Source organism: Pseudoalteromonas shioyasakiensis, from assembly GCF_024518675.1.
Lineage (GTDB): Bacteria > Pseudomonadota > Gammaproteobacteria > Enterobacterales > Alteromonadaceae > Pseudoalteromonas > Pseudoalteromonas shioyasakiensis_B.
In genome coordinates this window covers 115,343-280,422 of sequence record NZ_JANIGL010000004.1, presented here as the reverse complement: position 1 = coordinate 280,422, position 165,080 = coordinate 115,343, and the positions used below count along the sequence as shown (strand labels likewise).

At 40.9% G+C, this 165,080-nt stretch carries 138 protein-coding genes, 1 tRNA gene and 1 pseudogene (1 of these 140 cut by a window edge); 57 read left to right on the top strand and 83 right to left on the bottom strand.

Features of this window, described 5'->3' with window-relative positions:
• Positions 1–507 precede the first annotated feature (507 nt).
• On the bottom strand, positions 508–1,365 hold the full coding sequence (locus NQT69_RS14010; RefSeq protein ID WP_256828310.1) for a tetratricopeptide repeat protein: 858 nt from the start codon (positions 1,363–1,365) through the stop codon (positions 508–510).
• Positions 1,366–1,450: 85 nt separating this feature from the next.
• Here NQT69_RS14010 and NQT69_RS14005 point away from each other — a divergent pair, with 85 nt between their 5' ends.
• Positions 1,451–2,761: a M20 metallopeptidase family protein gene (locus NQT69_RS14005; protein ID WP_256828309.1), complete on the top strand. Its 1,311-nt coding sequence runs from the start codon at positions 1,451–1,453 to the stop codon at positions 2,759–2,761.
• On the opposite strand, the gene NQT69_RS14000 is transcribed toward NQT69_RS14005, so the two are convergent.
• From NQT69_RS14000 to pomA, 4 genes are all read right to left on the bottom strand, one after another.
• On the bottom strand, positions 2,758–4,668 hold the full coding sequence (locus NQT69_RS14000) for a DNA topoisomerase III (protein WP_256828308.1): 1,911 nt from the start codon (positions 4,666–4,668) through the stop codon (positions 2,758–2,760). The genes NQT69_RS14005 and NQT69_RS14000 overlap by 4 nt on opposite strands.
• A gap of 51 nt (positions 4,669–4,719) precedes the next feature.
• The gene (locus NQT69_RS13995; RefSeq protein WP_256828307.1) at positions 4,720–5,205 is read right to left on the bottom strand and encodes a hypothetical protein; all 486 of its coding nucleotides are present in this window, start codon (positions 5,203–5,205) and stop codon (positions 4,720–4,722) included.
• Positions 5,206–5,357: 152 nt separating this feature from the next.
• Positions 5,358–6,278: a flagellar motor protein MotB gene (locus NQT69_RS13990; protein ID WP_256828306.1), complete on the bottom strand. Its 921-nt coding sequence runs from the start codon at positions 6,276–6,278 to the stop codon at positions 5,358–5,360.
• A 2-nt stretch (positions 6,279–6,280) separates the two neighbouring features.
• Positions 6,281–7,048, bottom strand: coding sequence for a flagellar motor protein PomA (gene pomA, locus NQT69_RS13985; protein WP_256828305.1), 768 nt, complete (start codon positions 7,046–7,048; stop codon positions 6,281–6,283).
• Between the two features lie 298 nt (positions 7,049–7,346).
• On the opposite strand from pomA, the gene NQT69_RS13980 reads away from it, so the two are divergent.
• From NQT69_RS13980 to NQT69_RS13965, 4 genes are all read left to right on the top strand, one after another.
• On the top strand, positions 7,347–7,589 hold the full coding sequence (locus tag NQT69_RS13980; RefSeq protein WP_256828304.1) for an exodeoxyribonuclease VII small subunit: 243 nt from the start codon (positions 7,347–7,349) through the stop codon (positions 7,587–7,589).
• Between the two features lie 3 nt (positions 7,590–7,592).
• Complete coding sequence (ispA, locus tag NQT69_RS13975; RefSeq protein ID WP_256828303.1) at positions 7,593–8,480, top strand: (2E,6E)-farnesyl diphosphate synthase; 888 nt, start codon at positions 7,593–7,595, stop codon at positions 8,478–8,480.
• A gap of 104 nt (positions 8,481–8,584) precedes the next feature.
• A complete protein-coding gene (gene dxs / locus NQT69_RS13970) occupies positions 8,585–10,450 on the top strand; it encodes a 1-deoxy-D-xylulose-5-phosphate synthase (RefSeq protein ID WP_256828302.1) in 1,866 nt (621 codons plus the stop codon).
• 226 nt (positions 10,451–10,676) lie between these two features.
• Positions 10,677–12,803: a hypothetical protein gene (locus tag NQT69_RS13965; protein ID WP_372823256.1), complete on the top strand. Its 2,127-nt coding sequence runs from the start codon at positions 10,677–10,679 to the stop codon at positions 12,801–12,803.
• Positions 12,804–12,898: 95 nt separating this feature from the next.
• Here NQT69_RS13965 and NQT69_RS13960 read toward each other — a convergent pair whose 3' ends face one another.
• From NQT69_RS13960 to NQT69_RS13895, 14 genes are all read right to left on the bottom strand, one after another.
• Positions 12,899–15,982: a ligand-binding sensor domain-containing diguanylate cyclase gene (locus NQT69_RS13960; protein ID WP_256828301.1), complete on the bottom strand. Its 3,084-nt coding sequence runs from the start codon at positions 15,980–15,982 to the stop codon at positions 12,899–12,901.
• A gap of 30 nt (positions 15,983–16,012) precedes the next feature.
• Positions 16,013–16,498 carry a phosphatidylglycerophosphatase A family protein gene (locus tag NQT69_RS13955; RefSeq protein ID WP_256828298.1) on the bottom strand — a complete coding sequence of 162 codons (486 nt, stop codon included), beginning with the start codon at positions 16,496–16,498 and terminating at the stop codon, positions 16,013–16,015.
• A complete protein-coding gene (thiL, locus tag NQT69_RS13950) occupies positions 16,495–17,469 on the bottom strand; it encodes a thiamine-phosphate kinase (protein ID WP_256828297.1) in 975 nt (324 codons plus the stop codon). Before thiL ends, NQT69_RS13955 begins: the two co-directional genes overlap by 4 nt.
• A gap of 45 nt (positions 17,470–17,514) precedes the next feature.
• Complete coding sequence (gene nusB / locus NQT69_RS13945) at positions 17,515–17,925, bottom strand: transcription antitermination factor NusB (RefSeq protein ID WP_087530958.1); 411 nt, start codon at positions 17,923–17,925, stop codon at positions 17,515–17,517.
• A gap of 15 nt (positions 17,926–17,940) precedes the next feature.
• Entirely contained in the window at positions 17,941–18,405 is a 465-nt protein-coding gene (gene ribH / locus NQT69_RS13940) for a 6,7-dimethyl-8-ribityllumazine synthase (RefSeq protein WP_087530959.1), read from the bottom strand.
• Between the two features lie 81 nt (positions 18,406–18,486).
• Positions 18,487–19,599: a bifunctional 3,4-dihydroxy-2-butanone-4-phosphate synthase/GTP cyclohydrolase II gene (gene ribBA, locus NQT69_RS13935; protein WP_256828295.1), complete on the bottom strand. Its 1,113-nt coding sequence runs from the start codon at positions 19,597–19,599 to the stop codon at positions 18,487–18,489.
• Positions 19,600–19,668: 69 nt separating this feature from the next.
• Entirely contained in the window at positions 19,669–20,322 is a 654-nt protein-coding gene (locus tag NQT69_RS13930) for a riboflavin synthase (protein ID WP_256828294.1), read from the bottom strand.
• A gap of 22 nt (positions 20,323–20,344) precedes the next feature.
• Complete coding sequence (gene ribD, locus NQT69_RS13925; RefSeq protein WP_256828293.1) at positions 20,345–21,469, bottom strand: bifunctional diaminohydroxyphosphoribosylaminopyrimidine deaminase/5-amino-6-(5-phosphoribosylamino)uracil reductase RibD; 1,125 nt, start codon at positions 21,467–21,469, stop codon at positions 20,345–20,347.
• 1 nt (position 21,470) lies between these two features.
• The gene (gene nrdR / locus NQT69_RS13920; RefSeq protein ID WP_054552576.1) at positions 21,471–21,920 is read right to left on the bottom strand and encodes a transcriptional regulator NrdR; all 450 of its coding nucleotides are present in this window, start codon (positions 21,918–21,920) and stop codon (positions 21,471–21,473) included.
• Positions 21,921–22,013: 93 nt separating this feature from the next.
• Positions 22,014–23,270 (bottom strand): serine hydroxymethyltransferase, encoded by a 1,257-nt coding sequence (gene glyA / locus NQT69_RS13915; protein WP_256828292.1) that lies wholly within the window; start codon positions 23,268–23,270, stop codon positions 22,014–22,016.
• A gap of 503 nt (positions 23,271–23,773) precedes the next feature.
• On the bottom strand, positions 23,774–25,057 hold the full coding sequence (gene thrC / locus NQT69_RS13910) for a threonine synthase (RefSeq protein ID WP_256828291.1): 1,284 nt from the start codon (positions 25,055–25,057) through the stop codon (positions 23,774–23,776).
• 18 nt (positions 25,058–25,075) lie between these two features.
• The gene (gene thrB, locus NQT69_RS13905) at positions 25,076–26,002 is read right to left on the bottom strand and encodes a homoserine kinase (RefSeq protein WP_256828287.1); all 927 of its coding nucleotides are present in this window, start codon (positions 26,000–26,002) and stop codon (positions 25,076–25,078) included.
• A 9-nt stretch (positions 26,003–26,011) separates the two neighbouring features.
• A complete protein-coding gene (gene thrA / locus NQT69_RS13900) occupies positions 26,012–28,429 on the bottom strand; it encodes a bifunctional aspartate kinase/homoserine dehydrogenase I (RefSeq protein WP_256828286.1) in 2,418 nt (805 codons plus the stop codon).
• 230 nt (positions 28,430–28,659) lie between these two features.
• Complete coding sequence (locus NQT69_RS13895) at positions 28,660–29,025, bottom strand: response regulator (RefSeq protein WP_256828284.1); 366 nt, start codon at positions 29,023–29,025, stop codon at positions 28,660–28,662.
• A gap of 251 nt (positions 29,026–29,276) precedes the next feature.
• Here NQT69_RS13895 and NQT69_RS13890 point away from each other — a divergent pair, with 251 nt between their 5' ends.
• Entirely contained in the window at positions 29,277–31,040 is a 1,764-nt protein-coding gene (locus tag NQT69_RS13890; RefSeq protein WP_256828283.1) for a sensor histidine kinase, read from the top strand.
• Between the two features lie 121 nt (positions 31,041–31,161).
• A complete protein-coding gene (rdgC, locus tag NQT69_RS13885) occupies positions 31,162–32,073 on the top strand; it encodes a recombination-associated protein RdgC (RefSeq protein WP_087532393.1) in 912 nt (303 codons plus the stop codon).
• Positions 32,074–32,133: 60 nt separating this feature from the next.
• On the opposite strand, the gene NQT69_RS13880 is transcribed toward rdgC, so the two are convergent.
• Complete coding sequence (locus tag NQT69_RS13880; protein ID WP_256828282.1) at positions 32,134–32,973, bottom strand: HDOD domain-containing protein; 840 nt, start codon at positions 32,971–32,973, stop codon at positions 32,134–32,136.
• A gap of 277 nt (positions 32,974–33,250) precedes the next feature.
• Here NQT69_RS13880 and NQT69_RS13875 point away from each other — a divergent pair, with 277 nt between their 5' ends.
• Positions 33,251–34,954, top strand: a complete 1,704-nt coding sequence (locus NQT69_RS13875) for a dipeptidyl-peptidase 3 family protein (RefSeq protein ID WP_256828281.1) — start codon at positions 33,251–33,253, stop codon at positions 34,952–34,954.
• Positions 34,955–35,075: 121 nt separating this feature from the next.
• On the opposite strand, the gene NQT69_RS13870 is transcribed toward NQT69_RS13875, so the two are convergent.
• Both NQT69_RS13870 and NQT69_RS13865 read right to left on the bottom strand, forming a co-directional pair.
• Positions 35,076–35,822, bottom strand: coding sequence for a substrate-binding periplasmic protein (locus NQT69_RS13870; protein ID WP_256828280.1), 747 nt, complete (start codon positions 35,820–35,822; stop codon positions 35,076–35,078).
• Positions 35,823–35,889: 67 nt separating this feature from the next.
• Entirely contained in the window at positions 35,890–36,288 is a 399-nt protein-coding gene (locus NQT69_RS13865; RefSeq protein WP_256828279.1) for an HIT domain-containing protein, read from the bottom strand.
• A 112-nt stretch (positions 36,289–36,400) separates the two neighbouring features.
• On the opposite strand from NQT69_RS13865, the gene NQT69_RS13860 reads away from it, so the two are divergent.
• Positions 36,401–38,626: a S9 family peptidase gene (locus tag NQT69_RS13860; protein ID WP_256828278.1), complete on the top strand. Its 2,226-nt coding sequence runs from the start codon at positions 36,401–36,403 to the stop codon at positions 38,624–38,626.
• A gap of 175 nt (positions 38,627–38,801) precedes the next feature.
• Positions 38,802–40,439 (top strand): methyl-accepting chemotaxis protein, encoded by a 1,638-nt coding sequence (locus NQT69_RS13855; protein ID WP_256828277.1) that lies wholly within the window; start codon positions 38,802–38,804, stop codon positions 40,437–40,439.
• 92 nt (positions 40,440–40,531) lie between these two features.
• Here NQT69_RS13855 and NQT69_RS13850 read toward each other — a convergent pair whose 3' ends face one another.
• The 4 genes from NQT69_RS13850 to NQT69_RS13835 form a co-directional block, all read right to left on the bottom strand.
• Complete coding sequence (locus NQT69_RS13850) at positions 40,532–42,055, bottom strand: M17 family metallopeptidase (protein ID WP_256828276.1); 1,524 nt, start codon at positions 42,053–42,055, stop codon at positions 40,532–40,534.
• A 127-nt stretch (positions 42,056–42,182) separates the two neighbouring features.
• The gene (locus NQT69_RS13845) at positions 42,183–43,862 is read right to left on the bottom strand and encodes a carbon starvation CstA family protein (RefSeq protein WP_256828275.1); all 1,680 of its coding nucleotides are present in this window, start codon (positions 43,860–43,862) and stop codon (positions 42,183–42,185) included.
• 78 nt (positions 43,863–43,940) lie between these two features.
• Positions 43,941–44,993 (bottom strand): DNA polymerase IV, encoded by a 1,053-nt coding sequence (gene dinB, locus NQT69_RS13840; RefSeq protein WP_256828274.1) that lies wholly within the window; start codon positions 44,991–44,993, stop codon positions 43,941–43,943.
• A gap of 63 nt (positions 44,994–45,056) precedes the next feature.
• Positions 45,057–45,263, bottom strand: coding sequence for a hypothetical protein (locus tag NQT69_RS13835; RefSeq protein WP_256828273.1), 207 nt, complete (start codon positions 45,261–45,263; stop codon positions 45,057–45,059).
• Positions 45,264–45,422: 159 nt separating this feature from the next.
• Between NQT69_RS13835 and NQT69_RS13830 the strand changes: the two genes are divergently transcribed.
• The 3 genes from NQT69_RS13830 to NQT69_RS13820 all read left to right on the top strand — a co-directional run bounded on the left by NQT69_RS13830 (position 45,423) and on the right by NQT69_RS13820 (position 47,968).
• Positions 45,423–45,851 (top strand): acyl-CoA thioesterase, encoded by a 429-nt coding sequence (locus NQT69_RS13830; RefSeq protein ID WP_256828272.1) that lies wholly within the window; start codon positions 45,423–45,425, stop codon positions 45,849–45,851.
• Positions 45,852–45,862: 11 nt separating this feature from the next.
• On the top strand, positions 45,863–46,915 hold the full coding sequence (locus NQT69_RS13825; RefSeq protein WP_256828271.1) for an aldo/keto reductase: 1,053 nt from the start codon (positions 45,863–45,865) through the stop codon (positions 46,913–46,915).
• Between the two features lie 153 nt (positions 46,916–47,068).
• A complete protein-coding gene (locus NQT69_RS13820) occupies positions 47,069–47,968 on the top strand; it encodes an ABC transporter substrate-binding protein (RefSeq protein WP_256828270.1) in 900 nt (299 codons plus the stop codon).
• Here the strand turns inward: NQT69_RS13820 and NQT69_RS13815 are convergent.
• Complete coding sequence (locus tag NQT69_RS13815) at positions 47,907–48,521, bottom strand: fumarylacetoacetate hydrolase family protein (RefSeq protein WP_256828269.1); 615 nt, start codon at positions 48,519–48,521, stop codon at positions 47,907–47,909. The genes NQT69_RS13820 and NQT69_RS13815 overlap by 62 nt on opposite strands.
• Positions 48,522–48,942: 421 nt before the next feature.
• On the opposite strand from NQT69_RS13815, the gene NQT69_RS13810 reads away from it, so the two are divergent.
• The 4 genes from NQT69_RS13810 to NQT69_RS13795 all read left to right on the top strand — a co-directional run bounded on the left by NQT69_RS13810 (position 48,943) and on the right by NQT69_RS13795 (position 55,287).
• Entirely contained in the window at positions 48,943–51,891 is a 2,949-nt protein-coding gene (locus NQT69_RS13810) for a TonB-dependent receptor (protein WP_256828268.1), read from the top strand.
• A gap of 76 nt (positions 51,892–51,967) precedes the next feature.
• Entirely contained in the window at positions 51,968–53,521 is a 1,554-nt protein-coding gene (locus NQT69_RS13805) for a tryptophan halogenase family protein (protein WP_256828267.1), read from the top strand.
• A gap of 15 nt (positions 53,522–53,536) precedes the next feature.
• Positions 53,537–54,262, top strand: coding sequence for a SapC family protein (locus NQT69_RS13800; protein WP_256828266.1), 726 nt, complete (start codon positions 53,537–53,539; stop codon positions 54,260–54,262).
• Positions 54,262–55,287: a cupin-like domain-containing protein gene (locus tag NQT69_RS13795; protein WP_256828265.1), complete on the top strand. Its 1,026-nt coding sequence runs from the start codon at positions 54,262–54,264 to the stop codon at positions 55,285–55,287. Before NQT69_RS13800 ends, NQT69_RS13795 begins: the two co-directional genes overlap by 1 nt.
• Positions 55,288–55,376: 89 nt before the next feature.
• Here NQT69_RS13795 and NQT69_RS13790 read toward each other — a convergent pair whose 3' ends face one another.
• The 3 genes from NQT69_RS13790 to NQT69_RS13780 are packed head-to-tail and all read right to left on the bottom strand — an operon-like array spanning position 55,377 to position 60,191.
• Positions 55,377–56,408, bottom strand: a complete 1,032-nt coding sequence (locus NQT69_RS13790; protein WP_256828264.1) for a glycoside hydrolase family 16 protein — start codon at positions 56,406–56,408, stop codon at positions 55,377–55,379.
• The gene (locus NQT69_RS13785) at positions 56,399–58,918 is read right to left on the bottom strand and encodes a glycoside hydrolase family 3 protein (protein ID WP_256828263.1); all 2,520 of its coding nucleotides are present in this window, start codon (positions 58,916–58,918) and stop codon (positions 56,399–56,401) included. The genes NQT69_RS13790 and NQT69_RS13785 overlap by 10 nt, the downstream gene beginning before the upstream one ends.
• 13 nt (positions 58,919–58,931) lie before the next feature.
• Positions 58,932–60,191 (bottom strand): sugar MFS transporter, encoded by a 1,260-nt coding sequence (locus NQT69_RS13780; protein ID WP_256828262.1) that lies wholly within the window; start codon positions 60,189–60,191, stop codon positions 58,932–58,934.
• Positions 60,192–60,463: 272 nt separating this feature from the next.
• On the opposite strand from NQT69_RS13780, the gene NQT69_RS13775 reads away from it, so the two are divergent.
• The 3 genes from NQT69_RS13775 to NQT69_RS13765 are packed head-to-tail and all read left to right on the top strand — an operon-like array spanning position 60,464 to position 64,127.
• Entirely contained in the window at positions 60,464–61,756 is a 1,293-nt protein-coding gene (locus NQT69_RS13775; RefSeq protein WP_256828317.1) for a GH1 family beta-glucosidase, read from the top strand.
• Positions 61,757–61,771: 15 nt separating this feature from the next.
• Positions 61,772–63,115 carry a glycoside-pentoside-hexuronide (GPH):cation symporter gene (locus NQT69_RS13770; RefSeq protein WP_256828261.1) on the top strand — a complete coding sequence of 448 codons (1,344 nt, stop codon included), beginning with the start codon at positions 61,772–61,774 and terminating at the stop codon, positions 63,113–63,115.
• A gap of 10 nt (positions 63,116–63,125) precedes the next feature.
• Positions 63,126–64,127: a LacI family DNA-binding transcriptional regulator gene (locus NQT69_RS13765; RefSeq protein ID WP_256828260.1), complete on the top strand. Its 1,002-nt coding sequence runs from the start codon at positions 63,126–63,128 to the stop codon at positions 64,125–64,127.
• Here the strand turns inward: NQT69_RS13765 and NQT69_RS13760 are convergent.
• From NQT69_RS13760 to NQT69_RS13740, 5 genes are read right to left on the bottom strand one after another with little or no spacing between them, the layout of a single operon-like run.
• Complete coding sequence (locus NQT69_RS13760; protein ID WP_256828259.1) at positions 64,114–66,087, bottom strand: response regulator; 1,974 nt, start codon at positions 66,085–66,087, stop codon at positions 64,114–64,116. The genes NQT69_RS13765 and NQT69_RS13760 overlap by 14 nt on opposite strands.
• A gap of 12 nt (positions 66,088–66,099) precedes the next feature.
• Positions 66,100–66,561, bottom strand: coding sequence for a response regulator (locus tag NQT69_RS13755; protein WP_256828257.1), 462 nt, complete (start codon positions 66,559–66,561; stop codon positions 66,100–66,102).
• An 11-nt stretch (positions 66,562–66,572) separates the two neighbouring features.
• Positions 66,573–68,045 carry a sensor histidine kinase gene (locus tag NQT69_RS13750; RefSeq protein ID WP_256828255.1) on the bottom strand — a complete coding sequence of 491 codons (1,473 nt, stop codon included), beginning with the start codon at positions 68,043–68,045 and terminating at the stop codon, positions 66,573–66,575.
• A 22-nt stretch (positions 68,046–68,067) separates the two neighbouring features.
• Positions 68,068–68,277 (bottom strand): histidine kinase dimerization/phospho-acceptor domain-containing protein, encoded by a 210-nt coding sequence (locus tag NQT69_RS13745; protein WP_256828254.1) that lies wholly within the window; start codon positions 68,275–68,277, stop codon positions 68,068–68,070.
• A 16-nt stretch (positions 68,278–68,293) separates the two neighbouring features.
• Positions 68,294–69,634: a sigma-54-dependent transcriptional regulator gene (locus tag NQT69_RS13740; RefSeq protein WP_256828253.1), complete on the bottom strand. Its 1,341-nt coding sequence runs from the start codon at positions 69,632–69,634 to the stop codon at positions 68,294–68,296.
• 153 nt (positions 69,635–69,787) lie between these two features.
• Between NQT69_RS13740 and NQT69_RS13735 the strand changes: the two genes are divergently transcribed.
• Both NQT69_RS13735 and NQT69_RS13730 read left to right on the top strand, forming a co-directional pair.
• Positions 69,788–70,300, top strand: a complete 513-nt coding sequence (locus NQT69_RS13735; RefSeq protein WP_256828252.1) for an NUDIX hydrolase — start codon at positions 69,788–69,790, stop codon at positions 70,298–70,300.
• 247 nt (positions 70,301–70,547) lie between these two features.
• Positions 70,548–71,924, top strand: a complete 1,377-nt coding sequence (locus NQT69_RS13730) for an NAD-dependent succinate-semialdehyde dehydrogenase (protein WP_256828251.1) — start codon at positions 70,548–70,550, stop codon at positions 71,922–71,924.
• A gap of 24 nt (positions 71,925–71,948) precedes the next feature.
• On the opposite strand, the gene NQT69_RS13725 is transcribed toward NQT69_RS13730, so the two are convergent.
• On the bottom strand, positions 71,949–73,040 hold the full coding sequence (locus NQT69_RS13725) for an endonuclease/exonuclease/phosphatase family protein (RefSeq protein ID WP_256828250.1): 1,092 nt from the start codon (positions 73,038–73,040) through the stop codon (positions 71,949–71,951).
• Between the two features lie 103 nt (positions 73,041–73,143).
• Complete coding sequence (locus tag NQT69_RS13720) at positions 73,144–73,545, bottom strand: hypothetical protein (protein ID WP_256828249.1); 402 nt, start codon at positions 73,543–73,545, stop codon at positions 73,144–73,146.
• 169 nt (positions 73,546–73,714) lie between these two features.
• Between NQT69_RS13720 and NQT69_RS13715 the strand changes: the two genes are divergently transcribed.
• The 5 genes from NQT69_RS13715 (at position 73,715) to NQT69_RS13695 (ending at position 79,754) form a co-directional block, all read left to right on the top strand.
• Positions 73,715–74,365 carry a hypothetical protein gene (locus tag NQT69_RS13715; protein WP_256828248.1) on the top strand — a complete coding sequence of 217 codons (651 nt, stop codon included), beginning with the start codon at positions 73,715–73,717 and terminating at the stop codon, positions 74,363–74,365.
• 205 nt (positions 74,366–74,570) lie between these two features.
• The gene (locus tag NQT69_RS13710; RefSeq protein WP_256828247.1) at positions 74,571–75,476 is read left to right on the top strand and encodes an ATP-binding cassette domain-containing protein; all 906 of its coding nucleotides are present in this window, start codon (positions 74,571–74,573) and stop codon (positions 75,474–75,476) included.
• A 161-nt stretch (positions 75,477–75,637) separates the two neighbouring features.
• Positions 75,638–76,153: an ATP-binding cassette domain-containing protein gene (locus NQT69_RS13705; protein WP_256828246.1), complete on the top strand. Its 516-nt coding sequence runs from the start codon at positions 75,638–75,640 to the stop codon at positions 76,151–76,153.
• Between the two features lie 58 nt (positions 76,154–76,211).
• A complete protein-coding gene (locus tag NQT69_RS13700) occupies positions 76,212–78,263 on the top strand; it encodes a TonB-dependent receptor (RefSeq protein WP_256828245.1) in 2,052 nt (683 codons plus the stop codon).
• A gap of 294 nt (positions 78,264–78,557) precedes the next feature.
• Positions 78,558–79,754, top strand: coding sequence for an MFS transporter (locus tag NQT69_RS13695; RefSeq protein WP_256828244.1), 1,197 nt, complete (start codon positions 78,558–78,560; stop codon positions 79,752–79,754).
• Here NQT69_RS13695 and NQT69_RS13690 read toward each other — a convergent pair.
• From NQT69_RS13690 to NQT69_RS13670, 5 genes are all read right to left on the bottom strand, one after another.
• Entirely contained in the window at positions 79,732–79,959 is a 228-nt protein-coding gene (locus NQT69_RS13690; protein WP_256828243.1) for a hypothetical protein, read from the bottom strand. The two genes, NQT69_RS13695 and NQT69_RS13690, sit on opposite strands and share 23 nt — an antisense overlap.
• A 62-nt stretch (positions 79,960–80,021) precedes the next feature.
• Positions 80,022–80,438: a GFA family protein gene (locus tag NQT69_RS13685; RefSeq protein WP_256828242.1), complete on the bottom strand. Its 417-nt coding sequence runs from the start codon at positions 80,436–80,438 to the stop codon at positions 80,022–80,024.
• A gap of 104 nt (positions 80,439–80,542) precedes the next feature.
• Positions 80,543–80,794: a TIGR03643 family protein gene (locus NQT69_RS13680; protein WP_256828241.1), complete on the bottom strand. Its 252-nt coding sequence runs from the start codon at positions 80,792–80,794 to the stop codon at positions 80,543–80,545.
• A gap of 44 nt (positions 80,795–80,838) precedes the next feature.
• On the bottom strand, positions 80,839–81,225 hold the full coding sequence (locus NQT69_RS13675) for a VOC family protein (RefSeq protein WP_256828240.1): 387 nt from the start codon (positions 81,223–81,225) through the stop codon (positions 80,839–80,841).
• An 83-nt stretch (positions 81,226–81,308) separates the two neighbouring features.
• Positions 81,309–82,304 (bottom strand): fatty acid desaturase, encoded by a 996-nt coding sequence (locus NQT69_RS13670; RefSeq protein ID WP_256828239.1) that lies wholly within the window; start codon positions 82,302–82,304, stop codon positions 81,309–81,311.
• A 177-nt stretch (positions 82,305–82,481) separates the two neighbouring features.
• On the opposite strand from NQT69_RS13670, the gene NQT69_RS13665 reads away from it, so the two are divergent.
• Together NQT69_RS13665 and NQT69_RS13660 are read left to right on the top strand one after the other, a co-directional pair.
• On the top strand, positions 82,482–82,655 hold the full coding sequence (locus tag NQT69_RS13665; RefSeq protein WP_256828237.1) for a hypothetical protein: 174 nt from the start codon (positions 82,482–82,484) through the stop codon (positions 82,653–82,655).
• Positions 82,656–82,930: 275 nt separating this feature from the next.
• Positions 82,931–85,603 (top strand): hybrid sensor histidine kinase/response regulator, encoded by a 2,673-nt coding sequence (locus NQT69_RS13660; RefSeq protein WP_256828236.1) that lies wholly within the window; start codon positions 82,931–82,933, stop codon positions 85,601–85,603.
• Here NQT69_RS13660 and rimI read toward each other — a convergent pair.
• The 5 genes from rimI to guaB form a co-directional block, all read right to left on the bottom strand.
• A complete protein-coding gene (rimI, locus tag NQT69_RS13655) occupies positions 85,600–86,061 on the bottom strand; it encodes a ribosomal protein S18-alanine N-acetyltransferase (protein ID WP_256828234.1) in 462 nt (153 codons plus the stop codon). The genes NQT69_RS13660 and rimI overlap by 4 nt on opposite strands.
• Positions 86,048–86,386 (bottom strand): hypothetical protein, encoded by a 339-nt coding sequence (locus NQT69_RS13650; RefSeq protein WP_256828233.1) that lies wholly within the window; start codon positions 86,384–86,386, stop codon positions 86,048–86,050. Before NQT69_RS13650 ends, rimI begins: the two co-directional genes overlap by 14 nt.
• Positions 86,387–86,451: 65 nt before the next feature.
• Positions 86,452–86,528, bottom strand: a tRNA-Trp gene (locus NQT69_RS13645).
• A 146-nt stretch (positions 86,529–86,674) separates the two neighbouring features.
• Complete coding sequence (gene guaA, locus NQT69_RS13640) at positions 86,675–88,252, bottom strand: glutamine-hydrolyzing GMP synthase (RefSeq protein WP_256828232.1); 1,578 nt, start codon at positions 88,250–88,252, stop codon at positions 86,675–86,677.
• A gap of 100 nt (positions 88,253–88,352) precedes the next feature.
• The gene (gene guaB / locus NQT69_RS13635; protein WP_256828231.1) at positions 88,353–89,822 is read right to left on the bottom strand and encodes an IMP dehydrogenase; all 1,470 of its coding nucleotides are present in this window, start codon (positions 89,820–89,822) and stop codon (positions 88,353–88,355) included.
• A 135-nt stretch (positions 89,823–89,957) separates the two neighbouring features.
• On the opposite strand from guaB, the gene xseA reads away from it, so the two are divergent.
• Positions 89,958–91,292, top strand: a complete 1,335-nt coding sequence (gene xseA, locus NQT69_RS13630) for an exodeoxyribonuclease VII large subunit (RefSeq protein ID WP_256828230.1) — start codon at positions 89,958–89,960, stop codon at positions 91,290–91,292.
• Here xseA and NQT69_RS13625 read toward each other — a convergent pair whose 3' ends face one another.
• The 3 genes from NQT69_RS13625 to NQT69_RS13615 all read right to left on the bottom strand — a co-directional run bounded on the left by NQT69_RS13625 (position 91,293) and on the right by NQT69_RS13615 (position 95,887).
• Positions 91,293–91,955 (bottom strand): hypothetical protein, encoded by a 663-nt coding sequence (locus NQT69_RS13625; protein WP_256828229.1) that lies wholly within the window; start codon positions 91,953–91,955, stop codon positions 91,293–91,295. It abuts the gene before it with no gap.
• A gap of 55 nt (positions 91,956–92,010) precedes the next feature.
• Entirely contained in the window at positions 92,011–92,826 is an 816-nt protein-coding gene (gene cysE / locus NQT69_RS13620; RefSeq protein ID WP_256828228.1) for a serine O-acetyltransferase, read from the bottom strand.
• A gap of 175 nt (positions 92,827–93,001) precedes the next feature.
• Positions 93,002–95,887 (bottom strand): M16 family metallopeptidase, encoded by a 2,886-nt coding sequence (locus NQT69_RS13615; protein ID WP_256828227.1) that lies wholly within the window; start codon positions 95,885–95,887, stop codon positions 93,002–93,004.
• A gap of 248 nt (positions 95,888–96,135) precedes the next feature.
• Here NQT69_RS13615 and NQT69_RS13610 point away from each other — a divergent pair, with 248 nt between their 5' ends.
• Entirely contained in the window at positions 96,136–97,092 is a 957-nt protein-coding gene (locus tag NQT69_RS13610; RefSeq protein ID WP_256828226.1) for a methylenetetrahydrofolate reductase, read from the top strand.
• Positions 97,093–97,256: 164 nt separating this feature from the next.
• On the opposite strand, the gene NQT69_RS13605 is transcribed toward NQT69_RS13610, so the two are convergent.
• From NQT69_RS13605 to NQT69_RS13590, 4 genes are all read right to left on the bottom strand, one after another.
• On the bottom strand, positions 97,257–98,033 hold the full coding sequence (locus NQT69_RS13605; protein ID WP_256828225.1) for a hypothetical protein: 777 nt from the start codon (positions 98,031–98,033) through the stop codon (positions 97,257–97,259).
• A gap of 125 nt (positions 98,034–98,158) precedes the next feature.
• On the bottom strand, positions 98,159–98,491 hold the full coding sequence (locus NQT69_RS13600; protein ID WP_256828224.1) for a hypothetical protein: 333 nt from the start codon (positions 98,489–98,491) through the stop codon (positions 98,159–98,161).
• A 268-nt stretch (positions 98,492–98,759) separates the two neighbouring features.
• Positions 98,760–100,007 carry a DEAD/DEAH box helicase gene (locus NQT69_RS13595; protein ID WP_256828223.1) on the bottom strand — a complete coding sequence of 416 codons (1,248 nt, stop codon included), beginning with the start codon at positions 100,005–100,007 and terminating at the stop codon, positions 98,760–98,762.
• A gap of 101 nt (positions 100,008–100,108) precedes the next feature.
• Positions 100,109–100,813: a DUF3581 domain-containing protein gene (locus NQT69_RS13590; RefSeq protein WP_256828222.1), complete on the bottom strand. Its 705-nt coding sequence runs from the start codon at positions 100,811–100,813 to the stop codon at positions 100,109–100,111.
• 406 nt (positions 100,814–101,219) lie between these two features.
• Here NQT69_RS13590 and NQT69_RS13585 point away from each other — a divergent pair, with 406 nt between their 5' ends.
• The 3 genes from NQT69_RS13585 to NQT69_RS13575 are packed head-to-tail and all read left to right on the top strand — an operon-like array spanning position 101,220 to position 103,524.
• On the top strand, positions 101,220–101,660 hold the full coding sequence (locus tag NQT69_RS13585) for a DUF3019 domain-containing protein (protein WP_256828221.1): 441 nt from the start codon (positions 101,220–101,222) through the stop codon (positions 101,658–101,660).
• Positions 101,660–102,337 (top strand): response regulator transcription factor, encoded by a 678-nt coding sequence (locus NQT69_RS13580; protein ID WP_256828220.1) that lies wholly within the window; start codon positions 101,660–101,662, stop codon positions 102,335–102,337. The genes NQT69_RS13585 and NQT69_RS13580 overlap by 1 nt, the downstream gene beginning before the upstream one ends.
• On the top strand, positions 102,334–103,524 hold the full coding sequence (locus tag NQT69_RS13575; protein WP_256828219.1) for an ATP-binding protein: 1,191 nt from the start codon (positions 102,334–102,336) through the stop codon (positions 103,522–103,524). Before NQT69_RS13580 ends, NQT69_RS13575 begins: the two co-directional genes overlap by 4 nt.
• On the opposite strand, the gene NQT69_RS13570 is transcribed toward NQT69_RS13575, so the two are convergent.
• The 3 genes from NQT69_RS13570 to NQT69_RS13550 form a co-directional block, all read right to left on the bottom strand.
• The gene (locus NQT69_RS13570) at positions 103,508–104,347 is read right to left on the bottom strand and encodes a MipA/OmpV family protein (protein WP_256828218.1); all 840 of its coding nucleotides are present in this window, start codon (positions 104,345–104,347) and stop codon (positions 103,508–103,510) included. The two genes, NQT69_RS13575 and NQT69_RS13570, sit on opposite strands and share 17 nt — an antisense overlap.
• A gap of 153 nt (positions 104,348–104,500) precedes the next feature.
• Positions 104,501–110,113: a S8 family serine peptidase gene (locus NQT69_RS19530; RefSeq protein WP_306174053.1), complete on the bottom strand. Its 5,613-nt coding sequence runs from the start codon at positions 110,111–110,113 to the stop codon at positions 104,501–104,503.
• A gap of 290 nt (positions 110,114–110,403) precedes the next feature.
• Positions 110,404–116,019: a S8 family serine peptidase gene (locus NQT69_RS13550; RefSeq protein ID WP_256828216.1), complete on the bottom strand. Its 5,616-nt coding sequence runs from the start codon at positions 116,017–116,019 to the stop codon at positions 110,404–110,406.
• 336 nt (positions 116,020–116,355) lie between these two features.
• Between NQT69_RS13550 and NQT69_RS13545 the strand changes: the two genes are divergently transcribed.
• The gene (locus NQT69_RS13545; RefSeq protein WP_256828213.1) at positions 116,356–116,748 is read left to right on the top strand and encodes a hypothetical protein; all 393 of its coding nucleotides are present in this window, start codon (positions 116,356–116,358) and stop codon (positions 116,746–116,748) included.
• An 8-nt stretch (positions 116,749–116,756) separates the two neighbouring features.
• Here the strand turns inward: NQT69_RS13545 and NQT69_RS13540 are convergent, their stop codons facing one another.
• From NQT69_RS13540 to proB, 5 genes are all read right to left on the bottom strand, one after another.
• Complete coding sequence (locus NQT69_RS13540; RefSeq protein ID WP_256828212.1) at positions 116,757–117,056, bottom strand: 2OG-Fe(II) oxygenase; 300 nt, start codon at positions 117,054–117,056, stop codon at positions 116,757–116,759.
• A gap of 157 nt (positions 117,057–117,213) precedes the next feature.
• A complete protein-coding gene (gltX, locus tag NQT69_RS13535; RefSeq protein WP_256828210.1) occupies positions 117,214–118,698 on the bottom strand; it encodes a glutamate--tRNA ligase in 1,485 nt (494 codons plus the stop codon).
• Between the two features lie 82 nt (positions 118,699–118,780).
• Positions 118,781–119,140, bottom strand: coding sequence for a glutathione S-transferase N-terminal domain-containing protein (locus NQT69_RS13530; protein WP_256828209.1), 360 nt, complete (start codon positions 119,138–119,140; stop codon positions 118,781–118,783).
• Between the two features lie 66 nt (positions 119,141–119,206).
• On the bottom strand, positions 119,207–120,181 hold the full coding sequence (locus tag NQT69_RS13525) for a GGDEF domain-containing protein (RefSeq protein ID WP_256828208.1): 975 nt from the start codon (positions 120,179–120,181) through the stop codon (positions 119,207–119,209).
• Between the two features lie 78 nt (positions 120,182–120,259).
• Positions 120,260–121,363 (bottom strand): glutamate 5-kinase, encoded by a 1,104-nt coding sequence (proB, locus tag NQT69_RS13520; protein ID WP_256828207.1) that lies wholly within the window; start codon positions 121,361–121,363, stop codon positions 120,260–120,262.
• 126 nt (positions 121,364–121,489) lie between these two features.
• On the opposite strand from proB, the gene NQT69_RS13515 reads away from it, so the two are divergent.
• A complete protein-coding gene (locus NQT69_RS13515; protein WP_256828206.1) occupies positions 121,490–122,437 on the top strand; it encodes a DMT family transporter in 948 nt (315 codons plus the stop codon).
• Here the strand turns inward: NQT69_RS13515 and NQT69_RS13510 are convergent.
• Genes NQT69_RS13510 through pdsO form a run of 3 tightly spaced genes read right to left on the bottom strand, consistent with a single transcriptional unit; the run spans position 122,344 to position 125,689 of the window.
• A complete protein-coding gene (locus NQT69_RS13510) occupies positions 122,344–122,922 on the bottom strand; it encodes a class GN sortase (protein ID WP_256828205.1) in 579 nt (192 codons plus the stop codon). The genes NQT69_RS13515 and NQT69_RS13510 overlap by 94 nt on opposite strands.
• The gene (locus tag NQT69_RS13505) at positions 122,919–124,907 is read right to left on the bottom strand and encodes a marine proteobacterial sortase target protein (protein ID WP_256828204.1); all 1,989 of its coding nucleotides are present in this window, start codon (positions 124,905–124,907) and stop codon (positions 122,919–122,921) included. The genes NQT69_RS13510 and NQT69_RS13505 overlap by 4 nt, the downstream gene beginning before the upstream one ends.
• Positions 124,908–124,963: 56 nt before the next feature.
• A complete protein-coding gene (gene pdsO, locus NQT69_RS13500) occupies positions 124,964–125,689 on the bottom strand; it encodes a sortase-associated OmpA-like protein PdsO (RefSeq protein WP_256828203.1) in 726 nt (241 codons plus the stop codon).
• Between the two features lie 228 nt (positions 125,690–125,917).
• On the opposite strand from pdsO, the gene pdsR reads away from it, so the two are divergent.
• From pdsR to NQT69_RS13480, 4 genes are all read left to right on the top strand, one after another.
• Positions 125,918–126,607: a proteobacterial dedicated sortase system response regulator gene (gene pdsR, locus NQT69_RS13495; RefSeq protein WP_256828202.1), complete on the top strand. Its 690-nt coding sequence runs from the start codon at positions 125,918–125,920 to the stop codon at positions 126,605–126,607.
• Positions 126,607–128,742, top strand: coding sequence for a proteobacterial dedicated sortase system histidine kinase (pdsS, locus tag NQT69_RS13490; RefSeq protein ID WP_256828201.1), 2,136 nt, complete (start codon positions 126,607–126,609; stop codon positions 128,740–128,742). The genes pdsR and pdsS overlap by 1 nt, the downstream gene beginning before the upstream one ends.
• A gap of 166 nt (positions 128,743–128,908) precedes the next feature.
• On the top strand, positions 128,909–129,067 hold the full coding sequence (locus tag NQT69_RS13485) for a hypothetical protein (RefSeq protein ID WP_256828200.1): 159 nt from the start codon (positions 128,909–128,911) through the stop codon (positions 129,065–129,067).
• A 50-nt stretch (positions 129,068–129,117) separates the two neighbouring features.
• A complete protein-coding gene (locus NQT69_RS13480; RefSeq protein ID WP_256828199.1) occupies positions 129,118–129,330 on the top strand; it encodes a hypothetical protein in 213 nt (70 codons plus the stop codon).
• 8 nt (positions 129,331–129,338) lie between these two features.
• Here the strand turns inward: NQT69_RS13480 and NQT69_RS13475 are convergent, their stop codons facing one another.
• From NQT69_RS13475 to NQT69_RS13455, 5 genes are read right to left on the bottom strand one after another with little or no spacing between them, the layout of a single operon-like run.
• Positions 129,339–130,502, bottom strand: coding sequence for a murein transglycosylase domain-containing protein (locus NQT69_RS13475; RefSeq protein WP_256828198.1), 1,164 nt, complete (start codon positions 130,500–130,502; stop codon positions 129,339–129,341).
• A gap of 32 nt (positions 130,503–130,534) precedes the next feature.
• A complete protein-coding gene (locus NQT69_RS13470; protein ID WP_256828197.1) occupies positions 130,535–131,035 on the bottom strand; it encodes a DUF1543 domain-containing protein in 501 nt (166 codons plus the stop codon).
• Positions 131,036–131,044: 9 nt separating this feature from the next.
• The gene (locus NQT69_RS13465) at positions 131,045–132,394 is read right to left on the bottom strand and encodes a sigma 54-interacting transcriptional regulator (RefSeq protein WP_256828196.1); all 1,350 of its coding nucleotides are present in this window, start codon (positions 132,392–132,394) and stop codon (positions 131,045–131,047) included.
• A gap of 4 nt (positions 132,395–132,398) precedes the next feature.
• Positions 132,399–132,935 carry a hypothetical protein gene (locus NQT69_RS13460; RefSeq protein ID WP_256828195.1) on the bottom strand — a complete coding sequence of 179 codons (537 nt, stop codon included), beginning with the start codon at positions 132,933–132,935 and terminating at the stop codon, positions 132,399–132,401.
• A 1-nt stretch (position 132,936) separates the two neighbouring features.
• Positions 132,937–134,394: a sensor histidine kinase gene (locus NQT69_RS13455; protein ID WP_256828194.1), complete on the bottom strand. Its 1,458-nt coding sequence runs from the start codon at positions 134,392–134,394 to the stop codon at positions 132,937–132,939.
• A gap of 337 nt (positions 134,395–134,731) precedes the next feature.
• Between NQT69_RS13455 and NQT69_RS13450 the strand changes: the two genes are divergently transcribed.
• The 4 genes from NQT69_RS13450 to NQT69_RS13435 all read left to right on the top strand — a co-directional run bounded on the left by NQT69_RS13450 (position 134,732) and on the right by NQT69_RS13435 (position 135,782).
• Entirely contained in the window at positions 134,732–134,935 is a 204-nt protein-coding gene (locus NQT69_RS13450) for an EF-hand domain-containing protein (protein ID WP_372823261.1), read from the top strand.
• A 10-nt stretch (positions 134,936–134,945) separates the two neighbouring features.
• Positions 134,946–135,173 carry a hypothetical protein gene (locus NQT69_RS13445; RefSeq protein ID WP_256828192.1) on the top strand — a complete coding sequence of 76 codons (228 nt, stop codon included), beginning with the start codon at positions 134,946–134,948 and terminating at the stop codon, positions 135,171–135,173.
• 123 nt (positions 135,174–135,296) lie between these two features.
• Positions 135,297–135,533: an EF-hand domain-containing protein gene (locus NQT69_RS13440; RefSeq protein WP_256828191.1), complete on the top strand. Its 237-nt coding sequence runs from the start codon at positions 135,297–135,299 to the stop codon at positions 135,531–135,533.
• A gap of 12 nt (positions 135,534–135,545) precedes the next feature.
• A complete protein-coding gene (locus NQT69_RS13435; protein WP_256828190.1) occupies positions 135,546–135,782 on the top strand; it encodes an EF-hand domain-containing protein in 237 nt (78 codons plus the stop codon).
• Positions 135,783–135,835: 53 nt separating this feature from the next.
• Here the strand turns inward: NQT69_RS13435 and NQT69_RS13430 are convergent, their stop codons facing one another.
• Entirely contained in the window at positions 135,836–137,467 is a 1,632-nt protein-coding gene (locus NQT69_RS13430) for a methyl-accepting chemotaxis protein (RefSeq protein WP_256828189.1), read from the bottom strand.
• A 149-nt stretch (positions 137,468–137,616) separates the two neighbouring features.
• On the opposite strand from NQT69_RS13430, the gene NQT69_RS13425 reads away from it, so the two are divergent.
• A complete protein-coding gene (locus NQT69_RS13425; RefSeq protein WP_256828188.1) occupies positions 137,617–139,254 on the top strand; it encodes an amidohydrolase in 1,638 nt (545 codons plus the stop codon).
• A 29-nt stretch (positions 139,255–139,283) separates the two neighbouring features.
• On the opposite strand, the pseudogene NQT69_RS13420 reads toward NQT69_RS13425, so the two are convergent.
• Positions 139,284–139,517 (bottom strand): annotated as a pseudogene (locus tag NQT69_RS13420) (YgjV family protein); the annotation flags it as partial.
• A gap of 276 nt (positions 139,518–139,793) precedes the next feature.
• On the opposite strand from NQT69_RS13420, the gene NQT69_RS13415 reads away from it, so the two are divergent.
• Positions 139,794–140,450 carry a Crp/Fnr family transcriptional regulator gene (locus NQT69_RS13415; protein WP_256828186.1) on the top strand — a complete coding sequence of 219 codons (657 nt, stop codon included), beginning with the start codon at positions 139,794–139,796 and terminating at the stop codon, positions 140,448–140,450.
• Positions 140,451–140,483: 33 nt separating this feature from the next.
• Here NQT69_RS13415 and NQT69_RS13410 read toward each other — a convergent pair whose 3' ends face one another.
• Positions 140,484–141,050: a phosphoribosyltransferase gene (locus NQT69_RS13410; RefSeq protein ID WP_256828185.1), complete on the bottom strand. Its 567-nt coding sequence runs from the start codon at positions 141,048–141,050 to the stop codon at positions 140,484–140,486.
• Positions 141,051–141,302: 252 nt separating this feature from the next.
• Entirely contained in the window at positions 141,303–142,598 is a 1,296-nt protein-coding gene (gene pepB / locus NQT69_RS13405; RefSeq protein ID WP_256828184.1) for an aminopeptidase PepB, read from the bottom strand.
• 80 nt (positions 142,599–142,678) lie between these two features.
• On the opposite strand from pepB, the gene sfsA reads away from it, so the two are divergent.
• Positions 142,679–143,398 (top strand): DNA/RNA nuclease SfsA, encoded by a 720-nt coding sequence (gene sfsA / locus NQT69_RS13400; protein ID WP_256828183.1) that lies wholly within the window; start codon positions 142,679–142,681, stop codon positions 143,396–143,398.
• Here sfsA and NQT69_RS13395 read toward each other — a convergent pair.
• Entirely contained in the window at positions 143,388–145,934 is a 2,547-nt protein-coding gene (locus NQT69_RS13395) for a penicillin acylase family protein (protein ID WP_256828182.1), read from the bottom strand. The two genes, sfsA and NQT69_RS13395, sit on opposite strands and share 11 nt — an antisense overlap.
• Positions 145,935–146,131: 197 nt before the next feature.
• On the opposite strand from NQT69_RS13395, the gene NQT69_RS13390 reads away from it, so the two are divergent.
• From NQT69_RS13390 to mdoH, 10 genes are all read left to right on the top strand, one after another.
• Positions 146,132–147,121 (top strand): AraC family transcriptional regulator, encoded by a 990-nt coding sequence (locus tag NQT69_RS13390; protein WP_256828181.1) that lies wholly within the window; start codon positions 146,132–146,134, stop codon positions 147,119–147,121.
• 217 nt (positions 147,122–147,338) lie between these two features.
• The gene (gene dksA, locus NQT69_RS13385) at positions 147,339–147,782 is read left to right on the top strand and encodes an RNA polymerase-binding protein DksA (RefSeq protein ID WP_256828180.1); all 444 of its coding nucleotides are present in this window, start codon (positions 147,339–147,341) and stop codon (positions 147,780–147,782) included.
• A gap of 17 nt (positions 147,783–147,799) precedes the next feature.
• Complete coding sequence (gene gluQRS / locus NQT69_RS13380) at positions 147,800–148,747, top strand: tRNA glutamyl-Q(34) synthetase GluQRS (RefSeq protein WP_256828179.1); 948 nt, start codon at positions 147,800–147,802, stop codon at positions 148,745–148,747.
• A 246-nt stretch (positions 148,748–148,993) separates the two neighbouring features.
• Positions 148,994–150,349: a polynucleotide adenylyltransferase PcnB gene (gene pcnB, locus NQT69_RS13375; RefSeq protein WP_256828178.1), complete on the top strand. Its 1,356-nt coding sequence runs from the start codon at positions 148,994–148,996 to the stop codon at positions 150,347–150,349.
• 4 nt (positions 150,350–150,353) lie between these two features.
• Entirely contained in the window at positions 150,354–150,839 is a 486-nt protein-coding gene (gene folK / locus NQT69_RS13370; RefSeq protein WP_256828177.1) for a 2-amino-4-hydroxy-6-hydroxymethyldihydropteridine diphosphokinase, read from the top strand.
• Between the two features lie 31 nt (positions 150,840–150,870).
• Entirely contained in the window at positions 150,871–151,665 is a 795-nt protein-coding gene (panB, locus tag NQT69_RS13365) for a 3-methyl-2-oxobutanoate hydroxymethyltransferase (RefSeq protein WP_256828176.1), read from the top strand.
• Complete coding sequence (gene panC, locus NQT69_RS13360; RefSeq protein WP_256828175.1) at positions 151,665–152,537, top strand: pantoate--beta-alanine ligase; 873 nt, start codon at positions 151,665–151,667, stop codon at positions 152,535–152,537. The genes panB and panC overlap by 1 nt, the downstream gene beginning before the upstream one ends.
• Positions 152,534–152,773: a hypothetical protein gene (locus NQT69_RS13355; RefSeq protein WP_256828174.1), complete on the top strand. Its 240-nt coding sequence runs from the start codon at positions 152,534–152,536 to the stop codon at positions 152,771–152,773. The genes panC and NQT69_RS13355 overlap by 4 nt, the downstream gene beginning before the upstream one ends.
• Before the next feature lie 294 nt (positions 152,774–153,067).
• Positions 153,068–154,786 carry a glucan biosynthesis protein gene (locus NQT69_RS13350; protein ID WP_256828173.1) on the top strand — a complete coding sequence of 573 codons (1,719 nt, stop codon included), beginning with the start codon at positions 153,068–153,070 and terminating at the stop codon, positions 154,784–154,786.
• Positions 154,758–156,734, top strand: coding sequence for a glucans biosynthesis glucosyltransferase MdoH (gene mdoH / locus NQT69_RS13345; RefSeq protein ID WP_256828172.1), 1,977 nt, complete (start codon positions 154,758–154,760; stop codon positions 156,732–156,734). The genes NQT69_RS13350 and mdoH overlap by 29 nt, the downstream gene beginning before the upstream one ends.
• A 58-nt stretch (positions 156,735–156,792) precedes the next feature.
• Here the strand turns inward: mdoH and NQT69_RS13340 are convergent, their stop codons facing one another.
• The 8 genes from NQT69_RS13340 to NQT69_RS13305 all read right to left on the bottom strand — a co-directional run.
• Positions 156,793–157,761, bottom strand: a complete 969-nt coding sequence (locus tag NQT69_RS13340; protein WP_256828171.1) for a PstS family phosphate ABC transporter substrate-binding protein — start codon at positions 157,759–157,761, stop codon at positions 156,793–156,795.
• 72 nt (positions 157,762–157,833) lie between these two features.
• Positions 157,834–159,180, bottom strand: a complete 1,347-nt coding sequence (gene phoR / locus NQT69_RS13335) for a phosphate regulon sensor histidine kinase PhoR (protein WP_256828170.1) — start codon at positions 159,178–159,180, stop codon at positions 157,834–157,836.
• Between the two features lie 65 nt (positions 159,181–159,245).
• On the bottom strand, positions 159,246–159,935 hold the full coding sequence (gene phoB, locus NQT69_RS13330) for a phosphate regulon transcriptional regulator PhoB (RefSeq protein ID WP_087532839.1): 690 nt from the start codon (positions 159,933–159,935) through the stop codon (positions 159,246–159,248).
• A 559-nt stretch (positions 159,936–160,494) separates the two neighbouring features.
• Positions 160,495–161,559 carry a class II fructose-bisphosphate aldolase gene (fba, locus tag NQT69_RS13325; RefSeq protein ID WP_256828169.1) on the bottom strand — a complete coding sequence of 355 codons (1,065 nt, stop codon included), beginning with the start codon at positions 161,557–161,559 and terminating at the stop codon, positions 160,495–160,497.
• A gap of 217 nt (positions 161,560–161,776) precedes the next feature.
• Positions 161,777–162,952 carry a phosphoglycerate kinase gene (locus NQT69_RS13320; RefSeq protein ID WP_256828168.1) on the bottom strand — a complete coding sequence of 392 codons (1,176 nt, stop codon included), beginning with the start codon at positions 162,950–162,952 and terminating at the stop codon, positions 161,777–161,779.
• Positions 162,953–163,006: 54 nt separating this feature from the next.
• Positions 163,007–164,023, bottom strand: a complete 1,017-nt coding sequence (gene epd / locus NQT69_RS13315; protein WP_256828167.1) for an erythrose-4-phosphate dehydrogenase — start codon at positions 164,021–164,023, stop codon at positions 163,007–163,009.
• 413 nt (positions 164,024–164,436) lie between these two features.
• Positions 164,437–164,697 carry a hypothetical protein gene (locus tag NQT69_RS13310; RefSeq protein ID WP_256828166.1) on the bottom strand — a complete coding sequence of 87 codons (261 nt, stop codon included), beginning with the start codon at positions 164,695–164,697 and terminating at the stop codon, positions 164,437–164,439.
• Between the two features lie 200 nt (positions 164,698–164,897).
• A protein-coding gene (locus NQT69_RS13305; protein WP_256828165.1) for a 3'-5' exonuclease crosses the window boundary here: on the bottom strand, positions 164,898–165,080 show its 3' end. It continues 441 nt past the right edge of the window; the window shows 183 of its 624 coding nt (coding positions 442–624); the start codon falls outside the window, past its right edge; the stop codon is at positions 164,898–164,900.

Here is a 165,080-nt window from a genome sequence, read left to right as displayed (position 1 = left end):
ACTCTAAATTTTTTGCCTCGTTACTTGCTCAATAAAGAACGAAGTAGCTTGGCTGTTAGAACTCAATCTGTACGAGTGCCCACACAGATGATTGCTTTATATTGTTAAAGAACGTTGCGATTAAAGCGCATTGCTTTATCTCGCTAGGGCTGCGCATTTTACGCTTTCCTATTTTTTTGTCAACACTTAATTTTAAGAAGTTTTAATATTAAGTTTTACTCGACTCTCTCACCCTTTGTTCAGCGCTTTTCATTGCTGCCTGCTGGGTCAGTGGATGCGCATTATAGGGAGATACGCTTTTTACGCAAGCGTTTTTAATCAGAAACTTTAAAAAAGAGTCCACCCGCTTAAAAAACAAACTAAAACATCTAAAAGAGGCTATTTACTGATTGAATTATCATCAGTATTTCTCGAGAGGAATTTAAATAGTGTCTAATTTATGTATTTATCAAGTTTTAGATATAAAAAAGCGCTGTAAATTAACAGCGCTCGAATCTATAAAATTAATTAATACAGGATGCTGTAGAGCTTTCTTCTATATTTAGCAGCTAAACTATCTCCATCCGGTAAAGATGCAATAACTTCAAGAAACGTCGGCTTTACATCAGCAAAATTTAAATCTTTCTTTAAAATACTAAACAAAGTTTCTAGCGCATCTTCTTTACGACCTGCGCTATTGAGTGCAGTCGCTAATTCCACTTTAATATCTAAATCATTAGGATGTTGCTCAGCTTTTAACTGCAGTGCTTTTATTTCTGGTGAATCTGTGGCTTCTAAAGCTTGCTCGCACTTAGCTCGAATATTAGTGTAATAAGCATCTCGCTCACTTTCTTCTACGGTATCTAACAAAGCTTGCGCATCATCTAGTTTATGTATTTGAATGCATATGTCCGCCAAAACTAACTTAATACGGGAATTGCTTGTATCAAGTTCGTAGGCTTGCTTTGCGTAATTAAATGCACTATTTAAATCTTGTGCAACAAGGGCTTGTTTGGCTTGCTCTAATAGTAGTTCATGCTGTGCAGGTAAATGCTTAGCTAATATATCACGTATTTGCTGCTCAGTTTGTGCTCCGGGCAACATATCTACAGGGGCTGAGTCTTTTAAAAACACAAGTGTTGGTAGTGTTTGCAAACCAATTTGCTGTGCCAATTGAGCAGCTAGTTGCTGCTCTACATCACAATCAAGAGTTGCAACAAGTAAGTGTTCACCATATTCGCTGGCAATTTTCTCTAAAATAGCGGCTTGTGATTGACACTCAGGGCTTTGTGCCGAATAGAAGCTAAGTAGGACAAGTTTTTGCTGTGAAGTTTCACCTAATACTTGCTGAAGATTTTGTGGGTTAACATTTACCATATTATTCATTACGATTGATTGCCATATCAGACTATTTAGGGTTTTATATGGTGTCGATAACAATAATTACAAGCCACCAGCCAAAAGGTCTTTTATGAAATTTCACAAAATATATGCAGCCTTGCTTTTTATTAGTCCAATAGCCTGTGCTAAAACGTTAGATCTCAACCTTGATAAAACCATGCCTGCTATCGAAAAGTTTTATTTAGATTTGCATCAATCTCCGGAACTTTCATACCACGAGCAACAAACAGGTCAAAAAATTGCGCGGCAATTAAAGCAAATTGGATTTGATGTTACTTCTAATATTGGTGGGTTTGGCGTCGTAGGTATTTATGAAAATGGGGATGGCCCCACAGTGATGATCCGCACTGACACTGATGGTTTGCCAATAATTGAGCAAACAGGAAAATCCTATGCATCTAACGTCACGATTACCAATGATGAAGGGGCAACAGTTGGTGTTATGCATGGCTGCGGCCATGATATTCATATGAGCTCGTTTATTGGCACGGCACAACAGCTCGTTCAGCATAAAGATTCCTGGCAGGGAACATTAATGATGGTCGCGCAACCAGCTGAAGAAGTCGGTGGTGGTGCAAAAGCGATGCTAAAAGAAGGCTTATTCTCTAAGTTCCCTACACCTGATCACGTGATTGCCTTACATGTAAGCGCTAGTGTTCCGGCTGGTAAAGTAAGTATGAAAAACGAATACACTATGGCCAGTGTTGACTCTGTTGATATAACAGTAAAAGGGAAAGGCGGTCACGGCGCTTACCCACACACCACTATTGATCCTGTCGTTATAGCATCACGTATTGTATTAGCACTACAAACTGTTACTAGCCGCGAACTTTCTCCGCTAGAACCTTCTGTTATAACCGTTGGCTCTATTCATGGGGGTTCTAAGCACAATGTGATCTCTGACGAAGTAAAACTACAACTCACATTACGCAGCTATAACCCAGAAGTGCGTTTACAACAAATTGCCGCTATTAAACGAATCTCACAAGGTATTGCGCTAAGCGCTGGACTAGATAAGTCGCTCATGCCTGAAGTATATGTACATGAAGATGAGTCAATTCCATCAACTTATAATAACCCTGAACAAACAAATATTGTACGTAATGCGATTAGCTCAGCTATTGGCAAAGATAATGTGCTAGAAACGCAAGCAGTTATGGCTGGCGAGGACTTTGGTTTATATGGCCGAACCGAACAAAATATTCCTATCACGTTATTTTGGCTCGGTGGCGTAGAAAAATCTCAATATATTGCAGCACAAAAATCAGGGCAAACTCTACCATCATTGCATTCAAGCAAATTTGCACCCGATTATAAGGTCGCTCTTCCTACTGGTATTAAAGCCATGAGTAATGCAGCCGTTGCGCTGTTTAATAACTAGCTCGATTTTGCTTTTGGTTTAGCCTTTCTTTTAAAACGTCGCTTTTGCCGCGTTTTTGGTAACTGGGCAAATACTTGACTATTGCACTGACCAGCTTGTGTTATAAATTGTGCTAAGTCACTTAGCAATGGGGTAAGAAATTGCTGATAACTCATGCGTTGCTCTGCGATGTCGCCTAATGAAGCTTCCCACTTCGCTGTTAAATCAGGACTCGCTAAGCCTTCGGGTAATACACCTATGAGTGCTTTTCCTGTCTCTGTAGCTAAAATGCTTTTACCTTGACGTTGTAAAAAGCGACGCTTGAATAATAGTTCTAAAATACCTGCACGGGTTGCTTCAGTCCCTAAGCCATCAGTGTCTTTTAGAATCTTTTTAATATCTGGGTTTTTCACATAACGACTTATTCCCGTCATGGCACTTAACAAGGTTGCATCCGTAAAGTGAGCTGGCGGGGTCGTCATTTTATCAACCACTTCGCCATGACTACAGTCAAGCATTTGCCCTTTAACTAACGGCGGTAAAGTTTGCTCATCTTTTAGCTCTGATTTACCCATGAGTACTTTAAAACCTAAGCTGACCTCTTGTTTTGCATTCGCTTTAAATAAACCTCCACCAATAGTTACCTCAACCTTTGTTTCATTAAATATATAGTCAGGGTAGAACTGAATGAGGTAATGCCGACAAACTAAGCTATAAACCTTTGCTTCGTCTGAGTTCAACCTTGCCGACGTTAATTGTTTAGCGGTCGGGATAATGGCGTGGTGTGCAGCTACCTTTGCATCATTAAAACATTTACTACGCTTACCCGTATCAGCCTGATTACAATGCGCTTCACTTTGTCCGCCATTGCTGGCAATCGCTTTTATAATGCTCGCAGCTTCCCGGTGGTGATCTTTTGGCAGATAACGGTTATCTGAACGAGGATAAGTAATGAGCTTGTGGCGTTCATATAAAATTTGGCAAATATCTAATACTTTTTGTGCTGGCATTGTAAACGCTTTTGCCGCATCTATTTGTAGCGCCGATAAATTATACGGTAAAGCGGCTTGTTGTTTTTTCTGCTTTTGCTCAAGTGCCGTCACCTCCCCCTCTTGCCCAGAGATTCTTGATACCACATTTTCAGCAAGGCCGCGGTGTAGTACTCGCCCTTCTTCATCTTGATAAGGTTCACACGCTTTACTTGGTTGCCATTTAGCTGTAAACGAGTGTTGCTCTGATGTTGTTAAGTGAGCCAACACTTCATAAAATGGTTTTGCTACAAAGTTAGCAATCTCATTATCTCGATTTACCACTAAGCCAAGGATTGGAGTTTGCACTCGCCCCACTGAAAGTACATTTCCAAACCCTGCTTTTTGTCCCGCCAACGTATAGGCCCGAGTTAAATTCATGCCAAATAGCCAGTCGGCACGAGAACGTGCTAATGCCGAGACACTTAATGGAATAAAGTCACGGTTAGTGCGCAGATTATTTAACGCCTTTTTTACCGCGCTTGTATTTAAATCACTAATGAGTAAACGTTGAGTTTGCTGCTTTTTTGATTGAGATAGTTTGACTTGGTCGATGACCTCATCAACCAACAGCTGTCCTTCCCTATCTGGATCGCCTGCGTGAACCAATTGATCAGCTTGTTTGATTAGCTTTTTTAACACGGTGAGTTGCTTACGAGTTTTTGTTTTAGCTTTTAATTGCCATTGCTCAGGGATGATGGGTAAATCATCAAAGCGCCACTTTTTATATTGCTCGTTATAGTCATCAGGTTCAGCTTGTTCTAACAAATGGCCAATGCACCAAGAAACACAATCACCATTAGCAACTTCAATATATCCATCATGCTTTTTATGTGGCTTGGGTAAAGCGTCGGCAATAGCACGACCAAGGGAAGGTTTTTCAGCAATGTATAATTTCACACTTGCACCATAACAACTGTTTATTTAAACAGTATTTTAGCACAGGAAAATTTACTGGGAAATATTAACCTGAGGTTTACGCTGTAATAGGTAGATTAGGGGTAAATAGCACACGACCACTGTAGTAATATTGATAACGGGTAGGAGTGTTTTATACATCATGGTGCTATAGGATAAATCCCAAAGGTGACGATCAACTAAACGAAATAACTGTAAGATAGGTGCTCCCAAAACGACAAGTTGACCCAATACAGATTGCCATAGGTAAACTTTATCTTTTATGCCTAAATAAGCAATTAAAGCCATCCACGCTAAATCATTAAATGCCCAGACAACATAGCGCCAAATGTATGGTTCATCCAACTCTCTAAGCGTTGAATATATGAATGTGCCATACAAAAAGAAGGCGGCAGTAATCAGCGCAAAACGAAATGCAGGCCAATCTTTACGAAAGTAAAAAATGAGGATACCTGGGCTAAGAATAAAAACCCAGCTGTTACTTAAAAAAATTCGAATTTCAACAAACCAATCAGGCAAAATCAAATTACCTTAATCTGTTTTATCGTCATCACCACCATCACCATTACCCGGCATATAGCTATATTTATCAATCTTTTTCATAAGTCACTCCATTACACTTGTTAAGGAGTGTTTACTTTATGCTAAAATAGGTACTTTGCCAAGCATCATTACCTAACCTCGATTGGATCGGACTCTTTCGCTTTACCTTGCATAATCGAAATTTCAACGCGACGGTTACGCCGCCTATCAGCATCGGAGTCATTGGGTACCAATGGCCGAGTTTCGGCATGGCCAACAACAACCATCCTACTTTTATCAAAACCTTGGGCTTTTTGCATTTCTGTTGCAACTGCCACAGCACGTTTCGATGATAAGTCCCAATTATTGCTATATAACTCGTTAGATACTTGAAAATCATCAGTATGTCCTGACACTGTAATTTCACCGGGTACATCTTTTAATAAAGTCGCAATATCTTGAATGATAGGCTTAAAACGCGGCTGTAAAAAAGCACTCCCAGATGGAAATGAGCCGTTTTCACGGATACGAATAATGATTTGCTGGCCTAATGATTCAAGTTCAATCGCGCCATCCAAGATTTGCTGCTCTAACTGCTGAGCTATTTTTTTCACCAGTTCATTGACTTGCTCTTGATCAGCAGAAGCTGTGGCTTGCTCTAATGCTTGCTGTTGCGCAGTACTTTGAGATTCACCACCACGCTTATTGCCTCGCTGCTCTTGACGGCCTCCTGCGGAACTTTCATCTCCAGCTTGAAATTCAAGCATTTGCTGTGTCATTTCAACTGTTTGCTGCTGTATCGTCTCAATAGGGGTAGGCTCAGGTTTACCGGGAGTGAACTCCATAGCGATCACTGAGGTTCCTTTTGGAATGTCTTTAACTTCTATTTTATTCTGCACACCAAAAGCAAATTTCATTGAGCCTGCAATTTGTTTGAACTTAAGCACATCCATTTCTGAAAATGCGAGTAAGAGCACAAAGAAGCACATTAATAGCGACATTAAATCTGCAAAGGTTCCCATCCATGCTGGTAAACCTGGAGGCGGGCATTTGCACTCTTGCTCAGACATGCTTACTCCTCGGTATCCACATTGCGCTTAGACTCAGCGAGGTAGTTTTTCAAAATTCCCTCAATTACTTTTGGGTTTTGACCATCTTGAATACCTAATACAGCATCTAATATTAAACGCTGGTTCATTGCTTCTTCTTCTTTACGAAGCTCTAACTTTACTTGGATAGGAATAGCAATAACATTTGCTAAAAAGGCACCATATAGGGTTGTTAATAACGCAACCGCCATTGCAGGACCAATCGCTTTAGGATCATCCATATTCGATAACATAGCAACCAAACCGATTAGTGTACCTATCATGCCCATAGCGGGGGCGATGTCGGCCAACGCTTTAAATAAGCCGGCACCGGATTCATGGCGGATGGTTGTAAGCGAAATATCCTTTTGCAATGTTGCACGTACTACATCAGCATCATGCCCATCGACTAACATATCAACCCCTTTACGCATAAATGCATTGGGAATTTCAGCTTCTTCAAGAGCCAAAAACCCCCCTTTTCGAGCTGAATCCGCAAGCTCTACCGCTTTTTCAATTAACTCTTCCGGGGATTCTATTTTAAACATGAACGCTTTAGCGCACACTTTACCAATACCGAGAAATTGCCCCATAGTGTAGTTTGATAACACAATAAAAATAGAGCCACCAAATACAATGACCACCGACGGTGTGTTGTAGAACATGGACACTTCACCATTACTACTTTGCACCATCGACATCACGATTAAGCCAATTGCTCCGAGAATTCCTATAATGGTTGCTAAATCCACTTACCCCTCCAGAGGAATTATTATTTTGCTACTGCAGTAATATACTCTTCTTATTAACTGCTTATCGGCAATACATTGAATTACTTAAATCATTTCATCAAAAAAATGATGGAACGGTAATATTGCCATAACCTCATTTTAATCAAACATGCCTATCCCGCAAGCATTAAGCTGTGATTCAGCTAATTAAAGAACACTTAAGTCATAAAAACATAAAAAAAATGCATCAGTCTTTGACCTAGTTTAGCATTCCCCCTAAAATTGGCCTCACATTTGTTTCATCTAAGTTGAATCCACTATGGCGACCAAAAAACCAGAGAACCTGAGCTTCGAGCAAGCACTTGAAGAATTATCCGTAATCGTCACAGATATGGAGCAAGGTGATTTATCGCTTGAACAGTCATTAAAGCAATTTGAACGCGGTATTGCGTTGGCAAATGCATCATCAAATAAGCTACAACAGGCAGAACAAAAAGTGGCTATCTTAATGGGCAATGATCCTCAATCTACATTAAGTAACTTTAATAATGATGTGGAATAAGCAGTGCTAATAAAACAACAAATTCAATCGGCTCAACATGATGTTGAAGCGACTTTAAATTCTTACTTTGCGCAGCCCTTAGATACTGAACAAAGCATCAAAGAAGCAACTCACTACAGTGTGCTCAATGGTGGAAAACGTATTCGGCCTTTTCTGGTTTATGCAACTGGGCAAATGTTGGGGGCCAACAAAAAAGACTTAGATATTCTTGCTGCAGCCATTGAATGTGTTCATAGCTATTCATTAGTACATGATGACTTACCTGCAATGGATGATGATGACTTACGTCGGGGCAGACCCACTTGTCATATTGTCTATGGTGAAGCACAAGCAATATTAGCCGGGGATGCACTGCAAACGTTAGCATTTGATTTAATTGCAAACCATCGTTTTCAAGTAACTGCCTCGCAACAGCTAAAAATGATTGCAGCATTAAGTAAGGCTTCAGGCATTGAAGGTATGGTGGGTGGACAAGCACTGGATATAGCAGCAACTGATCAGCTGATCAACTTAGCTCAACTTGAACGTATTCATCAATTAAAAACCGGTGCATTACTAAATTGCGCAATAACCCTAGGTGCACTGTGCGCGCCAAACCCAAACGAAAATACATTAGCTCAGTTAAAAGCGTTTGGCGATGCAATTGGCTTGGCTTTTCAGGTACAAGACGATATTCTTGACGTAGAAGGTGACACTATAACCTTAGGGAAGCCGCAAGGTTCTGATGTTGCGGCAAATAAAGCAACTTACCCTGCATTGCTTGGCCTTGACGGTGCAAAACAAAAAGCACACCAATTATTAGATAATGCACTTTATGCCTTATCAAAAATTGACGCTGATACTAAACAACTTGAAAGTTTAGCCAAGTACATAGTGGAACGTGACTATTAAAAACAGCTCAATACCCAACAACTGACGACACACAAAATAACTAAAAAATCAGAGTTATAATACGCTATAATAACCTCTGGTTTGCGAAGGATGTATTAAATATCATGACACTTGATAGTAGCAAGTATCCATTATTAGGTTTGGTTGACGAGCCAGCCCAACTGCGTGATTTAGCGCAACATAAACTACCTGTACTTAGCGACGAATTGCGTAATTATTTACTTAATTCAGTGTCGCAAAGTAGTGGACATTTAGCCTCAGGCTTAGGCACAGTTGAGCTTACTGTTGCTCTGCATTATGTATATAACACACCTGAAGATCGCATTGTATGGGATGTGGGTCACCAAGCATACCCGCACAAAATACTGACCGGTCGTCGTGACCAAATGCATACTATTCGCCAAAAAGATGGCTTACATCCTTTTCCTTATCGCGATGAAAGTGCATACGATACCTTTAGCGTTGGCCATTCAAGTACATCTATTTCCGCAGCGCTTGGCATGTCAATTGCGGCGCAAAAAGAAGGCAAAGGTCGTAAAACAGTTGCTGTAATTGGTGATGGTGCGATTACTGCGGGTATGGCTTTTGAAGCGATGAATCACCTCGGTGATGTAAAGTCTGACATGCTGATTATTTTAAACGACAATGAAATGTCTATTTCTGAAAATGTCGGTGCCTTAACGAATCACTTTGCGCGCATTTTATCTGGCTCCTTTTACACAAATATCCGTGAAGGCAGTAAAAAACTACTCTCTGGTGTCCCACCGGTAAAAGAGTTAGCGAGCCGAATGGAAGAGCATCTAAAAGGCATGGTGATCCCCGGTACTTTCTTTGAAGAGCTAGGCCTAAATTACATAGGGCCAATTGACGGTCATGATGTCAACATGCTGGTTGATACATTACGTAATATGCGTAATTTAAAAGGGCCACAGTTACTGCATATAAAAACCCAAAAAGGCAAAGGATATAAACCTGCTGAAGCCGATCCGATTGGCTATCACGGTGTACCAAAGTTTGATCCTGCGATTTCAAGCTTACCAAAATCGAAGCCAGGGGCTGCAACCTTCTCAAAAGTGTTTGGTGATTGGCTATGCGATATGGCAAGCCAAGATAGCAAGCTAATGGCAATTACTCCAGCAATGCGTGAAGGCTCTGGTATGGTACGCTTTTCTAAAGAGTATCCTGAGCAATATTTTGATGTCGCTATTGCCGAACAACATGCTGTTACACTTGCTGCAGGTTTTGCATGTGAAGGCTTAAAGCCCGTTGTCGCAATTTATTCTAGTTTCTTACAACGCGCATATGATCAACTTATTCATGATGTTGCATTGCAAAATTTACCGGTGTTGTTCGCAATAGACCGTGCAGGCATAGTAGGTGCTGATGGCGAAACTCATCAAGGAGCCTATGATTTAAGCTTTATGCGTTGTATTCCAAATATGATCATCATGGCGCCAAGCGATACTAATGAATGCCGACAAATGCTTTATACCGGCTATCAATGCAATCAGCCAGTAGCAGTGCGCTATCCTCGAGGTAGTGCCGGTAATAGCGAAGTCAACGAGCAAATGACCGCAATTGAAATCGGTAAAGGCCGAGTTGTTAAACAAGGCCGTAATATTGCTATTTTATCTTTTGGCACCTTACTAGAAAACGCTGATATGGCTTGCGATAAATTAGGCGCTAGCTTAGTTGATATGCGCTTTGTAAAACCATTAGACACTAGCTTAATTGATGCCCTACTTGCTGATCACGACACGATTGTTACACTTGAAGACAATGCTATTGTTGGTGGTGCAGGTTCTGCGGTTAATGAGTATTTAGCTGCAGTGAAAGCAAAGGTAAGCATTTTAAATCTAGGTATTCCAGATGAATTCATCAAGCATGGTACGCAAGAGCAAATGCATGATGAAATGGGTTTAGGTGCTCAGGGTATCCTCGACAGCATACAAAAATTTGTTACTGACTAGGGTCTGTTTACCTTTCAAGGTTAAATAAAAAAGGAGCAAATGCTCCTTTTTTTTATTTAAAATCATAACACTAAAAATAAAATCCGATTATTTTCTTTTATTTGCATCCAATTATATTCCTTAAACGTTTACTCACTGAGGTTAACTCGTGAGCAAAGTTTAAGCTGTTTTAAGTAAAACTCTTTGTATGTTCACATTTGATGGAATATTTAAGAAGGTACAAACTATGAAAACGTTCAACTCAGGCAAAATTTCTCAATCTATTCAGTCTCGTTCAATGACAAGCAAAATGTGCTTATCTGCGCTTAGTCTAGCAATTTTAATAGGTTTAACTGGTTGTGATGGCGATGATGGCAATGCCGGTCCTGCTGGCATGCAGGGTGAAATGGGCGCCCCAGGTGATAATGGTACAGATGGTGCTGATGGCACACCTGGCTTTAATGCCGCAACATTTATTTTAGCGAATAACGGCACTGACAATGCGGGTACCATAGATCTAATTGATCAAAATGCAGCAAAGTTAAAAACATTCAACAGTGGTGCAAATGAAGGTGTTACTGTTGATAAATTAGGCAATTTAATTCAAGCAAGTGACTCAGGCAATGGGGCTATCAGTACTATTTGCCAAGTGCTAAGCCGTACTGACGGTGGCATGTTTAATACTGATCGTGACCGTACAATTACTGGCACTAATACCACCTTGGTAAATCCTAAAGGTATTCATGTATCAAATAAACGCGGGCTTATATTTGCAGCAGACTTTAATGCAATGCAGATCACTGTTTTTGGTGCAGCTGCGGCAGGTGATGCAGCCCCTTTGGCAAGCACAGTAACCGATGCAAAGCCATGGGATGTGACATATGACGATAACAACGACCGCTTATATGTAGCACTAACAAATGGTGATGTGGCTGTATATGACAGTTATGTAGATGGCGGTTTTATGGCAATGCCAACCCGTACAATTACACCAAGTAATGATGCGGGTGAAAAGATCTCAGTCAATATTCATGGTATCGCGTATGATGCCAAAACCAATAAATTAGTACTTTCAGATGTAGGTAGTGCCAGTGATGCAACTGATGGTGCCTTATTTGTGATCAATAATGCATCACTTGCAGATGGTAATACCAGCGTTGCCCGCAGTATCTCAGGCCCAGCAAGTATGCTCGGTAACCCCGTTGATATTAGCTTAACTGGCACTGATTTACGCGTTGCTGAAAAATCAAACGATGCGGTACTGGTCTTTAGTAATATCTTTTCAGGTGCCAGCGGTGATATAAGTCCCAACAGTGTGACTGCGACTATTAAACCAGAATCTATAACCGAAACTGTAATGCATAGTAATATGGCAGATGTATCAGACAGCTATATGTCAAATATGCCACTGATGGGTGTTGCCGTCAGTAGCAACCCGAGTACTACAGGGCCTACGACAGGACAAATTTCTCGCCTAAATGCACCACTTACAAGTGAACATGGCAATTATAACGCTAGCCAAACTATTGAAAGTGTGACCTTTGATAAAGCAGGTAATAGCTATACGACATTTGATAACAGCACCACTTCTACTGGTGGGATAGTGATATCTAATAAAGTTGCTATGCATCGTGATGGTGAGGTTTTTTCACTAAGCCAAGATTCGATCATCAGTGGAAGTAACACTGGCCTTATCTCGCCTAAAGGCTTGGATGTAGCATCAGACAGCGGCTTAGTTTTTGTTGCCGAAAATAATGCAACAACGCCAGGAGTTTTGGTGTTTTCAAGCTGTACAACTGGGGACTCTTCACCACTAATTACGCTTACACCAAGTAATAGTGCTCGCCCTTGGGATGTTGATTACGATGTTGCGACTGATAGAGCATTTGTTGCATTAACCAATGGTACAATTGCCGTTTTTGATGAAGTAAAAAGTAAATTGATGGCTGGTATGAGTACAATTACAGGTGAAGACCGCCTTATCACCCCAGCAACTGGCGGCGCTGCATTTCCTGCACCAAGCAACATCCATGGTATCGATTATGACTCACTTAGTGATTCGCTAATCGTCTCAGATGTGGGCAGTGCGGCAGACGCAACTGATGGTAAATTGTACGTGCTAAGTAATGCAGGAATGAGCTCTGGCTTGAATAATGTCAGTGTCAATATTGCAGGCCCTTTGAGTATGCTTGGTAACCCTGTCGATATAATGTATACAGGTAATCACCTCTATGTCGCCGAGAAGTCAAATGGATTAGTAATGCGTTTTGACAATATATTAAATAGCCCAAGCGGTGATATTGCGCCAAGCTTAAGCTATTCATTTACTGCGCCAGAATCAGTCTCTATTTTACCAACATGGCTTAACCATTAACCATCGACGTCAGTTTCCTGTCGTTAGTTGGCCTCCCAATGCCTTAACGTTATACGTTAGGGCATTTTCTAATTACTGGCCATAACAGCAAAAAATTAACGCATCCACACTTTTATATCAGCTAAGCCATTAGCCTGTAATACACTAAGTTGCTGTTCAACATTATTGGTTTGCTCAAATTCAAACGCATCTAATTGCTCATCAAAGGTAATATTGGCAACGCCATCACCGCCACGCTTTTTAACCTGATGCAAAGCCATATCCGCTAAATTAACAGATGTTTCCCAGCCAATGACTTGTCCACCTAACAAAGGCAGTGGGTAGAATGAAAAGCCAATTGAGGCTGTTAAGTTAATGCTTTCGCCATTTGGTAGCTTAAATGCATGTTCAGCAATGCCCTTGCAAAGCTCTGAAACATACTTATCTATCGCACTGCGTTTAAAGTCACGTAGTAGCAATAAAAATTCATCACCACTCCAACGTGCCACATAGTCAGACCCTTGCGTACGTGAATTTAATAATGCCGCCATTTGCTGCAAGCAACTATCACCACCTATTGGTCCGTAGGCATCATTAATTCGGCTAAAGTTATCAAAATTAATAATAACTAACACCAGTGATTTACCTTGGGCCTGCAGAGACTGAGAGTTACGTTGGAAGTGTTCAATATCTTTTGGTAATTGATCAAACAAAAAACGACGGCTTCTAAGCCCTGTCAGTTCATCAGAATGACTCACTAACTTAAGCTGTGAGTTAACCTGATTTAACTTATCATTGGCTTGGCGCAGCTCACCGGTACGCTCAGTGACTAAGCTTTCAAGCACGGCTTGTTTGCGTCGCTCTTGTTTTCTGAAAACCCAAAACACTAAATACAATAGCAATACAAAGCTACTGGTGATCAATAATCGAAAATAAATGGTTTCATCAAACCGTCTTGGTACAACAAACGAATACTCCGTACGTTGTGCTTTTTGCCAACCTTCCCCTTGACGTTTAGCTTCAAGTTGAAATAAAAAGGCGCCGGGTGGTAAGTTGGTATAAATAGCCTCCCGCCGCGTGTTGGCATAACGCCAATCGCTATCTAAACCACTTAGGCGATAGCGGAACTCAATACTTGTTGGCGCATAATAATCAATCGCAGTGTATTTAAGCGTTACATCACGCTCATCAGTATCAAGCATAGGATTTCGCCCCAACGCCGCAGTTGCCAATTTGCGTTGGTTAGTGGTCATACTTTCCACTTTAGGTTGCAGCGCTTTAATACCAAATAGCTCAATATCTTTGGGGATTTCAACCACCCCTTGCAAACTTGGGTACCACATGGAGTTACCTTGTTCGGCAACTGCATCATGGCCAAGTCCAGTACAGCACTGGCTTGCCTTACCATCTAATTGACGATCAAACGAAGAAATCACTTGCTCTACTTTTAAGCTTTCAATATCAGCACTGAACTGCTCAACAGGCATTCGGTAAACGCCTTTCATTGTGCTTACCCAGATTCGTTTTAATTTTTCATCATAACGTAAACTAAAAATAGAGCCGTAAGGTAAACCATCAGTCGCATCAAGTTGACGCCATTGGCCTGTGGTACTGCGATAAAATAAACCATCGTTTAATGAGCCAATTAAAATTCCCACGCCATCAATATGCAAAATACTGGTTACATAAGCACTTTCTAATGAGGTTTGGTCGCCTATTTTTTCAATACCACGATCGGTAAAATAATAAGCGCCTTTACTGGTACCAATTAAACCAAAATTAGCTTTATCAACAACATAAGTAATAAACTTACTGCCTAAAAAAGCATTATAGGCAAAAGGAGTGATGCCACCATAACTAAGGCGATACATGCCGCGCCCTGTTCCGACCCACAATCCCCCTTTACTTGAGTCGCTAATAGCAAAGACCGGATTATCCCTTAATGAACGACCTGGGACAGAGAATAAACTATTGTTTTCATAGAAAAACAGTCCTCGCCCTGTGGCTATATAAAGTCGTCCACCATCAAAATGTAGATCATGTACGGCGGCTCTACCGTATTGATTACTCGGAATTTGATTTATAAAGTTTTTATCTAAATCGAAATAACCCACACCACTTCGATTAGCGACCCAAAGTCGTCCGTCTGGTGCTTGCGTGATAGCCATAACCGCTTCGGTCATTTGCGATATAGCAGAATGACGCTCTATTCGGCCTTCATGAGCAAGCCACAAGCCTTCGCTAAAACTGGCCAGCCAAATATTATTGTCATTATCACGGTATAAATCTGCAAACCAAATACTTTGATCTAACTGACTAGGCTCCACCCATTGCCACTCACCTGAGTTATCTCGAAACAATAAGCGGCCATAAGTTGAAATCCACAAAGCCCCATCAGAGTCACTCATAAACTTGTAAACAGCGGAGCTATTAGCATTTGGTAAAGGAAAAGGTCTTAGTTCATCATCCAAATCAAGAAAATAAGCACCGAGCTCGGAAGCTAAATAGAGGTTACCTTCAAGCCAAGCTAAATCATGGATAATGGTTTGCGCCACACGTTCGGGTAATGAGACTTTCGCGGTAAGCTCCAAACGTAGTTTGGCAAAATCAGATGAGGAATTTGTTAAACGCAGTAACTGTCGCTCATTAACCAACCAAATGCCTTCAGGAGAAAGTGCTAACTGGCTTACCGATCCTGCAATTTGATTGACGGCAATCGCATTAACACTTGCTACAGCTAGGTTGTTACTAGTTAAATTAATTTGGTTGCGCGGTACAAAATACAAACCATTGGCAGCAATCCAAATACCGCCACGGGAGTCTTCTAGTACATCACGAACAGGCCCTTTAACAACAAACTCTTGCGCAGCCATTGTTTCAGGGTCTAGAACAACAACACCACTTTTAGTTCCTACCCATAAATTACCATCACTATCAATCAGTAGCTTATTGATACCATTACTCGGTAAAAACGGGCTATTTACGGTATTGTAGTTAGTGAATGTATTACCATCAAAACGGCTTAAGCCAAACTGCGTTCCCAACCACATGTAGCCTTGCTCATCTTGTACAACACTTTTGAGAGACTGCGAAGGTAAACCATTTTGAATATTCCATTGCTTTACAACATAATCAGTAATTGACGCACTACTTGGTAGACTGCATAGCAGTAAAACTACAACCAAAAAATATCGCATCATAACGTCAATACCCCGCTGCAAAAACTAAGGTTAAAAGGGTAAGTAACCCACTTTAAAAAGAGCCTGAACACAAATTAATGAAAAAATACCCGCTAAAATATCATCAGCCATAATACCTACGCCGCCATGCATTTTTTTATCTAGAATGCGAATTGGCCCAGGTTTAGCAATATCAAAAAAGCGGAACAATAAAAAGCCCACCAGTAAAGACTGCCAGCTAAGCGCTGCCCCTACCATAGTAATATAAAAACCGGCGACTTCATCCCAAACAATAGCGGGATGATCATGAACGCCTAAATCGTCAGCCGTTTTGCCACAAGCCCAAATACCGAACACACTGATCACTATAGCAAAAACCACCTGTAACCAAAGTGGATAGTGCATGGTCATAAAAATAAACGGCAGGGCTGCAAAAGTACCAAAGGTTCCAGGTGCTTTAGGAGCCAAGCCTAAACCAAAGCCCAAACCAAAAAATTGATGTGGGCGCTTTAAATTAAATTTTGCTGGGTTACTCAAACCGGCTCCTTGGAGAAGTGTTCAAAGCCTGTTTCTTGATATTCAAGCTTTTCACCATCAAGCATCAGCTCGATGTGCCCTTCACCACTTTTAATTTGGCCAATACAGCTTGCTTCAACTCCATATTGGCGCAGTTTTAATTCCAACATACTTTTATTATCATCAGGAACGGTGAACAAGAGTTCATAGTCGTCACCATAATTTAAAATAAAAGGCAGTTGCTGTGTTTTATTTAGCGTATCACGCATTGCATCTGAGGTTGGCACTTTATCAACGTTGATCTGCGCACTCACCTGCGACATTGCTAAAATATGCCCTAAATCAGCCATGAGGCCATCTGAAATATCAATTGCGGCAGAAGCGGCACCTCTTAGCACTTGACCGGCAGCAACACGTGGAGTTGGGTAGTCAAATCGTTGGTTAATATAGCGAAGGTGTTCAGGTGCGACTGTTATACCTTGCTTACGCGCTTCAATGGCAAGCCCTGCATCACCTAATGGCCCCGTCACGTATATCCAATCACCCACTTTTGCACCACTGCGTCTTAATGCAGTTCCATGCGGTATTGTGCCTTTAGCGCAAATAGTAATTGATAATGGACCTTGCGTTGTATCACCACCGATTATTTGCACATTAAAATACTCGGCAATCTCATGCATGCCTTCAGTGAATTCTTCAAGCCATTCAACATCAATAGTAGGGAGCGTTAAAGCCACTGACACCCAAGTGGGCTCTGCCCCCATGGCCGCCAAGTCACTTAAATTAACCGCAAGCACACGATGACCTAAAGCACGAGGAGAAATATCAGCAAAAAAGTGTACGCCAGCCACTAAAGTATCTGTCGTGACCGCCAACTGGCAGTTTTCTGGTACGGTTACTAAAGCACAATCATCGCCAATTCCAAGGTTCACATCACGACGAGTAATACCACGGCCTTTAAAATAGCGATTTATTAATTCAAATTCCTTCATACACAAAAAAGCCGGCCTATGCCGGCTCTCCTTCTTGCAGTTAAATCACTTACGTAATTGTTTAACTGCTTTATCTAATACACCATTGACAAATTTATGGCTGTCTTCTGCGCCAAAAATTTTAGCAAGCTCAATACCTTCATTGATGGCTACTTTGTATGGTACATCTTCGCGGAATTTTAGCTCATAAGCGCTTAGACGTAAGATCGCCTTTTCAACCATATCTAACTCATCAAATGGACGAGTAAGATGTGGAGAAACAGCTTCGTCAAGTTGCGTTTTATTTACAGCAACGCCACGAGCGAGGTCTTTAAAATATTCAACGTCGATTTTAGTCACGTCGTTTTCGATCAACATTTGTTGTTCGATATCGGCAATTGCATTGCCACTTAGTTGCCAAGAATAAACGGCTTGAAGTGCTAAGATACGTGCTTTACGTCTTGCTGCTGGTTTCACAAAAATTCCTTAAACTTAAATTTTATCTAACACATTAACCATTTCAAGCGCACCTAAAGCAGCTTCGCCACCTTTGTTGCCCATCTTGGTGCCAGCGCGTTCAATCGCTTGCTCAATGCTTTCTGTGGTTAATACGCCAAATGCAACCGGGATATCATACTCAAGCGACACTTGCGCTAAGCCTTTGTTTGATTCGCCAGCAACGAGGTCAAAGTGTGGTGTACCACCTCTGATCACAACGCCTAAAGCGATGATTGCATCATACTCTTTTTTTGCTGCAACGCGTTTCGCTGCTAAAGGTAACTCAACCGCACCCGGTACATAAACTACAGTGATATCATCTTCAGATACACCACCAGTACGCTTTAATTCATCAACAGCGCCTGCTAATAGGCTGCTACCAATAAAGTCATTGAAGCGTGAAATGACAATGGCAAATTTCTTGCCCGGTGCGTATTTATTACCTTCGATAATTTTCATTCGATAACCCTAAAAATAAGTTCAAGCGATTGCGCAAAAATTGCAGCGCATCATAGCATAAAAATAAAAAAATAGCCTAGCTTATTGCGGCTCTACATAGTCAACAACTTCAAGATGGAAACCAGAAAGCGCATGGTACTTTTTCGGTCTGCTCATTAAACGCATTTGTTTAATACCCAAGTCAGCCAATATTTGTGATCCCACGCCAACAGTCCGCGATGTACCTTGGAATTTACGATGGCTAACACTCTCGCCCACATCTTCTGCGGCAAATGCTTTTACTGTCGCTTCTAATTCTTCTGTGCACTCTTGTTTACCAAGAATTACCAATGCACCTTGGTGCTTTGCAATATAAGCCATGGCTTCTGATAAACCCCAGCTTCGGTCGGCACTGCGATCTGATAACAAAATATCATTAAAGGTACTTTGTAAGTGAACACGTACTAGCGTTGGCTCATCAGCTTTAATTTCACCATTTAATAAAGCGTAATGGAGTTGACCATCAATGGTGTCTTTATACGTTACTAGATCAAACTCACCATGTTGAGTCGGTAGCTTACATTTAGCAACTTGCTCAATTGTGGTTTCGTTGATGTTACGGTATTCAATTAAATCAGCGATAGTACCAATTTTAATGTTATGTTCTTTCGCGAATATCTCTAAATCTGGACGACGCGCCATAGTGCCATCTGCATTGAGTATTTCAACGATTACCGACGACGGTTCAAGGCCCGCTAGGCGCGCTAAATCACAACCTGCTTCTGTATGACCTGCACGCGTTAGTACACCACCTGGTTGAGCCATAATAGGGAAAATATGCCCAGGTTGTACAATATCTGTTGGTACTGCGCCTTTTGCAATGGCAGCTTGTACTGTACGCGCCCGATCAGCGGCAGAGATACCTGTCGTCACGCCTTTAGATGCTTCAATCGACATAGTGAAATTAGTAGAAAATGCAGCACCATTATTTTTAACCATTAATGGTAAATCAAGCTGCTCACAGCGCTCTTGTGTCATCGTTAGACAGATAAGGCCGCGGCCATGGGTCGCCATAAAGTTAATGGCTTCAGCACTAATATACTCAGCAGCAATAATTAAATCGCCTTCATTTTCTCTGTCTTCGTCATCCATTAAAATAACCATTTTACCGGCTTTAATGTCATCAATAATTTCTTGTGCGCTGTGTAAATTCATAATCTACTCATAATTAAGTTGTGGAGTCTATTTAGCCAAACCAATTCGTATCTTGAGTTGGTTTGGTTATTACTTCATAAAACCGGCTTGAGCTAATAAGCTCATTGAAATATCTGAACCTGCAGGCTGTTCTGCACCTTTGATCAAACGCTCTAAATAACGGGCTATTTGATCAACTTCTAAGTTTACTTGTGTGCCTACTTTAAAATCAGCAATCGTTGTTTGTTCTGCTGTATGGGGAACGATAGTAAGCTTAAATTTATTCCCCTCAACAGCGTTAACCGTTAAGCTAATACCGTCAACACACACCGAGCCCTTATAAGGTATATACTTCATTAGCTCAGCATCTGTTGTAAGCCAATACTCTGTTGCACGTGCATTCGCTGTGATGCCGGTAATTGTAGCAATACCGTCAACATGCCCTGAAACTAAATGGCCGCCTAAGCGAGATACAGGCTGCATGGCTTTTTCAAGGTTTACTTTTTGTCCCTGTTGATAATGCGCAAATCCCGTTAGGCTGATTGTTTCATTAGATAAATCAGCACAAAAGCCATCCTGATGTTTTTCAACTACGGTTAAACACACGCCATTGGTGGCAATGCTATCGCCGAGTTTAACATCCGACATATCTAAGTCATTGCTTTGAATTCGAATAGCTAAATCGCCTTGGGTTTTTCGCAAATTGCTAATGACCCCAGTTGCTTCAATAATACCAGTAAACATAATGGTTACTCTCAATAATAAGTTAAGACGATTTCGTTGTCGCAATGTCGGCGATAATACGGATATCTTCGCCCACACATGCACATTCTTTGATAGCGAGGTTAACAGTATCTTGCATACTAGTCAGAGTTGCAAAATTTAGTAAACTTTTCGCGTCATTTCCTAGCAATTTAGGCGCAAGATAGATTACAAACTCATCAATTAAATTTTGTTCAGTCATGGCACCGGCAAGGGTTGCACCTGCTTCTAACCAAATAGAGTTTATTTGTTGTTGTGCTAATAGTTTTAGTGCTGCTAATAAATCTACTTTTTGTTCTTTTTCAGGCACTACAATGTGCTTAACGTAATGCGGCCATTGTTTAGATTTATCAAGCTTTGTGGTAAGGATTATTATTTCACCTTCAATGCTAAAAAGCGCTAAGTCAGGGGTTAACCTGTTTTGTGAATCAACAATAACGCGAATAGGTTGACGCAGTGGAAGCGTTGTTGGTAGTTTTTGCGGTAATTCATTTTGACGTACGTTTAATTTTGCATCATCAACTAGTACGGTGTCAGCGCCAGTTAAAATTGCGCAACTTTGTGCACGGAATAACTGCACATCTTGGCGCGCTTTAGTAGAGGTTATCCATTTACTTTGGCCATTTTGCAATGCTGTTTTACCATCAAGGCTCGCCGCCATTTTGCACGTTACAAATGGCAGTTCCCGCTCCATACGCTTTAGAAAGCCACGATTTAATAACCGGGCTTGTGGTTCAAGTAAACCCGATGCGACCTCAATGCCTGCATCAGCTAAAATGGCTAATCCCTTCCCTGCTACTTGCGGATTAGGATCGACCATTGCGGCGATCACTTTACGCACTCCAGCGTTTTTTAAACCTTCGGCACACGGCGGCGTTCGACCAAAATGGCTACATGGTTCAAGCGTAACGTAGGCGATAGCCCCTTTTGCCTGCTCCCCTGCCATTGCTAAAGCATTGACTTCAGCATGGCCTTGCCCTGCTAATTGATGAAAACCTTCACCAACAATCTCGCCATCTTTAACTAATACACAGCCAACGTTAGGATTGGGGGTTGTCGTAAAACGGCCACGCTTTGCCAGTTCAATAGCACGGCTCATATAAAAGTGGTCTTGCTCTGTGAATTGCATACTAATCGCCTAAACGCGCTATTTCTTCACCAAACTCGCGAATATCTTCGAACGAGCGATATACTGAAGCAAAACGGACATAAGCAACTTTATCGAGTTTTTTTAATGACTCCATAATGCATTCACCAATTAAGTGACTCGAAATTTCACGCTCTCCGGTTGCACGCAATTGAGATTTAATAATATTAACAACCTCATCTACTTGCTCAGTACTAACAGGGCGCTTTTCTAGCGCGCGATGTAAACCGTTAAGCAGCTTGTCTTCGTTAAATGGTTCGCGGCTGCCATCTTGCTTTATTACTCTTGGCATCACCAATTCAGCCCCCTCAAAAGTGGTAAAGCGCTCATGGCATTCGTTGCATTCACGGCGACGGCGAACTTGGTGACCACCGCCAACTAAACGTGAATCTATCACTTTGGTATCTTTTGCGGTGCAAAATGGACAATGCATAGGTGTCTGTTTCCGAATCAAAAACTAAAAAGGCCGCGTTAGGGCGGCCTTTATAATAGCAAAAAACATCGCTATTGTGATCTAAATTACCAATTAAGCGTAAACTGGTAACTTTTTACAGATTGCTTTAACTTGCTCTTTAACTTGTGCTTGTACAGACTCATCATTAATGTTGTCTAGTACATCACAAATCCAACCTGCAAGCTCTTTTGATTCAGCTTCTTTAAAACCACGACGAGTGATTGCAGGTGAACCAATACGAAGACCTGATGTAACAAACGGTGAACGAGGGTCGTTTGGTACCGAGTTCTTGTTTACAGTGATGTTAGCATTACCAAGGGCTGCGTCTGCATCTTTACCTGTGATGTCTTTGTCGATTAAATCAAGTAAGAACAAGTGGTTTTCAGTTTTGTCTGAAACGATTTTGTAGCCACGTTCTTGCATTACTGCAACCATTGCTTGAGCATTTTTAACAACTTGGGTTTGGTATTCTTTAAATTCAGGTTGAAGTGCTTCTTTAAATGCCACTGCTTTTGCTGCAATGATGTGACATAAAGGACCACCTTGTCCACCTGGGAATACTGCACTGTTAAGCTTTTTATAGATAGCTTCATCGCCACATGCAGAAATGATCAAACCACCACGTGGGCCTGCTAACGTTTTATGCGTCGTTGTAGTGACAACGTGGGCATGAGGAACTGGGCTTGGGTAAACACCCGCCGCAATTAAACCTGCAACGTGAGCCATATCTACAAATAAATATGCACCGACTTTATCCGCGATCTCACGGAATTTAGCCCAATCAACAATACCTGAATATGCAGAGAAACCACCGATGATCATTTTTGGTTTATGCTCAAGCGCTAGCGCTTCAACTTGTGCATAATCAATTTCACCCGTCGCTTCATCAAGACCGTATTGGATGGCATTGTAAAGTTTACCTGAGAAGCTTACATGTGAACCATGTGTTAAGTGACCGCCATGCGCTAAGCTCATGCCTAGTACTGTATCACCTGCTTCTAAAAGCGCTAAAAACACAGCTGCGTTTGCTTGCGAACCAGCATGAGGCTGTACGTTTGCGTAATCAGAACCAAACAATTCATTTGCACGGTCAATAGCTAGTTGCTCAACCACATCAACATGTTCACAACCACCGTAGTAACGCTTGCCCGGGTAGCCTTCTGCATATTTATTTGTAAGCTGTGAACCCTGCGCTTCTAATACGCGTGGGCTACAATAGTTTTCAGATGCAATTAACTCAATGTGCTCTTCTTGACGTGCAGTTTCTTTATTGATTGCTGCAAATAACTCTGGATCAAAATCCGAAATATTCATGCTACGTTCTAACATGGGGGCTCCTAGGGCAACGTGTATGGTATTTTTTTGAAGGCTGAATTATACGCTGAAAACGTCAATTTGCCTATGCTCTTATGTTGAACATATTTAAACAGGGATTGAAATTAATTCACAGTGTTTTTGTAATGATATTTTTTTATAGAAACATAAAAATTACTAATAAACAAAACTAGCAGACATTTATAATTTAAATGTGTTAATTAATTGCCTTAGAACCTTTCTGGTGCAAACAAAAATGCAGTTAAAGTCAGAGTAATAGTAAAATTATTATGCGCGCTAAACCTATATAAGATTCCACCCTCTATTTAAACTTTTTATTTGGATTGCAATACTTATTGTTACCCCTATTGGCAGTTTTTATGTTTGTTATAGTGCGAATATCTGACGATTTTACTACCGTGTGTATCAACAGATGTCCCAACTCTATTCTACAAATAAACAAAAACGGCATCACTTTGCAGTCGATGCCGCTTTCTCTTTAGCTTAAAAAAGCTTAATTAACCCAGCTTTGCTAAGATGATCTCTCTAAGTGCGTCATAGTCGTTATCAATATCTTGTGCTAAACAAGGCTTTGCAAGTGCGTCTGCAAGCGGTTTTGGCATATCAAGTTCAATAGCTAAAATCTCTTCAACACTTTCTTTAAATTTAGCTGGGTGTGCAGTTGCTAAGAATATACCTGCGCTGCCTGGGGCTAAATCAGCTTTTAGGCCTTGGTAGGCAATAGCCGTGTGTGGTTCAGCAACGTACCCTGTTTGTTGGATTTTTTTCATAACAGCTTGGGTGTCGTTTTCATCCACACTGGTTGAGTAAAAATTATCATAACTAAACCAGTTATTATCTAGCATGGTTTGCACGCGAGGCCAATTATTAGGCTTACTCACATCCATTGCGTTTGACAGTGACTCGATTGTAGCATTAGGAGCCCAGTTTTTATCGGCAATAAAACGCGGTACAGTATCATTTTGATTGGTTGTGGCACTGAGCTTAGCAACTGGCAAGCCAATTACGGCACCGATCATCGCGGCGCACACATTACCAAAATTACCACTTGGTACAGAAACATGTGCAGTAGCACGTTTTTCTTTTGGTAGCTGTGCGATGGCTTCAAAGTAATAACATACTTGTGCAACTAAACGGCTAATATTGATTGAGTTAGCTGAGTTCAAGCCTAGGCGGGTTTTTACTTCATCATCTAAAAAGGCATTTTTTACCATGCTTTGGCAATCATCAAAGCTGCCCTCTACTGCATAGCAATGAATGTTATTGCCAAGGGTAGTGAATAGCTTTTGTTGAGCCAGTGATATTTTGCCTTTAGGGTATAAAATGACTACGTCGATATTTGGCTTATTATAGAAAGCATGTGCCACAGCAGCACCAGTATCACCTGATGTTGCCGTTAAAATAGTGGTTTTTTCACCTTGGCTGAACTGCGCTAAACACTCCGCCATAAAACGCCCACCAAAGTCTTTAAACGCAAGGGTTGGCCCATGAAACAGCTCTAGACAATATACATTTTCTTCTACTTGGACTAATTTAACCGGGAAGTTAAATGCATTTTGTACCATTTGCGCAACGGTATCTGCTGGGAGTTCATCGCCAATCAGGTGCGATAAAATCGCCGAACTACGGCTAACAAAATCCATATCAAGCAAGGCATCAATATCTGCCATTGGTGCTAGTGATTCAGGAAAAAACACCCCTTGATTACGGCCAAGGCCTGTTTTAACCGCTTCAACAAATGATACTTTTTGAGAATCATCTTTTAAATTATGTAATTGCATTCTTAGTTCCTTAAATTCTTATAACTGACGCGTGCCGGCATTATCCAACTTACAGATATGGCAAAAGCCTTGTTCGTTTATATAATTGCTTTGTAGCCATTGCTCGCACTGCTTTGCCGCTTCAAGCGTTTTACACACAGTAAATAACGTAGGTCCTGCTCCTGAAATACTCACAATTTCAGCGCCTAGTTCAGGTAGCGCTGCTTTCGCTTCGCTAAACCCAGAGATGAGCGGTGCACGGTGTGGCTCTGCTATTTCATCACTCATAATTGATAAAGCATCATCAAAACGGTTCGTGAGCAGTAGCGTGCTAAACGCCGATAAGCGCTGGGCAAACTCTACACTCGCATGCATGCTTAACTGCGTAGGTAACACCGAACGTGCCTTGGCTGTATTGAGTGAAAAACCCGGAAAAGCCGCCACGTAATACCAGCTCTCATCCACTGGTAACGCCAGTGATTTGTCTGGGATTAAATCGCCCGTTAGCTGCAAGCCACCTAAGTAGCATGGGGTAATGTTGTCATAGTGACGGCCCCCACTGACAATGGCCTCAAAATCAGCCATTAATTCTATAAGCTGAACTTGACTAAGCTTTGTATCGGCAAACTTATCAAGCGCTGCAAATGTGGCAACCACTGAGCAAGCACTTGATCCTAGCCCTGAGCCTATTGGTAAGTTCTTTTTAAGTTCAAGCTTAACCGTCGGCATATTGGGTGCTACATGTTCACGAAAATGCACCAAACATTGATATGCTAAATTTTCACTGGCGTCACTGGGGAGCTTATGGGCATAGTCACCAGAGCAGATAAACTCATCAACCGGTGCTGAGCTAACAGCGACAACATCACCTAATAAAGTGCCATCAATCGGCGCAAGCGCTGCACCTAAGGCATCGAACCCTACCGCAAAGTTACCTATAGAAGCTGGCGCGTATACTTCAATCATAGCCCTCTCCTAACGAGACAATGTTTTTAAGATATCTGCGAATACACCGGCGGCTGTTACAGCAGAGCCCGCCCCATATCCACGAATAACAAATGGACGTGGCTGGTAGTACTCACTCAAAATTGCTAATGCATTTTCACCATCACGAATAACACTCAGTGCATGGCTAGAATCAACAGCTTCAATACCTACTTTACAGTGACCTTGTTTGATAGTACCAACATAACGTAGCACTTTGCCTTCACTCGCTGCACTTTGAATACGGTCGTTAAAAGCGGCATCTAAACTAGGCAGTTTTGCCATAAAGTCATCAACACTGTCACCTTGCGCAAATCCTTCAGGTAGTACTGACTCAACTTCAATGTCGCTGAGCTCTAATTTTAATCCTGCTTCGCGGGCGATAATTAATAGCTTACGGGCAACATCAGTGCCTGATAAGTCATCACGAGGGTCTGGCTCAGTAAATCCATTTTCTTTTGCTTTAACTGTTGCTGCTGATAGTGATAAACCATCTTCTAACGCACCAAACATGTACGACAGTGAACCTGATAAAATACCGCTAAACTCAAGTAGTTCATCACCAGCGCCAAATAGCGACTGTAGGTTATCTATAACCGGAAGGCCCGCACCTACGTTTGTTTCATATAAAAATTTGCGGTTATTTTTTTGCGTCGCGCGAATCAGATCTTGGTAATACGTATACGAGCTGGTTGTGGCTTTTTTATTGGCTGCCACGACATGGAAACCGGCATTTAAAAAGTCGACATACTGCGCAGCTAAAGCATCTGACGATGTACAGTCTACCAACACTGGGTTGATTAAATGATTTTGCTTTACAAATTGCTCAACCAGTTTTAAGTCAAACGCTTGCTCTGATGCTGCGAGCTTTTGCTGCCAATCAGCAAATTGCACCCCTTCACTATCAAGGTGTAGCTGACGAGAATTAGCTACGCCATACAAATTAAGTTTAATATTACGTTTTTCAAGCCATGCTTGTTGGCGCTCAAGCTGCTGAATTAGCTCTTGGCCGACTAAGCCACAACCCAGTAAGAAAACATCAATTGATGGAATATGAGTAAAGAAGTTTTCATGGCACACTTTTACAGCATCGTTACACAATTCACCATCGATAACCGCTGAGATAGCACTTTCTGTCGAGTCTTGTGCAATCGCCACAATGTTTACCTGTGCTTGTGCTAAAGAGGCAAAAAACTTAGCCGCTAAGCCTTTATGGGCGCGCATATTGTCACCAACGAGTGTGACAATCGCTAAATTACGCTGCACTTGTACTGGCTCAATTAAGCCCGCTTGCGACTCTAGTTCAAAGGCTGTTTGTAAGGCTTCAAGTGCAAGGGCTAAATCTGATTCATGAACACAGAAGCTAATACTAAATTCACACGAGGATTGCGTGATGAGCACAATAGACACGTTATCATGAGCAAGGGCATTAAATACCTTTGATGCCATACCTACTTTACCTTTCATGCCTGGGCCCGAAACCGTTAACATGGCAAGTTCTTGTAAGCTAGACAGCGCTTTTACAGGTTCATCTGACGAATAATCATTACCAATCAATGAGCCTTGTGCATCTGGGTTGTGCGTATTTTTAATTTCACATGGCACGCCCGCTTTAGCGCACGGTAAAATTGTTTTCGGGTGAAGCACTTTAGCACCAAAGTAAGATAGCTCCATCGCTTCTTTATAAGATAAGAAATCGACCTTAGTCGCCTTTTTAATATAGCGAGGATCGGCATTATATACGCCATCTACATCAGTCCAGATTTGGCACACATCGGCTTCTAAACACGCTGCAGCAATCGCTGCTGAATAATCAGAGCCATTACGGCCAAGCGTTGTTAGCTCACCTTGTTCATTACTTGCGGTAAAACCAGGCATGATGTAAATACTTGCAGGGCTTTCTTTTAATGCAGCTTGAAAACGAACCTTACTTGCAGCTAAATCAGCTTCAGCATCAATATGACCACCTGTAGAAGCGATGCAAGCTGTGGCTTCTAAATAACGTGCATTGTGTGAACTTAGCAAACACTGCATTAATGACACGCTAACACGCTCACCAAAACTAATAACATACGCACGTACTTCATCAGGGCAACACTTAATAAGTTTAACGCCTGCAAGCTTATTACTTAATTCATTAAGGTCAGGCCAGTTTCCTACCAGACCGGCCTCGGCTTCTACCGCACTTTTTAAGCTTTCACAACGTTGTGTTAAAGCTTGCCATTGGTCGCTGTAATCAAGTCCTTGTTCTGCGCTGCTCGCCAGCGCAACAAGAGAGTCAGTCATACCACCTGGCGCTGACAATACCAATAACATTTCATCTTTTAGTTGCGCTTTAACTAACTGAGCTACCTGTTGTAAACACGCAAAGTCGGCAAGTGATGACCCACCAAATTTTAATACTCGCATTTTTTATGTTTCCTCATCCCATAAAACGAAAAAAGGCCTGTGTTCTTAGTGAACACAGGCCTTTAAATTTGTTGCACCGACCTATGCCACTATCCAGTAAGAATGGTGGTTGTAATAATAATGGTCAGTACTTGATTATTTGTTTTCATAGCCTTAAGACTGCCTGAAAGGTGGCTATTATGTCAACCCTAAATTAAAAGATAAATTATGCTGTTTGGTTATATAGCAATCTAATGGATGCCAAATTTATGCAGTATTTCGTTTAACTTTGACTTATCTATTGGCTTATTAATAAAGTCTATTGCCCCTAACTTTGCCACACGCTGTTTCATCTGTGCCTGAATATCAGCAGAAATAACTAACACAAAACATTCTATTTTTTGCATTTTGATTGCTTCTAGCACTTGCACACCATCGACTTCAGGCATCGTTAAATCAAGACAAACCAAGTCAAAACAATGTTCTTGTAGCAGCATTAAAGCTTCTTTGCCGTTCTTTGCTTGCATAATATCTGCTTCAATACATTCATTTAAACAGCGAACAACTTGCTTACGTGCTACAGTTGAGTCATCACATACTAATATTGAAAAATTCATACCATTAACAACTTGATTAAGAATAAAAAAGTTAATGAGCGAGTTTTCTACTCATTTTTATTTACTAAAGGACTGTGATTTTATAACACAAATAATCAAGCTAGATAAGCTTAAGTTTTTGCTAAAAAAGAATATTTGCTATATTTGTTAACGAAAAAATGATTCTTTTATTTATTTTTAGACGTTTATTAGCTAACTTTAGTAGCAAGCATAACTTAATGTAATTGCCACCAAGGAGCTATGGACAATCCATGCTACAAAAAAGCCTCTCTAAAAAGCTATTGACCAGCGTATTATCAGTCTACTTTTTACTTACATTTGTAGTCACTTGCGGCCAAGTTATTGCAGAATACGTGAACACGAAAGATTACATTCGTGACGAGCTTACAACACTACAAAAAACCTTTAGCCGTAGTTTGACCCGTGCTATATGGGAACTTAACACCAAGCAAACAATCACTACAGCTGAAGGCCTACTCGCAATCCCAATGATTGAAGGCATCATAGTACGTGATGATAGCGGCGAGATTATCTCCCAATTGGGTCGTTCGCTTGATATTCGCGAGTTATACAGCCAGCAACTTGTACAAGAAGAAGCAATAATAGAAGACACACCATCAGGTTTATTTGGTTATACCTTTCCACTTATTTTTGAATTTTCAGGACGCGCAACCCAAGTCGGTGACGTGACTCTTTTTTCCAGCCGAGAAGTGGTATTTAGCCGCATAATGATCTCAATTTACTTTTTAATTGGTAATGCGATGATCAAAACCACGTTTTTAATAATTTTGTTTTTAATGGCGTTTAGAAAATTATTAACTGAGCCACTTGACCAATTAACAGAGCAAATTGAAGATCTAGAGCTTAACGATCTAGAAGGCCAACATATAAATATAGAAACGACTGAACATAACGAATTAAAAGTAATGGAGCAGTCTTTTAACAAGCTTATTGATAAAGTTGTGCAATACCGTAAAGAGCTCGAACACACTCAAAAAGAACTATTGATTAGTAACGAAAAACTCGATCAGCACAACCTGCAATTAGAACAAGAAGTCGCACGTAAAACCTCCAATCTTAGCCAAGCTATGATGGACTTACAACAGCAGAAATATGAGCTTGAAAAACAAAAGCTAACGCTCACTGAAGAAGTTGATTTACGCCGTCATACCGAGCAAGAGCTGTTGACCAAACAAAAAGAAATGCAACGTTACGTAGATGAATTAAATATAGCGCAAGAGCGCTTGGTCGGCTCTGAGAAAATGGCCGCTTTAGGCGGGTTAGTGGCAGGTATTACCCATGATATTAACACCCCCGTTGGTATTGGGGTTACCGCAACGTCATTTTTACAAGAGCGCTTAATGCAAATAGAAGCGGCCTATAAAGATAAAACGTTGTCGCCTAAGGCGCTGGAAGAGTTTATCAATGATGCAAAACAAAGCACCAGCTTACTGACAAGCAATTTAGATAGAGCGTCAGAGCTGGTTGCTAGCTTTAAACAAATTGCGGTGGACCAAGCCAGTGAAGCAGTAAGAACCATTAACTTTAAAGAGTACCTTGGAGAAGTTATTCGGTCGTTGCATCCAAAAATTAAAAATACCAGCCATCATATTAATTTAGACTGCCCTGAAGATCTTACATTAAACCTACCCGCTGGTGCGATCAGTCAAATATTTACTAATTTGATTATGAACTCACTCATTCACGGCTTTGACGGTGTCAGTAATGGCGTGATTGATATTCTGATTAAAGATGATGACAACCATGTCATTATCGACTTTAAAGATAATGGCAATGGCGTGAGCGAGCAACAGCTCGAAAAATTATTTGACCCATTTTTTACCACTAAACGCGATCAAGGTGGCAGTGGTTTAGGCACTCATATTACCTTTAACTTAGTAAAACAAACCTTAAGCGGCGAGATTGAAGTTTCGAGCTCGCCTGGTAACGGCTTGCACTACCATATTAGTTTCCCTAAAGACATGCCAAAGCCACTTTCCATCTTCAATAATTAACCGCATTTTAAGTTTAGGTTAATGCTTAGCTTAATTGCTGAGCATTAACCAAATCAGCCATTTCAGCATGCGGTTTTTATTGCTATGATTGAGCAAATTTACCAAATGGATCAATTCCCCTATGTGGTTTAGTAACCTGATTTGTTACCGCTTTAAACAAGATGTTTCATATACCCAAGAAGACTTCGATAACGCGCTAGAACAAGATGTATTTCGCCCTTGTGGTAGCCAAGATTTAAGCACCTTTGGCTGGACCAAAGCCTTTGGTAAACATGGCGAGTCATTGTCTCATTTTTCACAAAAAAGCATTTTAGTGTGCGCAAAGCGCGAAGAAAAAGTGCTGCCAGCAGCTGTTGTAAACGAAATGGTTGCAGAGAAAATAGAGCAGATAGAAGCTGAAGAAAACCGCCCTGTTAAGAAAAAAGAAAAAGACGAGCTTAAAGAAAATATTCTTCACACCTTGTTACCGCAAGCCTTTAAAAAATCGAGCTTACAATTTGCATTTATCGACCAAGAAAACGGTTGGGTAGTTGTAAACAGTGGTAGCTTCAATAAAGCTGAAGAGTTATTAGCGCTATTACGTAAATCACTGGGCACTTTGCCGGTTGTTCCTGCGTTTGCCAATTATGATTTAGACGTGTTTTTAACTGATTGGCTCACTAACTTTAGCACCCCAGAAGGATTTGCAATTGGCTCAGATGCAGAACTTGAAGAAGCTGATGACAGCGGCGCTCAAGTTAAGCTTAAAGGCCATGATTTAGCATGTGATGAGGTGAAATCTCACCTTGAAAGCGGAAAGCGTGTTACCAAGCTTGCCCTTGACTGGCAAGAGCGTCTTAAGTTTATGCTACAAAATGACGGTTCAATTAAACGTCTAAGCTATTCAGATACACTTAAAGAAGAAAATGCAGATATTCCAAAAGAAGACATGATAATAAAGCTCGACGCTGACTTTATACTTGCTTCAGAAGAAATTAAGCAAATGCTTGAAGAGCTAACATCAGGCTTAGGTGATGCTGACGATTTAGCTTAACCGTTAAAAAGCAAAAAAGCGCCATGTTTTGGCGCTTTTTACTCAACCTGCGATCAGGCTTTAACTAAAAACCGATTTCACATCATCTAGCATGTCATTGTATTCATCGGTTGCAAATATCTCTAATGATGGGATCACACCTTTATCGATATACATCTGTAATGCCGCAGATTTATCAGACACTTGTAAAATCCCCTCCATAATTGCACCAATACGAATGAAATCAACATAGCAAATATGCTCAGGGCGATAGTTAGGATTAGCCCAGCTTTCAGCCACTTCGACAAACTCGTCAGTGAAATCCCATGCACGCATAATCGCCCCACCCACTTTACCACTGAGCTTTTGAATCGCATGCGCTAAAAAGCTAGGGTTAGCAAATACTTCTGGGTGGCGCTCAGCCTCCGTTAAAATAGGTAACACACCAATGTTATATACTAAAGATGCCAGCGTGATGGTATCGCGATTCAATGAAGTTTGTTTATTGTCTTTTAAAAAGAACTCCATTAATGAAATAGAATGACACGCCACTTTAAGAGTTTTTTGCCATGCTTTATCCATATAGCCTTTAATTAGCTCATTGTTAGAAACAAACAGCTGCTCCATCGCCATCGCTGTGGCAATGTTTTTTATTTGCCTGAGCCCAATTCGCGTCACCGCTTGATTTAAATTAGTTACCTTGATTGAGCGCCCCATAAACGCACTATTGGCAACCTTTATCATGCGTGCAGCTAATGCAGGGTCATGAGAAATCACATCTGCCATTTGCGTTAAGTTGACATCTGGATCGTCCGCGGCTTGACGAACACGTACTGCAACTTCCGGCAGCGTTGGTAACACTAAAGTGTCGTTATTTATACGGTCAACCAAAATGGTTAATAGCGCGTTTTCTGTTGACATAGATGTGCCATCCTTTTATCTTACTTTACTTATAATGCAAAGCTATGGAATGTATTTTTATAGCTACAGTATTGTCTAACTTACCGCTAAAGTTAAGAAAATTACACAAATTATCTGTGTTTTATTTTTTCACCACACAACACTGCCCACCTTTATTGGTTAAAACGCAGCAAACTTGCTATTTACGGGTAAGGTTTGCTTTAATGCATAGCACAAGCGAGCAAGCAGCCAACTTATTCAGCTGCTGATTATTACTTCACTTTTAACAGGCAACAAAATGACTCTTAACAAAATTAGCCAAGCACTGGTTTTTTGCGGTGCAGCTTTTCTTAGTGCATGTTCAGAACACGCCGTTACACCTAAAACAGACGCGCCAGTTGCAGAAAAAACAACACCTGCAGCTACGGCCACATCACCACAGCTAATCAATGCCGATACTGATCGCTTAGCAATTTATACTGACTTTAGTTTAACAACTGATCTTTCTCATCTAAGTGAGAATCAAAAAGCCATGATAGCCAAACTGATTGATGCCTCAAAAATTATGGATGAGCTATTTTGGCGTCAAGCCTTTGGTGAAGATAAAGCCAGCTTTTTAGCACAAATAAATGATCCGCAAGTACGAAAGTTTGCCGACATAAACTACGGACCTTGGGATCGCTTAAATGGCGACCAACCTTTTTTATCTGGTTATGATGAAAAAACCCCAGGCGCCCAATTCTACCCTGCGGATATCACAAAAGAAGAGCTGAACAACGCTGATGTTGAAGATAAAAACGGCCTTTATTCTGTTGTTAAACGAGATGAAAACGGCAAACTTTATACCGTTTCGTATTCTGTAGAATACGCGCAAGCACTAGAAAAAGCAGCGGTCTTACTGCGCGAAGCAAGTAAGCTTGCCGATGATAAAGAATTTGCTAATTACTTAAATTTACGTGCTGATGCACTGTTAAACGATGAATACCAAACGTCGGATTTTGCATGGATGGACATGAAAAATAACCCTATTGATGTGGTTATTGGTCCGATTGAAACATACGAAGATCAACTATTTGGTTCTCGCGCCGCATTTGAATCCTATGTACTAGTAAAAGACTTAGCTTGGAGCGAGCGCTTAGCCAAATTTGCAGCCTTTTTACCTGAATTACAAAAAGGCCTACCGGTAGATGATAAATATAAACAAGAAGTACCAGGCTCTGATGCTGACTTAAACGCTTACGACGTTGTTTATTATGCCGGTCACTCAAATGCGGGTAGTAAAACAATTGCGATTAATCTACCAAATGATGAGCAAGTACAGCTTGAAAAAGGCACTCGCCGCTTGCAACTAAAAAATGCTATGCGCGCTAAATTTGATAAAATTTTAGTGCCTATTGCTGAGCAGTTAATTGTGCCAGAACAACGTAAGCACATTACCTTTGATGCGTTTTTTGCTAATACTATGTTCCACGAAGTGGCTCACGGTTTAGGTATCAAAAACACCATCACTGACAAAGGCACTGTGCGCCAATCATTACAAGAGCATGCCAGCGCTCTTGAAGAAGGCAAAGCAGACATTCTTGGTTTATACATGGTTGAGCAATTACTTAAGAAAGGCGAAATCACACAAGGCACTCTTGAAGATTACTACACCACGTTTATGGCGGGTATTTTCCGTTCGGTGCGCTTTGGTGCATCAAGTGCTCATGGTAAAGCAAACATGATCCGCTTTAACTTTTTTGCCCAAGAAGGCGCATTCTCTAAAAATGAGCAAGGTCTATACCGTGTAAACATGGAAAAAATGGGACAAGCAATGGCTAAGCTATCTAACCTTATTTTGACCTTGCAAGGGGATGGTGATTACCAAAAAGTGGATCAACTAATTGCCACTCATGGTGATATCAAAGAAGAATTGGCTAAAGACTTAGAAAAACTAAGCCAAGCAAATATCCCTGTTGATGTAACCTTCAAACAAGGTAAAACAGTACTAGGGCTGAACTAATTTAGTTTATTAATTACAATTGACTACCCCCTAATCAGATGACTAAAGTGCTGCCATTGTTGCAGCACTTTTTATATCAAATTAGTACAGACGTATTATTTGCTATTTAGATAAAATTAAATCAGTTACTAAATTGTATATCAGGGTACTTTTGCACAAGTTTTGTCAACTCACCACTTTTAGCCATCGCTGTTAACTGGCTATCAAATTGTGCGATAAACTTTTTATTTACCAATTTTTTCGAAAAAGCAAAATAACCTTTATTTAATGCTATAGCGGGTTGCAGCGCTTTAATTTCATTTTGTATACCTTGCTGCTCTAATAACCAATTAACAGCCCTTGGGTGAGCAATCATTAAGTCCACTCGGTTTGCCATCAATAATTTAAAGCTTGCATCAAGGTTTGTTACTTCTGATAAATATAAAGAATCACGATGACTTTCAAATTCAGCACCGTAAAACCAACCCAATACAATCGCAATAATTTTATTTTTAAATAAACTATAATCACCATGCCATTCAATTTGGCTAGCGACTTTACTATAAAAGTAAACGGGATCTTCATATATATGCTGCTGGGTATACTGCATATATTGCTCGCGTTCTTGCGATTTATAAGGGCCAATTAAACCGTCCGCAGTGCCGTCTTTTACCATTTGCAACGCACGCTTGAAAGGCACCACTAAAATTTCGATGTCATGCCCTAAACGTTGCTCCATTAGGTAAACAATGTCAGCCCCTATACCTACAATTTCTCCTGATTTGCTTGTTTCAAGTATCGAGTGAAACTCTGTTCCAACAAACAATAATGGCTTTGCATAACAGCTCATACTCAAAACGAGTAACAAAAAACCCATTACGACTTTCATTGTCGTCTTTCTCTAATGTTAAATAATGAATATATAGCCTAGCGTAAAAGCTAAATAAATAAAGGTGTTAGCTAAAAACTGCTTTTAATTTAAGTATTTGTTCATCGGAATATGGCTTAGCAGGATATTTACCCCACACTGGTGCTGGCCACGCAGCATCCGTTTTATAGCGGGCAATGTGATGAATATGCAGCTGTGGCACCATATTACCCAGCGCTGCAACATTGAGCTTATCAGGGGAGAAAATATCTTGCAGTAATCGACTTAACTTAGCCGACTCTTGCATTAAAACAATTTGCTCTGCTTCACTCAAATCAATACTTTCTTTTAAACCCGCTTGGCGTGGCACTAAAATAAACCAAGGGTATTGACTGTCGTTCATTAAGAGCACTTTGCAAAGCGGCCAATCTGTGATCTCAATACAATCTCGTGTCAGCTCTGGGGCTAATTCAAATTTAGCTGTCATGTTAACTCCTGTGTTATCCATCTTACTTTAAGCTACTTTAAAGCATTTAGTTGCAGTTGCCCACGCTTGGCTTTACCATCATGACAGTTTTTATTCGAGCGAAGGTAAATACGTGTTAAAAAAAATCAAACACCTCTCATGGGCCCTACCCTTAGTAGCTACAGCTATTACTGTGCAAGCAAAGCCACTCACATTAGAACGGATATTTGACGATCCAAGCTTAGCGGGTAAGGCACCTGTACAGCTTAAGTTCTCTCCTGATGGTAGCCGCGTTACTTACTTGCAAGGTAAAACTGACGACTATAACCGTTATGATCTTTGGGAATACAATTTAAAAGACAATAAAAACCGCCTATTAGTGGACTCCGCGCAGTTATTTTCTGGTCCTGAAAACTTATCAGATGAAGAAAAAGCACGTCGAGAGCGCCAACGTATTTTTGGTAAAGGAATTTTAGAGTACAAGTGGTCAAAAGACGGTAAAGCTCTACTTTTCCCACTCAACGGCGATCTCTATTACTATGACTTAGCTACAGCTAAAAGTCGCAAGCTAACCAATACTGAAGCCTTTGAAACCGATGCCCGTTTTTCTCCTAAAGGTAACTATGTATCGTTTATTCGTGAACAAAACTTATATGCGCTTAACCTTAAATCAGGTAAAGAAGTTCAACTTAGCAAAGATGGTGGCGGCGTAATAAAAAACGGCATGGCTGAATTTGTGGCGCAAGAAGAAATGGGCCGTATGACTGGTTACTGGTGGTCAGGTGATGAATCTAAAATTGCCTTCACTCGTATTGACGAAAGCCCAGTCAAAGAAGCTATTCGAAACGAAATTTACGCCGATGAAGTGAAACTCTTCAATCAACGTTACCCGTTTACCGGCACTAATAATGTAAAAATTCAACTCGGCGTGGTAAAAATCAACAACCAACAAACTGATTGGGTTGATTTAGGCAAAGATGAAGATATTTACATCGCCCGCGCTAAATGGTTAGAAGATGATAAGACCTTATCTTATCAGTGGCAAAATCGTTCACAACATAAACTAGAGCTGCGCTTTTATAACAGCCAAAGTAAGCAGCAAAAAGTCGCGCTAACTGAAACGAGCGAGACATGGCTAAACCTACACTTTGATTTGCAATTTTTAAAAGACAAAAAACATTTTGTCTGGGCTTCGGAGCGTGATGGCTTTAAACACCTTTACTTATACCGTACAAACGGCAAGCTTATTCGCCAAATTACCAGTGGCGATTGGGTTGTTGATAGCTTAAAAGGCATTGATGAGAAAAAAGGCATTGTGTACTTTGCTGGCCGTAAAGATACACCACTTGAAAGCCACTTATACAGCACGCCATTATTCAAAAAAGGCGATATCAAACGTATAACTGAGCAAGGTGCTTATCACAAAGTCGTCATGGCAAAAGACAGCAAAACCTTTATTGATAATAGCTCATCAGTCAATAAACCAAACTCTGCCGCATTACGTAAAGTAAATGGTGAATTTATTACATGGCTTGAGCAAAATAAGCTTGATAACAACCACCCTCTAACACCTTACTTAAATGATTTAGCTGAACCTGAATACGGCACATTGACCGCAGAAGACGGTCAAATCATGCATTATCGTTTGTTTAAACCAGCTACAGTAAATAATGGTCAAAAGCACCCTGTACTGGTCAATGTATATGGCGGCCCACACGCTCAACGTGTTACTAACAGCTGGCGCAGTAAAAATTTATATTTCCAATATATGGCGCAACAAGGCTATGTAGTATTTCAGCTCGATAACCGAGGTTCGTACAACCGAGGTAAAAAGTTTGAAGATGCCATTTACAAAAATCTTGGTGTGGTAGAAGTTGCTGACCAAATAAAAGGCGTCGAATTCCTTCGTACGCTTGATTATGTTGATCCACAGCGGATTGGTATTTATGGTCATAGTTACGGTGGCTACATGGCACTAATGACCATGTTTAAAGCCGGCGATTACTTTCAAGCGGGTGTATCGGGTGCGCCAGTGACTGATTGGGCGTTATACGATACTCACTACACTGAGCGTTATTTATCACACCCAGATACTAACGCTAAAGGTTATACCGACAGTGCTGTATTCCCTTATGCCGACGGCTTAAAAGGTCCACTCATGATTTATCATGGTATGGCTGATGACAACGTATTATTTACTCATGCCACTAAGTTATTTAAACAACTGCAAGACAATGAAAAACAGTTTGAGATGATGACTTACCCAGGCTCTAAGCACAGCTTACGTGGTAAACAAGTACAGACTCATTTACATCAAACCATAACTAACTTCTTTAACCGTCATTTTGATGTTAAATAAGTTACTGAATTAAAATAATTTTTAGACTAAAGGCTGATTGCAAAATCAGCCTTTTTTTTGGACTAGTTAAAATAGCTTAGTGTGTTATTAATTTTCGTTATTTATGTTAGCAAGTTCCTAGATTTATTGTCTTTTTTTACTACGCTTAATAGATAACACACATAGAGGATTCACCATGGCGTACCTTCGTCGTTTTACCATCTTTCAGCGCTTAGCGCTTTTGGTTTGTGTTGTTGTGATCGGCTTACTCTTTTTAAGCATCACTTCACTCACTCAGCAATATAGTTCACTAAAAGATGAGCAACACACAAAAACAAAAAACCTTGTTGAGTCAGCTCATAGTATTGTTACCCACTTTTACGAGCAGCAACAAAATGGCAATTTGACTGAGCAGCAAGCTAAGCAGCAGGCGCTAAGTACAATTGGCGCACTGCGTTATGACAACAATAACTATTTTTGGATCAACGATTTTCAACCGGCGATGGTGATGCACCCTTTTAAGCCTGAACTCAATGGTAAATCGCTAAGTAATAATAAAGATCCCGACGGCACCTTACTGTTTGTCGATATGGTTAACATTGTCAAAAAGCAAGGTGAAGGCATGATCCCTTATAAGTGGCCAAAGCCAGGTAAAGACGAGCCCGTAGATAAAATAGCCTATGTTAAAGGCTTTAGCCAATGGCAATGGATTATAGGTTCAGGTGTTTACATAGACACCATAGATGAAGCTTTTGCTCACCTTCGTAATTTAGTTATTCTCAACGCGGCAATTATCATTGCGGTATTAATTGGCCTAAGTTATTTAATTGCTCGCAGCATTTTACTACCAACTCAACTTGCTGCCGACATGATGAAAGACATATCACAAGGTGAAGGTGACTTAACCCAAACCTTAGATGAAGATGGCAACGATGAGGTCTCTCGGCTGTCTCATTATTTTAATTTATATACTCAAAAAATGCGTGAGTCACTTAAACATGTTGCGCAAAACGCCCATGATGTAAACCAATATGCTCATAATGTTGATGACGCCAGCAAAACCAATCATTCATTTATTGAGCTACAAAACGATAGTTCAACTCAAGTTGCCGCAGCCATGGAGCAAATGACTCATCAAATACATGACGTCAGCCGTAATGCTGAGGCCGCTGAGCATGCAGCCGTTGAAGCCGCGAGTAATGCATCAGAGGGTAAAAATGTTGTTGCACAAACCATTACAGCCATTGAAACCCTGTCTCATAACATTGAAACCGTAAGCCAGGTCACTGCCGATTTAGCCCAAGAAAGTAACAATATAGGCTCAGTACTTGACGTGATCAGAGGCATTGCCGAGCAAACCAACTTACTTGCTTTGAATGCTGCAATTGAAGCTGCCCGTGCTGGCGAGCAAGGCCGTGGTTTTGCTGTTGTAGCTGATGAAGTACGCACCCTTGCAAGTCGTACCGGTAAAAGCACAGATGAAATTCAAACCATGATCGCTAAATTACAAAAAGGGGCGCAGGCAGCAGTTGATGCCGTCACAGCAAGCCAGCAGCTTTCAAGTAGCACAGTAGAGCAAGCAGGTGCGGCCAATGTATCTCTGAGCGAAATTGAGCGACTGGTAACGGTTATAACGGATATGAATGGCCAGATTGCCCGTGCCACAGAGCAGCAGTCTAGTGCAGCTGATGAGGTAAATTTACGCATAAACGAATTATCACAATCCACTGAGCAATCACTGTCAAACACGGCACAGTTATCGGATGCTAGTGATAATTTAAAACAAAGTAGCCAAGAATTAACTGAGGTAGTTAATCGCTTCAAATTAGACTAATAGCATCTGCTCACCAGCTACTAAACAGCGATAATAAACAACAAAAAGCCCCGCTACTGAAGTTAGCGGGGCTTTTTATATAACACGTTTAGTTATAAACAGTAGCGGGCAAATAAACTACTTAAACCCGCCGCTGTTGGTTTACCGTGTTGCCAGTCACCACCTTCAACACCGCTGCCGGCAATATCCATATGCACATAAGGTAATGGTTGCTTTGAATCAAGGCCGTGCTTATCTAAGCCAGCAACAATTGCTAAGAAAGCCATTGGGAATTGATGGCCACGAGCCGTTACAGCAGATGCCGCATTATTACTTGAAAGCACGTCATCAGCCAATGTACGAGGCTTAACAAAAGCATAGTCTTCACGACGACTACGTGATACTTCTGCACAATCAGCCCAAACATCACCTATATCCGCTAATTTACGTGATACATTTGCCGCACGTGCCGGGCCATTTTCAACATAAGCACTGTATGGACCCATAGCTCTGGCTGCGTGACCGGTTAAAGTTGCCACAGTGAAAAGCTCAGGATTCACCTCGTTTTTAGCAAGGTCTTTCATCTCACTGAGTAAATCACCCATCGCAAGGCGGCCTTCAGCGTCAGTATTACCGATGCGTACACGCACGCCTTCACGGCTAGTGATTATTTCATCAGGAACAAAACAATCAGAGCCAATTGAATTGCGAACCACAGCTAAATAAGCAATAACTTTGACGCCTTTCGGCTGAAAGTCTGCAACCGATTTCATAAACCCAGCAACCGATGCTGCGCCGCCTTTATCACGGCTCATGCCTGCCATAAAGCCACCAACTTTTAAATCAGCGCCCCCAGTATCATATACCAGACCTTTACCTACAAACATTAAAGTACGCTTTACTTCACCCTCAGGAACATATTCTAATTTAACAACGCGAGGATGATGACGCTCAACGGCATACGAAGCACGGGCAACAGTACTCATCATTGGGTAGTCTTTATCAATGGTAGCAATATCCGAAATCACTTCAACATTAACGCTAGAGTCTTTAAATAAGTCAACGCAGTAATCTGCAAAGCGTGGTGGCGCCATGCGCTCAGGTTCAGTACCACACAGGTCTCGCGCAGCGTATTGCCCTGCAGCAATAGCATTCACTGCTTTTATTGTTTGTTCATTCGCGCCAAATAAGGCAATTTGTGTAATAGGCTCAATACTTTCGCCATGGAATTCTCGTGCTTCAAGTGGTTGCCATAGCGCTTGGCACGCGCCTAAATAAGCCACTTCTAATGCGTATTGATAACGACTATCTTGGCTGGCTTGCGGCAAAAACATTGCTGGTTTTTTACTTCCCGATGCTTTAGCTTCATTAATTGCTAATTTGGCGGCATCAAAATAACGGCGAACGTCATCATAATCACGATTTAAAGGACCAGTAGGTGCTAAAATTACGCGTTTTGAGTCGACTACAAGTAATGTCACTTGCTTACCGATACGCGCATCAACAGCCATTTGAGCTTTAATCGCCTTACTCAAATTAGGATCATCTAACTCTGAAAAGTCATCAGCAATAATAATAAGCGCATCATGTTTTGCGTTATCTAGTTGCGGGGCCGCAACGGCTTGTGGATATGCCATAAAAAAAGGTCCTGTTGTCAAAAAGCTCAGGACCTTATTATCATTTATTTGACTACCTATTGCCAGCTCAGTGAGATGAGCTAAAACCTCGCTGGCAACTTGGCATTACAGTTTTAATTGCGCACTATTATGTCTCTGTCGTGTTATTTTCGCGTTTATGCTTAGCAATTACTGACCAAGCTTCAAGCATCACTAAGACACTAATAACGAGTACCACAACATCTAAAATGACAAGTAACCAATTCCCTTGTTGGTAATATTCACCTAACTTAATCACGCCAGCAAAAAATGCCATAACCAATACAAAGCTCATAGGGATCAAAGTGTACTTAGCGGGGCGATTAGCTTTTATCAGCATCACTGAGATAACAAGTAAGGTTAAACTAGCAAGAATCTGATTCGTTGAGCCAAACAACGGCCAAATAATCATGCCACCACTACCACTTGCTCCGCCCGCACCAAAGGCTAACAATAAGCAACTTAGCACTGCAATTAGGGTGGCAATAATGCCATTTTTGATGACCTTAATGTTATAAATATCACCCCATTCTTGGATGATATAGCGCTGCAAGCGCACACCTGAATCCATAGTTGTGCCAGCAAATAACACCACCATCACAGCAAGCAAGGTTGAAGCAATTTCATTCGAAATGCCCCAACCACTTTCTATTAAGTTAGCACCACCATTTACAAATGCCCCAACACTACCAGCTCCCAAATGACTGTATATTTCGTGCCATTCCTCTGGAGACATCGCCAGTGCAACGCCACTAACGGCAACTAAAGTGATAAGCGCAAGCATGCCTTCACCTACAGCACCTAAATAACCGACAAAACGACCATCGGTTTCTTTGTTAAGTTGTTTAGAACTAGTACCTGATGACACAATACCATGAAACCCAGACACCGCTCCGCAGGCAATGGTCACAAATAATAATGGGATAATGCTGGGGGTATCTATGGCAGTTTGGGTATTAAATGCTGGTGCAGTAATATCAGGCATAGAGACAAAAACAGCACCATATAACAACACTAGTCCCACCAGCAATTGCATGCCGTTAATAAAATCACGAGGCTGTAGTAGCATCCAAACAGGCAACAACGACGCTATCGCCGCATAAACAAATAAAATAATGATCCAATTGGCATTCGCACTTAAACCAAATAACTCATCGGGTAAGCTAATTGGCATACTGCTCCCCAAATAAATGGTGTAGTATAAAATCCCAACGCCAATGAAACACAGTGGAATTAGCGACACTTTTTTACGTAGTAGCTGACCAATAACCAAGGCGACAACTATCGCTGCCCACGCAGGAAAAACCGCATTCGGGCTATTAATAAACGACTTAGCGATTACCACCCCAAATACCGCGTTTACCATAAGCAGTACCAAAAACACGACAATCATAAATAACGCACGAGTACGCTTGCCTATTACAGTTTCAGACAATGCTCCCATAGACTTACCTTTGTTACGCGCGCTGGCCCATAAGGCCCCCATATCATGCACACCGGCAAAGAAAATAGTGCCAAATACAACCCATAACACTGCGGGGACCCAACCCCAATAAACAGCGATTGCAGGGCCTACGATGGGGGCTGCTCCCGCGACAGAGGTGAAGTGGTGCCCCCAAAGCACCACTTTATTGGTGGGAACAAAGTCTACACCATCTTCAAGTTCATGAGCTGGGGTGACAAAGCTGTCATCCATTTTGAAAATCTTTTCAGTGATAAATTTAGAATAAACAAACCAGCCAAAAAGCATTCCCACCATACCCAGCAGTACAATTACAACTGATTGCATAGTATTCTCTCTTATAGTTAATTGTGTGTGGTTTAATTTCTACACTAGCAAGATTTGTTTAAATATTACTCTAAACCTTTAGTCTAATATACTTAACTGAAGATGCTGTTGTGGCTCATTTTTTACGCCAATTCCTATACCTAAAAGCCTGACGGGTTGTTGGTTGCCACGCTGATAAGCTTTGCTCAACAGTTCGGTAAAAATTGCTGTGTCAATTTGATGATAGGACTGATCAGCAGATGTCACCACAAAATTAGCGAATTTAACTTTCACACTGAGCTTATTAATACGATGCTCTAACTGTTGTTTTTGTAATCGGCGGGTTAACTCTTCGAGTAATAAAGGTAGTTGCTCTAAGCATGCTTGTAAGCTGGTTTTATTGTATTCGTAGGTGTGTTCAACACTGAGTGACTTGCGTACTCGCTCAGTGGATACTTGGCCAATGTGCAACCCTGCACACTTTTGATAAAGTGAGACCCCGAAATTACCTACATGTTGCTGCATCCAATTCACGCCTTTACCGCACACATCAACCCCAGTGTATAAGCCTTTCAAATTAAGCTTTTCGAGGGTGACTTTGCCAACACCAGGAATTTTTCCTAAAGGCAGTTGCGCTAAAAAATCATCAACTTGCTCAGGTAGCACCACACATTGGCCATTCGGTTTATTTTCGTCACTGGCAATTTTCGCGATAAACTTAATCGGTGCAACGCCTGCAGAGGCTGTAAGCCCAGTAGCCGAATAAATATCAGCTCGAATGTGCTCAGCCATCAAAGTAGCACTGCCTTTACAGGCGGTACTATCGGTTACATCTAGATAGGCTTCATCTAAAGAAAGGGGTTCAATCAAGTCGGTGTAGCGTTTAAAAATAGCACGGATTTGCTGGGATATCTCTTTATAGACCTGCATCCGCCCAGGGACAATGACTAAATCTGGGCACAGTTGTTTAGCGTGGTAATTAGACATGGCAGAGCGCACACCATATTGCCTAGCAATATAATTAGCAGTTGATAGCACCCCTCTACGGCTATTGCCACCAATTGCGAGCGGCACACTCGCAAGCGCGGGGTTATCACGCATCTCTACTGCCGCATAAAAGCAATCCATGTCGATATGAATAAACTTTTTCATTCCCAAACCAAACAACTGTATATATGAACAGCTATTATTAATTATGTTTGAGTGATTAGCAAGCTAGGATGTTTGTGATTGTGAGCGCTCTGATTTTTTACGGCTAACTAATTTGTGACCAAATAGCCAAAATGCCCCTTCAAAGACAAAGCCAAGAATAACTAACGCTATTGCTCCCGAGGCATTTCCCATTGCGTAGCAAGTAATCGCTAAGCATATCAGTGCGAGTAGGGCTAACCATTTGGTGATTTTTGCTGCAACCGGATTCATAATTCGCTCCTTTAAATCATTAAAATACCAAACCAAAGCTATCATTTACGTAAACTGGAACCTAAAAATATAGCATGATTTTGTGATTATTCTAATTTTCTTGAGCTCATAGCGGCATATTGCTAACCTGAGTACTCTTTATATTAACCGAGCTTTATTATGCAATCGTTTATAGAACAACATCCTATTCACACAAAAATAAACGTCGCTTGGGGTGAAATGGACGCCCTTCAACACGTCAATAACGTGGTGTACTTTCGTTACTTTGAAACGGCTCGAATTGACTTTTTTAATCAAATAAATTTACTCGAAGATTTACAAACAACAGGGATTGGCCCGGTGATCAGTGAAAACAACGCACGTTATAAGCGACCTGTTACCTTTCCTGATACAGTGTTAGTGGGTGTCACCATTAGTGATATTCAAGCTGACCGCTTTATGATGCACTACAATGTTTTTAGTCAGCAACAAAATGCATTAACAACAGTAGGTTCATCACAAGTAGTGATGTTTAATTTCAAAACAGGTAAAAAAGCGAATTTAAGCGAACCGCTTTTAGCTGCTCTCAAAACCTATGCAAAAGATTAAAAGGAATAACCATGTTATATAGCCCGTTAGGCAAAAGTGGTGTCGAGGTTTCTCGCATCTGTTTAGGAAGTATGACTTGGGGCTTGCAAAATACGCAAGCTGATGCCGACGAACAAATTGCCTATGCCTTAGCAAACGGTGTTAATTTTATTGATACTGCTGAGATGTATGCTGTGCCGCCGACCGCTGATACCTACGGTAAAACAGAAGCGATCATCGGTAACTGGTTATCACGTAATAAGCACAAACGTGATGACATCGTTCTTGCCACTAAAATTGCAGGCAACGGCCTTCCTTGGGTAAGAAACGGTGAAGATATAACTCGCCAAGCAGTCATTGATGCAGTCGAGAGCTCATTACAACGCTTACAAACTGATGTGATCGATTTATACCAATTACATTGGCCCAATCGCACAACACCGCATTTTGGTAAGCATTTCCCCGGAACTGTGCGTTTTAGTGACGCAGATACAGAGCAACACACCGCCAGCATGCTCGATATTCTTGAGGGTTTAAACGATTGTGTTAAAGCCGGAAAAATCAAACATTGTGGCTTATCTGACGATACACCTTGGGGCATTAGCCAATTTTTACGATTAAGTGAAGAGCATAATTTACCGCGCATGGCCTCGATTCAAAATGAATTTAGCCTGATTCACGGTAAAGACTGGCCATACCTTATAGAGCAATGCATTCACGAAGACGTCGCTTATCTACCTTGGTCTCCATTAGCAGGTGGAATGTTAAGTGGTAAATACCAAAATGGCGCACGTCCTGAAGGTAGCCGCTGGACTTTAACTCAGCGTAATGGCTTGTTTCGTAATACGCCCGCATCGATGCAAGCGATTAACCACTATATAAAGATAGCCTCAGGTTTAGGGATCACGCCTGCCCAGCTAGCCCTCGCATGGTGCAACCAAGTAGATGGTGTTACTTCGACAATTATTGGCGCAACCAATATGGCACAATTAAAAGAAAACATAGACGCATTTAATATTCAATTAAGCGAGCAAGCACAGAATGATATCGCTCAGGTGTATCAACAGTTCCCAGTGCCTTTTTAAACCTAACTGAATAAATGCCCATGAAAAAGGGCATTATTTTTTACAAAAAAATACATTAAAGTCCATTATACTTTAACCGTGTTTTCTCAGGGAGATTTTGATAGCCGTATGACTAAGTTTCCAAATATTATTAAAATAATGCCCTGCACTTTTATGCTTATAATTTCTTTTTCAAGCTCATCGCAGAATATTGAAGAGATCACCTGGTTATACAGTGACACGGCTCCTTTTCACTTAGCTAAGAGCGAGCAATCTCCAGATGGAGGGTTATGCGATTATTTAACCGAGCAATTAATAAAAGAATTACCACAGATTAAGCACACTCGCTTGCAAATACCCAACCAACGTATCACAAAGTATTTAACCGAGGGTCACAAAGCATGCCACCCTTGTATGATCCATAGAAAGAACAGTACACCCAGAGCCAAGTATTCAATTCCAACAACTGTCTATCCACCCTTTAGTATTATCACTACAACAGCAAACGCAAAAAAAATTAGTCAACTCCATGGTCCAACTGTAAGATTAATTAGCTTACTTACTGATAGTAGCTTTATTTTTGGAAAATCAGCTGCACGTAAATTTACCAATGAGATAAATACCGTTGCACAAAATACAGGTATAAATAGTAAAGCTTCGTTAAGTTGGAGTAGTGAAAACGAAAGTCGCGCTGTTATTTCAAGGTTAAACCATGGTTATATCGACTATTCAATTGATTACCCTTTTGTAGCTGATTACTACAACCGTAATACAAAGCTGAATAATGTTGTAACTTTATCTATCGACAGCCCTAGAGAAAAGTTTGTACTTGGTGCTGTTGGTTGCTCAGCAACAGCACCTAATGATTTTGCTAAAAAGGCCCTAAAGATTATTAATGATAGACTGGAACAAAACATTCTACCCTCAGAAAAATACCAAGAGAGTCAACGCAAATGGCTTAAAAACACATTTACAGACTTTGATCAGTATTACCAGCAGCAAATATTACAACCTATTGCGCAACCCAGCTCTGTTCAACAAGAAGCTGATCAGCCAAGTGGAGCTGGGCGTTAAACGTATCCCCTGCATGTATTTGGCCAACCCCTGCGGGTGTACCTGTCATGATAATATCGCCATCATTCAGGGTCATAAATTCACTTATCTGCGCTAAAATCACATCAGGTTTATACAGCATTAAATCAACATTACCGTGCTGTTGTAACTTATTATTTAGTTGCAAAGAAACCTGTAGTTTTGCGATATCAGTTTGCTTTATAACAACAAATTCACTAAATAATGCTGCGCCATCAAATGCTTTTGCACGCTCCCAAGGGAGGCCGCTGTTTTTCAGCTGCGCTTGTAAATCACGTTTTGTTAAATCTAAACCAACAGCAACTTCAGCTAGTTGCCCCCCTTGCACTTTAAAACATATTTCAGTCTCAAAATGCAGGCTTTCTGCGCAGTGCTGGCTTAAAAGCACCTCACTCATAGCGCTACTGGGCTTTAAAAACACCACCATTTGCTGCGCAACTTGGTTACCTAACTCTTCAATATGTGCAACATAATTACGCCCAACACAAACAATTTTTGAAGGAGGTATATTTGCTTTAGTTTGCTCACTTGGCATTATCCATTACCCTATAAAAAATATGGCTAAATTGAAGCTCCAGCATAACAAATGTGTTTAAGTCTCTGCTAGATTTTATATTCTGTTTTAGGATTTTACTGCTCAAAGCACTGCTGTTGTTAACTTTACGCAAGGAGAAGTTAACAACATGACTCTGCCTTTTAATCGATTTTTGCCACATATTTACCACAATACGAGGTATTTAATTAAATTAAGCAGATAAATAACTCTTATAAATACAGATAGATAACCTTTAATACCTAATTTAAAAACTGATTTTAATTGACGTGAGTTTTACTTTCTACTAACTTATTGTAAGCGCTTACATTAACAAAAGTCGGGTTCGGCGATTTTTTTTAACATCCATGTAAGCGCTTACAAGACAACAATCATAAAAGATAAAACAAATCTGGAGATTTGCATGAACCACACATTTTTTAAGAAAAATCAGCTTGCCGTTAGCCTATCAATGGCTATGGGTTTAAGTGCATTGGCATCTCATAACGCTGTCGCCGAAGAAGAGCCCGCAACTGCAAATGATATGGAAGTTATTCAAGTTTCAGGCATTCGCGGTAGTCTAGTTAAGTCTATGGACATAAAACGCCAATCGGCAGGTGTTGTTGACGCAATTACATCTGAAGACATTGGTAAATTCCCTGATACTAACCTTGCTGAGTCGCTGCAACGGATCACAGGTGTATCAATCGACCGTAGTAACGGTGAAGGGAGTAAAATTACTGTACGCGGCTTTGGCCCTGAGTTTAACTTAGTCACACTCAATGATCGTCAAATGCCTACAACTGGCGGGCGTTCGTTTGATTTTGGTGATATCGCTACAGAAAGTGTAAGCGGTGTCGAAGTTTATAAAACGGCTCGCGCAGATGCATCTAGTGGCGGTATTGGCGCAACAGTTAACATCACAACAGCTAAGCCTCTTTCAAATCCGGGCATGCACGCATCAATCGGTGCTAAAGCCGTAATGGATACTTCAAACGAAACCGGCAGTGACGTAACGCCTGAGCTTTCAGGTATTTATAGCAATACATTTAATGATGACAAATTTGGAATCTTGATTTCAGGCTCTGTACAAGAGCGCGACAATCGTGAGCAATCAATGGCGGTTGATAACTGGATCCCTGATGTCGATTTATCTACTTCTCCAAACCTTGCCCTAACTGATAATAATCAACGTGCTGATGGTTCAACTTGGTATCCGCAAAACGCAGGGTATGCATTTTCAGACAATAGCCGTAAACGTACAAACGGCCAATTAGTTCTGCAATATGCGCCAACAGATAACATTACCGCAACGGTTGATTACACCTATTCGAAGCTTGAATTTGAAAAAGACGGTCGTAGCTTTGGCTTATGGTTTAACAATGGCGGTAACGTAAATGCTGCTACCATCAATGAAAACGGCACCTATACACAAGTAACTGAAGTGGGTGGCGACTACTCTACCAACTTAAACCAAGGCCAAACTGAAAACGAAAACAAATCTCTTGGTTTTAATATTGATTGGCAAGTAACGGATACCCTAAACATTGAGTTTGACGCTCATAGTTCATCAGCAACGAGTGCAGGTGTTGGTATTGGCCAAGATGCATTTATGATCATAGGTAACACCTCATGTGATTGGTGTGATAACCCGACCGTTAATATCGATGAAAAAATGGCAGACTTTAGCCAAGGTGAAATCCCACTGATTGATATGACCTTAACAAATGGCCAAGCTGAAATTTTACCAAGTGACATGGGTAGCTTATTTGCCGGTGTAAATAAAGACGAAAATACTAATGACCTTGACCAGTTTCAGTTAAAAGGTACTTGGTTTAATGAAGACAGTGGCGCTTTAGCAAGTATTAACTTTGGTGTATCTCATACTAAAATTGATTTTCGTACTACGACTTCCTATTCAGGGCAATTGGCAGCAGGTTGGTGGACTAAATCAGCTGATTGGTATGACGACAGCTTATTCTCTCGTGTAGATAGCTCAGGCCTTCTGGATGGATTCTCAGGGGGTGGTAGTGATAAGTTATTAAACTACTATTACGATGCTGATTTTGACCAAATCGTTGCCATTGCAGAAAGTATTGACTGCGATCATCCAGATGCTGGCTTAGGTGCATGTACGTGGCCTGCTGATGTGAATGGTCAAGTGCAATCAGGTCCAATTGATGATGATCACCGTGTTAGTGAAAAGACCTTAGCATTTTATATGCAAGCTAACTTTGAAACTGAATTCAATGGTATGCCAGTAAACATCACCACAGGTTTACGTTATGAGCAAACAGATGTGTCATCTAGCAGCCTTGAACGTCCAGCTATCAATATGGAATGGGTTAATGGTAACGAATGGTCGTATATTTATGCTGATGAGCGCTCTTTCTCAACAGGTGAAGGCACAACTAAAGAATTTTTACCAAGCTTTGATATGAACGTTGAAGTGGTTGAAGATGTGCTTGCACGTTTCTCTTACAGCAGAAGTTTAGCGCGCCCTCCAGTTAGCGCACTTCGCTCAACAACATCGTTCTTAGGTAACCCTAAAGTAGGCCAACGTAAAGTGGCTGTAGGTAACCCTGCTTTAAAACCATATACAGCTGATAATATCGACTTATCACTAGAATACTATTACGGTGAAGGTAGCTACTTATCTGCTGGTTATTACCGTAAACAGGTTGAAAACTTCTTAGTGAATGTAACCACTGAAGAAACTATGGGCGATATTACGGATGCATTTATTGGTGAGCGTGCTGAGCAAGCTCGTGCAGATTTAGCTGAAGCAGGTATCCAACCTACGGATCAAGCAATCCACGACCAAATAAATGCTAACCTAGGTAACGAGTCTGGCACACCAATTTTAGGTGACTCTACAGACCCGTTAGCGACTTTTTATGTATCACGTGATACCAATGTTGAAACAGCAAACTTATGGGGTTGGGAGCTTGCTTCACAACATATGTTTGGTGATTCAGGTTTTGGTATTGCAGCTAATGCAACATTTGTATTTGGTGACGTTGAAGCCGATCGCGACACTATTGGTTACCAATTTGCGTTACCAGGCTTAAGTGATTCAGCTAACTTTTCTGCAATTTATGACTTAGATGGCTTATCAGCGCGTCTTTCTTATAACTGGCGTGATGAGTTTTTAACTGGTTTTGACCAACATTCTGCCCCTATTTTCACTGAAGCCTACGGCCAGTGGGATGTGAATGTAAACTACGCAGTTAATGAGCAATTTACGGTGTTTTTTGAAGGTTTAAATTTAACCGACGAAACACAACGTACTTACGTTCGTTACTCTGAGCAGTTACTCCGTGCTAATCAGTATGGTGCTCGATATAACATCGGTTTCCGTTACTCTTTCTAGCATTTTGTTGTCAAAAAGCCGCTTTATGCGGCTTTTTTTTGCTACGATATTTATAACTTAATCTTGGTAATTATTAATGGCGACATCCACAGTAAATCACATTGTTATTATCGGTGGCGGCAGCGCAGGTTGGTTAAGCGCAGGCTTAATTGCAGCTCAACCCCACTTAACTCATAACGCGAAAGTTACATTAATTGAATCACCCAATGTGCCCACCCTAGGTGTGGGGGAAGGAACTTGGCCAACCATGCGCCAAACCTTAAAGACTATTGGTATCAGCGAAACACAGTTTATTCGCCAATGTGATGCCTCGTTTAAACAAGGCTCACGTTTTGATGGCTGGAGCCATGATGAAAACGAGGGCCAAGCTAACGAGCATTACTACCACCCTTTTAGTTTACCTGTTGCCTACCAAAACCTGAATATTGCGCCCTATTGGTTTGCTCAACATGATGCAGTTAGCTTTAGCCATGCAGTATCAAGCCAAACTTATCTGTGCGATCATAACAAAGCACCGAAGAGCCATTTACACAGTGATTATCAAACCGTAGCTAATTACGGCTATCATTTAGATGCAGGGAAATTTGCACAACTATTGCAACAGCATTGCATTGATAAACTTAATGTTAATCATATTATCAGCCATGTTGATGACGTGATTAATGATGATGATAATTACATTAGTGCCGTGCAAACGCGTGATCATGGGCTAATAACTGGCGACTTATTTATTGATTGTTCAGGCCATCACGGTCGTTTAATTGAGCAACACTATAAAGTTGCGCTACAAAGCCAAGATCATATTTTATTTAATGACCGCGCAGTCGCGGTACAAGTCCCCTATGCCAACAATGAACAAGAAATACTTTCTTATACCAAAGCAACGGCTCAAGACACAGGTTGGATTTGGGATATAGGCTTACAAAGCCGCCGTGGTGTAGGTATGGTGTATTCAAGTAAATTTGAAACCACCCAAGGCGCTAAAGACAAGTTAATTAGCTATTTAAACAAAACCCAGAGTCATTTATCGCTTGCTGAATTAACAATTCGTGAGCTTAAGTTTACCCCAGGTTACCGTGAGCATTTTTGGCATAAAAACTGTATTGCTATAGGTATGTCAGCGGGCTTTATAGAGCCACTTGAAGCCTCTGCACTTGTAATGGTAGAGCTGAGTTTAAACAACTTATTAGCGAATTTTCCAACACATAAGAACGCCATGCCACAGCTTGCGCAGCGCTTTGATCAACAAACACATTACCGCTGGCAACGAATCATTGAGTTTTTAAAACTACATTATGTATTATCAAAGCGCACTAGTGAGTATTGGCAAGCTCACCGAGCTCCCAATGCAGCACCCAGAGCGCTGATTGACAACCTAACACTGTGGCAATACCAAAGCCCGTGGTTAAATGATTTTGACCGTGCACAAGAGGTGTTTTCGTCAGCGAGCTATCAATACGTTTTATATGGCATGAAACATTTACCGCAGTTTCCAGCAATGAAAATGCCTGCCGCTGTGATAGAACATTTTACCAAGAGCCAGCAAGAGGCTAAGCAGGGATTGGCAAAGTTACCCACGAATCGCCAATTACTTAATCATATTCAAAAATTTGGCTTACAGCCGATTTAACATGCAGGAGGCCCTATGGCCAACCACGTTTTACTTGATAATATTAGCCACAAAGATTTAAAGGTGATCACTGAGCGCGGCGCTAAATGGGGTGACTCAATAAGTTGCTGCACCATTTTCCCCAACGAATTCACTAAAGTTCAAGCACAGCAACCGATTGTATTTCGTAAACACCCACACACAGGCCAGTTTGAGGCTCTAGCATTATTTGGTTTTGAAAATGGTGAGAACCTATTACTTGATGAGAAAAATAACTTAACTCTTAATTATTTACCATTAAGTATGCAACGCCAACCATTTCTTATTGGCCAGCAAACCCAGTACAACCAAGGAGTGCCTGAGCAGTCATTAGTCGTGCACTTGGACTTAGACAGCCCGCGCGTTAATCAGCAGCAAGGTGAAGCTATATTTTTGGAGCACGGCGGTAACAGTGACTATTTAAATCACATTGCCCAAGTACTTAATACACTGCATATTGAGAACCAAGCGCTGCCGGCCTTTTTTGAACAGCTTCTAGCGTTTAATTTAATCGAGGCATTTTCAATTGAGTATCAACAAAAAGAGGGTGAAAAAGTCACGGTAGGTGGTTTTTATACACTCAACCAACAAGTACTAAACTCACTTAGTAGTGAGCAGTTACAAACCCTTCAGCAAACTGGCTACCTTCAAGCCATTTACATGGCAATTGCCTCGCTTGAGCAAATCCCAGCTTTACTCAATAAGAAATGGGCCAAGCAGTAATGCAAAGTGCAGCAGACCTAATTACGCAGCAAGTCAGGCAATGTCATATAGATGATATTAAGGACTTGTCTGCTTTTTTAGCTGAGCAAACAACCCCTATCGTAATCAAAGGTGTATGCGCACACTGGCCGATGGTCCAGAGCGCGCAAAACGGTGACATTCAAGCGCTAAAGTATTTAACAAATATTGCAAGTGATGCGCCAGTACGTGCATTTTCAGCGCCTGCACAAGTGCAAGGCCGCTACTTTTATAATGCTGATATGACTGACTTAAATTTTACTCAATACGCGAGTAATTTGTTGGCATTGCTTAAGACATTGCAGCAAGCATTAACAATAGACACGCCAGATTCATACTATATGGGGTCTACAGCTTGTGATTATTGCGCGCCGGCGTTTACTGCTGAGAACCCGTTACAAGTAACAAATCACGCTTGCTTAAAAAGCTTATGGGTGGGAAACCACAGCCGTATTGCAGCTCATTACGACAATGCAGATAACCTTGCCTGTGTTGGTGCTGGTAGCCGTGAGTTTATTTTATTTCCCCCTGCTCAAATCGATAACCTGTACATAGGGCCTTTAGAGTTCACTCCTGCAGGGCAAGCTATTAGCTTAGTTGATTTTACAGCTCCAGACTTTAATCGCTTCCCGCGCTTTAAAAATGCACTTAACAGCGCACAAATAGCCAAACTTGAGCCCGGCGATGGCATATTCATACCCACCCTTTGGTGGCACCACGTAAGCGCTAATAGCCACTTTAACGTACTGGTGAATTACTGGTGGCGACAAGCTGCTGATTACTTAGCTAATCCGTTCGATGCCATGCTACACAGTATGCTAGCAATAAAAGATTTACCACAATCTCAGCGAGAGCATTGGCAGCAATTTTTTACCCATTATGTATTTAGTGATAACAAAGAGTTGGGCGCTGAAGTAGCACCGCATGCTAAGGGAATTTTGGGGGATATTGATGAGCAAACAGCGCGTAGAATCCGCCAACTGTTGTTACAAAAACTAAATCGTTAAACTCCCTTTTAGTCCATAGAGATTGAGTCAAAAGCCAGTCAATGTAACGAGTTCGGCGATACAAAGACTGGCTCAAGACTCAAAGCTTTTTACTTGCGCTTACCTATAATTTGCTTCGCGCTAGGTTGGTATGTCGCACACCCTTGGCCTGTTTGTGGATTAACAGAGCATTGAAATACACGAACATAATCCACTAGCATTTGTTTTTCAAAACCGCTTTTATCCACCCCTTTGTCATTAACATTTGCAGGCCAATTACCGCCAATTGCAAAATTAATTAACAGATGAAAGCGTTTATCAAAAGGAGCAAAACCGGTATTTTCTACAAAAGAGCCATCATCTTGCTGAGTTGTTGAATACCATTGCTTACTTTCAAATGTGGCAAAATGCACATCATCGACATACCAACGAATTTCATTCTCTTGCCATTCAATGGCATAAGTATGAAATACATCAGCAGGGTTTTGATCAGCAGTAAATGTGTAAGGCAAGCCACTATAAACATTTTCAGGGGCTGGGCCGCCATAATGCAAGGTGCCATGAATACGGCTTTCAAGGGTGCCTACTGGGGCTGCTTTATCATCGGTTAGGGTTTTTAAGTTCACCGCTTCCATGATGTCGATTTCACCTGATGATGCCCACGTGCCATATTCCCAATCAGTAGGTAACATCCAGATAGCAGGCCAGGTTCCCTGCCCAGCAGGCAGCTTTGCACGAACCTCAATACGAGCATAGCGCCAGTCACCTTTTCCTTTCGTTCTAAGCCTGGCTGATGTAAAAGGTTGGGTTCTTTGCAACTTAGCCCGTGCATTACTGGTAAGTTCATCTGTATTATACAAAGGGCCAGTGTAATCTTCTTTTCTTGCAACAATATGCAATAAGCCATCTTTGAGGTAACTATTTTGCGAGCGTGCGGTGTAGCACTGTAACTCATCGTTACCGCCACCATGGCAATTTACTTCGTGTTGCCACTTAGTTAAGTCAATCTTTGTGGCATTGAACTCATCTTGCCACACCAACTGCCAACCCTGACCAATACTGGCCTGAGTTGGCTGAGAAGTGTGTTGGCAGGCACTTAATGCCCCTACCAACATAATGACCCAACATGACTTTACTGACATGAAATAGTGTTTTCGGTTACTTTTTCACTGGTTACACTCAACTTAGCAACTGATACTTGCCATGGCGCTGAGGTAGAAAGCTGCCAAGGTGAAAATACCTGCGATAAATTAACGCCTTGCTGGGTAAAGCAAGCTAAATCAACATTCACAGTTTGCCATTGGTTGGTGTTTTTAAGCTGCGCTGCAATATCAAATTTGCCTTGGCAACCTTCGCCGCATTGCATACCAAGCCAAAGTGGCGCATCGGCACCTTGATCTACCTTAATTTGCATTTGTAGTTGGCCTGATTTTTCAACGTATGAGCGTAAATCAGAAGGAAATGCTGCCATTAAGCGTACTGCTGCAGACTCTGTACCGCTAAATACTATCGCACGGGCATCTTCTTGCACGTCTTTATCAAAGGTTTTAACACTAACTGCACCAACAGATTCACGGCTACTTGCCATGGTTTTTTGCTGCTCACCACTTTGTAATACTAAGCTCCAAGGTGCTTTAACGGCACGCTCAAATAACACTAAGTCTTCGAGTTGTTCTGTTGCATTGCTTTGCTCAGCTAAATCATCTGCAAGGGTATTTTTATCTGCATACGTTAAGCCAAAGCCATAAGGTAATAATGGCGCGTAGTCAGCATCGCCTCTATTTTCGTTATCAATTGGGTTATTAGGCCACGAAAATGATAGCTTGCCTTTAAAGTCATGATTCACAGAGCCATCAATATTAGTAAATAATACATCACTGATGGCATCGCCTTCACTTCCTGGTAACCAAGTTGCTACAAAGGCATCACTGGCATTGAGCTCTGCGTTTACCCACATAGGACGACCGCTAATAAATAGCGATACAACAGGAATACCGGCATCTTTAAACTTACGTAATAATGCTAAATCAGTTTTATTACCTCGTTGGTATTCAAGGTTATCTAAGTCCCCATTACCTTCAGCGTAAGGTTGTTCTCCAAATACAACGATTGCAACGTCAGGACGTGTATCAAACTCACCGTTCAAGTCATACGCGACTTGCCCACCGGCTTGATTAACCTTTTTTGCAATCCCATCTAAAATAGATGTGCCACCAGGAAAGTCACTGTTTTCATTACCCGTTCCTTGCCATGTAATACTCCAACCCCCCGATTGCATACCAATGTTATCGGCACCTAAACCAGCGACCAATACATTTGCTTTAGGTGAAAGAGGTAACAATTGTGCTTTATTTTTTAGTAAGACTAGTGATTCGCGTACAGCTTGTTTAGCAATTGCACGATGCTCTTTACTGCCGATAACCTCTGTTTTTCCTGATAATGGGCGTTGTGCTGGGCTTGGCTTATCAAATAACCCTGCACGCATTTTCACTCGTAGAATACGTGTTACCGCATCATCAATGCGTGATTGCGCAATCGCACCGTCCTTAACCTGGGTTATTAAGTTTTCATATAATGGCTTCCACGCATCAGTCGGCACCATGTATACGTCAAGGCCTGCATTTGCAGCTTGCGCACAATTACCATTTGTACAGCCCGGGATTTGTCCGTGGCCGTTCCAATCACCAACAACAAAGCCATCAAATCCCATTTTGCCTTTTAACACGTCAGTAAGAAGATACTTACTGCCATGTATTTTCTCGCCATTCCAGCTGTTAAAAGACGCCATGACAGTCTGCGCCCCTGCCCCTAAACCGCCTACATAACCTTGAGCATGAATATTGAATAAGTCAGCTTCACTATCAATATTATTACCTTGATCATCACCACCTTGTGTACCACCATCACCTAAGAAGTGTTTTACTGTGCTGATCACACGCTTATCAGATAAGAAGTCTTGATCCACAGCGCCCTGTAAGCCTTTTACAATGGCAGCAGAATACTCTTTTACAATTTCAGGGTCTTCTGAGTAACCTTCGTAAGTGCGACCCCAGCGGTCATCACGCACAACAGCAACGGTAGGTGCGAATACCCAATCAATCCCCGTCACCATAACTTCTTGTGCTGTAGCAGCTGCAATTTTTTCAATCAAGGCAGGATTATTGGTCGCACCTAGACCGATATTATGGGGGAATAAAGTTGCGCCAATAACGTTATTATGACCATGTACGGCATCTGTGCCCCACATGGTCGGAATACGACTACCATCAAGTGAATCATCGATTGATGCTTGGTACATTTTTTCAGCTAAATCTATCCAATCAGCCGCACTGGCATGTTTGTTATTATTTGGAAAAGCTCCACCACCATTTAAATACGAACCAAATCCGTATTTACGCATATCTTCTACTGTAATATCGCGTATTTCTGGCTGTATCATTTGCGCTATTTTTTGCTCAAGTGTCATGCTTGATAATAGCTCTGCTATTTTCGCTTCCATCGCAGCATCATCTTGAATACCTGTGGTGATCATTGGCCAAATGTCTTGCTCAACCGCATCTTTAGTTTGCACCTGATCAGACCCAGTACAGCCGTTCATCGCTATTGTCGCAATCATCAGCGCCGAAAGTGTGAATGGTTTTTTTAATGTCATGTTTTGCACCTAATTATGAATGACGAGTTGAAGATACTTTTGAGCCAAAAAGCGCAAAGTAAGTGATATAAATATAACAACCAATTGGTAATAACAGCGCTAACTGCACGCCAATGCTATCAGCTAGCATGCCCTGTAATAGTGGTATGATTGCGCCACCAACAATGGCTAAACATAAAATGCCTGAACCCTGAGAGGTGTATTTACCTAACCCCTGTAGAGCTAAGCTAAAAATAGTTGGGAACATAATTGAGTTACATAAGCCAACTAACAAAATAGCCCACATGGCAAGCGATCCTTGCCCTGTCATAGCAACTAAGATAAGCACCACAGCTAAAACAGCATGGCAAGCAAGTACAATATGTGCATTTACTTTTTGCATGATAACCGCACCAGCAAAGCGCCCTATCATCGCACCAGCAAAATAATAACTAATATAATGAGCAGCCTGTTGCTCACTCATAGCAGCAATGTGATCGAGAGTTAAAAACCCCACTAAAAAACTGCCGATTGCTACCTCAGCGCCAACATAAACAAAAATACCTAGGGCACCAAAAATAAGGTGGCGATATTGCCAAACGCTACCTAAATCAACGAAGTTTTCATCGGCTTGAGTATTCTCATTAGCATCAGCTTTACCAAGCTTTGGTAGCTTTAAAAATGCAAATATAACAGCTAAAATCAATAAGCTGGCTGATAAAATCAAGTAAGGCATTTTTACTTGTTCAGCCGTTGCTTGACTTACTTCACTAAGAATTAACCAGCCACCAAATATAGGCGCTACAGTGGTGCCTAACGAGTTGAATGCTTGTGTCATTGTTAAACGTGATGATGCTGTTTTGGCTGAGCCCAACACACTCACATAAGGGTTTGCAGAGACTTGTAAAATAGTTATACCGCTAGCTAAAACAAATAATGCAAATAAGAACAGCTCGTATACATGAGCATCTGCCGCAGGGTAAAAAAGTGCGCAACCAATGGCCGCAACAACTAAGCCCACAACAATGCCATACTGATAGCCAATTTTACTTACCAGCTTACCCGCCGGAATAGACATGATGAAATAAGCACCAAAAAAGCAAAATTGCACTAACATGGCTTGGGTATAATTGAGCGAGAACATTCCTTTTAAATAAGGAATTAAAATATCGTTTAAACAGGTAATAAAGCCCCACATAAAAAACAATGTGGTCAGTGACGCTAAAGCAAATGTTTGCTTAGGCATCTCCTGTACTTGGCTGTGGTGATTTGTTGTCAAAGGCGCTTGTGCCATAATATATCTCTAATTAATTATTAATTATCAGTTCATTACACGTATTTAGATGCTTTAGATCTAGATTTAAAAAGCAAATAATAGTTGCAACATAAAATGTAAGCGCTTACATTTATATCATATAAATCGGATTTAGCAATTTATTTACAACAATATTGTAAGCGCTTACATAAACCCGCTATGCTGTATTTAACCTTACATGCATTGCCATTAAAAGTTAGAGGATACCCCTAACCGTGTTTAAAACAATTTCTTTGCCCAGCCATTCTGCGATGTTAAAACCAGCTTTTACCTTTGGTGTTGCTACTGCGTCATTCCAAATAGAGGGGGCTCGCGACTCACGCCTTGCGTGTATTTGGGATACATTTTGTAAGCAACCAAATGCAATTGCTGATCAAAGCGATGGTGATATCGCATGTGATCACATCAATTTGTGGCAACAAGATGTAGAGATGATTGCTGATTTAGCCGTTGATGCCTACCGACTGTCTATTTCGTGGCCGCGTGCACTTAACCAAGACGGTACTGTCAATCAACAAGGGCTGGGGTTTTACCGTGATCTATTAACGGCTTTAAAAGCGCGTAATATAAAAACCTATGTCACTTTGTATCATTGGGATTTACCTCAATACTTAGAAGATCAAGGTGGCTGGCAAAACCGTGATACAGCTTATGCGTTTGCAGCATACGCAGATATAGTCAGTAAAGAACTAGCTGGACTTGTTGATTCCTACGCCACGCTAAACGAGCCGTTTTGCAGTGCCTACTTAGGATATGAAATTGGCGTACACGCTCCAGGGATCAAAAGCCAAAAAGCAGGCCGTCAAGCTGCACATCACTTATTACTAGGACATGGCCTTGCCATGCAAGCATTACGTAAAAACTGCCCTGATACTGAAGCGGGTATTGTACTTAACTTTAGTCCAACCTACCCACTCACAGCGGATGACAAGTTAGCCGCATTTCAGGCTGATCAATATCATAATCAATGGTATATAAAAGCGATTATAGATGGCCAATACCCCTCGCTACTGAATGAATTACCAGAGCACGTACAACCTGATATTCAGCCGCAAGATATGGTAATAATAAGCCAACCTATCGATTATTTAGGGGTCAATTATTACACCCGCATCCATTATAAATGTACTGCTGATAATTGGTTTGAAGAAGCCAACTTAACTAATGTGCCGATTACAGATATGGGTTGGGAAGTATACCCACAAGGCTTAACTGAGCTGCTGGTATCATTAAATGAGCTTTATACTTTACCGAAAATTTATATTACGGAAAACGGTGCTGCAATGGCTGACAGTGTTCATGACAATCAAGTGCTCGATTATGATCGTGTAAGCTATTATCATACCCACTTAAATGCTGTTAACGATGCCATAAACCAAGGCGTAAACGTACAAGGGTATTTTGCCTGGAGTTTAATGGATAATTTTGAATGGGCCTACGGCTATGAAAAGCGTTTTGGCCTCGTTTATATTAATTACCAAACTCAGCAACGTATACTTAAAGAAAGCGCGAAGCAATATTGTGCACTATTAAAACAACGCTAATAATGAGTACCTACCATGCTAACTAAAAAAGAAAAAATAGCCTACGGTTTAGGTGATACTGCAAGCAACATTATCTTTCAAACGGTAATGCTATTTTTAACTTTTTTCTACACTGATATTTTTGGTATATCACCGGCGGTGGTAGGCACATTATTTTTAGTGGTACGAATTGTTGACGCTGTCACAGATCCACTAATGGGCTCGCTTACGGATTCAACCCGTACTCGTTATGGCAGTTATCGCCCGTATTTACTGTGGCTAGCGGTGCCATTTGGGGTGATCAGTATTATCACCTTTACCACACCAGAGTTATCTCCAACGGGGAAAGTGATTTATGCGTTTATTACTTACACCCTGTTAATGCTAGTTTATACCGCAATCAATATTCCCTACTCCGCTCTTGGTGGTGTACTGAGTAAAGATCCAAATGAACGAGTATCCATTCAATCATATCGCTTTGTATTTGGTATGCTTGGTGGCCTCATCGTCAGTAGCTGTACATTGCCACTTGTGGATTGGCTCGGTAAAGGCGATAACGCGTTAGGCTACCAGCTAACCATGGTACTGATGAGTTGCTTCGGTGTTGGGTTATTTCTTATTTGTTTTAAGTTCACTAAAGAGCGCGTGAGTGCAGCACAAAACACCCAACTTAAGCTCAAAGAACAAATGGCCATAGTATGGAAGAATGGCCCATTTAGAATACTCTGTGGCGCTTCAATTATGCTATTAACTAGCATGGTACTGCGCACAACTCTCGCTATCTACTATGTAAAATATGTACTTGGTGAAGCTGATTTAGTAACTCAATTTGTCACTCTTGGCATGATAGGTAATATTTTAGGCTGCGCGTGTGCACAACCATTAAGTAAATATGTAGATAAAAAACGAGCTTATATTTATCTACAATATATTTCAGCCGCTATCAGCTGCGTTGCTTTTTGGTTACCCGGTGAAAACCTGTTTTTAGCTTTTTTAGTCTATTTTTTATGGTGTTTTTTCACTCAAATGGCAACACCATTATTGTGGGCAAAAATGGCCGACACCATCGACTATGGGCAATGGCAAGATGGCCAACGGTTAACCGGCTTAGTCTACGCTAGTGTAGTATTCTTTATTAAACTTGGTTTAGCTCTGGGTGGCGCAAGTGCTGGCTGGTTGCTTGCTTATTACGGATACCAAGCTGACAGTGAAATTTCACAGGCAACAAAAAATGGCATACTCACATCGTTTACTCTCTACCCTGCTATTGGCAGTATCCTTGTCGCCTTAATCATGAAAAGGTATATTCTGGATAACAAAACCGTACAACAAATAAATGCTGATTTAACAGCGAGAAATAAAGCGTCTTCTGATACGTAAAAGGAATAACATGGCCACCATTTATGAGGTGTCAAAGCTTGCGGGAGTATCGCTAGCAACTGTCTCAAGAGTTATGAATAACAATGTCAATGTCACTGATATAACTCGTAAAAAAGTCATGTCTGCAATGACAGAGCTTGGCTATCGACCCAATTCAATTGCGCAATCGCTAGCCTCTAATTGCTCAAACAGTGTTGGCTTATTAGTGTCTGAACTATCCGGGCCATTTTACGGGCCTATGATGGGCGGTATTGAGAATACTTTTCGTGATCAGGGTAAGCACGTCATTATTGCAGCAGGCCATAGTGATAAAAAGCGCGAAGAGCAAGCGATTGAATTTTTAATTAGCCGCAATTGTGATGGTCTAATACTGCATGTTGAAGCTGTCACAGACGAGTACTTAATAAAACTCAGTAAAGGTAAAACGCCTTTTGTACTGTTAAATCGTTATATCAGTGAGCTTGCTGAACGCTGTATTATTTTAGATAACGTTCATGGTGGCTATTTAGCGACTAAATATATTTTAGAGCAAGGCCATACAGACATTGCTTATATAAGCGGTCCTCTTTGGAAAAAAGATGCTCAAGATCGCCTTTCTGGACATAAAAAAGCCTTACAAGAATTTAACCATGCCTTTGATGAACAATTACTCTATGAAGGAGACTTTATGGAAAATAGTGGTGCTCAAGGGTATACCCAACTACACAACAGCCCTCATCAATTTACTGCGTTAATTTGTGCCAACGATGAAATGGCTACAGGGGCTATGGCAAGCGCAAGAGAGTGTGGAGTTACTTTACCTAACGAGCTTTCAATAATTGGATTTGATAATGTGTTTTTCACACGTCACGTATATCCGCCATTGAGTACCATTAACTACCCTATCGACGAGATGGGGAATATGGCTGCGAACTGGATTTTAAGTAACGTGTATCAAAAGACCACAGCAGAATTACAAACCGTGTTCAAACCTGAGCTTATTATTCGCCAGTCTATAATCAAACATCAATAAGATCTGACAATAACGCTAAATTAATTGGTTTTAGCAATACCTGTTCAATTTTGAGCTGCTCTATTTGGATTGGATCAGGTTCAACACCGCTGACAATTACTCGCTTTAAATGTGGGTAGTGTTGTTTCACATATTGTGCAAGTTCAAGGCCGCTGCCATCAGGCAAGTGCATATCTAAAAGTACCTTATCGTAATTGGCATCGGTTTTGAGCATGGTCATACATTGCTCAAAACTGTCTGCAATCGCGGTTTCTACCCCTAAACTTTCTAGCAACAACTGTGTTATTTGAGCAGCGTCAGCATCGTCTTCCACTAATAAATACCGTGATGTTGCAGTGGCTTCAGCGTCTTTTTTAACTTTTTCGGTATTCGCAACAACAGGCTTACGAGTTTCCGTTAAATAGCCCTGTAAGCATTGATAAAGCAAGCTGGCATCAACCGGCTTACCTATCACATCATTAAACCCTAACGCTGTCAGTTCGCTATGTATCCCTTTCATTGTAGCTGCGGTAAGCGCAATGATGGCGCCAGCAAAACCCATTTTTCTAAGTTCGATTGTGGCTTCTTTACCGCCCATTACTGGCATATGAATGTCTAAAAATACAATATCATAGGGTTGCCCCTGTTGCTGTGCTCTGTTTACTTTATCTAATGCTTGTTTACCATGCTCGGCATAATCTACTTTCGCACCTGCAGATGAAAGCATATGACCAACCAGAACACGTAAATCTCGTAAGTCATCGACCACTAACACTCGCCCTGACACTTGGCATGGTGCTGTTTTTTGCTGCATATTGGGTGTCAAATCGAGTTTAAGCACATGACGCTCAACGTCTTTAATATTGCCAGGATACAATGAAATGGTAAATTCTGAGCCTACTCCGACTTCTGACTCAAGAGAAATCCCTCCTTGCATCCGATTTAACAGCTCTGAACAAATAGCAAGCCCTAGACCTGCTCCACCTACAGAGCGTGATTCTACATCGGCAATTTGCTCAAACGGCTTAAATATTAATTCTTGTTTTTCTTTGGCGATGCCTAAGCCTGAGTCTTTGATACTAAAAAATAGCATTTCTTTGTTATCAACAATCTGAGTCCATGCACGGACGATAATTTCACCTTGCTCAGTAAACTTAATCGCATTATTGATAATATTAATCAGAATCTGTCTAAATCGAGTGGCATCAATACTGACCACCAAGGGCAACGGATGTAATGATTCAAAGCGTAGGGATAACCCTTTATCGAGAGCTGAAACACGCATTAAGGTAAACACATCGGCCATTAAGCTATCTAGGTTGACATCCGCGCACGTTAGTTCAAGCTTATCTGCGGCAATTTTAGAAAGATCGAGTACATCATTTAACAGGCTTAAAAGGTGCTTACCATTTCGGTAGATAACTCCCAACTCATGGCCTGCTGTTTCATTACACTCACTTTGCATGAGTAACTCGGTGTAACCTAAAATTGATGATAACGGCGTGCGTAATTCATGACTTAAATGCGCTAAGAAACGGTCTTTTGAGCGGTTTTCTGCTTCGGCTTTAAGTCGTTCTATTCGCTCATCTTCTATATCACGTCTGGCTAATGCATAACGTATAGACCGTGCAAAGCGACTGTTACTCATTTCGCTTTTAACCAAGTAATCTACGGCGCCCGCATCCAGGGCAGCAGAGTCCAGTGCCTCATTAGATTGGCCTGTGAGCATAATGATAGGACCTGTAAAGCCATTTTCAATGGCTTGCTTGAGTACGACTAAGCCATCAGAAGCACCCAATCGATAATCAAGCAAACAAATGTCATGCTGATTTTTACTCAGCATTGCAACGGCCTTTTCAGGCTCACTGATCCAATCAATGTCAAATGTATGCGAACTAAGCTGCTCTAAGTAATCACATGTAAGAATATAATCATCTTCATCATCTTCAACCAGTAACAGTTTAGTCGCTTTATCTAACATTTTTTCTCCGTTTTAATCATTAAACGTACTTGGCAGCTCAACGAACTCGACCCAGTATCTGCCTAAAGTTTTCATAAGATCCACTAAACCTTCAAATGTAACAGGTTTAGTAATATAGGATGCTGCGCCTAAGTCATAGCCTTTAACCATGTCTTCTTCTTGTTTTGAAGTTGTTAAAATTACAACAGGGATGCCTTTTAAATTTGGGTTAGCTTTAATTGCTTGTAAAGCCTCTCGTCCATCCATTCTTGGCATATTTAAATCTAACAGAATTAAACCTGGTCGCGGCGATGCATCTTTTTCTTCGTACTTGCCCTTTCGTTCAAGATACTCTAATAACTCAACACCATCTTCAACGAAGTGTAAATCGTTTATTACTCGGCTTTCAGCTAGTGCATCTTGCGCCAATAAGCGATCATCTTCATCATCATCAGCCATCAAAATGGTGATAGGTTTTACTTTGTTTAATGGCATTAAGCCTCTCCTTACAATGTGAAAAGCTCAGCTTCCACAGGTAGTTTAATGATGAAAGTTGCACCTTCACCGTCCTGACTTTGTGCCGTTATCGTTCCGCCATGACGCTCAACAATACGTCGGCATACAGATAACCCAATACCTGTACCTTTGTACTGTGAACGCCCATGCAGGCGCTGAAACGGAACAAAAATTTTATCTGCGTATTCATCGGAAAAACCAATGCCATTATCTTTTACTGTAATAATTTGCCACTCGACTTCAGTATTAAGATCGTCGCTAAACTCTTTTCTATGCTCATAATCAACATGAATAATAGGCGCAACATTTTCGCGTCTAAATTTTATCGCGTTTGAGAGTAGGTTCAAAAATAACTGATGCATCTGGCTAGTATCTGCCTGAATGACCGGCATGTCACTTACATGAATACAAGTATTTGACTCTTGTATCGCAATTTCTAAATCACTCTGTATCTCATCTAACACGACTTTTAAGTCAGTATCAACAAAGTCTTTGCCTCTGGTGGTCACTCGAGAAAATTCAAGTAAGTCATTAATCAAGTTAGACATGCGTTGCGCAGCATTTTTCATTCGCGCAATATAATCTATGCCCTTTTCGCCAAGTTCATCCTTAAACATGGTTTCTAAACGATCGCTAAACGCCTGTATTTTACGCAGCGGCTCTTGCAAGTCATGACTTGCAACAAACGCAAAGTCTTCAAGCTCCCGGTTACTCCGGCTAAGCTCTTCAGAATATAAAGTCAATTCTTGAGTACGCTCAGTTACTTTTGAAGCTAGTGTTTCATTTTGTACTTCTAGTTCGGCTCTGTATTTAGCTGACTCACGAAGGTTGATCCGAGTAAGAACAAACATGCCTATGATAAGTAAAGCACTGGTAAATGCAGTAATAGCAAATGTAATTTTTGCTTCTTTTTTGATTTGCCCCAGCTTTCTAAATTGAGCGAGCTTAAAGGCTGATTCTGCATCTTGGATCTCATCGGCTAGCACGCGAATTTCTCGATAAAGATTCCGCCCTTGGTGGGTTTCAAGTAAATAATGAGCACGACGTTCTTTGTCGGCTAATGCAAGTTCTGCAGTACGCTTTAATACCGAGACTTTGTCATCCACCAAGTGTAACAAGGTTGCTACTTTTTCTGGCTGACCATCAATTTCAGAGCGCAAGCCTCTCACTAGTGCAGCTTGTGAATTTAACTGCTTGATTGCATCATAGTATGGCGCTAAATAATCATCTTCACCAGTAAGTAAATAACCCCGCTGCCCCGACTCAGCTTGCACCACTGACAAGTGCAGCTTTTCGATAGCAGTATTCAACATTCCGGTATCATCTAAGCGTTGCTGAGTTTGGGTTAAGCTTTGAATTGTATTAACAGCCAAAATAGCGTTACCCACCACAATACACAGCACCACAGCGATAAAACTTGCCCAAATAATGTTAGTTTTACCCTGTTGCTTTTGTAGCTTCATTTACTTTCCTTTATCATGAAATTTACTCAGTTGAGTTTAAGTCTGAAATATCTTGTAAGCTCTCGCTACACTGCTGACAGTTGGCAATAATTTTATCAAGGGCTGCCAGTGCCTTTTCTTTTGGCATGTCATTTTCAAGTACTAATTTAATCAGCTCAGCGTTCATTGAAATGCGATTCAAAGGTGCCCGTGCATCATGAACCAGCGTTCTTAATGTTTCGTTATTACTCATGAATCTCCCAGATTTTTTAACTATATTCACCGATGCCACCATAGGCATTTAAACGGTTATACAAGGTTTTTGTACTGATCCCGAGCATTTGTGCAGCTAGCGTTTTATTGCCTTGCACTTTGTCTAACGTAGCGTGGATCAGCTCTTTCTCAACTTCTTCAATCGTTTGCCCAGCACTCACTTGATTAGCTTGAGTTTGCTTATTGACTCGAGAAAAAGGTGACTCTAAGTTTGGCGGTAAGGTAATACTTTTACCCTTTGGATCACTCATAATAAAAGCGCGGTGAATAGCATGGCGAAGCTCACGGACATTCCCTGGCCAATCATAACTTTCGAGTTCTTTTAATTGGCTGGTTTGCCATTTAAAATCGGTGCCATTTTCATCGTTCAGCTGCTCTAAAAATGCTTTAGCTAACAATGGGATGTCTTCTTTACGATCACGTAATGCAGGGATATCGATTGGAAAAACAGCAAGACGAAAGTAAATATCTTCACGAATAATATTATTTTGTGCTAAGTCAGTCAGCGAACGGTTTGTTGCTGAGATAACTCTACAGTCAACAGGTAGTTCTTTGTTACCACCAACGCGGGTTACTTTTTTGCTTTCAAGCACGCGTAATAAATTAGGCTGCATATCAATCGGCATTTCAGTTACTTCATCTAGAAACAAAGTGCCTGTAGCGGCTTGCTCAAATACCCCTTCTTTGCGCGCGATTGCGCCGGTAAAAGCGCCTTTTTCATGACCAAATAATTCGCTGCCAATTAACTCTTTTGATAATGCACCACAGTTAGTCGCAACTAATGGACCAGCACATTGACTTGCATTATGAATAGCTTGGGCAACCACTTCTTTACCAGCACCACTTTCACCCATTAGCATCACGTTAGCGTTGGTGCTTGCGACCCGCTCAATCATGGTATACAGCTGTTGCATTACCGGTGATTCACCAATCAAGGTGCCAAAATGCTTATTAACACTTGGTTTTGATTTTTTCTTTTCAGTATTTTTTTTAGGGTTTAAAACCCGCTCAATGTCTTCACGTTGTAATGGCTTAACTAAATGGCCGACATTAGGCGCGCACATCTCGGCTAATTTGCCTTTTACCGATGGGTGCCCTGAAATTAATGTAATTTTCGGTGTTTGCCCAATACTTTCTAAATGATCTACTAAATGCAAGCCACTGCCATCAGGCAACATAAAATCTAAAAACACATGGTCAAAAGTGTTGTTAACAAACCACTCTTGAGCTTCAGCTAAATTAGCTGCTGTATCTATGTTGTGGCCTAAAAACTCAACAATATGACAGACTACTTCACTAAACTCGCTGTCATCGTCGACTAAAAGTATGTTTAACATGATTTATCCCTATGCTTTTTATTATCCACCAGCCTAACATGTTAGGTACCAATTTATTATGCTAAATCGATTCTTAACTGAAAATTTACGAGTATCAAATTAATTTAGATCACTTTAGCGTATAATTTTATTAAATAAATTTTTAGGACCTTTATGCGCCATCTCAAAACTTATGTTCATCCAAGTGTAACTCCTACTAACCCAAATCAGTTCACACGCTTAACCAGTCGCGCCATTGCCCTTAAGGGTGATAATATTTTACTAATGTATACAGCGCGTTATCAAGACTACAGTTTACCTGGCGGTGGGGTCGATGAAGATGAAAGCATTGAACAGGGTTTAATTCGTGAATTACAAGAAGAAAGCGGTGCGCAGAACATCAAAGTAACCGGTGAGTTTGGCCTATATGAAGAATACCGCCCTTGGTATAAAGATAACTTTGCTGTTATTCATATTAAATCGTATTGCTATTTTTGCGATATTGACGAACAGCTCGGTCAAGCTCAATTAGAGCATTATGAGCAACAAAATGGTATGCAAGCTAAATGGGTAAACATACATGAAGCTATTGCTCATAATGAACGCACAATGGCTAATAGTGACAAACAAGGGCTATCTATCGTTAGAGAAACCTATTTATTAAAAGAAATTGCTAAACAGCTTTAGTAACACGCACACTGAAGGCTTTTCGATACTAGCCAGTAAACGCACTATAAACTCATGTAACTTTTTCAGCGACCTGAATTTTTTACTGATATAAACTGTCCTTGTTAGAAAAACAGCCCCATAGCTGAATATAACAAAACAAAAAACCACATAATAAACATACAGTTAAAAACAAAACCCTCATTAACTGTGAGTTGGTGTTAGCTTTGCACACTCCTTATCTACTATTATTTGTAAGGAGATAAAAATGAGCAACACAGTAACAACTATCAACCCAGCGACTGAGCAAACTATTACTGATTATACCTTGCTTAGTTTAGAACAAGCACAAGATGAAGTAGATAAAAGTCATGAGGCTTTTTTACAGTGGCGTCATACCTCATTGACTGAGCGCGCAAAACACTTGAATCAACTCGCCCATGTATTTGAGCTGCAAAAGAAATCCCTTGCAGAGTTAATGACGCAAGAGATGGGTAAACTTTATCAACAAGGCTTACAAGAAGTCGAATTATGTGCAGCAATTTGCCGCTACAGCGCCGAACACGGACAAACACAACTAGCCGATGAAGAGCGGTCAATGCAAAATGGTCGTGCACTGATTAGCTACCAGCCAACCGGTGTATTGCTGGGCATTCAACCTTGGAACTTCCCGCTTTATCAAGTTATTCGTTATGCCGTGACCAATGTGATGGCAGGCAATACTGCAGTTCTAAAACATGCCGGCAATGTGTTTGGTATGGCTGAAAAAATAGAAGCTATGTTTATTGAAGCTGGCTTCCCAAACTATGTGTTTAAAAACTTACTGATTGATGGTAAAACCGCCAGCGAGCTTATAAGCCACAAAGCCATTCGCGGGGTCACATTTACAGGCAGCGATGGCACAGGTAAAAAGGTGGCAGAAGAAGCCGGTAAACATGTGAAGAAAACTGTATTAGAGCTTGGCAGCAACGATGCATACATGGTTTTAGCGGATGCTGATTTAGAGCTTGCGATTAAAACGTGTGTACAAGGACGCATGATAAACAACGGCCAAACATGTGTGTCGGCCAAACGCTATATAGTGGTCGACTCCTTGTATGATGAATTTAAAGCGGGCATCACTGAGCAATTTAAAGCGTTAAAGCTTGGCGATCCCATGGATGACAATACGGACCTTGGCCCGATGGCGCGAGAAGACTTAAGAGAAAAAATTCATCAGCAAGTACAAGAGTCTGTGGATGCTGGCGCCAATGTTGTTATTGGTGGTGAAATTCCTGAGCAAACAGGTTTCTTTTACCCTGCAACACTAATTGAAAATCTATCACCTGGCATGCCAGCGTATGATGATGAACTATTTGGCCCTGTGGCTTCACTGATAAAAGCCAAAGACAACGAAGATGCTATGCGCATAGCGAATGACTCTCGCTATGGCTTAGGCGGTGGCATTTTCTCTAAAGATGAAAAGAAAGCCATTGAACTGGCGAAAATGCATTTTGATACCGGTATGGTCAATATCAATGGTTATGGCTTAGCCCAGCCTAATTTACCCTTTGGTGGTGTAAAAGACAGTGGTTATGGCCGCGAACATGGTGGTTTCGGCATTCGTGAATTTGTGAATATCAAAACCATTATGATTAACAGCTAATGTTGTAAATAGCCGCAAGGGCCGTTAATGGCCCTTGTTACTTTTAAAGGTCGGCACTTGGTGCTTATCAACTTCGTCCATTTTTAGCTTTTCAGCAACCTCTAATGTATTTTCATCTTTATCTAACTCAGATTGTTGATCTGCATTTTGATATACCAACTCTGTTAATAAGGCAAAATGATCTGAGCCATACTTAGCTAATCGCTTAATACGCTTTACGGTAAAACCAGTACTGTGAAACAAATGATCTAACGGCCAACGCATAAAGAAGTAATCGGCATGAAAAGTATTAAAAAAGCCTCTACCTTTACGTGGGTCTAAAAAGCCACTGAGTTTCATAAATAATTGTGTAGTACGCGACCATGCAACATCATTTAAATCTCCAGCCACTATTACGGGTCTTATTGGGTCTTTCACTGCTTTAGCGACCATTATGAGCTCACTATCACGCGTGCGAGAAGTATCTTTTTCAGTAGGACTCGGAGGCTCAGGGTGAATAAAATGACCTTGCATAATTAGACCATCGGCATTTTCAAATAAAATGTGGATCGATGGGATATCTGCCGACACCAATTCGCACACCTTATGTTGAATAATTTTATATTTGCTAAAAATGTGCATGCCATAGCGGTTATCCTTTGGGCATGCAATACGGTAAGGGTAATCATCGTGCAGTGCCGTTAATTGCTCTTGCCACCAATCGTCACTTTCTAAAGTGACCAAAAGATCTGGCTCATATTGTTTAACCAGTGCAATTAAGTCTTTGCTGTTATGATTAGACATCAAGACATTCGCACTCATAATTCGCACACTATGCGCTGCATTTTTGTCGCTGCTTTTAACCTCTTTTTTACTAAGCCAAGTATATGGAAAAATCCACCAGCCCTGCATCAGTATCACTAAGATATTCAGCCCTAGGGTGACTAAAAAGATTGTCGGTGCTTGATTATTAATTATCGCAACAATACACGCGCACACCAGCACAATAATAGCACCATAAAAAACCTGTAAGCGGATAAAGTCGCCGCCTCTAACGGCATAATGCTGACTATATGAAAGGGGTAATATACTCGCTATAAGTAATACAACAGTTATTACAGTTAATAGAATAAACACACATCAATCCTTGTTGTTTTGTAAATTAAAAGCAAACACTTCCAGCATAGCAACTACAGATGAATCAGCAATGAAATCTTCCACTTATCAGCTTAAATAACATTTACCGTACTATAATCGACAGTATTTCGCGTGTATCTCTCATAAGGTGGTAAATTCGTTTATCTATCTCCAATACAACAACTCCTTTGCGTTTGTCGCGTTTTAAAAGCCTGCCACGGTTGTACACTTCTATGTCTAGCTTATCTCCTCGACGGTAGCTTTTACGTTTTGCCGAAACTGAAGGACGAGAATAACTTACTTTTTTATATAACCCAGAAGGCAACTTATAAAAGGTATCGTTAGATTTGTGTCGTTGTTTAGCTTTTTTATGTTGTTTGTGGTGATGCTTTTTATCATATTTATGTTCATACCTATCTTTATCATGTTTGTTGCTAGCTTTGCTCTCAAGGGGCAACATTAACAACCCGAATACCATCACAGAAAGTGCGATTACTTTTTTCATAATTTTTACCTCAGTGGTTTAACTTCTCTTAAGCTTAGCGAGTTAAGCTGAATCAAAAGTTAACTGAAATGTAAAGAATGTAAGGATAGTAAGTATTCACTCAATATTTTTCGGGCACTTTTTAGTGATAATAGGGTCATATAAAATCATCTTTTAAGGAACGTCTACTATGGCAAAATGGTGTTGGCCGCTGATAATTTCATTGTTTATTCACGCTGTCATTTTTGCCGTGTTAATGAACCGTGAAACGCCTTTATTACACCCAGTCGCCTCCCCTGCGATGAAAGCATATGTTGTCAGTTTGCCAAGTAAAATTCACTCAGCATCAACACAAACAGAAAACCCAGTTAAAACAGATAACCTCCTGCCCACCAAGGCAGCTGCGCCAGTCTCTAAAAAGTCAGTAGACACTAAAGTAAATAACAGCACTCAGCCCCCCATTGAAACAGCCAAAAGTAAGACTCACGAGTTCAAAAAGATAGATCTCAATAAAGGATTAAAAAGTATTAAGCAACAGTATCAAAGTACATATTCAACATCAGAAGTCGCTTCAGCGGCTACGACAACCTCCAACAGAATAACGGTACCTAAAGAACACGCCAAACCTGGGCAACCTATTTTAAAAGTTGAGCAGCAAAACATGCAATTCACCACCTATCGTAATGGTGATAAATGCTTTAAAAAAGTATTTATTGGTGGAGGCTCGTTGCCTAAAAATGATTTGCCCGATAGCTACTTAACCGGTAGCCAAGATTGCCCAAAAACTAAAATAACCCAAGCATATGATATCGCCATGGAAAAATGGCTAAATAAAAAGTAAGTGACAAACACTTTGAGGTTTGTTTAAAATAGCACCACTTACCTAATGGAGTTTGCGCATTAATGAATAACTAACACCTGTTGAAATTCGTTTTATTTATTTGAATTTACAGGGTTAGTGGGCGCAAAATTCGTCATAGTTCTAGCTATCAGATTACCTTATTTACCATTTTTGCGCGCCATGCCCTGCTGACTCCAGAGGCATTATGCATAAATTACACGTCCACAATTTAAGCTATCAACACCCTGATGGTTATGTACAATTTAAACAGCTTAACTTTTCAATCCACGAAAAAATCACCGCGATTATCGGCGCGAATGGCAGCGGAAAATCAATATTGGTGAGTCTTTTGGTTAACCAACAACAGCCTAGTACGGGACATGTTGAGTTTAGCGGCACGCGGTTAGTCGTGACGCAACAGCAGTTAAGTGATCACAACTTGCAAGGCTCTTCAAATACCATTGACCAACTGTTAGGAATAGATAAAAAGTTGGCAGCCCTTGCACGTATTAGCCAAGGGAGTATTGCTGAGGCTGATTTTGCGCTGGTAGGTGACGATTGGCTATGTGAGCAAAACTATCAACAACAGCTGTTAACCTTCGGTATTGAAGCACCACTGACTACTCCAATAAATCATTTGAGCCCAGGCCAACAACGTTGCTTAACACTTTATTGTGCCCTACAAGCACAGCCTGACTTACTGGTTTTAGATGAGCCAAGCAACCATTTAGACCAAACAGCAAAACAATGGTTAATAAAGCAATTACATGCGTTTAAAGGGCTAGTCGTTATTGTTAGCCATGATCGTCAGTTGCTAAATCATTGCAGTGCTATCATTGAGCTAAACAACCTTGGCACCCATTACGAAACCGGTAACTACCAGCATTTTTGCCAGCAAAAATCTCTGCAACAAACCGCCCTTACCAAACAAATAAACCACTTAGCAAAAGAGCAAAAAAAGCACCAACATCAAACTCAAATTAACCATGAGAAAGCACAACAACGAGCCGCACAAGGCTCTCAACAACGCCGCAATGCCAGCCAACCTAAAGTCATGTTAGATTTTAAAAAAACAGTGCGCAAGCGAGTAAAGGGGCGAATCAGCGTTTAGCCTCAGCAAAACTTGATGAGTTAGCCAAAAAGCAGCAACTGCTAAAACAGCAACGACCAAACAGTATTGAGCGCAAGTTAAAATTCAGCCAACCCAGCAGTAATAAACGCTTACTGTTTATTGATAAACTTTGCTTACCCTATGGTTGTAGTAAACACCCTGTGACCTTACAAATTAACAGTGGTGATAAACTACATATTGCAGGGTCTAATGGCTCGGGTAAATCAACGCTACTGAGAATGATCAGTGAAACAACTAAGTCACCCGCAGCAACGGCAATTCAATTAAATAGTAAGGTACTGTATATTGATCAACACTGCTCGCTGCTAGCAACGAATCATAGCCTAAAAGAAGCCGTGGAACATTACTGCCCTGAACTTGACTCACAGCAAGTGCGATACTCATTAGCTGCTATTGGCTTTAAAGGCGACAATATTCACCGTGAAATACAGCAATTAAGTGGCGGCGAGAAAATGCAACTCGCCATGCTTATTGCCGCGCAAAATGCGGGGCAATATTTACTCTTATTGGACGAACCCGACAACCATTTAGATCTCGATAACAAACAACTACTGGCGCAAGAGCTCGCCCGCTTTATCGGTAGCTATATATTAGTCAGCCATGATGAGGTGTTTATAAAACAAAGCCTAATTACTGATACGTTCACCTTATTGTAATTGCTAGTTACTATTAGAGTTGGTATTTTACGGTTAAACATAATTTTCAAGGAAAACAATGCGTTTATTTATTGTCACCACAGCTTTACTTACTTCAACATTAAGTACCGCGAGCGAAAAAAACGATATTGAACGCATTACGACTACGGCCTCGCGGGCTGAAGTTAGTGCAGATCCACTCCCTTTAGTGATCAGCAGTATTAGCCAAGCCCAGCTAGATTTAATAGCCCCAACTCATATAGAACAAGTTTTAAAACATATTGCGGGTGCCAATGTTCAACACGGGAACGGCCAAGAATATTTACCCGCACTGCGCTCACCAGTGCTTTCCGGTGCAGGTGCTTGCGGTGGAATTTTAACCGCAGAAGATGGCATTCCACTGCGTGCGGCTGGCTTTTGCAATATAAATGAACTATTTGAAGCCCATACAGAAATGGCCGAGCGTGTTGAGGTTTTAAAAGGTCCTGGTTCTGCACTCTATGGTTCAAATGCAGTACATGGCGTTATCAATGTGATCACCCCAGACACCACCTATGATGAGCATTTAGTTGGGCTTGATTTAGGTTCTTATGGGTATAGTCGCTTAAAATTACGCAGTGGGAAAGATTTAGGCAATCAAGGTATTGGAATAAATGCCAGTGTAACCCGTGATACCGGCTACCGTGATGATGAAAGTGTCGACCAAGAAAAGCTAAACCTACGCCACCGCTATAGCAACAACGAACTATCAATAACAACGGGGCTTAGCTATACCAATCTTGATCAACAAACTGCAGGCTTTATCGAAGGCTTTGAAAGCTATAAAGATGACGAAATTGCCCAGCAAAACTTTGACCCAGATGCATTCAGAGAGGCACGTTCATTTAGGTTATGGTCAAAGACCCAATGGCAAAAAGAGCAAGATAGTCTGACTATTACGCCCTATGTACGCAGTCAAAGCATGACCTTTTTCAAGCATTTCTTACCGGGCACACCACTTGAAGAAAATAGCCAAAATGGTGTTGGCATACAATCACTTTGGCAACATGCATACTCAAACACTTTTACCTTAAATTTAGGCCTAGACAGCGAATACACCCGCGCTGACTTTTTGCAATATCAAGACCAACCAACACAAGGATCTGACTTTTTAATCGCCACAGTGCCACAAGGTAAGCATTACGATTACGATGTTAGCAGCACCTTACTTGCTCCTTTTGTTAGTTTAGATTGGCAATGGCAAGCACTTAGTATCAGCCTTGGCGCCCGGTTTGAACAACTCAATTACGACTACACCAATAATATGTTGGCAGGTCGCACTGACGAGAATGGCAATGAATGCGGATTTGGCGGGTGTCGCTACTCACGCCCTCCAAGTGGCGAAAACAAATTTACTAATACTTCACCGAAACTAGGCCTTAGCTATCAATTAAGTACTAATAATTATCTATATGCAAACTTATCCAAAGGCTACCGTGCACCGCAAGCAGCGGAGTTATACCAATTACAACGCGAGCAGCAAGTGGCAGATCTGGAATCTGAAACTGCCGATAATTTAGAGTTTGGCTTTAAAGGGCAATACCAACAATTACACTATGTGCTCAGTGCTTATGCAATGAACAAAGAAAACGTGATCTTTCGCGATAGTGACTTTTTTACCGTTAATGACGGGCAAACTAAGCACCGAGGCGTTGAACTAGAACTAGATTACCAGCTCACCGAGTCACTGCAATTAGCACTTGCAGCAAGCCACGCAGAACACACATATAGCTATGCTCAAATATTATCGGGGGTAAATATTATCGGCAATGATGTCGACACCGCACCGCGTAACATTGCCAATGTGCAAATTAACTTCCAAGCAACAGATGCCACAATAGTTGCGCTTGAATGGCACCATGTAAGCGACTACTTTACCGATCCTGAAAACCTCCACAGCTATGCAGGACATGATTTAATTAACTTACGTGGCGCTTGGCAAATCAATGAACAACTGAAGGTAACAGCTCGCATTAATAACCTCCTTGATGCCGCTTATGCCGAGCGCGCCGATTACACCAGCTTTACCGGCGACCGTTACTTTCCAGGGAGACCACGTAATATTATGTTCTCAGCAAGTTACGCTTGGTAGTTACCTAGCTTGAGTCAGTCCGCCACTGAATACATCACCTCTTGCTGTACTGCCGCATAACTTATTGCGTTTGACTCTGCTTTTTTGTATTCGTGTTTCTAATTGCCGTTCATAAGGCTATAAACGAATGACTTGAAAAGGTGGGGTTAATTATTTTCAATTAGCTATGGAAACCATTAATTGTTAAGAATAAGTTATTCAAAATTAAAGATTGATGAGCAGTCAATTTAATATAAAGGTCACGCTTGTTCAGGTATAATCTGCGTACCTAACAGCCACCTTGTGATGTAAGTTTTGTATTCAACCCCAACTAAGCGGACTGCTTTCTCTTCTATTATCCTTATTCTCGGCGTTTTCTTTATTGCTGTTAATTTACGTGCGCCCGTGACCGGTATCGCTCCTGTACTCGAGAGCATTATTGCATCATTTAGCTTATCTCCTTCTCAAGCGGGCATGTTGACGACCTTACCTTTATTGGCTTTTGCTCTAGCCTCACCATTGGCTAACTTACTTGCTAAAAAGCTCGGGCTCGAAATTACCCTTTTTATTGCTTTGTTGCTCATTGGCACGGGACTGGCTTCTCGATTAATCCCTAGCGTACCTTTATTGTATTTAGGCACCGCTGTTATTGGTGTGGGTATTGCCATAGGTAACGTACTACTACCGAGCTTAATAAAGCGCGATTTCCCGCACAAAGTCGCTGTTATGACTTCGGCCTATGTATTAGCGATGGCTATTTTTGGCGGCGCTTACTCTGCTATCGTGCTGCCACTTAGTGAATGGCACGATATGGGCTGGCAGCTAGCCCTTGCAAGTTATGGTTTATTTACTTTACTCAGTATTGTTCTTTGGTTGCCGCAACTTAAATATCACACCATGCCTGCGAAAGAGTTATCTCCTCCTCCCGTACAAGCTAATGTATGGAAGCAATCTCTCGCATGGCAAATTACCCTGTTACTTGGGCTTAATTCATTTTTTACTTATATTATGGTGGCATGGTTACCCAGTATTTTAATTGAAGGTGGCGTGTCGCCCGTTAAAGCTGGCGCTATGCAAGGGGCGTTTCAGGCGGCATCGGCGGTGCCTGGTATTGTATTGATCCCGTTATTGGCGCGATTAAAAGATCAACGAGTTTTAACCAGCTCACTAGCCCTAATTGGCGCACTGTGTTCATTTGGTTTGTTATTTATGCCTGAATTAGCATTGTTTTGGTCAATTACCTTAGGTTTTTGCTCAGGTGCTTGTTTTATCCTAGGTTTATCGTTTGTTAGCTTACGTACTCACAATAGCCGTCAAGCAGCATCGCTTTCTGCTATGGCCCAGTGTATTGGTTATTTAATCGCAGCAACAGGGCCTATGTTAGCAGGTGCACTACATACCCAATTTAATAGCTGGGCGCCTACATTATGGCTTTGTGCTATCGCTAGTTTAGGTTGTGCTTTATTTGGTTACCTAGGTGGGCGCAACATTACTTTAAAACAAGACGCTTAAGCCATTTAAAAAATGTGCGCTTTTCAGCTTGCTGTGCTTTATGCTGAGCAGCCAAGCTTGTTGCGCACCTTTCCCGCTCTGCAAGCCGAGCTTGCGCTAAATTTGCTTTAGCGCTGAAGCGCAAGCGTTGTTCAACGCTCAAATCATTATCGAATTTGCATTGCGACTTATTTGCCGCACGATTAGATTTTACTGAACCACACATTAGCTGCCTCCTAAACTATAACCTCATTTTAGTAGACAGCAGTATGGCTATTTTTCTTTCAATTATTTACTCGGTGGAACTGTATCAAAACCCGTAATTGTATTTAGTTCTTTAAGCCAAGCAGGACTTGAACGACACCATATTTGCGCTTTAGGGATAAGCTGTTCACGTTGCTCAACAGCCCCGATGCGCAAACCATATACTTTATCGCCTTCACCTACAGATGTTGCATACAACGACGTACCACAGTTACCACAAAAACCCTGTGCACGTTTATTGCCGCTTTCAGCCGTTTTTATATACTCTTTAGGTGTTGCAGCCGTGAAAGTAATCGCATTTGGATGTGACATCACTACAGTACGAAATGGTGCACTGGCAATAACTTGGCAATCTGTACAATGACAGTTAATCACTTTATTTTCATCTACTTCAGCAGTGTAAGTTACTTCCCCACAATGACAACGCCCGGTGATCTGCATAATAATCCTTAAAATAATTTATTTTTTAATGTATAAAACTCTACGTTAAAAATTGCAAAAAACACAGTAATACTGAATTTTAGCAACAAATAAATTAGACCGGATTAACGATTTTTATATTGCGTCTTACAGTGACTTCGCCCAACGGCAGGATCACGTAATTTGAGATGTTTTGTTATTCGTCCTGTATGGCGTTTACGCCAAACTTTAAATGAGCCTACAGATACATTACTTCGCATAAAGTTAACTAGCTGGGAGTAATTTAATCCATAAAGATGTTCTATGGCCTCAAATGGCGTGCGGTCCTCCCACGCCATTTCAATAATTCGTGATGTATCACTATCATTAAACTGCATTAATCACCCAAAACTTTTTTATACGCGCGTATTGTCGATTTAGCTCACTCTAGTTCAGCGCGTATATCTACTCGCCATGGCGGGTTTAAGCGGTTTTCTCCCGCCCAATACAATTTGATCATATTTCCTGATGGATCTTTCAGTTTTACTTCTTGCCATAAATAACGCTGCTCAACAATTTTAGTATCGAATTTAATACCTTTGGCTTTTAGAGATTTTACCCACTGGTTTAAATCATCACATTCAAAGTAGATAACGGCACTATTAGTTACAGCATGATCAGCAAGTACTAATGAAAACGTGGCTTTATTAGCGCATTCGAAACGTGAATAGTGAGGGCTTTTAACGATTTGGGTAAAGCCTAGAGTAAGATAAAAGTGATTGGCTTTTTCGATATTAATTACAGGAAGGGTGATTTGATTAAGGTTCATAGTCGTTACCTAAATATTGAATTAGATAACGACTTTAAAACCTTAACTTAACCTGAGGTCAATTAGTAATTTATATCTTGATATTAAGAAGCTTGATAGCGATTTGCTTGTTTGATGCTAGCAAAATCATTGAAGCGAACACCGTGTTTTTTCATTACCTCAAGCACTTTTTTGCTGATCATTTGGCGTAAATAAAATGGCTGATTTGGCACAAAGTGATGGATTGTATGGGTATGGCCAAAGTTAAAACAAAACAAGTTAAACGGTGCAAACAAGCGACTCGATAAAACATGCGTTTGCTCCATCATATTATTAACGCCACCATAGTAATGCATTGATGACGTTACAAAGTTAAGTGAGCTTGAGCGCACAATATTAGGCACAATTAACACCACCATTAAAAACTCAAACACCGTCATTACATCTAACAGTAAAACCGGTGAGTTAGCTTCAAGCGGCATAAATAAGTTCACTAAATGAAATACAATAATGCTGTATAAAATTGCAAAGTACGCAGTAGTTACTGGGAACCCGGCATTAAACACTTTAAAAAAGCTAAAGCCTTTAATTTCTTTACTAAAACGCTTTGTGTTAATAAGTAAACCAAGCAAACCATCAACAATCACTAATGCGCGTAAAAATGGGTTTTTAATACCGTTACCGACTAAACGTTCTTCAAGGTCTTGTTCGGTACCCGAGGTTTTATGATGATGTAAATGCATCTTGCGGCGATACCATGGGCTAATGGTGTTCGGTCGCATCAACCACACGGTGAGCATCATAAAGTTATGTAAAAAACGCTGATTACTAAAATATTGTTTATGAATAAGGTCGTGTTCTAGCTCATGTGAAATTGAAGTCGCAATGGCCGCTAATACAATACATAACCAAGCGGGAATAATAGCAAAGTAATAAAGTGTGCCTACACCTATTAACGCTGCAAGTGAGAGTAAAAGAATCGCCATACCTAAAGTGTTTTGATGGGCTAACAGCGGGTGCTTTTGACGAAGCCTCGCTTCTTCGGCTTTAATCGCCTTCACAATAGTTTGAATATTTTCTTTGGCACTTAACGTGTTCATAAATAGCAACTGATAATCAAAGTTGCGCAGATCATACCCAAATAAATAAAAAGCTGCTATAGCGAGAGCAACGAGCAAATAGATGCAAAGACAGGGGCACTCAATGGTCGTGCAAATGGCAGTATCCAAGAAGGTACATAACATACGCCACAATTTACATCAAGTGCAACAGGCCATATGCATGCAACAGGTTATAATAATGTCACTAAAGTAGGTGCGCTAACAGGCCAAGCTATTGTGTCTTTCCCGCCTCCTACAATTGGTAGTTATCAGTCACCCTTTACGGCAAGTTTCGCAGTCGACAATAATTGGAGTGGTAAAGGCAGCTTTTCTGTGGGTGATAACACCTAATCAATGCACGGTAAGTCTAACTGACTAACAACCTGCCAATAAATTTAATATCGGCACTCGTCTGAAGTGCCGCACTCCACTTATCTAAGAACCTGCAGTCTATTCAATATCAAAGCCTTCTACTTGTAACTTATTTGCTTAACTTTTTAAAACTAACCTGTGACAAAAGTGACTTCTAGTCGCCTCTGTGTGTATTATAGTAAGAAGCTGATTAATACGAGTTTGCAAATAATCATAACAATGATCAAAAGACTGCAAGGGATCCTGCCTAAAAAATGAAAACCAGTAAGCTAAGTATAAGATTATTATGGTATATCACTCCGTTGGTGATTTTACCGCTATTATTTTTAGGTGGTTTTACGCTTACCAATGTAACAAGCTCTACACAAAAACAAGCAGAGCTAATTGTTAGTCGTTTTGTAGAGCAACAACAACAAAAAGTATTTAATTACATTGATTCATTTCATTCAACAACCAAGCTTTTATCAACCTCACCGGTATTAAGTGACTTTTTAGCAGACGACTTACGCGACAGTGGTAATTACACCCGTCGCTTAGGGGCTCTCATGGATGTATTTGCCAGTTACTCAGAAGCTTACCCTGATATTATTAGTGTCAACTTAGTCTCCCCGACTGGCAAAAGTGATGCTTACTATTCGAGTAATTTAAATACGGCACCTACTCAATACCCTTTCTTTTCCCGAGTATTGCAAAGTAATTTACGGCAACAACAATTTATGGTGCAAAAGAGTGATGGCACCACCAGTCTTTATTTCATACAGCGAATTTATAGCGCTGATTACTATTTAAAGCGCCCACAGCAGTTAGGCTTTATTATATTGCACGTAGAGCCATCGATTTTAAATACCAGTATTTTAGAGTCCCCTTATAACAATACGTTAAACCTATTGTTAACCGAAGACGGTAAAATTTTATTTAGCTCAGATTACGATAAACGAGGCCAATACATTAGTGAGTATGAGCTTAAACAAATTCACAACTTGGCTGATTTAGGCAAGCTCTCAACCATCGAGCTATCTAGCATAGACAAGATAGAGCGGATGATATATGCCGTGCAGATGAGCGGCGGCTATTATTATGTCTCTACGATCCCCAAAGCCCTGTTGTATCAATCAGGCAAAGCAATTAGTTTGATCACCGCTTTAATTGTGATTATTTCAGTGATCACTCTGCCGATGCTGATTTTTATTGTCGTGCGTAACTTATTATTAAACCCTATAGAGCTTTTAGGTGCGGCAAGTCATCGCGTTGGCGATGGTGATTTATCGGTATATTTACCCGCCCATAATAATGATGAAGTCGGTGTTTTATTTAATGACTTTAATCACATGGTGAACCAAATACGGCACTACCAAGATGAACTAGAAGAATATAAGCATCACCTTGAAGATAAAGTAGAAAGTCGGACAAAAGCACTCGAAACCATGAACAGCCAGCTCGAATGTGCTATTGCTCAGGCTGAACAAGCAAATCAGTTAAAAAGCCGTTTTTTAGCAAATATGAGCCATGAAATTCGCACCCCACTCACTGCTATCATGGGCTTTACCGAACAATTAATACAGAGTAAAAAAGCGCAAAGCGATGAGCTTCATCTCACCACTATTTTACGTAATTCAAAACACTTACTTGAGCTTATCAATAATATTTTAGATTTATCGAAAATCGAAGCTGAAAAGTTAGCTGTAGAAAAAGAGCCGCTTGATATCGTTCAACTTGTGCATGATATAGACTCAATAATTCGCCCGCTCACACAAGAGAAAAATCTAAAATGTGATATCAACTTTCATTTACCCTTACCTAAAATCATCAACTCAGATGCGACACGGTTAAAACAAATTCTCATCAATATTGCTAGTAACGCCGTTAAATTTACCGAGCAAGGTTTGATCACCTTAGATATAACTTTTGATGCTGAATCGCAACTCATTGAGTTTGCCATCCAAGACAGCGGTATCGGCATGTCGGAACACGAAATTGAGCGAGTATTTAAGCCGTTCGAACAAGCAGATACAACAACAACTCGCCGCTTTGGTGGTACTGGGCTTGGGCTGTGTATTTCCAAAAACTTAGCCCAGTTACTGGGCGGCGATGTATATGTAAAAAGCGCCCCTGGCGAAGGTAGTTGTTTTAGGGTAAAAATAGCCTGTAACTTAGAGGCTGTCAGTGATGAACCAACGCTTATGCTAACAGAGCTGAGCCAATTAACACCAGAAAAAGACGCCCAGCTATCGTTTGCGGCTAATAGCTTTGATGCCAATATTTTGGTTGCTGAAGACAACCCTGACAACCAAGTTTTAATTACCCTACTGCTACAAACATGGGGGCTTGAGCCTGACATAGCTAATAACGGCGCAGAGGCGGTAGAAATGGCCTTAGTGAACGATTATCAAGTTATCATTATGGATATGCAAATGCCGGTTATGGGTGGTTTAGAGGCAACACAAATGCTACGCCATGCCGCTTACGATGGCCCGATCATCGCGCTGACTGCCAATGTCATGAAACATGATGTCGACACCTACCTAAGTGCAGGCTGTAACGAGGCCTTAGCTAAGCCTATTGATAAAGATGCTTTAGAAAATGTATTAGTCAGGTACCTACATATTGAAAAAGACAGCCAAAATAAGTGGGATTCACTCCTCAATAGTGAGAAGTTCCAACAGATAAACGAAAACTACCGTTCCAAATTACCTGAGTATTTAGCACAAGTGAACGAGTTATATCATGCTGGTGAGTGGGAAGAATTAAGAGCACTGGCCCATAATTTAAAAGGTAGCGCAGGATGCTTTGGTTTTACTAACATTCACCTAGCCGCGGCGGCGCTTGAAGATAACTTACGTGGCCGTACAAGCGATAAAAACCGCCGAGATTACTTAGCCTTGAGCTTAATTGAGGCAATAAAATACACCCAAAGCCAACACCATTAAGCAAATAGTAAAGTCATCCCCATCAAAATAGCATCTTCAAAGCCATTTTTATTGGGGTCATCACTTGGGTAGTAATTTTTGCGTACCGACATTTCACTAAAGCCAGCAAGCTCATACAATTTAATTGCGCGGACATTGGTTTCGCGTACTTCTAAAAATAAGTTTTCAGCATTATGCTGCTTGGAATAAGCAATAAACTCAGCCAGCAATTGCTTTGCAATTCCCTGCCCTTGACAATCTGGTGCAACGCAAATATCCATTAACGTAAAATCAGGGCCGGCTTTTTCACCTATGTAAAACCCCACCATGCGCTCATCGTCAAATGCAGCTAAATTAAAATAACGCCCTGCTAAGCAAGATTGCATGGTTTTAACTGTCCATGGGTGACTGTGACAGGCGCTCTCAATGCTCATCAACGCGTCAATTGAAGATTCCGTAACAGCTTTAAAGGTTATCAAGTTTATCGCTCATCAGCGCCCACAGCGCACGTTTATGTTCAGGTTTAAGCTGTGCTGAAGGTAAGCTCAACGTGTCGTTAAGCCAGTTTATAGCTTCTGTTTGGATCACATGATTAATCGTGTGTGGCGAAACGGCTCGATTTAGATCGGCCAACAACACAGCGTTAAGTTCAAGTATGTTACTTTTCGACTCTGCGGCTGGGCTTTTTTCGGCTGATTGTTCTAGGTGAGTATCCGCACTATTATATTGCGCAGTTTCATCACGAAAATGCTGATTCAGTTCGAGGTTTTCTATACCAAAAATAGCTGCGTGACGTGGATGCATAACAACTCAGTAGATTTAAACACTGGAACAATATAAGAAGTAATAAAAACGATGTAAAGAAGAAATGGCAGGGGCGGAGAGATTCGAACTCCCAACCGTCGGTTTTGGAGACCGCTGTTCTACCAATTGGAACTACGCCCCTGCAATGACGACGAATTATAGAGACCTTTCGCTAAAGGTAAAGAAAAAAATTACTTTTTTGGTTTGATTGCTTTTTAAATAAACAAAACGGCGAATTAGCATGCTAATCCGCCGTTTTGCAATCAGTTACAAAAACCTTTTAAAAGTTTATTCCCACTCAATCGTAGCCGGTGGTTTACCTGAAATATCGTAAACAACGCGTGAGATACCGTCGATTTCATTGATAATACGGTTTGAAACCACACCTAAGAACTCATACGGTAAATGTGACCAACGCGCGGTCATAAAGTCGATAGTTTCAACGCAACGTAGACTTACAACCCAGTCGTATTTACGTGCATCGCCCATCACACCTACCGATTTAACCGGTAAGAATACAGTAAATGCTTGGCTTACTTTGTGGTAAAGCTCAGCTTTATGTAGCTCTTCAATGAAGATAGCATCAGCACGGCGTAGTAAATCACAGTACTCTTTTTTGATCTCACCAAGTACACGTACACCTAAACCTGGCCCCGGGAACGGGTGGCGGTAAAGCATGTCGTACGGTAAACCTAGCTCTAAACCAATTTTACGTACTTCATCTTTAAATAATTCACGTAATGGCTCTACTAAGCCCATCGCCATATCATCAGGTAAGCCACCCACATTATGGTGAGATTTAATCACATGTGCTTTACCTGTAGCAGAAGCTGCCGATTCAATGACGTCTGGGTAGATAGTACCTTGACCTAACCATTTCGCATTTTTCAGCTTTTTAGACTCTTCATCAAACACTTTTATAAATGTATGACCAATCGCTTTACGCTTCTCTTCTGGATCTGATTTTCCAGCAAGGTCAGCTAAAAAGAGCTCTTCAGCATCTACTTTAATAATGTTTAAGCCAAACTTATTGCCAAACATGTCCATAACTTGCTGACCTTCGTTTAAACGAAGTAAGCCATTATCAACAAACACACAAGTTAACTTATCGCCAATAGCACGATGAATAAGCATAGCCACAACCGATGAATCTACACCGCCTGACAAGCCTAAGATAACTTCGTCATCGCCAACAGTTTCTTTGATACGCTCAATAGCGTCATCAATGATTTTTGCTGGAGTCCACAGTTTTTCACAGCCACAAATATCAATTGCAAAACGTTCTAATAAACGTTGGCCTTGATGTGTGTGTGTTACTTCTGGGTGAAATTGTACACCGTAAAAACGCTTTTCTTCGTTAGACATTGCTGCATGTGGGCAGGTAGATGTTTTAGCTGTGGTGGTGAAAGTATCCGGAATTTCCATTACTTTATCACCATGGCTCATCCATACATCTAGTACGCCGTTGCCACCATCAGTAATATGATCTTCAATGGCATCAAATAATGCACAATCACCTACTTTTTCAACTTGGGCGTAGCCAAACTCTTTCTTGTCAGAGCTGTGTACACGACCACCAAGTTGCGTTGCCATTGTTTGCATACCGTAGCAAATACCTAACACTGGCACACCAGCATTAAATACGTACTCAGGGGCACGCGGGCTGTTTTCTAGGGTTGTTGACTCAGGGCCACCAGAAAGAATGATACCTTGTGGGTTGAATTCACGGATTTGCTCTTCCGTTACATCCCATGCCCACAGTTCACAGTAAACACCAATTTCTCGCACACGGCGGGCGATCAATTGCGTGTATTGCGAACCAAAGTCTAAAATAAGAATTCGTGAATCGTGAATGTCTTTGCTCATTGAGGGTCTCGTTAGTCAAGAACTGGCATTCAGGTAACCTGAATGACTATAAATAAGGGCCAGCAAATGCTGGCCCAGTAATTTCAATATCTTATGGCTATTAGCCTAAGCGATAGTTAGGCGCTTCTTTAGTGATTTGCACGTCATGAACGTGTGATTCACCCATACCTGCTGAAGTAACACGTACAAACTGTGGCTTAGTATTTAGCTCATCAATGGTTGCACAACCCGTTAAGCCCATTGCACTGCGCAGGCCGCCCACTTGTTGGTGGATGATAGTCGCGATTGGCCCTTTATAAGCCACTCGACCTTCAATCCCTTCAGGAACTAGCTTGTCAGCTTGGTTTGATTTTTGGAAGTAACGGTCTGATGAACCTTCTTTTTGGTCCATTGCACCTAAGCTGCCCATACCACGGTATGATTTGTAGTAACGACCTTGGTAAAGTTCAACTTCACCAGGCGCTTCTTCAGTACCCGCAAGCATAGAGCCAACCATGACACAAGATGCACCAGCAACTAATGCTTTTACGATATCACCTGAGAAACGAATACCGCCATCGGCAATAACTGGAATGTCGCGACCTTTAAGGCCTTCAACAGCATCAGAAATAGCCGTAATTTGTGGTACACCACAACCTGTTACGATACGTGTCGTACAGATTGAGCCTGGGCCGATACCAACTTTAACCGCATCAACACCAGCATCAGCAAGGGCAATTGCACCTTCAGCTGTTGCTACGTTACCCGCAACAATTTGTAAATCAGGGAATGCTTGGCGAGTTGCCGCTACGCGGTCAATAACACCTTGAGAGTGGCCGTGTGAAGTATCAATCAGTAATACATCAACACCCGCTTCAACTAATGCAGCAATACGCTCATCAGTCCCTGCACCAACACCAACAGCAGCACCGACACGTAAACGGCCTTGCTCGTCTTTACATGCGTGAGGCTTATCTTGTGCTTTTTGGTAATCTTTAACTGTAATCATACCTTTAAGTTTAAAGGCATCATCAACAACAAGAATTTTTTCGATACGGTGTTCGTGCATTAAGCCTAAAATTTCTTCGCGTGCCGCGCCTTCTTTAACGGTAACAAGCTTGTCTTTTTTAGTCATAACTGTTGAAACTGGTTGCTCAAGCTTGGTTTCGAAACGCATATCACGGCTGGTAACAATACCAACAAGGCCATTATCAGCATCCGTTACCGGAAAACCTGAAAAACCTTTTTCTTCAGAAAGAGCAACTGCGTCCGCAATCGTTAAATCCGCAGTAACAGTAACAGGGTAAGAAACAATGCCTGCTTCGTACGTTTTAACTTTACGTACGTTTTTAGCTTGTTCTTCAATCGTCATGTTTTTGTGGATAAAACCTAAACCGCCCTCTTGCGCTAGCGCAATCGCTAAGCGAGCTTCTGTTACAGTATCCATAGATGCTGAAACTAGCGGCAAGTTAAGATTGATACCACGCGTTAAGCGAGTTGAAATATTTGCCGTGTGTGGCAAAACAGTAGAATGACCTGGTACTAAAAGTACGTCATCAAAGGTAAGAGCTTCTTTAGCAATTCTAAGCATTTTGGCAACTTCTCACATGTGGATCTTGTATAAGGAATTGCGGCCAAATTTTATCAGCGTTATCGGCATGAGTAAATAAGATTTAGCAAATATTTATGATAAAATACCCTCATCAGCGTTTTTAAGAGTCGTTTTATGGCCATAACTTCAAAGCAGCAAACGATTTATACCGTATCTAGGCTAAATCGAGAAATAAGAACTGTGCTTGAGCAAGGGTTTGCATCGTTAATTTTAACCGGTGAAATCTCAAATTTTATAACTCCCGCATCAGGTCACTGGTATTTCACTTTAAAAGATGACCGTGCTCAAGTAAAAGCCGCGATGTGGCGTGGCAATAATCGTGGACAACGCTATCGCCCTGAAAATGGCGCACAAGTTACTGTGCGAGCACGAGTATCATTATACGAACCCCGTGGCGACTATCAGCTAATTGTAGAGCATATGGAAGCTGCGGGTGAAGGCCAATTAAAACAAGAGTTTGATGAACTAAAAATGCGCCTTGCGGCACAAGGTTTATTTAGCTCAATGCATAAAAAGCCTTTACCCAGTGTTGTGCATCGCGTGGGAGTAGTAACATCTGCTACTGGGGCTGCAATCAAAGATATTTTAACGGTACTCAAACGCCGCGCACCACAACTTGAGGTGATCATTTATCCTGCTATGGTGCAAGGTAAAGACGCTCACTTACAATTGATTGATAAAATAACCTTGGCCAATATTCGTAATGAAGTCGATGTACTTATACTTGGCCGTGGCGGCGGCTCATTGGAAGATTTATGGTGCTTTAATCACGAGCAACTCGCTCACGCTATCTTTGAAAGTAGATTGCCAATTATCAGTGCTGTCGGTCATGAGATAGACACCACAATCAGTGATTATGTTGCCGATATACGTGCTGCAACCCCCAGTGCTGCAGCCGAGCTAGTAAGCCCAAACAGCGCAGAATTAACAAACCAAGTTCAGCAAATGCTTAACCGACTAGTTAACGCGTTTAAACATCAAGTGGCCGATAAACGAAGGCTTGCTGTGCAGCTTGAGCACAAACTCACACTTTGCCACCCGCGAAACCAGTTAACTCAGCAGGCACAACGCTTAGATGAGCTCAGCCTTGCATTACAAAATGCTATACATCAGCGTCTTTATCAGCAAGAGCGCCGATTAGCTAATTTAAAGCCACGTTTGTTACAGCGCTCCCCAGACAGAAAGCTAGCGCAAGCGAACCATCAATTGCAACAGCTACAAGCGCGATTACAACAAGCTATACAGCAACGTCTTGGTAGCGCTAAAAACAACCTTGCTATGCAAGCAGGCCGATTAGATTCAGTCAGCCCACTGAATGTACTCGCGCGCGGTTATAGCATTACTAAATCGCAGCAAGGCAAGGTAATAAAGTCAGTCGCGGATGTGAAATCGGGTGATATGCTAATTACTGAACTTGCTGATGGCAGCATTGAGTCTCAGGCCAAATAATTACTGCTCTGTGCTGAGCAACAATTTAAAATCCGTATCACTAGATGTAGAAGTGCTGGTTTTAAATTGTTGCCAAAACGCTTGTTTTACCAGTTTATCATTTAGTTCTCGCCATTGAGTGTGATCAAACTCCTCTTCACCCTCAGGCGCTGCTAATTCAAACTTACACACTGATGTTTTACACTCAGCGCTAACGAGCTCTGGTGTAACGGTTAAATCGGCGGTTAATAAAAAATCTTGCAAAGCGGCTTCTGTGCGATAAGCCCAGTCTTCATCTCGTGCTTGCTCGGCAAATTTATCTAGCAATACTTGCTCAAAATCAGAAGGGGCTTGCAGCTGTTTTTGATAACGCTTTACCGCAGCTTGCTGCACTGCGAGCGCTTGTTTGAGCTCTTTAACTTGTTGCTCTAATTGTTCATTAGACGCTGCAGTATCAGTATTCTTTTGCATATCGACCTGAGGCTTTGCAGTTTTAGTTGCTGATAAAGTCGTAATTTGTGCAACTTCAACGGTTTGTCTTGGTACTTTAGAGGTTGATTGAATGTGCTCCAAACCTGTTAGAGGTTGTGAAGACGTAGGCTCAGTAAATAAAAAATAGCCTGAAGCTAACGCTGCGCCCGCTATAAAAGCAAGCAATAAAGACAATAGGCTATTTTTCATCATTTCGTTGTAACTCCTTTACTACGCTTTATAACACGGCACTTTACAACATGGCACTTTACAACATGGCACTGGTGTGCGATTCGTTTTCAGGTTCGGCTTCTAAAAAGTTTTGATTCATGCTCTCTGCCGGACACGGACAATTTGGTTTACCCACAATTTTAGCAGGTACGCCAACGGCTGTTGTATGTGGTGGTACAGGGCTAAGTACAACAGAGCCGGCACCAATTCTTGCACCTTCCCCTACTTCAATATTCCCGAGCACTTTTGCACCTGCGCCAATCAGTACACCAGCGCGAATTTTAGGGTGACGATCACCTTTTTCGTTACCAGTACCACCTAGGGTCACAGATTGCAAAATTGATACATTATCTTCGATTACTGCGGTTTCACCAATGACTATGCCAGTTGCATGGTCAAACATAATACCATGACCGACTTTACAAGCAGGATGGATATCAACGCCAAATACTTCTGAGGTACGGCTTTGAATAAATCGCGCGAGCTCTTTGCGGTTTTGACGCCATAAGCAATGGGCAAGTCTATGAGCTTGAATTGCATGAAAACCCTTTAAATTTAAAATCACAGTTAAGTATGTATCGGCAGCAGGGTCTCTATCTTTAACCGCTTTAATATCATGGGCAACATGGGTGAGCATTCGGTCGCAATCAACAAAAGCTTGATCAAATAATTCGCGAATTGTAAAAGCCGATACAACCGCATCTGATAATTTATTAGCAACAATAAAGCTTAATGCCGAACCTAAACACTCATGATTAAGCACACAGGAATACACATGACTTGCTAAAAGTGGTTCGCGAGTTACAACTTCATTCGCTTCAGTACGAAGCTGTTGCCAAATTTCATGACGCATTAGACGGCCTTAAATTAATACAAAATATGCTTTGTGCCAGTTTAACGGATTTCATCGCAAATGTGTTAACGCTGTAATTATTTGTTCTGGTTATTAGTTATAACTAATCGCAAACAAAAATGCCCCTACTTTAAGGGGCATTTAGTTAATGTGTATTTAGTTATCTGAATTTCGCTTATTGAAACACTTTATCTACTGCAAGTACTTCAATGTTTTTCGCAGGAATAGATAACTTGTAATCTGCGATTACTTTATCTTCAGCTACTAGCTCTGCTGGCTTTTCTGCGTTATACACCATAGGTGATGTTTGCTCAGACGCTAAGCGTTTTTGCATGTCTTTGCCATCACCAGTGATAAATACATACTGGATATCATCAGTTTGTAAGTTTTCTTTTATCACGCGATTTACGTCAGCAAGGCTTAGCTTCTCAAGCTGGCTCGTTACATACTTCACAAACGAATCCGTGTTATAAAATTCACTATCCAGCGCATAGCCTAATTGGCGGTTTTGACTGGCGACCATTTGCGGCACAAAGTTGATCAAGAAGTTACGCGTTGCGTCAAAGTCTTTTTCTGTCATGCCATTTTTGATTAGCTTATCAAGCTCAAATAAAGCCGTACGTGTTGCAAAGTGTGCATCATTGTTAGAGCGCAATGGACGCAACCACACTTGGAATATTTGCTCTGAACGGCCAAGATTAGCATCCGGCTTGGTTTGGAACATACCACGAGGGAAATATTCAATATAAGCATAATCGCCGTAGTTCATACCGCGCGTTTGACGAATACGGTTGTACAAATACGAATTTGAACTACGGTGCTCACCAAAATATGAACGCACTAGCCAAAGTGCTGTCCAATCTTCGCTACTACGAATTGTATCAATCGGGAAGCCAAACGATACAGCAGTAGATTGTGCCGACTTTTCTACAATCGTTGCATGATGGCCTTTAAGCGCTGGTGCGTCAGGAATTGATAAACGGCTTTGCTCACCTTTTGGCAAATCAGTTAAGTCATTAAACATAGTCGCTTTAAGTGACTCTGGTACCGCACCAATTAAGCCAAGGGTTAGTTTAGCTTGAGTAAACTCTTTAGCGTAAAAGGCTTTAACATCATCAAGCGTTAACGCTTCAAGATCTGATAAGTCACCATAGTTATAACTTTCATACGGGTGACCTTGATAAAGTTTATGGTAAAGCACTTCTTTACCTAGCTCTTCATCATTAGACGCTTTAAGACCTGACTTAATACCATCAATCAGCTCTTTCTTTAAACGTTTAAAATCATCTTCTCTAAAGCCAGGATTAAGTAACTGCTCACTTACTAACGCATACCACTGAGCCGCATTATCTTTATGTACACGCCCTTGTAGCGAGATCATTTCTTTATCTAACTGATAACCAAAGCTGCCCGCTAATGGGTAAAGTGCTTGTTTAATATCGTTATAACTCTTAGATTCAGAGCCACCTTGCGCAAGCATTGCCGCTGTAAGCGCTGCGACACCTTTTTTACCTTTAGGATCAGCGGCCGCACCGGTATGGAATAACCAGTTAACATCAATCAAAGGTGAGCTATTGGTTTTATCTAGCACCTTAAAATGACGCTCTTTAACCGTTTGCTTACTGGCCACAAGTGTATTTAAATCGACTTCCTGCTCAAAGCCAGCAATTTTATCAAGCGCCGACATGGTCACCGTAGTACGGCTACTATCGACAAAGTATTTATTGGCAATGTCTTGAATGTCTTGCGCACTAATACTATCTGCGGTGGCATATAGCTGGTTTACAACCTCAGGATCACGCTCAAAATGCATGTAACTTGCAAGGGTTGATGCAATCGCTTGCGATGAATCGAGGCCATTTATAAAGCTATATTTAAGGTTAGATTTTAAATCAGCAAGCTTTTGACTATCCACCAGCTCCGTACGCGCTTTTGCATAAGTGTTATTGATTGCATCACGGGCTTTAACTAAATCGGCTTCGTTTTCTACTTTTACAAATACATGCAATAAACCCGGATCTTTGGTATCTGGGTTATAGGTAAACATTTGGCTGGCAATTTGTTTATCAACAACTAATTCTTGATACAGCTCAGAGTTATTTGAAAAATAAAGCTGCGACAGTAAATCAAGCGCCGCACGGTCTTTTTGCTCAGGCAGCCAAGCAGCCCCTTTATAAGACACTAATAACCAATGACCTGGCAGGCCTTCGTTTTGCTCGTGTACATATTTAGCGGCTTGTTGTTTTGGCTCTATTGGAATGTCAGCAACATAGTCGCCTTTTTGCCACTTACCCCAATGTTTTTTCACCATAGCCATGGTTTGTTGTGGGTCAACATCACCGACAATCACCAGCGATACATATTCAGGCTTATAAAATTTATCAAAGAATTCTTTACCGTAGGCCATTTGATCTGGCATGGCTTCAATGTCTTCAAAAAAGCCCATAGTGGTGTGTTTATAAGTATGCTTTTCAAACGCTTCATTACGCACAGCTGAAAGCAACTTGCGAATTGGGCTGGCATTATTTTTTAGGTATTCGCCTTTGACTGTTAACGCTTCAGTACGAAACTGCTCTTCTGAATATTTTAAGTTTTGAAAGATATCAGCTTCAATCTCTAGCACTTTATCTAGGTGCTGCTTGGAAAAGTTTAGGTGGTAATTTGTATAATCGTTCGTTGTATAGGCACGATTATCAACACCTGAGTTTTTTAAGATATCTGAATAAACATCTTGCGGGAATTTTTCAGAGCCTTTAAACATCATGTGTTCAAAAAAGTGAGCAAAGCCGGTTTTACCTGCTTCTACTTCGTTACGAGAACCGACAGATACCGGGATTTGCAATGAAACGACATCTGGGTAGTCAGTTTTAACCACCATAACCCGCAAACCGTTATCAAGCTCTTCGAGTACATAATCTTGTGAGAACACACGGCTATCGGCGCTTGCTACTGAATTTTGCTCTATCTCAACTTCTTTAACCATCGTTGCGCTTTCATTACTTGCGCAACCACTCAGTGCCAGCGTTACCGCTAAGCTTGTTGCTAATAATTTAAATTTCATTGTTATCCCTTGTTAGTTGAATAAATTTATTGTTGTTAGATATTCGATTATGCAACAAACCGACCGAATATAAGAGCCCTTGGCCAATGATTTATGTAAACAGTTGTGTATTTTCTGTACCTAAAAACAGATTAAACATGAGATAAATTCATACACATTGAGAAAGTTTCATTAAAAAAATCTATCTAGACGTCTAAATGGCTGCTATATTATCTGACATAGAAAGTTAATTGGCTGGAATGAGGATTATGGCTTTATCATTACAAGAGAAAATTGAAGACACCAATCAGGGTGTTTACTTAATTGGCACCACACCACCGCGCATTGGTACCGATAAAGCCCAGCTTGAAACCATTGCCCAAAAGCTGTTAGGTCGCTTGCACGAAATAGAATACGATGGCGTTGTTATTTATGACATTCAAGATGAAAGCAGCCGAACTGAGCAGCCTCGCCCTTTTCCGTTTAAACAAACCGTTGACCCTCGTGAATATAGCCGCTTGTTACGCCAATTATCACAGCAAGATGTGATCACTTATAAAAGTGTAGCGCAACGTGGTGAAGCCGAATTTAACCAGTGGCTCGACGAAACTAAAAATGACTTTGATTTAACAAACTTGGTACTCGTTGGTAGCCCCTCGTCTAGTGGTGACATCAAACTGAGCTTACCAAACGCATACAAAGCACTATCAAAGCAAGCTGACAACTTCTTTTTGGGTGGCGTCACAATTGCCGAGCGCCATGCAAGTAAGCGTAACGAACACGAACGCTTACTTGAAAAAACCGCACAAGGCTGCCAATTTTTTATCTCGCAAGCCGTATATAATGCACAAGATACCATTGATTTGATCACCAGCTATGCACGCAGCTGCAAAGCACAGGGAATTAAGCCAAACCGTATCATCTTAACGTTTACGCCGTGTGGCAGTGAAAAAACACTTGAGTTTATGCAGTGGTTGGGGATTTCAGTGCCAGAAGCAACCAAATGGCGCATGCTTGATTCGCATAATCCACTAAGTGAATCAGTGCGTATTTGCCGTGAAAATTTAGATTTGATTTTGCAAAGCTGCGCTCATTTAGATGTACCTTTAGGATTAAATATTGAAAGTTTAACCAACCGTAAAGAAGAGATTGATGCATCAATCAACCTTTATCGCTTGTTAAAAGCAACGATGGAGCTGAACCTAGCTGAGAAGCAAATAGCTTAGGTTCGGGCTTCGGGCTTCGGGCTTCGGGCTTCGGGCTTCGGGCAATAATGATACGCGACGTAGCATAAGACAGCTCAAGTATTTAGCTTCGTTTATTTGAATAAGGCCTATCTTGAACTGTCAGATTTGTGCCATAAGCGGACGGTCTTAACCTCAGACCCTTGTTATGAGCCATTTTTATAAACGCCATAATAAGTTACACCCGCCTGTACAAGCCCTACGATGATTAATGCAAAAGTTAACCACTTTGTAGCGCTGGATTGAGACAAATTATCTCTGTGTCTTTTTTGATCTTCTTCATATTCAGATATAGTCACCAGAGCTTTAGGTGATAATTTAAAGCCGTATTGGACTGAAGCTAACTCCCCGCTATCGGCGAGAGACTTTAGTAACAAATCGTTGTACGCAAGTTGCCTAGATTTGTCAGGGTGAAAGACCCACTTTTGTGTATATAGAAGACCAGATAGAGAAACTGAACTTACAGTGAAATTTCTATTTTCAATGGTTTCTTCAAGAATTAATTTGAGAGTTTCTATCCTTTCAGAGCGCACCAACTCCTTGCGATTAAATAGGAATTGTTGAACTTTACCAAGAAAAATTTTCAATCTATCCCAAGGTAATATGCCTTCCAAAATATACTGTGCAATTGAAGAGTAACGTAAGTCGTATATTCCGTAAAAGTGCGTTATATCTAAATCGTAGTCAATGAGCCAAGCCCAAGGAATTGATAGTTCTCCATAATCTTCTCCATTAAGCCAATATTTACCAGTAACTCCTTTCGAATCAATTTCGTTACAGAAAATAGTCCATGACTCGTCTTTTGCTCGAATATAGACAACATTACAATCAACCTTCTTAGCTTTACCTCCAGATCTAGGAATCCTATCTGGGGCTGGTTTCTTGAGAAGTGATTTAATTATCCATCTTTTGAAGAAATTCACGAGGCTATCCCTAATGGCTAATAACGCCTCATTAAGAGGCAAAAAATTGTTGGCTAAAATAGGTGAACGTAGTGAACAAAAAGCCAACTGTTTTTTGTCCTTTTGAGTGACTTATTATAAGTAAATTAACACCCACTTGGACTTACGCGAGAACAACCACTATAACCTGAGCCACCAACAAATATAGTATTTACTATTAAACCTATGATGATTGCTGCCACAGTTATATAAAATGAAAACTTCAGTGATTCAATAACCAAAACTCTACTTATATTATTCCGTTCAAACCAAATCATAGCAATAAATGAAGAAACAAAAGCTATTGGCACTCCGACTTTAGGTTCCCATACGGTAAGCATAATAACAAAGAATATTAATATAGGTTTCCAGTACACCGCGAAAAACAGGAATGCGATGACAGCTGATAATGCAAAAAGACCACCAAAAACTAAATCCATGCGCAAGATTCCACTTTACTTATAACAAATTTATCAGGGGACACTTTCCCTATTTTAGCGTGAAAACGTCCTTATTTAGTTAACTTATATTAGTAACAAATAATGTAAGCTATTGCCAGTTATAAATATTATGCTTTTTGTAGCTTATATAAATATGTAAAAAAGAGGAAAGTGTCCTCTTACTCTTACTAAGTTAATGACAAGTCACTTGATTGACGGCTTATCGCTCTTATCTGCCTGTCAGCTGATAGCTAAAAACTGAAAGCTTTTATTTACGTCGTCTACTAGGTGCTCTTTGTCCTGTAATACGTTTTTTATCACGGTCTTTTCGCGACTTATTAGAGTTTTTGCGATTATCTTTGGGCTTTTTATTTGGATCGGGCTCGTACCCTGCCAGCCATTGTGGCGTTAGCCGTGTATCAAGTAGCACTTCAATTTCTTCTAATAGCCATTGCTCATCAAGACTCACTAACGACATCGCTAAGCCTTGCTCACCTGCGCGGCCTGTACGACCTATTCGGTGTACATAATCTTCAGCTATATAAGGTAGTTCAAAGTTAATCACATATTTTAGTGAGACAATATCTAAACCACGGGCAGCAACATCCGTAGCAACGAGCACCCGAGTTGTGCCTTCTTTGAAGTTTTGTAGCGCTCTGTCACGTGCGCCTTGTGATTTATCGCCATGAATGGATTCTGTTTTAAGCCCGTCTTTGCACATTTCTTTGGCAAGCTTATCGGCCATTTGTTTAGTACGCGTAAAAATAAGTACTTGGCGCCAGTTTTTCATACCTATCATGTGGGAGACCAGCTCTCGCTTACGATCTTCATCAACGGCATAAATCACTTGTTCCACTTCTACGGCAGCGGAGTTGCGCTTATCAACTTCAACAAGTTTAGGGTCTTTAAGTAACTTTTTACTAAGCTCAAATACGCTGTCATCAAAGGTGGCTGAAAATAGTAAGGTTTGGCGCTCACTTGGCACGTGGCGCAAGATACGTTTTATTTCATCAATAAAACCCATATCTAGCATGCGATCAGCTTCATCAAACACCAATGAATCAACCGAGCTTAGAATAATGCTGCCTTTGATAATATGATCCAACAAGCGCCCAGGAGTTGCCACTACAACTTGTGCCTCTTTCATTGCTTTGACTTGTGGGCCAATGCTAGCTCCACCATATGCCAATGCACCTTTTATATTTGAACCTTGAGCATATTTTTCAAAGCTTGCAAACACTTGTTGAGCCAGCTCTCGGGTTGGCGTTAAAATTAATACACGGGCCGTGCCTTGCTCATCTTTTTTATCACTGGTTAATAACTTATGTAGTAAAGGCAATACGAAGGCAGCCGTTTTACCTGTCCCTGTTTGCGCACTTCCCATTACATCATTACCGGCCAAAATAAGCGGAATGGTTTGTAACTGGATTGCCGTGGGTGTTTGATAGTTATTTAGCTTAAGGGCATTAAGCAGTAACGGGTCGAGATGAAGATCAGTAAAAGTAGCAGCAGACATAGCGTAAACTTAAAAAACGAATAATAACGCTATTGTACGCACAAAATAGACAACAAAAAAGGCGCTTACGCGCCTTCATTTAAAGCAAATAACAGTCGTATTTAAGCAACCGGTTTGAGTGTTTCTTTTCGTTGATTATAAAACGAAATGAGATCATCAACAGTCTCTTGGCAATATTCACGAATGCCAGATACCAACATATGCTTTTCACCCGAACCCACTTTTTGGCCATTTTCAAGCAAGTTAAAGCGTAAGGTAATTTTACCGCGCTTACCTGAGTACTCAAAATCAGGCTCTGCAAACTCTAATGTCGGTGCCTTGATATCTATGTTATCTAAGTTAATCAGCATTGACTCATAAATAACCATAGGGCGAGCTGGGTTGATCATCACCTCTTGTTTGCCCATCAGTGGAATAATCACATGCGGAAAGGTTGTGCCCGAGAACTCGACGTAGTTTTTAATTAAACTATCTGTCAACGTTTGGCACTTGCTATTTTGGCCTTCGCGCTTAACTCGCAGCATGACTTTTTCGCCACTGGTAATGGCAAACTCTTCGCCACCTTCAGGAAAGTTTAACTTAGTGTTTTCATCCACCATGCCAGCAAAGGTAAACTCCATTTTTTCACTAATGCCATAACGACTTAGGACCAATGCAAACAGCAAATCTCCAGGTACACAAAACTTCTTTGCATCTTTATCATGAAGTGGGTTGTAATCATCGGCTACGCATTTTGCAAAACGACACCCTTGTTCACGGGAAATTGAAATATGATCAGCATGTTGCTGAAAAAAAGGACTTAACATAGTTTGTTCACTGCTTAAACTGCTTATAACCCGCCTATTCTACCAGATTAAATAACAATAGAGGTCGAATCTGTTAAACTTTTGTTTATAACTTAGACGTAACATTTTGAAAAATCCCGCTTTGCAGCGACAGCGCAAGGGAAAACTAGTTATGCTTGCTAGGCATAAGTTATAACAAATTCCATATTTTTGTATAAAGTAGTTAACATTTACTAAAAAATAAGTAAAACTAACGGTTGTTGTCGTTGTACAATGGCAACCTAATTAACAAGAAAATGACGTACTTTTCAAAGGTTTCATAGGGACTGAGGCTACAAAAAGCTAGCACTTTAACGTCCACAAAAATACGAGGCAGCTAATGCAATTACGTTTTAGCCAAGCCTGATTTTATTTTAGGTATACCGGTTTGCTCTACCCTAAGGCTTTTAGAATCGTTGATATAATAAAACTCAATAAAGCAGCACTGTACATTGCATTGATCTATAGTGCGATTTATAGCGCTTGTCTCTTTGCTAAATCAACAGATAAACCTTTTTTTAAAGTATCGCCTTCGGTCTGTATCACTGAAACAAAACAAAAACTTTGCGAGTTCAATATTCAAGTGAACCTTATCTTAGCCCCCTACAAAGAGCTGTGTCTTGAAATATCAAATCGACCGCAATATACCCAATGCTATACAGCAACGGGAGTGATTAAAGAGCGTTTTAAATTGCAAACGACCCACTCAATTATGGTTCAACTTATCGATCCACTTACCAACCGAATTGTTAAAGAACAAGAGTTATCAATTGCTAATTATGAAGCGAGTGATTATCGCATCAAGCGTCGTTTTGGCTGGAGTTTATAATGCATCATATATTTGTCATCGAAGATGACCTAAAACTTGCTAACTTAATACAAAAGTTTTTATTAAAGCAAAAATTTACAGTGGATGTATTTAATACCGTTCAAGAATATTGCGATCACAATACAACGTTTACGCCAAGCTTAATTATCTGTGACGTTATGTTGCCTGATGGTAATGGCTTTAGCTTGATAGATAATTTAAAAAAAAACCATGACTGCCCCATTATATTTTTAACGGCACTTGATTCTGTCCAGTCACAAATAAAAGGGCTTGAATTAGGTGCTAATGATTATTTAGTAAAACCAATTAGGCCCGAGCTTCTCCTTGCAAAAGTGAGAAATATCATCAATCAACAAGGGCAAAATCAACAATCACAAAGCTTATATATTGATGCAAGAAAACGCGACGCTATTTTTCTGAAAACACCGCTTGGCTTGAATGATAACGAGTTTGAAATTATATCATTTTTAGCTAAAAGTAGCCCCAAAGCAGTGACCAGAGAAGTATTGTTTAAGCATGTAATCGGCCGAGAATACGATGGCTTAGACAGAGCAGTGGATTTGAAAATAAGTCGCCTGCGAAAAAAATTAAAAACGCTTTTTGCTGATAAAGAATCATCTTTAGATATTAAATCTGTTCGTGGTAAAGGCTATAGCTTGGATATTACTGAGCCATGAACCAGAAATTTTTAAAACTCTATGTAATAATCACAATTAGCTTAATTGCGTTAGTGCTATCCTTTGGTCAACTTTACAATTATTTTTTCCCCGCAGCCACACCAAGTATTCAATTCAGCGTTGACGAATTTCGCTCTCTTATTGAAAATAAGCAATATAAAATAAAAGAACTAAGCGCATCTCAACTGATAATTCCTGAAAGCCTTGAACAAAAATTTGCCCAACAAGGCATAATTAAAGTCACTATTGATCAGCAATCTTATGTTTATCTAAAAGGTGAAAACCTACAAAACTTTCGTATTGGGCCTATTAATTTAACAACCGGACAACCGACAAATTGGGCTGCCTTTATCACTTTTTACTTGCTACTTGGTGGGCTCATATTACTGTTTATTCGGCCTATTTTCCGTGATTTAAGCTTATTACAATCAGCCGCCAAGCGTTTTAGTAAAAAACCAGAAAAAATAGATTTAGCCATAAGAAGTAACTCATCGATTGCACCGCTTGCTGGCACGTTCACTGAGATGTCGGAGCGAATAGAAAATTTTATTCAGCTGCATAGCGACTTATCTCGGATAATTTCCCACGAAATTAGAACTCCGCTATCCCGCATGCGGTTTGCGCTATCAATTTCAGACTATAGCGATGAAGAAAATGAGCAAATAGAGCGAGATATTGAAGAAATAGAGCTACGCTTGGAACAATACCTTTCATTTGCACGGCTTGAACATCAGCACAACGTTTTTTGCCAATCACGCACTCACCTCAATCAATTGATAGAGTCTGAAATTAACAAGTTTAGCCTTTATAAAGAGCTTAACTTCATACTCAGAAAAGATATAATCACGGTAAATTGCGAAGCCAGTTTTATGGCCATAGCGATGCAGAACTTACTCATCAACGCAACTAAGTATGCGAAACAGCAAATCATTGTTACCACCAGCCTCGATGAGGGGTTCTACACAATACATGTCATTGATGATGGCCCTGGACTCCCCATAAATGCGGGCGCACTGATAGAGCCTTTTCAGCAGGGTGAAAACGATAACCTTGCCAGCGGGTATGGCTTAGGCCTTTATATAGTAAAGCAAATCGCAAGCTGGCACGGAGGGACTATTTCACTGTGTAATAGCAATGAAACTGGTGGGGCTGATATTGCTATTCGTTGGCCTAAAAATGATAAGTAATGCCAGCAAACCCTGAGAAATAACCAGTTTCAGAAATCATAGGGTTATTAACTAAATCACTATCGAGCCAGGTGTGCTTAACATTCACATCGACACTAAAGCGCTCTGAAAGTGGGTATTCATAACTTAATTTAAAGTGATAGTTTAAAGCGCTTTTATTGTCGTAGCTGGGGATTCTTACCAGTGCTTCTCTGGCAGCCAAGGTATAGTAATAGCTGATTAGCTCTCGGTTTTTATACGTAGCACCAAGCTCTAAACCAAAGAGTGCATCATCAACGTTAAAGACCTTAAAGATATTCAATTGCCCTTCATGGCCATCATGCACACCGGTAACATCTTGCATCAAAGAAGCTTCTAGTAAAACACTGTCGCTAAGCTTGTAACCAGTAGATAATCCCGCTAGATAAGATAAGTCACGCTCAATCGGCGTTAACCCATCTTCAGGCCTTGAGGGAGTATCCTTTAAACCTCCGGAAACCACACCAGCGGCAAAGAGTTTATCAATACCATCTAACTCAAAGAAAAAACCATCTTCATTAAATCGACCAGAGATATCGACATAAAAATTACTCTGTTCAACTAGACTATAACCCACCGCAAAATTATCAAAAAACCAACGCTCACCATAATAAGTAAGGTTTGGCAAAATTGGGGTAGTAAAGTTATCTGAATTCAAAACAGGATTTTGAATACCGCCATAGCCTATTGAAACACTAGCGTGAAGCTCACCTTTTGCGATTAATTGCTTTTCAGCTAACGACTCTGCAAACACTGTTTGTGTAAAAGCTAAACTTGCTAGACTCAGAAGCACTTTTCTTAACATAATCGCCATAACCTAATAAAAATATAATCTGTAAATCTTTTGATAATGTAACATATTTATTTCATTGCAACTGTACGTTTTACGCATTTCAAATCAAGAAGTACGTTAAATTTATATAAGGGCTCCTTAGAGCCCTTATATTGATAATAACGTCTATTTAGTCACTCTTCTCCGACGCAAACTTGCAAAACCCGCCATCAACACAGTTAACCAGGCTAATGAACCACTGCTGCTGTTGCTTTTTGTCTCTTCAACTACGGTTGTATCTTCAACTTCATTCACCGTAAGAGTAAATGTTTCTTTTGATACTGTTGTCGGTGTATCTGTATAAGCAACCATTACTGTCACATTTACATCACCGGTAACACCCGCATTTGGTGTAACTTTCAATGTAGAACCAGATTCATGTCCCATTACTTCAATCTCTGCATTATCTGCAACGGCTGTAATAACGGTTTCTTTTCCTAGTTCATCTGTAAAGTTTACAACCAATTCAGCTACACCACCTTCATCGATAACCATATCATCCAGGCTGCTAATCGCTAATCGCTCACTGATAGTCACGACTTCGACATTCACCGTCGAGGTCGATTCATGCTCACCATCTGATACTGTTACTGTAAAGCTATGCTGACCCGGCTCTAAACCCGATACCGTCGTCATCGCAGCCGTTGCATCGGCAATTACACCCGCACCTGACCACGCAAAAGTGATTTCATCGCCATCGGCATCACTTGAACTTGATGCATCCAGTGTGACAACCTCTCCTTCAGTGATAACCACATCCGTAGTAGCGACTTCAACTACCGGTGCATCACTCACACCTGTCACGGTTAGCATAAACGTGGTGCTGGCTTTATCGGTTGGGTTTTCAATATCAGATACCACAACTTCGATTTCAGTTTCACCAAAGAAGTCTGCTACTGGCGTAATTGTGACTGTTTCGCCATCCACTTCATAGGTTACATCTGCTGAAATGACCGAGATTTCATTCTTCGAATTCATTTCATCAATATGATCAACATCGAATGAAACAGCCGTTTCTTCAGTGGTGGTCATGTCATTAAGTGGCACTATAGTGATATTACCCGGTACTGATAGGGTTTTAGTCACGCTGATATCAGCCATGCCTGACATTGACGTTGTTGCTGTAATTTCAAGGTTTTGACCTGATGCTGAAGGTAATACTTCCGCCCATGCCGTGACTTCAAATTGTGAAGACTCTGGGCCTACGTAATCCATACAGATAATGTAGTCGTCTTTTACGACTTCATCTAAGTTGTCATACGCTTGGCTATCGCCTTTGTGGCCATTTAACGGACCCCATAAATCCCACATACCTTTAAAGCCTTGTATACCAATACTTCCCTGACCTTGGGTACTGCCAAAGTCTATATTGTCATAGGCAAAATAAATTTCGTGCTCATTTTTACCAAAGCGTGTATTGGCATTAAATAACACTTGAAAGTCAAAGCTATTGTCTCGCTTAGTATAAGTAATCTGACGTGTCTGAGGGTCTTGCGCTATATCGCCATAATCAGCGGCGTTATCCCATTCAACAATAGCCCAACCTGAGGCTGTACTGGCCATTGAGATACCTTCACTTGCCGATAAGCCAACTGACATCATGTCTTTAACTTTCAAGCCGGTATCTTTAGAGTTGTATTCAGCACGCCACAATGGTGCTAATACTTCATTGGGGAAGGTATTAAATGGTAAACGAGAATGCCCTGTGCCTCTAATTGGTGCACCAGAAAAGTCGACCATACCATTACCTTTGATTTGTATTAAAGAGCCTGGTACGTTGCTATCCTCAGTATTGTTATACAAGCTGAAGGCATCATAGTAACCTCCAAATAACGTATTTAATGGGACAACCCAACCTCTGCTATATTGAATCATTCCTGTGTCATCAAAGCCACTCAGTGACGGATTAATGCCAAACTCAGATAAGTTAATATAGCCACCTGGGTTACTATTGCCTAAATCTGGCAATTTACACATTTCGTCTGTGATGTTATCGGTAATAATATAGTCAGCCGATAAATCAGATGTATCTTGCTGCACACCTGAAATAATAACTTTACCGTCAACAACCTCTGTACTTACTTCACTAGCACTGCCAACAAGTACATCGCTAGGACGAACGCTTAAACCCTCAGGAATATCAAGCTCGAATGAGAAATCGCGATCCTGCCCTGAGTTATTGGCTAATACTTCAAAAGTGAATGGGATGCGGTCGCCCACTTTAGCAGTTGAATTAGGAACATCTAAGTTAATCGCATCAACACCACGTTCAATTTTCAAAGGTACTGAGCCAATATTACCCACATTAACGGCTGATGTACCTACATCAATCATTGAGTAATAGATGGCATCTGGTTCCATTGCCATATCCCAATTGATAGTCATATCAACGGTTTCAACACCATCACTACCCGGTAGTGTTACGTCAATTTCATCTGCGTATTGATCGGTTACCACAGCAAATGCAACATCAAACGTCTCTTCAACCCCCTCTTGACCTGGATCTTTTGAGTTATAGATAACAGCCCAATATTCACCTGATTCTGGGTTGTTGATATTACAAAAGTTTTTGTAAAGTACATGACTTGATACACATAGGATCTCATCTTGCGGTTGAATAATACCATCGCCGTTGTAATCTTTACCGATGTAAACGTTTGGATTACCTCGATTATGAGTGCCTTCAAAAGGTGATTCAATATCAACAACTTCAACAGTAAAACGCTTAGCATTTGCAGGTACTGTTACAAATTTAGTGGCAATTGCTTCATCTAAAATATCATCAGGGTTAACTTCATCAGTGCGGTTCATTGCCCATGGGAAAACTTGGTCACTATCTTTAGGTATTACAAAGGTTTCAACAGTTGCTTTTACCGGCTTATAAGCCTGAGCCACAGGTGCTGCCACATTTGGTAAGTTTACGTTATTAACGACAAATGAACCTTGGTCTGCATGCGCTGTTGTTTTCACCGATGATGGAAGGTCGCCACGATCATATTTAAACACCACTGGCCACTGCGCATCAGGAATGTCAGCCTGTTCAGCCTTGAAAGTTAGTCGGCTATGCAATTCAACTTCTGCGTTACTAAACCAATCTTGCGTGTCCATAATTGATGCTTTAACAATAATGGTTTGGCTCTCGCCTTTTTTCAGGCTGAATGTGCTTGGTTCAACTTCAATATTAACGCCATTTTGTGCTGATTGCTGACGGCTATCAAAGTTCCAGTTTACAACATCACCCTGACTTACTGACCATGTACCATCCTCTGTTGCAGTGATTGTACGTATCCACTGACATTCCGGTTTACACGAGAAGTTAACTAAGTTAGGTAAGTTTAGCTTATGTGGTGTACCACCGTTGTATGGATCAGCTGCTAAGAAGTTATCTGCGCTTTCATCCATTACAAAGCCGGCTTTGGCAGCACTTGCAACATTCACTCGGCCAGTACCCGCACGGTATGTCTCAGCTTTTTCAATATCACCTGTCGCATTATTTAGACGGCGATACTGCACCACGTTATCTGCGGTCATTAGTAACGCAGATTGAATTTGCGCTGGCGTCCACTCTGGATGGATTTGGCGAAGTAGTGCCATTGAGCCGGCAATATGCGGAGACGCCATCGAAGTACCGCTTATTGCGATATAATCTTGACCATTTGGTGTTGGTAAAAACGGATGCTCATCTGAATATGCAGCATAAATATTAACGCCTGGCGCTGAAATAGCTGGCGCTAAAATTTCTTCATTTTGATATGAAGGACCACGAGATGAGAAGTCAGCTAACCAGTCAGCATCTTCAGGTTTTACACGGCGCTCAATTACCGTCGGTTTAATAGTAATTTGATGACCTAACTCTGAGTTGTGATCAATCCAATCTTCTAAGCCTTGATCAGGGTAGACACCATGCCATTGATCATAAGTAAAGTGAACACTTGGTAATTCGTAGCTTTCAGCAACTGTACCTTGATCAGCAAGTTTATTAAACATAATAAAGCCATCAGCACCACCAGCTTTAACATTACTTACTTTGGCAGTACGCGCATTTGCTGTAGGGTCAGCTGGATCATGGCGTTGGCAAACAACAAATACATTGCTCGAGCCATCCGCAGCACCAGGAATAGCAGTGCCATCTTTAAAGAAATCAAACGCCCCTTCAGGGTATTCAGTAGCACAATAACCATTGCTATCTTTTTCACCGTTAATATCTTCGTAATCTTTAGCCCAAACAACGACACCGGTGATTTCATCGGTATTGATTGAACCACCCACTAAGCCAGTGTCAGACCATGCAGGTACCTCAGCACCCAGAGCTGGATCAATAAACCCGGCAAACTCAACCATAGTATCCACAGCAATTGTACGACCATGAGTTGTCGCAGCCACTTGTGCAAGCCAAGGTGATGAATTATCTAAATAACCAAAACACTCGTCACCACATGCTTGACCATTATTACCCGCTGCGGCTGCAACACTAATACCCGCTTCACGCGCGGCTAAAAATGCAAGCTGTACCGGGTCAGCCCACACATTTGAGTCAGCACCACCAATTGAGAAGTTCAGTACATCAACACCATCAGAAATCGCATCTTCAATACCTGCCACAAGTGCTTCACCAGGACAACCTGAATACTCTTCACTACTTGGGTAACACACTTGATAAGAAATAACGTTAGCATGCGGAGCCACACCTGACAGTTGTGGGAACAACGCTTCTTTTAATACCTTACCATCAGATTCTTCGCCATACCCTGCAACCATGTAAGGTACGTCATATAACACGTTACCAGCAGCTGTAGAGGCAACATGCGAACCATGTCCTTGATAGTCTTCACCAATCGCAGGCCAACCAGGGATCATAGCTGAATATGAATCTGTAACAACATCATATGAGCGTACACCAATGAGTTTATTATTACATTGCACCTCATCAGGCTCTTCGACACAGTCACCTACATAATTGCCAGCACCAAATGGGTTTGTATGTTCATAACCGTCACCACCAACAGCTGCAAATGAAGGATGATCAGAGTTAATACCGGTATCGATAATACCGACGATTTGTCCTTCACCTTTACCTTGAATGCCACTTGGTACGCTGGTGCCATCCCAAATTTTGTCTGCACCTATATGGGTTGGGCCTTCATCAGAAAGTAAATCATATTTTTTAGAGCGCATAACCGAGCTAACACCACCAAGTGCTGATACTCTGCTTGCTTCTGCTTCGGTCATTTTCACAGAAAAGCCATTCAACGCTTTGGTGAATTGATGACGAATTTCAGTACGGCCAGTTGCTGCTGTAACACTATGCATTACAGTTTGTTGCTTTGTTAAAAGCTGGTTTTGGTAATCAACTACCGCTGAGATAGTTGCTTGGCCTTGTTCAAATAACTTATTTACACCTTGGCTACGCATCGTGCGCGCAAGCGGTGATGCTAAGTTTTGCGCCTCTAATGCAACCGAGTTGTCATTGAGTTTTACAATATAAACATGCTCGCCATCAAGACCCTCTTCTTGGAATTTATTACCTTGAGAATTGAGCTGTACGTTCAAACCATCGTTTTGCAACATGGTAGATGAACTAACATCTTGAAATTCTTCTGTTAACTTTTTTATATCTGCAAATGTAGCATTGACGGCTTGCACAGTATTGGGATTGACGACTTGATTATTTGCAGCGTGAAGAGCTCCCACGCTGCAAATTGCAGCTGCAACGGCAACTGATACAGTTTTGAGTTTCATTGAATTCCCCTGGATTATTGTAAATTATTATTCTAAAAATCTGCATATTTACAGCTTCATGCTTACAATATAACCACACGAAAAACAAAATGTCGTACACTTGCATGTAGCATTTTGTACACACAATTAACAAATAACACAAAAATACTGTATAGAAGCAATAGCAGTCTCAAATATAGGAAAACTTATTCAATACTGTAAAACTTAGGAGAGGTTATGAATGACAATACGTTAAACATGAAAAAAGGGCCTCGAAAGGCCCTTTGCTACTTAACACACTTAGGGAGTGATTATTTACGTTTTGCAGCTCGGCGTCTTAGACCTGCATAACCCGCCATCAACACAGTTAACCAGGCTAATGAACCACTGCTGCTATTGCTTTTTGTCTCTTCAACTACGGTTGTATCTTCAACTTCATTCACCGTAAGAGTAAATGTTTCTTTTGATACTGTTGTCGGTGTATCTGTATAAGCAACCATTACTGTCACATTTACATCACCGGTAACACCCGCATTTGGTGTAACTTTCAATGTAGAACCAGATTCATGTCCCATTACTTCAATCTCTGCATTATCTGCAACGGCTGTAATAACGGTTTCTTTTCCTAGTTCATCTGTAAAGTTTACAACCAATTCAGCTACACCACCTTCATCGATAACCATATCATCCAGGCTGCTAATCGCTAATCGCTCACTGATAGTCACGACTTCGACATTCACTATCGAGGTCGATTCATGCTCACCATCTGATACTGTTACTGTAAAGCTATGCTGACCCGGCTCTAAACCCGATACCGTCGTCATCGCAGCCGTTGCATCGGCAATCACGCCATTACCTGACCATGCAAAGGTAATCTCATCGCCGTCTGGGTCAACTGATGTTGATGCATCAAGCGTGACTACTTCACCTTCAGTGATAACCACCTCAGTTGTAGCTACTTCTGCAACTGGTGCATCGCTCACACCTGTCACGGTTAGCATAAACGTGGTGCTGGCTTTATCTGTTGGGTTTTCAATATCTGATACCACAACTTCAATTTCAGTTTCACCAAAGAAGTCTGCTACTGGCGTAATTGTGACTGTTTCGCCATCCACTTCATAAGTTACATCTGCTGAAATGACCGAGATTTCATTCTTTGAATTCATTTCATCGATATGATGAACATCGAATGAAACGGCCGTTTCTTCAGTGGTGGTCATATCATCCAATGGCACAACAGTAATATTGCTAGGTACTGATACTGTCTTGGTAACCGTCTTATCAGCGGTACCTACCATTGACGTGGTCGCAATAATTTCAAGGTTTTGACCTGATGCTGAAGGAAGTACTTCTACCCACGCCGTTACTTCAAATCGTGATGACTCTGGGCCTACGTAATCCATACAAATGATGTAGTCGTCTTTTACAACTTCATCTAAGTTGTTATACGCAATATCAACAGCCAATGGGCCATCTAGAGCACCAAATGTACCAACTAAGCCTTTATAACCTTGCAAGCCAATACTGCCTTGCGGTCCAGTGCTACCAAAGTCAATATTATCATAAGCATAGTAAATTTCGTGCTCATTTTCCCCAAAGCGGGTATTAACATTAAATATTACTTCAAAGTCAAAACTGTTATCACGCTTGTCATATGTATACTCACCGCTATCCCAATCATAATTACCATTACCATAATCAGAAGCGTTATCCCACTCAATAACAGCCCAGCCTGATGTGGTGGTTGCTAGTGAGATACCTTCATTAGCCGATAAACCAACCGATAACTCATCCTTTAGCGTTCCAGAGTCGGTGTTATAGTAGCCACGCCATAATGGCGCAAGGATTTCTGGCGGATAAAACTCAGTTGGGAATTGCACATGTTGAGGCTGAATTAAACGCGCTGGAACAGGACCAACTGTACCCATACCTTTTATCTCAAGGTGACCTGTAGAAACATTTGATACACCATCATTGTTATATAGTGCATACGAATCATACTGACCATTAAACAATGTATCGATTGAGATAAAATGACCCATACGGTAGTTAGATAACCCCGTATCTGTAAAGCCCGACAGCATTGGCGAAATACCAAACTCAGAAAGGCTTACATAACCCCCAGGATTACTGTTACCAAAGTCAGGTAGGCGACACATCTCATCAGTAATGTTATCTGTTACAATATAATCCCCTGCAATATCACGGGTATCTTTTTGCAACCCACTCACAATTATTTTGTCGTCAATTACTTCAATATTAACACCTTCATCAGTCGAACTAAGTACTGAGTCGCGGCTAACACTTAAGCCTTTAGGAATGCTTAATTCAAACGAGTAATCACGGTCATACCCTGAGTTATTAGCTAAGACTTCAAAAGTTAATGGGATTTTTTCACCCACTTGCGCTTTCTCAACTGGTGCATCTAAATGTACAACATCATTACCACGGTCTAAACGCAATGGAATAGTGCCAATGTTGTCAGGGTTAACTGCTGAAGTACCAACATCGATAAGTGAATAGTAAACATCACCTTGATCCATTGCCATATCCCAATTAAGGGTCATATTGGCTGGTGTAGTCCCGTTACTAGCAGGCAGTGATACATTAAGGTTACTCGCGACCTCGTCCGTTACCGTAGCAAACGCAACTTCAAATGTTTCTTCTACCCCTACATAACCCGACTCACGGTCATTGTAAACAATAGTCCAATAGTTACCTTCTTCTGGGTTATTGATATTACAGAAGTTCTTTATTATTGGCGCGGTTGAAGCACATAAGATTTCGTCTTGTGGCTGAATAATACCATCGCCATTGTAGTCTTTACCGACAAAAAGAATCGCGTTGCCCCGGTATGAAGTCCCTTCAAGCTCAGACTCTATATCTAAGATTTCAACAGTAAAGCGCTTAGTATTAGCTGGAACTTGATTAAACTGAGTATAAACGGCTTCATCTAAAAGCTCTTCTGCTGGGAAATCACCTTCAGCCGCACCTAATTGCCAAGGGAAAGTTCTATCATCATCTTTAGGCAGCGTAAGTGTTTTAACATCTGCCTTAACAGGCTGATATGCTCTCGCTACGGGTGCTTCTGTATTAGGTAACTGTAGACCTTTTGCAATATATTGACCTTGCTCGCTATGAACATCAACTTGCATAGAAGATGGTAAATCACCGCGTTCATATTTAAACACTAATGGCCAATGCGCGTCTGCTAGCTCAGCGTTATCTGATTCAAACATCAAGTTAGTATGCAGTTCAACTTCAGCGTTGCTGGCAACATCTTGCGTATCCATGATTGACGCTTTAACAATGATGGTTTGTGTTTCGCCTGCTTTTAAGCTAAATGTGTTTGGAATAACTTCAATATTGACACCGTTTTGCGCTGCCTGGTTATTCATGTCTAAGTTCCAGTTAACAACATCACCGTGTGTCACATTCCAAGTGCCATCTTCAGTAGCCTTGATAGTACGAACCCATTGACACTCAGGTTTACACGAGAAGTTAACCAGGTTTGGCATATTGAGTTTATGCGGCGTGCCACCATTTGCTGGATCTGCAGCAAGGAAGTTATCAGCCGTTTCATCCATTACAAAGCCTGCTTTTGCAGCGCTTGCAACATTGATACGGCCCGTGCCTGCACGGTATACTTCGGCGATATCTACATTGCCGGTCGCGCTATTTAGACGGCGATATTTAACAACATTGTCTGCCGTCATTAATAGTGCAGATTGGATCTCTGTTGCTGTCCATGTTGGGTGAATTTGACGTAGTAACGTCATCGAACCTGCAACATGTGGTGACGCCATAGAAGTACCACTGATTGACGCAAAATCTTGGCCATTTGGTACTGCAGCAAACACTTGTTCATCAGAATAAGCGGCATAAATATTAACACCAGGCGCAGCCACTGCTGGCGCTAAAATATCAATATTTGAATATGAAGGGCCACGAGATGAGAACGGTGCTAACCAATCCGCGTCTTCTTCATTAACACGACGTTCAATTAAAGTCGGCTTAATGGTGATCATGTGCCCTTTTTCGCTTGAGCTATCAACCCAATCTTCTAACCCTTGGTCTGGATATACACCATTCCACTGGTCATAGGTAAAATGGACGCCAGGTAATGAATAGGCTTCAGGAACGGTCGTTTGAGCTTTATCTTCATTAAACATGATAAAACCATCAGCACCACCGGCTTTAATATGATCGATTTTTGCAGTACGCGCATTCGCTTCTGGATCTGTTGGTATGTGTCGCTGACAAACAACAATAACATTAGTGCTACCATCTGCAGCGCCAGGAATTTCTGTGCCATCTTTATAAAAATCAAATGTTGCTTCAGGGAAATCAGCAGTACAATATCCTTTACTGTCAGTTTCGCCATTTACATCTTGGTAATCTTTCGCCCAAACAACCACACCGGTGATTTCTTCGTTATTGATTGCGCCGCCAATAAGGCCTGTTTCTGACCAACTAGGTACTTCTGAACCAAGCTCAGGATCAATAAAGCCAGCATGTTCAATCGCCGTTTCAACCACAATGCTACGTCCGTGCGTTGTCGCAGCAACTTGAGCAAGCCAAGGTGATGAGTTATCTAAATAACCAAAACATTCAGCAGCACCACACGCTTGACCACTATTACCTGCTGCAGCTGCAACGTTAATACCAGCTTCGCGCGCTGCTAAAAAAGCTAGTTGTACTGGATCGGCCCAAATGTTTGAATCGGCACCACCAATCGAGAAGTTAATTACATCAACACCATCGGCAATCGCATCTTCAATACCTGCAACTAACGCCTCACCTGGACAACCTGAATACTCTGTACTGCTTGGGTAACATACCTGATATGAAATAATATTGGCATGCGGTGCAACACCTGAGATTTGCGGGAATAGCCCATATTTAAGGACTTTACCATCCATTTCGTCACCGGTGCCGGCAATCATGTATGGTACATCATAAAGTACATTACCCGCAGCCGTTGACGCAACATGTGAACCATGACCGCCGTAATCTTCACCAATTGCCGGCCAACCTGGGATCATTGCTGAATATGAATCAGTCACCACATCATATGAGCGCACACCAATCAGTTTGCTATTACACTGCACTTCATCAGGCTCTTCAACACAGTCACCAACATAATTGCCTTCGCCAAATGGATTAACATGACTATAACCATCAGCGCCTACTGCAGCAAACGAGGGGTGATCTGAATTGATACCAGTATCTATAATACCAACGATTTGGCCTTCACCTTTACCGTTAATACCACTTGGCACGCTCGTGCCATCCCACACCTGATCCGCGCCAATATGTGTAGGCCCTTCATCAGACAATAAATCATATAATTTTGAACGCATCACAGATGCAACCGTGCCAAGTTCAGCAACACGCATTGCTTCACTTTCAGTCATTTTTACTGAGAAACCATTCAGCGCTTTTGTGAACTGACGACGCATCTCTGTGCGCCCTGTTCTAGCCGTTACACTTTGCATTACTGATTGTTGAGTGGTTATTAATTTATTTTGGTATTCAACAACAGCAGACGTTGATGCTTGGCCTTTTTCAAATATTTTAGTCACACCTTGAGAGCGAAGCGAACGCGATAAAGGCGAGTCAAATGTCTGTGCTTCTAACGCAACAGAGTTACCCTTAAGCTTAACAATATAAACATGCTCGCCATCAAGGCCTTCTTCTTGGAACTTACCTTGTTGTGCGTTGACTTGTACATTTAAGCCATTGTTTTGCAACATTGACGCAGAATCTTGCGTTAAGATCTTATTCGTTAACGCTTGAATCTCAGCTGCCGTAGTATTTGGTGCTTGCAGTGTATTTTCTGTTACTGTTTTTATACTTGCAGCCTGTAGTGCCCCTGCACTACACACAGCTGTAGCAACAGCCAACGCAATTGTTTTGATCTTCATACATTTCCCCAAAGTGATAAAAAAGAAAAAATAATTATTCAGTAAGCATGAATATCCATTTCAACTTAGGGTTATATTCAACCACATCAAAAGCGATAAATAATTCAACTTCATGTAGCGTTTTGTACATACATTTAACATTTGACTATCATTGCTTGCTCTTAATCTCTCAAAACCTTTTTAATACCAACTAACAAGTTCACTAAGGATCAATGTAAACGCAGGCCACCCATTGATAGAAAGATATGAAGCCATAAACTACAAATTATTACATTAAGGTAGATATTTTAATGCTAGAATCAGGCAAGGAAAAAAATAATAAGTAAGGAAATAAACATGATAAAAAATACTGCTATCCTAGCTTTAAGTCTGACTATTAGTGCATGTACTAATATCAAACTTAACTCAAATGTTGATGATTATTTTATAGCGAGCCATGTAGCTAGAGATGATTTATACGAGTTCTATAGTGGACAGCAAGCCACTGAAAGTGGTGCAATATTACTTGGTCGAATTGAAGGAATGAGCTGCATGGCTTCTCAAGATGGTCGCCGAATTGATATTGATATTAGTAAAATGAAAAATGAGGCCATTGAACTACTAAAGCAAGATGCAATTAGTAGAGGAGCAAATGCATTTCTTGTTGAACAGTGTCAAAGTTTTACTAACGCAGGCTATGGATGTGATCGGGCTTTTTTATGCACAGGGCAATCCTACGACTATGAATAAGCTTTAGACTACATATTAAGAGCAAAGCTTAGCAGCACACGCTTACCAGATTCTATTTTAGATACGCTGTGTTCATACATATCTGGTCTAAACAAATACACGCGATTAAACCAGTTAATAATGCACTTGGTGCATTTAAATACACCACCCGCTTTAGGCTTTACCAATACAAAATTAAGTTTGTAATAGCGCCCTTGCTGCACGGGATCAATATGCTTCATAACACTGTGGTTAGTCGGGTAGGTTACTAAATTTATTGAAAATGTGTGACTGCTAAATAGGGCTTTATTTTTTACGGTTGCTAACATACGGCCTCCCAATGCTTTATCAGACATATTGTATCATCAGGTTGCGTCTATACGCGTGAAAATAACCATGCCTATATATCATGATATATAGCCAAACAGCCTGAAACAAAAAAGCCGAACTATAATAAGTTCGGCCTTTTAAAACACATCTTTTGCGTTATGCGCTTGGGTACTCACGATAAGCACGCTCAATATTTTTTGCCTGCTTTTTAGAGATACCTAAGTGAGCAAGCGCAACACGTAAACGAGCACGCGATAAATCAGAGCCTAAAATTTCCATCGCATCAAGTACAGACGTTGATGACGTTTTACCTGTGATAGCCACAAAGATAGGTTCTAAGAAGTCTTTGATCTTTAACTCATGGAAGGTCGAAACCGCTTTAGCGATAGCAAATATTTCAGGCTTCTCCCAGCTACGTAAGCCTTCAAGTTGCCAAATAAAGAACTGTAATGCTTGGCGAATAACATTCTCATCTGCTTTTCCAGCAGTTAATAATGCAGGGTCATAAGTTGGAATACCACCAACAAAGTGCCCTGCTAAGTCAACCATATCAGAGAGTGTGTTGATACGTGTTTTCGCTTCTGGTAACACCTTAGCAAGCATATCGCCGTTAAACTTCCAATCAACAAAACGCTGCATCAACTCTGCATCGGTTAGGTTTTCACGGATCCACATGCCGTTTAACCAGCTTAACTTATCAACGTCAAACACCGGGCCACCCAGTGATACTCGTTTCATATCAAAGTGTTCAATCATCTCAGCAAGGGTGAACTTTTCACGCTCATCAGGCATTGACCAACCCATGCGGCCTAAATAATTAAGTACCGCTTCAGGTAGATAACCCATTTCTTTGTAGTAGTTGATTGAGGTTGGGTTTTTACGCTTAGATAACTTTGATTTATCAGGGTTGCGTAATAATGGTAAGTGGCCCAGTACAGGCGCTTGCCAACCAAAGTCTTCATACAATTTTAGTAACTTAGGCGCTGAGTTTATCCACTCTTCGCCACGGAAAATATGACTAATTTGCATGTGATGATCATCAACCACGTTTGCAAGAAAGTAAGTCGGGAATCCATCGGCTTTAAGTAGCACTTGCATGTCTACATTTTCCCATGGGATCTCAATCTCACCACGTAGATAATCGTTAAACTTAAATGTGCCCTCAGATGGGATCTTCATACGAATAACGTAAGGCTTACCTGCAGCTAAGTTCGCTTTAATTTCTTCTTCTGTTAGCTTTAAACCACGACCATCGTATTTAGGGCGCAGGCCTTCAGCCATTTGCTCTTCACGCATTTGGTCCAGTTCTTCGCTGGTTGCAAAGCAGTAAAATGCCTTACCTTGTTCAACAAGTTGATGAGCATACTTTTTGTATAAATCGCTGCGCTCAGATTGACGATATGGGCCGAACTCGCCGCCCACATCAGGGCCGTGATCCCACTCAAGCCCTAACCAACGCAAGCTATCCATAATCGCTTGTTCTGATTCTGGTGTGCTACGAACTTGGTCAGTATCTTCAATACGAAGTACAAATTCACCACCTTGCTGTTTAGCAAAACAGTAATTAAACAAGGCGATATAAGCTGTGCCAAGATGCGGGTCACCGGTTGGTGACGGAGCAACACGAGTACGGATTGTCATGGTATATTCTCTTTAAAAAAGGACTATAAAAGTTGCCCAAATGCTAGCATAGCAAGGGCAATTTTCGAAGTGGTAGCGCGCGTTATGCCGCGACTTTATCTAAATAGGCAATAATATCGTTTGATTCATATAGCCAATTAACCTGGCCATTTTCTTCAATACGCAAGCAAGGCACTTTAATTTTACCACCTTGCTCTAATAACTCTTGGCGATATTGCTGATTATTCTTCGCATCACGCGTATCAACTTTTAAACCTTGTCGCTTTATCGCTCGGCGCACTTTGACGCAAAAAGGACAGGCTTTAAATTGATAAAGTTTAAAATGACTGGTTGTTTGATCGAGCGTAGCTTGCTCAGCCGCAGGGCGTTTTTTACTACGTGGGGTAAAAATAAAATTAAAGAATAAGATTAAACTACCTAAAAGCCAACGAACTAATTTCATTTTATCACCCTATTTAACAACAAATTTGAGGGCACGGATTTTAGCATAACAGCTAATAAAATAGCATCAAAAAAGCTCAATACCGTCGTCAACACTGTCGGGTTCTTGTTCTATCTCCAGTTCAGTATAAGCGGTTACCTGGTTACGACCATTATTTTTCGAGTGGTATAGTGCAAGATCAGCTTTATGAACCAATACCGACACCATATCGATCTCACTTAACGCTAAAAACCCAGAGCTAATAGTCAAGTTATTTACTTGTGGAAACGGGTATTCAGCGACATTACAACGAACCCGGTTTAGCATATTTCGTGCATCATGTTCATCACTCGCTTGAAATAACACTGCAAACTCTTCACCGCCATACCTAAATATAAAATCATCAATTCTAAAGCTATTTTTTATCAAGCGAGCAACGAGTAAAATAACCTCATCACCAATAACATGACCAAAGTTGTCATTTACCCGCTTAAAGTGATCAATATCCAGCAAGGCTAAAAACCAATGTGACTGCTTCGAAGACGACCTTGTAGAGGTAATAAATGTGTCACCTGAGATAATCTCAATGACTTTTTTATCAAACGTTTGGCGATTTAAAAGCTCAGTGAGGGGATCTAACCGAGAGCGATGAATTAATGCCAATTGATTAGCATAAACATTAAGCACATGTACGGCGAGCATAATGCTTCTTTCAGGTAGTTCATATTCCGACTCAACAAGCAAAACGCCAATGACTTCACCTAAGTAATAGGTTGGGATATAACTCGTATAATGACCAAAGGCGCTGCTAATGCGAATTTTGTTTTTCGCCACTTTTTGTAAAATTAAGTTGACCTCTTGACTCTCAAGAGGCTCTAATGAAGAGTCTGGATTAAGCAGCAAAGGCGGTATATCTTTGCCAAAGTGCTTATTCACATACAGCGCAAAATCTTCAATATCTGGCAACTCTGTAATGGCAGATAACAGCGCCTGATCTAAATCAGGTTCTTCTTCTTGCTGTGTTATTGAAACAATCCACTCATGCCCGCACGAGTTAGTCATTTAAAAATCAACCTAAACAATACATAACGCTAAGTTTAGGTCAGCATTTAAATTTTACTAAATAACTAAGCGAATATGCTAAAAAAGTACCAAATCATCACGGTGGATTACTTCTGCACCGCAATCAAAGTCCAATAATCGAACGATTTCACTCGAGTGACAGCCTTTGATTTTATCGACTTCTTGGCTATTAAAGCGCACAACCCCACGTGCTACTAACTGATAGTTTAAATCAACCAGGTCAACTAAATCGCCTCGACTAAACTGACCTTTTGCGACACGAATACCCTTTGCTAATAAGCTAGCACCTTGCTGCTGGATTGCTGCAGTTGCGCCATCATCAATGACAACTTGGCCATTACTTTTTGGCCCAGCTAATAACCACTTTTTACGACCATCGCGAGGGGCTGTTAGTTTTAAAAATCGAGTGCCAGGTAGTTGCTCACTCATGCAATTTAAAATAACATTTTTACCAGCGCCTTTGGCAATAACCACTTCGACTCCAGCACGACGTGCTATATCAGCAGCTTGCAACTTTGTTGCCATTCCGCCGGTGCCTAAACTAGTGCCACTGCCACCAGCGAGTTGTCGTAATTCATCGTCAATATGACTAACTTTTTCAATGAGTTGAGCGTTACTATCAGTACGCGGATCGCTGGTAAATAAGCCTTCTTGATCAGTTAATAACAGTAGCTTATCTGCGTTGGCTAAAATGGCGACTAAGGCGGATAAATTATCGTTATCTCCGACTTTTATTTCACTGGTTGCAACGGCATCATTTTCGTTAATAATCGGCACCACATCATGGCTTAATAACGCCGTTAAGGTGTCTCGGGCATTAAGGTAACGATCACGATCGTCTAAATCAGCACGAGTTAACAGCATCTGGCCGACATTAATGCCATACAGTGCAAATAGGCTTTGCCAAATATGGATAAGCTGCCCTTGACCAATGGCTGCTAACATCTGTTTATCGATAACAGAGCGTCCGCAGGGTTTAATTAATTGCTCTCGGCCTGCGGCTACAGCTCCACTTGAAACCATAACTACTTGGTGTCCTTGCTTTTTCAGTTCACTACATTGTCGAACCAACTCAACCATGTGTGCCTTATCTAGTTTATCAGTGCCACCAGTGAGAACACTTGTTCCCAGCTTTACAACTACTATCTGCGCCCTTTTCATCGTGATTTACTACAAAAAAAATGAAGAATTTATTTATACCAGTTATGGCTTTTTGAACAAGTTAAAAATATTCATGCTAGGATCGCCTCTTTCTTTATTTAGCTAAATTTTAAGTAAGAGCTCATCATGCCTGCCAGTTTATGTTTAATTATCGCCACCTTTTTATGGGGTAGCTCTTTTATTGCACTAAAATATGCGATAGCCATTTACGATCCTGCTTTGGTGATTTTTTTACGTATGCTCACAACGTTAATGTTGACACTGTGTTTATGGCGTTATGTTATTCGTTTTGAATATCATAAAGGTGACTGGAAATATCTACTCGGTATGTCACTGGCAGAGCCGTGTTTGTATTTTTTATTTGAAGGCCACGCAATGGAATATACCTCGGCCTCACAAGCCGGTGTAATTGTGTCGTGCTTACCCATTATCGTGGCTTTCTTAGCGTTTTTTATGCTTAAAGAGTATATAAGCAAGGCCATTGTTATTGGTTTTACTTTTTGCATTGGTGGCAGTATTTTACTGACCTTACTCTCTCCAACTTCTGAGCAAGCGCCTAACCCGCTGTTAGGTAACTTTTTAGAACTGATGGCAATGGTCTGTGCCGCGTTTTATACGGTCGCGGTAAAACACTTAGCCGCGCGTTACTCCCCTCTAACTCTCATTGCTTTACAAGGGTTTAGTGGTAGCCTGTTTTTTGCCCCTTTCCTTTTATTTATAGATTTACCGAGTGAAAATCAACACGATTTAACCGCTTTGCTGAGTATTTTATACTTAGGTTCTTGCGTCACGCTAGGTGGTTATGGCATGTATAACTACGCAATTGGTAAGGTATCTGTGCTGACAGCCGCTGCCTATTCAAACTTAATTCCTATTTTCACTTTAATTTTATCAGCGATACTTTTAGGTGAAATACTCACTCTTGGGCAGTGGCTTAGCATTGCTGTGGTATTCGTTGGAGTAATGGTAAGTCAACGCCATCAAGAACTCGTGGTTGATATTGATGACGATACTTTATCTGCTGATACCAATAGCCTTAAGTCAGTGCCTGAGGCTAAAGAGTCAAACGGATAACAGGTTAATAAATATAAACCGCTTTGTGCTAAAAAATCATGCAGGGATTGATGTATAACCTCGATTTTTCGCACCTTGTACTGCGTAATTTGACCATTTTGTGTTTGCAAACTAAATACTTCACCCACTTTCGCATTCTTTAAAAACGCAAAGTGGGTATCGTTATGCCCTGCGATGAGCGCTCCTGCGTTGCTTCCTAGCTTACCGCTAGGTAAAAAGTGGCTCGGCGCAAAAGCTAAGTTTCGCCCTGTAGCACCAGCAAGAACCGTCAATGTTTGCTGCTGAGTAGGCCAACTAAGCTGAGCACTAACATAGCTGTCGGCGTAAAACCATGGTTTAACCCGCTCATTTGGGCTTTGTAATGCTTGTTGCCATGCTTGCTCAATTAGGTATTGAGCAAGCCATGCTTTCGCTTGCATATAACTACCATGTGCTAACAAGCTTACACCTGACGCTAATAATGCCCCTGCCAACCAAGCCTTCACTTCTTTAACCTTAATAAACTATAACCAAGCAGTAATATACAACCCATTAAAATATGCATGCGGCTTTGACCATCCGTTTGTGGTAAACGCATTGCTAATCCTTGTGGTACTTGATTTTTAACCTGTACTTCATACTCTGCGGGAGTGTTAGTCGCAGCTTGCTCTATCGCAACAAACGCTGTAAATGGGCTAAGCAATTGATGCTCCAATGCTAACGCTTGTACTTGTTGTTTAACTAATTGCTTATCGTTGTATAACAACAAGGACTTAATTTTTTGCCTGGCCCACAACCGGCTAATACCTGTGGCATTCTCGCCTTGGTACGAATTGAGCTTTATATCCAGAGGCCCTTGTGCTGTTCTACCTTGTAACGAAATAGTGTCATCAGCAGTTAACTTAAGCGCTACCATAATGGGCTCTGCAAAATATAAATCAGGTAGTGGTGAAGGCCAATACTCAAGCGCTGTATTATTGCTATGCAGGCTTAACTGAGTCATGGCAGGGTGTGCAAGCTTATTGAATAATTGCTGCATTTTCGGCTGTACGTCATGGCTGCTACCAATAAATGTAAAGGTTCCACGACCAACGTCGGCGGCACGGCGCATAAAATAGCTATTTGGCGCACTGCCTATCCCCACAGTAAATAGCCGACTATCACCAAGCTGAGTGCGAATATTTGCAAATAAAGCATCTTCATTACTCACACTGCCGTCGGTTAGAAAGATAACTTGGCGAACAAAGCCTGCGTGTTCTTTCGCATCTAATACAGTATCCAGCGCCGCTTTTATCTCAGTCCCGCCATCAGCTTGCAGGCCATAAATAAAGCGCTCTGCACGACGTAAGTTAAAATCGTTAGCGGCCACTGGTTGCTCACTCATAACCGTCACTTTATTGTCAAAGCCAATAATGTTGAAGCTGTCACCATCATTTAGTAACGATAATGCATAGTAAAGTGCGCTTTTGGCTTGCTCCATCGACTGCCCATGCATGGAGCCTGAGGTATCAATCACAAACACCATTTCACGTGCAAGGCGTTGAGTTTGAGTAAAATAATCATCTGGCGGCATCAGCATTAATAAGCCATATTGCTCACCATTTTCTAACCGTTCAGTAAAAAACGCAGCCTGCGCTTGTTCTTTTTGCAATGGTTTAAATTGCAGTAAAAAGTCACGGTCATTGCCGCTTTCTTCATTCAATTTCACCTGATACCGGCCAAATGTAGCATTTTCAACAGCCACTTGATGGTATTTAGATTGAATATCAACGAGCTCTAAACCAACATCAATATCAATGGTTAAACTAAACTGGCCTGCGCTTTGCTCTTGCGTCTCACGCCTCTGAAATACTGGGCTTAGCCACCCTGTAGGAGCCAGAGTTTGCGTATTTACGTCCTTATTATCAGCCAAAATACCTTTCATTGGGTGGTAGCGCGGGGTGATGGTTGTAGGAAAGCGAATCGCAAAAGTACCACTGCGATAATCTATGATTTCTTGATATTCCAACTCTATAGTCAGCTCTTGTGCCGGACTAATATTAGCCACATTGGCAGTAAATAAGTTAGCGCGTTGTTGGCGTATAAGCGCCGCTTGTTTTCCGGCTTGTTTAGCCTCTTTAAAGCGCTGCTCTGCTTGTTGTTTTTTGTCTATTTGCCCCTTGATTACACGTTCACCTATTCGCATGGTCATGGCATGTACCGCACTTTCATCAGGTAAAGGAAAAACATAACGAGCATTGACCGCAAAAGGGTTTTCGTTACGGTAACGTTGTGTCACTACAACATGGTTAATCAATCCCGTGACGGTCATTTTGGCATCACTTTGTAAAATAATACCCGGAGCGACCTCAGTGCCTTGGCTATCATACATTGTTAGCCCAGGTGAAGCCGCTAATACAGCGCGGGGTATACAGATCAGCATTAAGAAAAAAAGGCTTACCCACAGCGTAAAATGGCCATAGGTAAGCTCTTTGCTTAGTTTACTCAACATAAAAATCACTCCCTTGATGGGTAAGTAGGCGCACAAAATGCACCTACAGGTATCTATTAATTACGTGCGGTTTGAGAAGTGTTACTTGGGCGTGTTGTTAACGTGACACGACGGTCAAACACGTTATCTTCGAAGCTATCGCTATTAGCCACAGTTTGCTGTTCGCCAAAGGCATTAGCTGTTAAGCGGGTATGGCTGATACCTTGTTTTATTAAATAGCTTTGCACTGCTGATACGCGTTGTTTCGACAATTGCAAATTTGCTAGTTCATCCCCACGTTGATCGGCAAAACCATTTAAATCTAATTGCAATTCAGGTTGGCTTTGTAACAGGCTTACTAGTTGGTCTAATTGGCTGGCAAAATGCGGGGCAATCTCACTTGAACCAGTTTTAAATTGAATGGTCATGGCCATTAAGTTATTCATTTGCGCCAATGCCATTCGTTCATTGTTTTGTTCGAGATGATCTAATTGCTCACTTAACTGAGCATTTTGTGCCAGTACATGATGGTAATCATCCGTTTTATCTTGCATTACAATCAATGCTCTTTGCTGTTCTGCTATTTTATTTTCGGCAACTTCTTTATCGCCAATTAAGCCTCCAGCAAATGCGCCAACAAATGCACCTACGGGCCCACCGACAATGCCACCTAAAATTGCACCTGTGCTAAGGCCTACCAGCGTTTCTTTATGTGTTTCTTTTGCCTGCTTAGTTTTTGCGTGAGCAAAGTTAGGAGCGATAAATAAAGTGGCGATAGTGCATGCGATAATAAGTTTTTTCATGATTTATTCCTTTGTACTTAATTGTTTAGTCATCTGTTCAGCAAGACGTTGGTTGCCATCTGCTGTAATTGGGATGGTGTTATTAAAACAACTGCAAGTGGCAACAAAGGGGAGCAAAAAGGGCAAACTGCTGAGCAATTGTGGCAAAAAAATGGCAATTGCCTTTTTGCCAATGCGAAAACAAAAAAATTAGGTATAGTGCAATCAGAAAGTTAAAAAGGGTTAACAATGAAAAAAATCGCCATTATTGAAGATGAGACCGCTATTCGCGAAAACTACATGGAAATGCTGAGTGCGCAGGGCTATCAGGTCTGTGGCTATAGCGACCGCCAAAGCGCTGAACATGCTTTTAATGATGCCTTACCCGATTTAGCCATTGTTGATATTGGCTTAGGTCATGAAATTGATGGTGGCTTTTTACTGTGCCAGACACTGCGAACACTCTCTAAAACATTGCCTATTATTTTTTTAACAGCCCGAGACAGCGAAATAGACACCGTATGTGGCCTACGTATGGGCGCAGATGACTATCTCACTAAAGATATCAGCATGGCACACTTAGCCGCGCGCATTGGAGCCTTATTTAGACGGATGGAAGCACTGGAGCAACCCGCTGACGAAACAGCTTTAATTAACCGCGGCCCTCTTACCCTAGATACTAAACGTATGCAGGTGTTTTGGCAGCAGCAATTAGTTGATTTAACAGTGACTGAATTTTGGATGGTGCACTCGTTGGCACAGCGTCCTGGCCATGTAAAAAGCCGTAATGAATTAATGAGCGATGCAAAAATTTATGTTGATGATTCAACGATCACCTCCCATGTAAAACGTATTCGGAAAAAGTTTATTGCCCTTGATACCAAATTTGACTGCATAGATACCGTATATGGTATGGGCTACCGTTGGGAGCAGGTGTAATGCTGCGTTTTGGTTTGCGCAGTAAGTTTATATTACTGTCGTGCTTTTTGTTTTTATTGCCTTGGTTGGGTTATGAATATGTATGGGAAATGGAAAAGTTTTTACGTCAAGGGCAAGAAAAAACCTTAGTCGGCACCACCCGAGCTCTGGCAACAGCGTTACATGAGCGCCCCGCTCTGTTTGACTCACAAAGTAACTTTTTAGATCAAGTTGTCAAAGGTCGCGACCTTTATGCCTATAACCTCAGTAACCCTATTCAGCTTGATGGTAAGCTGTCTGATTGGCACCCCTATCAAAATTTAATGTGGCAGTACGATGAGCGCTATCTACAAGGGAATAAAGTAGATCATCAACCTTCTGATCTGTCTTTTGAGCATATGGTTGGTAAATATGATGCATTCTTATATGCGGTTTTTAACGTTACCGATGAGTCGTTAGTTTATCGTGCCAAGAACAGTTTAAGTTTAACCCGGAACGATCACTTACAAATCATGTTAAAAACCCCAAAGGGCGAATTTAAACACTATATTGTCGCGGCTCGCCAAGATGGCTGGGTTAATGCATTTGATGCCACAAGCAAAGTACCTTTTACTAAAATTCAAGGTTATTTTAGCAGTACCGCCACAGGCTACAATATTGAATTACGCTTCCCCTTAAGCATGCTAGGGAATAAGCTAGGCTTTGCGATTGAAGATTGGGATGCAGATAAAGTTGAGCCGCAATTAATGTCAACCTCAAACATACTCAACCCTAATGACATTGGTTCAGTATTGGTTCCCTCACCTGAGATAAACCGTATTTTAAAAGGCATGGGTCACAGTGGTAGCCGCATTTGGGTGGTAGATAACCACCACAGAGTACTCGCCCAGTCGGGTTCTATTCATCATGCTGACGGCGTATGGGCTGATGGTATTACCGATAAACCTGCGACCACCTGGTGGCAGCGATTTGAAAAAAGCTATTTACACCCGCTCTACTATAAAGTCCTCACTCGACCTGAAAATGAGTTTTTAGATACCCTGCACGATGTTGCTGCAATGCAAGGCAGCCATATTGCAAAGGCACTGAGCGGCACACCCGCATCATCATGGCGACTCACTCCCGATAACAAAGCGGTTATTTTATCTGCGGCCTATCCTATTTGGATAAAAGACAAAGTAATTGGCGCCGTAATTGCTGAAGAAACCACCAACGGTGTCCGCACCCTACGTAATAAATCACTTGAGAAGTTGTTTAATGTCATTTTAGCAGTGATGCTGATTGGCACCGTGACTTTATTCTTTTTTGCTTCGCGCATATCAAGTCGAATTCGACGCTTACGTGATACTGCAGAGCAGGCAATTGATGCTCAAGGCCGAATAACAGGCAGCATCAATTATAGTGATTCAAACGATGAGATCGGCGACTTATCACGTAGCTTTGCGAATATAGTCAGTCGCCTTGGTGGTTACACTAATTATTTAGAAACCATGTCTTCGCGACTCTCCCACGAACTAAGAACCCCAGTTGCGGTAGTACGTAGCTCACTTGAAAACTTACAAATGCAGCCGCAAACTGAGCTAAGTCAAAAGTACCTTGATCGCGCCAGCGAAGGGGTTGAACGTTTAGGTAAAATAATTACCACCATGAGTGAAGCAACACGTTTAGAGCAAAGCATTCAAAGTAATGAGCCTGAGCCTTTTGATTTACAAAAAGTCATTACAGGCTGTATGCAAGGCTATCAACTGACCTATCCACAACAAACATTTAAGCTCGCTATTTGTGATACAGCGTTGCCCGTTATTGGTGCACCTGAGTTTATTGCCCAACTCCTCGATAAGCTGATTAATAATGCATTAGAGTTTAGCCAAGAGAATACGGCAATTAACATTGCCCTTCGTAAATCTGACAATACCGCAGTGTTATCGGTAAGTAATAAAGGGCCGTTGCTGCCCGAGGGGCTAGCTGAACACATTTTTGACTCTATGGTATCAGTGCGTAGTCAGCAACTGCAGCAACAACCGCATTTAGGCTTAGGTTTATACATAGTGCGTTTAGTGTGTGAATACCATAAAGGCAGTGTTAGCGCTGTAAATGCTCCACAAGGCGATGGTGTTGAATTTACTGTACACCTCCCCTTAAGCAAAGATAGTTAAGTTTAAGAAAGTTTTTCAATTTAAAAAGGTATTAGCGTAAATGTAACCCTCAAAAAGCGAGGGTTACATTTCTACACAATTTGCCTATTAAGTGTTCACTTATAATTCAGCCTCACAAGCATAAGCTGTTCAGCATCAAATAGTGGTGAATAGTTAGGAGGTTAAAATGCAAACTGTGTTAAAACGCGAAGAAATTGATTTTATTTTCGAGTTATATCGCCATGAGCCAAGTGATGACGCTAATTACAACGATATTGAAACCGATAGCCAAAAACGTGATTCAGCACAAACGAGTGATGTTTTTAAGCCAAGTTATTTGACCTAAAAGCGGTTTGCTCATTACAATGGCGCACCTTGAAAAAGCGACGCCAAATAATGAAGAGCCATTCAGCTAGAAAAGAACTTATTTTACTTCCTATATTACTCATTGTGATTCTACTTTGCGTTGCTGGACACTTTTTACTACAAGCCAGCTTTCAAAATAGTAATATTATTGAATATTTACTCGCTGCTTTACCTTTTGCCATGTTTACACTCGTGATTATTGCATTTAAAATAGCCGCGAAAAGCGAAAGCGACGAACAATAGAATACCCTTCAGGGCTGATATTTTTTTTCTGCCATAATAACTTTTTCTAAATAGCGACGCGATTCAGCCCTAGAATGCTTGGTTGTTAAAATAAGGTAAAACTCACTAGCTGTTAGATTATTTATCTCTGAAAAAGCAATAGTCCTATTACTATTAAATATTCTTAAGACATTACCTGCTCCACCATTGTATGAAGAGATCATTGCATAATGTTTATTTGTATCAGCCCATATTTTGTTTAAATAATTATTTTTCAATATACTTAAATAAGCTGTACCAATATCTATATTATTTTTCGGATCAAATAGTACAGTTTTAGTTGGTTGCCCTGACACCTTTTTTATTCTTTGATATACATCTTTTCCCGCAGTAGCTGGGATTATCTGCATCAAACCATATGCATTTGAAGAGCTTACAGCATAAGGATTAAAGCTACTTTCGGTCTCAATAATACTGTAGATAAGCGCGGCCGATATTTGATATTTTTTTGCTGAAGCAAGCACATAATCACTGTATTTTTGCTTACGTAAATGTAGATTTTGTGCGACAAGAGGAAACGTAACCGAAGTAATTAAATGGCCATAACTATGCTTTTTCTGTAAATTTGTATTCACTAAATATTGAGCAAATCGATTGGCTCGCCAGTGATATTTTATTGGTAAACCATCTTGGTCTAATACTTGTTGATACAAAAATGGCTCATCACCTAAACTCGGCGCTTCGCTGGTAAAAATATCGGTCTTATCTGGATCACTGGAAGTCAGTAAGGTCATGACAATCGCTTGAGTCAACAGCGTCTTAATATGTTTAGTCGCTATTGTTTCTACTTGCACCGTATTTTTATCAAAATCAATGATGGCGCGAGCTTGGTAGTCATTGCTATATTTTACATATTTTTTTCGCGAAGGTTCTTGGGAATTTTGTTTTCCCCAAACACCATTAACTACCAGCTCCAAATCACCTAAAAGTTTATTAACATTATCAACTTGTAGCTCAATGGAGCGTTGTGTTTTTTTTGCCTGTTTATGAATTGCGATAATATCGCTAGGATTGGTTTTGACTTGCTTTACCAGTTTATCTAAATCTTCAATAGGAGCGTTTAAATCAGGGACTGTTTTACAACCATTAACTAATAATACAAAAATAAGTAAAACACATCGATTCAAAATCACTCCCCAATCCGCTCAACATAAAGCTCAAGTTATTATAATATATGGTAACCAAACCAGTCCGGCTTTATAATTTGTGCCTGCCCACTTGGTGTTAACTTTATATTAAGCTGGCTATCGAGTAAGTCAATGGCAAAGCAGTCATCCACATCATGTAGATCATCCTTATGTAAATGAGTTAACCCAGCTAATAACTGCTCTTTTGCTCGCTGCTTAGCTTGCTCTGCATCTTGTGCTACATACAAAGCAAAATCATGCTGCTCCGCAAGGCTATCAGCGCGATAAGCGCCTAAATTCACAAAAAATAACTTTTCAGCTTGGCTAACAGGCTGCTCAACCACTTCGACTTGGTATCCATCAATATGCTTAATTGCCATATAACTATCCATATGCACAGTGCTTTTATCGCCCACCCATTGGCTTTTTAACTTGGAGTAACATTGTTCAATAGAGTCACCTACGACAAAACGAACATCATGCATTTCTATATGACAACCTTGGATCCGCCCACCTAAATACACCATAAATAGCTGCATATGTTACCCCTACAAAATATTATCAACATCAATGTTGTGTTTTTTTATTAACTTATAAAAGTCTGAGCGATTACGCTTTGCAAGCTTTGCCCCTTCGGCGACATTGCCGCCGGCCATTTTTAGCGTATTGATCACGTAATCACGTTCAAATTCTTTTTTCGCATCGTTTAAAGACAGCGGCTCAACGTTACTTTCATTACTATTAAGCGCACTTTCGACTAACTGCACCGATATTACCTCGCTTGGGGTCAAAGCAACAACCTGCTCAACGACATTTTGCAATTGGCGAATATTTCCCGGCCAATCATAGCGCACGAGCGCATGCATGGCATCGCTAGCAAAACGTTTTTGTGCCTGTCCCATACGTTTTGCGATCATGGCACTGAAGTGTTGAGCAAGTAAGCTAATATCTTCACGGCGTTCTTTTAAAGCTGGCAGCTTTAAGTTAACAACGTTCAAGCGGTAGTATAAATCTTCACGAAATTGCTGATTTGCAATCGCATCAGGTAAGTTTTTATGAGTTGCTGAGACAATGCGTACGTCAATGGGGATCTCTTCTTGAAAGCCTACCGGGCGAATCGTTTTTTCTTGCAATACACGTAATAACTTAACTTGCAGATTAAGCGGCATATCACCAATTTCATCTAAAAATAATGTGCCGCCTTGCGCTTGCTGAAATAACCCTTGATGATCTTTTACAGCCCCCGTAAATGCGCCTTTTTTATGGCCAAATAACTCCGATTCAAGTAGCTCTCCAGGCACAGCACCACAGTTAATGGCTACAAACGGCCCATCACTAACATGGCTGTGTTGATGAATCGCATTAGCGAGTAACTCTTTGCCCGTACCACTGGCGCCAGAAATAAGCACATTAACCTGCGTTGGACCGAGTAGTTTAACTTGCTCAAGTAAATGCAACATAGTACCACTTCGAGTCACGATATCACTGCTTGATGTCTGCTCATCACCACTTAAGCCGTGAATTTCAATCGCTTTAGCTAGACTGTCAAATAATTCGTCTTTATCTACGGGTTTGGTAATAAATGCAAAAATACCTTGCTTAGTGGCCTCTACTGCATCTGGAATTGAGCCATGCGCTGTCATCATAATAACAGGCAAAGCAGGATAGCGGCTTTGCAGTTGCCGATGCAGCGCCATACCGTCCATTTCATCCATGCGCAAATCGGTAATAACCGCATCAAACACATGGCTTTTAAGAAGTTGTAGGGCTGCAATCCCACTTTCGCAGGTTGTAACTTGGTAGCCTTTAGATTCAATTCGAATAGACAGCAGCTTAAGTAAACTTGCATCATCATCCACTAATAAGACACGGGCATTTTGAGGTAATTGAGACGACATAGCGTTACTGCTCCTTGGTTTCTTCGCGTAATAGCAATTGCTGCTCGATTGTTGCTAACGATGAGAGAGTCTCTTGCATTTTATCATGCAGTGCTTCTTGCTCTTTTTTTGCGTTAATCTGCTGCTTTATTTGCTGTTTTTGTAACCACCAATATTGCTTGATATCATCCGGCCAATAATAAGCTTGATCGAGTTTTAATAACTTAGTTAATACAGCGTCTGGCGCTAAAACATTATTTTTACAACTAAAATCAAAGTACTGCTGGATTTCTTTGGCGCCAACAAACTGCGTGTTATTTTCAGTTATTTTAAACCCACCACATGCTTTGGCATGCCAGCCGATTATCACCTGGGCAGGTGGATACATAGGATCTGTTTTTGGACGAGGTTTTGGATTTGGCAAGCCTTCATTTGGTTTAGCTACTGGCTTAGGCTTAGCCGCAACCACTTCTTGCTGCACTGTGTTATCCGTTAACTCACACCCTGCAAGAGCGATACTGGTGATGCAAACCATGGCAATGGTTTTTAAATGCACGCCCATACTAGTTAACTCCCTTTGTTTTATTTATTGGAATTTGAATTTTGAAACGACACCCTTGCGGTTCGTTATGCTCGACTTGTAACGTCCCCATCAGTTGCTCTACTGATTCCTTTACTATTGTTAAACCTAAGCCACTGCCTTGAACAGTGATATCTTTAGCATTTTTACCTTGGTAAAAAGCGCTAAAAATCTGTGATTTTTCATGTTCTTTAATACCACTCCCTTGATCGCTAACAATCAACTGTAACGTATCCTCAGATTTAGCAACCTCGACATTCACAACACACCCATTATCCGAAAATTTTAATGCATTTGAGATCAATTGAATTAGTATCATTTCAATCAACTCAGTCGCGATAGCAATTGACTTATTAGGTAAATCTGAGTGCCAAGATAAGGTTTGCTCTCGCGCTGATAAACGATGCTCAAAATGATTATTTATTTTGTTAATAAGATCTGAAAATTCAATTTCATTTATACTGTCTTTACTGGTACGAATAGCGTTATAACTTAACAAACTATCAATCATAGTACGTAAACGCACCATACTTTGCGTAATCAACTCGAGTACAGCTTGCTGCTCTTTATTAATAGGGCCGACAATTTCATCACTTAGTAAATCAGTCCCCTCGACCATTGAAGCTAACGGCGTTTTCAGCTCATGCGTCACATGACGTAAAAAAGTATCTTTTTGTTGTTCTAGCATGTGCAATTGCGCTTGCACCCATTGCAACTTATTCCCTAATTCAACTAACTCCGCTGAGCCTTGCACCGAGATGTTTTGTTGCCAATGCCCTTGCCCCAGTTTATCTATTACTGACGTCAGCCCTTTTAATCGGCCGCTAATACGCCATAAAAAGCCACCACTAACTAACAAGGTCAGTGGTATAAGTGCAACTAACCAATTTATAAATGAATTCTGTAGTTGTTTTAGTTGTCGTTGGTTATCGGTGATTTTTTTTTCATTTTGATCACGTAACCACAATGTTTGTTCTGCGATAAGCTCGCTTACAGGAATAAATAAGTTAGCATCTTGAAGGTTTTCAGTTACCAGCTTTTGACGGGTGCCTGTCAGCAGCCGAGAAAGCGTTTGCCACTGTTGCTTGTAGATTTTTTCGCTACTTAAAAACGACAACTCATCAACACGTTGCAATGACGAGCGCCACTTATCAACGATTAACTCATCTAACGATTCACTTTTAAGCACCCAGTTTTGTCTAGTTGCACGCTCTAGACTATTGAGGTCCTGCTTTAGGTTATTAAACGCTTTTGATATTTGGTAATTATCACTCACAATTTGCTGGGTAACGGCAAGCTGTTTATTGAGTGCATTGAGAAAAACTATTACCACAAGAGATAAAGGAAGAAGTGACAATAAAGTACTAAATAGAAATTGCCCGATCAAATTTGGCCGCCATGCAAAAATTGCTTTGTACTTTTGTGCAAAAGGCGCTGGCATAATTACTCCTTAATTCTAATCTCACCATTATTAACTAGCTTACTTATACACTAGCTGAATCAGTAAAAATATATAATTGCGCTCAACCACACCATTGAAAGTGCCATTGTCGCCAAATAGCTACATCACAACCTTATGTTTTAAAACAAAAAGGCTTTAAAACCTGAAAACATGTTGCAAAAAAGAAACACCACCAAGTAATTTTTGCGCACCATCTGATGAAACAAAAATGCAACCCACTGATATTTAATGATTTTAAATATTGGCACTGTTCTTGTTATATCCCAGTAAGAAAATCTTATAAGGAAATCACATGAAAGTATTTACACCCGCATGTATGTGCTTAGGTTTAATACTGAGTTGTAATACTTACGCAATAGATGCTCAAGCCACATTTTCTGAGCTTGATAAAGATGGTAATGGGACCTTGAGTGAAAGTGAAGCATCTGAAGATGCTGTGCTTCATGAAAGCTTTGAGCAAATAGATAAAGACCAAAATGGTCAAATATCGTTTGCCGAATTTAAACAGTTTCTTCAATAAGGACTATGTTATGAAACAATTAATCGCTGCTTTTTCGTTGCTTCTGTTAGCCATTAGCGCTTCAGTGCTAGCAAATCAAATGAATGTAAAATTTGCTCAATTAGACATTGACTCTGATGGTGTGATCTCATTACTTGAAGCCAAGAAAAATGATGAGTTATTCAAGCAATTTAGTGATCTTGATGAAAACCAAGATGAAGTACTTTCTGAAAAAGAGTTTGCTCATTTTAAGATTTAAAGTGAATTAAAGTATTTGCCATAATCCCAGAGGGAGTGTGTAAACGGATTTATTGTTGGGACTTAAATTATGGCAAATGCTTTACTCCTATTGTGCGTTAAAACTCAATTAAAGGAATTAATTATGAAAAACATAATGGTTTTTTATAGTTTACTAATAGGCGCTAGCTTCAGCGCTTCAGCATTGGACGTTAAGCAACGGTTTGATCATTTAGACAGCAATAAAGATGGCTTTCTAACGCATGCTGAGCTTGAACCCCAACCTCAATTGCTAAGAAATTACTCTACGTGGGACAAAGATCAAGATAACCGAATATCTTTGCTTGAATTTAAACAATTTTTAACCGACAACTTATATTAAAAAACATAGCCCATGAATACTTTTAAACATACCCTTTTATTTTCACTGATAACAATCAGCTGTAGCAGTTTTGCGACAAGTAACCGTATCGCAGAGCAATTTAAAGCATTAGATAGAAACGATGACGGTTTACTAACACGCTCTGAATCTGCGAAAGATCCAGCGCTATGGTCTCGTTTTAAAAACTACGATACAGATAAAGACAACCGCTTGTCATTAGCTGAGTTTAGTGTTTATTTAAATCAATAACCTCTCAGTAAAACCAAGATAACCCACAGAGTGAAACTCTGTGGGTTAAGTAATTAACTTAATTTAAAGTATTCAACTTGCTCTAATACAGACTTACTTTGCTGCGCCGTTTTAGTGCTTGTATCAGCGGTTTGTTGAGATATCTCTGCGGTTTGCTCTGTTAAAGTATGAATGGTGTGCATGTTTTGACTGATATCAGCAGCCACGGCCGATTGTTCTTCAGCAGCGGTAGCAATTTGCTGAGTTTGATCATTAACCTGATTGATCATACCCATGATTTCTTTCAATAAGCTATTGCTCTCGTCCATTTTATCTTCTGCTTGCGCGGCAACCCGAGTACTATCAGCCATCATTGTCACCGCATTTTGACTAGCCGAACGTAATTGACCTAACATAGTCTCTATTTCATTTACTGAGCTATGCGAACGTTGAGCAAGTGTACGAACCTCGTCTGCAACCACCGCGAATCCACGCCCTTGCTCGCCTGCCCTAGCGGCTTCTATCGCGGCATTTAAGGCAAGCAAATTAGTTTGCTCAGAAATATTACGAATTACATCCAGAATAGTTTCAATTTTACTGGATTCACTTTGTAGTTTATCAACCACTTCTGATGTTTCGTTTAATGTGCCAAGCAACTGGCTGACAGCTTCTTTTGTTTGCTCTGACGCCTCTAAGCCACTGTTCGCAAGTTGCATCATACTGTCAGAGGCAGTCGCAGATTCGGCAGTATTAACCGCAATACTCTTACTTGTTACTGATAGCTCTTCGATAGCAGTAACAGCTTGTGTAGTGTGATCTGATACCTCGGAAGTTGCTCCTTGAATTTGCGTATTAGCCTCTAGTAACTCGCTACTGTGGTTATTAACTGCACCCACACTATGGTAAATGCTGACAAGTGTGGTATTTAGGTGAGCGATTGTCGCATCCAATGTACGGCTTAAATCTGCTACTTCATCTTCACCTGCTACTGCTGAATACTGATCAAGCTCCCCCCGTTGTAATGCATGTGCACTTTGGCTTACAACAGTTAAACCTTGCACTACCTTTTGTGATAATAGGTGACTGAATAAAACAGCTAATGCGATAGCTACAAGAATTGAAACGTAAAAAATACTATTAGCGAAACTAATAGAGTCTTGTGCCGCTTGTTGTGATTGATGAACTTGGGCAGTATTTGCCTGCTCAAAGCGTTCGAAAAATGCGGTAAGCGCTAAATGTGAGTCAACAAACTCGCGGTAAATTGAATACTCGGCTTTATTATCTGCGGACGACTCCATCGCCTGCTTAAAGTTAAGTGCTGCAGTTTCATAACGCTGTGAATGACTTTTTAGTTTTACTAATAAATTTGAATCCCCAGCATAGGCCTGACTTATTTGCTCTATTAAAGGCGCGGTTTTAGCAATGTTATTGTCTATGCTGCTTAGCAATTCAGGGGCTTGCTCGTTTAATCCAAGCAAATACACAACTTGTAAACCACGAATATCAGCTATCACACCGTCTTGTGCTTGTTTTAGCTCTGCACTGAGTTTACTAACTATAAAGTTATGCTGGTAAAAATTATCAAACCCAGTGGCAATTTGATTATTTGCAACTTTAATAAACGCCATAGCAACAATAAATATGATGCAGATTATGGCCGATAACAAAATGAATTTACTGCGCATCGCCAGTTCGTTAAGTTTCATGTTAGTTCCGATTAAGTCAATATTTTATGCTTTAATTCATAAGCATAGCTGAAAAATATGAACAATATATAATAATTTCGTAATTATTTTGCGGGTTGCGAATTCTCTGTTACTGTTTAATAGACACTCGCTAAAAAAGACAACTAAAAATGAAAAATTTACTCGCGATCCTGTTACTCGCACCTCTATTCGCTATTGCTGACACTCAGGTTATTTTCAACGCCAATGGTTATACCCCCACCTACAAAGGTGATTTAAAACAATTTAGTACACTTGTGATCAAAGATGGGAAAGTCGTCAAAATAGGCGGTGATAAATTAAAAAAGAGTTTCCCTCAAGCGACCACTTTTGATGCACAACAAAAAACATTATTGCCTGGTCTTATTGATGCACATGGCCACGTTATTGGCTTAGGTAAAAACCTGTCACAACTTGATCTACGTGGTAGCGACTCAATTGAAAGTATTCAAACACAACTAGCAAACTTTGCGACAAATAAGCAAGGCTGGATAACAGGTCGTGGATGGAACCAAGAGTTATGGCCTAATAAACAATTTCCTACAGCCGCTGATTTAGACAAAATAGTAAAAGATAAGCCTGTTGTTTTATCTCGAGTTGACAGTCACGCGCTTTGGGTAAATAGCAAAGCGATGGAACTTGCAGGAATATCAAATGCCACTAAGACTCCTGCAGGGGGTGAAGTTATTAAAGATGCTAGTGGCTCACCTAGTGGGATATTCATTGATAAAGCGCAAAGCTTAATTAATGCTGTTATTCCAAAGAGTTCCGATCAATCCATAAGTGCGGCACTCGATAAGGCAGGCGAGCACCTTTTAAGCTTAGGTATAACCTCAACCCATGATGCAGGAATAGATAAACAAACCTGGCAGATTTACAAACAACGTGCAGAGCAAGGTACATTACCACTGCGAATTGTCGCGATGCTCAGTGCAGCTGATCCTGAACTTAACACTATGCTCAAAGCCGGTCGCTATAAAGACTTAAACGATCATATGTCTATTCGCAGTGTAAAAATATATGCCGATGGTGCACTTGGTAGTCGAGGTGCAGCATTACTTAACGATTATGCAGATAGAAAAAATCACCGTGGTTTAATGCTAGAAAATCAACAGACATTAGAACAACTTTTCACCTTGAGCTTCAGTCATGGCTTTAGTGCAAACACCCACGCAATTGGCGATAGAGCAAATCAAATTGTGCTTAACGCATATGAGAATGTATTTAAAAAAACGGGGGGGATTTTACTGCGAAATAGAATTGAGCATGCCCAAATTGTAAGCCCCAACGACATCCCTCGTTTTAAAACGCTAAAAATCATTCCATCAATGCAGCCCGTTCACGCCACATCAGATATGCACATGGCTGAACAACGCTTAACCAAGGCACAGTTATCTGGCGCATACGCATGGCGAACTTTCTTAGAGCAAGGTTCAGTCGTAGCAGCAGGATCTGACTACCCTGTTGAACTTGCAAACCCATTTGATGGGCTTTATTCAGCAATAACACGGATGGACCACAACCAATTACCTAAAAATGGCTGGCGGGTACACGAAGCTCTGTCACGCGAAGAGGCACTCCATGCTTTTACGCTCGGCGCTGCATACGCTGCGCATCAAGAGTTTAAGCTAGGTAGTTTAGAGCAAGGGAAATGGGCTGACTTTATATTAATCAATAAAGATTATTTCAAAGTACCTATAGAAGAGATGTTTAAAATTACAGTAGAGCAAACCTGGATTGCCGGTGAGCTGAAATACCAAAAACCATAACAACCTACTTAAAGTCAGCACTGTAGCGCCTATTTTGCTGACTTTATTTTTTCACGGTTCAATTTTACAAGGTGATATAAATTAACAAAGGTCAGTACACCATTAGTAATAGCCACTGGCCACGCTGAAATCGCAATACCGTAAAGGGTAAACGCAATACAACCTGCTAAATTAAGCCAGCGTAACTTTACTACATCACTCATAGTAAGGGAGGCAACCAGCAAAGCTGAGGCAATATAACCTAAATATTCCCAACTCATTTGTTCTCTCCAATACTTTAGGTTAGCATTACTGCTATTGCGATTTTTACACTATATAGAGACAATGTGGTCGCGGTATAAAAAAGCTAACTTACTGAAAACCCAAAGTAGGCTCAATTGGCATACTTTAATAATCATTACACGGGATATAAAGGTATCAAACCTATCTTGGCCATGGTGACTCAAAACAGGTTAGTAAGTTAGCGTAAATTCTTAGAGTCTTAATGCTACCGTCATTAAGATGTAATAAATAGGACATTTGTCCGAAGAGCATATTTGATGTTTCAATATCATTTTTCTAGTTACTTGGTTGAGCAGCTTTTAACGTTTGCCGGTAGTCGCTACCAGCAATCAAAAAAAGAAGTATTACTGCACCAGGATCAACCACTGAGCAAATTAGTATTAGTCAGAAGCGGAACCATCTCATTTAGCTATGATGTAGGAAATGGTCGCCGCCTGTTATTAGGTCAACTGGATTGTAACAACACCCTAATTGGTGAGATTGAAGCACTTAATAATAACCCTTGTATTTACACGGTGACGTGCTTTAGTGATGTGAGCTACAACTTAATCGAACTTAAGCATTGGCGCGCATTACTGCTCGAAAAGCCAGAGCTTAGCTTATACACAGCACAGACTATAGCTGCAAAATTTCAAGAAAATCAAAAAATAAACTTAGATAAGCTGTTATTACCGCTAGGCTACAACATTGCAAAAGATTGTTTATTACGAGCAGAAAACAATAACCCAACGCTACTCAGAGAGTATCCAACAGTAAATGCAGAGGCTGAACGCTTTGCAACGACTGAGCGCGCATATCGACGAGTTGTTTCGGAATTGGTTGAAAAAGGCTTAGTTGAACGCTCTAACAGCGGTTTAAAAGTAGTCGACCTAGATAAGTTAAGTGATTATGTAGATAGCTTTTCACAAATATAAGGCCCTATGGCCTTATATTTGATGTTTCGAGTATTACTTTTCTACTAATAAATCATGGATATTCGCAAGGTCAGTTTTACCTTCGATGATCTCATCTGGCGTTAACCCTGAAAGCTCATGTGGGAAAACTAGCCATTCATCTGATTCATGAATATAGTAATCAGGCTTCATGTCCACCTTAGTATTTTTTGGCTTGTAGTATGGGCATGCTACGCGAATATCTTTTGGTAAATTTAAACGCATAAGCTCTGACAGTTTTTCTTTTAGGGCAAAAATACTTCGGCCTGAGTCAAACACATCATCTACGATCAGCAAAGAATCACCCGCATTGGCTTTTTCTATAATGTAATGTAAACCATGAACTTTAATTTCTTTAGATTGTTGATTAATACCGTAATATGAAGAAGTACGCACTGCAATATGGTCTGTTTCTATGCCTTTGTAGTCATAGTACTCTTGCACTGCAATACCAATTGGTGCACCACCACGCCAGATACCAATAATAAAATCAGGACGAAAACCGTCTTGGTAAACTTGCGCTGCAACGCGAAAAGAATCTTCAAGCAATTGTTGCGCTGTGATGTAAGTCTTATCAGACATAATAGAAACCCCAGTGTAAGTAGTTCAATCAAGTGTAGCCTAAGCTAACCACCTGAATAGCGGTGGGGCGAGATTTTAGCGCATATTAAGATAAAAAGCTTGTCTGATGATTATTTTTAATGCTTGTTAGCTAAGTTGTTACAACGCTTCACTTAGATCTACTCTAGAAAAAATAACGTTGCTGAAAATAAAAGTGGCACTTCACGTTAACAAAGTGCCACCGTTATATAATTACTTAAACGCAGAGCTAATTTAAGCTTTCTCTAACAAAGTACGAGCAACGGTACGCATACCAACGGTTGTTGCGCCAGCCGCCCATTGACCAGTGCTACCCATGTTAAACGCAGCGGCTAAATCGATATGCACCCAACCTTTACCATCATTTGGCACAAAGCGTGATAAGAAACCTGCGGCATTTGATGCGCCACCATAACCACCGCCTTTTTGCGCTCGGCTATTTGCGGTATCTGCATATGGTGATGGGCAGTTTTGTTGGTGCCACTTTTCAAGTGGTAATGGCCAACCGGCTTCCATTTCTTGCTCTGCAAAGCCTTCTACTTCACGCACAAACTCTTTATCAAGACCAAATAGTGCATTGTACTCTTGGCCAACTGCAACCAAGGCTGCGCCAGTAAGCGTTGCAGCATTGATAATGAGCGGAGCACCGGTTTCACCGGCTGCCATTAGGCCATCGGCAAGAACTAAACGCCCTTCGGCATCGGTATTTACAATTTCAACCGTTGTGCCATTTTTATAAGTAAGAATGTCACCTAGTTTGTATGCATGGCCCGAAATCATGTTCTCTGCACAGCATAAAAATAGCTTGATACGTTTGTTGATACCACGGCTAATCGCTAAAGCTAAACCAGCTGTAACAGTCGCTGCACCGCCCATATCGCATTTCATTCCCAACATGCCTTCACTTGACTTAATTGAGTAACCACCTGAGTCAAACGTGATACCTTTACCCACTAAAGCGGCATCTACTGGTGCATTGTCATCTCCAGTTGGGTTGTAATCTAATGCTAATAATACTGGCGGGCGCTCACTGCCACGGCCAACAGCATGAATACCAATCCATTGCTGCTCAAGTAATGCATCGCCTTTAATAATCTGGTAGCTGACATGCTCAGGTGCAAGTGATTGAATAAATTCAGCCGCTTTGCCAGCGAGGCTTTCAGGGAAAATATCATCCGCAGTGCCGTTGATCATTTCGCGGGCCCATGTGGCTGAACGTAATAATGAATTTAGCTCTTGGCTATCTGTTTTTGCATTTTCTGCAAACTCAACACCAGCTAACGTTTTAGGAGAAACAAAGCCTTGATAAAATGCCCATTGCGTTTCAGTACACCAGCAATCACCCGCTAGAACCACATTTTTAACGCCTTGATTGGCAATAGTACGCGCTGCTTTTTGCACGTTTTTTAAGGTTTCTTGCTCACTCAGATGAACCGTTGCGCCTTGCTCGTTAAATGAAAGTGTGGCGTTTTCGCCCCAATGAGATGCAGCCGCTTGTTCGCTTAATTGAACAACAAATTTTTCAGACATGTTAGAATACCCTTTGCGCTAATTAGTGGCATTGAGTCTACTATAGCTGGCACAACTTCCCAACTGATTGAGACTAAATAATGAAATTTGCTAAGCCATTACAACAAGCCACCTTAATTAAACGCTACAAACGATTTTTAGCCGACTTACGCTTAGCTGATGGCTCAGAATTTACCGCTCATTGTGCCAATACAGGAAAAATGACCGGCTGCGCCGAGCCTGATTTCAACGCATTTTACTCAACCAGTGATAATGCAAAACGTAAATATCCGCACTCCTTAGAGCTGACGCAAAATCAGTTTCAACACCTCATATGTGTTAACACTGCAGTAGCAAACAAAGTGGTCGAAGAGGCTATTCAAGCGGATATGATTAGTGAGCTTAGTGGCTATCAGCAATTACAAAGTGAAGTGAAATATGGCCAAGAAAATAGCCGCATTGACTTTTTACTCAGCGATAGCAACCGCCCTAATTGTTATGTGGAAGTAAAATCTGTCACCTTATTAAGTCAAGATTCGCCACCAACTGGACAGGGCTACTTTCCTGATGCGCAAACCCTACGTGGGCAAAAACATATTCGCGAGTTAATTGAAATGGTTGAGCAGGGCCATCGTGCGGTATTACTGTTTGCTGTATTACATGAAGGCATTACGCAGGTAAGTGCTGCAAAACATATCGATGAAAAGTACGCAAAATTACTTACTGAGGCGATTGCGAAAGGCGTTGAAGTGCTGGCTTACAAAGCGAAAATTTCGGCCAAAGAAATAACTTTGGCCGAAAAAGTAACTTTTATTCCTTAATCAATGAAACGTCCATTTCACCAATCAAGTTGAGGTTAATATCTTCATCTTTGAATAATAATGGTCTAAGTGTGGCGTTTTCAGAGTAAAAACGAGATTGATCATCAAAATGCTCTGAGGTCGAATCTGAACTTTGTGACATCGTTAATAGCCCTTTAGCAACAGGGCCATCGTCGGTAAAGTTCATGACAAACATCCAACTTGAGCCATAATTAACCGGATAACCTGCGCTACTGAGATTAGACTTTAATGGCTCTCCCGTGATTGCATCATTAAGTGCTTGATGATCAATATAGGGGATTAAAGTTGAACGTGTGGTACCGCTGCGATCAAACCGATACACATTAAAACCGCCTTCAACATGCATAGGCCCACTCCACGGCAGCTTTTCACCAGAAGCATAGCCACCCGCTAAGGTTTTCTCAACAAACTGCATTTGTGCAAGAGTTGCATCCAGTGCAATGCCATTCATTTGTAAGGTCGCTACGGCATGTGCCAAAGTAACTAATGCCGAGCCATCTATACGTAAAGTGTTAGGTGTATTAGCAGGGTTTGTGACATCAAAATTATCCGCAAGTAAGGTATCTGCATCAAATAAATGGGCAAATTCACGAATAAGTGCAGCGCCTTGTGTCTCAAGATTCATCGCACCATTCCATTGCGCTAAAACGGCACATGCCTCAGTTAAGTCTATGCTTTGGCCATTACTTAGCACCACAGGAGTGTCACCTTGAGCTTGGCATTGGGTAACCAGCTGTGCAAACACCAGCTCACCTAGATATATTCGATCACCGACTAACGCCAGTTCAAGTTCGTCCAAAGTGAATAAACCATCCTCTCCTGCGCCGTCTTTTAATAACTGTAAGCCCATGCGCGTGCGCAGTGAAAGCGGCTGGTGAACATCACCATATTGCGCAGCAAAACCTAACAGCGGCTGCTCTGGATTTGTGACCCAGTAACTATCATTTGAATTTTGTACATAATCGGTGCGGTTTAACTGCGGGGCTTCTTCAAACGGCACATTACCATCAGCTTCAAATAACTTTAAGTTACCTGGTACTAAATCAAACCCGGTCGATTCGCGCAATGCAACGAGCTCAGGCTGGATACGAATAGCCATATTCGCCGTTTCACCGACATTAAGTACAGTGCTGTCATCAACGAAAAATACATTGCCGTCTTTATCCGTCGCCATAGTGTTATTAAACGACACGCCATCAAACTGAGCAAATGAAGCTTTCATATCATCAAGGCTGCGGGCTTGGTTTAAAGCCGACCACTGCGCAACCACATCCATATTAAATTCATTCGCGTCTTTGATAGTAAATGCTTGACTGTCATCCCAGCCTAGGCCGTTTGCTGCTGGAGTTTCAATCATTAAGCCGTGGTGACTATAATAAAAGTCTTTTTCCAGCTCGATGGTCATACCCGGTGCGACTGCTACTTCAACCGAGACTTTTTTACTGGTAATCGCATATTCATCACCTTCAACGCTATAACTCATGCGGTCATTTTCATTCAGCGCTAATTGATAAATTAAAAAATGCCGTGCTGTTGAAAATGTGTGAGTCCATGCAACATGCTCATTAAAACCAATATTGATAACCCCTGGCATCCCTTGCAAGCTACCGCCCATTACATTCATAGCACCGGGTATGGTCAAATGTGATTGCCAAAAACGTAGGTTACCTTCATGAGGAAAATGCGGATTTGCTAATAACCCGCCTTTACCATTGGCCATTTTATCTTTACCAACTCCCCAGCCATTTGAACCTAAGTGCTGATACTTTTTCTCAAGTTTAAAACTTTGTGCTTGTTGATTAATATTTTTAACAACACTCGATACCGCACTTGGTTGGGTTGCTTTTGGTGTTGGTAAATATTCACCGCCGTCCCCTGGGTTGGCTAAAAAAGCCAGATCTAAAAAGTTTGCAGAACTGGCAAGCTGCACTGTTGCCATTGCATAAGCCAGCATATCTTCTGGTGTTAGCGCAAAGACCCAAGGTTGTGATGCACATTCTGGTGCTAAATTAGCAGTACCAGTATCACTGACATATTTATTAAAGCCTTGCACAAAACCTTCATAATGCGCGCGGCTAGCATCATTTAATTCACTGTAATGTTCATTCGCATAAGCATTGACACCTAAGGCTTTATAACCAAAGTCTGAAATTAAATGGGCGGAGTCACCACTGCCGGGAACTTTATCTGGGCCGTAATATTTAGCCCTTTCACCACGGGTTTTCACTATTTGATCAAGTAATAAACATGCATGGTCTTTTGCATAAGCGTAGCCACTACCAAACGCTAAGCTTTCTAAGTTATCGGCAGTAATGTGCGGTACACCAAACGTTGTCCAACGAATATTTGCGTTGAGTGAATTGTCATCATCAAATGTCGTAATTTCAGGTGCAGGCTCTGGTGTTGGTTCAACCACCACAGGGGGTGATTCAATATGGTTTTCGTCATCATCAGAGCTACAAGCTGTTAATAATAATGCAGCGGCGATACTAATAGAGAGTGTGTGAAGTTTCATTGTGGTTCCTTGTTGGTTAATCTGAATGCTAATAAATAGAGGTGAGCTTCAACCTCCATTCAGATCATTTATTGTTTTTATCCATTGCTTACCATGCCTTATAAAACTTGCTAAATCTTGACTTTTCACGCAAAAAATTGACTTTGCGCGCCAACTAATGCAGTTTGATGTTTACCCACTCTCTGACCGTGACCCTAATGTATTTTGTTAGTAGCCAAATAATTCGCTCATTAGTGCAGTTCTTAGTTGCTCAAGGGCTTGATGCTCATACCATAAACTCGTTATTGAGTAGCCGAGCTGAGCACCTAGATGATAGCCGCTATAAATACCCTGTAGCAGATTACGAGCAATTAATGGCGTATGCAGCTAAACAGTTGCATTGTGACCATGTAGGATTAAAGTTCGGCCAATCGTTAAAAACCCAAAGCTGGGGTCTCCTAGGCCATATCGCCTTAGTGAGTGACTCCTTGGGTAAAGTGCTAGAGCATGCTTTGCAACTCAATACCTTAATAAGAAATGTCGGTATCATTCAACTTAATCATGAGCAAGAAACCAGCCATTTAAGTTGGTCCCCTAGCACGGAAATTCAACATTATATGGTGGATGAACTCTTTAGTAGTTGGTTAGCTTTTGCCAAATATTGTAGTAGCAAAAATACTGATTTATCGCTACTTAAAGTACAGTTTACTCGGGCTGAGCCACACTCCGAAAGCTTGCGTGCATACAAAGCCATATTTAATTGCCCAATTGAGTTTCAAGCAACCACAAATACCCTCAGTTTCAAACGCAATATGCTGAGCAACCCACTCAACTCAGCCAATCAAGAGCTTGAGCAATTATTGTCAACACAGGCAATGGCGTTGATCAGTGAGGATGATCGTATCAACCAACTAAAAGCACTTATTACCGCCCACTTTCCAGATGTGCCTAATGTTGAACAAGCCGCCATACAGCTTGGTTTGAAAAAGCGCAGTTTGCAACGCTACTTAACCGAACAAGGTTGCAGTTACTCACAGTTGATTGATGAAATTCGTAAATACCATGCTAAGCGCATGCTGCTGCAAAAAGTAAGCGTATTGGAGATCAGCAATCGTTTGGGGTTTTCAGAGCAGAGTGCATTACAACGCGCATTTAAGCGCTGGTATGGCTATTCACCGAAAAAGTTTTTAGCACAGATAAAAAATTAAGTTGTAAAAATTATTTTTGCCCATATAACTAGGCCAGTTAAAAAATCACACTGTGATTAAAAAGCAATCATAATTACCGCCTGATACCTTTTAAAGCAGTAAAAACAATTTAACCACAGCTAATTAATTAAAAATAAATTTGCCTAGGCCATAGGATTCTGTTATTTATAGCCGCCGGCTAAAGCTGGGCATTATATTAAGGATTTAGGAGAAAGTTATGCCAGACCAAAAAAAATTAGGGTTATTGGCTCAGGCCGGATTAGAACCGTATCAGGAAAAACCGGGCGAAGAGTATATGAATGAAGCACAACGTGCTCATTTTAAAACTATTTTGGAAGCATGGCGCAATGACTTACGTAACGAAGTAGACCGTACTAAATCGCACATGCAAGATGAAGCTGCTAACTTTCCTGATCCAGTTGACCGTGCTGCACAAGAAGAAGAGTTCTCTTTAGAACTTAGAACACGTGACCGAGAGCGTAAACTGATCAAAAAAATTGAAAAAACAATTATCCTTATCAAAGAAGATGATTTTGGGTATTGTGAATCATGTGGAATTGAAATTGGTATCCGCCGTTTAGAAGCACGTCCTACTGCTGATTTATGCGTAGACTGTAAAACGCTTGCGGAAATCAAAGAAAAACAAGCTGGACGCGGTTAATAGCTATTCGTTAAACCATGTCTGATACCACAGCCGTTACTGCGCCAGTGCGCAATTATCGCGGTCGCTTTGCGCCGTCTCCTTCTGGACCTCTTCATTTTGGTTCACTGGTAGCGGCTGTAGGTAGTTACCTTGATGCTAAACACCATCAAGGTAGTTGGTTAGTTCGCATTGAAGATATAGACACCACCCGCGTTGTTAAAGGCGCAGCAGATGATATTCTGAAAACCTTAGAAGCTTATGGCTTATATTGGGATGAGCAAGTTGTCTATCAAACTCAGCGCCATGAACTTTATCAACACATCGTAGCGCAACTTCAAGCCAAACAACTCGTTTATGCCTGTAACTGCTCCCGCAAGCAAGTTAAAGCACTCGGTGGCATCTATCAAGGCCATTGTAAAAACCTTGCCCTCGCTTTTGACAACCATGCGCTGCGTTTAACCCAATGTCATGCGACCTCACACTATCACGACCTTATTCAGGACGAAGTGGTTGTTGACTCTGGATTGGCTCATGAAGATTATATAATCAAGCGCAGTGATGGCTTGTTTGCTTATCAGCTGGTCGTTGTCGCAGACGATATTGAGCAAAAGATTACTGATGTTGTACGCGGAGCTGACTTATTAGAGCCCACCGCCAGACAACTTAGTTTATTTAAGCAGCTAGGTGCAACAACTCCTAACTATGCTCATTTGCCTTTAGCGGTCGCAGAGCCTGACTTTAAATTATCAAAGCAAAATTATGCCCCTGCAATTTCTAAGCAGCAGCCAAAACCTGCACTTTTTAGTGCTTTTGAGTTTTTAGGCTTAGCACCAGAGCAAGAACTATTAAGTGCAAGTATTGAGCAAATGATGGCTTGGGCTATTGAGCGTTATCACTTAAATGTAGTACCAAAAGTAGCACAAATTCAAATTTCTCAATCAGCCGACAACCTCACCACCCACTTTACTCATATAATTAAGTAAAAATTCGCTAATTAGCGTTTATTTTAGAGCCTTCAACTTAATTTTTGAGCTGCACTGGTATATTATAGCCAACCTTAGCAAACCTTAAACGCAACACGTTTATCGCCAAGTATGCACATTCCTCGTGCAGTTAATAACAAAATACAGCTATACTTGGTTAGATTTTTGATGGCTATGTGCTATCAATTAACCAAATTCTGTAGGAGACAGATTATTATTTCCAAGCTTTTTCAATTTTGTCGGCAAATGATAGGCCCAAATGCCACGCAGACAAATCAGCAGCAAGACTCGACGCAGCCTTTGGTGATAGGACGTAATGAGCATGGCATTTCTCGCAAACAATTTAGCCCAAATGCAATCAAGGTATTATATCGCCTAAAAGACGGAGGCTTTGATGCCTACCTTGTTGGTGGTTGTATTCGTGATATTTTGTTAGGCCAACAGCCAAAAGATTTTGATGTTGTAACCAATGCGACGCCTGAGCAAGTCAAAAAGTTATTTCGTAACTGTCGTTTAATCGGCCGCCGCTTTCGTTTAGCGCACATTGTATTTGGCCGTGAAATTATTGAAGTTGCTACAATGCGTGGCCATCATGAAGCCGCACCTGATAAGAATCAAATCAGTCAATCAAGTGAACAGGGCCAGTTATTACGGGATAATGTTTATGGTAGTATTGAAGAAGATGCAGAGCGCCGTGACTTTACTATAAACGCGTTGTATTACTCGATTAATGATTTTTCTATTCATGATTTTGCCAACGGTATCGCGGCTATCAATGCCAGACAAATAGAGTTAATTGGCGATCCTAAAACACGCTATAGAGAAGACCCTGTACGTATGTTACGTGCCGTTCGTTTTGCTACCAAGCTTGATATGACGATTGCGCCAGCAACTGAAAAGCCAATTAAAGAGCTGGCAAGCTTGCTTGATAACATTCCGCCTGCGCGCTTATTTGAAGAAACACTGAAATTATTCTTAAATGGTAAAGCAGAAGAAAACTTCCTAATGCTGCGCCGCTACAATTTGTTTAAATCACTATTTCCAGCGCTAGATAGCATTTTAGAGAAAAACCCAGACGGTTTAGAGTTTTCCCTTATTCAGCAAATGTTTCGCAACACAGATGAACGCATAAACGCGGATAAAAAAGTCACACCGGCTTTTATTTTTGCTGCGTTATTGTGGTTCCCATTATTAAAAATTGCAAAGCAATTACAAATCAGTGAACAACTTTCTGAGTATGATGCTTTCGCTCAAGCGATGAATAAAGTACTGAGCGAAAATGCCCAGCATATTGCCGTGCCAAAGCGCTTTACCTTAGGCGCTCGTGATATTTGGCATATACAACAACGTTTAGATAAACGTTCTGGCCAACGTGCCTATAGGCTAACGCAACAACCACGCTTTAAAGCAGCTTATGATTTCTTATTATTACGCGTGCAAGCTGGTGAGCAAGAACACCAAGAACTCGCAAATTGGTGGACGGCCTATTTAAGCAAAGATATTAATGGTCAAAAAGATATGGTCAAAGCGCTTGGTAACCAAGGCCCAGCTAAAGGCCGACGCCGTAGTCGCCGCCGCGGCCCCAAACCAGTAGCCGAGTGATAAAATGGAACTTGTATACCTTGGCCTAGGGGCAAATTTGAATGCCCCCCGTGATCAGCTTAATAATGCGGTAGTTGCCCTGCAGGGGCTACCTGACTCTGAATTCGTTGCGGTTTCACACCATTACGCCAGTAAGCCAATGGGACCGCAAGACCAACCTGATTATGTCAATGCTGTGGCAGCGATTAGAACATCGTTAAGCCCTGAACAGCTACTTGATTTAACGCAGCAAATAGAGCTTGAACATGGCCGCGTGCGTAAACAAGAACGCTGGGGACCGCGTACCCTCGATATCGATATTTTATTATTTGGCGAGCAACTAATAAATACCGAGCGTTTAACTGTCCCCCATTACGGCCTAACCGAGCGTGAGTTTGTGGTGTACCCTTTACTTGAAATTGCGCCAGAACTTATTCTGCCAACAGGTATAACACTAAGCACGCTTACCACAACCTTAGCATTAAACGAACTACAACAATTACCTCTGTAATTAATTTCAGGGCGATGCCGACGAGGATATTATGTCTAAAATAACAGTTTCTACTCTCATTAAAATGAAAGCAGAACAACAAAAAATAACCGCTTTAACGGCTTATGATGCCAGCTTTGCTAAGCTATTTTATGATAACGGTGTAGACGTTATTTTGGTCGGCGATTCACTAGGAATGGTGCTGCAAGGGGGTGATGATACCCTCGCTGTAACTAATCAAGATATTGCCTATCATACTCGCAGTGTTCGTGCTGGTAGCCGCGATTTATTTGTTATTGCTGACATGCCATTTATGACCTACTCCAACCCAGAGCAGAGCTGTAAAAATGCAGCAGAGCTAATGCGCGCTGGTGCCAACATGGTAAAGCTTGAAGGTGGCGAGTGGTTGCATGAATCAATTAAAGCACTTACCCAGCAAGGTATTCCTGTATGTGGGCATTTAGGTTTAACACCGCAATCAGTGCATGTTTTTGGTGGTTTTAAAATTCAAGGTCGTGGTGAAGAACAAGCACAAAAAATGATTAGTGATGCTAAAGCACTGGAAGCCGCGGGAGCACAATTAATTGTACTTGAATGCATTCCTTCAGCGCTGGCAAAACGCATTACCGAGGCACTTAATATTCCAACCATAGGGATTGGTGCAGGCAATCAAACCGACGGCCAAATTTTAGTTATGCATGATTTAGTTGGTATTTCAGCCGGCTATATTCCTAAGTTTTCGAAAAACTTTTTACTAGAAACAGGCAATATGCCTGATGCTGTGAAAAAATACTGCGCAGATGTAAAAAGTGGCGCCTTTCCAAGCACTGAGCATGAGTTTAAATAATGCAGTCAATAACTGAAATAAAATCTCTTCGTAGCCAAATAAAAGCCTGGCGACAAGCGGGTTTAAGCATTGCCTTAGTACCTACCATGGGCAATCTGCACCAAGGCCATTTTTCCTTGGTAGAAAAAGCAAAAACCATGGCAGATAAAGTGGTGGTGAGCATTTTCGTTAATCCTATGCAATTTGGTGCCAACGAAGATTTAGCTAATTACCCACGTACCCTAACTGCTGATAAGCAAGGCTTAGCAGAGCTTGGAACTGACACTGTATTTACCCCAAGCGTAGAGACCATCTACCCAAACGGTTTAGGTGTGCAAAGTTTTGTTGATGTTCCAGGTATTTCAATGGGATATTGTGGCGGCTCACGCCCTGGCCACTTCAAAGGTGTGGCCACTGTGGTCACTAAATTATTTAATTTAGTACAACCCGATTTTGCTTGTTTTGGGGAAAAAGATTTTCAACAACTGCAAGTCATAAAAACCATGGTACGTGACTTGTCAGTACCAGTGCAAATCATAGGTGTACCGACCACACGTGAAGTATCAGGCCTAGCTATGAGCTCACGTAATGGCTACTTATCTGAGCAACAAAAAAATACTGCCACTGCGTTATTTAAAGAGCTAAATAGTTGTGCAGATAAACTTCTTGCTGGCCAACGTGATTTTAACTCTCTGTGCCAACAAGCGAAAGAATCGCTCGTTAAAGCAGGACTTAAACCAGATTATTTTGAAATAGCACAGCGAGATAGCTTAAAAAACGCTACACTAGATGATGAAAATTTGGTGATTTTAGCTGCTGCGTTTTTAGGCGAAGTAAGGCTAATAGATAACTTACAAGTTGATATTAATAACAACAATCAGGAAAAAACATGAATTCATTATTTAAGTTAGCAACAGCCGCGGTATTTTTAAGCGTATTATCTGGCTGCCAAAATCACATTGAAAACCCAGAGATGCAGCAATGTGCTCAACAGAATTATCAATGTGAACTTAATTGCGAGCAACAAAGTACTGGTGACGGTATGGTTCATAAACTATGTAGTACTAAATGTATTGAGTCATATAATCAATGTAAAGAAAATGCTGAAGCCTTAGGCGCAGTACAGTAATATCCCCATTGAGCTTACCGGTAAATATCACCGTAAGCTCATAATCAATTCCATTACCTACTCTTTTACCGCCATAAATTAATCATTATTCATATTAGCGCAAGGTTCACTTTAGTAACATTGTCTTACAGTAGTGAATTAACACCGTATTATCTGATGTAATAACTTCCTACTCCTGTATATAAAATACACTCTTTTACTTTCGCAAAAGCCAATGCCTTTGAATTTAAGTACTTTATTTTAGGTTCGGTTTTTGCAAAAACATATTTAGTTAATGGCTAAAGGAAATACCTAATGAAAACGCTAACGCAGCGCGCTCTAAATTTATCAATGAAGAAAAGTACCTTGGCAGGCATATTACTTAGCGTAAGTGCATGCAACGTGATTGCCGCACAAGAAGCAAAAGAACCCGTTGTCACTGCAGAGTTAGAAGTTAAAGCTTCTGAAAACCAGAAAACAGTTGAAAACCAACTTGAGGCTGAAACTGCTAAGCCAGAGAAGCAACCGACTCTGTTTACTGTTTCGTCAGAAAAGCTCTTTGACGTTATTTCAGCTCGTGCTAAGCAACTTGCGGCAACAGAGTACGTACCTGCCAAAGAAATCGCCATTGATGCGCTGCAAAGTATTAACTATCAAGATTATCGTGCGATTCGTTTTCGCCAAGAGCAAGCTATCTGGAAAGATGAAAGCCTCTATGAAGTGCAGTTATTTCACCCTGGTTTTTTGTATAAAAACCCTGTCACTATTAACACGGTAAACAACGACGCGCATGTTAAAAGTGTACCTTTTAAAACTGACTTTTATCGTTACGACGCCACTGCAGCGCCTCTTGAGCAAGCGATCACAACAGCAATAGGAGACACTCAGTTAGGCCATGCAGGTTTTCGTGTTCACTTTCCTTTAAATAATAACCAATATAAAGATGAAGTTGCGGTTTTCCAAGGCGCCTCTTATTTTCGCTTAGTCGGTCCCGATCAGGTGTATGGTATTTCAGCACGTGGCTTGGCTATAGATACAGCGCTTAGCTCAGGCGAAGAGTTTCCTGTCTTTAAAGAGTTTTGGTTAGTAAAACCACAGCCCGACGACACCCATATTGTAATCTATGCATTACTTGATAGCCCCTCTGTAACGGGTGCATATCGATTTGAAATTAGCCCATCAACAAATACAGAAATGACCACAAAAATACAGATTTTTGCTCGTAAAGATGTGAAAAAACTCGGTATAGCTCCACTTACTAGTATGTTTTATCACGGCGAAAACAGCACTAAATTCTTTGATGATTATCGTCCTGAAGTACATGACTCTGATGGTTTATTAATGCAATCAGATGATAACAAGTGGGTATGGCGAGCGCTTAATAACCCACAACAACTTAGCGTTACATCATTTAGCTATACCAACCCAAAAGGATTTGGTTTAGCGCAGCGAGACCGCAGCTTTAACAACTATTTAGATACTGAAGCGCATTATCACGCACGTCCAAGCTTCTGGGTTCAACCTATTGGAGAATGGGGTAAAGGGCATGTTGAGTTAGTCGAAATTCCAACAGATACCGAAACAAACGATAACATTGTCAGTTATTGGGTACCAGAACAAGCACTAAAAGCCGGTGATTCAATGAGCTTTGATTACTCACTTATTACTTTTAATGCCGCGCTTGCACAGCAAGATAAAGCCCGTGTGCTACGAACACGAATAGGCAGTGCAGCTTTACCAGGTGAGCAAAACCCGCCGCCTAAAAGTCACCGCCAATTTACCGTTGATTTTACCGGCGAAAATATTAATCAACTCTCTGCAGAGTTAGTTTTACAAGCTGACTTAACACTTTCGAGTGGCACTGTAAGCGATAAAACAGTACAACAATTACCAAATAATCAAGGATGGCGTGTTGCTTTTAAAATCGCGCCAGAAGGAGATAAGCCAGCGGATATGCGCTTATCATTGAAACTACGCGACAAAGAAATAAGCGAGGTATGGAGCTATGTCTGGTATCCAAACGACATCCAGTAACAGTAAAGCAGCCAATGCTGCTATACCGTTGAAAAAAACACGTATAGCACTATTTAGCGTTTTAGTGCTGTTTATATCTGCATACGGGATGTGGATCATGTTTGATATTTTAAATTCAAATGGCATGACCCCGCTTGAGTATGCCTTACTTGGGTTATTTTCTATTACCTTTGCTTGGATTGTAACTGCATTTTGTAGTGGCTGTATGGGCTTTATTTTACAATTATTTAGAATTGATCCCCTGACGCTACAACGTCAGAAGCCAATTCAAATAGATACCCAAGCGTTGAGTAAAACTAAAACAGCCGTAGTTATGCCTATCTACAATGAAGATACGGAGCGTGTTATCGCTGGGTTTGAAGTAAGCTTACGTTCGCTGTTAAAAACCGGTCAGTTTGAGCATTTTGATTTTTACTTATTAAGTGATACGCAGGATAAAGAAATTGCTCGCAATGAACTAAAAGCATGGCATGATTTAACCGCCCGCTTAGGTGAGACTGCAAAGCAGGTTTTTTATCGTAACCGTACTGATAACAAACATCGTAAAGTGGGTAATCTGGCTGATTTTTGTGAGCGCTGGGGCAGCCAGTATGACCATATGATTGTGCTTGACGCAGACAGTATCATGACAGGCCAATGCATGTTAGAGCTGACGGCAAGCATGATCAACAAGCCAAACTCAGGCTTGATCCAAACCATTCCAATCCCTGTTAGGCAAGAAACCTTTTTTGGCCGCTTTTTACAGTTTGCATCAGTATTGTATAGTCCTATGCTTGCAACGGGCTCCGCCTTTTGGCAAACAAACCAAGCCAATTATTGGGGGCATAATGCCATTATTCGTGTTGAAGCATTTATAAATTGCTGCGGTCTACCAGTACTCGAAGGGAAAGCCCCGTTTGGTGGTGAGATACTCAGCCATGACTTTGTTGAAGCTGCATTATTAAATCGTGCTGGCTGGGATGTCATTTTATTAAGTGATGTTCAAGGTAGCTATGAAGAAGTGCCTAGTAATATTTTAGATTATGCAATTCGTGATAGACGTTGGGTGCAAGGTAATATCCAGCATTTAGGCTTACTGCCGAAGTCTGGCATTAAGCTAATGAATAAACTACACTTTTTACTTGGTGCAACGGCCTATATTTCATCCTTAATTTGGCTCTCAATGCTAGTACTTAGTACTATTGACGCTGTCACTCGTGCTGTAAATAGTAACGTTTATTTTAACCAGCCATATCAACTTTTTCCTACTTGGCAAATAGCCAAGACCGAGCTGATAGACTCATTATTATTTATCACTATAGTATTATTATTATTGCCTAAATTAATGGGCTTGATAGTGACTTTAATTCATAGAAATAAACAATTTGGTGGCTCTATAAAGCTAATATTAGGTTCACTTATCGAAACCGTGTTCGCAATTATAGTAGCGCCATTAATGATGGTTTTTCATAGTTACTTTGTGGTGTGTGTTTTTCTTGGTAAAAAAGTATCTTGGGACGCACAACCTAGATCGGGTCGCATGGTCCCTTGGAAAGAAGCCATTGGCTATACACTTATAGCAACCTTGGTTGCGATTGCTTGGGGTAGTGTGGCTTATTACTACACCCCTAGTTTCTTTTGGTGGCTATCGCCCATTTTATTAGGACTCATACTTGCTGCCCCTATCGTACGTTATTCTAGCAGTATTGGTTTAGGGTTGAAGCTACGTAGCATGGGAATTTTTATTTGCCCAAGTGAGGCACTTGAGGATGATACCTTACAGGCTTTACGTGAACACGAACAAACAATAAGCTTACCTGACGATAAAGAGGCTAAATTTACTAAGCCATTTTTACCGCTAGAGCACCCTTGCTCAATGCCGATTCAACGCTTTGATACTAGAGTAAAAACCGGAAAGGTCAAACGAGTACAACGACATATTAAGAAGAAAATACTCGCAAAAGGATAATCTGCAGAGACAAAAAAACCGCTCAAATTTTTGAGCGGTTTTTTATTAACTTTTGCTATTAAAGAAGGCCTAGCTTTTTAAGCTCTTTTGCAGCTAAATTGGCAGAAAGTGGAACATAACCATCTTTCTCAACAATTTTTTGTCCATCAAGTGATAACACCATTTTTAAGAACTCTGCATCAATTGGTGAAAGAGGCTTGTTCGGGTGCTTATTAATATAAACATATAAGAAGCGAGACAGCGGGTATTTACCTTTCGCAACGTTTTCAAGCGTAGCATCTACAAAGTTATCGCCTTTTTTCGCAAGTGGTACAGTACGTACACCTGAAGTTGTATAACCGATACCTGAGTAACCAATTGCATTTACAGAAGATGAAATTGATTGTACTACCGATGCAGAACCAGGTTGTTCGTTTACATTGTTACGAAAATCACCTTTACATAAAGCCATTTTCTTAAAGTAACCATATGTGCCTGATACAGAGTTACGTCCGTACAACTGAATATCTTTCGCAGCCCAATCACCGGTTAAACCAACGTCGCTCCAACGAGTAACTTCAGCCGATGCGCCACATTTACGAGTTGAAGAAAAGATAGCATCTACTTCATCAATACGCAGGCCTTTAATTGGATTGTCTTTGTGTACAAATACCGCTAGCGCATCAATTGCAACACGAACTTCAGTCGGCTTATACCCGTAACGTTTTTCAAAAGCTTCTATTTCTTTTGATTTCATTTTACGGCTCATAGGACCAAAGTTTGCAGTACCCTCGGTCAATGCAGGTGGAGCAGTAGATGAACCTGCCGCTTGAATTTGAATGTTTACATTTGGGTAAATACGTTTGTACTCTTCAGCCCAAAACGTCATCATGTTTGCAAGTGTATCAGAGCCCACAGATGAAAAGTTACCTGAAATGCCATTGGTCTTTTGATATTCTGGCAGCGCTGAATCTACAGCAAGAGCCTGTGCAGATACAAATGTTGTTACTGCCACACCCATTGCGGCAACTAAACTTTTAAATTTCATAGGGGTTACTCCGATTTGTTCGTCCCAATTCCTAACTGTGCACCACTGTAAAGGCACTAAATGACAATTAGATTACTCAGATGTTACACTTTTATGACTTTGAGTAGAATCTAACGCCGGTGTACGTACTATTTTATCTTTATCAAAGGCAAATGAAAAACACGAACCTTCACCTAACTTACTTTTAATTTTCAATTGACTGTCATGTCGTGACAACACGTGCTTAGTAATTGCTAAACCTAATCCTGAGCCTCCGGTTGTACGACTACGGGCTTTATCGACTCGATAAAAACGCTCCGTCAAACGATTAATATGTTCTGGCGCAATACCATCGCCATTATCAACAACTGAAAAATGTGCTTGTTCATCTTTAGTTTGCCAAGTGACGATAATTTTTCCACCAGGCTTAGTGTAATGAATTGCATTAAACACTAAATTAGAAAAAGCACTTCGTAGCTCTTCTTCTGAACCTTTGATATCTAGGCTATTGTCTATATCAAATATTAGCTCATGGCCTTTGTCTTGGTTTAAAGACTGAGCCTCAGTACTAATATAAGTAAGTAATTGCACTACATTTATTGCTTTATCACCATCTTGGCGCCTAGCACCTTCTATGCGTGACAGTGACAGTAATTGATTCACTAAGCTATCCATACGCTTGCATTGCTCAAGCATCGTTGTCTGTGCTTTGTTCCACATGGCTGGGGGTGGTAGCGTGTCGCCATCAAACATTTCTAAATAGCCTGTTACTACCGTCAGCGGCGTTCTAAGCTCATGAGAAACATTGGCGACAAAGTCTTTACGCATTTGTTCAAGTTGCTTTAACCGGGTTACATTACGCACCACAACCATTAATTGGGAAGTCGCATAAGGCATTACCCTATACTCTAAAACCTGGCCCACAGCATGACCACTTTCCAACTCAAGCGCTTCATCAAATTTTTCTAAATGCATGTACTTAGCAAATTTAGGATCGCGGATGAGGTTATCTAAGCGCTGACCATGATCAGCTGGCCATTGTAGGCCTAGCACTTTAAGTGCTAATTGGTTACACCAAACAATACTCAAGTCACGCTGTAACACGATTACAGCATCAGGAACAGCCTCGGCACCATCACGAAAGCGACGGATCAAATCAGCTAATTCATTTCGTTTTTTGCGATTGCGGTGCTGTAAATGATAGATCCCTTCAAATACTTGCTCCCAGGCTCCCTCCCCTTCAGGTGGATTAAAGCTACGTTGATTGAGCAACCAATCACTGAGTCGATAAAGTTGATGATAATGCCAAACAAGAAGCGAGAAAGATCCTAAAAATAAAAGCAAAAATGGCGCGCCAACAAGCACGCCAATCAATAACAAAGGAAGAAAATAGATAAGCAAGCGCTTTGCTAGCGCCTGCTTATTAACAACTCGATACATACACTTATTTACCTTAGAGAAAGTAAATTTAAGCCAATGTAATAATTAGCCAATAGTTTCAGACACTATAATTTACTTGAAAAACGGTACCCTGCACCACGTACCGTTTGCACTAAACGATCATGGCCTAAAGGCGCAATAGCTTTACGTAAACGACGAATATGCACGTCTACAGTTCTATCTTCAACATAAACATTAGTTCCCCAAACGTTATCTAGTAATTGCTCACGACTATAAACACGTTCAGGGTGAGTCATAAAGAAATGGAGCAATCTAAACTCTGTTGGCCCCATATCTAACTCGCTGCCTTCAGAAGTAACGCGGTGAGAAATAGGATCAAGGCGTAAGCCATGTACTTCAATCGCTTCTTCTAATGAAGTAGGAGATACACGGCGAATTACCGCCTTAATACGGGCCATTAATTCTTTCGGTGAAAACGGCTTAGTTACATAGTCATCCGCGCCAACTTCTAAGCCACGTACTTTATCTTCTTCTTCGCCACGGGCTGTTAGCATAATAATTGGTATTTGACGTGTATGTTCACTCTGCTTGAATTTTTTAGCGATCTGAATACCGCTGCCACCAGGTAGCATCCAATCCAATAACACCATATCAGGGTACGGCTCAACCATTGCAGCAATTGCAGAGTCATAATCTTCTGCTTCAATTGCTTGAAAACCATTTTGTTCTAATACAAAAACCAACATCTCTCTGATGGGCGCTTCGTCATCGACGACAAGTACTTTACGTGACATTCCAATTTATCTCTTTCGTTATCGAACTAGTTTTCATTATTATGACTAAGTATGACAGTTTTATGAAAGTGTAACGTGTAAAGCCAAAAGAGCATAAAAAAAACACATATTTACCTAATAAAGGGGCTAAAAGGTCATTCTAAGACAGTGTTCTTAATATAAATGTCATATTAAAGAACAATAAATCATTTAATTGACCCATACTAAATTCTCAATATTGAAGCAAAATTACCATTAATTGAGTAGATCAAAATCATACTAAGCTGTGTTTTTGAGATCACGATCATACTAAGCTAAGATGATCTGGGATCACATTTATACTAAGAGGTAATTATAACCGCCTGATAATTTAACCTAGCACATATTTTTTGCTGGTTTTTCAATCAAAAAATACGCTCAAAAATAAGATCCTTAGTATAATATTGATCTGCAAGATCGAATAGCTAGTAAAAATCTGATCCAATCATCCTTTGTTAATAAAATAATGATCCCATTACTCTCAGGCATAAAAAAAGCCAGTAACCTCAAGGCACTGGCTTTATCAATCAATAGCTGAAAATTATTTAATTTGCGGATCTAACTCGCCAGTTAAATATTTAAGGTGCATTTCATCAAGTGAGATTGGTTTGATCTTACCTGCTTGACCCGCAGTACCAAACGACTCATAACGCGCTACACAGATCTCAGTCATCGCTTTAGTTGCTTCAGCGAGGTATTTACGTGGATCAAAATTAGCCGGGTTTTGTGCTAAGTGGCGACGGATAGCACCTGTTGATGCTAAACGTAAGTCAGTGTCTATATTAACTTTACGTACACCAAACTTAATGCCTTCAACGATCTGCTCAACGGGCACACCATATGTTTCTGGGATCTCACCACCATACTGGTTAATGATCTCAAGCCACTCTTGTGGCACAGAAGAAGAGCCATGCATGACTAAATGCGTATTAGGGATCCGCGCATGAATCGCTTTAATACGATCAATTGCTAAAATATCGTCTGTTGGCGGGCGAGTAAATTTGTAAGCGCCATGGGAAGTACCACATGCAATTGCAAGTGCATCAACGTGTGTTTTACTTACAAAGTCAGCCGCTTCTTCTGGATCGGTTAGCATTTGATCCGTGGTTAATTTACCTTCAGCGCCAACGCCGTCTTCTTCGCCAGCTTCACCTGTTTCAAGTGAACCTAGTACACCTAACTCGCCTTCCACAGACACACCACATGAATGTGCAAGTTCAACCGTTTTGCGTGTTACATCAACATTGTAATCATAGCTTGAAGGTGTTTTACCATCAGTCATCAAAGAGCCATCCATCATCACTGATGAAAAACCTAGCTGGATTGAACGTTGGCAAACGCCAGGTGACGTGCCGTGATCTTGGTGCATTACCACAGGAATATGTGGCCACTCTTCAATGGCTGCTAAAATCATATGACGAATAAAAGGGGCTCCAGCGTAGGCACGAGCACCTGCTGAACCTTGCACAATTACAGGGCTGTTAGTTTTATCAGCCGCCATCATAATAGCGCGGATTTGCTCTTGGTTATTAACGTTAAACGCTGGCACGCCATAACCGTTTTCAGCTGCATGATCAAGAAGTTGGCGCATACTGATTAAAGCCATTGGGTATTCTCCAAATTGTCGATAGCTGCGCGCACGCGCAAACTACCTAGTTCGAACGGAATAGTTTAATTCGATGCAATCGCTGCATCACGATAGGGTTAACACTTGCCAACGCTACCGATAACCAAAACCAAGAATTAAATAAGGGTGAGAGGTATTTAATTAATGGTCTTTGCTGGTGTAAACAAAAAAGCTCACACCAGCAAGCAGGCTAATTTTACTTAGCTCGCTCTTCTAGCATAGCAACAGCTGGCAATTTTTTCCCTTCTAAAAACTCAAGGAAAGCACCACCCCCTGTTGAAATATACGAAACTTTATCTGCGATGCCGTATTTATCAATGGCTGCTAACGTATCACCGCCGCCTGCAATTGAAAATGCATTTGAGTCAGCAATCGCTTGGGCAATGGCACGTGTACCATTACCAAACTGATCAAATTCAAACACACCAACCGGACCATTCCAAACCACAGTACCTGCATTAGCAATGATTTTTGCCAGTTTGTTTGCCGTATCTGGGCCGATATCAAAAATCATGTCTTCGCTGGTTACTTCGCTAACATCTTTTAATGTTGCAACGGCTGATTCAGAAAACTCGTTTCCTACTACCACGTCAGTGGGGACTGGAATTTCGCCATTGTTACTTTTAGCTGCCGCACTTAATTTATTTGCTTCATCAATTAAATCAGCTTCAAAAAGTGATTTGCCCACAGGGTGACCCGCTGCAGCAATAAAGGTATTGGCAATACCGCCACCCGTTACTAATTGATCAACAATTGTTGAAAGTGAATCAAGTACTGTAAGCTTAGTAGAGACTTTAGAACCACCTACAATAGCGACTAAAGGGCGTGCAGGATTATCAAGCGCCTTACCTAAGGCATCAAGCTCAGCCGCAAGCAGTGGGCCTGCACACGCTACATCAGCATATACACCAACACCATGAGTAGAGGCTTGTGCACGGTGAGCTGTACCAAATGCATCCATTACATAGACATCGCATAACGCAGCAAGTTTTTTGGCTAGCGTTTCATCATTTTTCTTTTCACCAACGTTAAAGCGCACGTTTTCAAATACAACGACTTCACTATCAGCAATTTCAACGCCATCTAAATAATCTTTTTCAAGACGCACTGTTTGCTCCAGTGCTTCATTTAAATAATCAACAACAGGAGCAAGTGAAAACTCCTCGTTAAATTCCCCTTCCGTAGGGCGGCCAAGGTGTGACATCACCATTACTTTTGCGCCTTTTTCAAGGGCTAGTTTAATGCTAGGTAATGCTGCACGAATACGCGCATCAGAGGTCACTTTACCTGCTTTTACTGGTACATTTAAATCTTCACGAATTAACACGCGTTTGCCGTTTAAATCTAAATCTGCCATATTTATGACCGACATGGACTTCTCCTTAGTTAACGATACTGACTTGAGTAAAACTTTTAATTATAATATTTAGTTACTTGCAACCGTCATACACCTTGCAGTGTCAAGCATACGGTTAGCAAATCCCCATTCATTGTCACACCAGACTAACAACTTTATCAGCCGTTTATGACTAACACGTGTCTGTGTGCCATCAATAATACAAGAGTGTGCGTCATGATTAAAATCCACTGACACTAATGGCTCTTCGGTGTAACTTAAAATACCTTCGAGGCGATCTTTAGCTGCAGCCTTTAATGCTTTATTAACCGCAAGCAAGTCAACATCGGTATTAACGGTTACGCTTAAATCCATTGCCGTTACATTTATAGTGGGCACGCGTACTGCAATCGCTTCAAAACGGCCGTGGAATTTAGGTAAAATACGCTCAATACCACGAGCGAGCTTGGTATCAACTGGAATAATAGATTGACTGGCTGCACGGGTACGGCGTAAATCATGATGATAGGCATCAATAACTTGTTGATCATTCATAGATGCATGAATCGTTGTAATCGCACCCGACTCAATCTCAAAAGCATCATCCAGCACTTTGATCACTGGCACAATACAGTTTGTGGTACATGAACCATTAGAAACAATCGTTTGTGCTGCGGTTAATTCATCATCATTGATACCATACACGATTGTGGCGTCAACATCAGCATCTGCTGGTTGAGAAAATAACACTTTCTTTGCCCCAGCATTTAGATGTAATTGCGCATGTTCTCGAGAGTGGAACACGCCAGTACATTCTAAAACGACATCAACATCTAGTATTTGCCAAGGTAATTCGCTGGGATTTTCTTCACAGAACAGTGCTATAGAATCGTTGGCAACGCTAATACTGTCTTCGCCAAGTGTAACGGGAAATTTAAAACGTCCGTGAGATGTATCGTATTTAAGAAGATGTGCGATCCCTTGCGGATCCGCCAGTTCATTAATAGCAACAATTTTGATCTCATCGTTTAAACCTGACTCATACAGGGCTCGCACGATATTACGACCAATTCGACCAAAACCATTGATTGCAAGTTTGATTGCCATTCGAAAGAAAATCCACTCTATTTGCTTGCAGATAAAGGCAACCTGCCTTTTAGATGGCGGTATTGTAATCGACCTTGAGATTGAATATAAGAGCTGAACAGCAGAAACTTAAAATTAACCATGTTTAGATGGCTCAAATTTTGGTAATCGACCTTGCAGTTGAATATAAGAGGCAAAGTTAAATAAATGTTCACCCGCTGTTTTAGATGCGCCTGATTTGGTAATTGACCTTGCAGTTGAATATAAGAGGTAAAGTTAAATAAATGCGCACCCGCTGTTTTAGATGCGCCTGATTTGGTAATCGACCTTGCAGTTGAATATAAGAGGTAAAGTTAAATAAATGTTTAAGGCCTGTTTTAGATGGCCTCAAGTTTCCTTGGGCCTAGGCTCTAAAGTTAGAAAAGGTAAATTGTTTAACGCTTAAATAGTTTGCGTATGAAACTTCCTGTTAATAATGAAACACCCATAATCACAACACAATAAATGGCTAATGTACCTGATGACGTTGCCAACTCTATTATTTGGTTGTTTTCACCCATACATAAGTTAGTTTTATGATCAATTGCGCCGCCACTATCTAAACAACGATCCACTAATAAAAACCCATGCAACCACCACACAGCAATTAAACTGACTATCACACCAACCAAAGATGGCAGTAAATTATTCTTCATTAAAAAACCTATAAATAAACTCAATATCAAGACGATAGATTAGCAGAACAATAAGCAAATAACTGCACTGACAAAGCCTGACTTTGTATTTATAAAACAATACTTAAAGCTAATTTTCGTTTATATATCAGCCTCTTATTCAGTCGTCATCTATTTAAAAGTATCACACGGCCTTTAATATGACGAAAAGTAAATGAAGCTTAAACTAAATCAACTAACTTTAAATTTTTACCTTGGGCTATTTGATGGCACTGTGCAAGTAATAACTCTGCAGTTGCGGTAGCGTCTGTTAGCGCATGGTGGTTGCTATAATCAGGTAATTGATAGCGTTTTCTACATGCAGCTAATGTTAAGTCATCGAGAGCTATCTCATATCCTTGCTG

What these genes read in the sequence shown, in the direction of transcription:
- proB (WP_256828207.1), bottom strand. Translation starts at nt 121,363, where the DNA reads ATGAAAAGGGCGCAGATAGTAGTTGTAAAGCTGGGAACAAGTGTTCTC.
- NQT69_RS14010 (WP_256828310.1), bottom strand. Translation starts at nt 1,365, where the DNA reads ATGAATAATATGGTAAATGTTAACCCACAAAATCTTCAGCAAGTATTA.
- dxs (WP_256828302.1), top strand. Translation starts at nt 8,585, where the DNA reads ATGACACTTGATAGTAGCAAGTATCCATTATTAGGTTTGGTTGACGAG.
- sfsA (WP_256828183.1), top strand. Translation starts at nt 142,679, where the DNA reads ATGAAATTTGCTAAGCCATTACAACAAGCCACCTTAATTAAACGCTAC.
- NQT69_RS13960 (WP_256828301.1), bottom strand. Translation starts at nt 15,982, where the DNA reads ATGATGCGATATTTTTTGGTTGTAGTTTTACTGCTATGCAGTCTACCA.
- NQT69_RS13740 (WP_256828253.1), bottom strand. Translation starts at nt 69,634, where the DNA reads ATGTTAAACATACTTTTAGTCGACGATGACAGCGAGTTTAGTGAAGTA.
- NQT69_RS13745 (WP_256828254.1), bottom strand. Translation starts at nt 68,277, where the DNA reads ATGAGTAATAACGAAACATTAAGAACGCTGGTTCATGATGCACGGGCA.
- NQT69_RS13790 (WP_256828264.1), bottom strand. Translation starts at nt 56,408, where the DNA reads ATGTCAGTAAAGTCATGTTGGGTCATTATGTTGGTAGGGGCATTAAGT.
- NQT69_RS13445 (WP_256828192.1), top strand. Translation starts at nt 134,946, where the DNA reads ATGAAACAATTAATCGCTGCTTTTTCGTTGCTTCTGTTAGCCATTAGC.
- NQT69_RS13485 (WP_256828200.1), top strand. Translation starts at nt 128,909, where the DNA reads ATGCAAACTGTGTTAAAACGCGAAGAAATTGATTTTATTTTCGAGTTA.
- NQT69_RS13310 (WP_256828166.1), bottom strand. Translation starts at nt 164,697, where the DNA reads ATGAAGAATAATTTACTGCCATCTTTGGTTGGTGTGATAGTCAGTTTA.
- NQT69_RS13675 (WP_256828240.1), bottom strand. Translation starts at nt 81,225, where the DNA reads ATGAACCTTAATCAAATCACCCTTCCTGTAATTAATATCGAAAAAGCC.
- NQT69_RS13810 (WP_256828268.1), top strand. Translation starts at nt 48,943, where the DNA reads ATGAACCACACATTTTTTAAGAAAAATCAGCTTGCCGTTAGCCTATCA.
- glyA (WP_256828292.1), bottom strand. Translation starts at nt 23,270, where the DNA reads ATGTTAGAACGTAGCATGAATATTTCGGATTTTGATCCAGAGTTATTT.
- NQT69_RS13735 (WP_256828252.1), top strand. Translation starts at nt 69,788, where the DNA reads ATGCGCCATCTCAAAACTTATGTTCATCCAAGTGTAACTCCTACTAAC.
- pdsO (WP_256828203.1), bottom strand. Translation starts at nt 125,689, where the DNA reads ATGAAAAAACTTATTATCGCATGCACTATCGCCACTTTATTTATCGCT.
- NQT69_RS13895 (WP_256828284.1), bottom strand. Translation starts at nt 29,025, where the DNA reads ATGAATTTTTCAATATTAGTATGTGATGACTCAACTGTAGCACGTAAG.
- phoB (WP_087532839.1), bottom strand. Translation starts at nt 159,935, where the DNA reads ATGTCACGTAAAGTACTTGTCGTCGATGACGAAGCGCCCATCAGAGAG.
- NQT69_RS13680 (WP_256828241.1), bottom strand. Translation starts at nt 80,794, where the DNA reads ATGCAGTTTAATGATAGTGATACATCACGAATTATTGAAATGGCGTGG.
- NQT69_RS14005 (WP_256828309.1), top strand. Translation starts at nt 1,451, where the DNA reads ATGAAATTTCACAAAATATATGCAGCCTTGCTTTTTATTAGTCCAATA.
- pdsS (WP_256828201.1), top strand. Translation starts at nt 126,607, where the DNA reads ATGCTGCGTTTTGGTTTGCGCAGTAAGTTTATATTACTGTCGTGCTTT.
- NQT69_RS13755 (WP_256828257.1), bottom strand. Translation starts at nt 66,561, where the DNA reads ATGCCATTAAACAAAGTAAAACCTATCACCATTTTGATGGCTGATGAT.
- dinB (WP_256828274.1), bottom strand. Translation starts at nt 44,993, where the DNA reads ATGAAAAAGTTTATTCATATCGACATGGATTGCTTTTATGCGGCAGTA.
- NQT69_RS13425 (WP_256828188.1), top strand. Translation starts at nt 137,617, where the DNA reads ATGAAAAATTTACTCGCGATCCTGTTACTCGCACCTCTATTCGCTATT.
- folK (WP_256828177.1), top strand. Translation starts at nt 150,354, where the DNA reads ATGGAACTTGTATACCTTGGCCTAGGGGCAAATTTGAATGCCCCCCGT.
- NQT69_RS13720 (WP_256828249.1), bottom strand. Translation starts at nt 73,545, where the DNA reads ATGAAAAAAGTAATCGCACTTTCTGTGATGGTATTCGGGTTGTTAATG.
- NQT69_RS13750 (WP_256828255.1), bottom strand. Translation starts at nt 68,045, where the DNA reads ATGAAGCTACAAAAGCAACAGGGTAAAACTAACATTATTTGGGCAAGT.
- NQT69_RS13850 (WP_256828276.1), bottom strand. Translation starts at nt 42,055, where the DNA reads ATGGCATATCCACAAGCCGTTGCGGCCCCGCAACTAGATAACGCAAAA.
- NQT69_RS13340 (WP_256828171.1), bottom strand. Translation starts at nt 157,761, where the DNA reads ATGAAATTTAAAAGTTTAGTTGCCGCAATGGGTGTGGCAGTAACAACA.
- NQT69_RS13710 (WP_256828247.1), top strand. Translation starts at nt 74,571, where the DNA reads ATGCATAAATTACACGTCCACAATTTAAGCTATCAACACCCTGATGGT.
- NQT69_RS13470 (WP_256828197.1), bottom strand. Translation starts at nt 131,035, where the DNA reads ATGCAGCTATTTATGGTGTATTTAGGTGGGCGGATCCAAGGTTGTCAT.
- NQT69_RS13350 (WP_256828173.1), top strand. Translation starts at nt 153,068, where the DNA reads ATGAAAACGCTAACGCAGCGCGCTCTAAATTTATCAATGAAGAAAAGT.
- NQT69_RS13980 (WP_256828304.1), top strand. Translation starts at nt 7,347, where the DNA reads ATGGCGACCAAAAAACCAGAGAACCTGAGCTTCGAGCAAGCACTTGAA.
- NQT69_RS13435 (WP_256828190.1), top strand. Translation starts at nt 135,546, where the DNA reads ATGAATACTTTTAAACATACCCTTTTATTTTCACTGATAACAATCAGC.
- NQT69_RS13730 (WP_256828251.1), top strand. Translation starts at nt 70,548, where the DNA reads ATGAGCAACACAGTAACAACTATCAACCCAGCGACTGAGCAAACTATT.
- NQT69_RS13685 (WP_256828242.1), bottom strand. Translation starts at nt 80,438, where the DNA reads ATGCAGATCACCGGGCGTTGTCATTGTGGGGAAGTAACTTACACTGCT.
- NQT69_RS13540 (WP_256828212.1), bottom strand. Translation starts at nt 117,056, where the DNA reads ATGTTAGCAACCGTAAAAAATAAAGCCCTATTTAGCAGTCACACATTT.
- NQT69_RS13930 (WP_256828294.1), bottom strand. Translation starts at nt 20,322, where the DNA reads ATGTTTACTGGTATTATTGAAGCAACTGGGGTCATTAGCAATTTGCGA.
- pepB (WP_256828184.1), bottom strand. Translation starts at nt 142,598, where the DNA reads ATGTCTGAAAAATTTGTTGTTCAATTAAGCGAACAAGCGGCTGCATCT.
- NQT69_RS13460 (WP_256828195.1), bottom strand. Translation starts at nt 132,935, where the DNA reads ATGGGCGTGCATTTAAAAACCATTGCCATGGTTTGCATCACCAGTATC.
- thrA (WP_256828286.1), bottom strand. Translation starts at nt 28,429, where the DNA reads ATGCGAGTATTAAAATTTGGTGGGTCATCACTTGCCGACTTTGCGTGT.
- thrC (WP_256828291.1), bottom strand. Translation starts at nt 25,057, where the DNA reads ATGCAATTACATAATTTAAAAGATGATTCTCAAAAAGTATCATTTGTT.
- NQT69_RS13550 (WP_256828216.1), bottom strand. Translation starts at nt 116,019, where the DNA reads ATGAAGATCAAAACAATTGCGTTGGCTGTTGCTACAGCTGTGTGTAGT.
- NQT69_RS13795 (WP_256828265.1), top strand. Translation starts at nt 54,262, where the DNA reads ATGCAAAGTGCAGCAGACCTAATTACGCAGCAAGTCAGGCAATGTCAT.
- NQT69_RS13880 (WP_256828282.1), bottom strand. Translation starts at nt 32,973, where the DNA reads ATGTCAACAGAAAACGCGCTATTAACCATTTTGGTTGACCGTATAAAT.
- rdgC (WP_087532393.1), top strand. Translation starts at nt 31,162, where the DNA reads ATGTGGTTTAGTAACCTGATTTGTTACCGCTTTAAACAAGATGTTTCA.
- NQT69_RS13590 (WP_256828222.1), bottom strand. Translation starts at nt 100,813, where the DNA reads ATGTTAAGTCCTTTTTTTCAGCAACATGCTGATCATATTTCAATTTCC.
- NQT69_RS13410 (WP_256828185.1), bottom strand. Translation starts at nt 141,050, where the DNA reads ATGTCTGATAAGACTTACATCACAGCGCAACAATTGCTTGAAGATTCT.
- NQT69_RS13785 (WP_256828263.1), bottom strand. Translation starts at nt 58,918, where the DNA reads ATGACATTAAAAAAACCATTCACACTTTCGGCGCTGATGATTGCGACA.
- NQT69_RS13525 (WP_256828208.1), bottom strand. Translation starts at nt 120,181, where the DNA reads ATGACTAACTCGTGCGGGCATGAGTGGATTGTTTCAATAACACAGCAA.
- NQT69_RS13875 (WP_256828281.1), top strand. Translation starts at nt 33,251, where the DNA reads ATGACTCTTAACAAAATTAGCCAAGCACTGGTTTTTTGCGGTGCAGCT.
- NQT69_RS13480 (WP_256828199.1), top strand. Translation starts at nt 129,118, where the DNA reads ATGAAGAGCCATTCAGCTAGAAAAGAACTTATTTTACTTCCTATATTA.
- NQT69_RS13615 (WP_256828227.1), bottom strand. Translation starts at nt 95,887, where the DNA reads ATGAAATTTAAATTATTAGCAACAAGCTTAGCGGTAACGCTGGCACTG.
- NQT69_RS13690 (WP_256828243.1), bottom strand. Translation starts at nt 79,959, where the DNA reads ATGTGTGGTTCAGTAAAATCTAATCGTGCGGCAAATAAGTCGCAATGC.
- NQT69_RS13355 (WP_256828174.1), top strand. Translation starts at nt 152,534, where the DNA reads ATGAATTCATTATTTAAGTTAGCAACAGCCGCGGTATTTTTAAGCGTA.
- epd (WP_256828167.1), bottom strand. Translation starts at nt 164,023, where the DNA reads ATGGCAATCAAACTTGCAATCAATGGTTTTGGTCGAATTGGTCGTAAT.
- NQT69_RS13660 (WP_256828236.1), top strand. Translation starts at nt 82,931, where the DNA reads ATGAAAACCAGTAAGCTAAGTATAAGATTATTATGGTATATCACTCCG.
- thiL (WP_256828297.1), bottom strand. Translation starts at nt 17,469, where the DNA reads ATGAAGGAATTTGAATTAATAAATCGCTATTTTAAAGGCCGTGGTATT.
- NQT69_RS13855 (WP_256828277.1), top strand. Translation starts at nt 38,802, where the DNA reads ATGGCGTACCTTCGTCGTTTTACCATCTTTCAGCGCTTAGCGCTTTTG.
- NQT69_RS13835 (WP_256828273.1), bottom strand. Translation starts at nt 45,263, where the DNA reads ATGAATCCGGTTGCAGCAAAAATCACCAAATGGTTAGCCCTACTCGCA.
- NQT69_RS13865 (WP_256828279.1), bottom strand. Translation starts at nt 36,288, where the DNA reads ATGACAGCTAAATTTGAATTAGCCCCAGAGCTGACACGAGATTGTATT.
- guaB (WP_256828231.1), bottom strand. Translation starts at nt 89,822, where the DNA reads ATGCTTAGAATTGCTAAAGAAGCTCTTACCTTTGATGACGTACTTTTA.
- NQT69_RS13650 (WP_256828233.1), bottom strand. Translation starts at nt 86,386, where the DNA reads ATGCATCCACGTCACGCAGCTATTTTTGGTATAGAAAACCTCGAACTG.
- NQT69_RS13455 (WP_256828194.1), bottom strand. Translation starts at nt 134,394, where the DNA reads ATGCCAGCGCCTTTTGCACAAAAGTACAAAGCAATTTTTGCATGGCGG.
- ribD (WP_256828293.1), bottom strand. Translation starts at nt 21,469, where the DNA reads ATGCAATTCACAGAGCAAGACCACTTTTATATGAGCCGTGCTATTGAA.
- panB (WP_256828176.1), top strand. Translation starts at nt 150,871, where the DNA reads ATGTCTAAAATAACAGTTTCTACTCTCATTAAAATGAAAGCAGAACAA.
- cysE (WP_256828228.1), bottom strand. Translation starts at nt 92,826, where the DNA reads ATGCGTCATGAAATTTGGCAACAGCTTCGTACTGAAGCGAATGAAGTT.
- gluQRS (WP_256828179.1), top strand. Translation starts at nt 147,800, where the DNA reads ATGTCTGATACCACAGCCGTTACTGCGCCAGTGCGCAATTATCGCGGT.
- NQT69_RS13830 (WP_256828272.1), top strand. Translation starts at nt 45,423, where the DNA reads ATGCAATCGTTTATAGAACAACATCCTATTCACACAAAAATAAACGTC.
- pdsR (WP_256828202.1), top strand. Translation starts at nt 125,918, where the DNA reads ATGAAAAAAATCGCCATTATTGAAGATGAGACCGCTATTCGCGAAAAC.
- xseA (WP_256828230.1), top strand. Translation starts at nt 89,958, where the DNA reads ATGGCCATAACTTCAAAGCAGCAAACGATTTATACCGTATCTAGGCTA.
- NQT69_RS13465 (WP_256828196.1), bottom strand. Translation starts at nt 132,394, where the DNA reads ATGTCGTCTCAATTACCTCAAAATGCCCGTGTCTTATTAGTGGATGAT.
- panC (WP_256828175.1), top strand. Translation starts at nt 151,665, where the DNA reads ATGCAGTCAATAACTGAAATAAAATCTCTTCGTAGCCAAATAAAAGCC.
- NQT69_RS13780 (WP_256828262.1), bottom strand. Translation starts at nt 60,191, where the DNA reads ATGGCACAAGCGCCTTTGACAACAAATCACCACAGCCAAGTACAGGAG.
- NQT69_RS13610 (WP_256828226.1), top strand. Translation starts at nt 96,136, where the DNA reads ATGGCTTTATCATTACAAGAGAAAATTGAAGACACCAATCAGGGTGTT.
- NQT69_RS13505 (WP_256828204.1), bottom strand. Translation starts at nt 124,907, where the DNA reads ATGTTGAGTAAACTAAGCAAAGAGCTTACCTATGGCCATTTTACGCTG.
- NQT69_RS13700 (WP_256828245.1), top strand. Translation starts at nt 76,212, where the DNA reads ATGCGTTTATTTATTGTCACCACAGCTTTACTTACTTCAACATTAAGT.
- NQT69_RS13580 (WP_256828220.1), top strand. Translation starts at nt 101,660, where the DNA reads ATGCATCATATATTTGTCATCGAAGATGACCTAAAACTTGCTAACTTA.
- nrdR (WP_054552576.1), bottom strand. Translation starts at nt 21,920, where the DNA reads ATGCATTGTCCATTTTGCACCGCAAAAGATACCAAAGTGATAGATTCA.
- NQT69_RS13530 (WP_256828209.1), bottom strand. Translation starts at nt 119,140, where the DNA reads ATGAAATTAGTTCGTTGGCTTTTAGGTAGTTTAATCTTATTCTTTAAT.
- NQT69_RS13570 (WP_256828218.1), bottom strand. Translation starts at nt 104,347, where the DNA reads ATGTTAAGAAAAGTGCTTCTGAGTCTAGCAAGTTTAGCTTTTACACAA.
- mdoH (WP_256828172.1), top strand. Translation starts at nt 154,758, where the DNA reads ATGTCTGGTATCCAAACGACATCCAGTAACAGTAAAGCAGCCAATGCT.
- NQT69_RS13670 (WP_256828239.1), bottom strand. Translation starts at nt 82,304, where the DNA reads ATGAACACGTTAAGTGCCAAAGAAAATATTCAAACTATTGTGAAGGCG.
- NQT69_RS13450 (WP_372823261.1), top strand. Translation starts at nt 134,732, where the DNA reads ATGTGCTTAGGTTTAATACTGAGTTGTAATACTTACGCAATAGATGCT.
- thrB (WP_256828287.1), bottom strand. Translation starts at nt 26,002, where the DNA reads ATGATTGAAGTATACGCGCCAGCTTCTATAGGTAACTTTGCGGTAGGG.
- NQT69_RS13545 (WP_256828213.1), top strand. Translation starts at nt 116,356, where the DNA reads ATGATAAAAAATACTGCTATCCTAGCTTTAAGTCTGACTATTAGTGCA.
- NQT69_RS13415 (WP_256828186.1), top strand. Translation starts at nt 139,794, where the DNA reads ATGTTTCAATATCATTTTTCTAGTTACTTGGTTGAGCAGCTTTTAACG.
- NQT69_RS19530 (WP_306174053.1), bottom strand. Translation starts at nt 110,113, where the DNA reads ATGAAACTCAAAACTGTATCAGTTGCCGTTGCAGCTGCAATTTGCAGC.
- NQT69_RS13625 (WP_256828229.1), bottom strand. Translation starts at nt 91,955, where the DNA reads ATGATGAAAAATAGCCTATTGTCTTTATTGCTTGCTTTTATAGCGGGC.
- NQT69_RS13990 (WP_256828306.1), bottom strand. Translation starts at nt 6,278, where the DNA reads ATGTCTGAGCAAGAGTGCAAATGCCCGCCTCCAGGTTTACCAGCATGG.
- ribH (WP_087530959.1), bottom strand. Translation starts at nt 18,405, where the DNA reads ATGAAAATTATCGAAGGTAATAAATACGCACCGGGCAAGAAATTTGCC.
- NQT69_RS13430 (WP_256828189.1), bottom strand. Translation starts at nt 137,467, where the DNA reads ATGAAACTTAACGAACTGGCGATGCGCAGTAAATTCATTTTGTTATCG.
- NQT69_RS13320 (WP_256828168.1), bottom strand. Translation starts at nt 162,952, where the DNA reads ATGTCGGTCATAAATATGGCAGATTTAGATTTAAACGGCAAACGCGTG.
- NQT69_RS13665 (WP_256828237.1), top strand. Translation starts at nt 82,482, where the DNA reads ATGCATGCAACAGGTTATAATAATGTCACTAAAGTAGGTGCGCTAACA.
- NQT69_RS13805 (WP_256828267.1), top strand. Translation starts at nt 51,968, where the DNA reads ATGGCGACATCCACAGTAAATCACATTGTTATTATCGGTGGCGGCAGC.
- NQT69_RS13770 (WP_256828261.1), top strand. Translation starts at nt 61,772, where the DNA reads ATGCTAACTAAAAAAGAAAAAATAGCCTACGGTTTAGGTGATACTGCA.
- NQT69_RS13390 (WP_256828181.1), top strand. Translation starts at nt 146,132, where the DNA reads ATGTATTTTGTTAGTAGCCAAATAATTCGCTCATTAGTGCAGTTCTTA.
- NQT69_RS13765 (WP_256828260.1), top strand. Translation starts at nt 63,126, where the DNA reads ATGGCCACCATTTATGAGGTGTCAAAGCTTGCGGGAGTATCGCTAGCA.
- NQT69_RS13595 (WP_256828223.1), bottom strand. Translation starts at nt 100,007, where the DNA reads ATGTCTGCTGCTACTTTTACTGATCTTCATCTCGACCCGTTACTGCTT.
- fba (WP_256828169.1), bottom strand. Translation starts at nt 161,559, where the DNA reads ATGGCTTTAATCAGTATGCGCCAACTTCTTGATCATGCAGCTGAAAAC.
- NQT69_RS13575 (WP_256828219.1), top strand. Translation starts at nt 102,334, where the DNA reads ATGAACCAGAAATTTTTAAAACTCTATGTAATAATCACAATTAGCTTA.
- gltX (WP_256828210.1), bottom strand. Translation starts at nt 118,698, where the DNA reads ATGACAATCCGTACTCGTGTTGCTCCGTCACCAACCGGTGACCCGCAT.
- NQT69_RS13440 (WP_256828191.1), top strand. Translation starts at nt 135,297, where the DNA reads ATGAAAAACATAATGGTTTTTTATAGTTTACTAATAGGCGCTAGCTTC.
- NQT69_RS13515 (WP_256828206.1), top strand. Translation starts at nt 121,490, where the DNA reads ATGCCTGCCAGTTTATGTTTAATTATCGCCACCTTTTTATGGGGTAGC.
- phoR (WP_256828170.1), bottom strand. Translation starts at nt 159,180, where the DNA reads ATGTATCGAGTTGTTAATAAGCAGGCGCTAGCAAAGCGCTTGCTTATC.
- pcnB (WP_256828178.1), top strand. Translation starts at nt 148,994, where the DNA reads ATGATAGGCCCAAATGCCACGCAGACAAATCAGCAGCAAGACTCGACG.
- NQT69_RS13845 (WP_256828275.1), bottom strand. Translation starts at nt 43,862, where the DNA reads ATGCAATCAGTTGTAATTGTACTGCTGGGTATGGTGGGAATGCTTTTT.
- NQT69_RS13965 (WP_372823256.1), top strand. Translation starts at nt 10,677, where the DNA reads ATGAAAACGTTCAACTCAGGCAAAATTTCTCAATCTATTCAGTCTCGT.
- NQT69_RS13775 (WP_256828317.1), top strand. Translation starts at nt 60,464, where the DNA reads ATGTTAAAACCAGCTTTTACCTTTGGTGTTGCTACTGCGTCATTCCAA.
- guaA (WP_256828232.1), bottom strand. Translation starts at nt 88,252, where the DNA reads ATGAGCAAAGACATTCACGATTCACGAATTCTTATTTTAGACTTTGGT.
- dksA (WP_256828180.1), top strand. Translation starts at nt 147,339, where the DNA reads ATGCCAGACCAAAAAAAATTAGGGTTATTGGCTCAGGCCGGATTAGAA.
- NQT69_RS13395 (WP_256828182.1), bottom strand. Translation starts at nt 145,934, where the DNA reads ATGAAACTTCACACACTCTCTATTAGTATCGCCGCTGCATTATTATTA.
- NQT69_RS13600 (WP_256828224.1), bottom strand. Translation starts at nt 98,491, where the DNA reads ATGGATTTAGTTTTTGGTGGTCTTTTTGCATTATCAGCTGTCATCGCA.
- NQT69_RS13870 (WP_256828280.1), bottom strand. Translation starts at nt 35,822, where the DNA reads ATGAAAGTCGTAATGGGTTTTTTGTTACTCGTTTTGAGTATGAGCTGT.
- NQT69_RS13800 (WP_256828266.1), top strand. Translation starts at nt 53,537, where the DNA reads ATGGCCAACCACGTTTTACTTGATAATATTAGCCACAAAGATTTAAAG.
- ribBA (WP_256828295.1), bottom strand. Translation starts at nt 19,599, where the DNA reads ATGAATTTACACAGCGCACAAGAAATTATTGATGACATTAAAGCCGGT.
- NQT69_RS13820 (WP_256828270.1), top strand. Translation starts at nt 47,069, where the DNA reads ATGCTTATAATTTCTTTTTCAAGCTCATCGCAGAATATTGAAGAGATC.
- NQT69_RS13890 (WP_256828283.1), top strand. Translation starts at nt 29,277, where the DNA reads ATGCTACAAAAAAGCCTCTCTAAAAAGCTATTGACCAGCGTATTATCA.
- NQT69_RS13825 (WP_256828271.1), top strand. Translation starts at nt 45,863, where the DNA reads ATGTTATATAGCCCGTTAGGCAAAAGTGGTGTCGAGGTTTCTCGCATC.
- NQT69_RS13815 (WP_256828269.1), bottom strand. Translation starts at nt 48,521, where the DNA reads ATGCCAAGTGAGCAAACTAAAGCAAATATACCTCCTTCAAAAATTGTT.
- NQT69_RS13760 (WP_256828259.1), bottom strand. Translation starts at nt 66,087, where the DNA reads ATGTTAGATAAAGCGACTAAACTGTTACTGGTTGAAGATGATGAAGAT.
- NQT69_RS13715 (WP_256828248.1), top strand. Translation starts at nt 73,715, where the DNA reads ATGGCAAAATGGTGTTGGCCGCTGATAATTTCATTGTTTATTCACGCT.